This window comes from Ghiorsea bivora (assembly GCF_000744415.1).
Classification (GTDB): Bacteria; Pseudomonadota; Zetaproteobacteria; order Mariprofundales; family Mariprofundaceae; genus Ghiorsea; species Ghiorsea bivora.
In genome coordinates, this window is record NZ_JQLW01000008.1 from 1 (window position 1) to 226,749 (window position 226,749).

The following is a 226,749-nucleotide window of genomic DNA, read 5'->3' on the forward strand; positions in this document are numbered from 1 at the left end:
ATCGTGGTGAAGCAGGCGACAACATTGGCGCATTGTTACGTGGTACCAAACGTGAAGACGTTGAGCGTGGTCAAGTATTGGCTAAGCCTGGTTCAATCACACCACACACTGAGTTCAAAGCTGAAGCATATATTTTGAACAAAGATGAGGGTGGTCGTCACACACCATTCTTCGACGGTTACCGTCCACAGTTTTACTTCCGTACAACTGACGTGACTGGTTCTGTTAAGTTGCCTGAAGGCACTGAAATGGTAATGCCTGGCGATAATGTCGCTATGGACGTAACATTGATTACACCAATCGCAATGGATAAAGAGCTTAGGTTTGCTATCCGCGAAGGTGGACGCACAGTTGGCGCTGGCGTTGTAACTGATATTAACAAGTAATTCGAGAGTATACATGTCAACTCAAACTATTCGTATTCGCTTGAAGGCTTTTGACCATAGAATTTTGGACAAAAGCGCTCAAGACATTGTAGAAACAGCAAAACGTACTGGAGCAACAGTTCGGGGTCCTATTCCGATTCCAACAAAAATCCGTAAGTTCTGCGTGATTCGTTCACCGCATAAATATAAAGATTCGCGTGAACAATTTGAAATTCGGACGCATAAGCGTCTATTAGACATCGATAAACCAACACCACAAACTGTGGATGCGTTGATGAAGCTAGACCTTCCGTCTGGCGTCGATGTTGAAATTAAACTTTAAGGGGCGTTGTCATGAGTACAGGTTTAATTGCCCGTAAAGCGGGTATGACACAGGTTTTCGCTGAAGATGGTTCAGTTGTTCCTGTAACTGTTCTTAATGTTGAACCGTGCAAAGTTATTTCTTTGCGCACATCAGCTAAAGATGGTTACAACGCTGTGCAAGTAGGTTTCGGAAAAGCTAAGAAAGTAGTTTCTCGTGGTGTGCAAGGTCATTATGCACGTCAAGGTCAAGAAGCTATGGGTGGCTTGATGGAATTTAGAACTGCCGCAGAGCCTGAATTGGAGCTGGGTCAAGATTTGACTGCAGCATTGTTTGAAGCAGGCCAAAAGCTTGATATTTCAGGTACATCAAAAGGTCGCGGTTTTGCGGGTGTGATGAAGCGTTACAACTTCGGTGGTCAGCGTGCAACACATGGTGCTGAAAAAGTACATCGTCAAATGGGTTCAACGGGTCAGTGCCAATGGCCTGGTCGCGTATTCCCTGGTAAAAAAATGCCTGGTCATTATGGCGACAAGCGTATTACGACGCAAAATATTGAAATTGTTCGCATTGATGAAGAACAAAATCGTATTCTAGTGAAAGGTGCTGTACCTGGTGCTAAGAACGGTTTGCTTGAGCTTCGTCCTGCGGTGAAGGGAGCATAAGGTGACAGCAGTTAAGATTGTTGATCAAAACAACAAAGAAGTCGGCTCTCGTGATTTGAATGCGAACGTTTTCGGCTTAGAAGCAGATAATGGTTTGGTTCATCGCGTGTATAGTGCTTTGGCTAGAGCGCAACGCGCTGGTACGCATAGCACAAAAACTGTAGCTGATGTTTCTGGTGGTGGTAAAAAACCATTCAAACAAAAAGGTACAGGTCGTGCGCGTCAAGGTACAACACGTGCAGCGCAAATGCGTCATGGTGGTACGGCACATGGTCCGCAACCACATGATTACAATACGCGTATCAATAAAAAAGAACGTCGCTTAGCAACAGCTTTGGTTTTGTCTGATGCATTGCGTGAAGGTCGTTTGATTGTATTGAATAAGCTTGAATTGAAAGAAGCGAAGACCAAATCATTTATTGCTGTGCGTGATGCACTTAAAGTTGAGTCAGGTTTATTTGTCTTGGCTGAAAGCAATAATGAAGTAGAACTTTCTGGTCGTAACGTGCCGTTGAGCAAAGTTGTGCTGGATGGTCAAATGAATTTACATGACATGTTAAAATTCGATCACTTGGTTGTGACTGAAGATGCATTGTCAAACTTAGAAAAACGCTTGGGAGGTGAAGGATGAACGCAAAATATCATCACTTTAATACGCTCCATAAGCCTGTAATTACTGAAAAGAGCTATAAAGCTACTAGCGATGCGAACCAATACACATTTCGCGTAGCACCAGATGCAACAAAGCTTCAAGTAAAAGCAGCTGTTGAGGCTATTTTTGAAGTTAAAGTTGAAAAGGTTCAAGTTGTGAACTTGCCTAGCAAGGAAAAGCGTCGCGGCGCTCACACAGGAACTCGCTCTGGTTATCGTAAAGCTATTGTGCGTTTGGTTGAAGGCCAGTCGCTAGAAGTAGCGGAAGAGGCATAAGACATGGCAATTAAAGTTTGGAAACCAATGACCAATGGTGTTCGTGGACGCGTTGCGATTGTAAATCCTGATTTGTACAAAGGTGCACCAGAAGCACGTTTGACTGAAGGTCTTACAAAATCGGGCGGTCGTAACAACAATGGTCGCATCACTTCTCGTCACCGTGGTGGCGGACATAAGCGCCTTTATCGCTTGATTGATTTTAAACGTGACAATCAAGGAATTGAAGGTAAGGTTGCGCGCCTTGAATATGACCCGAATCGCACAGCGCATATTGCGTTGGTTGTTTTCTCAAATGGCGATAAGCGTTATATCTTGGCACCACAAGGGTTGCGCGCTGGTGACAAAGTTGTTTCAGGTTCTGAAGCAGAAATTCGTCCAGGTAACGCATTGCCATTAGGTAATATCCGTGTGGGTACAATGTTGCACAATGTTGAAATGAAACCAGGCAAGGGCGGTCAAATGGCGCGTACTGCAGGTGCTTCAGTTCAATTGATGGGTAAAGAAAATGGCAAGGCTATTTTGAAGTTGCCATCAGGTGAGTTTCGCCGTGTTGATTTACGTTGCATGGCAAGTGTTGGTGTGATTGGTAATGCTGATCATTCAAACCAAAAAATTGGTAAAGCTGGTCGCTCGCGTTGGTTGGGGAAACGTCCTCATGTGCGTGGTGTGGCTATGAACCCAGTTGACCATCCACATGGTGGTGGTGAAGGGCGTACATCAGGTGGTCGTCACCCTGTAACGCCTTGGGGTGTTCCAACCAAGGGTCGTAAGACCCGTAAAAAGAATAAGACTTCGAATCGTGATATTGTTCGTCGTCGCAATCAGAAGTGAGGTAGCACATGGCGCGTTCATTAAAGAAAGGTCCATACATTGAAGCTTCTCTTGAAAAGAAAGTTTTGGCTGCTGTCGAGAATGGAAAAAAAGGTGTGATCAAAACTTGGTCACGTCGTTCTACAATTTCACCTGATTTTGTAGGTTTGAATTTTGCTGTTCATAACGGTAACAAGTTTATCCCTGTTTTTGTCTCTGAGAACATGGTGGGTCACAAGTTGGGTGAGTTTTCGCCAACGCGTACTTATTATGGTCACGGTGCTGACAAAAAAGCACGGAAGAGGTAAGTGGTTATGTCTGTAGAAGTACGTGCGATGCATAAAAATGCACATATTAGCGCACAAAAAGTTCGTACAGTTGCAAATGCTGTTCGTGGGTTGCCAGTTGATCGTGCACTAGCCGCATTGTCATTGTCGCCTAAGAAAGCGGCGCGTGTAATTGAGAAAGTTGTGAAGTCTGCGGTTGCCAATGCTGAGCAAAACAATGGTTTGGATGTGGATAATTTGTTGATTTCAACAATCACAGTCGACCAAGGTGAAGTTTTGAAGCGTTACCGTCCAAAAGGTATGGGTCGTATGCGCCAGCGTTTTCATCGTCATAGTCATGTAACAGTGGCTGTGAGCGAACGTAGTTAAGGGAGTTCTGGAATGGGACAAAAAGTCAATCCAATTGGTTTCCGAGTTGGTATTACCCGTGGTTGGGAATCAGTTTGGTATGCAGCAGATAAAGATTTTGGTTCACTTCTTCGTGAAGACATCAAAATGCGTAGATATATCAAGGCTAGAATGAAACATGCGGGTGTATCTCGTATCGTGATTGAAAGACCTGCTGGTAAAGTGAAAGTAACTGTGCATACTGCGCGCCCCGGCGTAATTATTGGCCGCAAAGGTTCTGAAATTGAAGCATTGCGTTCTGAGTTGTTACGTCAGTTTGGGCAAGAAGTACAAGTTTATATTGTTGAGATTAGACGCCCTGAAGCTGAAGCTCAATTGGTAGCAGAAAACATTGCTTTCCAATTGGAGCGTCGTGTTGCTTTCCGTCGTGCGATGAAACGTGCGGTGCAAGGTGCTATGCGCATGGGTGCAAAAGGTGTTCGTATCAACTGTTCAGGCCGCTTAGGTGGTGCTGATATTGCTCGCATGGAATGGTATCGTGAAGGTCGTGTGCCTTTGCATACATTGCGTGCTGACATCGATTACGGTGTCGCTGAAGCCAAGACTACTTATGGTATTATTGGCGTTAAGGTTTGGGTATTTAACGGCGAGAAGCTTGGCGTAAGCGAAGCTGCGAACGCATAACGGAGACTATGAGTTATGTTACAACCAAAGAAAGTTCGGTGGCGTAAGCACCATAAAGAGCTTCAACGCATTCGCGGCAAAGCTACTCGTGGTGTGGATTTTAATTTCGGCGATTTTGGAATTAAAGCAATGGAGCCAGGTCGTATTACTGCGCGTCAAATTGAGGCTGCTCGTATTACGATGACACGTCATATTAAACGTCAGGGTCGCGTATGGATTCGTATGTTCCCTGATTTGCCAGTATCGAAGAAACCTGCGGAAGTTCGCATGGGTAAAGGTAAAGGTTCTCCAGAGTATTGGGTTGCTGCAGTACGTGCAGGTCGTATGCTTTTTGAAATGGACGGTGTTGATGAAACATTGGCTAGAGAAGCACTTGAGCGTGCAGCTTCTAAGCTTCCTATTCGTACTAAGATTGTTGTGCGTGGAGTTGGACGATGAAAGCAAAAGAATTGCGTGAATTGAAAGACGCAGAATTGAAAGAAAAGATGGATGAATTGGCTGCTGAAGGTATGAAGCTTAGGTTCCAAAAGGCTACTATGCAGTTGAATGCAACAAGCAAAATTACATCGAATCGCCGTGAGATAGCGCGTATTCAGACAATTTTGGCTGAGCGTCGCTAAGAGGGTTATAGAGATGAGTGAAGTAAGTAGTAATAAGCGCACCCTAGAGGGTGTTGTTGTCAGCAATAAAGGTGATAAAACTATTATTGTTGAAGTTGAGCGTCGTTTTTTACATGCGCGATACCGTAAAACAGTGAGTGCACATAAAAAATATATGGCTCACGATGCAGAGAATACTTGTAACATTGGTGATACAGTTCGCATTTCCGAATGTCGCCCATTGTCACGTCGTAAGACTTGGATAATGGATGCTGTTATTACTCGTGCTGAACAACTTTAGGAGTTATTAGATGATTCAGACTGAAACAGTTCTGCAAGTAGCAGATAACTCTGGTGCCCGTCGTGTGACATGCATTAAAGTATTGGGCGGCTCTAAGCGTCGTTATGCAAGTGTTGGTGACGTAATCGTAGTTGCGGTTAAGGAAACTATTCCTGGCGGCAAAGTGAAGAAGGGTGAAGTTCAACGTGCTGTTGTAGTGCGTGTGGCGAAAGAATTCCGTCGTCCTGATGGAAGTTCGATTCGTTTTGATGAGAATGCCGCTGTGTTGTTGAATAAACAAGGCGAGCCAATCGGCACCCGTATCTTTGGCCCAGTAACTCGTGAGCTTCGTGCTAAGGGATATATGAAAATTATCTCTCTTGCACCAGAAGTTCTGTAATAGATAAGAGGATATAAGATGTCTACGAACGTAAATTATCGTATTCGCAGTGGTGATGAAGTTGTGGTCATTACTGGTCGTGATAAAGGTGCCCGAGGTAATGTTACACGTGTTTTGCCAGAAAAAGGTAAAATCATTGTTGCTAAGGTAAACATGGTTAAGCGTCATACGAAACCAACACAAAACAGCTCTGGTGGTATTGTAGAGCGTGAAGCACCGTTAGAAATCTCTAATGTACAATTTGTATGTCCTAAATGTGACGCTGGCGTTCGTTTGGGTGCTAAAACATTGGAAGATGGTCGTAAAGTTCGCACTTGCCGCAAATGTGGCGAAGTGCTGGATAAGTAGGAGTAGTGCAATGGCACGCTTGAAAGAAGATTATAATAAACGTGTAAAACCAGCGCTCATTAAAGAGTTGGGTTATAAAAACGTAATGGAAGTACCTGCGATTACAAAAATTGTAATCAATATGGGTTGTGGTGAAGCTTCGCAAAACCGCAAGTTGTTGGATGGTGCTTTAAGTGATATGTCAGCGCTTTCTGGTCAAAAACCAGTGGTGACTAAGGCTAGAAAATCAATTGCAAACTTTAAGTTGCGTGATGATATGCCAGTTGGCTGTCGTGTAACGCTTCGAGGTGAGCGCATGTGGGAATTTTTCGACCGTTTGGTGAATATTGCTTTGCCTCGTATTCGTGACTTCCGTGGTGTAAGCCCGAAGGCTTTTGACGGACGTGGCAACTACACTTTGGGTGTAAAAGAGCAAATCATTTTCCCAGAAATTGATTATGATAAAATTGATAAAATTCGTGGTATGGACATTACAATTTGTACTACTGCGAAGACAAATGACGAAGGGCGTGCGCTGTTGAAGCAATTTAGTATGCCTTTCCGTAACTAGAGGAGCTTTTAATGGCAACGAAAGCATTGGTTGTTAAAAGTAACCGTACGCCGAAATTTAAGGTTCGTGGTTATACGCGCTGTCAGTTGTGTGGTCGTCCGCATTCTGTATATCGTAAATTTGGTATGTGTCGTATCTGCTTGAGAAAACATGCACTAGCTGGTGAAATTCCAGGCATGAAGAAATCAAGCTGGTAATTGGGTAGGAGATAAGTTTATGATGATGGATCGTATTGCGGACATGTTAACCCGCATTCGCAACGCTCAACAAGCAGGCCTTGAGAAGGTTGAAATGCCAGGTAGTAATACCTTGGTTTCAATTGCTCAAATTCTGAAAGCAGAAGGTTATATTCAAGGCGGCAAGCCTTATAACTATAAAGGTCATCGCTATTTGCGTTTGACACTTCGTTATGATGACGAAGGACAACCTGTTATTCGTGAAATTAAACGTGTATCAAAATCAGGTCGTCGTGTGTATGCACCAGCAACAGAGTTGCCTCGCGTACGTAATGGTTATGGTATTGCTGTAATTAGTACTTCACAAGGTCTTATGACTGACAAAGATGCTCGTGCCAAAAACATTGGTGGCGAAGTTCTTTGTACAGTATTTTAGAGGTAGATTGATATGTCTCGTGTAGGTAAACAACCTGTTTCAATCCCAGCTGGTGTTGAAATCACGGTAAACGCAAACAGTATTACAGCAAAAGGCCCTAAAGCTTCAATGGACTCTCCATTGTTTGAAGGTATTACAGCTGTAGTTGAAGGTAATCAAGTTCAACTTTCTTGTGCTGATTTTGGCAGCAAGAAGATGAAAGGTAACTTTGGTCTAGCTAGAGCCCTATTGGCGAACAACGTTATTGGTGTGAGCAAAGGTTTTGAGAAAACTTTGGAGCTTCGCGGTGTTGGTTACCGTGCAAAAGTACAAGGTAAAAACCTTGATTTGTCTTTAGGTTTTTCGCACCCTGTTCTTTATCCGATTCCAGAAGGTATCGAAGCTAAGGTTGAGAAATCAAACATTATTATTTCTGGTTTTGATAAACAGAAAGTTGGTCAGGTTGCATCAGAAATTCGTGCTTTCCGTCCACCAGAGCCTTATAAAGGTAAAGGTGTACGTTATGCAGATGAGTATGTAGCAATGAAAGAAGGTAAACGGGCTTAATCAGGCTTGATAGGATAGGAGACGTTTCAAAGTGGCAGTAAAACGTTATGAAAACAATGCAGCAGTACGCCGTCAAAGACGCGTACGTGCTAAAGTAAAGGCATCTGGTCGTTTACGTATTAGTATTTTTCGTTCTTCGAGAAATATTTATGCTCAAATTATTGATGATGCAGCAGGTGCAACGCTAGTTTCAGCATCAAGCTTGGATAAAAGTATCAAAAACGGCGGTGGTCGTGAAGGTGCTGAAGCTGTTGGTAAACTTCTAGCAGAACGCGCTGTAGAGAAAAAATTGTCTAACTTGGCTTTTGATCGTGGTTCGTATCCTTATCATGGCCGTGTACAGGCATTGGCTGAAGCAGCTCGTGCTGCTGGCTTGAAGTTCTAGGAGATTTTGAATGATTAATGCAGAAGAACTTGAGCTAACTGAAAAGCTCGTTCACATTAACCGCGTAGCTAAGGTTGTAGCTGGTGGTCGTCGCTTTGGTTTTGCAGCTTTGATGGTTGTTGGTGATGGTGATGGGCATGTTGGTTTTGGTTACGCTAAAGCGAAAGAAGTGCCAGAAGCAATTCGTAAAGCAAATGAAATTGCACGCAAATCTTTGATTTTTGTACCTCGTAAAGATGGTACAATTTTTTATCAAACAACAGGTATTCAAGATGCATCACGTGTGATGCTTAAACCTGCGACAGAAGGTACTGGTGTGATTGCTGGTGCTGCAGTTCGTGCAGTGATTGAAGCTGTTGGTATTCGTGATATTTTGACTAAGGCACACGGTTCACGTAACCCTATCAATGTTGTTCGTGCAACAGTGAATGGTTTGAAAGACCTTGAAAGCCCGGAACAAGTTGCTGCTCGTCGCGGCAAAGCTTCTTAAGTCAGAGGGTATATATAATGGCTAAGAAAACTTTTAAAATTCGTCAGATCAAAAGTGGTATTGGATACCCTAAAGATCAAAATGCAACACTGCGTGGCTTAGGTCTTCGTCGTATGCATCAAGTGGTAGAGCTTGAAGACACTGCTTCAACGCGTGGCATGCTAAATAAAGTACGTCACCTTGTTGTTGAAGTTCAAGAGTCTTAAGGAAAGGATTCGGGGACGAACATGAAATTAAATAATATTCAAGCAAATGCAGGTCAGCGTCGCAATCGTAAGCGTTTAGGTTGCGGTATTGGCACAGGCCATGGTAAAACTGGTGGTCGTGGTCACAAAGGTCAAAAATCACGTTCTGGCGGCGGCGTTATGCGCGGCTTTGAAGGTGGTCAAATGTCTTTGATTCGCCGTCTTCCAAAACGTGGGTTTACACCGCTTTCACGCAATACCTTTCAATTGGTTAATGTGGGTCAGCTGAATAGCTTTGAATCAGGTTCGACTGTGGATGCAGCAGCATTGTACGCAGCTGGTCTTATTCGTAACGCTGTTGACCCTGTAAAACTTTTGGCATCAGGTGACTGTGAAGTCAAGTTAACAGTTTCAGTAGCAAAAACGTCAGCAGCAGCGACCGCTAAAGTCGAAAAAGCTGGTGGCTCTGTAGCGGTTTCGGCCTAACAGATGCAACAACCACAACTGGGAGGGCTTGCCAATATTGGTAAGTCTGGAGAGCTAAAACAGCGGATTTTATTCGTCTTGGGTATGTTGATTGTATATCGTATTGGTGCACATATTCCTGTGCCTGGTATGGATGCACAAGTACTGGCTCAGTTTTTTGAACAAACATCAAATTCTCTTTTGGGTTTATTTGATATGTTTTCAGGTGGCGCGTTATCGCGTTTAACCATTTTTGCACTGGGTATTATGCCGTATATTTCGGCATCAATTATTATGCAGTTGTTGCAAGTGGTGTCTCCTAAGCTTGAGCAGTTGAAGAAAGAAGGTGAGGCTGGACGACGTAAGATCACACAGTACACCCGTTATGGTACAGTATTCCTAGCCGTGTTTCAGGCAATAGGTATGTCTATCGGTCTGGAATCTTTCTCAGTTGGTGGTCGACCTGTGGTGATTGATCCAGGTATGGACTTTAGAATTATTACAGTGATTACATTGGTTTCAGGTACAATATTTTTGATGTGGCTTGGAGAGCAAATTACTGAGCGGGGTATTGGTAATGGTATTTCATTGATTATCTTTGCTGGTATTGTTGCAGGTCTACCAAGTGCAATCGGTGGTACTTTGGAATTGGCACGGACTGGTGAGTTTCAGCCATTAGCGGTACTAGGCATTTTGATTATGGTGCTCGTAGTGACTTATTTGGTGGTTTGGTTTGAGCGTGCACAGCGCCGAATTCCTGTACAGTATGCCAAGCGACAAGTTGGCAATAAAATGTTTGGCGGCAAAGCCTCATTTTTGCCTTTGAAGATTAATACGGCAGGTGTAATACCACCTATTTTTGCTTCAAGTTTAATTCTTTTGCCTGCTACATTTGCGCAGTTTACCAAAGATTCACCTAATTTTGAGTGGATTGGTGACATTGCTGCCTTAATGGCCCCAGGTCAGTGGTTATACTTATTGATGTTTAGTGGTTTGGTGGGCTTCTTCTGCTTCTTTTATACGGCTATTGTTTTTAACCCTAAGGATACTGCAGATAATTTGAAAAAAGCAGGTGGTTTTGTGCCCGGTATCCGACCTGGTCAGAATACAGCAAAATATATTGATTCTGTTTTAACCCGTATCACTGTTGTTGGTGCAATTTATGTGACATTGGTTTGTTTGTTGCCAGAAGCTTTGATTAGTCTTTATGGTGTACCCTTTTATTTTGGTGGAACAAGTCTATTGATTATTGTGGTTGTAACGATGGATACGATGGCACAAATTCAGTCTCATTTGATGAGTAGTCAATATGAGAGCATGATGAAACAAGCCAAGTTGAAGCGTCGCTAGTGAATATCATTCTCTTTGGGCCTCCAGGGGTTGGTAAAGGAACACAGGGTGCTAAGTTAGCTGAGCAGTTTGGTATTGTTCATTTGGCTATGGGTGATTTGTTACGGGCAGCTGTTTCTGAGAAGACGGAGCTCGGATTAAAAGCCAAGGCCTTTATGGATGCAGGCAAGCTGGTGACGGATGATTTGGTTATCGGCCTGATTGAGGAACGTATTATTGCAGATGATGCTGTAAATGGTTTTTTACTGGATGGTTTTCCGCGTAATGTTGCTCAAGCAGTAGCTTTGAATGAAATGTTGGAAAAACATGGCTTGAAAATTGACCATGTTATCTTCATGGATGCTTCAAAAGAGGCGCTTTTGCAACGTTTGACAGGGCGCTTAACATGTAGTGCTTGCGGTTTTGGATTTCATCGGCATTATTCGCCACCCAAAATTGAGGGGCAATGTGATAAGTGTGGTGGTTCTCTTTATCAGAGAACAGATGACACTGAAGAAGTTATTTCACAGCGTCTTGAAGTTTATGCGGATCAAACATCACCACTGCTTGATTTTTATGGTGATGACAATGTGTTTAGTAAAGTGGATGCCGAAGCTGGCATGGATGAGGTTTACGCCTCTCTAGAGCGAGTGGTTAAAGGATAACATGGCTAAAGAAGATATTATTGAAATGGCTGGTGAGGTGGTTGAGAAACTACCAAACGCAATGTTCAAGGTTAAACTTGAAAATGGTCATGAAGTTTTGTGTACGATTTCTGGTAAGATGCGTAAGTATTATATTCGTATTTTGCCAGGTGACAAAGTTAAGGTAGATATTTCACCTTATGATTTGAGTCGCGGTCGCATTAGCTACCGTGAAAAATAACCGCAGCTTTATGCTGTGGGTGAAGATGGAGGGCGTACTGTGAAAGTTCGTGCGTCTGTAAAGAAAATGTGTATGAAGTGTCAAGTAATTCGACGCAAAGGCGTGGTTCGCATTATATGTGAAAACCCACGTCATAAGCAGCGTCAGGGTTAATTATGACTCTTGCTAAGAAGGTGGCATAAATGGCTCGTATTGCTGGTGTAAATATACCAACACAAAAACGCGTTGTAGTTGCGCTTACTTACATCTTTGGTGTAGGTGCGTCTCGCGCGTCAGAAATTTTAGAAAAGTTAAACATTGACCCTGATACTCGAGTTAATGCATTAACTGACGAACAGGTTGATAATATTCGTAATTTGTTAAACGCAGATTACAAGATTGAAGGTGATTTGCGCCGTGAAGTCTTGATGGATATTAAACGTCTGACAGATTTAGGTTGTTACCGTGGCTTGCGTCACCGTAAGGGTCTACCTGTTCGTGGACAGAAAAGTAAAACAAATGCACGTACACGCAAAGGTCCTCGTCGGGCAGTTGCGGGTAAGAAGAAGTAAGGTCGGGTTGAATAATGGCTAAACCAAAAAGCACTAAGAAGCGCGTTCGCAAGAATATTGCTAACGCTGTAGCACACATTAAAGCTTCTTTTAATAATACAATTATCACGTTTACTGATGATTCAGGCAATACTATTAGCTGGGCAACCAGTGGTGGCGCAGGATTCAAAGGTTCGCGTAAAAGTACACCGTTCGCGGCTCAGGTTGCAGCTGAAGAAGCAGCAGTTAAAGCCATGGATCATGGTGTAAAAAATGTTTCAGTATTGGTGAAAGGTCCGGGTTCTGGTCGTGAATCTGCTATGCGTGCGATTGCCGCTGCAGGTTTAAATGTCACGTCTATTCGTGATGTAACACCAATTCCACACAACGGTTGTCGTCCGCCGAAACGTCGTCGGGTTTAGGAGTAGTATAACATGGCTCGTTATTTAGAAGCGAAGTGTCGTCTTTGCCGCCGTGAAGGTGAAAAACTTTTCTTGAAAGGAACCAAATGTCATTCGGCTAAATGCCCAATGGAAGAGCGTCCTTTCCCTCCTGGAATGCACGGTCAAGGCCGTCGCGTAAAAGTATCCAACTATGGTGTACAGTTGCGTGAAAAACAAAAAGTTAAGCGTATTTATGGTTTGCAAGAAAAACAATTTTTGCGTTATTATAAAGATGCAGATAAAATGACTGGTATTACCGGTACTACATTGTTGCAGCTTTTAGAAAGCCGTTTGGACAATGTTGTTTACCGTATGGGTTTTGCATCTTCACGTACTGAAGCACGTCAAGTGGTTCGTCATAAGCAAATCCAGGTAAATGGTGCTATTTTGAATATCCCATCTTACCGTGTTAAAGCTGGTGATCGCATCTCTTTGGTTGATGCAGCTAAAGAACATTTACGTGTGACTGCTGCAGCTGATGCTGCAGGTCAAAAAGGTTTACCTGAGTGGTTGGATGTTGATTTGCAACAGCGCCAAGGTGTTTTCCGTGAATTGCCAGTTCGTGATCAGTTGGATGCGGGTATTCGCGAACAACTTATTGTTGAACTGTATTCTAAATAAGGTTTTGAGGTTTAAACAGTATGGAACTTATTAATCCGCGTTCTATTTCCATTGAAGAGATGGTTGCAGGTCGTTCCGCCAAAATCGTATTTGAACCTCTTGAACGTGGTTTTGGTACAACGATTGGTAACGGTCTCCGCAGAATGTTGTTGTCATCATTGCCTGGTGCAGCAGTAACATCTGTTTCTTTTGATGGTGTTATGCACGAATTTGACTCTATTAGTGGTGTTCGTGAAGACGTTGTCGACATGATTTTAACATTGAAAGATCTTGATGTTCATATGACTGGTGATGTTGCCGAAACATTAAGTCTTGATGTGTCTGGTCCTGCTGTAGTTACTGCTGCAGATATTCAGTGTCCTGCAGGTGTTACAATTCTTAATCCTGAATTGGTTATTGCACATCTTAATGATGATGGAAAAATCAAAGCTGAATTTATTGTTGAAAAAGGTCGTGGTTATGACCCTGCTCAAGATAGGGAAGAAGATGATAGACCAAAAGGTTTCCTTTTGATTGATGCTTCATATTCACCTATTCGTCGTGTTGCTATGCGTGTTGAAAATGCGCGTGTTAGTAAAAAGACAAATTATGATAAATTGATTATGGAAGTTGATACTGATGGTTCAATTGGTCCGCAAGAAGCAATCAGTGCTGCTGCAGCCATGTTGCAAGCGCAATTAAACGTATTTGTTGATTTTGATGTGGTTGAAGATGATACGGCAACAGAAGATGAAGGTGATAATGTTGCAGACTTGTTAAGTCAACCTATTGATCACTTAGACCTTTCTGTTCGTTCAATGAATTGTTTGAAAAGTGATAATGTATTTTATGTGGGTGACCTTGTTCAACGTACAGAGCAAGAGATGTTGCGCACACCAAACTTTGGTCGTAAATCATTAACTGAGATTAAATTGGTTCTTGATAGTATGGGTCTTGAGTTGGGTATGGAGCTTGATGGTTGGACTTCTGAGTCTGCTGTTGAGACAGTTGAAGAGAGTTAAAGAGGAATTACACGATGAGACATCGCAAACATCGCACATCGCTGGGTCTTGTATCAGGACACCGTCGTGCACTATTAGCAAACTTAGCAACAGCTTTGTTGGAACATGGTAAGATTGAAACTACACAAGCTAAAGCTCGTGCGGTTCAGCCCTATGTTGAAAAGTTGATTACACTTGGCAAAAAAGGTGACTTACATTCACGTCGTCAGGCATTGTCTAAACTACGTTACCGTCCAATTGTTGATCACTTATTTGGTGATGTGGCTGAGGCGTTTAAAGAGCGTCCAGGTGGTTATACACGTATTATCAAAACACGTATCCGTGTTGGTGATGCAGCACCGATGGCATTGATTGAATTGGTTGAAAATGTTAAGGCAAATGGCACTGAGTTGGTTGACGAAGCTGCATAAGTAAGATTGTTAAAAGATTTAAAAAGCTCCGCATTTGCGGAGCTTTTTTTTTTGGGCTAAACTATTCTTAATGATAGATAGGGGTTTTTATGAAAAGAAATAGTTTGATATACATGGCAGTTGCTTCATCCATTCTGACATCAACTGTAGTTTCTGCTACAGAGTTTCGTTCTTCGACTGTGCGCGCTTTGGGTATGGGTGGATCGAACATTGCATCTACCAACGGTGTTGATGCAACGTATTGGAATCCTGCTGCATATGGTTTTTTTGGTGAAAGTGATGATTCAGCTGAGACTAAATCTGTGGATAATAGTCGTTTAAGTGAAAAGAGTTGGGGTATGGACTTAAGTGTAGATGCTGGTGGTAAAGCGTTTGGTCCTTTAGATAAAAACACAACAATCCTTAAGTCTTTGATTAACCCATCAACTATACCTACTGGTCAGTTGACAACTAATGTTGGGCAAACCGTTGCTGATGTTGCCGCTTTTTCTAAAGGTATTGCCTCCTTAGACCCATCACCAATGGGTGTGGGTGCATTTGCAGATGTGGGTTCTGGGATTCGTATTGGTAGCTATGGTATAAATGTTCGAGGAACATTAGACGTGGGTGGTACAGTGGTTCTGGATAATCAGAACGCAAGGCTTGATGTGCTTACAGCTGTTGTTGGTGGAAATATCACAGTGGGTGCAGCAGGTACTCTTGCTATAGCGCCAAATGGTTTTTTTACAGCAGCTCAAAGAACAAATATGTTAAATCAACTGACTTCACCTGCTGGTGGTTTAACTGCTGATGCAGCAGCTTCTGTTATCATAGGTTATGAAGCTGCACTTACTGCGAACAATGGTGGCATAAGTGCTGCGGCGGCTGAAGGGAATTTGATTTCTGCGGCAACGGCACCAGGAGATATTACTAAGAATAATACAGCGTGGGCATTGCGTGGTGCGTTAGTAAAAGAGCTTGGGGTAACCTATGGTCATGCAATTAATGACCGTTTGAGTATTGGCGGTGTGTTGAAATATATGCAGGCAGAGCTGTTTGACTATAAAACTGATATTCTTGGTACAACTGGTAACACAGCCACCTCAAATAATGGTGCTACAGAAACTTCAACAGGTTTTGGTTTAGATTTAGGCGTGATGTATAGAATGCCTTCTTACCAGTTTGGTTTGACGGTGCGTAATATTAACGCACCTTCGTTTACATATTCGGCAACGGGTTATACCTATAAGATGGATCCGCAAGCTAAGGTAGGTGCAGCTTGGATGCCTTCTCGAGATTTCACCCTTGAGTTGGGTTACGATGTTACTAAAAATAAAGGTGTGATTGAGACAGATGAGTCGCAGTATGTGAATTTGGGATTAGAATGGGATGCTTGGCATGTTCTTGCGCTTCGGGCTGGTGCATATCAGAACTTAGCTCAGTCAGATATCGGCTTAGTGGCAACCGCAGGTTTGGGATTAAACCTTTGGGCTGTGCGATTGGATATAGCGGGTGCAATTTCCTCAAACAAGGTCACCTTCGAGGGTAAAGATGTGCCCGCTTATGCCATGGCTTCACTTGCCTTATCTTCTGATTTCTAAATCACTTTTAATGGAGTAATGGGTGTCATGAAGGGGTGCGAAGGCATCCCTTTTTTATTGATGAAGTTTAAATGATTGTTTTTTCATATTGTTTCTGTTAGAAATCGCCGCGCTTGAGAGAGGATGTCGTCTTGTGGGGATGATCACATGTTAGATAATGGTGCTGAACAAAAAGTTCAGATTCGCTCTTTGTTGCTCTGGCAAGCAGGAGCAGTAACAATGGTAGCTACTATTGTTTTTATACTGTTTTCAGGTTCGTTGGCAGTTCTTTTTGGAGGATGTTTGACGATACTGTCCACTTGGCATGTTTACAAAAGTGTATGCATATCGGGTGCGGATAGAGTGCGGCTGCTTAAATTGGCGGGAATTAGATTTGCTTTATTTTTACTGGCTTTGGCAGTGGGAATTTACTTTTTTAATTTACAGCCGGTAGCCTTGATTGCAGGTGTGGCATCTGCCTATATTGCAATGTATATAAGTAGTCTAATAATGAGTTTTAAGAAAATGAAGGGAGATGGTCTTGGCTGAACACGGACATGTTGAACAGGGGCAAATGGCAGGGCATGCTGAAGAGCATGGTGCGACCATTGCGGATCACTTAGAGTATTGGACGTACAAGTTTGATGATAGTAATCCATTCATGCAAATCCACGTGGATACCATGATTATGACGAGTGTTATTGCGTTAGCATTGATTGGTTTTGCACTTTGGTTGCGTGGGAAGATTACAGAAGGTGCGCCAACAGGTGCGCAAAACTTTATTGAAACGATTGTTGATTTTATCAATGAGACAGTTGATAATAACTTTGCTGTGCATAATCCATGGATGGCGCCGCTGGCATTTACGATTTTTGTTTTTATTTTCCTATGTAATACGATTGATATCTTGCCAGCATATTTGCTTGGGCATATTGCACATTCTTTCGGGGCACCTGCGTTCCGACCTGTGCCAACCAATGACTTAAACTTGCCTTTGGCTATGGCGCTTTCAGTGTTTGCAATGACTATCTATTATGAACTTAAGCTTAAGCCTATGCATTTCTTGAAAGATATGGTGAATGAGCCGTTTACTAGCTTGGTTCCAATGTGGGCAAAACCAATTGTAATGCCTATTAATCTTGTTTTGAAAATTGTGGAAGAAGTTGCTAAACCTTTGAGTCTTTCTTTCCGGTTGTTTGGTAATATGTTTGCGGGTGAGGTTATTTTCTTGCTGATTGCATTCTTATTATTCGCAGACTCGGTGGATGACTTGTTAAGTGTGGGTGGCATCATTGCTGAAGTATTAGGTTTCGTGATTGCTTTGGGCTGGTCATTTTTCCATATGTTTATTGGCTTGCTTCAGGCCTTTATCTTTATGACTCTTACGGTGGTGTATTTATCTATGACGCACCAGCCTGTAGAGCACTAATCGCAAAGCGATGTATTTTAAAAAAAGTAGTAAAACTAAGGAGTAGTAAAAATGGATGCAACAGTAATCATCACCGCTGCGACAGCAATTTCTGTCGGTATAATTTTGGCAGCTGCAGGTTTAGGTTCTGCAATTGCTTGGGGCTTGATCTGCGCTAAAACTATGGAAGGTATTTCTCGTCAGCCAGAAATGCGCTCTACATTGGTATTTAACATGTTTATTTTCGCAGGTTTGATGGAATCTTTCCCGTTTATTATTATGGCATTCGCACTATGGTTCGTATTTGCTAACCCATTCTTGGGCTAATCGCGAAATTAAGAACTTTAAAGGGGTAAAGAAATGAGTGTAGACTTAACATTAGTTGGACAAATGATCGTTTTCTTAACGATGGTAGTTTTGTTGGGTAAACTTCTTTATCAACCTTTGAATGATGCGATGGCAGCTAGAACGCAAAAGATTGAAGAAGGTCTTGCTGCGGCAGAAGCTGGTAAAAATGCACAAGCGGATGCGGAAGCGGAAGTGAAAGCGAAAATCGAAGAAGCCAAGCAAACGGCACAAGAAATTGTATCGGGTGCTGAGCGTCGCGCATTAGAAGTTTCAGAAGAAGCTGTTAATAAAGCGCGTCACGATGCAGAGCTTATTATTCAAAGTGCGAAAGAAGAAGCGGAAGCAGAAGCAGGCCGTGTGCGTCTAGGTTTGCAGAAAGAAGTGGTTTCTTTGGCTGTTTTAGCAGCTGAGAAAATTGTTGAAGCAGAACTCGATGAAGGTAAACACGCAGCATTGATTGAAAAAGTCATTGCTGAAGGTGTGTCCGCATGAGTACCGAAAGATCAATAGCTAGTCGTTACGCAACGGCTTTGTTTGAACTTCACCAAGAAGGCATTGATGTTGCAGAAGACTTGAGCAAAGTTGCGCAAGTCACTGAAAATGAAGACGCGCAAGCACTATTGATAAACTCACAAATTCCAGCAGAAGACCGTGCTAAAGCGGTATTGAAAGCTGCATCTGTGAAAGATGAGTATGTGCTTCGTTTGTTGGTGATGTTGTGTTCGCGTAATAAAGCAACGTTATTGGTTTTAATCAATGAAATGCTTGATAAGTTAATACGCGAAGAAAAATCGGAGGTGATGGTTGATGTGACCGTTGCTAAGGATTTGAAAGCAGATCTTGCAAACAAGCTAAAAGAATCAATCAGTGCTGGTTTGGGTAAAGCGGTCGAGTTAAATGTTAAGACCGATGCTTCGATTTTAGGTGGTTTGATTCTAAATATTGGCGACCGCCAAATTGATCACTCTGTACGTGGCCGTATTAATGGCTTAAAACGTGCATTGTCGGTTTGATTAGATACAGAGGATATTGAGATTATGAAACTTGATACAGCAGAAATTAGTTCTATTATTAAAGAACAAATCAAGGGTTTTGAAGCCAGTGCAAATGATGCAAACGTTGGACGTTTGATTTCAGTTGGTGATGGTGTTGCTTTGGTTCATGGCCTAGGCGCAGCAATGGCTGGTGAAATGCTTGAGTTCCCTGGTGATACACTAGGCATGGTGCTTAACCTTGAGCAAGATAGTGTTGGTGTAATCATCTTTGGTGAATATACGCACTTGGCTGAAGGCGATGAAGTCAAATGTACGGGTCGTATTTTTGAAGTGCCAGTGGGTCACGGTCTTAAAGGTCGTGTGCTTAATGCTTTGGGTCAGCCTATTGATGGAAAAGGCGCGGTTGAGAATGATGGCTTTGATGCTGTTGAAAAAATCGCACCAGGTGTAATTGAGCGTAAATCTGTTGATCAGCCTTTGCAAACTGGTATTAAAGCAATCGATTCTATGGTTCCTGTGGGTCGCGGTCAGCGTGAGTTGATTATTGGTGACCGTCAAACAGGTAAAACTGCGATTGCAATTGATACGATTATTAACCAAAAAGACACTGGTGTGACTTGTGTGTATGTGGCGATTGGGCAAAAAGCTTCTACAGTGGCGAATGTTGTTCGCACGCTAAAAGAACATGATGCTTTGGACCATACGATTATTGTGTCAGCCAGTGCTTCTGAAGCAGCTGCGTTGCAATACATTGCACCTTACTCTGGTTGCACAATGGGTGAGTATTTCCGTGACCGTGGTGAAGATGCACTTATTGTTTATGATGATCTTACAAAACAAGCTTGGGCTTACCGTCAAATCTCTTTGATTTTGCGTCGTCCTCCAGGTCGTGAAGCATATCCTGGTGATGTTTTCTACATTCATTCACGTTTACTTGAACGTGCGTCTCGTGTTGATGAGACTTATGTTGAAAAGTTCACCAATGGTGAAGTGAAAGGCAAAACAGGTTCTTTAACTTCATTGCCAATCATTGAAACCCAAGAGGGTGATGTTTCTGCATTCGTACCAACCAACGTAATCTCTATTACCGATGGTCAGATTTTCTTGGAAACATCTATGTTTAACTCTGGTCAACGTCCTGCAATTAATGCTGGTTTGTCTGTATCACGTGTTGGTGGTGCTGCACAAACCAAAGCAATGAAAAAAGTGGGTGGTGGTTTGCGTCTTGATTTGGCTCAGTATCGTGAGTTGGCAGCCTTTGCTCAGTTTGCATCTGACCTTGACGAAGCTACACGTGCACAAATTGAACGTGGTAAACGTGGTGTTGAAGTTTTGAAGCAAGATGAAAATACACCGCAATCTGTTGCAGAAATGACAGCAGTGTTGTTTGCACTTAATAATGGTGATTTGGATGAAGTTGATGCCAATCAGATTGTTGCTTTTGAAAAAGCTTACATTGCTTATTTGAACTCCAACCATGGTGATTTCATCAAAGATTTGAATGCAACACCAACATTAAGCGATGAAGTTACAGAAACTTTGAAGAAAGCAGTAGCAGACTTTAAAGCGACTGGCACCTACTAAGAGGAGCTAACCAATGGCATCGGCTAAGGAAATACGCGGGCAAATTAAAGCCACGCAAAACACTTCAAAGATTACCAAAGCCATGGAAATGGTTGCGGCAAGTAAAATGCGTAAAGCACAAGATGCTGTGTCTTCGTCACGCGCTTATGCTGAAGGTATCCATACCATCATTGCAAACTTAACTCAGGCTCATCCTGAATATAAACATCCCTTTATTACACCTCGTGATGAAGTGAAAAAAGTTGCTTATATTGTGGTGTCTTCGGATAAAGGTTTGTGCGGTGGTTTGAATACCAATGTGTTTAAACACGCGTTAACAAGCATGAAGAAAGTACAGGAAACAGCTGAAGTTGAAGTGTTCAACATTGGTCGTCGTGCTGGTTTGTTCATGAAACGTGTTGCGCCACTTGCAGCAAGTGCTGAAGATATTAATGATCAGCCTACATTGTCAGAAGTTTTACCAATTGTGACACTTGCAGCTGAGAAATTTATCAAAGGTGAGTATGATGAAGTTCGCTTGGTATTTAATACCTTTGTGAACACCATGACACAAACACCAACTGAAGTGACTTTAATCCCTAGCCCTGAGCCAGAGGTTGAAAATCTATCTGGACATTGGGATTACCTATACGAGCCAGATAGTAAAGAGGTGCTCGATGGATTGTTGCGCCGTTATATTGAAACGATTGTTTATCAATCTGTGTTGGAAAACAAAGCTTGTGAACAATCAGCACGAATGGTTGCAATGAAATCTGCAACAGACAATGCAAAAGATATTATATCTGATTTGCAAATTACTTATAACAAGGCGCGTCAAGCAGCAATTACACAAGAACTTGCTGAAATTTGTGCCGGTGCAGCAGCTGCATAGTCAAATAGGAGATATTCAATGAGTGTAGGAACAATTGTACAAATCGTAGGTCCCGTAGTGGATGTTCGTTTTCCAGCTGGTGAGTTACCAGCAATTTATAACGCGTTGAAATTGAAGGATGTTCATTTGACGCTTGAAGTGCAGCAGCATGTTGGTGACAACATTGTTCGTTGTGTTGCCATGGGTGCAACAGATGGCTTGAAACGTGGTCTAGAAGTTGATGATACAGGTGCTGCGATTAAAGTTCCTGTTGGTGAAGCGACGCTTGGTCGTATCATGAACGTACTTGGCGAAGGTATCGATTTTGAAGGTGCTGAAGTTAAATCTGACCAGTTTTGGGAAATTCATCGCTCTGCACCTGCATTTGATGAGTTGGCTCCTGCGAATGACATCCTTGAAACAGGTATTAAAGTTATCGACTTGATGGCGCCAATTGCCAAAGGTGGTAAAGTTGGTCTGTTCGGTGGTGCGGGTGTTGGTAAAACCGTAAACATGATGGAATTGATCAATAACATCGCAACAGGACATGGTGGTTTCTCAGTGTTTGCTGGTGTTGGTGAGCGTACACGTGAAGGGAATGATTTTTATTACGAAATGAAAGAATCAAACGTACTTGATAAAGTGGCGTTGGTTTATGGTCAAATGAATGAACCTCCAGGTAACCGTCTTCGTGTTGCATTGACTGGTTTGACAATGGCTGAGTATTTCCGTGATGAAGGTCGTGATGTACTTATCTTTATTGATAACATCTACCGTTATTCTCTAGCTGGTGTTGAAGTATCAGCACTATTGGGTCGTATGCCATCAGCGGTGGGTTATCAACCTACATTGGCTGAAGAAATGGGCCGCTTGCAAGAACGTATTGCATCAACGAAAAAAGGTTCAATTACTTCAGTACAAGCTGTTTACGTACCTGCGGATGACTTGACGGATCCTGCGCCTGCAACAACATTTGCTCACTTGGACTCTACAATCGTATTGTCACGTCAAATTGCAGAGCTTGGTATTTACCCAGCGGTGGATCCATTGGATTCAACATCTCGTCAGCTTGACCCGAAAATTGTTGGTATTGAGCATTATGAAGTTGCACAAGGCGTTCAGCGTACATTGCAACGTTATAAAGAGCTTCAAGATATCATTGCAATCTTGGGTATGGATGAGTTGTCTGATGAAGATAAGTTGACTGTGAATCGTGCACGTAAGATTCAAAAATTCTTGTCTCAACCTTTCCATGTTGCTGAAGTATTCACTGGTTCTCCTGGTGTTTACGCTAAGAAAGATGAAACCATCAAAGGTTTCAAAGGTTTGTTAGCTGGTGATTATGACCATCTTCCAGAGCAAGCTTTCTACATGGTGGGTTCAATCGAAGGTGCTGTTGAGAAAGCAGAAAAAATGCAGGCTAAAGGTTAATTATCATGTCTAGCATGGAAGTTTTAGTCGCCACGGCTGAGCGCGAAGTTTATAGAGGCCAAGCAACCATGTTGATTGTGCCTGGTTCTGAGGGTGAGCTTGGTATTTTACCAAAACATAGTCCTTTATTGTCTGGCTTAAAGTCAGGTGAGCTTATTATTACCAATGGTGATGAAGTGGATGAAGTCTTTGTTTCTGGTGGTTACATGGAAGTGCAACCTGATAAGGTAACAATTCTTGCAGATACTGCAGAGCGTGCATCTGATATGGATGAAGCTGAGATTGTTGCAGCACAACGTCGTGCTGAAGAAATTGTAGCATCTAAAAATGGTGATACCGATTTGGCCATGGCTGAAGCTGAGCTTGCAATGCTTACTGCACGTTTACGTTTGATTCGTAAAAAGCATAAATAATAAAAGTTATACTATATAACTGTAAAATAGGTCGCCATTTGGCGGCCTTTTTTATGTTAGATATTGCTTGTTATGTTCTTTCTTTTTACAGTAAGCCATGATTCTTAAAAAAGAAAATTGTATGCATATGTGCACACGGCTAAAAATTTGCGGAATCACCCGTTTAGAGGATGCCCTACTGGCATCAGAATACGGAGCAGATGCCATTGGTTTTGTTTTTTATGATAAATCACCACGTTATATTCATCCTGAAAATGCGGAAGAAATTATTCAAAGCTTGCCGCCTTTTATGACGGTTGTAGGTTTGTTTGTAAACCCTACGCAAGAAAATATTGATGATGTATTAGCGGTATGTTCCCTTGATATTTTGCAACTCCATGGTGATGAATCGGCTGATTTTTGTTCAGCCCAAAAACGCCGAGTGATTAAAGCACTACCCGTCTCCGAACCAAAAGACTTAACACGTATTGCGGCATATGATTGCGCAGTGCTGCTTGACGCTAAAGCCCCTTTGGGTATCTATGGTGGTACGGGCAACAGTTTTGATTGGAACATGCTAAGCGGGATTCAACATCATGCTCCACTTATCCTTGCTGGTGGTATAGATTTGAATAATGTAACTGAGGCAAAACAGATCCAAGGTTTTTATGCGCTGGATGTATCTTCAGGGGTCGAAGTTGCTAAAGGCATTAAAGATAGAAAAAAATTAAAAGAATTATGTGAGAAGTTCTGTGATTAATTATGATTTAAGCATCAAACATGCACCAGATGAGGGTGGACATTTCGGCAAGTTTGGTGGTCGGTTTGCAGCAGAAACCTTGATGCAGCCGTTGAAAGAAATTGAGGATGCTTTTTTTTCAGCATGGGCAGACCCTAGTTTCCATGAGGAACGACTTGATTTACTCAAAAACTATGTGGGCAGGTCCACACCACTTTACCATGCAAAACAACTGACTGCTGAGGTCGGCGGGGCGCAAATCTACTTAAAACGTGAAGATTTGAATCATACAGGTGCGCATAAGGTTAATAATACCATTGGCCAGGCATTGCTTGCACGGCGTATGGGTAAAAAGAAAGTGATTGCTGAAACAGGGGCTGGTCAACATGGAGTTGCAACTGCAACGGTCGCAGCCATGTTTAATATGCAATGCGATATTTATATGGGGCGCGAAGATATTCGTAGACAGGCTCCAAATGTGTTTCGCATGAAACTGCTTGGTGCTAATGTTATTCCCGTTGATTCAGGGAATGCGACTTTAAAAGATGCCGTGAACGAAGCATTGCGTGTTTGGGTAGCATCGTGTGAAGATACATATTACATTTTTGGTACTGCTGCAGGGCCACATCCTTTTCCACTCATGGTTCGTCAATTTCACACGGTCATTGGCCAAGAAGCTAGAGCGCAGTGTTTAGCGCAAGCAGGTAAGCTGCCTGATGTTGCTGTTGCGTGCGTGGGTGGCGGTTCGAATGCTATGGGGTTGTTGCATCCACTATGGGATGATACAGGTGTGCGTTTGGTGGCTGTTGAAGCAGGTGGTCATGGTTTAAATTCTGGAGAACATGCGGCATCACTTGCACAGGGTCATCCAGGTATTATTCATGGTAGTTTAAGTTATGTTTTGGCTGATAATGAAGGGCAAATTTCTGCAGATGCACACAGTATTTCAGCAGGTTTGGACTACCCTGGTGTCGGTCCTGAATTGGCATTTATGAAGGAAGAAGGGCGTTTAGACTTGGATAGTGCGACCGATGATGAGGCGTTAGAAGCATTTCAAACCTTAACTAAAGCGGAGGGTATTATCCCTGCATTGGAGTCTAGCCATGCTTTAGCTGCTGGTATGCGCATTGCGTCTGCTATGGAAAAAGACCAAGTTGTGCTTATTAATTTATCGGGTCGTGGTGATAAAGACCTGGGTACAGTCATGGATTTATTGGGTTTTGATGATGAGGGGCAATCATGAGTAAGCGTTTAGCAGAAGTTTTTACACGCTGTAAAGCGGAAAACAGGTCGGCGCTTGTTGGATATTTAACTGCGGGCGACCCATCAGTTAAAATATCAGAAAAGTTGATGCATAGCCTCGCGGAACATGTAGATATTATTGAAATCGGCCTTCCTTTTTCAGACCCTATGGCCGATGGGCCTGTCATTCAGGCAGCAAGTGAACGGGCGCTTGCTGCTGGTACACATTTTGATGATGTGCTGCATATTGCAAAGCGTATTCGTGAAAAACACCCTGAGATTGGTATTGTGCTTATGGGGTACGCCAATGTTCCTTATACCATAGGTATTGAAGATTTTTCAAAACGTGCTTCTACAGTAGGCGTGGATGGCGTGTTGTTGGTTGATATACCAGCCGAGGAAAGTGGTTTGTGTGCTGATATATTCAAACAATATGGCTTAAGCCAAATCATGTTATTGGCACCCACATCAACGGAAGAAAGGATACAACTGGCAGCTGCTGTAGGTGATGGATTTATTTATTATGTGTCACTTGCAGGTATCACTGGAGCAGAGATGGGGGAAGTAGCTAAAATTAAAGATAAGTTGTCATTAATTCGACAATACTCTAAGCTCCCTATATGTGTAGGTTTTGGTGTGAAAACAACAAAGCAAGCAGCTGACCTTGCAAGTTTTGCTGATGGTGTTGTTGTTGGCAGTCATTTTGTGAGTCAAATCACATCCAACCCAGGCACGGAAGATGTAATGGTGAATAACTTATCTGCATCTGCCTCAGCATTGGCCTCAGCAATGTATAAGGCAAAGTAAGCTGTGGAAGTATTGGAGAATAGATGAAAATTCGAGTGTTGGGCTGTTATGGTGGGCAGCTATTGGGCTTTCACCTGACCTCTTTTTTGGTGAATGATACTGTGTTGTTAGATGCAGGGTCACCGACTGAAATCCTTACACTTGAAGAGCAAGGTAATATTGAGCATATTTTTCTTTCGCATACACATCTTGATCATATCAAAGATATTGCATTTTTAGCGGATAACCGCTCTTTAAAACGCTGGGGCGGACAACCTGAGGCCGGCGCAATTACGATTCACAGTTTACAAGAAAATCTTCATACATTGTCTGAACACTTTTTAAATAACATTGTTTGGCCTGATTTTACGAAAATACCAACCAAAAAAGATGGTATTTTGAAGATGAGAAGCTTTAAGGCTGAAGAGGTTATCGAGGTTGATGGTTTAAAGGTTACGCCTATTCGTGTTGAACACCCTGTGCCGTGTACGGGTTTTTTATTGGATCAAGATGGTGTGCAAATGATTTTTACAGCTGATACTGGGCATACGGATAGAATTTGGGAAGTTGCCAATGCTCAGCCCAATTTGCGCGCCTTGATTATGGACTGTTCATTTCCTAACAACTGTGAAGAATTGGCAGAGATTAGTGGTCACTTGACACCCAAAGGCATGGCACAAGAATTGAAAAAATTGGATCGTTTGGGTGAAATCCCTATTTATTTATATCATATGAAACCAGAAGTTTTGACTGAAATGGCTTCAGAGGTTGAAGCTGAAAGTATTCCTCATTTGCGTATGTTAACGCAAGTTGATGAGCTTATCATCGAAGCATAACTGGTTTTTTAAAGGAACTTATATGAGTTGGTTAACCCGTTTAATTGAGCGACCTAAAAGTATTTTGGGTTCAAGTAAAGATAGTGATACACCTGATGGTTTATGGATTAAATGTCCAGGTTGTGCGGATACTTTGTATAATAAAGAGTTAATGCGCTCTGACATGGTATGCCCGCGTTGCAATCAACATTTACGCCTACCTACAGCGGATCGTGCGTCTTTTTTGTTTGATGCAGACAGCTATGATGAATGTGATACCCATTTGTTTTCTAAAGATATTTTGCAATTTAAAGATCAAAAACGTTACAGTGACCGTATTAAAGCTGCCAATAAAAAGGCGGGAAAAAATGATGCGGCACGTAATTATTTAGGTGATATTGAAGGCGTGACGACTTCAGTGACCATGTTTGAATTTGCCTATATGGGTGGAAGCATGGGGTCGGTTGTGGGTGAAAAAATAGTTTTGGGTATGGAGCGTGCGCTTGAACGTGGCTGCCCATACTTATTGGTTACCGCATCTGGTGGTGCACGTATGCAGGAAGGCATTTTGTCATTGATGCAAATGGCGAAAACATCGTCTGTGGTTAATAAATTGAATGAAGCCAAGCTTCCGTTCGTTTGTTTACTGACAGACCCAACCATGGGTGGTGTGTCTGCGTCAGTTGCATGGCTGGGTGATGTGATTATTGCTGAACCCGGTGCTTTGATTGGTTTTGCAGGACCAAGAGTGATTCAAGAAACTGTGGCAGAAGAGTTGCCCGAAGGTTTTCAACGCGCAGAATTTTTGCTTGAGCATGGTTTGGTAGATGCTGTGGTTGATCGTCGCGAACAGCGCACATACCTCAAAACATTGTTTGACCATATGATGGCAAGAGCTTACCGGCAAACGCATTAAATCATGACACAAGATAAGCCTCGCTCTGTTGAGGCTTGGTTAGAAGCATTGGGTTTGCCCAGTGCTGATCGAAACTATTTACCAGGACATGAACGTGTTCAAATGCTGCTTGATGCAGCGAAAAAAGAAGGTTTACCTTTTCAGCGCCCACTGCTGCGTATTCGTGTGGCAGGCACCAATGGTAAGGGTTCAACGGCACATTTCTTAGCCCAAGGTTTACAAACCTGCGGGTATAAAGTTGGCCTTTATACTTCGCCGCATATTCAACAGTTTCATGAGCGTATGCGCATCCAAGGTATTTCAATTTCCAATGCGCAACTCACACATCTTATGGCGAAGATTATGCCGTTGGCATTGGATGTTGGTGCCTCTTATTTTGAAACAGCGACAGTGCTGGCATTGAGTCACTTTAGTATGCAGCAGGTGGATGTAGAAATTTTAGAAGCCGGTGTGGGAGCAAAATTGGATGCAACCACGGCAGTGCCTGCAGATGTGGGTGTTTTGACACCTATTGCTTTGGATCATCAAGATTGGTTAGGTGATGATTTGATATCAATTGCACAAGATAAGGCATATGTTTTTCAAGGTTGTACACTTAAGGTCAGCGCACCTCAGACATCAGAAGTGAAACAGGTTTTATCGAATCTGGATTGCAATATTATTGAGGCTAAACCTTTGGTTGAACCCTTGGCAATGTTGGGTATGCACCAACAAGAAAATGCAGGGGTGGCTTGGCAGGTATTGCAGCAGCTTCAATGTAATCATCATGCATTTATATCATTGGACTTGAATGGTTGTTTGCAGGTGTTGAAACAAACGAATATTGCAGGTCGTTTGCAGGTATGTACCTATTTGCAGCATACTTTCTGGTTGGATGCGGCACACAATAGCCATGCTATTCAAAGTTTGTTGCCTACACTTGCATCATTAGGGTATATATTTGATGCGATTATTTTATGCACAAGGCAAGATAGAGATTTGAGCGATTGTGTGCCGAAACTGAAGCCATTTACACATAAAATGGTGGTGATGACAGGTCATGGAAAACATACCTACACTTCATTGGAAGATGCATTGCAAGCGGAAACAAAAGCTATAACTTCGGGGCGCTTTCTTGTTTTAGGTTCTTTTGTAACCTTAGGTTCGGTATTGCAATGGATGGAACAGCATGAGCTTTAGCATTCATATAAACCATGAGAAACAGTTATTGTATGTAGAAGGTCAGGGTATGATAACTGCAGCGGATATTGATCAATATTATCCAAGTTTAAAAGCAGTATCTGGTATTGAACATTGTGACAAAGCGCTGGTGAATTTGGCGGAGATGGGGGTAAGTTTAAAAGCTGCGCCAATTAAAAGAATACGTTCATTGGGGTTGTTGTTTAAACATGGGCCAGTTTTGCCTGAAGGTGCAAAAATAGCGATTGTAGTGCGTAGCACGTTGGCTTTTGGTTTTGTACGTTTGTTTATGGCAAGTCGTGGAGAACGGGTGACGATTCGACCGTTTAAAAGTATGCAGCAAGCTATGTATTGGTTGTCGATTGTTGAGCAGGATGTGTTACAGGCAAAGTTGTAAGTTTGTGGGTATTATGATGAGAGCAGGAATGATAAATATTGTGTTTATAAGATTTTATATCATCATTTGTGCATGAGTTCAATATATGTAGATCCTGAAGAAATTAAACGCTTTGAAGCCATTGCTACAGAATGGTGGGATCCGGATGGTCGGTTTAAACCTTTGCATCAAATTAACCCCTTACGTTTGGATTATATTGCACAACGCGTGGATTTAAGCGCTGCCAAAGTTTTGGATGTGGGTTGCGGTGGAGGTTTGCTTGCTGAAAGCATGGCAGCCCGTGGTGCTGAGGTGACAGGTATTGACCGTTCACCTAAGGCATTAAGTGTTGCTGCTGTTCATGCGGAGCAGTCAGGTGTTCAAGTGGACTATCAAGAAAATGATGCGGAAACATGGGCCGAAACACATCAGGGTACCTATGATGTGGTGACTTGTTTAGAGGTGTTGGAGCATGTGCCAGATGTGGAGCGGGCAGTTCAAGCGTGTGCCGATATGCTCAAGCCTGATGGTTTGTTTTTCTTTGCCACATTAAATCGTACGCCAGAGTGTTACCTTAAAGCTATCATTGGTGCTGAGTATATTATGGGTTGGTTGCCTAAGGGAACGCACCAATACAATAAATTTATTCGCCCATCAGAAATGGTTCAGGCGGTTCGTCATGCTGGTTTAGAAGAGCAAGATATGCAGGGGTTGAGCTATCGGATGTTATTGGGGCAGTTCTATTTATCGCACAATTTGAATGTGAACTATTTAGGGTTTGCGCGGAAACCCGCCTAAGTAGGTGGTTGTGCGCAGCCTTATTGTTGTTGGTTTATGTTTGCTGCCTGTATATGCAAGTGCAGCAACCATGGTTGCTGATCAAATACAGCAAGACAGTTATGGGCAAATTTCGGCATCAGGTCAAGTGCAGCTTGAAGGCAAAGATATTCGGATTAAAGCTGAGCATTTGCGTGTTGATGCAGATTCTCAAGCTGGTGTTTTACAACAAGCTACAGTGTATTTTGATGGTTACACCCTCAAAGGTGAACGTTTGCAACGTATCGACCTTGAAACATTCAAAGGTGAAAATGTAGAGTTTAGTACCTGCCCAGAAGATGAGTGGGCATGGTCAATTGTTGCGGATGAAGCAAGCCTAGATAAAGAAGAAGGTTTGTTTACGGCGAAAGGTGCTTGGTTTGAACTGGGTGGTGTACCCGTGTTGTATGCGCCTGTTTGGCGGCAGGCGCTGAGCCGCCGTTCAGGATTTTTGATGCCTAAGGTTTCGAATAGTAGTCGGCGGGGGTCTGAATTTACATTACCTTTTTATTGGGCAGGTGCACCCAATTGGGATGTGATGTTGCAGCCGCATTGGATGTCCAAACGGGGCATGATGTCAGATATTGAATGGCGATATATGTCGAATCAATATAAAGCTTCGGTTCGATTACAAAGTATTTATGATGAGCAAACACAAACGCAACGGGGGCGGTTGCTTAGTGATGTAGCCTGGCAGATCAGCCCTGCTATTCAGGCAAATATTAATATTGATGCAATTACGAAAGATGATGGTTTGTATGTTGCAGACTTTCCTTTGTTAGGCGAAAATGTTTCCAAAGCATATTTGACCAGTACTGCTGCTTTAAGCTGGAAAGAAGGTCGGGATAGTGCAACGTTGAGCACGAGATACCAGCAACGTTTGGGTGGTTTAAGTAATGATGCCACATTGCAAACCTTACCGCGTTTTGACACCCAACATTATTTTGATATTGGTTTGTCCTCACAATTATCTGTGCAACAACAAACAACCCGATTTGATAGGATTTCTGGTTTTTCAGGGCTTCGCTCAGGCGTAAAGTCTTCACTCACCATACCCTGGTATATGCAAGGTGGTGCAGTATCGGTTTTTTGGGGTGTTCAAGGGCAAGTTGTGGGTTATGATACACAAAACTTTACATCCCAAACAACATCGTATGCGGCGGTAGCTTCTAGTTTACAGCTTGAAGCACCGTTTGAGCGCGTGTTTGGAGAACAACAATGGCGGCATGAAATTAAACCTGTTTTGCGTATTGATGTATCGGCTTCACCCAATCAAGCAGATATACCAAGGTATGACTCGGTTCTATTGCCTTTAAGTATTACCAATATCCTGCAAGGTAATCGTTACTCAGGTTGGGATAGGTTTGAGCGTATGCAACGGGTAAGTCTTTTGTTAGAGACATCATTGGAACACAAAAGTGAACAGTTGAATGTGCGCAGGGTGCTTGAAGGACAATTGGGTTTAGTGTGGGATGATTTGCAAACATCGGTGGATGCAGGTGTTGATGTGCCGCCTGCCAATCGCGTGTCGAATGTATTGGCAGAAATAAGTTGGCTGCCTAGTGTGCAAACACGGTTATCAGTAGGGGGGCAGCACGACCCTAAATTGAATGATTGGGTGGAGTCTCATGCTAGTATGCGCTGGTCTGGTGAGCAGCAGCAATATTTGGCTGCCTCATGGCAGCGCACCAAAGCCAGCCACTCCAGTGCTTTGGAGTCACTGAATGTAAGTGGGCAAGCACAGCTAAACCAGCGTTGGCATACATATGCTTCAGTTCAATATGACTTGTTAAGAAGCTATACGCTTCAAGCTATTGCGGGTTTGAAGTATGAACATGCATGCTGGCGTTTGGGTGTGGAAAGGTATCAAAATTATTTGGCTGGTAGTAATGGTGAAAGTGATATTGGCACGCGCATCTTGCTCGAATTTGATGGTCTAGGTAGCTTTGGTGATGGATAATTTTGTGAGGTTTGTTTTGATTAGTAAGAGAAGTATTTTGGGTTTGATGTTTGTTATGTTTGTTTCGGCACCAGCGTATGCTGAGCGCTTGGATGCGATTGCGGCTGTGGTGAATGGTGAGGTGGTTACTTGTTATGAGGTTGAGCAAGCTGAGAAAACTTTAAAAGACCAGTTGGTTCAGCAGGGCATTGCATTGCCCAGTGATAGCGTTATTTATCAGCGCAGTTTAGATGCACGCGTGATGCGAGCACTGCAACACCAAGAAGCACAAAACCTTGAAATAAAGGTTGGCGCTGAAGAAGTTGAAGCAGCTATGGCGGATGTTGAAAAACGAAATAAACTTGAGCCTGGGCAATTGGAAAGTGTGTTACGGGCACAAGGTATTGATGTTGATAACTATCGCCAAACATTAAAAGATAGACTGTTGAACTCACGATTGATGAATATTGCTGTGCGCTCAAAAATTAGCATCAGTGAAGAGGCTATGCGTGAGTATTATCGTAAACATTTAAAGAACCCTAAACCTGCGCGTGAAGTACGTGTTGCGCAGTTGTTTATCGCTCTGCCAGCAGAAGCAGATTCAGCGGCAGTGGAAGCAACTCGGCAGCGGGTGAATGCCTTATATCAGCAGTTAAAATCGGGTGCTGATTTTACACGTATGGTTACTTTGGAGTCTGATGCGCCTGACTCGACATCAGGTGGTGATATGGGCTGGGTTTCACCTGGGGCAGTAAAAGGAGCTTTTGCACAAGTGTTTTCGCTTAAAGTGGGTGAGTTAACCGATGTGATTCGCTCTTCTGGTGGTTTTCACATTCTTAAAGTAACAGATGAACGTATGCGTAAACCGCAAAGCACGGAAGCTTATGAAGAGGTACATGCACGACATATTTTGATTAAGGTTCCTGATAGTGCTGATATGAATACACAGATGAAAATCAGACAACGTGCTGAGAAAATTGCTAAAGAAATGCAAGGTGTTTCTGATAAGGCTTTTGCTGTTCGGGCAAAAGAGCTGTCACAAGGACCAAGTGCATCACGAGGCGGTGATTTGGGATGGTTTAAACCTGGACAGATGGTTCCAGCATTTGATCAAGTGGTTTTTACTATGAAAGCTGGTGAAACAAGCGGTGTGGTAGAGACACAGTTTGGTTTACATATCATACGTGTGGTGGAAAAACGAAAAGTGAATCCCAATGCATTTGAGGCACGTAAAGCTGAAATTGAGCAGCGTTTGATTGAGGCTGAAATGCAGCAGCAAGTTCCACGATGGTTAAACAGTCTGAAAGAACAAGCACAAATTAAAGAGATGAGCTGTAAAGACTTATTGCCTACAGCACAGACTGAAAAGTAGTGATGGGTGTTGCGGGTCAGAGCTAACAGTTACCCGCTGAAACCACTGAAGATGGGGTTGCAGAAAAAGCACAAGCTGAGGCTAAAAGTTTTGATGGCATGGTAGCACAAGGATATGCAAGCTTATTTTGCAGCTTATGATAATCATGTTTTACCCAATACGAAGTGTGTAAGTTTTGTGCAATGGAAAAAGTATAAGCAAGCTGTTGTACCCCAACACCAAGATATTCGTTTGGTTATTGAAACTGTTGAGGTTGAAGTGAGCCCCAGTGCAGATGAGGAGAGTTTTGTTCTTGGCCAAAACTTTAAGTCCAACCGGCTGGAAGAGCGTGATTGTAAGCAGGTTGTTTTACGTCAAGAGGATAGAGCTTGGAAAATCGTTAAAGAAGTTACGTTGTAATCAAAGGCGTGATTGAAGAGAAATTATTATGAAACCATTTGTATTAACTGTGGGAGAACCCGCAGGTATAGGGCCAGACTGTGTATTGTTGGCATTTCAAGCTCAACCTGAGATATTTCGCAATATTATTGTGATTGCTAAACGTGGTTGGCTTACAAGTCGTGCGAAAGTTTTGGGTTTATCCATGCTAATTTTAGACTGTGATGCATCATTCGAACGGGATGTGGCGCGAGATATTCTTTGGGTTTATGACCCTACAGATGACGGAATGCGCGTTGTTATTGCTGGTAAACCTTCTGTTGAAGAAGCTGAATCTGTGGTGTGTTGTATTCGTATTGCTGCAGAAATGTGTATAAGTAAACAAGCCGCAGGTTTGATTACAGCACCGATTGAAAAGGCAGTTTTAAAAGATGCCGGTTTTGCCTTTCCTGGGCATACGGAGTTTCTAGCTGATATTGCAGGCGTTGAGCGGGTGGTCATGATGTTGGCATCACAGGTGGTACGCATTGCGCTGCTGACCACACATGTAGCGATTAAAGCGGTGCCTGATTTGCTTAATCAAGCGGATACCATCACCAATATTCGTATCACTTATCAAACCATGCAACAGCAAATGGGTATACCAAAGCCACGTTTGGCATTGTGTGGTTTAAACCCTCATGCAGGGGAACAAGGTCATTTTGGCAAAGAAGAAATTGATATTCTGACACCTGCTTTAAATGTTTTAGCTGAGCAGGGTATTGTGGTTGATGGCCCACTGCCTGCCGATACGCTATTTTCAGCAGATATGCGTCAGCATTATGATGCGATTGTATGTTGTTATCATGATCAAGGTTTGATTCCTATCAAGGCATTGAGTTTTGGGGATACGGTTAATGTGACATTGGGTCTACCTTTTATTCGTACAAGTGTTGACCATGGCACGGCATTAAGTCGTGCAGGAACTGGGAATATCAGTTATACTAGTTTAATAGCTGCAATTGAAATGGCGCAAAGCCAATATCGGAGTATATCATGATTGAAGATATGGTTGGGAAAGTTTTGCTAGCAACACCTTCAATGGTTGACCCTATGTTTAAGGATAGTGTGGTTTTGCTTTGTCATCATGATGATGAAGGTTCTATGGGTTTGGTATTAAACAAAACACAGGGTATCAGTGTGTTTGATGTATTGGATGATATGGGTCTTTGTGATACGCCACTGGGCAAAGGTGAAGCACAAATGAAATTTGGTGAAACATGGGTCTATGAAGCAGGTCCTGTGGATACATACCGTGGTTTTGTATTGCATGCTGAGCATACGATTTATGACTCTACAATGCGTATTCATGATGATTTATACCTGACAACATCCAAAGATATTTTGGAGGATTTGGCACAAGGCAAAGGCCCTGAGAAGTTTCTTTTGTTGCTGGGTTATGCAGGGTGGAGTGCAGGGCAATTAGAGCAAGAAATGATAGAAAATGACTGGTTGCTGGGGTATGCCACACCAACTTTGGTTTTTGATACACCAGCAGAAGATAAGTGGACATTGGCAGCGCATGGTATTGGGATTGAACGTGGTCAGTTAAGTACACAAATTGGGCATGCCTGATGCAGGTATTGATTGCCTATCACTCAGATTATATGCATACACAAGCTGTCGCAGATGCCATTGTAGCAGGTGCTAAAGCAGCGCTGGCGGATGCAGATGAAGTGGCAAATGTAGTTCTAAAGCAGACTGTTGATGTTGGGCTTGATGATATGTGTGCAGCAGACGTGCTCATTTTTGGTTCACCTGTGCACATGGGAAGCATGGCTTGGCAAATGAAGCAGTTGATTGATTCGGGTTCAAAGCTGTGGATGGCGGGTGAACTTGAAGGTAAAATTGGTGGTGTCTTTGCCACCTATGGTGGTTATGGTGGGGCAGGTGGCGGTGTAGAGCAAACATTGATTGCGTTGCATGCAAACTTTTTAGAGCACGGCATGCTTGTTTGTGGTTTTCCACGTTCACTGTCGGGTTATGCATATGCTGGTCTGCACTGGGGTTTGGCTGTGCGCACGGGTAACGAAGAAGGTATGCCAGAAGGCATTGATGAAGCTGCATTGCTTGCAGCACGGGCGTATGGTTCTCATGTGATGGAAACAGCGCTTCGTTTGAAATAACAAAAAGGTTTAATGTCCAATGTCCGTTTATACAGAACTTACAACACAAAATTTTGAATCCATTCTTGTAGATTATAGCTTAGGCAAGTTGCAATCTTATACAGGTATTGCTGCAGGCATTGAAAACAGCAACTTCTTTATTGATATGCAAGATGGTAAGCGATATGTGCTGACTGTTTTTGAGCGTTTGGATGCACAAGAGTTACCATACTTTATGCGTTTGATGAAACATTTGGCTAGCCACGGTTTGCAAAGCCCAGATGTGATGGTGCGTAAAGATGGAACGCTTATTTTTGCTTTGGATACAGAAGAGGGTATCAAACAAGGTTGCATAGTGTCGTGTTTAGCGGGTGAAACGCTGGACTTTCTTAATGAAGCGCAGCTTGCTTCATCCGCTGGAGCTTTGGCTACGTTGCATGTTGCAGGCAGCAATTTTGCTGAACACAGAGAAAATCCAACAAATTTTACTTGGCTTGAAGATACCATTGCAGACATGCAAGCGGATGTCGCCAAAACTTATGGTCAAGATGCGTTGGACTTGTTGAATGATGAACTTGCATATCAAAAACAACAACATGTTGGAGATTTGCCTAGCGGTGTGATTCATGGGGATTTGTTTGTTGATAATATCTTGTTTGAGGGTAACCAAGTATCAGGTGTTATTGATTTTTATTATGCGCATAACTCGGCTTACGTGATGGATATTGCGATTGCCATCAATGCACAAGCCATTGTGTTTGGTGATGAGGATAAAGCGCGTATGGCAGCATTTTTGAAGGGTTATGAATCCAAACGTGCTTTAACGGCTGCTGAAAAATCGGCGTTGCATGATTTATTGCGCTTGGCGGCATTGCGCTTTTGGGTATCACGTTTATTTGATGCATTATACCCAAGAGATGGGGCAATGACACAAACCAAAGACCCTGAGGAATACCGCGAGAAGCTTTTATTGCATCGTGCTTAACTATACGGGTTAATGATTGCCTTTATGGTTTAAAGACACTACCTTAAATTGTGACGTAGCTTGCGGAATGACAGTGATTGGTTGCTTACTGTGTTGGCTGTTGAGGAGTTCATGGGTATTATTTTAAAGAAAAATACGTTTTGGATTGTGTTGCTGGTGATGATATTGCTGGTGATGCAGTGGTTGCACTTTTCTCCCATTCCACAGGTGAACCAGTTTATTTATGATCATAGTATGCAATTGGTGCATAAAAATCCCAGTCATGCGGAGAATATTGTGTTGGTCAGTATTTATGCTGATGACCTTAGCCAGCAAGATAGTGATATACGGCTTAAACAAGTGATTGCCAATGTGTTAGCAGTGGTGCGTGAAGCCAAGAGCAAAAGCATTTCCATTTTGATACCGCTTGATAAGCGTGAAGCTAACTCTAGCCTGAGTTATTTGGATAATATTGAAGCTTATTTGCAGGGTATGGAACAGCCCAAGTCGGATATTAAAGCGTTAACCAGTTTGGTGGGTATGGCGCGTGATGATTTGGATATTGATAACCTGTTGGCTAAAGAAATTCACAAGGCAAAACATATTTATTTGCCTTTCTATATAACCAAACCACTTTCTAAGTTGCCTGACTTCCTGAAATCATCGGTATTGAAAGCGCAACAGCAACAAGATGTATATGATATGACTTGGTTTATGCCGCAGCGTTATGAAAGGGGTGTGGTGTACACTGATGCATTCCCATTGCAACGTTTAGCCAAGGGCGCGTATGGCTTGGGTTATTTATCGACTTGGTATGATGCTGCTGATGGTCGCGTACGCAGCGTGCAATTGGCACAAACTTATGCCCAAACATGGGTGGCAAGTCTGCCTTTATTATTATCTGCTGAGATGATGAATCTACGCGCTAAAGATATTGTGTTTGCACCTATGCAGTATGTAACATTGGCCAATAAACACATTCGCCTTGATGATAAACAACGGGTTTTACCACATTTTTATACCGCATTGGATGAAGCCAGTTCAGTGTTTCAGCGCTATACATACCAGCAGCTGATGTCTGGCGATGTCAGCAAACAGCTTCGGGGAAAAATGGTGCTTTTGGATGCACCAGACCAACTGCAGCCCATTTACACGCCCATTGGTGCGTTATCAGGGCCTGCAGAGCTGATGGCGCACACAGTAACCAGCTTATTAAATCAAGATGTTTATATACAGTCGCCCAATATGTTGTGGGTCGTATTCGCGGTGTTTGTATTGCTGGTGTTATATTTAATCTTTGCTTTACCAAGATTACGTTTGATGACGGGTGTTTTGTTAAGTTTATTTATATTGGTGCTTTTGCTTGCAGGCGAAGTATATATGCTTCTAGGCCAGCAGGTTTGGTTGTATGGCGGCATAAACATACTGTTATTGCTTGTTGGTGCATCTTTGGTATTGATACGAAAACTTGTGCAAATCATGCATCACAAACAAACCTTAGAGATGGCGCAAGTCAATAGGCAGCTTGGTTTGATGTTGCAGGAAAAAGGGAAGTTGGAACAAGCATTTGAACGTTTCCAAAAGCTTCCTATGACTAAGGCTAGTTTGGATTTACTTTATAATTTGGCATTGGACTTTGAGCGCAAGCGTAAGTTCAACAATACGGTTGCGGTGTATCAATATATTTTACAGCAACAAGCTGACTTTAAAGATGTTGCCAAACGTATGGTTTCCGCTGAAAAAATGCAGCATGTTTCAAGCATGGGTACAGGGCAATTTAGTACGATTACCTCCTTATTGAGCCAAGGTGATGAAAAACCTATGTTGGGTAGATTTGTCTTGGAAAGAGAATTGGGTAAAGGGGCTATGGGTGCGGTTTATCTGGGTAGAGACCCGAAAATTGACCGTGTCGTAGCCGTGAAAACTTTAGCATTGGCAGAAGAGTTTGAAAGCACTGAGGTGAAAGAAGTGGAGCAGCGCTTTTTTCATGAAGCCAGTGCTGCAGGGCGCTTGAATCACCCCAATATTGTTACCATTTATGATGCAGCAGAAGACCATGACCTTGCTTATATCGCCATGGAATATATCGAAGGTAAATCATTAAGTGATTTCTCACAAAAGGATACTTTATTACCTGTGCCTGTGGTGCTGAATATTATTGCCAAGATTGCCGATGCCTTGGATTATGCAGGGAAAAAAGAGATTGTGCATAGGGATATAAAACCTGCCAATATTATGTATCATGAAGAAAGTGGTACGGTTAAAGTCACCGACTTTGGTATTGCGCGTATTGCTTCATCAGGACGCACGAAGACGGGTATGATTTTGGGTACACCCTCATTTATGTCACCAGAGCAAATGAATGGGCAACCTGTGGATTCGCGCTCAGATATTTTTTCATTGGGTGTCACCATGTATGTGTTGCTCACAGGTGTGAAACCATTTCAAGGTGATTCGCTGGCAGCAATTTCTTATAAAATTGTAAATGATAAACACTTAGATATTTTGATGGTACGCAGTGATTTACCCGTATGTGTAAAAAGTATTATTAACAAAGCATTGCAAAAAGAGCCTGATAAACGCTATCAAACAGGTGGTACGATGCGCAGGGCTTTATTACGTTGTCTTAAAACGGCTGTGGAGAATGAGGCTACTGGATGATGGATGAAACAATGCCGCCACCAACCAGTTCATCACCCACATAAAATGCGGCAACTTGACCTGGAGCTGTGGGGCGCTGTAGTTCATCAAAAATAAGTATGGTATCGCTACCATCCATTTGAATCTTGCATGGTGAAGGGCGCATTTGATAGCGTACTTTGGACAGTACTTTTTCTTCGGCTTTAATATGACGCAACCAAGTGGTTCCAGAGACATTCACTTCACGAATCAAAGCATCTTCTGGTGGGGCGACAATCACACGTGCAGTTACACCATCTAACTCGACCACGTGCCAAGGTCCATTGGGTAAACCTAAACCTTTGCGTTGCCCCAGTGTGTAATGTGCAATGCCTTGGTGGCGACCAAGAATATTACCTTCGCGGTCCATAATATCACCAGCTCTAAAACCTGCTTCAGCACCTTCTTTTTTCAGAAAGGCAATGCGGTTTCCAGCAGGGATGAAACAAATGTCTTGCGACTCATGTTTTTCAGCTGTCATCAAATCATAGTGGCGAGCTAAAATGCGTGTGCCATCTTTTTGCAAATGCCCTACAGGAAACAAAATCCTGGAAACTTGCTGTTTGTTGGTGGTGGCTAAGAAATAACTTTGGTCTTTGATTTGGTCGTTGCCACGGTAAATATGTACCCCTTCTTCATCATCGTTGCGTTGTACATAATGCCCTGTTGCGACATATTTAGCTTCGAGTTCATCTGCAGCATTGAGCAGTGCGCCAAATTTCACAAACCGATTGCAACGTTCACAAGGGTTGGGGGTGCGTCCTGTTTCATAGTCTTCAATGAAAGGGTTGATAACATTCTCACGAAAGTTTTCACGCATATCCATATTGTAAAATGGAATGCCGATTTGGTCGCAAACGCGACGTGCATCATAAGCATCATCCAATGAGCAACATGAACCATGTCCAGATACTTCATCGCGGTTGTAGTCCCAAACGTGTAAAAAAACACCAATCACATCAGCGCCGGCTTCTTTGAGTAGTGCGGCAACAACAGAAGAGTCAACGCCGCCAGACATCGCAGCAATCACACGCACACCTTTGAGGTGTGATAAGTCAGGTTTGAGTGATTGAATGTCTGTTGTCATTAAAACTCCGTGTGAAAACAAAAAAGCCTACATGTTTTGCAACAATGTAGGCTTTTATATGCGTTGTATAAAAGGCCTACAGACTATCGCGCAGCATTTTCTCATGCTCAGATAATGAGCGTTCAAATGCAGGGCGTTCAAAAATTCTGTCCATGTATGCTTCAAGGTTAGGCCAATCAATGGTGCTGATACCATTGGATTCTAAACGCCACAATACAGGAGCCAATGAGATGTCAGCAAGTGAGTATTGTTCACCAATGAAGAATACTTGGTTTGCCAAGTAACCATCTAAAGATGCCAAATATGCTTTCATTTTTTTGCTTGGTTCAGATTTTTTCTTCAAACGAACCAAGTTGTAATGTAATGGGTAAACTTCTTCTTCAATACGCATTACAGCCAAACGCATTTGGGCGCGCTCTGCTGGTGAACCAGGTTTAAGTGGCGGGTGTGGGTAGCGTTCATCCAAGTATTCATTGACAACAGAAGGTTCAAAAAACACAACGTCACGATCAATCACGGTTGGTAATTTACCATATGGGTTGATTTTCATGAAATCGGAAGGGAGGTTGTCTTCATCCAACTCAAAGGTTTCAACAGGCAACTCTTTTTCAGCCAATACAATACGTGTACGGTGTGAATCAGGTGAAATGCCACTTGAATATAACTTAATCATTTACTTCCTCCAGCAAAAAAGGTTGCGGAATATACCATTATTTACAGAAAAATAAAGGTCGTTTGTTTGAAGGTTTGTTAAAGGTCAGATTGTAACCAATTGTGGGCTTGTTCAATGGCAGATAGCAGGTTCCTATCCATAGCATAATATGCAGCAATTGCCGATGCTAGACGACAACCTGTGCCATGTAGGTTTAAGGGTGAGATGTTTTGTTTAGTATGTTCAAATATTTCGATATTACCGTAGGTATCGCAGAAAATATCGCGTAATATATTGCCTTGCCCGTGCCCTCCTTTGAGTAATACAGGGGTTTGGTAGGCTAAAACCAAAGCGGAGGCTATTTCAATAGGGTCTTGATTTTTTTGACTTAAAAAATAAGCAGCTTCTTGTAAGTTTGGTGTCCAAAGCATGCTGTGTTGAAGTAGCTTCTGATAGGAAGTTTTAGCTGTGGTTTGTTCAAAGAGCAATTGGCCTGATGATGCAATCAATACAGGGTCTACAATGAATGGTGTATTGCTAATAAATGGTATGAGTGCTTCTACATGGTCTTGATCGTATAACATGCCCGTTTTGATACATGCTACATCATAATAGCTGGTGATTGCTTCAAGTTCTGCTTGGAACTGGGGTATAGAAGAAGCTTGGATATGCAATATTTCTTTGGGGTTTTGTGCGGTGAGTGCGGTGGTTGCCGAACAACCTTGCACACCCAAAGTGTTAAATACGCGCAAGTCAGCCTGAACCCCTGCACCAGCGCAAGAATCTGAGCCGCCTACACTTAGGCAGACGGGGCGTTGTTCCACAATGTTACCATGTTTTCTGCGTTGGTTTGTACATCCTGCGCTGAGCCTTCAAATAAACTAGAAATCACAGCCGCATAGGTTGCACCTGCCATTTTTATCATCACTAGGTTATCGAGGGTAATGCCGCCGATTGCACATATGTTTGCATCGGGAAACATGGCACAAGCTTTGGTTAGGCGTGGCACACCAATCACAGGTACATCCGATTTGGTATGTGATGCAAACACTGCACCAAAAGATATATAATCTGCACCATATTGCAGAGCAGACTTGGCATATTGCGCATCGGCTCGGGCTGTGATGCCAATAATAAAATCATCAGGTGCTTGGCTGCGAAGTTTGGCAAGCTCTGGGGCATCGTCTTTACCCAAATGCACACCATCCGCAGCACTTTCTAAGGCAAGCTGTATGGAATCATTGATGATAAGTGTAGTATCATATTTTTGGGTAAGTTCGCGCAGCGCTTTGGCACGTTTGAGACCACGTTTAAACCCTTGTTTTTTATCGCGAAGCTGTAAGATGCAAACGCCGCCAAGCATGGCAGCTTCTGCTTTTTCGAGTAGAAGTTCTGTTTCAATGTCGGCGGGTAATATGCCGTATATACCGGATGTCATTTCTTTTTGAGCCATGCCGCAAGTGTAACCTTATGCGGAAAAGGTTTCCTTAACTTTTATTCTGCGAATCATGTTTGAATGCATACTCAGTGAACTTACTCTTCTTTATAGTCCATTTGCCATGTTAACATAATACTGCATCGCAGCTTTATGTTGTTTGATAGCTTTGGGAGGTAATTTGCCTGCCAGAGTTAGTTGTTCTACAAAATTATTTATTTCTTCATTCGAGCCAAGATTTTTAGTGCTTAGATTGAGCCCCAAGTGCTTGGAAACGCTGTTAAGCGACTTGATAACCCCACCCACGTTTTCATTAGCATGAAGTTTTATTGTTTTTAAATAACCTTCAAATTCAGTTTGATACTTGATCAATTTTTACACTCCTTGTGTTTATTTTTAGCAAATAAAAAATGGCAGACATGAGTCCGCCATCTCTTATAATCCATTATTCTAAAGCTATAGCAAAATCACCTGCAAGTGGTGTAAGGGTTTGCGCAGTATGCAGCAGCCCCTTAATATACCTTGCCTGAGAGCAAATGCTCCAAAGAAGGTGAAAACCTTTATGAAACTTAGCCGATAAGTTTTAGTAAATCCGTGAAGTGTGGAAGGCTAACCACTTTATCTGCATATTCAGCAGGCACATCTTGATAACCATGTTCTGCGAAAGCAACAGTATGACACTGCGCTGCAAAACCAGCTTCAACGTCAAAACGCGTATCACCAACCATCACGGTTTCACTGTGGTCAACGCCCATTGCACGACAGCATTCTAACAACATATCAGGCGCTGGTTTTTTTGGAAATCCATCTTCTGGTGATAATGCCAAAGTCATATAACCATCAAGGCCTAAAGCGGCAGTCACTTTCACGCGCGCTTTGGCAGGTTTGGCAGTCACGATACACATTTTATAACCTTTGCTTTGTAGGGTATCCAACGTTTCTTTCACGCCAGGAAGCATTTTGCCTTCATCGGCTGGATGCTGCTCATAAAAATCAGTGAATGCATGATACATCGCCATGGTATCAGGGTGATTCATAGGTTTACCAAGTACGTTTGAAGCAAGTTTTTGAGCGCCGCCGCCAACATGGGGTTGGGTTTCTTTTGTGGTCATTTGAAAGTCATAACCCAGTTTTTTTAAGGCACGGTTTGCATTAGCACGGATATCGGGAAGAGCATCAATCAATGTGCCGTCCAAATCAAAAATGAATGCTTTAATGGGTTTCTTGTTATTACTCATGTTTTCCTCTCAAAACTGGCGATTTCAGCCAATATTTCATTATGTTGTTCTTTTTCTTTCAATAACTGTATATGTTTTTGAACATCTTGCTGTTGGCTTGCAAGTTGCCCCAGTGCCCACACGGCATGACCACGAATCAAAGGTTCATTGTCATCCAAAACACCAAGCAGTTGCGGTACAAAACTTACGTCACCACTATTACCCATGGCAATGCATACATTGCGCAACAGCCCCGCACGCTTGGTTCTTTTGATGGCGGATTTGCGAAACATTTGGCGAAAACCTTCATCGTCTAAGGACAGAAGCATAGCAAGCTCTGGCAAAAATGTATCCTCACGTGGTTTGAGGAAATCGTTTGATGGTGCTTTAACTTTACTGTTCCAAGGGCAAATTGTTTGGCAATCATCACAACCAAAAATTCGATTGCCCATAGCTTTGCGTAAGTTCTCAGGGATAAAACCTTTAAATTCAATGGTTAAATACGAAATACAAAGACGCGCATCCACCACATAAGGTGAGACAATGGCACCTGTGGGGCAAGCGGGTATACAATCGGTGCATGTGCCGCAGTGCAATGTTGCTTCGGTGTCAGGTTCAATGTTCGCTGTGGTGAAAAGCTCAGCCAAAAAAAACCAAGAGCCATATTCACGGTTAATGCTCAGTGAGTGTTTACCTTGCCATGCCAGACCACCTTTGGCAGCCAGTGCATGTTCTAACACGGGTGCTGTATCCACATAAACGCGTTGCCCATGTTGACCCAACAGTGCATCCAAATCTCGCGCCAAAGCTTTAAGTTTTTTCTTCATCAGCTCGTGGTAGTCATCACCTCTGGCATAACTGGCAATAATACCTTGCTGTGGGATTGCGTGTTTATGGTTGGGTGGAGAATAAGGCATGCCTAAAGAAATCACGGTTTGAATATCATCCAACATGGTCGCTGGGTTTTTACGCCTATGGGTGCGTATTTCTTCACCCATATAATCCATGTCACCATACATTTTCGCATCTACCCATCTGTCTAAAGCTTCTTGGTCAATCGCATTAACTTGCGGATGGGTGAAGGCACACAAGGCAAAACCGTGTGTTTGGGCGAGCATTTGAATTTCTTGTTTTGGGTCGTTTTGTACCATGGCGCTATTTAAGCATATCAAACTTAGAGAATGTATCGTTTTATATTCGTTTCGCATTGAGCTATGGTTGCGGCAATATTTGCAGGAGAGCATTATGCCCAATGAATTTGATGTAAATGACCCGAAAAATAAAGAAGCTATGGCGCACGTGAAAGCTCTCTTGGCGCATTTTGGTGAAGATCCAGAGCGTGAAGGTTTGTTGGAAACACCCAAGCGTGTGGTTAAAGCATTTGAAGAATATTTTTCAGGCTACAAAGAAGATCCGTCGGAACATTTGAAAAAAACCTTTGAAGAAGTCGAAGGTTATGATGAACTAGTGATGGTGTCGGATATTGATGTGCATAGCCATTGTGAGCATCATCTTGCGCCGTTTTTTGGTAAGGCGCATGTGGCATATATACCCAATGGAAAGGTCGTGGGTTTGTCTAAACTTGGGCGTTTGGTGGATGGCTTTGCCAAACGGTTGCAGGTGCAAGAAAAGTTAACCATGCAAGTTCATAATGCCATGGAAGAAGTATTGCAGCCTGCGGGTGTGGCGGTGATTTTGCAGTGTAAACATTCATGCATGTGTTACCGAGGGGTGAAAAAGCCTGATGCAGTAACAACAACCTCCAAGTTGAGTGGTGCATTTCTGAATAATCCATCCTCGCGTTTGGAGTTGTTTCAACTGATTCATAATCACGGTCTTTAGTTTTTGTAAGATTTATGTTGACCTTAGCGCATAAAATGAACATCATGCCGTTCGTATTGGTAAGATTTTAGTACAAGCTGGTTTTAGGATTGGTAACTATTAAGAGAAACAATGCAATTTAAGATGTAACACAAGAAAGAGGAAAGATACATGTCTAATCAAGTAGAAGGAACTGTAAAATGGTTCAATGACGAGAAAGGTTTCGGTTTTATCGAGCAAGAGGGTGGCGATGACGTATTCGTACATCACACTGCGATTAACTCTGAAGGCTTCCGTTCTTTAGAAGAAGGCCAAAAAGTAACTATGGAAGTAGTTCAAGGTCAAAAAGGACCACAAGCAGAAAACGTCGTTCCTCAATAATAGTTTTGTAGGAGTTCTGCCTTAGGGCAGACGGTTTCAGTTTTGTTTTCAAAGGCATTGTAGAAATACAGTGCCTTTTTTATGTTCACTGTTGATGGGATCGTCTCAGATAACTAAATATTTTACTTTCTAACCCGTTGTTTTAACAGTACTAATTGTTCCTTTGGACTTGGGTTGTTGAAACGCCACTCACATTCCTTCAAAAAGTAGTACAAATGCGCTTTGGGAACACCATTAAATTTAAGCATATGACGTTTGGCTTGGTTTCAATACCATTGATGTGATTATGCTTATGTGCAAACAGCTTTGAATGGTTAATTCGATAGTGCTTAAATTCAGAAATATCTAACATATTATAGCCCAGTCAACAGTCTATATAAACGATGCTATTAGGCTTTACTTTACTTTGAATAATGGGTATTAAAGTTGATGATTTTGCATCAGATATAATCTTGGTATAGACCTTACCAACCCTTTTAAGCAAATCAAAAACAGGCACTTTACCTGCATCCTTTCCTGTGACCGCCAAAGTAGTTTTCATCAACTTCAATCTCACCACTTAGAAATTCAGCCGTTTCTTGTTTAACTTCAGTGCTAATCATGACCCGCAAACGGTGATAGTAATATACACCTGTTTTACGATTTAGCCCACCAATTCAGAAGCACATCTAGCTGTACTTCCAGTTACAAAATGCTCCATTAGCCGTAGCTGTTTTGAATGACTTAATCGACTCTTCCTCATGCTGTCCCTCACCATAACTATTTCTAGTTATCTGGGGCATCCCCTACTATTTTACAGTCTGGATATTTCTTGCATCATCTTCACTTTTTGCATATCGGCATGCTGTACCAGTTTTTCTTTTAACGGGGGGTAAGCTACGCTGACATTTAATAAATCATCAAACGCTATATGTGCAAGTGATGCATCTGTTTTGGCAGCAAGCTCTGCCATACTTGTGGTTTCACCGCCGTGTAGTGAGGTGTCTCCAGCAATGGATAAGGGGGGAAGAGGGGATAACATCACCTTTTCTTTATTGCGATTATGTGCCAAATAACAAACATGCCCGCTGATGACAATATCAATGCCATGCACGGGTTGTTTCAAATCATAAATAAGTGTGTTGGCTGCAAAGTGGCGTATAGTGAGTTTTCTTGCGAGGTATTTGGTGAGTTTTAAAGGCAGGGTCTGAAATACATCATTGCGAGCAAGGGCTTGTACATGTGTGCGAAAAATAGCGCGTTGTTTAAGCATTTTATCCAGATGTGGGTTGCCTTTGATCATGGATGAAACTTTTTTTCGGGGAATCTCTACTACTTTTGCGGTTGGCGAAGATACAAAAACATCAATATCCATAGTGCTGGGTTTGAGTAAGGTGTGTTCCCCCAGAATATCGAGTTCTCCCATATGTTCTACGAGAATGCGCGTGCCTTCGTGGTTGATAGCAAACGCATCAGCATTGCCCTCTACAATAAGTGTAAGGGTATCACTTAAATCTTCAGCGCGACAAATTGCTTGCCCTTCTTTGAGTTTCTTCTGATGTATTTTCAACCAAATTTTACTGGTTAACTCATGAATGATTTTCCCCGTAATGGCATGTTTATCATGATCTTCAAAGGCTGTGTCATCCAGCAAGATACGTCCAATTTGTGGGTGTTGTTTGGCAAAAGCCTTGGCTTCTTTGGGTGAGCGTTTAGCAATAATATCATGCAAATGTTGTAAGGTGATGGTTGCTGTTGCTTCGCGACCTAGGGTTTGCAACATTTTGGCGTACCGCTGCAAATAAGACTCGTTATCGGGGTACATTTCAACCAGATTAGCATAAGTATCCAATGCTTTTTCCAGTTCTTTTTTTGTGATTTTTTGGGCCATATTTGCCTACTAAGTATTATCACTTCCTAATGATTCTTCATACATGCACTTTTGAATCATAAGGTTGGGTTGTTGTTTTAAATCGATTTCTCTAGCCGTGATAGGGTTACCATTGCTATCCATGTTGATGTAAACCACAGGGCGCAAGGGGAATTTACTGTGCACCATGATAACCTGACCAATTTCTCCAGTGTTAAGCTGAACGAAAGTTCCAACGGGGTATAGCGATACAGCTTCAATCAATGCTTTGAGCAATATGGGGTCAAATGCTTTTTTGTGACGGTTCACCAGTTCACGAATAGCATCACGTGGTAATAAACGCGGACGGTAGGGGCGAATATGAATCAAGGCCTCAAACATAGATAACAGACCGACAACACGGGCAATCCAAGCAATATCATGCCCTGATAACCCTTGTGGACCACTACCATCATAGCGTTCAGCAGCTTGCTCTGCGGCAAGTAAAATATTTTCATGAGACACATGGCATGATTTTAAGTATTTCACAGCATTTTCAGGCGCTTGGCGAATTAAAGCAAGTTCATCTTTGGTCAGTTTACCAACTTTTTGACGGACTTCACTAGGCACCATTGCCATACCAATATGATGCAGCATCGCCGCGCTGGCATGTTGCACGATGGCGTTGTGCTGTAGTTTTAAGCGTAAACTTATTTTGATGGTATAAAGCATCATCATGATGGATTTTTCAACCAAATCATTCACGCTGCAGTCGGTATTGCATATTTGTTTAATATTACGGCTGATTTCTAGTTCCAAAGCATCCAAAACCTTGGTGTTATCTTCAAGTTGCTCCATGAGATTTTGTAGTGAGGTATCTAAGGTGCTTAAGTCAGTCGCTTCTTGTTTTTCAGCAGCTTGGAAAATTGTTTGCAAAGACTGGCTCACTTCTTGAAGCCAAGTTGCAACAGAAAAATTATGTATATGTGTTGACGTATTTTCGGTTATAGGTTTCTGTTTCACAGCTTCTTGCGTATTTTCTTCCTCATTTGGTAAGGCATCAATACTAAGTTCTTGCGCTTGACTGGTTTGTTCATCTTCAGGGAGGTTTGCTTCATCAAGAAGCTCTGTTGTTACCACAGGTTCTAATGTGGAATCATGATTTTCGCCCTGTTGGGCATAAGGGTTATGTTGGTTGCTTGTTGTGTTTGCAGCTTCTGTGACTTTAATACTATCATCAGTCGTAGCATGTTTTTTATGTTGCTGGTGTGCGCGTAATAAATCAAAATACTTTGTCATTAGCCTGGATACCTTTGCATGGTGGCTTGCACCAATTTGCTATCAATCAATGCAGATGATGTACGTTGTCCAACGAGCAAACACCGATCCATCAAGTGGTTGATACGCCGTGGTACACCGCCTGTATGCTGATGAATAAGTATGATGGCTTGTTTGGTTAAAATAGGGCGCTCGCAACCTGCAATTTGTAATCGGTGTAATACATAATTTAAAGTATTTTGTGTGTTTAACTTGCCTACATGCAGGTTAAGTGCGACGCGTTGCTGTAGTTGTGGAATTTGCGCGATTTTTTCTTGTAATTCAGGTTGTCCTACAAGCAGTAGTGTGACCAAGAACCTATCGCCGAGTTGAAAGTTAAGCAGTAAACGAAGTTCTTCTAAGGTGGTGATGTCAGGAACACTTTGGGCTTCATCAATACAAATCAGGGTATCTCTGTTTTCCGTGGCATTTTTGCTGAGATGTTCTCTAAGCGCAGTTAAAAGAATGTTTTTATCTTTTTCAACGATGCCCAAACCTAGTTGTTGACTAATTTCAAACAACATTTCTAAAGGGGATAAGCTTGAATAGTTGATTAAAGCAATATCAAAACGTTCTTGGGGTAAATCAAGTAATACGCGTTGGGTGGATGTGGTTTTTCCGCAGCCAATTTCGCCTGTAAGTACAATGGCTCCTCGTCGACGTATGATAGCATCATAAAGGTCTTCACAAAGGGTACGATGTTCATCGGTTTCATAATAAAAATGTGACGACGGAACATTGTCGAATGGAAAATCATTCAGCTTCCAATGTTCAAGATACATATCCAACTCCTTTGCAAAACATGCTGCTTTGGCATGGGTTAACATACACGCACATTGCATAATCAAGCAAATATACTGCCATAATTCAAGTTTTGGCAGTATATTTTTGCAAGTGCATAAGGTTGGTATATGTTTGCCCTATTTATAATAGCCGCTGTAAGGGTAAAGAGGAAGGGTATGCTGATCATTGATTTGTTGCGACATGGAGCCTTGCAAGGTGGGGTGAAATACAGGGGTGCTTTGGATGAAGACTTAACGCAAACGGGGAGAGAAGCCATGGATAAGGTATGGCAACAGCTGCAAGGTGAGGTGGATACGATTATCTGCTCACCACTGTCACGTTGTGCTGAGCCAGCACTTTTATGGGCAGAACAGGCTGATATTCCTTGTGTAGTTGAGCCTGCGATTCAAGAATTATCCTACGGTGATTGGGAAGGGCTGACTGCAGCACAGATTGAACACGCATACCCAGGCATTTTGCAAGCATGGCGACAAGACCCTACACCAATGACACCACCCAATGGTGAACCGATGTTGGATTTTTCCAAGCGTATACAAGTCTTTTTGCATCATTTGATTCAAGAACATAAACATGGTCATGTATTATTGGTCGCGCATTCAGGTTCGATTCGCATGTTGATTGCGCATGCTTTACAAGCCCCTATTGTTAGTACAAGACACTTGTCTATGCCTTATGCTTGTTGGAGTCGCTTAAAGGTAGATAAGGGGCATGTGAGCTTGCAGTTTCATGCCAAGACTATGTAAGGTTAGGTTGGTGCATCCAAGGGTAACGCAGCTCTAAATCCGTATCATTACGGATACATTGCAAGCCCATGGATTGGCTTTCGTTGATGGCAATGGGTGCTTTGAGGTTGGCTGTTACCCAAGTTTTGTCGGCAAAAGGATTAAGAACAAGCATCCACATGATATGGTCGTCTTTATCAAGTTTAAGGCAAGCGCGTTGCTCTTTACTTAATGTTGGAGGTTCACCCAAGCGGGCGGTGTCCCAAGGGGTTAAAATAAATGATGCCTCTTCATATTCTAAAGATTGCATACAAAGCATATTACCTTTGCCTTCGTAAATAAAAGCAAAACGTGATGCATCAGGAAACCCCGCTAAACCTCTAGGGAATGAAAACTCACGTATTGTGTTGGGCTGAACAAAGCTTTGAAGGGGAGAAGAAATTGCTGTCATATTACTTACCTTGCTTGAGCCAAGCTAGTGCATCACCAGCCATTGCGGCCTTATTTTCTTGCTGAATTTGTTCATAAATTTCTAATCTATGGACTGCTACATCTTCGGGTGCTTCGATACCAAAGCGGGTAATACGCCCGTCTTGGATATCAAGTATGACAAGGCGTATATCATCATTGATACGTATGGCTTGCCCAATTTTTCGGCGTATGACCATCATAGTCGGCGGCTCCTTTTAAATGTAGCCATTAGCGTAAATAATTTACCAGTGACATACTTTTTAAGTTGGCAATTTGGGTGTAAGCTGCTTTTAATGCCGTGTCGGCGGTTTGCATATCCACCACGAGTTTTGCAACATCTGCCGACTCATGCTCACTTAGTCGCTTATCAATCGCAAAACTCATATCACTATAGGATGCCTTATAACTTTGAATGGCACTGATTTGCCCACCCACACGGCTGGTTAAGTCGATGACTTCATTGGTTGCTGAGGTGAGGTTGCCAATGGCATTGCTGATACCTTGCCTATCGCCAGTTTCTAAAGCGGTGATAAAAGATTGTAGTGCTGTGAACGTATTGGTGAAAGCAGGCTCATCACCCCGTACATTGGTAGTAATGCTTTGATTGGTATTCACGGCAACTGTTCTGTCTTGGTTGGAACCTTGGTATTGGTATGCCCCAGTTGCATCTTGGACAAAAGCTGTTGCGCCTGTGTCGGTACCCGCAAATAAAGCTTCTCCCATCCATGTTTGGTTGGCTGAGTTGGCAACTTGATCTAATAAGTGGCGTACTTCAACAGCTGCGGTGAGTTGTTCGCCAGCGCTGGTTTGTGCTGATGATTGTTGTACAGCTAAGGTTTGCGCACGGGTTAACACATTGCTGATGTCATTAAGCATAGTTTGGCTTGAAGACAAGCGTGAATCCGCAATAGATAAGGCTTCAACACTACCTTTGATTTGGCTTTGGGTATGGCGTAAGTCTAAAGATATTTTGTAATCTAAACCTGCTTGAGCAGGGCGTTGAAAACGCGTGCCTGATGAAATCGCTGCATTGGCATCATTTTTTATTTTGAGTTGTTTATTGATACCTACAGTGAGGCTATCGTACATTTGGTTTTGGGTTACTCTCATCTTAATATCCCCATCAAGGAATCCATCATTTGATTGCTTGTTGATATAACTTTTGCTGAGGCTTCATAAGCCCTTTGAAACTTCATCATGGCAATTAACTCCTCATCAACATTAACACCTGATACGGCATCACGTTGTTGGGTGAGACTATCGGCTTCGGCTTGGCGGTAAGCGCCTTGCTGATTGGCGAGACCAACATCAAGCCCATATTGGGAAGACAGTGTTGAAATACGGCTATGTAAACTTGCGGCAGGGCTTCCATCTACACTCAGTGCTTGGTCTTGTAGGTTCATGATTTGTACAGCTGCGGTATTGTCACCAGCAAATATTAATGAGCTACCCTGAGCAATACTGCCTGTATTGATGGCGCTGGCATTGTTTTGAACCTGTTGTGAAACGACAATGTTTCCTGCTGTCGCACCATGAAAGAAGCTATTTACTTCATAGGCTGCAAGGAAGTTGCTGGTATCATTAGAAAATGCCATGGTGTTTGCACCTGCATCAAGGTTTAGTCTGCCCGCAATATCGACACTTGCTGTAACACCAGAACCTGATGCATTAATGGCTGTGACAACATCATTCATGGTTGCACCAGCGGCAAGGTTGATGGTGAAGTCACTGCTTGGTGTAAGTGGTGTGCCTGTTGCATCATAGACATGCAGGCTAAAGCTACCTGCTTGTACTTGCCCTGCAAATGTAACGCCTTGGCTTGGGTCATTGAGTGCAAGAGCAGGGTTAAGTGCACCTTGCCCTGATTGTACAATAGATGCACGAGTTCCGCCACCAGCACTGCTATGCACTTGGTTGGTGGTGTAGGCAAGGTTGGCTGCAAAGCTATCCAAACTATCCATATAACTTTGAAAATTACCATCGCGTAATGCCAATAAACCACCCAATGAACCGCCGGTGTCTAAACCTTGAATGGGTGCGTTTTTTCCTTGGATAACAATATCCCGGAAACCATTTGCACCCGTAGTATTACCGCGCTGAAGGTGGCGTGCTGTACCATCATGGGTCAACATGTCACCGCCCTTGGTTTGAATGAGTACATTACCATCTTGCGTATTCACTTGCTGAATAGGGATGATTTGTGCCAATTGACGAATGGCTTCATCACGTTGATCGCGTAAGTCGTTGGCTGCACTAGATGCACCTTGTTGGGATGCTTCTTGTGATTTAATTTGATTGCTTAAAGAAGCAATGGCATCAATTTTAAGGTTTGCAGCATCAATTTGTTGATTGATATCTTGATCTAAACTTTGCTGGGCATTGCTAAGCTGGGTATACATTTGATTGAGCTGGGTGGTTAAAGTCTCACTTTTGTTCAAGACATTGTTTTTTTGTGCCACATCTTGGGGGTTGTTGCTTAGTTGCTGCCATGATAGAAAATAGTCATTTACAGCTGCTGATAGCCCCGTGTTATCCAAACTACCAAATGCACTCTCTACTGTGGTTAAACCTGATGTCACTGTATTCCAAAATGCAAACTGTGAAGTGTTTTCACGCATGGCATTGTTAATGAGTGGGTCAACGCTGCGTTGGATGTCATTGAGGTTTACCCCACGACCTAAATTTAAGTTGCCAATACTTACAGGGCTAGCGGTAACAATATTAGGACTTTGTCTTGAATAACCAGGGGTGTTTACATTTGCCATATTGTGCGACAATACATCAATTGCTTTTTGCTGCGCGCGTAAGCTTGATGCGGCAATATTTAAAGATGCGAAACTCATCTGGATACCTGCTGCGTGGCATAATTTTTTTGGTAGGTTTGCGGTACATCAACCGCACCAATGTGTTGTAAAATACTGGTGGTTACATTCCAAGCGGCGCGCAAACGTAAATGGTTTTCAATGTGATCTTTTTCTAAGGTCTGCATACGGCGCATTAATTCAATACGCATGTTTTGCAACATGTCTGCTTCATCATCAGCATAAGCATCAATTAAATATTCCATGGTATGCTGGCTATCACTTAAACCCATAAGACGTTGGCACCTGCTTTCCAATTCATCGAGAATACTTTGGGTGCGAGCCCTGCGTTCAACAAGTTCAGTCAGAGCGGCGGCATTAAATACTTTCATGGCATCACGCTCTTCAAGAATGATGTTTTCTTGTTCAGTAATGCATGTATGCATGTCCTGTAGAATTTGCCGTATCATGGCTGGCATTTGGCTGATGTGATGTTCAGGTGTTGAATGATTCATGGTCTTACCCCCAAGAGTGTTCGGACAAGGCATTACGAACAATATAGGTGGATACCGCCTTGTGATCCATTTGGTATGTACCTTGTTCTAAAGCATTACGTATTTCTTCGATTTGCTCTAAGCGTACATCTGGCATGTCTGATAACATGACTTTGGCGCGCTCACGTAAACCCGCAGCATCCGATACCTGCACGCTATCGTGGCTGGTTTTAGCAGCAGAACCTTTGGTTTTTTTTGTGGATTTGCTGGCTGCTGTTGGCGCAGATGAACCTTGAATACGCATTAAATACCTCCTAATGTAGGATTATCGACCACATTCATCTTCTTTATACTATCGGTAGCTTTTTGAATGTCTTGAATGGACGGTGTGCCTTGTGCTTGCTCGTCTCGTTCAAGCTGACGATATATGCTCATAGCCAAACCAAGAGGTGCCTGTTTGCTGCCTGACTCAGCGATTGCTTGATCCATCATGCCTTCATACATGTCATCGGCATAACCTCGAGGTAGAAGTTCTGACTCAGGTATTGTTTTACGCATGGCACTCATCATTTGCTGTAGAAATATGGCTTCAAATTGACGACTCACCTTCCATAATTCTTGATCTTTAATTTCAGTTTTTGGGTTAATATGAACGCCTTTTAGCGACACGAGGTTTTTTGTTGGCTGAGCTGCAGCTTTCATGGTGGGCTGCTTTTTCATCACTTGCCCGATGACGGTTTCAACTAAATCACGCATTATATGATTTTCAACTCAGCATGCAGTGCGCCTGCGGCTTTGATCGCTTGCAGCACTGCAATCAAGTCGCTAGGTGATGCGCCTACTGTATTTAGGGCAGAGACAAGTGATGCTAAAGTTACTTGTCTTGGTAAGACAACGAGTTTGGCAGGGTCTTCTTCAACAGTAATGTCGGTGGTAGGTGTTGTAACTGTTGTACCTTCAGAGAAACCATAGGGTTGGGATACATCAGCACTTTCAGATACATTAATGCTAATATTCCCGTGAGAGACGGCGACAGTTTCAATGGTGACATCTCGCCCCATAACAATGGTTCCTGTTCTTTCATCAATGACAACGATGGCAGGTCTATCGGTGCGAAGCTCCAGTTGTTCAAGCTGTGCAATCAAATCAACTGCATCGCCTTGTACATTCCAAACCTCGACGGTGCCTGCATCAACAGCTTTAGCAATGCCTTTCCCCATGCTTTTATTGATAACATCTTTCATGCGGCGCACGGTCGTGAAATCAGGGTCGCGTAACATAATAGTTACTTTTTCTTGGGCAGAAAAGAAGCCTGACGGTGCGGCTTTTTCAACACGTGCACCATTGGGTACTTTGCCTGCTGTAGGATGGTTTTTTACGCTGCTTGAGGCTTTGCCTGAAACGGAAAATCCACCTATAGAAATGCTGCCTTGTGCGACAGCGTAAGCCTGACCATCACCACCTAAAAGAGGAGTGATAAGTAGTGTGCCGCCACGTAGGCTTGATGCATCACCCATGCTTGAAACGGTGATGTCTATTTTTTGCCCTGGGCGGGCAAAGGCAGGTAGCTCTGCAGTGACCATCACCGCAGCAATGTTTTCAGGTTTTATTTTGGTAATTTTAGGACGTACATTAATGCCAAAACGCTCTAACATGGCAGTGATACTATTGATGGTAAATGGAGATGTTGTTGAGTCATCACCTGTACCATCTAAACCGACAACAATACCATAACCAATCAATGCATTGGCTCGAACACCTTCAATATCAGCCAAATCTTTGATACGCTCAGCTTGTGCAGCAGTAGCAAAAGAAATTGACATGAGCAAAAAGGTAATATATTTCAATATGGTTTTCATTAGAAGGGCCACAATGCGTCAAGTGTTTGACCAAGCCAGCCTTCGTCGGACATGGCTGCAAGAGAACCGCCCCCCCCATAACTGATATGAGCTTGGGCGACTTGTGCAGAAAGAATAGTATTTTCAGCGGAAATATCAGAAGGACGAACAATACCTGTAAAAGTGAGTTCTTGAGGCTGTTGATTGATGGTTACTTCGCGGCGACCAATGATTTTCATGTTGCCATTAGGGTAAACTTCTGTAACTACAGACGTAACACTGGCAATAAGAGAGTCTGAGTTGGTGGTTTCTCCAGCGCCTGTAAAACTTTTATCATTGCTGGTATCCATAGCCAATTTTGGGTCAAAGTTGGGGGCAATACTTTTTTCCAAACCAAATAAGGCGCTAAGGCTAGAAGTATGTTGTGAAGACCTGCTCTTTTTTGTACCTAACGAGCGGGTGGCGCTGGCATTTTCTTGTACCAATACCATAACGAGATCACCAACTTGGTGGGCTTTTGGGTCGGTAAACATGGTTGCACCTGTATTGTGCCATAATGAGCCTGTGCTGGTATGATTTAGTACGGCGGTTTGTAGCGCTTTATCAACAATAGGTTTGTTTAGGTCTTGGGTAACTTCTTTTTTTGTTGCACCACAAGCACTCAGCAGAATCATACTAATAATAAGAGCAGTTAAACGAGTGGCTAGGTGTGGTTTTGAAGTAAGGAACATTATACACCTCCTATAGTTACGGAAACCGTATGTGCATTTTGTACAATACTCTGTAGTTTTTGTTTGCTGCGTGAGTTTTGAACCAACATGCGATCGCCACGGCTACCTGATTTAAGTGCAATACCTTCGGCTCGGACTTGAATACCGCCTAAGGTAACCAATATCGTCACATGATCACCACGCTTAATAAGGGGAGGGCGTTTGACCATAGATGAAACGACCACATCATCCCTGCGCATGCGTGTTAAGCTTTTTAAACCTACTACATCTGACAAAGACGACCATGTTTGACCGCGCAGGCCAGCAATGTTTTTCCATTCTAATTGTAACATACTTCTATCTAGCATAGTTCGTGCCGAAATATCCTGGTTGAGTGTAACAACATTACGCATCCATTTGACCTGCGCTGTAACATACCAACGTCTAAGGCTTTTTCCTGTGCCACGTTCTGCAATCAATGATACACGGGATGGCAACGAACGCAGGTTAGGTAGTGACCAACGTAGTTTTCCTGTGGTATTTGGCCAGCGTGGAATATTAATAAGCTCAGCGACAGCACCTTTTGCCGATGGTTTAGAGGCAAAAAATGCCGTTAAAGATTTTTGCATTTCGGGGTCAATATTTTTTGCTGTGACAGGTGTTTCTGCCTGAGCCACATGGGCAGCCAATAACATAAACAAAAAGAAAAAGGATTTAAGCATGGTGTTTAACGTTTGAGACCGTTAGCTGTTTGTAGCATTTCATCTGCAGCTTGGACTGATTTTGAATTCATCTCATAAGCACGCTGCCCTGCGATAAGGTTTACCATTTCTTCAACCATATTTACATTGGACATTTCAAGCATACCTTGACCTAAACCACCAAACCCATTTTCACCTGGAATACCTGAAAGGGGTTGTCCTGATGCATTTGTGGCTTGGAAAATAGAATTACCAAGATGAGATAGCCCCGCAGGGTTACTAAAATCGACAGTTTGAATTTGACCGACCACAGTAGATATAGTGCCTGGCTGCTCAATAGAGACGGTGCCATCAGGGCTAATTTGAATGCTTAAAGTGTCATTGGGTAAGGTGATTGTTGGTTGGATCGGATTACCACTTGCCGTAACCAACAAACCTTGTGCATCCCGACTTAAAGAACCTGAACGTGTATAACCAATCTCTCCATTGGGCAATTGGACTTCAAAGAACCCTCGGCCTTGAATAGCGAGGTCTAAAGGGTTGCTTGTTTGTTGAAAGCTTCCTTCTGAAAACATATATTCAATGCTTGCTGTTTGTACACCAAGACCAACTTGAATGCCTGAGGGTAGCTGTGTACCCGCAGAACTGGCTTCCGCCCCGGGCGCTTTGATTTGCTGGTACATTAAGTCTTGGAAGTTTGCCCTACCCCGTTTGAAACCTGCTGTATTAACATTAGCTAGATTATTGGCAATAACATCGACATTGGTGGTTTGTGCTGCCATGCCTGTTGCGGCTGTCCATAGTGAACGCATCATAATAGTTTACCTCTTAACCTGAAATTTTCCCGACATTCGAGCTAAGTTGCCCTGCCAGTTGATTGTATTGTTCCACAACTTTCATTGTTGATTCGTATGCTCTTAAGGTGGCAACCATTTCGGTCATGGCGAGCACGGAGTTGACGTTGGAGCCTTCGAGTGCGCCGTGTTGCACAACAACATCACCTACAGCAGGCTCGATATTGCTTGCATCGGTGAGTAGCAATGTACCTTCTTTTTGTTGTAGTTTTTGGTCGTCAATCACTTTAACCAAAGCCAACTGAGCCACTTGTATGTCGTTGACATAAATCGCGCCGCCACTGGTGCCTGTGATTTCACCATTGGGTAAAGTGATAGGTGCACCTGAGTTATCAAGAACAGGTAAACCGCCTTGGGTGATAAGATTGCTATCTGCATCAAGGCGAAAATTGCCTGCCCGAGTTAAAGCAACGCTGCCGTCTTGTTGTTTCACTTGGAAATAACCTTCGGCAAGGATGGCAAAGTCTAAGGCACTACTGGTTTGTTTGATGGTTCCAGCTTTGGTATCAATATATTGTGAGCCCATGCTCAAATAAGATGCGGGTGTTTTCTCTTTGTTGCCTGTCGCCATTAAATTATTGGATAAAACAGTTTTGAAAGATGATCGTGATGCTTTGTAACCTGTAGTGTTCACATTGGCGAGATTATGCGTGATATTGTCCAAGCGGTTTTCAGCCATAGTACTTGCGACACCTGAAATAAAGAAACCACGTTGCATATTTTTCTCCTCGAACACGATTGAAACTGTGTATGTGGAAGAAAGAGCATGTTTAATGCCAAGCTTTGTTTTTTCTTAAGCTACTGTTTTTAAAGGATTCATGGTTTTGTTACTGTCAGCCTTTCGGCATGAATGGCCGAAGTTAGGGAAAAAATTTCCGCTTATATATTGTTTGCTTCAAATGTGGTTGTACATTCATGTAAGCTTGTCGGGTAATGTCATTTCTTCTGCTGCAACATACACAACGGCAGGATATACAGGACCAACATCAACGATGTTCCATACATCGTCACGCAGCCCCAACTCAATATCGATTACATCACCTTCACGCAATTGCTGCAAAATAGCATCAGGTAAAGTAATCGGGCCAATCAGTTTGTCAGGCTCACTATCAAAAGATAACCATAGTTGGTTGGCATTGATTTGTGCAATACGCGCATGTCCTTCTTTAAAAGATGAAAAACGTATACCGCGTAGCCGTGGTGATACACCCCCACCCAAGCGGATATGATACAAAAGTAAGTGGGCGGCAATAGCCGCGCGTTTTGCATCAGGCAGTGTGTCTTGTAAAATAAGTTTACTGGATTCAAAGGTTTTGCTGTCCATCCAATGGTGTTGGTGTGTGAATACTAACCAACTTAATAGCGTTTCAGTGCACTCTTGTACCATCAGCGAGTTGGTTGAAGGCTCGCGGAGCAAATGCCAAGCAATAAAATCACGCAGGTATTCGCCTGTGATACGTTCTAAAGGAAGCTCATCTAAGGAAAGTGTGATGTCTTCTTGATGTTCACCTTGCATAAGTTTGTTGATAAAATTATCTAAAGATTCTTCCCAGGCTTGCGCAGAAATCTCTTCTTCCATGTCTTCTGGTTGAAATAAATCAGAATAATAAACCAAATATTCACTGAAAAGCTGAAAGGTTTGTTCAGCTTTTCGTATGTTTTCAGGTTCGGCGTGATCTTGATTTTGTAAATCAAGGAGGAAGCGGTCAAATGTTTCCTGCAATGTTATGCTCATGAATCATCCTCACGGTTGTTGTCTAGCAAGGGAATAGCTAGGCTTCATTTTTTATTAATTATGGCAAACATACCATGGGCACCGTTTTTGAGAAGGTTGTGATGGTTGAAAGAGGAGAAACACCATGCTTATTAATGTAACTTCGGTTCGCACAGGTCATATTTTGGACTGGGATGGTGGCCTGTGGAAGGTTGTGAAAACTCATCATGTAACACCAGGCAAAGGCGTGGCTTGTATGCAGTTGGAAATGCGTAACCTTGAGAAAGGAAACAAGACCAACAAACGATTTAACTCAACAGAAAAGGTTGAACGTGTGGTATTAAACCAGCGTAAAATGCAGTTTCTTTATGAAGATGGTGGTCAGTATAACTTTATGGATATGGAAACGTATGATCAAATCGCCTTGGGCGAAGATATGGTGGAAGCTGCCAAACCTTATATGTTGCCAGAGATGGAAGTGGAAGTGGAGTTTCATGATGAGCGACCTTTAAATGTAAAACTTCCACAGTCCGTTAACCTTGTGGTGACAGAATGTGATGCATCCATCAAAGGGCAAACAGCAACCAGCTCGTATAAACCAGGGGTATTAGAAACAGGTGCATCCATCATGGTTCCACCTTATTTGGAAGCGGGCACTAAGGTTCGGGTGAATACAGAAACAGGTGAATACATGGAACGTGCTTAGCTGTGATTGCTATCACATGAGCAGCATAATGTGCGGCTATGATGCCCTCTCTTTTGGTAAGTAAATATAGTTTCGGGGTATGATTTGAAAAAACATTATTTAAATTGCTTGTTGATAGGTTTTGTATCTTTAAGTTTGTCATCTGTAGCTATTGCAGATGATGATGGCGATGAACATGAAGGTTTTTTTAGTCGTTTTAGCCAAAGTAATGTGAAGGTTCCACAAAGTAAGCTTTACCAATCTGACTGTGCATCTTGTCATATGGCTTATCAGCCCAATTTGTTACCCAGTGCTTCATGGGAAAAAGTGATGGCTCCCAAAGCCTTGGAAGATCATTTTGGTGATAATGCAGAAATAAATGAGCAGGATAGGTTGTCTATCTTGGCATATTTAAAAACGTATGCTGCTGATAATAAAGGTAAACGTTTGTTGCGTTTCAACAGGGGCGAAGCGCCATTGCGGGTTACTGAGTTGCGTTATTTTAAACGTGAGCACAATGAAATTCCAAAACGTATGGTGCAAGACAATCCGAAAGTACGTTCTTTGAGTAATTGTTTGGCATGTCATACAGGTGCAGAACGAGGCAATTATGGTGAGCGTGGGATTCGTATTTCAGGTTATGGTTACTGGGAAGATTAAATTAATAAACATTGGTAAAAAGGTGTAAGTGATGAAAGAATTAGTTTGGGACTTGTTTGTTCGTGTTTTTCATTGGAGTTTGGTTGTAAGTTTTACGGCGGCCTATCTTACAGCAGAATATGGTTATGATGAAGTGCACGAGTACCTAGGATATATTATAACGGCATTGTTAATTTCACGTATAGTGTGGGGGTTTATTGGTAGTAAATACGCGCGATTTTCTAGTTTTATTTATCCTATCAGTGAAAAACTTAAACATTTCAAAGCGATATTGAAGAATGATCACCAAGAATACCATATGGGGCACACTCCGCTGGGTGGTGCTATGGTTTTTGCCATATTGTTTGGCTTGTTAGGCTTGGTTTCTTCAGGGCTTATATTGTTAGGGTGGAGTGAGTATACGGGGCCAGTTTGGGCACTAGATATTCCAGTTTCAGAGCGTTTGGGAGAGGCTGCTAAATGGGTTCATTATCATTTGCCTGAATTGATGTTGTTTTTAATTGGCGCGCACATCATAGGTGTGTTTGTAGCAATTAAACAACATGGCGAGGCTCTAGTGCAATCTATGTTTCATGGTTACAAAAGTAAAAAGAGTTAATTACTTATCACAGTAAGGCGCGTTGATGTTGTTTGTAATTTGATTCAAGGTGTTAATCATCTGTGTAAATTCAGTATCAGATATGCCTTGTAAAGTCATGTCGCTAAGGGCGTGAAGCTTGGGTATGAATTGCTCAAATATGTTTTGACCTTTTGGCGTGATGTGCGCACGAATGATGCGGCGGTCTTCATGATCTTGAATGCGTTCTACGAGGTTGAATTGAACCAAACTGTTGAGTAAACGTGTAACTGAAGCTTTATCTTTCTCCAATATATGTGCCAACTTTGTTTGTGTAAGTCCTTCAAAATGTTGGATGATCATTAAAGCCTGTGCGGCTTCTGGTGTAATATCATAACCCAAATCTTTATATGCTTGACTGGTCTGCTGGCGCATAAAACACATCAACTGTCCAATTAAGGGCATAATGGCAGCTAGTTTTATGTCTGTGCTTGGTTGGAAATCTTTCATAGTGGCAAACGATAGGGTTATTGTTGATAAAATCAATAGTTGACCATGTCAACTATTGTTCTAATGTTCGTCACATGTTTTTGTTTTCATGGAAATCTACTATAGTGAACAAGCAAAGAGGTGTCAGTGTGAACAAAGTAGGAAAAATATGGATGACGACTTGTTTGTGTTTTGTGTTGCAAACACCAGTTCAGGCAAAAGTATTATCCTTATCGGATGTATTAAGCAATGTATTTGCAAAAAGCCCAGACTTGCAAGCTTCAAATGTGCAGGTGCATATTCAACGTGCCAATAGCTTACAGCTTGATGGAGCACTCGATATGCAATATGGTGGAAGCATTGGTTTGAGTAATGAAAGCGCACCAACAACCAATCCTTTTGCGCCTACAGAAACCAATGCGGCATTTGTTTCAGGTCAGGTGGTTCAGCCCTTTGAGGATGGTAGTACATTAACAGGGACATTATTATATAATAGTGCCGAATTGATTTATCCAGCTTCAGTTATTCCTGAGTTTCAAAGTAAACCCAACCCGCAATATGAACACCAAATTGATTTGATTTACCGTTACCCGCTGGTTGCAGGCTCTGGGAATCCTAATTATACGTATCAAAAAGAAGCGAGCTTGGCAGAAGAGAAAGCAGCAAAACTTCGTATAGCTTTGCTTAAGGAGCAAATTGCAGGACAGGCGATTGGTATGTATGCCCAGTTTGTGTTGAGCGATTTATCTTTAAAACTTGCAAAAGATGCGGTGTTCCGTGCTGCTCAGCTTTTAGAGAATCAAAAGAAGCGGGAAAGTTTTGGTTTGGTGGAAAAGGCAGACCGCTACCAAACCGAGGCATTGCTAGCTGCAAGAAAGCTGCAATTGGCACAAGCCAAAGCGGAGAAACGCGCTGCACAAACCGCACTCAATCGTTTGATGTATCAAGATGCTGGTACGCCGCTTGTTGTGAAATTTTCCTCACCCAAGGTTCAATTGCAATCCGTATCACAAATGTTGGCTAAAGCAGAGTCTAAACGCCCTGTTTTCCAAGTATTAGCGGCACAATATAAGGCTGCAGAAGCGCAGTTAAGTCTAGCACAAACATCGGATGATTATCAGTTGGACTTGATTGGGCAGGTGGGTACACGGGCTTTGAGTGGTAATGCTGGCACAGCTTTTACTAAAGGTTTTAACCCTGTACATGATAGATATATTGGCATCAGTGTTGAATTTAGTGATGTGTTGGACAACAAAAGTAGTCATGCGGCGGTGCAAAAGAGCGTGTTAGCGCTGGAGAGTATTAATATTGAACGTCGCAAAGCTGTGATGGATTTGCAGACAGAAATTGCCACGCTTTTGAATGACTTGCACAGTGCTAAAATCACGCTTAAAGCATCGAAAGCGCAAGTGAAAGCTGAAAAGAAGAAGTACCAAGCAGAAATGGAGCGTTATCAAAAAGGACGCGTGCCAACGTCTACTGTGATTCAGTTTGAAGGTGATTTAAGAGCAGCACAGCTTCGTGAAGCTATTCAGCGGGTTAGCCTTGGTTTGACAGAGTATAAGTTGGCTTTAGCCGTGGGTGAGTTGCCTGAATTATTAAGACAAACACAAGGGGATGCGCAATGAATAATATGATTGCCTTTTTTGTAAGGCGCGGGCTTTTGGTGAATATGTTGTCGGGCATGTTACTGCTGGGTGGCATCTATGCAGCAATGAATATTCAGCGTGAAGCATTCCCTAGTGTGAACTTTGACTTGGTGGTGATTGGTGCGGCATATCCCGGTGCATCACCACAAGAGTTGGAGCAGTTGGTAACCATGCCAATTGAGCGTGAGCTTAAGGGTATTGATGGGATTAAGAAAACGACATCAACATCCTATCCGGGAACCATGGAGATTTTGATTCAAGTGGATCCAAATTACACAGACCGCTCGCGGTTTGTTTCTGATGTACAGCAAGCAGTTAATCGTGCGGTTTTACCTGATGATTTACCTGCAGACCCCTTTGTGAAAGAGATTAAATCAGAACAAACACCTGTGATTTCACTTTCAATTTTTGGGGATATTCCCGCATTAAAACTCAAACATATCGCCAATCAAATCGAAGATGATTTACTGGCATTGCCGGGTGTATCTAAGGTGAATGTGTTTGGGGATAGGAAGGAAGAGATTCGCATCACGCTTAAGCCAGAAAAAATGAAGCAATATCGTGTATCTACGGATGATGTGATTGGACTTATCAAAAGGTGGAATGTTAATGCACCTGGTGGGCAGCTGAATACACAAGAAGGTATTAAAACCATTCGAGTCAATGGTGAGTTTACATCAGCCAAGGATGCAGCTTCATTGGTAATACGTGCCAATGAGTTTGGTCAGGCATTGTATTTATCAGATATCGCTGATGTTACCCAAACATTGGAGAAACCTAGGCGGTATGTGGATGCCATGGGTGAACCTGCTATTAATTTTACAGTCGTGAAAAAGGGGGATGCGGACATTATTGATGTTGTCGATCATGTGCGTGCCTATTTGCCCTTGATTCCTAAACATTATGGCGATGCCATTCAGGTCCGTGCATATAAAGACTTCTCAATCAATACACGCGTTCGTTTGAATGTGTTGACTAGTAATGGTGCGATTGGTTTGGTCTTAGTGCTGATTACATTGTTTATGTTTTTGCGTCCTGCGGTGGCTGTGACGACGGCTTGGGGTTTACCCATTATCTTCTTTTCAGGTTTGTTGGTTTTATTTTTGATGGGTACAACTTTAAATCTATTGACCATGTTTGGTTTTATCATTGTGTTGGGTTTAATGGTGGATGATGCCATTATTATTGGCGAGAATGCGACCTACCATATGGAGAAGGGTTTATCGCCTACAGATGCTGCGATTAAGGGAACGCAAGAGTTGTTGGGTCCTGTGACTGCGACAGTGTTGACAACAGTGGTGGCATTTTTACCGATGATGTTTATGGATGGTATTATTGGTAAATTTGTGTATTCGATTCCAGTTGTTGTGGTTATTTTGTTAATGTTTTCTTGGTTGGAAGCCATTTTTATCTTGCCAAACCACGTTGCAGACTTTGCCAACCCTAATAAACACCCCAAAGAGCGTAAGGTGCTTGTTTGGTTAACCAATATGTATGAATTCTTATTGCGTAAAGCTTTACGCTTGCGTTATGTGACAGTTGCTTTGACTGTGGCTGCGTTTATTGGTTCGATAGCTTTGGCTGGTGTGGTGAAGTTTCAGTTGTTTCCACCGGGTGCTGAAGATCAGTTTTATTTACAGGTTACCTTGCCTGCTGGTTCTTCGTTGTCTGAAACACGTCAAACATTACAGGCGCTTGATAAAGAAGTGCGAAAACATGTGCCAGAAGCGCTTTTAGAAACCACGGTGGGTGTGGCAGGGGATAATGCTGCCAATGAGCAAGAGTCACTTAAACAAATCGGAGATAGATTTGGTTACTTAAAAGTCATTCTAATATCTTTTGCGCATAGGGATATTTCCGCTTATGCGGTGATGGATGATGTCAAAGCAGGGCTGGTAGGGAAGTTTCCTGATGTAGATATTAATTATGTCATGCTTAAAGGTGGTCCACCAACAGGGCGAGCTTTGCAAGTTGAAATTACAGGCACAGATACAGATAGAATGCAATCGGGTCAGGCATTAATGGCATTGTTGCAGAGTATTGATGGTGTACACTCTGTGGAAAGTGGGTTGCGCGAAGGTTCGCCCGAAATACATGTTGAAGTCGATCGGAAGCTGGCAGCTTATGCCAATATTGATTTGGCATCGATTGCAACAAGTGTTCGTGCTGCTTTTGATGGTATTCCAGTCTCAACCTTGAAGCAGGGGGTTGAAGAAGTGGATGTCACCATTCGTTTTCCTGAGCTGGCGCAACAAAATGTGCATACACTCGAACAGTTGTTGATTCCGAATCGCCTAGGCGGCCTTGTCCCCCTAGGAAAAGTGGCGACATTCAAGGAAGTATCAGGACTAACAAGTTTGAGGCATAAAGATGGTTTGCGTGTGTTAAATGTTACGGCAGAGGTGGATGAAGGTGTGATCACATCAAAAGCACTGAATGACTTGGTGAAAAGTAAAGATAGCGAGTGGTTAAGTTCGCAAGACCCTGCAAAGGTGAAGTATGTGATGGGTGGAGAACAAGAAAAAACCGATGAGTCTGTGCAAGGTTTGGTCTTTAGCTTTATTTTTGCATTGATTGGTATTTTTGTGATATTGGCGATTCAGTTTAATCGGATTGCTTATCCGTTTTTGGTGATGTTTGCGATTCCCTTTGGGGTTATTGGTATTGTGGTGGGGCTGTTTTTACATGGGCAACCCTTGTCTTTTATGTCATTGATGGGTTTTGTGGCACTAACAGGGGTAGTGGTGAACTCATCGCTGGTCTTGGCGGTTTTAATTCAACGTGAATTTGAGGATGGTAAGCCATGGTTTGAAGCGATTGTGTACGGCGGTAAGCGTCGCTTTCGGGCAGTTATGTTAACAGCAATCACCACTGTGGTGGGATTATTACCCACAGCTTATGGCTGGGGTGGTTTTGACCCCTTTGTGGCACCGATGGCTTTGGCATTATCATGGGGTTTGATTTTCTCAACCTTGATTACGTTATTTGCGATTCCAGCCACCTTGGCGATAGCTTTGGATGTTAAATCTTTGTTTCAAACAAGGCGTTCTGCAAGATGATTAAATCTTAATTTTTCTTTCACGCTAAAGTCATAGAGGGGTCTTATAGTTCGCAGGGTCTGGCGCTACCTCCCTCCCCTCCCTCCTCAGCGCCAGACAGATATTGATTAAGGGTCTCACTTTTGTGAGACCCTTTTTTATGTTTTAAAACTTGTGTTTCCGAGCATTTTTATTGTTTTTACATGTATATTTTTAGCGTGTTGTATGTCACAAAAAATTGACACAACCAAGTCTCTGCTTTAGCAATCCGACCGCGAGAGAAGGTGTCTGTAGGAACATTATAGTTAAAATGTGAGGGAGATAGCATGGGGCTCGATTATTTGGCCAGCAATTATGTGCCAATTTTTATATTTATTTTAATAGCATTAGGCATGGGTATTATGCCTTTGATGCTAACTATGGTGGTCGCTGAACAGCGCCCAGATGCAGAAAAGCTTTCGGCATACGAATGTGGCTTTGAAGCTTTTGAAGATGCGCGCATGCATTTCGATGTTCGCTTTTACCTTGTAGCGATTCTTTTTGTGATTTTTGATTTAGAAACAGCATTTCTTTTCCCTTGGGCTGTGGTCTTGGATCAAATCGGTATTTTTGGATTTATCGAGATGATGTTGTTTTTACTGATTCTTTTGGTTGGATATATTTACGCCTGGAACAAAGGGGCTTTGCAATGGGAATAGAAGGTCTTCTCGACAAAGGGTTTATCACAACAACAGCAGATAAACTTATTAATGGTGCGCGTGCAGGTTCATTGTGGCCGATGACATTTGGTTTGGCTTGTTGTGCTGTGGAAATGATGCATGCAGGTGCATCAAGGTATGATTTGGATAGATTTGGGATCGTATTCCGCCCAAGTCCGCGCCAATCCGATGTGATGGTGGTTGCGGGCACCTTATGTAATAAAATGGCGCCAGCTTTACGTAAGGTGTATGACCAGATGTCTGAGCCTCGCTGGGTAATTTCTATGGGTTCTTGTGCCAATGGTGGTGGTTATTACCATTATTCATATGCGATTACACGTGGTTGCGACCGTGTGGTACCTGTTGATATTTATGTGCCTGGTTGTCCGCCAACTGCTGAAGCTTTGTTGTATGGTTTTATTCAGCTGCAAGAAAAAATTAAACGTACCAATACGATTGCACGGTAATGGTTATGAATGAAAAATTAACACAAGAAAAGAATGTGCTGTCTGAGTTTTCATCACTGCAACAGAAGTTTGGTGAAGCGATTGCTCAGGTAAAAGAGGGTATTGATTGCCCATTATTAGTCATTGATAAAGATAGTATTGTTGAAGTGTGTCATGTGCTGAAATCAGAACTTGGTTATGAGCAAATGATTGATCTGTGTGGTGTGGATATGTCTGAGCACCCATCACATGATGAAAAAACACCTCGATTTGAAATTGTGTACCATTTGCTTTCCGTCTCGCAAAATAAGCGTTTGCGTGTGAAAGTTTTGGTGAATGAGCGTGAGATGTTGGATTCAGTGACGGAAGTGTGGTCAACAGCCAACTGGTTTGAGCGTGAAGCTTTTGATATGTATGGTGTGATTTTTAATCATCATCCCGACTTGCGCCGCTTGTTAACCGACTATGGTTTTGAGGGTCACCCATTGCGTAAGGATTTCCCGTTGGTGGGGCATGCTGAGATTTTCTTCGATGAGGCGCAATGGCGCTGTGTATACAAACCAAACAAACTGGAAAACCGTGTGTTGATTCCAAGAACATGGCCGGGGGTTGACCGTGGCTGAGATTAAAAACTATACCTTAAACTTTGGACCACAACATCCATCAGCGCATGGTGTATTGCGCCTTGTGTTAGAGCTAGATGGTGAAGTAGTGGAACGTGCTGATCCGCATATTGGTTTATTGCATCGTGGCACAGAAAAACTTTTTGAATACAAAACATACAATCAAAATATCCCGTATTTTGATAGATTAGATTATGTGTCCATGATGGCAAATGAACATGCGTATGCTTTGGGCGTGGAGAAACTTTTGGGTATTACGCCACCCGAGCGTGCACAATATATTCGTGTGATGTATGCAGAGTTGACGCGTATTCTTAATCATACTTTATGGCTTGGTGCAGCAGCATTGGATATTGGCGCGATGACTGTGTTCTTATACTGCTTCCGTGAGCGTGAAGATATTTTTGATTTTTATGAAGAAGTATCTGGTGCGCGTATGCATGCGGCATATATTCGTCCAGGTGGTGTGGCGCGTGATTTGCCTGAAGGGTTGTTGGAAAAAATTCAGGCTTTTACAGAGAGTTTTATTGTTCATGTGGATGAATATGAAACATTGCTCACAGAGAATCGTATTTGGAAGCAACGTACTGTAGATATTGGTGTTGTGGATAAAGAAGCTGCTTTGGACTGGGGTTTTACAGGTCCGATGATTCGTGGTTCGGGCGTGGCTTGGGATTTGCGAAAAACCCAGCCCTATGATGTTTACGATAAAATGGATTTTGATATTCCAGTGGGTGCAACAGGCGATAGTTATGACCGCTATTTGATTCGTGTTGAAGAGATGCGTCAGGCTAACCGTATTATTCAGCAATGTGTGGCATGGTTAAAAGAGCATAATGGTCCGGTCAAGGTGGATGATTATAAATTGACCAATCCACCACGGGCAACCATCAAAGATGATATGGAATCCTTGATTCACCACTTTAAGTTTTTCTCGGAAGGTTATCATGTGCCTGAAGGTGAAGTGTATGCAGCAGTGGAGCATCCTAAGGGTGAGTTTGGTGTTTATATTGTTTCTGATGGTTCAAATAAACCATACAGAATGAAGGTTCGTGCGCCAGGGTTTGCACACTTGGAAGCTATGGATTACATGGCGAGAGGGCATATGCTGGCAGATGTGGTAACCATTTTGGGTACGCAAGATATTGTGTTTGGTGAGGTGGATCGATGAGTGCTTCAGAGATGCCAAAGTTTAGCGAAGCGCGCTTGGCAGAAATTGATGCGTTGATAAAACGCTACCCGAGTGCAAAGTCTGCATTAATGCCTGTATTGTATATGGCGCAACAAGATTTTGGTTATTTAAGCATGGAAACGCAGCAGATGGTTGCTGATGTTTTGAACTTGCGTTTAATGGAAGTGCGCGAAGTGGTTACTTTTTATACCATGTTTAAAGAACAGCCACATGGTAAATATTTGTTAGAAGTTTGTACCAATGCCAGCTGTATGCTCAATGGTGCAGATGAATTGTATGCACAAATGAAGGATATTTTGGGTATTGGTCCTGGTGAAATCACTGAAGACGGTCTGTTTTCGATTGCCGAAGTGGAATGTGCTGGTGCTTGTGCTGGTGCTCCTGTGGTACAGGTAAATAATGTTTATCACGAAAAGGTAACGGCTGAATCCATGGAAGCTTTAATTACGAAAGTGCGTGCAGGAGAGGCGATTTAATTATGATTTCTTCTGATCCTAAAAAAGTACAACGTATTTGTTTTGATAATATCGAAGTTGAAAATATGCATAAGCTTGAGGTGGCTAAAAAACATGGTGCTTATGCATTTTTACCTACTGTTTTAAAAGAGTTTGATGCGGAGAAAATCATTGATGAAGTGAAAACTTCAGGTCTTCGCGGTCGTGGTGGTGCAGGTTTCCCTACAGGTTTGAAGTGGTCGTTTGTGCCGCGTAATACAGGTAAACCGACGTATTTATTGTGCAATGCAGATGAAGGTGAGCCGGGCACATTTAAAGACCGTGATATTATGCGCTTTGACCCACATCTGTTGATTGAAGGCATGATTATGGCGGGGTTTGCGCTCGGCGTAAAAGATGCGTATATCTATGTGCGTGGTGAGTTTTTACACGAGTACAATGTGATGTGTGCAGCCATTGAAGAAGCTTATGCTGCCAATCTTTTGGGTGATAATATCTTGGGTACTGGTTTTTCCATGAATTTGCTGATGCACCGTGGCGCAGGAGCGTATATTTGTGGTGAAGAAACAGCTTTGATTGAGTCTTTGGAAGGCAAATCGGGTCGTCCTAGATTTAAACCACCATTTCCTGCAGTTGAAGGTTTTTATGGCTGCCCAACGGTGGTGAATAATGTGGAAACAATCGCGACTGTACCAGCAATTTTAGAGCATGGTGGAGCATGGCATGCAGCCATTGGTAAGCCAAACAATACAGGTTGCAAAATCTTTTCAGTATCAGGTCATGTGAATAAACCGGGTAACTATGAAGTGCCCATGGGTACTTCATTACGTACGTTGGTTGAAGACTTTTGTGGTGGTTTGCAGCATGGAACAGTGCCTAAAGTGATTATTCCTGGTGGTTCGTCAACGCCTTGGTTGATGGGCGAGCATTATGATGTGCCGCTAACTTATGATGATATTATGAAAGCAGGTTCGTTTTTGGGTTCCGGTGCCATTATTATCATGGATGAAACGGCGGATGTTGTTGCTGTGACACGCAGACTGGCACATTTTTATGCCCATGAATCTTGTGGTCAATGTACACCGTGCCGAGAAGGTACGGGTTGGGTAGAGCGTATTTTGACTCGCGTGGATGCTGGCGAAGGTACACACGCTGATATTCAAGTATTAAAAGATGCTTCAACACATATGGCAGGTCGCACAATCTGTGCCTTGGCTGAGGGAGCGGCAGCGCCAGTATTGTCTATGTTAAAACACTTCCCTGAAGAAGTTGAAGCAAAGCTTAAAGAAGAGCAGGCGGAGAAATCATCATGACAGAGTTGTTTATTAATGACGAAGAAGTGACAGTTCCTGCGGGCACTAGCATTTTAGAAGCTTGTCGCGAACATGGTGTGGATGTTCCGTATTTTTGTTATCACCCCGAGTTATCCGTGGCTGCAAACTGTCGCATGTGTTTGGTTGAGGTTGAAGGCTGGCCGAAACCCGCCGCATCATGCTGTACACCCGTCGCTGAAGGTATGAAGGTGGTTACGCATTCTGAAGGTCTTGAGAAAGACCGTGCGATGATCATGGAATATTTGCTGATTAATCACCCATTGGATTGCCCTGTATGTGACCAAGGTGGGGCATGTAAATTGCAAGACTATGCCGTTGAACATGGTGAGGGCAAAGGTCGTTACACCGAGGCAAAACGCATTCCATCGGATAAAGATTTGGGTCCATTTGTGAATACTTGTATGACCCGCTGCATTCACTGTACGCGTTGTGTTCGTTTCGCTGATGAGATTGCTGGCACAGGTGATATGGGCGTATTAAATCGCGGTGATCATATGTTGATTGAAGGTATTGTTGAAGATGCCTTGGAATCAGAGCTTTCGGGTAATTTAAGTGATATTTGCCCTGTGGGTGCATTGTTGGATAAACCATCGCATGATGTGTCTCGCCCTTGGGAAATGAAAAAGCACAAGAGCACATGTACGCAGTGCCCACAAGGTTGCGATATTGAAATTGAATCTCGAAATGATGAGGTGATGCGTGTTCGCCCAGCTAAGGGTGGTGTGGAGCCATGGATTTGTGATCGTGGACGTTATGTTTATGATGCATTCCGCTCAGATAACCGCTTGTTAAAACCGCGTGTGCGCCAAGGAAAAGACTTGGCTGATGCATCATGGGATGATGCGATTGAACAAGCTGTCTCACTTTTAAAAGGTAAACGTGTTGGCATTGTTTTTTCACCAGATTGGAGTGTGGAAGGATTAACAGCGATTCGTTTGCTACGTGACACAGCCTTTGCTGATGCACAAGTGGCTTTTGAGCTGCACCGTAGAGATACACGCCCCTTTGCTTTTGAGGAAGGTTTGTCGATGTCCACCAAGGCAATTGAAAAGGCTGACCAAGTCGTCATTCTTGGTTCGGATATACGTCAGCGCTTGCCAATTTTGATGCAACGTTTACGCAAGCGTGCCAATGCGGGCAATCCCATTACACGTATCGGTGCTATGCATTACCGTACCAATGCGGATATTGCTGTTGATGCTTTGATTCGTCCACGTGATTGGCATGCTGTGATTGCCAGTGCCATGGTGCAGCTGACTGAGCTGGGTAAACTTGCTGCTGGCATGGATGCATGGGTTGCCAAAGTTGATGCTAGGCATGACGCAGGCAAGTTGTTGGCAGATGCTTTGATTGCGGATTCATGTGCTATGCTTGTCGGTGAAGAAATTCGTTGCCACGAGGATGCTGCGGCACTGATTCATGGTTTGGATTTATTGATGCGTGCTGCAGGCCATACTGAAGTTGGCAAAGATGGTCGCAATTTGTTGCCTGAGGGCATGAATGCGCAGTTATTATCTGATGTGTTTGGTGACGTTCGTACCTCTGCTGGTGCATTGTTTGATGCAGCAAGTCAAGGCGAGTTGGATACGTTGCTTCTTGTTGGCAGTGACCCTGTGGGTGATGGTTTGTTTTCTCGTCAGGCAAAAGCAGCTTTGGAAAAAGTTGACTTGGTTCAAGTGGCTGCGATTTCTGGAGATATGGGTCAGTATGCAAGCGTACAGTTGCCTGCTTCAGCGTATTCTGAAGTTGAAGGTACCTTTATCAACATGGAAGGTAGAGTAAGGGTTGCCGAGAGCCCCTTGCGTTCACTTGGTGAAGACCGTCCAATGTGGAAAGTGATGATGCGTTTGGCACAAGCCTTGGGTCACGATGTTCCTGCAGTTAACTTGGATGAAGTCCGTGAGGCAATTACTCAGCGTGCACCGTCATGTGCTGCGCTAGCTGATGTTTGGGCTGGTGAGAGCGCCAAATCAGTATTCATTCCTTCACAGCGTAATAAAGGCGCAACATTACCGAACATGGCAATTTTGAATGCAGCTAAAGCATTGGATGTGGTGAGTAGATATTCTATGTATCGCGAAGGAGCATGGGCGCGTGCTTCTGAATTATTAAGTGAAGCTGGTCGTATTCATGCTTTGGATGATTTAATTGTACACCCTGAAACTTTAAAGGAACTTGGTTTGGAACAGGGTGAGTTAACTGTTTTGTCCAATACGGGTACCGAATCTTTTGTGATTGGTACACGAGAAGATGTGTCCCCTGGTGTTTTGTTTGTGGCTAAGCGCGGTGTAGCGGGTGACTTGTCTGGTGAAACCAGTGTTGATTTGCAGGGAGGTCAATCATGACTTGGTTGGATATGGCCATTCAAGGTGGCATTTGGGCTCTAGAGATTTTGGCGATTGTTGTGCCTGTTGCACTCTCTGTTGCTTATATTACTTATGCTGAGCGTAGGATTATTGGTTGGATTCAAGTCCGTCAAGGCTGTAACCGTGTTGGACCTTATGGTTTGTTGCAACCATTAGCTGATGGGTTGAAGCTTTTTTTGAAAGAAACGATTATCCCAACAAATGCGAATAAGTTCTTATTTGTGGCAGCACCCGTCATGGCTTTGATGCCTGCATTGTTGGCATTTGCTGTGGTTCCTTTTGGTGAGACAACAATGTTTGGCTTGTGGGAAACAGCACATGTGATGGCGATTGCCGATTTGAATGTTGGTGTATTGTATGTGATGGCGATTTCAAGTTTATCGATTTATGGTATTTTGATGGCGGGTTGGGCATCCAACTCGAAGTATGCATTGATTGGCGCGATTCGTTCGACATCACAAATGATTTCATATGAGATTTCGATGGGTTTTTCTATTGTATGTGTATTGATTCTAGCGGGAAGTTTGGGTTTAACAGATATTGTTCATGGACAACAGGGTGGTTTGTTGCATTGGTATTTTATTCCATTATTCCCTATGTTTATTGTATTCTTTATTTCAGGTGCTGCTGAAACCAACCGTTCACCCTTTGATTTACCTGAAGGTGAAGCTGAACTTGTAGCGGGTTTCTTTGTTGAGTATTCAGGCATGTGGTTTGCCACATTCTCTTTGGCTGAATATGGCGCTATGATTTTGATTTCATTGATGACTTCGATTATGTTCTTAGGCGGCTGGTATCCACCTTTTGAATTCTTAGGCTTTATTCCTGGTACGGTATGGTTGTTGGCAAAAGCATCCTTTTTGATTTTTGTTTTTATTTGGTTCCGTGCGACCTTCCCGCGCTATCGTTATGACCAACTGATGCGTTTGGGTTGGAAAGTATTCCTACCATGGACTTTGTCATGGATTGCCGTTGTTGGTTTTGCCACGTATGCAGGTGATTTGAGTGAAAGCCTAAGTTTTATTAGTGATGCGATTGGCTTTTATCAGCCTTGGAGATAAGAGATGAATTGGATTAAACGACAGTTAAAAACATGGTTGCTCTGGGAACTTGTGCTGGGTTTAGCACTTACAGGTCGCTATTTGTTTAAAAAGAAAATTACGATTCAATACCCTGAAGAACGCACGCCATTGTCACCACGTTTCCGTGGTTTGCATGCTTTGCGTCGTTATGAAAGTGGTGAAGAACGTTGTATAGCTTGTAAGTTATGCGAAGTCACATGTCCAGCTTTGGCGATTACTATTGAATCGGAAGAGCGTGATGATGGTTCGCGCCGTACCACGCGTTACGATATTGATATGACCAAATGTATTTTCTGCGGATTTTGCCAAGAAGCGTGTCCTGTGGATGCTATTGTAGAAACACAAGAGTTTGAGTATGCATCTGAAACTCGGGCTGCTTTGTATTACACTAAAGATATGTTGCTGGATGTTGGGGATAGATATGAACCTCAAATTGCACACAATTTAGCTGCTGATGCACGTTATCAATAAGGGAGTGGAGATAATATGTTAGAACTTGCATTCTTTTATTTATTTGGCGGCTTGGCTGTGTTTGCTGCGTTGGGTGTGATTTTATCCGCCAACACTATGCATTCAGTGATGTGGCTTATTTTGTGTTTCTTTAATGCATCGGGTTTGTTCTTTTTGTTGGATGCTGAATTTTTGGGTATTATTCTTGTCCTCATTTATGTGGGTGCTGTGATGGTGCTCTTCATGTTTGTGGTGATGATGCTTGAGGTCAACCAAGCAGTGAAACGTGAGGGTTGGTTACAGTATTTACCCGTCGGTGGCATGATTGCTCTAATCTTGTTTGTTGAGTTGGTGGCAGCTTCGACAAGTGGTGTGTTTAGTAGTGGTGATATGGCAATGACAGGTCACCTTGGGGCAGAAGTGAATAACACTGTTGAAATCGGTAAAGTATTGTATACGGAATATCTACTGGGTTTTGAGATTGCAGCGATTATTTTGTTGGTTGCTTTGGTGGGTGCGATTGTATTAACGCTTCGTGAGCGTAAAGATGCAAAATACCAAAATATTTCAAAACAAGTGAATGTTCGCAAAGAAGATCGTTTAACTAAGGTGAGTATGTAATGGTTCCTTTATCTAGTTTTCTCGTAGTTGGTGCAGCCTTATTTAGTATTGGCATTGTGGGTTTATTTTTGAACCGAAAGAACGTCATTACCATTTTAATGTGTATCGAATTAATGCTGCTTGCTGTGAATATTAATTTTGCAGCATTCTCACACTTTTTGGGTGATATTGGTGGTCAGATATTCGTATTTTTCGTTTTGACTGTTGCAGCATCAGAAGTTGCTGTTGGTTTGGCTATTTTGGTTGCGTATTATCGTCAACGTCGCTCGATTGCGATTGAAGACATCAATACGTTACAAGGATAAGAGGGGAAGTTCATGGTGTTAGAAACAACTCATATGACGTTGAATCAAGCGGAATTATTAGCAATTCCTTTGCTTCCCTTGATTGGCGCACTAGCAGCGGGTTTATTTGGATGGCTACTCAAGGATACGCTTAGCCATTTAGTTACATCAGGTTCTGTGATTTTATCGGCGATTCTGTCCATCGATGTTTTTATTAAAGTATTAGCTGGTGCAGAGTTTTATGGTAATTTTTGGACATGGATAGCATCGGGTGATTTGGTTGTAAATATTGGCATGATGATTGATCCATTGACTGCAATCATGATGGTTACAGTGACAGTGGTGTCGGCATGTGTGCATATTTATACCATTGGTTATATGCACGGCGACCCAGGCTATCCAAGGTTCTTCTCCTATATTTCTGCATTTACGTTCTCGATGTTGATTTTAGTGATGGGTAATAGCTTTTTCACTTTATTCTTCGGCTGGGAAGCTGTTGGTTTGTTCTCGTATTTATTGATTGGCTTTTGGTTTAAGCGCGAATCTGCAACTACGGCTGCAATGAAAGCATTTATTGTGAACCGTGTGGGTGACTTTGGTTTTGCGATTGGTATTTTGGCAGTGTGGTACTACTTTGGTACGGTGGATTACCGTGAAGTATTTGCCGCAGTTCCAGCATTGGTTGATTCTGCAGCTACCATGCACTTCTTGGGTTGGGAAATTGATACCATTACATTTGTTTGCTTGGCTTTGTTTGTGGGTGCTATGGGTAAATCAGGTCAAGTGCCGTTACATGTTTGGTTACCCGATTCCATGGAAGGTCCTACACCTATTTCGGCATTGATTCATGCTGCGACTATGGTAACTGCTGGTGTATTTATGGTGGCACGTTTATCACCGATGTTTGAATATTCAGAAACGGCTTTGGCAGTAGTGATTATTGTTGGTGCGATTACAGCCTTTATGTGTGCCACGATTGGTCTGGTACAAACAGATATTAAACGTGTGATTGCATACTCAACATGTTCGCAACTGGGTTATATGTTTGTGGCATGTGGTGTGTCGGCTTATTCAGCAGGTATTTTCCACTTGATGACACATGCCTACTTTAAGGCACTGTTGTTTTTAGGTGCAGGTTCTGTGATTCATGCTGTGATGGCTAATCAAGATATTCGTAAAATGGGTCAATTGCGTAAGTATATGCCGATTACTTATATCACCATGCTTCTTGCAGGTTTAGCACTATCTGGTATCCCTCCTTTTGGTGGTTTTTATTCTAAAGATTTAATCATTGAAGCTGCGGCAGTTCGCGATATGGGCTGGGTAAGTAATGTGGCATACTGGGCACTGATGTCAGGTGTGTTTATGACTGCCTTTTATACGTTCCGTATGTTCCTACTAACATTCCATAATAGTGACCGTGTGCCTGTTGAAACCAAAGCACATCTACATGAATCACCAAAAGTGATTACCGTGCCACTTTTAATATTGGCTGTAGGTGCGGTGGGTGCAGGTATGTGGGGTTATTATGTGTTAGATATGGCGAATCCTGAAATCATTCATGGCTTTTTCCGAGATGCATTGTTTGTAACAGAAGAGCATAACCCGCTATTGAAATTAGAGCTTCTTGAGGAAGATCATACCCATTCACACTTTTGGTTAGAGTATGGTGCGCTTGTTCTTGCACTATCTGGTATTGGTACTGCGTTTTATATGTACTTTAGAGAAAATAAGTTGCCTGCAAAATTGGCTGAAACATTTCCTGGTTTATATCAGTTCTTATTGAACAAATGGTACTGGGATGAGTTATATGATGTGATCATTGTTCGCCCTGTTCGTGCACTTGGTACGTTCTTTTGGCAAAAATGTGATTTGGCTGTGATTGATAAGGGAATTATTCATGGTGGTATCATAGGTACAGTTAAAAACGGTTCAGCATTATTGAAAAATATCCAAACGGGTAGGGTTTATCATTATGCCTACGCTATGGTCATCGGAGTGTTCGGTTTACTAACATTCTTGATGTTAAACGCGTAAGGGGAGCAGGTTAGTCATGGAATTGTATAACGTACTCGATTTCCCAATTTTATCGTTGGCAATCTTTTTGCCAACATTTGGGGCATTGATCATTTGGCTGTTTATTAAAAATGATAATATGGTTCGCTGGGCAGCATTGCTGACTTCAGTCGCAACATTTATTGTTACGCTACCCCTTATTTTCAGCTTTGATAAAACTACATCGCATATGCAGTTTGAAGAATTCCACCCTTGGATTTCAGCAGTAAACATCAATTATCATTTGGGTGTGGATGGTATTTCTATGCCGTTCATCGTGTTAACTGGTCTGTTGATTATTATTTGTATTGGGTCTGCTTGGAAATGTATTCAAACACGTGTGAAAGAATACATGATTTCATTCTTGATTTTAGAAACAACCTTAATCGGTGTGTTTTCAGCATTGGATGTGATGTTGTTTTATTTCTTTTGGGAAGCATTACTTATTCCTATGTATCTAATGATTGGTGTGTGGGGCGGTAAAAACCGCGTTTATGCTACACTCAAGTTTTTCTTATATACCTTGGCTGGATCGGTATTGATGTTGGTTGCCTTGTTGGCGATGTATTTTGAAGCTGGACACACATTCAGCATGCTAGACTTGATGAACTACAAGTTTGACTTCCAATGGCAGTTCTGGATTTTCATTGCGTTCTTTATTGCATTTGCGGTAAAAGTACCCATGTGGCCCGTGCATACATGGCTGCCTGATGCGCATACCGAAGCGCCGACAGCAGGTTCGGTGATTCTAGCTGGTATTTTATTGAAAATGGGTGCATATGGTTACCTACGTTTTTCACTGCCTATGCTTCCCGATGCCTCACAATATTTTGCACCTATGATGATTGGTTTAAGTTTGGTAGCGATTGTTTATATTTCATTGGTAGCGATGATGCAAAGGGATATGAAACGCCTGATTGCATATTCCTCTATCGCACATATGGGATTTGTGACACTGGGGACATTTGTGTTCACCCAACAAGCGTTAGAAGGTGCAGTAATAGGTATGATTTCTCATGGCTTTATTGCAGCAGCGCTCTTCCTTTGCGTGGGTGTAATGTACGACAGACTGCATACGCGTGAAATCAGTGATTATGGCGGGGTTGCCAATGTCATGCCTGTATTCGCCGTGATTATGCTTCTTTTCTCTATGGCAAACATTGCATTACCAGGTTCATCGGCATTTATTGGCGAAATTATGGTATTGATAGGCACATTCGCTGCAGACCCATCAGCTTTAGTGATTTCAGCCAAATGGATTGCGATTGCCGCAACAATAAGTGTTGTGTTATCTGCTTGTTATACACTTTGGATGTATAAACGTGTGATTATGGGTGATGCTATTAAGGACAGTGTGAAATCCATGACAGATATTACATTCCGTGAGTTTTCACTGTTTGCACCGCTTATTATTTTAACAATATGGGTTGGTTTTTATCCACTTCCTGTTTTGGATTTATTGCATGAATCAGTTGCTCATTTGGTTGAACAAGCAACAACAAGTAAACTTGATGCTGCAACAGCATTGATAGAACATTCAACGGCGTTAAACGCCGTAACACACTGAGGTTTAATATATTATGACTGAGGTCGTTTTTCCTTTCCCGTTTCCACAACATTTGGAGCTTATCCTTCCTGAAATTATTTTAGCAGTGATGGGTATGGTCACATTAATGATGAGTGTGTTTATTTCCAAATCACGACAAAATATTGTGGCTTGGACAGCTATTGTCTCGCTTGTGGCTGTTGGTGCTACATTGCTTTCTGTGTCTGGTTCTGATCATCAGCATACATTCTATGGTTACTTTTTGTTGGATCCGCTTTCCACATACGCCAAGTTATTAATGATTACTGCTACAGTTTTTGGTATGTTACTTTCATTGAACTATATTAAAGATTTAGCTAATGTCGGTGAATATTATACGCTGATGTTATTTGCACTCTTAGGTATGATGTTGATGGTGTCGGCAAATAACTTCGTGATTATGTATCTTGGTCTAGAACTAATGGCATTGTCGGTGTATGTCTTGGTGGGTTATCAACGTGATGTGCTTCGCTCTACAGAAGCTTCATTAAAATACTTTATCCTTGGCGCATTATCATCATGTATGTTGCTGTATGGTTTAACATTTTTATACGGGACAACAGGAAGTTTCTTCTTTGCAGAGATGGGTGATATTATTGCAGGAACTGGTGATAATGAACGCCTAGCTGTATTAACTGGTATGTTGTTTGTTTTGGCTGGGTTGGCATTTAAAGTGTCTGTTGCACCATTTCACATGTGGACACCAGATGCTTATGAAGGAGCACCAACGCCAATTACAGCATTTATGTCGGTTGCACCCAAAGTTGCAGGTCTGATAGTCTTTATGCGAATTGTGGAAGAAGTTTTTCAAAGTTTGCAGGCTGAATATACACCGATCCTTATCTTCTTTGCTGTATTGTCTATGGCAGTGGGTAATATTGCTGCGATTGTCCAGCGTAATATCAAACGCATGTTGGCATACTCTACCATTGGCCATGTTGGTTTCATTCTTTTGGGTATGATTGCTGGCACAATACAGGGTTACACAGCGATTATGACTTATATGACCATTTATTTGTTTATGACCATGGGTGTATTTGCCATTATCATCATGATGCGTCGGGATGATATTCAAGGTGAATTATTGGATGACTTTGCAGGTTTATCGAAAGTACGTCCAGGTTACGCATTAGCTATGGGACTATTGATGTTCTCTATGGCAGGTATTCCATTCCTTGGTGGTTTCTGGGCAAAATACGCAGTATTTATGGCTGTGGTTGAACAAGGTCATATTGTACTGGCGACTTTGGGTGTGTTGTTCTCAGCCATTGGTGCATTTTATTATATCCGTATTGTTAAATACATGTACTTTGATGAAGAGCGGGTAAGTTTTAATTTTGCAAAGAGTGTTCCATTGCAAGCCACTGTCGTATTTTCAACCATTGTTATTGTTGCCATTGGTTTGTACCCAGACCCTGTGATGCAAATATGCAAATTGGCACTGGCTGGTTTCGTTTAATTTCATATTTATGCTTATATGACCGACATGAGGATCTCATGTCGGTCTTTTTTTGAGGTGTAACTTTGTTTCATCTATACAAAGACCGTATTGTTTTACTGTTGTATTGCGGGTTTATATTTTATTTATCCCATCAACCAACGTTGCCCATGCCAATGTTATTCGAGCATCAAGACAAAATCATTCATATGACAGCATATGCCATCATGGGTCTTTTGGTTTGGCGGGTGTTTGTATACAAGTTTAAAGTGAAGCTTTGGCTTGCTTTGTTTTCAGTGCTTTTTTGTAGTTTATATGGTGTGTCTGATGAGTATCATCAATCGTTTATTGATGGGCGTGATGCCGATGTTTGGGATTGGTTTGCTGATACCATAGGCGCAGGGCTCATGGTGCTGGTTTTAAGCCGTGTTGAGTATAAGTTATGATTGCTGGTGTGGATGAAGTAGGACGTGGTCCATTGGCGGGACCAGTGGTTACAGCAGCGGTCATTTTATCGCCAGATGACCCATATTACGGGCAATACCGAGATTCCAAGAAGGTATCAGAAAAAAAACGACTCAAGCTCTATCACCATATTAAACATTATGCGGTGAGTTATGCTGTGGCACAGGCAAGTTTAAGTGAAATCGATGAGTTAAATATTTTGCATGCAACCATGAAAGCTATGCGTAAAGCCGTGTTAGCTTTGGATGTGCATCCTACAAGCATAGAAGTGGATGGCAATCGCGTGCCTAATCATATGCCGGCACCCACCACAGCCATTATTGGTGGTGATGATAGTGTGCAACATATAGCCGCAGCATCTATCATGGCAAAAGTTGTGCGAGATCGCCTGATGCGAGCTTATGATTATCAGTATCCAGAATACCAATTCGCCAAACACAAAGGTTATGGCACCAAAACGCATATGGATGCACTCAAACAATATGGTGTTTGCCCTATTCATCGCAAAACATTTGCGCCGATTGCTAAGCTACTTGCACAGCCATCCTTATTTTAACGGCTTCTTTTATTACGCTGAATGTCATTTCTTTGATAAATTCTAATATGGTTAAACCATTCTACGTAACGAATTAAGCAGCTATATTTGTAAGTTGTTAATTTGGTAATACCTAGGTCAATGAACTACAGTTTTAGACAAGCGGAAATGACATGTTAATATTACCCGCCTCGATTTATGGATTAAAGGTGAACCAATGAAAACCGTAGTAGCTGCACTTTATCATTTTGCGACTTTAGAAGACTTTAGGGATATGCGTGAGCCATTGCAGGTATTTTGTGATGGGCATGGTATTAAAGGCTCGTTGTTGCTGGCTAATGAAGGCATCAACGGCACGGTGGCTGGTTCAAGGCAGGATATTGATGAGTTGTTGGTTTATTTACGCAGTGACCCACGTTTAGAAGCCTTGGAACACAAAGAATCATACACAGATGATAAACCTTTTTATCGTATGAAGGTGAAGCTGAAAAAAGAAATTGTGACCATTGGTATTGATGGGGTGAACCCCAATGTATGCGTGGGTACGTATGTTGACCCTGAGGATTGGAATGCGATTATCTCTGACCCTGATGTACTGGTGTTGGACACGCGTAATGACTATGAATATGAAATTGGTACATTTAAAGGTGCGATTGATCCCAAAACAGACACCTTTCGTGAGTTTCCCGAATATGTGGAAAAAAATTGTGACCCACAAAAACATAAAAAAGTGGCGATGTTTTGTACAGGCGGCATCCGCTGTGAAAAAGCATCTTCATTTATGTTGCAGCAAGGTTACGAAGAGGTTTATCACCTCAAAGGTGGTATTCTTAAATATTTGGAAGAAGTACCCGAAGAAGAAAGTTTATGGGAAGGTGAATGTTTCGTATTTGATGACAGAACAGCCGTTAAACATAGGCTAAAACAAGGTGAACACCAGCTTTGTCGCGGCTGCCGATGGCCACTAAGCACTAAAGATAGGCAGAGTGGACATTATCGCGAAGGTGTATGTTGCTCGCGTTGTTATGATGTGCTTACGCCAGAAAAACAACGCCGTTTGGAAGAACGGCACAAACAAGAACAGCTTGCCAAAGAACGTGGGGAAGTCCATTTGGGCATGTCGCTTAAAGATGCACAGCGCAAGAAGTTGGAAAAAAAACGCGCTTTGGGGGCAAAAGTTCCCAATCATTTGTTGAAACACGGAAAAAAACAGTACCGTTAAAAATAGATTTGGTAATCCAAAGCATACAATTTAGGGTAAGTCGTAAACTCAGAGAGTGTTTTACCTGATGGTAATAAAATGGACACGTTAAGCGTACTTTCATTGGACAATGAATAGTTGATGTATGCTGTACCCAGTTGGGATTGGTCATTTATGTTTTTGATAATGCTGAAATTGCCTAGGAGTAGGGGGGTGAACTGGCAGTTTAACGCCAATGCTAGGTATTGTTTACCTGTGTAGGGCAAATGTGGTGTTGGAAAGGCAGCGCCATGATTAAACCATTCTCCACTTAATGTGATGTCAGAGGATAAACGCTGTTCCAAACCCAACACCCATTCGGCTGAAGTTTTCTTGTTTTGGGTGCTTACATGTCCTTCGGCGCGAATGCCAAGGTTGCCCAGATCCGTTTGTATGCTACCGCCCAAGACTTGTTGGGTTGGTAAAGAAGTCTGATGAATTTCACCTGCCAATACCATCCAACTGATGTTGGAAAAGACAGATTCAAAGCGTAATATGGATGAGGCGGGTATATCTTCATCACGGTTGTTAACCCATACAGCAGAGAGCTGAGAAAGTTCACCCAACGGTGTTTCGGCATACAAAGCATCTACACCCTGTTTGAAATCACGGTTTAGACTTTGGATAGTGAAAGGTGCAAAAAAATCATTGGGGCTAAAAAAGAAGGTGGTGGTAAGGCTAATGGCTTGTCGCCCAGCTTTGAGGTAGACGTTATCATTGCTGTAGCTGATATTAAGTCGGTCTGCTTTGGTTTGGTATGTATCGATGTTGGCAAAAAATGTCTGTTGCCATATTTGTTGGTATTCGACATGCCAGTTGTCGGCATTGATGTCATACATCAATCGTGTGGATAAGAAGTGTGAAGTATCCGAATCTATCACGCCGCTGCCAAGCAAGAGTAAACCACGCGCTTCTTGGCTGAGCATGTCATTTTCTGAAACATAAAACGCATAACTCGCAGAAATATGGGTGATAATCAAGGCAATCAAGATAGATATACGAAACATTATGCTGTGGTATCACTTGCGATTTTTCCATCATGTACCTGAATTATGCGGCGTGCTTTATCCATCACTTGTTGGTCGTGGGTGGAGAATAAAAAAGTGATACCTTGCTTTTCGTTTAAATCTGCCATCATTTGCAGTAGCGATTTGGCTGTTTCTGAGTCCACATTGGCTGTGGGTTCATCAGCAAGCACAATAGCAGGGTGGGTGACGATGGCTCTAGCAATGGCAACACGCTGCTGCTGTCCGCCAGACATTTCATCGGGTCTGCGTTGTTCAAGACCTTCAAGCCCTACATCTTTGAGCACCTGCATCACGAAATGGTGTTTTTCTGCTTCAGCAACATCTTGTAAATCAAGCACAAAGGCAGCATTTTCATAAGCTGTCATCACAGGAATCAGGTTGTACGCCTGAAACACAAAACCAATACGGTTTTTTCGAACTTCGGCAAGTTCGGTACGGCTTAATGATGCTAAGTCCACACCATCGACCCATACACTGCCTGCATCAGGCACATCCAATCCACCAATAAGATTGAGCAAGCTAGTTTTGCCTGAACCAGAAGGACCGCAAAGTGCGGTGAAGTCACCTTTTTGAATATCCAGTGAAACATCGTTGACGGCATGAACCTTCACTTTGCCCTGTAAATAGCTCTTGCTCACATGTTCCAAGCGAACAATGGGTTGTTCTTTGCCTAAAATATCGGACATATTCACTCCTGTTAAATCGTTTTTAGGCTTTCAATGGGTGGTGTCCTGCCTGCTTTCCAAGCGGGATATGCGCCAGCAAGCATGGCAAGCGTAAATACCGAACCTAAGATGAAAACAACGCTTTCGGGGAACAATCGCGCCTTGAATAGAGGGTCAATCAAGACACCACCATAGGTGAAGTCATTGCTCATGCTTGTACTTAAATCAATGCCGTAATGGTAAAGAAAATAATACCATGGTGCGGTGATGATGATGCCAAAAATAAGCCCCAATAATGCCAGCCAAAAACATTCGACCATGACCAGTCTGAATAAGGTGTTGGGTGATAAACCCACTGCCATCATCATGCCAAACTCATGCCGGCGCTCCAATACACCCATGAGCATGGTATTGAATATGCCAGCGGCAATAAGTAAACCAACCAACAATTGACTGATATAATTGATGCTTTTGTCCATAGCAATCATACCTGCCAAATCAGGCAGGCTTTCATGCCAGCTAAGTACAGTATAATTTTGGACGCTGGGTAATATGCGAATCATGTCGCGAGCAAGGTTTGCTTTGCGTTGGTCATGAATCAATATGGCAATCAAAGATACTTCATCTGTGGTGTAACCCAAAGCGCGCTGGGTGCTTTTTAAAGGCATAAGCACCATGTTACCATCAATAGCATCCACACCTGTATGAAAAACACCCGTGACCCTTGCAATATGGCTGATGATTTCACCATCCACACCGGTGGTGGTGTAAACCAGCTTTTTACCCAATTTGAGGCGTAGATTTTTGGCAAGTTTGTTGCCCACGACAATGCCGCGTTTGCTGTTCGCAGTAAATATTTTTCCTTTCACCAAACTTTTGATGAACAAATTGTTGTTGGCATGTTCAAGTGCAGGGTTGATGGCAATAAAAGCACCACCAATGCTTTTGTTGGCGCTGGCAAACATGGCTTGGCCCACGATACGTGGTACAGCACTGGCAACAGCATCCAAAGTGCGTGTTTGTTGCAAGATTTCGTCAATGTGATGCAGGCGTTTATCTAGCGTAGGTTTATTTTGATACTCTTGTGGCTCAATGGTGACATGTCCCATGCCCATTTTGGCACCTGAATCAATCATATTGGTGTAGGTGTAATCACCAGTGCCTGTGAATGTTACCGATAACATCACACCAAAAGCCACAGAAAATGCCGTGATAAAGGTACGGCGCTTGCGGCGGAAGATATTACGAAATGCCAGTTGATTGAGTTTCATGGTAACCCCTTAGCGGTAATGCAACGCATCGATGGGTTTCATCCATGCGGCTTTCCATGCGGGATACATCACGGCAACCATCGCCATGGCAATCAAAAATACAATGGGGGTAAATAAAGATTCATAGGTGACGTAAGTGTACCAAACAGGGTCAAAGGCAAGCCCACCCATAGATATAGAGCCGTCCATGATGGCTGACATATCAATACCGTGTATGGAAAAATAATGGGCGACCCACCAGCCAGCTATCAGCGCAATGGCAGATGCCAACAATGTTTGAATCAGAGTTTCGGCATAAATCAGACGCACAATCTGCCAAGGGCGCACACCGATGGCTTTCATGATGCCAAACTCATGCATGCGCTCAAATACAGTCATTAGCATGGCATTAAGAATGATGGTCGCCACAGCGATATAGGTTATACTCATCATAATCAAACTTTGAATATCAGCGGTCTCCAACAAACGTGCGATAGCAGGCATCAGCTCTTTCCAGTTTTTAACTTCATATTCAGGTACAAGATTTTGTACTTGCGTGGTGAGTTGTGTTAAATCGGTTTGTGGGCTGGGGCGGCGCAACACGATTTCATGCGCCCCACTGGGGATTGCCATGAGTTCACGAAAAGTTTGTTCTGCCATAAATACTGCCGAACGGTCGATATCATCCGATACCACTTTAAGAATACCTTGCACGAAGAAAATATCATTCGCCATAAAACCATCAGCACTTTGCCCGACAAAAATTAGCTCATCACCAATGGTTACCCCCAAAGTCGCAGCGATTTTTTTGCCCAAAACCACAGCTTTAGGTTTGGCTTCATCCAACCAGCTACCCACAGCCACATGTTGATACAGTTTGGTTACCGTTTTTTCACGTTGCATATCAATGCCACGAATATGTGCGCCTGAAGATGTACCATGGGTTGCCATCAGTCCAAAAGCATACAACCGAGGTGCGGCTCTGATGCCTTGTTGCGCCAACTGTTGCAAGATATGTGCGGTATCGGTGATACGTTTATAAATATCAGGGTCATCACGATAACCTTGCTGATGAATTTGAATGTCCCCCATATTCATTTCAACAATTTGTCGTTCACTGCCTTGAATCATGCCTGCCATCATGCTGGAGAACAAAATCATAATGGCACAAGCAAATGCCATGGATAACACGGTGACTGCTGTGCGTTGTTTATTTCGCCCTGTATTACGCAGTGATAATTGCAGGATATGCATATTTAGCGTTTGTGCCGCTTGAGTGCTGATTTGTTAAAAAAACTATCATTTATAGGTACATTTAAGGTTAATGTTTCAAAGATAAACTCCGTGAATTCATCGGGTTTGTCCGCTGGCACGATGTGCATAATAGAAGGTCGAATTTTACCTGCCATTTTTTTTAAGCCAGTGAAGGTAAATGTGCGGGATACCTGCATGTCTTCATCATAAAAGATTTCACGAATGGGCAAATGGCGTTCTGCTTCGACTTCTAGTATAATTTTACCCCATACCACAGCCGCAGCTTCTTTGGGTAAAAGTGTGAATTCAATGATGTTCTGCCCGTTTCGTTTGCCCTCAAAGCTGATTTCTGCATCAAAATCATCTTCCAAACGTGATTCTTTAACCAAATCATCATTGGTGAGATGACTACCCATCCAAGCCCCCATCATCATGCCGCTACTCAAACGAATGGTACGGTCTGTTTTGGGAAGGTAAGTATAAATATAATTACCTGACTTGAGAGTGATGGTGCCTTTTTCGCGCAAAGGTTTGAGTACCTTGGTCAGACTCTTTTCCTTGCCCTTAGACCATAATTCCAAAGTCATGGTTCGGCTGTAATGCTGGGTTTGTATTTTTAAGGTGGCAATCGCATGTGATGATGAACCACGCCACAAGTTATCTACTTCCGCTAATATAACACTGGTACGGCTGTTATTTGCCCATGCTGTATTTGCGATAATAAGTGCAAATAGAATACCCCAGAAAAAACGCATGTCGCCTCCTGACTATCAAGTAGTCAGCATATATGAAACTTTTAAATATTAAAATAGATTCATGTGTTTTTTCTTGATATGTCATAAAAGAATTACATTTTGCTCCGTGGATTAGGGGAATTACCTTGCGAAATATAGCTTGCTTCTTTACCTTGCGCCTTCACAGAATTTTTACTGGGGTTTTAGATGCTTGAATCAATGCGTAAACATGCACAAGGCTGGATGGCTAAGGTTATTCTTGGTGCAATTATTTTATCCTTTGCTTTGTGGGGAATTGGTGATTATTTCACAGGAAACCAAGTTGAAGCGGTTGCTGAAATTGATGGTGAAGCCATTTATGATGTAGATTTTGCGACTACATATCAACGTCAGCTAGCAACATATGCCAATATGTTGGGAGACAAGTTTAGCAAAGAATTGGCTGAGCAGTTGGGCGTTAAAAATGAAACCATTCAAACCATGGTAAACCGCCGTTTGATGTTACTTGAAGCGCAAAACCTTGGTTTGGTTGTGCCTGATGAAGCAGTGTTGGCAACGGTGCAAAGTAACCCTGCATTTCGTGAATCCAATCAGTTTAGCACAGGGCGTTATGAAGCTTTAGTACGTCAAATGGGTTTCGCTTCAGCACGTGATTATGAAAAGTATCTGCGCCAAAGTATTATGATTGATACTTTGCAAAAGGCGATTGTTGAATCGGCTTCAGTGAGTGATGCCGAAGTAAAAGCGAGGTTTAATGCCTCTTTTGAGAAGCGGGTGTTGGCTGCATTGATTGTAAACCCTGAATCTTTGAAACCTGCAATCAAAGTGAGTGATGAACAAGCAAGAGAATGGTATGACTCGCATACCTCAGCATATCAGTCACCATTAAAGGTTGAATTGCAAGTTGTAGATATTAATGCAAAAGATTTGATGGATGAAGTAAGTATTAGTGATGAAGATGTGGCGCAAGCTTATGCCGAGCGGCAATCTGAATTTGGTACGCCAGAAAAACGTAAAGCATCACATATTTTGGTGCGTGTAGCCAAAGATGCTTCTCAAGGCGTGCTTGAAGTTGCACAAGCAAAAATTGAAGCTGCCAAGAAGCGTATTGATGCAGGTGAAAGCTTTGCTGCTGTGGCAAAAGATGTTTCTGATGACGTGACAGCTTCGCAGGGTGGCGATTTGGGCTATTTCTCACGTGGTGCCATGGTTCCTGAATTTGATAAAGTGGTATTTGACCAGTTGAAGGTTGGTGAAGTCAGCGATGTGGTACGCACCCAGTTTGGGCTTCATTTGATTCAATTGAATGATGTGAAAGCTGCAGATGTGAAACCGCTTTCAGAAGTGAGTGCGAAACTAAAAGATGAATTGCGTAGAGAAGCAGCGGTAGATGAAGCTTACCGTTTATCGCAAGACCTAGACAATGCGTTGGGTATGGAAGACTCGCTGCAAGCTGCTGCTGCAAGTGTAAACCTACCTGTACAAAAACTAGGGCAGTTGAGCACGGAAAATGTATTGGCGAATCCTCTATTGGGCGCATATGATGAACTGAAGAAAAAGGCTTTCACTGCCATGCCTGGTGATGCGATTGAAATTACAGAAGTAGACAATGGTCACTTTGTTGCTTTAGAGGTTCTTAAGCGTATCAATCCGAAAACCATGGATTATGCAGAAGTGGTCAAACGTGTTTATGCGGATGTAACCAATGATTTAGCTGCAAAACAGGCGCAAGACCTAGCAGAAAACATTTTACGTGCAGCACAAGAAGGTAAAAACATTCAAGCTTTGGCACAAGAGTTTGGACAACCTATGTTCACATCTAAACCCGTGCGTAGCAACGGTGATGGTGATGCTGCTGCATGGCTAAGTAGTTCTGTTTTGCGCGCTTCATTTGGTATACCTGAAGGACAGTGGGTGAACCATGTTATCCCTACATCTGCAGGTATTTCTGTGGTATTTGTAAAACAAGTTGAACATGCGGATGATCAAGTGTTTGCAGCTGAGTCTGGTAAGGTGCGTGATGAGACGCTTAAAGCCAAAGGAGCTGTGCGCTTTGCGCGTTGGATAGCAAGCGTGCGTGACCGCCATGAAATCACTATCAATGAACGCGTATTGGATCGTTTCTAAGCGGTATTAGTGTCACGCTCTATCTTTATTACAGCAACCGATACTGGTGCTGGTAAAACATGGGTAACAGCAAACCTATTGAAACATTTGCTGGCTCAGGGTGTGTCTGCACAAGCTTTGAAACCCATTGCCAGTGGTGTGCAGGCAACAGGGGTGAATGAAGACGTTCAGCTGCTGATGGATGCTGGAAACTCAACTGAACAAGCTGTTAATTTTCATACCTTTCAAACACCCGTTGCGCCAGCGTTGGCAGGGCAAAAAGAAGCATGCCCTTTATCTCCTGAAAAACTTTTGGCTTGGATAACGCAGCGGGAAACAGAAAAACAAACAACTTTGATTGAAGGTGTTGGTGGTTTAATGGCACCGCTTGTATTACATGAGCAGCAGTGGTTAGTGAGTGATTGGTTGCAAGCGATGCCGCATGTTGAAGTGATGTTGGTGATACCCTTGCGTTTGGGCTGCATGAGTCAGGCTTTGGTACATTGTGCATATCTTGCGTCGATTCAGCGCGCACCCCAATGGATTGTTCTGAATGATTTGGAACATCATCAAACAGGTGAGGAAACCATGCGTATAATATCACCGTATCTATCCAATATTTTTGATAAAATGCCATCTTTGGCTGTGGTGAGGCAAACTTCCGATTTAGTGTCTATACTGTAAACATCCAAAAATATTTACTTTCGAGGATTCTTGAAAGAAGATAGAGGTTGTTATGACGACACCAGAGAATAAAAGAGAAGTTCAATCCGCTTTAGCATCCGATTTGCGTTTGCATCCCCAACGTCTGGATTTGGGGCAAGCCGAAATGCTTACCGATGTGTTGCTGAATCGATTTGAGGATTTAGAGCAGCGTTTAAACACTTACTTTTCAGGCTCTGCGGCAGGCCCTGAGTTGCGTAAAAGTATGCAAGCATATTTGTCACGTTTGAACTCCAATCCGCTTATTCCATTGCATTTTCGTCTCAAAGTATTGCATAGATTCGAAGAACGGCTGGATTTGTTTGATGCAGAAATGACAGCTGCTGTTTTGAACGCACATAAAATCGGTGTGGACATGGTGCAAAAAGAAGCACTTCAAGACCCAGAATATTATCGGATTTTGGTGGATATGGTTGCGCATGCTATTAATTTAGCCGGTAGTTTGATGAAGGATACACTGGGCAGTTACCATGCGCCTGCAGTGATTACTGTACGCCAAGTGTTTGATTTGATGCGTCTGGGTATGATTGTTGTACCTGAATTGGGTGAAGGGGCTGAGGAAGAAACCAAACGTTTACACTTGTCGATTGTTCGCTACGAGCTGTTGCGGGGGTTAGATTTCTTTAGTAAAACCATTGAAGCACAAGGCATGATGATGGATGAGCTGCAGCATCATGTGGATGAGTTAACGCCACATTATTTGCCCAAAGATGGTCTCAAAAGCTCGGAGATGAAGGGTTATAGTCTTCTGGTGACGAATATGAGTCGTCCCAATGATACAGCGCAAGTGGTCACTTTTGCACCGCAACCAACAACTTCAGATTATATCATTATTCCCATGGATGATTTCATTGATAAATTGGTGATGGCGATTGATAGAGCGGAAAAAGTGATTAACAACCCTGTGTTGCAGAGTAATGACTTGCAAATTGAAGCGTCTTTACAAACGACGGTATTGGGTGGGAATGCCATACTTGATGCTTTACGTACCAAATCACGTGATACCGAGCGCCAAGAATACGGCAATGCAAAATTGGTGGTGGACTGGTCTTTGCAGCATAGTATTTCAGTGTTGCAAAGTACGCTTGCGTCCAAAGAGAATATTTTAAGCAAACAGACAGAAACAGAAGATGAAAATGATGTGGCTCCTGCCCATGCTTGGACAGTGATAAATATTAGCCGTCAAGGCATGGCGGTTGAACGACTGAGTGCTGTTCCGCCAGAAAGGGAAGTGAATGCCTTGGTGGGGTTGCATTGGAAGCCACATCGTGGTGAGCCATGTTTTGCTTTTATCCGTTGGATTCGTTATCCCAAAGAAGGTGAGCAACAGGTAGGTTTGCAGTTTTATTTGCGTGATTTTGTACCTGTAAATGCCACCATGTTATCCATTGGGGATACCAAAGAACATCGCAAGTGGTCCTTGTTGGCAACTTTTGAGGCTGATGGTGAGCATGTGATTGTGTTTCCCGACCCTACTGTGTTCAAAGGCATGGTTTTTAGCGTAGAAGAAGCCAGTCATGGTGGGTATTATAAAGTGGTTCAGGTGCAAGAAGTGGGCTCAAATTATGCTATTTGTGTTGCCCAAGTTGCATCAGAGTTGGATACCAAGCATATTGATGGTTAGGGTAGGCGTTTCTTACGACTATCGAAAAAGGATTTACAATGTCTGAATTAAAGAATGATTTGTTTTTACGCGCATGTTTGCGTCAAGATGTGGAGCGCACGCCAGTATGGATGATGCGCCAAGCAGGGCGTTACTTGCCTGAGTATAGGGCGACACGCGCGCGCGCTGGTGGTTTCTTAAACCTATGCCGTTCACCAGAAATGTGCAGTGAAGTGACCCTGCAGCCCATCGATATTTTGGATGCTGATGCGGCAATTTTATTCTCAGATATTTTGGTTGTACCTGAAGCCATGGGTATGGAGCTTACATTTGGCACGGGTGAAGGTCCTAAGTTTCCAGACCCTATTGCTTGCAAAGCAGATGTTGAAAAACTTCCTGTGTTGGATGACCCCACGCGTGAGTTGGGTTATGTGATGGATGCGGTGAGCACAATTCGCCGCGATTTAAATGGTCGCGTACCTTTGATTGGTTTTGCGGGTAGCCCTTGGACATTGGCTACATATATGGTTGAAGGCGGCGGCTCGAAAAATTTCTCGAAAGTCAAAGCCATGATGTTTAATGAGCCTGAAACCATGCACTTGTTGTTGGAAAAGTTAGCTGATTCCGTGGCTGCATACTTGAATGGTCAAATTGCAGCAGGTGCACAAGCGGTGCAAATCTTTGATACTTGGGGTGGCATCCTTAATACCCGCGATTATAAAGATTTCTCATTGCAGTATATGCAAAGAATTGTATCGCAACTCACCCGTGAACATGATGGTCGTAAAGTGCCTGTGATTTTATATTCCAAAGGCGGCATGGGCTGGCTTGAAGCCATGGCAGATACAGGTTGTGATGTGCTTGGTTTGGATTGGTCGATTGATATTGATGAAGCACGTCGTCGTGTGGGTGATAAAGTAGCATTACAAGGCAATATGGATCCAACCATGTTATATGCCAACCCTGAAAAAATCCGTGCTGAAGTGAAAGATATTTTAGCGAAATTTGGGCATGGCAATGGGCATGTGTTTAACCTTGGACACGGTATCACACCTGATGTGCCACCTGAACATGCGATTGAATTCTTCAAAGCGGTACGTGAAGAATCTGTGAAATATCACGCCAAGTAACCACAGGTGTTTACAGGTATTGTTCAAGATGTGGGGCGTATTGAAACGCTAAAACATCAAGAAAACCAATCATTATTTGTGTTTGCAACCAAGCTGGATATGTCCGCTTGGCAGCTTGGTGATTCCGTGGCTGTAGATGGCTGCTGTTTAACCATTACGGATTTTCCTGACCAAAAGCACAGCTTTTGGGCTGCAACATTGTCACCGGAAACGATTAAACTTACGCGTTTTTCAGAGGTGCATAAGGGTGATAAGGTCAACTTAGAACCTGCACTGCGTATGGGTGATGCCTTGGGTGGTCATATGGTGAGTGGCCATATTGATGATGTGGCACGTGTTGTTGCCATCAAAGATGTGGGTGAGCATAAGCAAATGACTTTTGAAGTACCTGAAAAGCTCAAGCAATATGTGGTGGTCAAAGGCTCAGTCACACTGAATGGGGTGAGCTTAACTGTGAACACAGTGGAGAACACATGTTTTACGGTAAATTTAATTCCGCATACTTTAGAACATACCAACCTGCATCTTTTGCAAAAAGGTGATAGGGTGAACCTTGAAACTGACCTTCTGGGTCGGTATGTTGAACGTATTTTAAGCTGCCAAAGCAGTGGCAATACACAGGAGAAGACATGAGTCTCGACCCTTGCGAAGAACTGATTGAAGAATTACGCGCTGGGCGCATGATTATCCTTGCCGATGATGAAGATAGGGAAAATGAAGGCGATTTGGTGATGGCTGCAGAGTGGGTCACGCCTGAAGCGGTGAACTTTATGGCAACCCATGGTCGAGGTTTGATTTGTTTAACCCTTGAAGAAGAGCAAGTGGATAGACTTGGTTTACCTTTGATGACCCAAAATATCAACTCGAAGTTTAAAACCAATTTCACAGTGTCGATTGAAGCGGCAGAGGGCGTAACCACGGGTATTTCTGCCTTTGATAGAGCGCACACGATTCGTACAGCGATTAAAGATGATGTGACGGCTGAAGATATTCATACGCCAGGGCATATATTTCCACTGAAAGGTCAAGAAGGTGGTGTTTTGGTGCGCGCTGGGCATACCGAAGCCAGTATTGATTTGGCGCGATTGGCAGGGTTGAAACCTGCAGGTGTGATTTGCGAAATCATGAATGAAGATGGCTCTATGGCGCGGATGCCAGAGCTGAAAAAGTTTGCTAAGAAACATGGCATCAAGATTGGTTGTATTGCCGATTTGATTTCTCATCGCCTCAAACATGATTCTTTGGTGAAACGTGAAGTCGAAGTGCGTTTGCCAACAGAATTTGGTGATTTTCAAATGGTTGGTTTTAGTAATCTTGTGGATGATGCCGAACATGTAGCATTGGTGATGGGTGAACCCACGGCGGAAGAACCATGTTTGGTGCGTGTGCACTCTGAGTGTTTAACAGGTGATGTGTTTACCTCACGTCGTTGTGATTGCGGCTCTCAACTTCATGCGGCGATGAAACAAATTGCCGAAGCAGGTTCTGGTGTATTGTTGTATTTGCGCCAAGAAGGGCGCGGCATTGGTTTATTTAATAAATTGCGGGCTTACTCGCTGCAAGATGCAGGACATGATACAGTGGAAGCCAATCAGAAACTGGGCTTTAAGGCAGATTTAAGGGATTATGGTATTGGTGCACAAATTTTACGTTCATTGGGTTTACGCAAGCTCAAATTATTGACTAATAATCCGAAGAAAATTATTGCCTTGGATGGTTATGGTTTGGAGGTGGTCGAGCGGGTGCAGTTGGCAGCGTTTGCCCACGAAGACAATATTCATTATTTAACCACCAAACGTGATAAAATGGGGCATTTGTTTGATGTTTTAGATCATAAAAGTGGAGAAGCCAATGAGTCTTGATGCACCAACACTGGATGGTACAGTCGATGCAACGGGTTTACGTATCGGCATTGTGGCAGCTCGTTTTAATGAAGACATTACCAATGCTTTGACCGATGGTGCAATTGAGGCATTAAAAAAACACGGGGCAAGTAATGAAAATATTACCGTTGTTCGTGTGGCTGGTGCATTAGAAATTGGCACGATTGCGCAGCGTATGGCAAAGGCACATGTTTATGATGTTATTGTATGTTTGGGCTGTGTGATTCGTGGTGGTACAGCGCATTTTGATTATGTATGTCAAGGTGCGATGGATGCAATCAATCATATTGCAGAGCGCGGTGATATTGGTGTCGGGAATGGTGTATTGACGGTGGATACATTGGAACAAGCGCAAGCGCGTACAGGTGGTACGCACGGACATAAAGGTGCTGAGGCAGCCTTAACAGCAGTCGAAGTCGCCCAAGCATTAAAGAATTTAGAACCCATGGTGGAGCAAGCGTGAGTCAAAGAACTAAACAAAAAAAACCAAATCGTCATTTGGCACGAGAATCTGCAATTGAAGCTTTGTATGCTTGGCATAATGGTGGCAATGATGCAGCAATGATTCCTGCAATTTTGGCAGACCGTATTCAGCAAGAAGAACGTCAAGCACAAGATGAAGCCTATTTTCGCGAAATGGTGATGGGTGTGACTGAACAAGTTGATGCTTTGGATGCTTTGATTGCAAAAGCAGTGCAAGGTAGAAGTTTACGCAGTATTGCCCATGTTGAATTAAATATTTTGCGTATGGCAACATGGGAGTTGCAAACACGTTTGGAAATTCCTTATAAAGTAATTATCAATGAAGCATTGGAGCTAACGCGAGATTATGCTGATGAACCTTCACGTGGTTTTATCAATGGTGTATTAGATAAAATAGCGCAATCGCTTCGTGTGCAGGAAATCAAAGCTTAATTTTTGAAGACAATACAGCTTTGATGTAAGGGGAGAAGCTATGGAATACATTCAATGTACGCATTGTGGCAAACGTTATGAAGTTTCTGAGCAAATAAGGGCTGCTGCTGGTCAGTTTACAACTTGTAAAGCGTGTCATGAAAAGTTTTTGATTGTGGTACATAGCGCGAAAAAACTAGAAGAAACAAAAGATGAAGGTCTGGTTTCAACAGGAGGTTGGGATCCTTCGCTGACCATGCCTGAAGATGATCAAAATGATGCAAAAGCAGAAGATCAAGCTGTAGAAGATTATTTGGGTGATGAAGATGATGATGGGGCGCAAGTATTGGCTGCATTGCAGGCAAAACGTAAAAAACAGCAGATGTTTTATGCGCTCATTGCGGTGGTTGTTTGTGGCATGATTGCTGGGGCTTGGTTTTTTTTACAACAGGATGATAACTTGCCGGCCACGACGGTGAATCAGAAAGCAGCAACAAAAGTTCAGTTAAGTGCCAAAGAAATGGATATGAAAAACGTAGCTTGCCGTCAAGCTGCAGCGGTGAAATGGTTGTTGGATAGTAAAGTGATGCATAGCCAATATTCAGCGGATACTTTTGTGCGTATGTTGAAGTTGAGTGAAGAGCAATCAGCAGAAGTACGTAAAATCTGTAAAAATCCCCAAGTGATTCAAGAGATTATAAAAGCAGCAACCAATCAAGTGAAACCAGATTGGTTTAAGGCAGAAATTGAAACCATTCAAAGTCGTCGTCAGCATTAAATCAGAATTTTAGGCTGAATCATTAAATATGATGATTGGGGGTTGAAAAGCCTTTTTGTTGCCCCTATCTAGTTTAGTAAGTGAAGCATACTACGAGACTAGATGTAAGTTGGAGTGAAAAATGGCAAAAGTAATTGGTATTGATTTAGGAACCACAAACTCATGTGTGGCAGTGATGGAAGGGGATACGGCGAAAGTTATCCCAAACAGCGAAGGCGATAATACAACACCTTCAGTTGTTGGTTTTACTGCAGATGAGCGCCTTGTAGGTGCTGCAGCAAAACGTCAAATGGTAACCAACCCAGAAAAAACATTTCATGCGGTTAAACGTTTGATTGGTCGTAAGTTTGATTCAGAAGAAACCAAACATCATAAATCGTTGGTGTCTTACCCTATTGTTGCAGCGGATAATGGTGATGCATGGGTTGAAGTTGATGGCAAAAAAATGAGTCCACAAGAGATTTCAGCTATCACTTTGCAAAAAATGAAATCAACTGCGGAAGATTATTTGGGTGAAACCGTGACAGATGCTGTGATTACAGTACCTGCATATTTTAACGATTCACAACGCCAAGCAACCAAAGATGCAGGTGCTATTGCGGGCCTAAATGTATTGCGTATTGTAAACGAACCAACGGCTGCAGCATTGGCATATGGTTTGGATAAAACCGAAGAAAACCACTTGATTGCAGTGTATGACCTTGGTGGTGGTACATTCGATATTTCCATCTTGGAAATCGGTGATGGTGTGTTTGAAGTGAAAGCAACCAATGGTGATACATTCCTTGGTGGTGAAGATTTTGACCAAGTATTGATTCAATATTTGGCTGATGAATTCAAAAAAGAGCATGGTGTTGACTTAACAACAGATACTTTGGCATTGCAACGGTTGCGTGAAGCAGCAGAGAAAGCGAAAATTGAGTTGTCTTCAAGTCAACAAACTGAAGTAAACTTACCGTTTATCACGGCTGATGCTTCAGGCCCTAAACACTTGTTGATTAAAGTGTCGCGTGCAAAATTTGAATCATTGGTTGGTGATTTGGTTCAAAATTCACTTAAACCATGTGCGCAAGCATTAAAAGATGCTGGCGTATCTGCTTCTGATATCCATGAAGTGGTATTGGTTGGTGGTCAAACGCGTATGCCTTTGGTTCAAGAAAAAGTGAAAGAATTTTTTGGTACTGAACCACATAAAGGTGTAAACCCTGATGAAGTGGTAGCGATTGGTGCTGCGATTCAAGGTGCAATTTTGACAGGTGATGTGAAAGATGTGTTGTTACTTGATGTAACACCATTATCACTTGGTATTGAAGTGGAAGGTGGTTTGTTCAATAAAATTATTGAGAAAAACACCACAATCCCAACCAAAAAATCACAGACCTATACCACGGCTGCGGACAATCAAACTGCGGTAACGATTAAAGTGGCACAAGGTGAGCGTGAAATCTTCTCGGCAAACAAAGAACTTGGTTTGTTTAACCTTGAAGGTATTGCACCTGCACCTCGCGGCACACCACAGATTGAAGTGACTTTTGATATTGATGCCAATGGTATCATTCATGTGCATGCCAAAGATAAAGGTACGGGTAAAGAAACTTCAATTCGCATTGAGTCTGGTTCAGGCTTGAGCGAAGAAGAAATTGAAAAAATGAAACAAGATGCTGAAGCGCATGCGGAAGAAGATGCGAAGTTGAAAGAGAATATCGAAGCGAAAAACCGAGCTGACCAGCTTGTGTTTGCCACTGAGAAATCTCTGGAAGAGCATGCTGACGCTGTCGATGAAGCAACAGTGACTGCGATTAAAGAAGCTTTGGAAGTATTAAAAGAAGCGCTCAAAGGTGACGACTTTGATGCTATCAAAGCTGCTGAAGAAGATTTGGCGAAGAAATCGCAAAAACTTGGCGAAGCTGTGTACCAAAAAATGCAAGCTGAACAAGGTGAGCAGGAGGCTGGTACAGCCGAAGCCCCAGAAGCCTCAGCAAAAAATGATGTTCAGGATGCTGAAATTGTTGATGCTGAAGTGGTGGATGATAGTAACAGTAAAAAATAAGCCCCTGTTATTGGGTGCGTAGGCATAAGGAGCGGGGCTGAAAAGCTCTGCTCCTTTTGTGTTTTATATGTTTTTATGATGAATTGTGTCATGATGGTTTAGAATAAGTTTTAGGAGTGTAGGGTGAGTAAAAGAGATTATTACGATGTACTGGGTGTTGATAAGAGCGCAGATAAGAATGATATTAAACGCGCATACCGTAAACTTGCGATGAAATACCACCCTGACCGCAACCCAGACGATGAAAAAGCTGCAGCTTCTTTTCGTGAAGTCACAGAAGCATATGAAATATTAGCAGATGAGGAAAAACGCGCACGTTATGATCAATATGGTCATGCTGGTGTGGATGATCAAATGGGTGGTTTTGGCGCAGGCGGTTTCCAAAACTCACATGCTTACCAAGATTTTGGTGACTTGTTTGGCAGCGTGTTTGGTGATGCCTTTGGTTTTGGTGGCGGTGGCGGCGGTCAACAGCACAATCAAGGTGCAGACTTGCGTTACAATTTGACCATTACTTTAGAAGAGGCTGCCAAAGGTAAGGAAGTAGAACTCGAAATCCCTAAACATGAATCATGTGATACTTGCAGTGGCTCTGGTGCTAGACCCGGCACAAATCCTGTGCCGTGTTCGACTTGTGGTGGACATGGGCAAGTGCAAATGCAGCAAGGTTTCTTCGCGGTGCGTAGAACATGCCCTAGCTGTCAGGGTGCGGGTAAAAAAATTGAGTCGCCATGTGTTTCTTGCGGTGGAACAGGTCGCAAGAAAGTGAAGAAAAATTTGAAAGTGAAAATCCCTGCGGGTGTGTATGATGGGGCACAAGTTCGTGTAGGTGGCGAAGGTGAGGCTGGTACACAAGGTGGTGCACCAGGGGATTTGTTTATTGTTGTTCGCATCAAAGAACATGCTATTTTTGAGCGTGATGGTGCAGATTTGCATTGTGAAATGCCGATTACCTTCCCGCAAGCAACCTTGGGTGCAGAAGTTGATGCGCCAACATTGGATGGCAAAGTGAAAATCCGAATTCCAGCAGGCACGGAAAGTGGTCGTGTGTTCCGCTTGCGTGGGCATGGGGTGAAAGATGTTCGTGTGCATCAAAAAGGTGATTTGTTTGTACGCGTACAGATTGCTGTGCCTAAAAAGCTGACAGCAAAACAAGAAGAGTTGCTTAAAGCTTTTGCCAAAGAAACAGGTGATGAAGTTTATCCAGAGCGCTCTTCGTTTTTGGGTAAAGCGAAAAAATTGTGGGATGACTTAGCAGGCGAGAACTAAGTAAAGGGAGTTGGTTATGCGCGTAATCATTTCAGGTGCATCAGGACGAATGGGACAAATGCTTATCCGTGCGGTAGCGCAAGCAGAAGGTGTGCAGCTTGTGGGAGCAACCGAGCGTCAAGGCTCATCTTCCATTGGTAAAGATGCTGGTTTGCTTGTTGGGCTAGAAGCATTGAATGTACATGTGCAAGACCACTTAAACCTTTGCGATGAAGCGGATGTGTTGATTGATTTCACTGCCCCTGAAGCATGTTTAAATCATGCGAAAGTGGTGGCGGAACGTGGCATGGCAATGGTGATTGGGACAACGGGTTTTGATGCAAATCAACAAACCGAATTGGATAAGATATTGAAAAACACACCAACGGTGGTCGCAGCCAATTATTCTGTGGGTGTAAATCTTGCATTAAATCTTATCCAACAAGCCGCAGCAGTGCTAAATGCTGATTATGATGCTGAAATTTATGAAGCACACCATAAACATAAAGTAGATGCCCCATCGGGCACTGCTTTGGCTATGGGTAAAGCGCTTGCAGCAGGGCGTGATGTGAAGCTTGATGACGTGGCAGTGTATAGTCGTGAAGGTATTACGGGGGCACGTGAAGCGGGCACGATTGGTTTTTCTGTGGTGCGAGGCGGTAATATTGTTGGTGACCATAAAGCGATGTTTATTGCTGATGAAGAGCGCATTGAAATCAATCACTTTGCTTCAGACCGTATGGTGTTTGCCAAAGGTGCTGTGCGTGCAGCTTCGTGGTTGATTGATAAACCAGCGGGGCGTTATGATATGCAGGATGTTTTGGGGCTTAAGGAAGGTCTGAACAAGTCATGAACTCGCATCTTGTGCCCAGTGTACCCAAACTCTGCGTTGTGCGTTTAAGCAATAGCCGAGCTATTACTTGCGACACACGCCTAGATTTTGAGTACGCTGAACAACAATCTGCTTTGTTCAGACGTATTCAGACCTTCCTTAAATAAACCATGAAAACTCGGGCGGCTGAGCAAGGTTTTACATTGATTGAAACCTTGGTGGCTTTGGGTATTGCAGCAGTGGCTTTGACTGCTCTCGCTGGGCGACTGGGGCTGTCTGCGGATACACAGCGCAGCTTGTTGGCGCATTCCACTATGCTTGAAGTGGCAACCAATGTTTTGGAGCAACAGCGTGTTGGTGCTACAACCAACCTTGCCGAAAGAGAAGGTGAAGTGGATGCTCGAGGTATGCATATGACATGGAAACTTTCACTGGAGAAAACCGATTTGGATCAGTTTGTGCGGCAAAATGTGGTGGTTTCATATGTTGGCGAACCCGATGTCTCATTGTTTTTGTATCACGTAAAACCATGATGAAAGGTTTTACTTTGATTGAAGTTTTACTGGCAATCGTGGTTTTTTCCTTGATTGCAGCGGTAACCTTTTCTGCACTTGGCCCTGCAGGTGAAGGTTTTATGATGATTAAAGAGCATAGAACACAGTTGGAAGAACAGCAGTGGTTGGGTAAACAATTGCGCCGAGATGTGAGTTACCTAAGCACGTCAGAAGATAAAAACAAAGCGGTTGTTGTGTTGAAAAATGATAGCCGAGGTGAAAACGCTTTTGATGAATTACAGCTGCTGATTCGAGACCCCATGTACCCTGGTTTGACTTTGGTGCGTTACTTGATTGATGAAGATACACATAAGCTGAAGCGAGAAGCATTGAGCCCATGGGCAAGGACGCATGCAGAACCTATTCGTTGGGAGTTGGTAAAGTTAGATTCCTTTAATGTGGAAGTCTTGGATGCAAAAGTAAGTTGGAAAAATGTGTGGAATCAAGCTGCACCACCCTACGTTAAACCCTTGGCTATACGTGTGACTATTCGTGATAATTTGGGTGAAATGTCTTGGGACTTACCTGTGTTGCAATAGGTAAAATGTTTTTTTTGTTTGACATGAGCAGGGGCGACTTATAGCAATCGCTTGTAGTTATATACATGGTTGTGCGCTTGAATAACAGCAGCCGTATCTGAACAAACCTTTTATTTTCCTTGGTCATATAAAAAAAGCAGCATATTGTAATGTACGCTGATATCGGGAATACAATAACCTTTTGGAGTTTTAATATTTATGTCTTCTGATGAAACCACTGAACCATTATCCATGCCGGCAGAAAACGCTGAAGATAAACCCGTGAAAAAAACGGTGCGAAAACCACGCGCAACCAAAAAGAAAGTAGCAGAGAGTACAGCCGAAGGCGATGTGGTAGAAAAAGTTGCTGCGCCGAAAAAAAGAGTGCGTAAGAAAAAGGTTGAGGAAAGCACTTTGACCAGTGATGGGGCAGATACTGTTGTAGAGAAACCCAAACCTAAACGCACACGGCGTGTTAAAAAAGATGCGGAGCCGAAGGCTGAAGAAAAAGTACTAGACAAAACAACAGAAAAAACAGTTAAGGAAGCAGCTGAGGAAGAAAAAACAGGTGCTACTGCCGATGCCTCAACAGCTACAGAGAAGAAACAAACAGATTCGGACGAAACAAAGTCAGAGCAACAACAACGCCCGCAACGCAATGCCCATAAAAACAATCGCAATGGGCAGAAAAACAATCGTAATGGTCATAAAAATAACCGCCGCAAAGATCAGCAAGAAGAACCGATTTCCAATGAGTTTGAAGGTATTACCCTGCATTTACGCGAAGTATCGGCGATGTCTCAAGCTGAGCTTTTAGAAAAAGCAGATGAGTTGGGTATTGAAAATATGGCGGGCAAACGTCGGCAAGCCCAAGTGTTTGCGATTCTTAAAGAACATAGCCTGAGAGGTGGCACGGTTATTTCTGAGGGTGTGCTGGAGCTTTTACCTGATGGTTATGGTTTCTTACGCACAGCAGATGATAACTATGTGTCGGGCACGGATGATATTTATGTATCCAATCAACAAATTCGTCGTGGTTATTTGCGTAAAGGTGATTTGATTGCAGGTGAGGTGCGTGCACCGCGTAGCCGTGAAAAGTATTTTGCGCTCAAAAGTGTTATCTCTATCAATGATGAAGCACCCGAAGTGGCAAGAAACAAGGTGTTGTTTGAAAACTTAACACCCGTTTATCCTGATGAACGTATCAAAATGGAAATCGAAGACCCAACACGCAAAGACATGACAGGGCGTGTGATTGATTTGGTGTCGCCGATTGGTAAAGGACAGCGTGGTATTTTGGTTGCGCCACCACGCACGGGTAAAACCGTGATGATGCAAGCCATCGCGCATGCTATTGAAGTGAACCACCCTGAAATTCATTTGATGGTACTTTTGATTGATGAGCGCCCTGAAGAAGTGACAGATATGAAGCGCTCAGTAAAAGGTGAAGTGGTTTCTTCAACATTTGATGAGCCACCACAGCGCCATGTTCAGGTGGCAGAAATGTTGATTGAACGTGCCAAACGTTTGGTTGAACATGGTAAAGATGTGGTCATTTTGTTGGATTCGATTACGCGTTTGGCACGGGCTTACAATATTGTGTCACCATCTTCAGGGAAGGTATTGTCAGGCGGTGTGGATGCCAATGCATTGCACAGACCCAAGCGTTTCTTTGGTGCAGCGCGTAATATTGAAGGTGGCGGCAGTTTAACCATTATTGCCACAGCCTTGGTGGATACGGGTAGCCGTATGGACGAAGTGATTTTTGAAGAGTTTAAAGGCACGGGTAATATGGAGATTCATCTGAATCGTCAGCTTGTTGCCAAGCGTACATTCCCTGCGGTTGATGTGGCATCCAGTGGTACGCGTAAAGAAGAACTGCTGATTGAACCTGCGGAATTGTCTAAAATGTGGGTATTGCGTCGTATTATTTCACCTATGGATACGGTGGGAGCAATGGAGTTCTTGTTGGATAAACTCAAGACGACCAAAAATAATGCAGAATTTTTTGAATCGATGAATAAATAATATGCATAGCAGGCGTAGCTAGGGCTATGCTTGCTATCATGGGTTATGAAGTTATCATGCCCACGTTTTATGTTGGGATAAGGAGATTGGAATGGGTGGTTCAACACAGTTTATTATTGCTGGCAATTGGAAAATGAATGGTTTGCTTCAAGAAAGTTTAGCCTTTGTGGATGCATTAACAGCCAACCCCAATCCAGATGCCGTCGAAATGGTAATCTGTCCTCCTTATACCTTGCTTCACCCATTGGCAAAACCCTTTGCTGATAAGGGTGTAACATTGGGTGCTGAAAATATGTACTTTGAAGAAAGCGGTGCATTTACGGGTTCGATTTCACCGTTGATGTTGAAGGATGCGGGTTGTCACTATGTGATTTTAGGGCACTCTGAGCGTAGAGATATTATGCATGAAGGCAATACACTGCTGCGTAAGAAACTTGATGCTGCTTGGGATGTAGGGTTAACGCCTATGTTTTGTATTGGTGAACACTTGGAAGAACGTGAAGCAGGTGCGACCAATGATGTTTTAAAGCAGCAGTTATCGGTATTGGCGGGCACGGATGCAAACCTACCTTTAGTGGTTGCTTATGAGCCTGTATGGGCGATTGGAACAGGTAAAACGGCATCGCCAGAACAAGTCGCTGAAACACATGCTTTTGTGCATGAAGAATTGGCGCGTTTAGGGCGCAAATGTAAAGTATTGTACGGTGGTAGCGTAAACCCTGGTAATGCAGAAAGCTTAATGGCTTGCGAAGGTGTTGACGGTGCTTTGGTTGGTGGAGCTAGCTTAAAAGCTGACTCATTTATGGAAATTGTTGCAGCTGCGGCTCGCGTGGCAGCATAGGAGAAAAAATGACAACGGTATTATTAACTATACACATTATTGTCGCTATTTTGTTGATTGTTGTTGTATTAATGCAGCGTGGACAAGAAGGCGGTATGGGTGGCATGGGTGGCGGAAGCTCACAAACTTTGTTTGGTGCATCAGGTTCAGGTGGGTTTCTTGTGAAGGCCACAGGTGTGTTGGCGACTATCTTTATGACCACAAGTTTAAGTTTGGCTTTCTTTTCGCAACAAGAGGCGGGTTCGGGGGTGAATAAAAGTTTATCTACGAATGTATTGCAAGAGCAGTCAGTGCCTGCTGCTGGTCAGTCTGCAGGTAATGCAGTGTTTGATAGCAAACAACTTGAGAAAAAATCAGCGGAAAACTTGCCCTCAGCTGAATAATTATTTTTACATTGCCGGGGTGGTGAAATTGGTAGACACGCTACCTTGAGGGGGTAGTGGAGCAATCCGTGCTGGTTCGAGTCCAGTCCCCGGTACCAGCAATTAAAAAAAAGCGACTCAATGTCGCTTTTTTTATGCGATAGTTTAAGAAGTAATCAAAGCGACTCAATGTCGCTTTTTTTATGCGATAGTTTAAGAAGTAATCAAAGCGACTCAATGTCACTTCTTTATGTACTAGTCCCAGTAAGAATCAGAATGACTCAATGTTATCTTTTTTATATATTGATATGAGTAAAACAAGTCGTTATATATTCTTTTCTTATAGGTGAGCAGCTGTTCGCGGATAAGTAATTTTACATTGTATCCGATTTAATCTTGAAAACAGAAGTATATTGCTTCAAACTCCGTTCAGCTTTTTAAAAGTGATTTGCATCACAATGGTATCGAATCACTAGGGAGTGCGAATAAACAATACATGAATATTCCAGTAATGTTACGTCAAGCGCGAAAAGCTGTTGCGCAAGAGAACTTTGTTGAAGCAGAGCAATTGTATGCGCTTGTGCTGCAAGATGAAGCGATGCAAGACATGATTGATATTAAAATTCGTCACGCATTTTGCCTTGAGAAAATAGAAAAGACAACTGAAGCTATCGTTGTTTATCAAGATGTGGTGCGGATATACCAAGCGCAAGACGAAGTCGGTGCTGCCAAGGCGCTGACATTGAAAATTACGATTCTTGAGAACTTTTTACGGCAGGCATCTAAACTTACAGGCGATATACATATTGAGATGGCAACGGCGCAACATGAGCTGGGTGTTATGTATGAAGATGATGAGACAACAAACTTTGGAGATATAGATCTGTTTGATTTAGGTACGCATGAAATTACGCCTATATCAGAACAGGAAAATACGACTGAGGTAGATACGCATGTGGCATTAGATTTGGTTCCTCTAGAAGAGGAGGGTCATGTGATGGAGGATAAGTATATTTCTACAGTTGAACTTATCGTCGAACATGAGAAGGTTATTACAGAGCAAAAGTCAGTGGAGAAAACTTCTAAGAAACCAACCGTCAAACAGCAAGGTGAGACAGAAACTTTTGTTGTTATTCAAGATATGATCAAACAAGGCATACACCAGAATGTAGCGCATAAGTCGAATGTTGAAGACGTGGATGTTGAGTTTACCGATATTGGTGATTTTACACCAAGTTTATCAGCTGATGATATGCCAGAACAAATGAACAACCAGGCTGTTGAGTTGAATCTGAAGCATAAGGCTGGAAAGTTATTTGGGGAGTAAAAGGCAGCTTTTATTCTTTGCTTAAACTGACTATTCTAGCCCTTTTAGGTTTGAAAAAATAGAATGAACTTGTGCTGTGTAATGGTATTGCTTATGCTGTGGAATGTAACTGATTTGTAAGCTTTAAAAGTATTTTTGCTTTTGTGTTGTTTGTTGTGTTTTTAATATCATATTTAAGGTGTTTTTATGTCATTCAATTTAGAGTCCATGTATATTTCTGGCAAAGAGGTTTTGCCACTGATTGAAGGTGGTAAAGGTGTGGGTGTTTCCACAGGTTTAACCTCTGGTGAGTGGGCAAAAGCTGGCGGCATAGGCACAGTATCGGCGGTGAATGCCAGTCGTCTTGATGAACAAGGCAAGATTATCCCCGTGGAATACAAAGGACGAAATCGTAAAGAACGTTTTAGAGAATTGGTTCAATTTGGCATTGAAGGCGGCTTGACTCAGCTGCGTCAAGCGCATGATATTGCAGGTGGAAATGGTCGCTTGCATGTGAATGTACTTTGGGAAATGGGTGGTGCACAAGAGATTCTCCATGGTATTCTCAAGGAAGCCAAAGGTATTGTAAATGGGGTAACATGTGGCGCAGGTATGCCATTTAAATTGGCTGAAATTGCGGCTCAATATGGTGTGCATTATTATCCGATTGTGTCTTCAGGTCGTGCATTTCGTGCGTTGTGGTTGCGTTCGTATCGTAAAGCACCCGATTTATTGGGTGGTGTGGTATATGAAGACCCTTGGTTGGCTGGTGGGCATAATGGTTTGTCGAATACGGAGCGTTTTGACCAGCCAGAAGATCCGTATCCACGTGTAAAAGAATTGCGTGCAACCATGAATAAGTTTGGCTTGGAAAACACGCCTATTATTATGGCGGGTGGTGTGTGGTATTTGCGTGATTGGACAGATTGGATGAATAACCCTGAAATTGGTCCAATTGCTTTCCAATTTGGTACGCGCCCATTGTTAACCCAAGAAAGCCCAGTTCGTGACTCATGGGGACCAACACTGTTGAGCTTGAAAGAAGGGGATGTTGCACTGAATCCTTTTTCACCAACAGGTTTTTATTCATCAGCGGTACGCAATACTTTCCTTGATGAACTTTATGCGCGTACAGAGCGCCAGGTTGCATTTACTGACCACCCTGAAGAAGCCGATGGGCATGTTGTTCCATTCACTTATGGACCAAGAAACCGCGAAGTATATTTAACTGCGCATGGTAAAGAGAGTGCGGATAAGTGGATTGCACAAGGTTTCACCAAACCTTTGGCGACACCGGATTCAACTTTTGTTTTTGTGACGGAAGAGAAAGCTGCTGAAATTCGTAAAGACCAATTGGATTGTATGGGTTGCTTGTCACAATGTAAGTTTAGTAATTGGGCTGATAACGAGAAAGGTACCACTGGGCATAAAGCAGACCCAAGAAGTTATTGTATTCAAAAAACACTGTTAAATTCGGCCTATGGTGATGCACCTGAACATAACTTGATGTTTTCAGGACATGCCGCTTATAAGTTTGCCCAAGACCCTTTCTATAAAGATGGTTTTATTCCTACTGTGAAGCAGCTGGTTGAGCGCATTGCTACGGGTGATTAAGCGCTTTTACTGATGAAGCAAAACCGTATGCCTGAAACTGTTGCACCACTGTATGATGTGGTGTCGCGGTTGAAGCGAATAATTTTTAACAAGGCATACCCTTTGGCTGCGCCACTATCGCAAAGTCCCTTTTTTATCATTGGCTCCGGGCGCTGTGGTTCTACACTGCTGCGTCGCATGCTGCAGGCAAACCCTGATATTCATATCCCCCCAGAGTCTTATGTGTTGGGTGAAGTGGGGCGTTTGTTTATGCGAAATCGTCAAATGGATTGGCATCATTTGGTTAATCTTGTCTTATCTACATTTGAGTACCAGCGCGAGTTTGATAAGTTTGATATGGATATGCGTGCGCTAGTGCATCAGCTGTGGGAACTGCCCGAACAAGAGCGCAGTTTGGCTGTTATTTTAGATGCTTTGTACTGTTATCATGGGCAACAAACAGGGCAAAGCTTTACGCTTTGGGGTGATAAAACACCCAAAAATACGTTTGAGCTGGATATGCTTATTCGCATTTTCCCACAAGCGAAGTTTGTACACTTGTTGCGTGATGGCGTGGATGTGGCGGCATCATTTGTATCACGCGGGTTGATGGATGATATGCTCTCTGCTGCAAAACATTGGCAAACATCGGTGTTGCTAAGCAGACATTTTATGCAGCAATATCCCAAGCAATGTATGGAAGTGCGTTATGAAGACTTGGTTGCATCACCTGAGCAAACACTGCAAGGCTTGTGTTCTTTCCTCAATATTTCATTTCAACCTAACATGATTGCATCCTTGCAACATGTGCAACACATGGGAGATTTGAATGCTTATACCCATTATGAAAAGGTTTTAGAGCCTGTTTCTACGCGTAATATTGGTCTGGGGCGTTCAAGTTTGTCTGAGCACGATAAACAGCTTATACAACAGCATATTGGCGCAACATTATCGCAATTGGGTTATTCGCTGTAATGCAACACGGACATCGGTTTTTTTAAGTGTCTATCGCTAAAAAAGTCTTGAGAAATACAATGTTTGGTGCATTGGGTCGTGTCTGGCTGATTCTGGTTGGTTTCTTATTAACACCACTGATTTTATCCTATTTAGGTAATGATAGGTTTGCTTTATGGGCTATTTTTTGGTCAGTGACAGCATATATTATGCTGATGGACTTGGGCATGGGTGTTTCCTTGGTGCGTCAGGTCGCCCAATCTTTGGAAAAGCAGGAACATGCGCGTATCAACCAAGCGGTTGTAAGTGTATTGTTGCTTATGTTTTGTGTTGCCTCGGTTGTTTGGTTTCTTATTTGGGTTTTGAGTGTTTGGTTGTTGCCTGTAACAGGGGTGAGTAGCACGATACAGCAGGATATCACTCACCTTGTCACTTGGGGCCCCTTGGTCTTTTTGTTGATTGCGTTTTTGCGCGTATTTGATGCGGTATTGCGCGGGTTACAACGTTTTGACTTGATTCTCGGGGCGACACTCGCAACGTCTGTAGTAAATGTGCTGGGTATTTATTTTACCTTAGGTTGGGGGTTGGGTGTTTTGGGTTTGATGTGGGCAACGGTGGCGAGTTATGCCTTTCAAATGTTCGCTTTATATGTTTCCACGAAAAAAATATTACCACAATTCTCAACCTGCCATCGTCATTTTAATTACCCACTGTTAAAATCGATGTTGCCGTTGGGTGCACGGATTCAGGTGGCAAAAGTTGCGGAGCTTGCCAGCTACCAAACAGATAAATTGTTATTGGCATTTTTTATGCCTTTATCTTTTGTTACATTTTATGATTTGGGTTCCAAGATTGCAGCCATGATGCGTGATGCTGTTTATACCTTTACCACAGCCATTTTCCCTGTGGCATCACAAATTCAAGCCAGTGGTGACCATGAACGATTGTGGTTGCTTTATGCGCGAGGAAGCAAGTATTTATTGATGTTTTCTTTGCCCGCCTTAGCAATGTTGCTGCTTACTGCACCCATGTTGATTGGGGCTTGGTTGGGTCATGTGTCGGATTTTGTATTGCAAGCCGTGTTGGTATTAGGGGTGGCATATTGGGTGATTGTAAGTATGGCCATGGCATTTAATGTAGGTACTGCTTTGAATTGGTCCAAGCCAATTATGCGGGGGTCTATATTGCAGGCGGTGTTAAATGTTAGCCTTTCAGCATTGCTTATCAGTCAGATGGGTTTTATGGGTGCGCTTTGGGGAACTTTGGTTGCGGTGGTTGTTTCAAAAGCCTATGTGATGCGTTGTTTTTATCGTGATTTTGAACGCAGTATTTGGGATGATACCCGTTTGTTTTTGCATGTGCTGCTGAGTAATATGCCTTCTGTGTTCATAAGTTTACCTTTGGTGATGTGGTTGGGTGAGCAGTTGGACTTTAATCAGCGGGGGGATGCTGCTTTAGCGTGGTTGGTTTCAGTTGTTGTATATGTTTTTGTTTATCTCGCATCAATCCGTGTGTTTGGTTTATTGGATGCTACAGATATGCAGATGTTGGGCAGCCATATTCCAGGCATGCGATATTTGGTGAAAAAAGTATGAGTGCAGCTTTGGTTTCGATTATTATCCCGACATACAATTACGCAGCTTATATTGGTAAAGCTGTGGATAGTGCTTTCAATCAAACCTATGCAAATATTGAAATCATTGTCGTGGATGATGGCTCGACCGATAACACCAAAGATGTGTTAAAAAAGTATGAGGATAAGCTTGTTTATATCCAACAAAACAACCAAGGGGCTGCTGCAGCCCGTAATCGTGGTCTAAAAGAAGCCAGTGGTGATTATATTTGTTTTTTGGATGCCGATGATACGTATTACCCTGATAACATTGCTGAAAAGGTGCGTTTTTTAGCGGCGGATGAGTCATTGGACTGGTGTTATTCCAACTGGGTGTGGGTGGATGAAGCGGGCAATGAAATAATGCGTGGCGATGAGCCTGAGGTCTCGCTGGCACATATCAAAGCAGAAGGTGATGTGTTGGCTTTGGCATTGCAGGGTTATCGTTTGGGCACCAATGTTTTTATGTTTCGCAAGGCGTTGGCGGATCAACTGCACGGTTTTGATGTCCGTCTCAAAGTATTGGAAGATTATGATTATTATCTGCGTGCAGCAGCTTTAGGTAAGTTGGGTTATATCGAAAAAGTATTGTGCGCGATTTATCAGCATCAAGATTCGCTGGGCACAGGTTGTGACAAGGCAGTGGCATACCGCAATCGCTGGCGTATGCATAAAAAAATGCAACGTATGTTTGGTGAAACCTTGCAACAACCTGCCGTATTGCAGGCATGGCGCAAACAACAGGCAGACTTGTATCGAAACTTGGCAGACATCATGTTGGCGCAAGGTTATGTGCGGAGAGCCAAAGTTTTTCTTGGGGTTTCCTTGGCGAATGATTGCAGGCAATGGGGGGCTTTGTTACTGTGGTGGAAAATCGTATGGGCGAGGGTGAAGCTGTGAAGCGAATATTGGATATGGGCTGTGGTTTTAGCAAAGTCGAAGGCAGTATTGGCATTGATATGATTGCAGGTTCGGATGCCGATGTGTTGGTAGATTTGGCGCATAATCCGTTGCCGTTTGCCGACAATACATTTGATACCATTTATTGTAATGATGTGATGGAGCATTTGCCTGATGTCATTGGCACGATGGAAGAGATTTATCGTATTGGTAAACCCGATGCCGATGTTTTTATTGTATCCCCTTCCATGAGCAGCGCCCATTATCACAATGACCCTACTCATTTACGAGCGTTCACCTCGCGCAGTTTTGATTATTTTATCGAAGGCGAGAAACTGTTTAAATATGGTTATTCGCAAGCCAGATTTAAGAAAGAATCGGTGATTTATGATAAAGAATCACGCAAAGACCGCAATTTTTACGACCGCTGGATGGCAGCTTTTGCCACCAAACGCCCATTGCTTTATGAACATAGATTGGCCTTTATTTTCCCGCTTTGGGACATCAGTTTTCATTTAAAAGTAGATAAAAAGCCATGAAATCATGGTTGTGCCGCAAACGCTTAGAACATCATGCCAAAAAACAAGGTGTAAACCTGCAATTGCATGGTGTGGTTGATATGCCAAGTCTATCGTTTGATTTGTATCAAGACGCAGCTTGGTTGATGGCACAAGGTTCAAACATGGGCAAAGATGCCGTGATTGTGCTAGGTCAACAGGCTACGTTTAACATGGGCAAACAAAGCCTTATTGGGCGCAGGTTGCTGCTCAAAATGGTGGAAAGCGCGCAAGGGGCAAAGATTCAGCTTGGGGCTAATTGTCGCTTAGAAGATGATATTAAATTGATTACTTTTGGCACAGGAAGAATCGATATTGGTGATGACTGTTTTATCGGCTGGGGCAGCATGATTGCAGCCCATGAGCATATCAGCATTGGTGAGGGCACGGCGATTGCCGAATATGTATCGATTCGCGACCACAACCACGTATCAGGTCAGACAAAAGCTGTGCATTTATCGGCGATGGATATTAAGCCTGTAAACATTGGCAAACATGTATGGATTGGGGCAAAAGTGACCATTATTGCAGGTGTTACTATTGGTGATAACGCTGTGATTGGGGCGAACGCAGTGGTCACCAAAGATGTGCCAGCGGGTGCAAAAGTGGTTGGTGTGCCTGCCCGCCCGATTGGATAGCTCATGCCTTCGTTGGTTGCTATTGTTGGTGATATTCAAGATGGGCGCACAGGTGGCGAGCAATATGATGCGCGATTGATTGAGGCGGCAAAAGCGGCGGGTTTAGATGTGCAGCAGCTTACATGGTCGGATGTTATCAGTGATGCCTTGTTGCGATTGCCTGTATTATGGCGGTTGGCGCATATGTGGCGAAGTGTACGTTTAAGCTTTCAGCTTTGGCGAACCTCGGGTGATGTGTTGATTGATGTTTGGGCTGCACCATATCTTCAGTTTTGGGCAAAACATACCTCACGTCATATCTTATTGATGGTACATCATTTGCGCGGTGAGTTGGAGCAGGATGAGCGACTAAAAACAGCAGAAAAAACACTGATTCAAGCGGCAAATCGAATTTTGACGGTGAGTCAAAGCAGTAAAACACAAATTCAGGCATATTTAAGCACAGAATCGAACAAAGATATTCCTATTTCCATTATTCCACCCGGTTTTACCCCGCCGAATAGCACAGTGAAACATAAGGCTTCAGTCAGCGATGTGTCTTTGTTGTTTGTTGGGCATATTACACGCGCCAAAGGTGTGTTGGATTTGCTGCAGGCAGTGGTGAGTTTGCATGTCAAAGAAATATGGCAGTTACATATAGTGGGTAGCACATCGGCAGAGCCTGAAACCAATCAACAATTACAAACGATGATAAAAAAACACGGTTTACAAGATAAGGTGAAGCTGCATGGCAGGGTGAGCAATGCGGATTTGGCGCATTTGTATGCCGATGCAGATATATTTGTGCTGCCTTCTTACTGGGAAGGTTATGGCATTGTATTTTTAGAAGCCATGTATGTTGGGTTGCCCGTGGTGGCAACAACTGCGGGGGCTATTCCCGAAGTGGTGCAACATGAAGAAACGGGGCTGTTGGTCAATGCGGGTGATGTGGACGCATTACAAGCTGCATTGGCAACACTTATCAGATCACCAGAACAGAGAAGAAGTTACGCGCAGCAAGCTCAGGTGTTTGCAAAACAAGCACTTGATTGGCAGGCAGTAGAACAAAAGTTTCAAGCTTGGTGGGATGCGTATGTTGGCTAAAATCAAACTATTTTTTATTCGCAGGTTGATGAAAAAACTTGCCAAAAAACATCAGCCACAAACCATGCCCACGCAGGTGAAAAACATTGTCGTTTGGCAATTTGGTGGTTTGGGCGATATGTTGCTGGCAACCCCAGTGCTTATAGCTTTGGCGAACAAGTTTCCTGATGCTGATATTCATGTGTGGTGTTCTCACCCGCAGTTTGCAGACTTTTTATTGCGTTTGCCGCAAGTGCAAAGTGTAAACCCGTTTCCAGTGTATGATTTTGATACTCGCACATTGGAGAAGAAACAGGTGCGTTATGCTTTGAATACATGTGTTGCTGCCATGGATAGGCAAAAGGTTGAAGTATTGGTCAATCTGCACAGACCCAAGCTGCTGGATTGGTGGATGGTGGAGTGGCAGGTGATGGCACATTTGAAACCTGCGCTAAGCTTGGGTTTTCAGCCTAATGATATTCAAGGCTCGTTGTTGGATGTGTCTTTGCCTGAAAACATCGTGCCAACCCAACATTATACACAAAGTTATCAGCAATTATTGCAACAAGCCGATATAAGTTGTGATAAGCAAACCCGTTTCCCAATCATTGAAGACGAAAAACAAGCGGCAAGTGAATGGTTATGCGCAGTGGTTGAAAAACCTTGGTTTTGTTTGCATATGGGTGGTCGCCGCTTGGCTTTGGAAGATAAGTTATGGTCGGTTGCATCCTTTGTGAAACTTACACAGCAATTGGTTCAAGATGGTTTCACGCCTGTGTTATTGGGTGTGGAAAGCGAAGCAGAAGTTGGACAAAACTTGTGTGATGAAGTGCCGAAAACATTAAACCTCATCGGCAAAACCAGTATGGGTGAGATGGCAGCCGTGATTGCTCAAGCCCCCTTATTGATTGGGCATGATTCAGGGCCATTTCATTTGGCTGTTGCGGTGCAAACACCTGTGGTGGTGATTTGTCCGCGTCATGATGCTGAGCCTGAATATTTGGATTATGATGTGGATAGTGTACACATATTACGGGGTGAGAATCCTGATGCGATTGATGTGACAGCGGTGCACAAGGCTGCCAAAGGGTTGCTAGCATGAGAGTGATGTTGGTGGTCAATGAGTTTCCACCTGAGAAAATTGCAGGCACAGCCATGGCAACCAAAGCGTTGGCAGAGCATTTAAGTGGACGAGGGCATAATGTTTGTGTGTTGGTGACCACACCTTGCCCGCCTGAAAAACAACAGGCTATTGCAGCCCATGATTATCAATTGGTGTGGTGTAAAAAAATCCCCTTGCGTGGCTTGGGTTGGTTGTGGCGTTTGATGCAAACGCTTCAACATGCCAAAGCCTTTCAACCTGATGTGATTCAAGGGCAAGCTGTATCCTGTGGTTTGTTGGCAGGTGTGGCGGGGCGTGTGTTTGGGGTGGCGAGTATTTGTTATGCCCAAGGTTATGATGTGTACCAAGCAAGTTGGTGGCAAAAGAAAACGGAAATTCGTTGGGGCTGTCGTTTGCCTACACGATGTTTGGCAGTAACACAAAACTTGAAACAAGCCATTTTAGATATTGTTGATGTACCCGTATCGCTGATGCCCCATGCTTTTACGCTACCCGCATTATCACAAAGCAGAGCACAACTGAGACAACAATATGGGCTGCAAGATGATGCCAAATTGGTGCTCAATGTGGCACGTTTGGAAGATTTTAAAGGGCAAGATGTATTGCTCAAGGCGTGGGTGGCTATTGTGGCTGAAAATCCCAAGGCAAAGCTGTGGATAGCAGGTATTGGAAGCTTAGAAAAAACATTGAAGCAAATAGTGGTAACACTTGGTTTGCAGGAAAATGTGAAGTTTTTGGGTTTTGTATCGCAAGCCCAAGTGCATGCTTTGATGGAAGCGGCGGACTTGTTTGTACTGCCAAGCAGGGAAGAGCCTTTTGGCATTGTTTTGCTTGAAGCCATGGCACATGGATTACCTATTGTGGCAAGCAAGGTGGGTGGTATCCCCGAAGTCTTGCCGAGCAATGATGATGTGGCACTGGTCGCAGCAGACGATGTGCGAGCTTTGACACAAGCCATGTTAATAATGTTGGCAAACAACCGATTGTGTGATGATAACCGTGTATATGCGCTTGATTTTTCATGGGATAAACAAGTGCAGCGTTTTGAAGGTTTGTATACTAGTTTATTGGAGCGAAAGCAGTGAAACCCGACTTTATTTGTATTGGCCCTGAAAAAACGGCAACCACTTGGTTGTTTCGTGTATTGGAAACCCATCCTGATGTATGGCTGCCACCCTATAAAGAATTACGTTTTTTGAATGAAGGTAACACTGTGCCTGCTCATAGCATATCCACGTTATTTTTTAGCTCACATTGGCATTACAAAGAACTACGCCGTATTTTATTGCGTAGCACAGTAAAACTTTTATTGGGTAGAAAAACGGGTTATTTCTCGGCGTGGCAGGCATACCGATGGGTGTTGTATTATATGTTTCGCAAACACACATTTGTTTGGTATGATGGTTTGTTTGACCATGATTCAGGTAAGTTGACGGGTGATGTGACCCCCAATTATTATGATATTCCTGAGTCACGCATACAGCAGTTGGCGCAATCTCACCCCGATGTGAAGATTCTATTGTTTGTGCGCAATCCTATTGCGCGGGCATGGTCTAAGGCGTTGATGTTGGGTTGCAATCATGCAGGGCGCAAGTTTGAAGATGTGCAGGAAGAAGAGTGGATTGCGGTGCTTGATGCGATTTATCGGGAATGGACACCATACCCTGAAGCGATTGGACGCTGGAAAAAGTATTTCCCAGGTATGCATATCGCATATTTTGACCAGCTTCAAGAGAACCCTGATGGTTTTATGCAAGATGTGACGCATTATTTGGGTTTATCCATGCCGCAAAGTGAAAAAGTGAACAGCATTGTGGGTAAAGGTGTGGGTAAAGTGATGCCTGAAAAAGTTCGCCTACATTTGCAGCAGCAGTATGCCGATGAAATCCAAGCAATGATTGCCATGGGTGATTCTGGGTATCCAAAGGGTTGGGTCAAAGGCTAAAGCATGTTTGGGTTTTATCGCACATTTTTGGCGCTCATGGTGGTTGCCTTGCATATTGGTGGCATCCCTTGGTTGGGGAATTATGCGGTGTATGGTTTTTATATGCTCAGTGGTTATTTGATGACCATGATTATGCAGCGAACGTATGGTTATAGTTTGCAAGGTGTAACGGCGTATTTATTCAACCGGTTTTTGCGTATTTATCCATTGTATTGGCTGTCGATTGGTTTGAGTTTGCTTTTGTTTGTTTGGTTGGGTGAGTCATATATGTCGGCGTATCACAAAGAAATGATATTTCCGCAAACATGGCAAGATATTGTTAAAAACGTCTTTTTATTGTTTCCAAACCTTGAAACAGCAAGGTTAACCCCACCAGCATGGGCATTAACGGTGGAGCTTTGTTTTTATGTGCTTATTGCTTTGGGTTTATCAAAACATGTGAAAATAACACTGTTTTGGCTTGGTGTGAGTGTGGTTTATCATATTGTGGCGCAGTTTTTGGGCTGGGATAGGTACTTTTCTGTATTCGCAGCCTCGCTTCCTTTTGCTTTGGGTTCAGTTTTGTATTTTTATCGCAATGACTTGTTGCAGAAACTGTTTGGCAAACAAGAAACTTTGGCGGGTTATTTGCCCGTATTGATATTATTTTTGATGTTTATCAATTGGTATGTGGGTTATTTGCTTACCCGTTCGCATGAACTGTTTTTTTATACCAATATTTTATTATGTGCGTTGATGTTATTGGTCTTATCCAACTATAAATCTTTACCTTTGTTAAGCAAAAAAGCAGATAGTTCATGGGGTGATTTTAGTTACCCTATTTATCTTATGCATTACCAAGTGGCACTGGTGGTATTGGTGGTTCTTCAAGCTTGGGGTATAGATATTCAACGTCCAGATATACTGCTGATGTGGGTCACGATTCCTTTTGTATTTTTGGCGGCATGGCTGCTTGTGATTGCTATTGAACGACCAATTGAGCAATTGCGGGCTAAGGTGAAAGAAAAACTGTAGTCATGTTCGGTGAACTGCTAAGGTTTTGGGTATGAAGATTTTAGTTACAGGTGCGGCTGGTTTTATTGGTGCGCATGTCAGCCAAGCTTTGTTGCGGACAGGGCATACGGTTGTGGGTATAGACAACCTGAATGATTATTACGATGTACAACTTAAACACGATAGACTGCAATGGTTTGGTGATGCATCGGATTTTACCTTTATCAAACTAGACTTGGCAGACAGAGCGGGCATGGAAACCTTGTTTGCAGAAAATGATTTTGATGTGGTGATTAACCTTGCTGCACAAGCTGGTGTGCGTTATTCCATCGACCATCCTCATGCGTATGCAGATAGTAATTTGGTGGGTTTTTTGCATGTGTTGGAAGGTTGTAGGCAGGGTAAGATTGGGCACTTGTTGTTTGCTTCATCCTCATCGGTGTATGGCGAGAATAAAAAAGTACCTTTTGCGGTAGAAGATAGGGTAGATAACCCAATTTCTTTGTATGCAGCCACCAAAAAGTCTAACGAACTGATGGCGCATGCTTATGCCCATCTGTATGATTTTAAGGTGACAGGGCTACGATTTTTTACCGTTTACGGTCCTTGGGGTCGCCCTGATATGGCGTATTTTAAGTTTACTAAAGCCATTGCTGAGAATCAAAGCATTGATGTATATAATCATGGCAAAATGCAGCGGGATTTCACTTATATTGATGATGTGGTGGAAGCTGTAACGCGGTTAACTGAGCAAACACCCAAACATGATTATAAGATTTATAATATCGGCAATCATTCGCCTGAAACCTTGGAAGATTTCATAACTGCCATTGAACAAGCCATGGGCAAAAAAGCTGAGAAAAATTATTTGCCTATGCAAGCAGGTGATGTGCCTACGACGTATGCGGATGTGCAAGATTTGATGCAAGATGTAAATTTTAAACCAGACACAACGTTGCAAACGGGAATCAATCAATTTGTGGCATGGTATAAGGACTATTATGAAACGTGATTTTGAAGAACTGTTTGCTAAAGCGGAATGGTTCAAACCTGATTTGAATGGTAAGTTTGCACGGGATTGGGTGCGTTATCGCAATGATGATAATCCAACGGGTGTATGTTGGTTTGTGCCTGCGGAAAATGAAAAACCTGTGTTGTCGGTGATTATCCCGACTGCTGATGCAGACCGTGGTGGTTATTTCGTTAAACTGATGCAATCGCTTACCCAGCAAGATATGCAGGACTTTGAATTGGTTGTGATTAAGGGTGATAAACGCCAAGGACGCGGCATCAATATTGCGATTGCCAAAGCCAAGGGTAAATATGTATTGACGGTGGATGATGATTCTTCGCTGCCAGACCCACAAACATTCAGTAAAATGATAAAAGCCATGGATGAACACCCTGATATTGGCATGGCAGGTGGCAATAATACTGTGCCTGATTGGGCGACACCTTTTGTGAAACGAGTGATGACACAAGTGCCTAGACGCAGTTGGCAGCCGGTGTCTGAAATTGTGGATTCCGATTTGGCAGAGCATCCATGTCTTATCATGCGCGCTGATTTGTTTCGTGAAGTTGGTGGTGAGAACGAAGTCATCCCACGCGGGCTAGACCCATACTTGCGGCAGGTGTTTCGTGAGGCTGGGGCTCGTGTGGTCGTGCTTCCTGATATTATTTATCACCACCTTCCCCCTGAAACATGGGGTGGTTTGCTTGGGCAAATGTATCGCAATGGTTATCAAGCGGCGTATGCCAATTTACATTCGCCTGAATGGGTTATTGAAACACCTGCTGAACATGGTGATTTTACCTTGCGCGTGCCGCTGTGGAAACGCATTTTGCGTTATCCATTTCGTATGCTGAAAAGCCTGTTTTCAGGGCAATGGTTGTGGGTGATTTGCCAAACATGGTATGCAGTGGGGTTTGTGCGGGGCTGGTTCACAGAAAGGGGTAAAAAAGCATGATGGAACAACAAGATAAGGGTAATAAAGATTGGGCGCAGTCGGAGAAGTTTTTTTCACGCTCTTGGACACATATTTTCTATTTTTGGAAACTTCGCCAAATCATGTTGGGCAAAACGGTGCATGATATTTTGGCAAAGTCGGATCAAAACCAAGTCAAACGTGTGGTGGATTTGGGTTGTGGACCAGGCACCAACTTGTTTGATGTGTATGATGCCAGTGAACATTTTGAAAACGTACAATGGTTTGGTTTGGATTTAAACCAACGTGAAGCAGCAGATGGTGCGTCAAGAAGTGCTTATCGGGTGAAAGAACGGGGCAAAAAACCTGTCCATTTTATGTCGGGTGACATTTTTAAGCTGCCTTTTGCCGACAACAGCATTGATATTTTAATTTCATCGGAGGTCGTTGAACATTTGCCCGATCCTGTGCCTGCACTGGCTGAAATGCAGCGTGTTTTAAAACCCAATGGTTATGCCATGGTGACTACACCCAACCCAAGAAACTTGCCTGAAATGGTAGGTTATGCCTTGGATAAAATCACCTTTGGCGGCTTTAAAAAGTTGTATTGGAAAGGGCAAGATGAAGTGTCTGCGCCGCCGCTAACAGCACAAGTCGGTTTTGGGCATGTCTCGGTTCATCCATTTCCTGTATGGCGTGATTGGTTTAAACAAGTGGGCTTGCCTGTGGTCAAACATGTGCGTGGCCCTATGCTTTTTGGCAGCCCATTTTTTGATAGGCATAGGTTTCTATCGGGCATGATTATCATGCTTGACCCTATCATGGACAAGCTTCCCTTTCGTTTTTCGACCACAACCAACCTTGGCATGTTATGTCAGAAAAAGGAGCGTTAAATGAAGCTTTGTGTGGTGGGTAGTGGTTATGTAGGGCTGGTGACAGCGGCTTGCATGGCGGAAGTGGGGCATCATGTGGTTGGTATTGATATTAATGCTAACAAAGTGGATATGCTCAATGATGGTGGCATCCCGATTTATGAGCCGGGCTTGGATAAATTGGTCTTAAAAAACCGTGAGCAAGGGCGATTGTTTTTTACTACGGATTATTCGGTGTGTGCCGATGCAGATGCCGTGTTTATTGCCGTAGGTACACCGCCCGATGAAGATGGTTCGGCAGATTTGCAATATGTGATTGCAGCCGCAACCACTGCGGCGAAACATATGCCTGATGGTTGTTTGGTGGTGGTGAAATCAACCGTTCCCGTGGGCACGACAGATGCTGTTGCAGAAGAAGTGAATCAAGTGATGCAAGGGCGCGGCGTATCGGCTTTGGTGGCGTTTAACCCTGAGTTTTTACGCGAAGGTAATGCCGTGGGTGATTTCTTAAAGCCAGATCGCATTATTGTGGGCGTTGAAGATGTTGCCAGTGAGAAAAAACTCAAGCGCATGTATGCCGCCTTTAATCGCAATCGTGACCGCATGATTATGATGGACAGACGTTCTGCGGAGCTGACCAAATATGCTGCCAACTGTATGTTAGCCACGCGCATTTCATTCATGAATGATTTATCGCGTTTGTGTGATGTGGTGGATGGTGATATTGAAAGCATTCGCCGTGGCATTGGTGCCGATGAACGCATTGGTTCGCACTTTTTGTATGCAGGTATTGGTTATGGGGGTTCATGTTTCCCCAAAGATGTACAAGCACTACTGGCAACGGGTGAGAAGTATGGTGTGGACTTGCCTGTGGTTTCAGCAGCTTGGCAAGCCAATAAAATTCAGCGACAATGGTTTATTGCGCGTTTGTTAAACGTGGTAAAAGCTAAGGATGTGAAACAAGTTGCTGTGTGGGGCTTGGCATTCAAACCTGGCACAGATGACATGCGCGAAGCGCCAAGCATTGATGTGATTGATGCGCTGCTTGATGCAGGTGTGAAAGTGACAGCATGTGACCCTGCCGCAGCCGAAGAAGCCAAACATATTTGGGGCAATCAAATTACATATCAAGATTCACCCGAAGCAACATGCAAAGATGCGGACATCTTGGTGGTGCTCACCGAATGGTTAATGTTCCGCGAACCCGATTGGGCAAGCATTGCAGACTTGATGCATGGCACAGACATTTTTGATGCGCGAAACCTTTATGTACAAGAAGAATTGGCACAACATGGCTTGAACTGCATCGCTGTTGGGCGAGGCAAGTCTTGCCTGTAATACGCTGATATGTGTGGCTTTGTAAGCATATTGGGCAAAACGGATGCCGTAGAATTAAAGGCAATGGCTGCGGCTGTGGCTGCGCGCGGTCCTGATGGGCAAGGCGAGTTTATGTCGTCTGATTTTTCAGCTATTCATCATAGGCTTGCCATTATCGGCCCTGATGCGCGGGGCAATCAGCCCATGCAAATTGATGATGTGGTGGTGGTGTTTAATGGCTGTATTTACAATTACAAAGTTTTAAGAGAAAAGCTTGAAGCAGATGGTGTGACCTTTCAATCGGATTCGGATACGGAAGTGATTCCTCATTTGTACCGCCGTTTTGGTTTGGGTGTATTCAATTTACTTGAAGGTATGTTTTCTATCGTATTGTGGGATAAACGCGAGCAGATTTGTTTGGTTGCTAGGGATGTATTTGGCGAAAAACCATTGTTTGTGTGTGAGCAAGATGGGCGATTGGGTTTTGCCTCATCGCAAAATGCTTTTGAGAAAGGCAAATGGTCGCTTACTCCAAATTTAAACAGCGTGTATCAGATTTTAACCCGCATGCGCGCAGAAGCACCGCAAAGTATGTATGAGGAAGTTTCACAAATTCCTGCGGGCTGTTATGCGATTGCAAGAGCTGGGCAACCGTTGCAAATTCGCCGCTATTTCTTTTTGCCTGAACCCGATCAACCCCAAGATTTGACTGCCGATGAAATCAAACCCGAAGTAAAATCTATGTTGGTTCAATCTATCACCGCCAAAACGGTATCGGATAAACCTTTGGGTGTGTTTTTATCAGGTGGTGTGGACTCATCTTTGATTGCAGGCGTGCTCAAACAAGATGCAGGGCAGGATGTGCATAGTTTTTGTGTGCGGTTTATGGATGCCCCCAAGGATTATGATGAAAGTGTGTATGCGCAACAAGTGGCAGACCATTTGGGTACGACGCATCAAACATTGGAAGTGAATGCTACGGCGCACCAAGCCTTGGACGATTTGGCAAGCGCATTTGATATGCCTGTCACCAATTCCGCAGCTTTGCCCACCTATTTGATTAGCCGAGAAGCCAAGAAACATGTGGATGTGGCATTATCGGGTGTGGGTGGTGATGAATTGTTTGGTGGTTACCCCCGCTATTTGGGCTTAAAGTGGCATGAGAAATTGCAGGGTTTACCAGCGCGGAGCATGGCACTAAAACTATTGGAAAGCTTGGGTGATAGCGCGTCTAGTCGTAATTTGAGAGGGCGTTTGCGTAGGTTCTTAAAAGGTTTGAATGATAATCCTGCCGATGCCTATCGCCGTTGGACATCCACCACTGATGCAGCGTGGTCGGATATGTTTGTCGGTATGCAATTATCACAACCAAAACATGCTTGGCAGAATATGTCGCAAATATCAAGCGGTTTACAGGGTTTGATGCAACAGTATGGCGTGGTGAATGGTGCGATGATTGATGATGTGATTCATTATGTAGGTGATGATTTATTGGCAGTGGGCGACCGCATGAGTATGGCAAATGGGTTGGAGCTGCGCGCACCATTATTGGATGCTGGGCTATTCTCATTTATGGCAACTTTGGATGATAGTTGGAAGGTGGAAGGTTTGCCGTGGCAAGAAAAGCTGAAAGTGTTGCTTAAAGAAATCACATGCGATTATTTGCCAAGAGAAATGGTGTATCGCCCCAAACAAGGCTTTATGGCACCCATCAAACATTGGATGAAAGCTGATTTTAAGGATGACATTCATGCTATGATTGCCGATAAACCTTTGGGCGGTTTGGTGCGGGAATCGTTTGTGCAAGAGCAGTGGGATAGGCATCAGAAGGGTGAAGATAAATCGGATATTTTGTGGGGTTTGTTGCTGATGAACCGTTGGATGCAGCAGCATGGGTGGAGGTTCTAAATGTTCAGCTTATTGGAGGAAGTTCAGATCCTTTTAAATTACCCTGTTTGCTATTAAGAGGCAGATACTTTCTTGATTCGCGGATTCACCTGTTCAGGGCCCTTTTTCATTTTTGAAGATTTTCGAGTTTGCGTACAAATACCAATATCTTTTTTGCTGTAGCGATTATGTTCGCAACGTTATCTGTATTCTTCATGTGAAGCATTAAGGCATCTCCTTTTAAAACCAAAGGTTTATTGCGGAAATTGATGATAAGCTCGTTGCTGATGCGGTGCCATGTGCTTTGTAAATCGGTATATCGAGCGCGTAATAATTCTCTATTCTCCTTGGGTCCTTCCATATTGAGTAATAAAATTTCTCTAGCCAAATAATCCATCCACTCTATATCTCGTTTTTGTAGGTTAGGGTAGTTGGTAACGCGTATCATCGAGGCGGTTAGCTGATTGGCAGCTATAGCCACACCAATCCATGCTTGCTGTTTAATATCTATGGAAATAATACGCGTCCATGAATATGCCATTAGCAACTCTCTTGAACGCCTTTCATCAAAAGCTTGTGCACTTAATTTATTATGTAAAACATCAATACTTTGTTGAATGTTTTTATTGATACTCTCCAGAGCCTGTCCATCTTTCTTCAGGGCTGCATCCACCATTTTTTCAGCATAGATTTCTATAGTTGAAAGGGTATTTTTTATACCAAGAGCATCTGCATAAGCGTGATTTGGCACCATAGTGATACATATCAAACCAGCCGTAACAAGCAGTGAATAGCAAAAGCGAATGAACATAAAATAGCCCCTAAGTGTGAATAATATTGCAACACGGTATCACCATTGTATTACGGAAACTTGATGTCTGCATGACAACTTTATCATAATTGAGAGGTAAATGAGCAGCCTAATTGATACGGATATTGTTGATATTCGTGCTTCTTGGCATACGGGAACACCGTTTGGTAATGATAGATTTAAGCAAGAAATTGAAGCAGTGTTAGGCAAAAAAGTTGGGCAAAGCAAACGAGGGAGACCTGCGAAACGTGAAAAAAGTGAGTAAAAGGGCTCTGCCCCCTTTTAGGGTATTGATGGTTGCGGATGTGTCGGCGGAGACGGTATTTGGTGGTGCGGAACGGATGTTATCGCATCATTTGCGGGCGCTGGTGGATGCAGGATATGAGGTGACTATGTTGACGCGGCAGCCTTCACCTGATGCTGAGGTGTGCATTGAATTGTCGCAGTTTGGTATTCAGGAATTTCGTTTTCCTTTTTCTGGGGATAAGGGTTATCAAGGACTTAAAGAGTTGAAATTGGCTGCCAAACAATGGTGGAAACATCACCATGATGAATTTGATGTGGTGGTTTCTGAGCAGCCGTTTGTGATGTGGGCATTGCTTGAGGCGGGGTGTAAGTTGCCGCGTTTGCAGGTGTGTCATTCTTTGGCATGTGAAGAATATGAAACACGCCATGCACTCGATATGAATATGAAACATCGCGTGGCGATTGCGGCGATGCGAAAACTGGAAACCAAGGTGTATCGCTCTGCTCAGCAGGTGATGGTGTTAAGCCAATATACGCAACATAAATTGCAGCGCTTTTTTGGCTTGGATGCACGGCGTTTCGTGGTGAATGCGGGGGCTGCTGAGCCGTATCAAGGTTTGGACATTGCTCAGCGTGATGTGCTGCGTGCCGAATTGGGCTGGGATACACCTGTGGTGAGCACATTGCGTAACCTTGTGCCGCGTACAGGTGTGGATTTGATGATTCAAGCGGCTGCGATTGTGAAAAACAGACGTCAAGACATACGTTTTGTTGTTATGGGTGATGGTGTGTTGCGTGGATCCATGCAAAAGCTTGCTGATGATTTGGGTGTGGCTGACATGGTTGAATTTACGGGTTTTTTATCTGAAGAAGCTGTGCAAAAAAGGTTGTTGGCTTCTGATGTGTTTATGGTGCCGACGCGGGGGCTGGAAGGTTTTGGGTTGGTAACCTTGGAGGCCAATGCTTGGGGCACACCTGTGCTTGCGACACCGATTGCAGCCAATAAAGAATTGGTGCCGACCATTATGCATAATCAGTTGGCGGACAATGCTTCACCTTTGGCTTTGGCTGAGAAATTGCTGTGGATGTTGGACAATGATTTGAATGACAAGCAGCGCATGCGTACGCGTGAAGATGTTTTGCATCAATACAATTGGCAAAAACATGATGCGCAACTGCTTCATAGCATTGAAGCTTTGGGAAAAGTATAATATGAAAATTTTGCATTTGATTACACGTATGGATGGTGGTGGTTCAGCGGTGAATACGCTGATTACATCGCAGGAACAAGCCAAAGCTGGGCATGATGTAATGTTGGTGTTTGGCGCAAGTTTGGAATCGGATATGTCTGCCATAGAGCAACAAAAAGTGGATGAAGGTATCGCTTTGTTTGAAGAGCTTGGTGGGCATGTGCAAGTGATGGATAGCTTAAAACGCGAATTGGGCATGCGGGATAAACAAGCCATCAAAGATATTCGCGCTTTGGGGCTGGATGACTTTGATATTATTCATACGCATACATCCAAAGCAGGCGCATTGGGCAGAATGGCTGCCAAAGGAAGCAAAGCAAAAGTCGTGCATACGCCGCATGGGCATATCTTTCATGGCTATTTTGGTGCTTTTAAAACCAAAGTGTTTCTAAAAGTAGAGCGTTATTTGGCAAAGAAAACGGATGTATTGGTGGCATTGACCCAAGCCGAGCGGGATGACCATTTGCAGCTTGGTGTGGGGAAACCTGAGCAATGGCGGGTGGTGCCTAGCGGTGTGGATGTGGGGCGTATCAAGGAATATATGTGGGAAAACCCTGTGTCTATGGAACGTAAGATTTGGGATGTGGTCTCGGTGGGGCGTTTGGTGCCGATTAAAGGTATGGAGCGGTTGATTCGGGCGTGGGCGATTGTGGTGAAAACATACCCTGATGCCAAATTGGCATTGGTGGGTGATGGTGAAGAAAAAAGAAATTTGGAGCGTTTGGCTTCAAGCCTAAATTTGGTGTCACACATTGAGTTTCTTGGTTGGACAGACCCTTTAATACACCTTGCCAAAGCCAAAGTGTTTGCTTTATTGTCACACAATGAAGGCATGGGTCGTGTGGTGGTGGAAGCCATGGCGGCGGGTTTGCCTTGTGTGGTATCGGATGTGTGTGGTTTAAAAGAGTTGGTGGATGATAGCGTGGGGCAAGTGGTGGATGCGGAAAACGCGCAAGAGGTTGCCAATGCCTTGATGATGGATTGGTCTCGCAGTACACGCAATGCAGCGCGTGAGCGGGCAGAGGCGTACTCTATTGCTGCCATGATGCAGGGCTTGGATGATATTTATACGGAACTTATGATAAAATAGTGCTAGTCTTGCTCGGTAGAAAAGATTGAATAGCTGAGTATGGCTTCTTTTCTAGTAATATTGGAGTATTTTAGTGGTAAGAAAGAAAGAAAAACGCGGTCATTCCGCAAAACGTCGTTCAAGTAGAACAAAGCAGGAAAGAAGCGAAGCACCAAGCTCTTCGCCATGGCCATCGCAGCCACCTGCACAAGCTAAGGAACGCAGCACAGTTGAGCGTAAAACAACTGAGCGTGAAACAGTTAAGAGTGAAACAGAAGGTAGGAAACCTTCAAGACGTAAAACAAAAGAACATCAAGAAAGTGAAACCTACGCTGGTCAACGCAGTGGTAAGCAAGCCAAATCAACACCACCATCATCGGTTTGGGGTGAAACACCTGCCGTTCGCAAGCGTAAGTTTCGTGATGATAGTCGTGAGCGAAAAGTTGGCCGCAGGACATCTGTCGACCATAAAACATGGGTAGGTACCGTATCTGCGCATCCAGATGGTTTTGGTTTTGTGGATGTGCAAGGGCGCGATGAAGATGTGTTTTTATCTATCGATGAAATGCGCGATGTGATGCATGGTGATAAGGTGGAAGTTCGCACGATTATGCGCCGCGGACGCGAAGCGGGCGTGTTGATTCGCATTGTGGAAGAAGCCGCCAGTGAAATTACTGCAGAATTTAAGATTGAACATGATATGGGTTTTGCATACCCGAGAAGTAAACGGATGCAGCAAGCGATTTTGATTAAACGCAATGATGCAGCAGGTGCGAAACATGGAGATTGGGTACGTGTTGAAATTCAACGGGGAACCAACCCTTTAAGAGGCAAGATTATCGAAGTGTTGGGTGATGATTTAACACCTAAAAAATTGGTGGATTTGATTGTCGCAGAGCAAGCTCTGTCGGAAACATTCCCTGCTGAAGTATTGGCAGAATCCGATGCGATTCCTGAGCGGATTCGTGTTAAAGATAAAAAAGACCGTTTGGATTTGACGCATTTACCATTTGTTACCATTGATGGTGCAGATGCACGTGACTTTGATGATGCCATTTGTGTAACACCGCGTGGTGATGGCTTTGAGGCATGGGTTGCCATTGCTGATGTGGCGCACTATGTGAAAGAAGGCTCATCGTTGGATGTGGAAGCATTGGCACGAGGAAATTCTTTTTATTTCCCTGATCGCGTGATTCCTATGTTACCCGAGAAATTATCCAATGGTTTGTGTTCACTTAATCCGCATGTAAATCGTTTGGCAATGGCAGTACGTATGCGTTTTGATGCTGGCGGAAAACGTCGTACATCCAAAGTGTATAATGTGGTGATTCATTCCCAAGCACGGTTGACCTATGAGCAAGCCGCAGCTTGGCTTGAAGAGGGTTCTAAAAAAGCAGTTCGCAAAGAAAATATACGTGAAATGTTGGATTCCGCTATGGGCTTGTATCGTATGTTGGAGCGTAATAGGGCAAAACGTGGGGCATTGGAGCTAGATCTTCCTGAAACACGTGTTGTGCTGAAAGATGATAAAATCCAAGGTATTGATGCCAGTGTACGTAATGTGGCACACAAGTTGATTGAAGAAATGATGTTGGCAGCCAATACTGCTGTAAGTGAATTTTTAGAAAGCAAACGTGTGGAGCAATTGTTTCGTATTCATCCTGCGCCAGAGCGTGAAGCCATTGAAAAATTAAATGCTTTTCTTGGTGCGTTTGGCATGAAAATTAGACATCTTGAAGGGCAAGATGTGCGTCCTAAAGATGTGCAACAAGCTTTGCATGCAGCAGAAGATAAACCTTTTGCTGCGGTATTGCATAAGTTGGTACTGCGCTCTATGCAGCAGGCTAAATATACTACGGATAATCAAGGTCACTTTGGTTTGGCATATGATTGCTACGGACATTTTACCAGCCCGATTCGCCGTTATGCCGACCTAACAACACATAGAAGACTTAAAGCAGTGTTGGCTGGTGTAAAACCGAAAAATATTGATTTGGAGGCCGTGGGTAACCATGTGTCTATCCAAGAGCGTAAACAGCAGCGCGCTGAGTGGGATACCCAAGCTATGCTTGCTGCATTGTATCACAAAAAAGATGTGGGTAAGGTGATGGGTACAACGGTATCTGGTGTAAGTAAACGCCGTATTTTCCTTGCGCTGCAAGATACTTTTGCTGAAGCATCATTGAATGTGGATGATTTGGGTAAGATGCTTACTTTGGATGAAGTACATCATAGGTTGGCATCCAAAGATGGTACATTTAGTCTAGGTTTGGGTGATCAAATTCAAGTTGAAATTTTATCTACAGACCCTGTGCGCGGTCAAATTAATGTAGTGATGGTGCCTGAATCGAAAGTGGATGTTTGATGGCGTGACAATGGCTTATGAATATGGCTATATTCGGGCTTTGTAGAGCAGTGTTGGAGGCAATATGTTTCACGGTGTAATGACAGCGTTAGTGACACCATTTAAAGATGGTAAAGTGGATGAAGAAGCCTTTCGCGCGCATTTGGAGCGTCAGATTGAAGGCGGCGTTGATGGTGTTGTGCCTGCGGGTTCCACGGGTGAAGCGGCGACATTAAGTGTAGCTGAACACAAAGAAGTGATTCGTATTGCCGTGGAGCAAGTGAATGGTCGTGTACCAGTTATTGCAGGCACGGGCAGCAATAATACGGCGGAATCCATTGAGCTCACCAAAGCTGCAAAAAGCCTTGGCGCAGATGCCTCATTATTGATTTCGCCGTATTATGTGAAACCAACCCAAGAAGGCATTTATCAGCATTATAAAGCCATTGCTGATGCCGTGCATATACCACAAATTTTGTACAATGTACCAGGGCGCACAGCTTCAAATATGGAGCCTGAAACCGTGGCGCGTTTGTCGCATATTACCAATATTGTTGCCATCAAAGATGCCACCGCAGACATGGCGCAACTTACGCGCACCATGATGGCATGTGATGGGCGTATTTTGTTCTATTCAGGTGATGATGCCAGCGTATTACCCTTTATGACATTGGGTGGTTCAGGTGTGATTTCAGTGGTATCGAATATCGCACCCAAAACCATGAAAGCCATGGTGGATGCGGTAGTCACCAAAGATTTTGAAACAGCCAAAGCTATGCACTTTGCATTGCAATATTTAACCGATGCGATGTTTGTCGAAAGCAACCCGATTCCTGTGAAAAAAGCATGTGAATTACTGGGTTGGATGAGCGGAGAGCTACGCTTACCGTTGACTGAACAAGCTGCAGAGAACACCGCATCATTGAAGAAAGTCATGCGAGACTTCCAATCGGATGTTGAAACCTTAAAGGTTTGAGCGTTGTAAAAGGGTAAGGCTTGTTCATTTCTTTGCTGTCATCCCCCAGGGGAGTATCTCTTGTGCCTGTGGCACAATTCACCTTCAAGAAATGAACCAAAGAAAACACCTTTTGCAACCTGCTTCTTCCTGCGCTTTATCCTTTTGATAGCAAACACTTCGGCACAGTTTGAAAAAAGGAATTGGAACCACCACTTAAACTTACTTTTTTATTGCTTCAAAGAATATTCATATTACCTAGATTTTAAATATCTTGGCATCAGCTTTGCTCATCATGGGGTATGAACCCTGATTTAGTGATTAATTACGGCAAAGAAGCCCTTGAAATGATATTGATGTTATCCATGCCCATGCTGGTGGTAGCATTGGTGGTGGGGGTGGCGATTTCATTGTTTCAAGCTGTGACTCAAATTCAAGAGATGACGCTAACATTTGTGCCCAAAATCATTGCTGTATTTGTTGTGATGGTGATTGCAGCGCCTTGGATGGTGGAAACACTGGTGAGTTATACTCGCCGTATTTTTGAATCCATCCCCACACTGTTGAGTTAAGATGTTTCCACTTCCAGCTGAACAAGACATTTTGGTTGGTATTTTAGTCTTTTTACGTATTAGTTTGCTGATGATGTTATTGCCCGTGATTGGACATAAGCTGGTGCCTGCTCCGATTAAAACAGGTTTTGTCGGAATTTTGACGGTTTTACTTTACCCTGTGGTTTCCCAGCATGTACCAGTGATTGAGCCTGATGTGGTTGTATTTTCTATGTTGGCCATTCAAGAAATGTTGCTTGCCGCAGCCCTAGCTATGATTGCGCAACTTATTTTTACCGCGGCACACTTTGCTGGGCAAGTGATGAGTTTGCAGATGGGTATGGCAATGGCAAATATGTTTGACCCTGTCACCTCGACACAATCAGCAGTGGTTGCACAATTTATTGGTATTTTTGCCATGCTTATGTGGTTGGCGAGTGGGGCGCACCATATGTTTATTATGACTTTGGTGGAGTCGTTCAACATCATGCCCGTAGGCACGACATGGTCGTTTAATGGTTGGGATGTGATTACACAAGCTGCGGCTGATATGTTTGTGTTAGCGATTCAGTTGATGGCGCCTATATTAACATTACTTTTCTTCGTTTATGTCGCATTGGGTTTGATTGCACGAGCTGTACCACAAATTCAGGTGTTTTTCGTAAGTTTCCCATTATCTGTTGGTTTGGGTTTATTGATATTAGCGCTTTCTTTTCCTGCCATGATGTCATTGATGTATGATGGTTTTACAGGGCTAGGGCAAGATTTACCCATGTTTTTACATAGGTTGTCAGGGCATTAGATGTCAGACGATCAAGATAAGTCGCAGCAGACCGAAGATGCCAGTGATAAGCGGCTGGAGGATGCCCGAAATAAGGGGCAAGTAGCCACCAGCCGCGAACCATCAACCGCAATTTCTTTTTTGATTTTAGCTTCATTATCTGTGACAGGTATTGGTGGATGGATGGCATTACGTGCAGAAGATTTATTGAAATCTTTTCTTGGTGGCAAGGTCGTGGTGGATATGACCGCAGAGGGTATGCAAAACTTGCTCATTGATTTGTCTATAGAAGTTGCATTGTTTGTATTGCCGATTGCTATTCCCATGGTATTGCTGGGTATGTTGATGGTTTTTTTGGTGACAGGTCCTGTGTTTACCTTTGAAACCATACAACCAAAAATGGAAAAGATAAGCCCAATGAAAGGTTTGGGGCGTTTGTTTTCCAGTAAGTCGGTAGCTGAGTTTATTAAATCGATTACCAAACTGACAGTGATTAGTTTCATTTGTTGGATTGTGGTTTTAGACCTCTTTGACCCTGCGATTCATAGCTCTCGTAAAAGTGTGGGTGATATTGCATCACTACTTGTGCAAGGAAGTTTGTCGATTGTAGGTTTGGTGGCTGCTTTTTTCTTTGTGATTGCCTTGGCTGATGTGATTTATCAACGTTGGGAACATGCCAAATCCATGAAAATGTCGATGAAAGAAGTACGTGATGAACATAAAGAGAGTGAAGGTGACCCACAACTCAAAGCCAAGATTCGTCAAATCCAAATGGAACAAGCACAAAACCGCATGATGTCGGATGTACCCAAAGCTGATGTGGTGATTACCAACCCAACGCATTTTGCAGTGGCATTAAAATATGACACTCAGGGTGGTGGAGCGCCCAAGGTCATTGCCAAGGGTAAAGATAATATTGCTTTAAAAATCAAAGCATTAGCTAAAGAAAGTGGTGTGCCTGTGCGTGAAAACAGACTTTTGGCGCGTTCCTTGTTTAAGCAAGTAGAGATTGGTTATGAAATCCCTGAAGAACTGTTTGAAGCAGTGGCGGTGATTTTGGCTGAAGTCTTTAAAATGAAATGAGGAGCACATGATATATGTTGGCTAGCGCAACCCTAACATTACAACGCATGAGCAAACATACCGATGTAATGTTGGCAGTGGGTGTATTGGCAGTCATCATGATTATGATGGTGCCATTGCCGACTTGGATTATGGATTTCTTGTTGGCAATTAATATTGCCATTGGTGTTTTGATTCTTTTAACCGCAATTTATGTGCTCAAACCACTGGAATTTTCGATTTTTCCATCTTTATTACTCTTAACCACATTGTTTCGCCTTTCGCTGAATGTTGCCACTACACGTCTTATTTTATTGCATGGTCAAGAAGGCACGGCAGCAGCCGGACATGTGATTGAAGGGTTTGGTCAGTTTGTGGTCGGTGGTAATACTGTTGTTGGTTTAATCATCTTTATTGTACTGGTATTGATTAACTTTATCGTGATTACCAAGGGTTCGACCCGTATTGCAGAGGTTGCGGCACGTTTTACCTTGGATGCGATGCCGGGTAAACAAATGGCCATCGATGCTGATTTAAACGCAGGCATGATTAGTGAGGAACAAGCACGCCAACGTCGTGAAGATGTGGCAAGAGAAGCTGAGTTTTATGGTTCTATGGATGGTGCGGCAAAATTTGTGCGGGGTGATGCTGTCGCAGGTTTGATTATCACAGCCATTAACTTGATTGCAGGTGTTATTATTGGCACAGCGCAGCAAGGTATGTCCATGAGTGACGCGATTAACGTGTACAGTATTTTGACGGTGGGTGATGGGTTGGTATCCCAAATCCCTGCACTGATTATTTCGACTGCAGCAGGTATTGTGATTACACGTGCAGGCAGTGGTGCAACCATGTCGATTGAAATATCAGATCAGTTCACGGCGCATCCTAGGGTACATTATGTGGCAGCAGGTGCGATGTTATTCATGAGTTTTGTACCAGGTCTGCCTTTTATTCCTTTTATTATGTTGTCGATAGGACTTGGTTTTACAGGTTGGTACTTACAAACTGCAGTGGATAACAAAGCGGCAAAAGCTGATGTTGATGCTGAAGCAATTGAAGCCCCTAAAAAAGAAGAAGAGCAACCCATGTCGGACTTATTGGTGGTTGACCCCGTTCGTCTGGAAGTGGGTTATGGTTTGATTGATTTGGTGGAAGGTTCTGGTGATGGAAACCTTCTCGAGCGTTTACAAACTGTACGCCGTCAAATTGCTCAAGAAATTGGTTTTGTACTACCACCTGTACATATCAAAGATAACTTGCAGTTGGGCGTGGGTGATTACCGTGTATTGGTGCGTGGGGCAGAAGTTGGGCGCAGTGAAATACGTCCGCGTAATTTACTTGCACTTGAAGGTCAGGTGGCTGGCATGCGGGTGGAAGGTGTGCCTACCCAAGAACCTGCATTTGGCTTGCCTGCACTTTGGATTACCCAAGATAAACGTCAGCAAGCAGAGCTTTCTGGTTATACCGTGGTAGAGCCTGTCACTGTAGTAGTTACGCATATCACTGAGATTCTTCGCGTACATGCTGCTGAGATGTTGGATAGGGCACAAACTCGTGAGTTAGTGGAAATGTTAAGTGAGCGTTACCCCAAAGTGGTGGATGATATTGTGCCTGCTCAGGTGTCGTATGGTTTGTTACAAAATGTATTGCAACGTTTGTTGTCAGAGTGGGTGCCTATTCGTGATTTGTTATTGATTATTGAAACCATTGCTGATGGCTTGAATGAGCAAAAAGATATGTTGGCGCTAGTTGAAAAGGTAAGGTTAAAACTTGGTCGTAGCATAGTGCAGCGCTATTTGGATGAACAAAATGAATTGGCTGTGTTCACCATAGACCCTGCTGTAGAGCAAACCATGTCTGAACGATTGGCACAAGCACCAGCGGGCACCATGAACTTGCCTTTAGATTTCAATCAATGGCAACGTTTTATCACACGATTCACCGAAATTTCAGCGCAGCAACAAGTTGATATTCCCGTGTTGTTAACCACACCTGTATTACGTCCACATTTGGCGCTGTCCCTAAGCAAAGTGATGTCACGCATAGCTGTAATCTCAGTTGCTGAAATTCCATCGAGAATCAGTGTGCGTACATTGAGTAAGTTGAGTTTGAACGATGCAAATTAAAGTTTTTTCAGCCCCTAAAATGCACGAAGCACTTGCTTTAGTCAGAGAAGATTTTGGCTCTGATGCTGTGATTCTTGATAGAATTGAAGCGGTGAATGCCAAAGGTGAAAAAGAATGGCGTGTGCATGCAGCATTGGATACGGAGCTTGAGGATGCTGTAAAAAGTACGGCGGCTGTTAGCAAACCTGTGGTGGATGAAGCTGTACAAGCCAATTTAGAAGCATCCATGCAACGGTTAGAAAAAATTGCAGCAAGCTTGGGTAATCGGGATGCGGAGCAATATCGGCAGGCGATTAGCAAAACGCATGTGCAAACTGCTTTTGACCATTTATTAGCCATGGGCGTATCACCTATCAATGCTTTTGAAATGGCAGATGCCTATGCCAAACATCAGCCTGTAACACTGGGTACATTACGTTGGGCAAAAGCATTCTCAGCCAAACAAGAACGTAGGGTTGTTTTATTATCAGGTCCCAATGGTGCAGGCAAAACGTTACTTGCTGCCAAACTTGCCACCCATTACAGCCTTAAAGGTATATCCGTTGTTTTGATGACCACGGATACCCAACGCATTGGTGGCAGCGAAGTGTTAAGTGCTTATGCGGAAGTGCTGGGTATTCCATTATTTATCATTAGAAATCAAGAAGATGCAGTACAGGCACATCAAGCAACAAAAACGGCACAGCTTGTGCTTATTGATAGCGAAGGTTGGAACAATAGGCATGCATCAGTATTGCGCTCGCAAATGGCACTTTGGGATCATTTGGCTTGTACGCACCGTACGATTGTGATGCCAGCAAGTTTGGATGAGGCAGATGGTTTAATGATGTTAAAACGGGCGCAAGCGATGGAAATGACACAAATAGCCTTTACCAAGCTCGATGAAACAACCCGCCCAGGTAAAATAGTCAACTGGGCAGAGGCATCACGAATGCCAATGTCTTATTGCAGCTTTGGGGCTGAAGTACCTGGGCAAATGGGCTGGTTAAGTCCAAAAGCATTAACTGCAATTTTGGTAAAACATCATAAGCAGCAAGAAGAATTTGAAGAGGAGAGCATCACATGAGTGTTGGAAAAGAAGTACCACGTGTGATTGCCATTTGTAGCGGTAAAGGCGGTGTGGGCAAAACATTTTTTTCGGTTCACCTAGCCGAATATGCAGCGAAAAGAGGGCAGCGCGTTTTGCTGTTGGATGCAGATTTGGGTTTGGCGAATGTGGATGTGATGTTAGGTATTTCCCCCAAAGGTTCTTTACTGGAATTGGTGCGTGGTGAAAAAGGATTAAGTGATTTGATTGTACCTGCGCGTGCTGGTTTTGATGTATTACCTGGCGGCAGTGGTTTGTATGAGCTTACGGCTTTAGATGCCGAGCAACAGCAAGTGATGATGGATGAAATGCGTCGTATTTCCTCAGATTATGATTTGGTCTTGATTGATGCCGCCGCTGGTATTGGTGATAATGTGTTGTATTTTGTTTCAGCATCTGAATCAGCATTGGTGGTGCTAACCCCAGACCCAACCTCATTAACCGATGCTTATGCATTGATTAAAGTATTATCGCGACAAAGAAATATGCGGAGGTTTATGGTAGTAGTAAATCAAGCTGAAGTTTTTGATGCACAGGTTGCTTTTAAGCGTTTGTTATCGGTTGCTGATCGTTATTTGGATGTGCATTTGGATTATGTGGGCAACTTGCCGCATTCACCTGATGTGCGCGAAGCTGTGCAAGGGCAAAAGCTTTTGAGTGCGCAAGATGCACCTGTGATGCGTCAGACCTTGGATATGGTGTTAACCAATATCTTAGCCCGAGAGCGGGACATGACGCGCAATGGCGGATTACAGTTTTTTTGGGAACATAGCTTAAATGAAGGTATGAATGTTGATGCTAATGTACAGGAGAAATCATCATGACGTTATCACAATCAACGATTTCAGGCGCTTTGGCAGGTGCTGGTTTAGCATTTGCAGTATGTATGTTTAATGATATTGGTTTTAGTGATTGTTTATACCGCATGGGTGTACTTGCTATTGGTGGTGGCTGGGTTGGTTTTCTTTTGGCATGGTTGAATGATATTTTACCAAGAGAAAATCAACATAAAGGACATACCCGGTGACAACAGCTTCAACATACGAAGCCAATAGCAATCTGGGTAACCCTGAAGCATTATTACAGGAATATTTACCCATGATTCGTTATCACGCTGATCAATTGATGCGCCGTACACCAGCATCGATTGAGTTGGATGATATGATTGATGCGGGCGTTTTAGGGCTGTTGGATGGTGCACAGCGTTTTGATGCTAGTAAAGAGGTGTTGTTTAAAACATTTGCAGCCTACCGCGTGCGCGGAGCAATGATTGATTACCTGCGTACTTTTGACTGGATGCCCCGAGGTTTACGTGATACATCCAAGTCGTTGCAAGGCGCATTTCAAGAATTGGAGCAGCGTTATGGTCGTCCTGCGGAAGAAAAGGAAATTGCAGATTTCCTTGAAATGGATATTGAAACCTACAGGCAGAAACTTGACCAAGTGCGCTCTATGTCAGTGGTGTATTTTGATGACTTACCATCGGTTCGTGGTGACGATGATGATTTGCATATATTGGACATTATTGCAGGTGATAGTGGGCAAAGCCCTGAACATCAAACGGCAATTGGCCAATTTGTAGATAAACTTGCCGATGCGATTGCGTTGTTACCCAAGCGTGAGGCTATTTTACTCAGTTTATATTATTATGAAGAGCTTACCATGAAAGAAGTTGCTTTGGTTTTGGGCTTAACTGAGTCAAGAGTATCGCAAGTGCACAGTCAAATGGTGATGCGCTTAAGAGGGCATTTAAACTTGAACGCCGAAGGCGGTGTATAATGGGTAGTGATGTGTTTAACCTTGCTTTGGATGCCTTGATGATCATGGCAATTACTGGGTTGTGGGTGATGTGGTTTCAGCAATCAGCACAACGTAAAAAAGTTGAGAGCATGCTTAAAGATGCTTCTGAAGATTTAAAAGCTGCGACACAGCTACTTGATCAAGTGATGCAAAGCTTGGATGCGCAAGGTTCAAAGCCTAAAAATACTGCCCAAACACCTGCAGAAATATTGCAGCAGCGTCAGATGAAAAAAGATAAGGTGCAAGTACGTAAGTCGCCAGTTGTAAAAAAAGAAGGGCAGCCTAAAGCCGAGCAGATGATGGTAGATATGGGACAAAAACCAAAAGGTAAAACTGTAGATACAGCTCAAATTATGCGCTTTAGCCGTGAGGGTTTGGATGAACAAAGCATTGCAGACCAATTAAAGGTTCCTGTTGCACAAGTGCGTTTGATTTTGTTGCTACAAAAACCAAAAAAATAATATGGTAAGCCTGATGAATGTGCATTTGCCATCATTGATGCAACTGCAGCGTGCGGAAGGCGGGCAAGTATTGCCTTGGCCCAACGGAAGTATTTTATCAGGTAAGCTCATGCAACCAACAGAAGGCGCGGGCATGATGTTGCTATTGGGCAATTACCGTGTTCGTGTGGAAGTGCCCCCGACTACACCAGCAGGGCATGTTTGGTTGCAATTGTTGCAAAAAGCGATGCCAGGTCAGTTTCGGTTGCTTACGCAGGCACAAGCTGAAAATCTTATCGCAGAGATGTTGCAGCGCAAAGGTGAACCTTCAGAGCATGAACAAACCACAACATCAAAACCTAAGCAAACAGAGCAAACATCTTGGTCAAAATTAAACACAGAACATTTACCCTTTGCTTTTGAAACGAATGGGCAACACTTAACATTATTGGATAAAGACAATGGTCATACGCAAGGTTTGCTCAAAGAGGAATGTTTGGCTCATGACAGATTTAAATTAAGTGGGCGTTTGGATTTGGCGCATATGGGTGGTTTGGCTTTTTCTTTGGAAGGTAAAAAAGATACATGGCAGTTGGACATACACATTGCCAACCCTGTGTTTAAACAAGCACTTACTAAAGCATTACAAGTTTGGCTGGCAGAGCCACATCATATACCTGCTGAGTTGGAAGCAAGTGTGGTTGAAATGCCAAGTGATTTTGGACAGATGCTCAATCGCGAGGCTTGACTGTGTGCATGACGAAAAATGAGTCGTGGAAATTAACCGCGAGGATGAAGGTAAGGTGAGATTTCATGCCACATATCATCCAAAACCTGATTCTGATTTTGCATAAATAAAGCGGCTTGGGCATGCAGCTGTGTTAATTCATCTGTTTTTGCCAATAAACGAGAGATAGCAGCACCAAGCTCTTCTTTATCTTGCACAATGATGGCAGCACCTTGGTGTTGCATATCATCAAAGACAGCACGAAAGTTCTGAATATATTTACCCGTTATTACCCCACGACCACAAATGGCAGGCTCAAGCGGGTTATGCCCACCAATATTAACCAAACTTCCACCGATAAACACAAGGTCGGCTATGGTATAAAGCTGGGTTAACACACCCATGGCATCAATGAGTACAACTTGTTCATGACCTGTACGTGTTTGCGTGTAACGTGTGTAGGACACGGCATGCTGTTGTAATAAATTTTCTACATCATCAAATCTTTCTGGATGCCTTGGTACAATCAAGCTGAGTAGGTTGGGTTGTATGTGTTGCCATTGGTGTAGTAATAAGCTTAATATCTGGGCTTCTTCATCAGCATGGGTGCTAGCAATAATAAGTATGGGGCGTTGTGCAGAAGGGTCTACCATCTGCCGTATGTGGTTGGCATCCACATTAGGGGCTTGTATGGCAAACTTTAAGTTGCCCACTGTTTTTATCTTGGCTGTAGGCACACCAATTTGCTGCAATCGTTGGGCGTCAATCTGACTCTGTGCTAAGAATAATGTGACAGCACTTAACCATCGCCGCCATAACTTTCGTGTTTTATAATATTTGGGAAAGGAACGGTCAGAAATACGTGTGTTGATGCCAATGATAGGAATATGCCGTTTTTTACATGTCTTGAGCATACCAGGCCAAAATTCTGTTTCGCATAAAATCAGTAATGATGGTTGCAGGTGTTGGATAAACCTGCGCATCAAAAAAGGTAAGTCCCAAGGTAACCAGCTTACAGTGATAGTATCACCAAATAAACGTTTGGCATGGGCAAAACCTGTGCGTGTCACTACTGTTAAATGAATGCGATGCTGATGATTTATCATGCGGTTTATCAGTGGTGCAACAGAAGCGACTTCACCCATGGAGCAAGCATGGACCCAAATAGGGTTAGCTTCGACTTGGGGTAATTGAAGCGTGAGGTGTTGTTTCCATTTTGATGGTGTATGCAATGGTTTCATCCTTGGTTGAGGCATGGTCTGGGCAGTGAAATTATAACATCATTATGCCAAGGAAGCTCTGAATAAGTCATGAATTTACAAGTTGTGTCCAGACACCCAAATACTGTGTTGTGAGTTTGAGCAATAGATAGCTAGGCTATTTCATTAACTCACGCCTTGATTTTGAGTGCTCTGAATCACAACCTACTTCATCCAGACTTACTCAGAACTTCTCTAATGAATTGAAACTTGTATAGAAAAAGTCAATACACTTCAAGTATCAAAAAATTGACACCCTGTGTTTTCTAAGCAACCCTCATGTATGACGAAAGTCAAAAATGAAAGGAAAGGGGTTTGTGATGTACAATAATTTACAACAAGAAAAGTCTTTAAATACGGTTGACCAGTCTTTAAATATTATGTACGAGCAAGATAAAGCATTGGCTTGGTATTATATGGAGGGAAATCCACGACCATGTTTTACACCTGAACTACTTGATAATATTTTAGCCTGGTATGATGAAATTAGAGTATCTCAGGGGATTGAATATATTGTGGCGGCATCAAAGTTTGATGGTGCATTTAATTTGGGTGGAGACTTAAGTCTTTTTACACAATTGATTCAAGCCCAAGATAAAGCAGGTCTCCTAAAGTATGCCACAGCATGTATTGATGTGTTATATCATACGTATACATCTTTAGAACATAAGGTGACAACTATTTCATTGGTTCAAGGTGATGCGCTAGGTGGGGGATTTGAAGGGGCAATGTCTAGTGATGTACTGATTGCTGAATGCAGTGCTAAGATGGGTATGCCTGAAATCCTGTTTAATTTATTTCCAGGTATGGGTGCATTTAGTTTATTATCGCGAAAAGTAGGTGAAGTGAAAGCTAAGCAGATGATACTAAGTGGTAAGTTATATTCTGCAGAGGAGATGTACCACTTGGGTATTGTTGATGTGCTTGTAGAGGATGGACAAGGTGTACAAGCCGTATATGATTATATCAAAAAAGAGAATAGGGTTAGCAATGGTATTCGCAGTTTTCGCCAAGCCACACACTGCTGTAATCCGGTTACTTATGATGAGTTGAAGAAGATTACAACCATATGGGTGGATGCGGCATTGAAACTCACACCCAAAGACTTACGCATGATGGAACGGCTTGTCAAAAGGCAGTCGGCAAAGGCAAATTATTAGGGTATATCTGTATGAGCTTTTGCATGACTGTTTTGGATGTAATGTGAAAGCTCATGACTACTTTTCGCAAAATATTTTTTGAGTTGCTCTAGGTGCTGTTGCATAATGTTATTCGGTGGCTGTTTATATTGTTCAATACTTACACATATTTCATGAATACGGGTTGCACCAACAATACCTGAACTTCCTTTAAGTGCATGAAAAGTATCAAGATATGTTTGCGTATCATGATTGATTAAGGCATGTTCCAAGCTCGATATTTTTTCTGTGGTTCCAGCAATGAATTTTTCTACGAGACTATCGATAAAATGTTCACGTTTAGTCATTGACGCTAACTTGTCCAATAGTGAAGGGTCAATGTATTTCCATTCATGATTCGCAGTCAAAGGTTTTTGAGCGGGTATCATTGCATGGGTATTTTTGGCTTGTGTTAGTTTATCAATGCTTATTGCAAGTTTATGATATTCGATAGGTTTGGTTAAATAGTCATCTGCACCCATATCCAAACTGCCTTGAATATGAGAGGAAATGGCATCTGCAGAAAGGATAATCATGGGTAAATGTTTGTCTGTTTCGATGAATCGGTAGGCTTTAATCACATCCAAACCAGACATATGTGGCATGTTGATATCCAATAAGGCCAAGTGAAATTGTAATGTGTCATCGGTAAGTGCATCCAGTGCTTTGTCACCATCATCAACCATGTATACTTGATGCCCCATAAGTTCTAAGAACTCTTGAATAACATCTTGGTTTACTTCATTATCTTCGGCAACAAGAATATGAAGTTTTCGTTGTGTTTTACGTTTGTGGTAATCAGTGATGGAAGGGATATTATGGTTGATTTGTTTACCAATACATACTTCATGGATAGCGTTAAATAATAAGGATTCAATCAATGGGTATGTTAATACAGCAGTGAACCCCATTTCTACCAATAATGTACTTTCTATGGGAGAAAAGTGCTCTCCCACCAAAATAAAGGATACTTCGGATAAAATGGCTTTATCCCGAACTGTTTTAATCAGTTGTTCAGGTGACATGCCTAATAAATGTTGCTCAACAATGGCAATATGAAATGGTTTAGCTTGTTCATGTGCCTTGTTTAAAGTGGTAACCATATCAATCACATTATGAGAAGAGTGTACGTTTTGCCCCCAGCGCTGCATGGGTGAAACAAACTGCGGTAAAAGTTGTGGGCTTATTAAAGTAAGGATACGAGCATCTGAAAAGGAGGTGGATATTGCAATTTCTTCTTTGTTGATAGATTTTTGGTGTTGAAAAGGAATTTCACACCAAAATTCAGAGCCTTTGCCCTCTTGACTATGTAAACCAATATCACCATGCATCAAGTTCACAAGTTCCTTGGAAATGGTTGTGCCTAACCCAGTACCGCCATACTTCCGAGTGACTGAGGAGTCTGCTTGAACAAAGCTATCAAAGATATTTTGTTGTGCTTCTTGAGGTATACCTATACCTGTGTCAATCACACGAAAACGGATACGCGTAGGGGAGGTTGGTGTATTGGATGCTGTTTGGACAAGCACTTTAATACTTCCATGTTCTGTAAACTTGATGGCATTGCTTAAAAAATTTGTCAGTACTTGTTTCAGATGAAGCTCATCACCCAGCAAACGGAAAGGAACATCAGGTTCAATATGTGATGTTAAGCTGACACCTTTTTCTTCTGCTTTGGGTAAAAAGGGTTGTAAGGTTTCATAAATAAGTTCATGTAAATCAAAAGGTTTAATTTCACTGGTTTGTTTGCCAGCCTCGATTTTAGAGATATCTAAAACATCTTCAATTAAGCTAAGTAGAGTGTGCCCAGAAGACTTAATCATATTGGCATATTTTTTTTGCTTGTCATCAAGCTCGCTAAGATAAAGAAGTTCGCTTGCACCAATAATACCATTTAAAGGTGTACGTAATTCATGACTCATATTGGCTAGAAATTGAGATTTTGCATTGTTGGCTTGCTCGGCTTTGGAAATGGCTTCATGTAATTGTTTAATCAAGCTGGACATATATAAGGGGACTGCAGTGAGTGTTATTAATAAAACAAAGCTAACCCAGTAGTGGTGGGACCAGTAGCTATCCATACTAAGAGCTATAGATGCACCGATAATTGCACAAAGTGCTGAAATACGTAGGTAGGTGGGTCCAAAACGAAAGCCGTTACCAATAATCACCCACAGATAAACAGGTAGCGCGAGAATACCAGCCTCATTTGCAAAATATAAAACAAATGATGTCATGCTCATATCACCGATAATGCCTAAAGTTTTACGTGTATGAGAAGGTTTAGGGGAAAAGATAATCCATGCTAGAATCGATACGGAGACAGCCAAATAAACAATAATTAGAGCAAGAACGTTGGGTTCTTTAAAATAAACAACAAAAAAGATGCTGGTTAATATTATGCGAATAATAGCCTGTACGTGTTCAGTATCAGAACGATTGGATAAACGTTGTTTTATGTGTTGAGAGACCTTAGTGAGCAAGGATATGTGGATATTTTTTGATGAAGACATGTTGACACTTTAGCACAACTTTCTTAAATATTCATAGCATGAAACAAGAAACAAGTATTTTTTAGAACATACCCAGCTGCAATTTAGCCTCATCTGACATCATTGACCTATCCCATGGTGGTTCAAATACGAGGTCAACATGAACATCAGTAACATTCTCAACATCCAAAGTTTTGGCGCGCACATCGTCCACGATGAATGGACCCATACCGCAGCCAGGTGCGGTTAAAGTCATCGTAATATCAACGTTGTTTCCACCTTCGTCGGTATCAACAATATGCACATCATAAACCAAACCTAAGTTGACAATATCTACGGGAATTTCAGGGTCATACACTGTTTTTAGTGCATCCCACACAGCGGATTCTTCAACAGGACCATCGGCTTTTTTCGGTGCTTCTTCGATGTTAGTTTTGGTTTCATCGCCAAAACCAAGTGCATCAGCATCTTTACCTTCAACGCGTGCTAAGTTGCCATTCACACTAACTGTATAAGTGCCCCCAAGCTCTTGGGTAATCGCAACTTGTGCGCCTTCAGGGATAATGACAGGCGTGCCTAGCGGAATGAGGATTGCATCAATATCACGGGTGGTGGTAATCATTTGTCCTGTTGCCATGCCTTACTCCGTTTTGGCTGGTTCACCAGCATCTTCAATTGCAGATTTGACTGTATGCCAGCATAAAGTGGCACACTTGATACGAGAAGGAAACTCTTTAACCCCTGCAAGCACAGCCAATTTACCCAATACTTCTTCATCGGGTTCATCATTCATATCTGCTGTTGCCATATCATGAAATGCACCAAATAAAGCATTAAATTCATCCACACTTTTGCCTTTAAGCACTTGGGTCATCAAGGATGCCGAAGCGGTAGAAATCGAGCAGCCTTGTCCTTCAAATTTTACGTCTTCAATGATGTTGTCTTTATTGATTTCTAAATACACATGCAACTGGTCGCCACAGAGTGGGTTAAAACCCTCTGCATCATGGCTACATGGCTCAAGCTTACCGAAGTTACGCGGTGCTTTGGTGTGGTCGATGATGACCTCTTTGTATAAATCGCCTAAACTAAACATTTTTAAGTCTCTCTTTTATTCACCACGAAGCGCACGAAGAAATAATAAGTCTTCGTGAACTTCATGTGCTTCGTGGTTCAAAATCATGCGAACATATCTCGTGCTTTTGCCAAAGCTTCAAACAATGCATCGACTTCGGCTTCCGTATTGTAAATCGAAAATGAAGCGCGAGCAGTGGCAGGCACTTTATAAAACTGCATCACAGGCATAGCGCAATGATGACCTGCGCGAATGGCTACACCTTCACGATCTAAAATTGTGCCCAAATCATGGGGGTGAACGCCATCCAAGACAAATGAAAGCACACATGCTTTATGTTTGGCTGTGCCTATTTGACGTAGACCTTCAAAAGCTTGTGCTTTTTTAGTGGCATAATCGAGTAATTTTTTTTCGCGTTTTTTAATGGCAGTAAAACCAATATCTTGAATATATTTTAATGCGGCTCCAAAACCAATCACACCTGCGATATTGGGTGTGCCTGCTTCAAATTTATGCGGTAGTTCATTGTATTGGGTTTTCTCGAAGGTCACCATCAAAATCATATCACCACCACCTTGATAAGGTGGCATGACATTGAGTAATTCTTCTTTGGCAATCAACACACCTACACCCGTTGGACCATACATTTTATGGGCAGATGTGGCATAAAAATCAATATTCAAAGCTTGGATATCCGTTTCGATATGTGCGGCTGCTTGTGCGCCATCAATCAATACTTTTGCACCAACTTCATGGGCTTGTTTTATCATGCCTTCAATAGGGTTGATGGTACCCAATGCGTTAGACATATGCACGATACCAACAAGCTTGGTACGCACTGATAAAAGAGCAGTATACGCATTCAAATCAAGCTCGCCAGCTTCATTCATAGGAATAATTTTAAGCTTTGCACCTGTGCGTTCGCACAACATTTGCCAAGGCACGATATTAGAATGATGTTCCATATGGCTAATCAGGATTTCATCATCTTTACCAATGTTTTGATTGCCCCAAGATGATGCAACAAGGTTAATACTTTCAGTTGTGCCTCGAGTAAATATCACCTCTTTGGTTGATTTGGCATTAAAGAAACTACGGATGGTTTCACGTGCTGCTTCATAATTTTTGGTAGCGCGCTCTGACAAAGAATGCACACCACGGTGTATATTGGAGTTATCTTTTTCATAATAATGTTTAATGGTATCAATCACACACTGTGGCTTTTGCGTGGTTGCTGCATTATCCAAATAAACCAATGGATGCCCAAATACTTCTTGGTGCAGGGTTGGAAAATCATTGCGAATATTGTCTATGTTCATGAGCCTAACATTTCCTCTAAATCAGCGCCGTGTGGCAATTTGGCAAAAGCAGCTTTTTCTACATAACGGCGTACTGTTTGATTACTCATCGCGACCAACACTTCATCGGCAAAAGCAAAAGTGAGAAGCTCTTGTGCCGCTTCTGCCGAAATGCCACGTGAGCGAAGATAAAACAATTGTTTGTCATCAAGCTGGCCAATGGTTGCACCATGGGCACATTTGACATCATCATTGTAAATTTCTAGTTCTGGTTTGGTATCAATTTCAGCATTTTTAGACAATAAAATATTGCCATTACTCATATTGGAGTCGGTTTTGATAGCGCCTTCATGCACCATTACTTTACCATTAAACACTCCATGCGAGCGACCATCCAATACTGTACGGTACAATTCGCGGCTGGTGCAGTGGGGCGCTGTGTGGTCGATGCGTGTATGGTGGTCAGCATGTTGTCTGCCACCCAATACGAACAAACCATTCAAGTCGCAAGATGCGCCTTTGCCACTTAGATTCACGATTAAATCCGTGCGCGACAATATGCCACCAATTTCTATACCGTGAAACTGATACGATGAGTTTGCCATTTGCTTCACATCAACGCGTGCAACATGCGATTGGTTTTTACCTTCTTGCTGGATGCGGCTGTGTTCTAAACGCGCACCATCTTTTAAAATAATGGCTGTGGTTGCATTGCTTAATGCTTTGTCTTCGCTCAAGCTGATAAAGTGCTCAATAACTTGCGCTTCTGCATGTTTTCCCAACATCAAACCATGGCGAATCGTATGACTTTGATTGCTGACATGTAAGATATAAAGTGGCTTATCTAGTTTACTGTTATCTGCCAAACAAACTGCAGCACCATCTTTAGCCGTTGCGGCATTGTATGCTGCAAAACCATTCATCAGTGGGTCAGCTGAGGACACTTGAAAAAGTTCAGCCAAGGCTTTTGCATTATTATCGGTTGATGTTTCAAGGGCGTTAAGTGATTGAATATCAACACCCTGCGGCAAATTGGATTCATTCGCAGCGAATGCACCATTAATAAATACCATGTGGTAAGCATCCAATTCGTTGATGCCTAAGTTTTTAACATCAATGGATGCATCAGAGCCTTTACTTTTAAGCAAGTTTTTTAAGCGTGAAGCATCGGTATATTTCCAGTCTTCATCCCGCTGACTAGGTAGCCCCATACTTTCAAACAGTGATAAAGCATTTTGTCTTGTTTGGGTAAGCATACTCATTTGTTTTCTTTAACCCAGTCGTAACCGTGTTCTTCTAATTCAAGTGCTAAAGATTTATCGCCTGTTTTCTGAATTACACCATCAGCCAGCACATGTACAAAATCTGGCTCAATGTAGTCGAGTAGGCGTTGGTAATGGGTAATCATGACAATAGCTTTATCGGCAGAACGCAATTTGTTCACGCCGCCTGCCACAATACGCAATGCGTCAATATCCAAACCTGAGTCGGTCTCATCAAGTAGCGCAAGCGATGGTTCAAGCACTGCCATTTGAAAAATTTCATTACGTTTTTTCTCACCGCCAGAAAAACCTTCATTCACAGAGCGGCTAAGGAAAGATGGGTCTAGCTCAACCAACGCAGCTTTTTCTTTGACCGTTTTCATAAAATCAAAAGCATCCAACTCTTCTAAACCTTGATGTTTACGTTTGGCATTCACACCTGCTTTGAGCAAATATGTGTTGTTTACTCCTGGGATTTCAACAGGGTATTGAAAGGCAAGAAATACACCTGCCCAAGCACGTTCTTCAGGACTCATTTCTAGCAAATTATCACCCTTATAAGTGATTGAACCACTTGTGATTTCATAACCATCGCGCCCTGCAATCACATTGGATAATGTGGACTTTCCCGCACCATTGGGACCCATGATGGCATGAACCTCACCTGCATTGATGGTCAAATTCAAACCTTTAAGAATCTCTTTGCCTTCAACTGAAACGTGTAAATCTTTAACTTCTAACATTTGTTCACCTTTTTTAACCACGAAGGGCACGAAAGGCACGAAGTATTTTATGTTCTTCGTGTGCTCTGTGTGCTTCGTGGTGAATTCTTTTTATCCTACTGAGCCTTCAAGGCTAACTTCCATCAAACGGTTGGCTTCTACAGCAAACTCCATAGGCAGCTCATCAAATACATCTTTACAGAATCCATTCACAATCATATTGACCGCATCTTCTTCAGAAAGTCCACGTTGCTGGCAATAAAAAAGTTGGTCTTCACCGATTTTTGAGGTGGTGGCTTCATGCTCAAGTGTTGCCGTTGGATTCTTTACTTCCACATAAGGGAAGGTATGCGCACCACATTTATCACCAAGTAACAAGGAGTCGCATTGGGTATAGTTGCGTGCATTCTCAGCATTTTTCCCCATCCGCACTAAACCGCGATAGGACTGCTGGGCTCTGCCTGCGGAAATACCTTTAGAGATGATAGTAGATTTGGTGATTTTACCAATGTGAATCATCTTGGTGCCTGTATCTGCTTGTTGGCAGTTGGTGGTCACAGCAACGGAGAAAAACTTACCCACAGAATCATCACCACGTAATATACAGCTTGGGTATTTCCAAGTAATAGCTGAACCTGTTTCGACTTGTGTCCAGCTTACTTTGGAGCGGTCACCGCGACAGTCTGCGCGTTTGGTTACAAAATTATAAATACCACCCACACCGTTTTCATCACCAGGATACCAGTTTTGTACGGTGGCATATTTGATTTCTGCATCGTCTAATGCAATTAGCTCTACGACGGCCGCATGCAGTTGGTTTTCATCGCGCATAGGTGCGGTGCAACCTTCTAGGTAAGAGACATGCGAAGCTTCATCAGCGATAATTAATGTGCGTTCAAATTGACCTGTGTTGAGTGCGTTGATACGGAAATATGTACTTAATTCCATAGGGCAGCGCACACCTTTAGGGATATAAACAAAAGAACCGTCGGTGAATACCGCAGAGTTTAAAGCTGCAAAGAAGTTGTCACCTTGGGGTACAACACTTCCTAGGTATTTTTGCACCAACTCAGGGTAATCATGTACAGCTTCAGAAATAGGGCAGAAAATCACGCCAGCATCTTTGAGTTTACCTTTAAATGTGGTGGCAACAGACACAGAATCAAATACGGCATCAACTGCAATGTTTTTAACACCTGCCAAAAACTCTTGCTCACGCAAAGGAATGCCTAGCTTTTCATATGTTTCCAAAAGTTTTGGGTCTACTTCATCCAAACTATCAGGGCCAGAATCGGCAGGTTTGGGGGCAGAATAATAGGAAATGGATTGATAATCCGTAGGTGTGTAATCCACGGCTGCCCATGTTGGTTCTTCCATGGTTAACCAATGGCGATAAGCCTCTAAACGCCAATCAAGCAACCATTGAGGCTCATTTTTTTTTGCTGAGATATGACGAATCGTATCTTCATTCAAGCCGGGTGGTAGGGTATCAGACTCAATGTCGGTGGTGAAACCTGCATCATATTCACGCTTTTCTAAGTCTTTCTGAATTTGTTTGTTTGTTGCCATGTTTTATATAGCTCCAGTATCCATGCCATTATTCACACGGATGGGTACAACTTTTTTTATACTAAAGATAGGGGTAAACTCTTCATCTACCATATCTTTTAAACTGATGTTTTGCAGTGCATCACACACAGCTTGGTTAATCTTCAGCCAATTGGTGCGTGTGCCACAAACATGTGCCTGTTCGCATGCTTTATCGCCAGCTTCTTCACAGCCCGTAAGCGCAATATCGCCTTCCAAACTACGGATAAGTTCGCGTACATTAATGTCTTGGGGAGTACGTTGTAGCTTGTAACCGCCGTTGATGCCGCGCACAGATTCTACGAGGTTATTTTGGATTAAAGTGGTCATGATTTTTCGTACAGTGGGCTGGGGTATAAATGTCGCTTCGGCTAAGTCTGGTGCACGCTGTGTTGCATCGCCGCTTTTGGCAAGCTCAGACATTAGAAGGATGCCGTAATCTGTCATTTTTGATAAGCGAAGCATTTTATAGACCTTTAACCACCTTAAAATTTGAAAGTGGAGCATTTTAGTCATGTTTAGAAAGTAGAGCAAGTAAAAAATGGCATGTTTAGAGTAAGGGAATAGTTTGACGCATAAATTTGGCAGTTGCTAAGGGCTGGTATAAGCTATTGCATATTCATGAAGCGGAGGCTGATATGTTGAAAGGTAAAATGGTGATTGGCCAGTCTGGTGGACCGACAGCAGTGATTAACCAATCGTTGGTAGGTGCAGTGTTAGCAGCACGCGCGCAAGATAACATTACGGGAATTTTGGGTGCGAAACATGGTCTCAAAGGTATCATGGAAGAAGATTTTATCGATTTAACAACGCAATCGGTTGCCCAACTTGAAGAAGTAGCCAATACACCTGCCGCAGCACTTGGCTCAGTGCGCCTTAAACCCGGCAAAGCAGAATGTGAAAAAGTATTTGAAGTGTTCAAAAAGAATGATGTGCGTTTTTTCTTTTATATTGGTGGTAATGATTCGGCAGAAACGGCGCACATCATTGCTGAAATGGCAAAAGAGGAAAACTATGATTTTTGTACCATACATATTCCTAAAACCATTGATAATGACTTAAGAGTTACTGATCACTGTCCTGGCTTTGCCTCAGCCGCACGTTTTGTGGCATTAGCATTTATGGGTGATGACAGAGATAATAAAGCATTGTCTGGCGTGAAGATTAATGTGGTGATGGGGCGTGATGCAGGTTTTTTAACCGCAGCTTCAGCATTGGCGCGGCAGGAAGAAGGCGATGGCCCGCATTTGATTTATTTACCAGAGCGCACATTTGATGTGGCACAGTTTAAAGCAGATGTGGTAGCCATGGTTGAGAAGCATGGTCGCTGCGTGATTGCGGTGTCTGAAGGCATTGTGGATGCACAAGGGAATCCTATTGCCACCACAGGTGAAAAAGATTCGCATGGTAACCTTCAGCTTTCAGGTACTGGGGCTTTAGGCGACACACTTTCAGCAATCGTTAAAGAAGCTTTACCGCAAGGCGCTAGAGTTCGTGCAGACACTTTTGGTTATTTGCAACGCAGCTTCCCTAGCATTGTCTCAGATGTTGATGTCAAAGAAGCGCGTGATGTGGGGGTATTTGCTGTGAATCATGGAGCTTCATCTGTAGAGAATGGTTCTGTAGCGATTAAGCGAGAAAGTAGTGTTCCCTATGCGAGCAGTTATTTTGTTACACCACTTTCAACTGTGGCGCGTGAAGCCACATCGATGAAAGATGAATACATCAATGATGCAGGTAATGATGTGACGCAAGCGTGGTTGGATTATGTAGCACCGCTTGTGGGTCAATTGCCGAAGATGGGCCATTTAATATGAACAAAAAACACTTATCCATAAGTGTTTCCATATTATTGATGATACTAGGTATTTCATCAAAGAGTTATGCTGAATTGGTGCCAAGAATTGCCTATGTCATTCCTTCAACAGATGGAACCACAGACCAACCCAATTATATGGGTAAATACTGGTATTTAGGTGTTGGTTTCTTGAATACGTCAGGTGGTGGTTTGATTGGACCATCCATTCGTTATGGTTTTGGTGATACGGGGAAAAAAATAAATATTAGTTACTTAGCAGGCGGTCAAGGTTTGAGTTTAGAGGGTGGTATTTCATACTTTAAACAAGATAGCAATGCTGTATTACTTGTTGACTCTAGCTATAAGGGTTTTGCTTTTGAAGCCTCGATACGGTATGGCATTTCCAGTGCTATCTTTACCACCACAGGCTCGTCTAGTACTGTAGAGTTTGCATTAGGCTTTTAATATTGACTTTAGTAAGTGTGTAGGTTGATGTGCAATATATGTTGATAAGAAAATAGGGTGGGGAAAAATGGGGCAAGCACTATCGGTTTTACGAGATACATTTGGCTATGCTGACTTCCGACCTAATCAGCAAGCCATTGTTGATGGCTTGATTGCAGGCAAAGATAGCTTTGTATTAATGCCAACAGGTGGCGGTAAATCACTTTGTTATCAAATACCTGCCATGGTCAGAGATGGTGTGGCTATTGTGGTATCGCCACTAATTGCTTTGATGAAAGACCAAGTGGATGCATTGCAAGCCAATGGTGTGAAAGCGGCATATTATAATTCTTCATTATCTTCTGAAAGTGCTAAGCAGGTTCTGACAAAGCTGCATAACCATGATATTGATTTGTTGTATATTGCGCCTGAGCGTCTGTTGTCTCAGGATTTTCTTATGCGTTTAAATGATATTAATATTGGGCTGTTTGCCATTGATGAAGCGCATTGTGTGTCCCAATGGGGGCACGATTTCAGACCGGAATACCAACGTTTATCTATGCTTAGAGAACATTTTCCGCAAACACCTTTCATTGCACTAACTGCCACCGCAGATGAACAAACACGTGATGATATTGTGCAAGTCTTGGCTTTGCAGCGCGCTGAACATTATATCAGCAGCTTTGATCGCCCCAATATTCGTTACACCGTATTGGAAAAACACAAACCATTTGAACAACTGACTCAGTTTATGGGCAAACATCAAGGCGTAGCGGGCATTGTGTATGCACTTAGCCGTAAACGTGTGCAAGAAGTGGCGGATAAGTTGCAACAGCAGGGTATTCGAGCGGCGGCATACCATGCAGGGCTCAATGCTGACATGCGCGCAAATGTTCAGGAATCTTTTTTGCGTGATGAGCTGGATGTGGTGGTGGCAACGGTTGCTTTTGGTATGGGCATTGATAAACCCAATATTCGTTTTGTGGTGCATTATGATTTGCCGAAAAATATTGAGGGTTATTATCAAGAAACAGGCAGGGCAGGGCGTGATGGGTTGCCTGCCGAAGCACTACTGCTTTCAGGCGCACAAGATATGGTCACATCGCGCAGATTTATTGAGCAGGGTAATAATGAAGCACAAAAGCGTATCGAGAATTATAAACTTAATGCCATGATTGGTTTTTCCGAAGCAACGGTTTGTCGGCGTAAGGTTTTGTTACAATACTTTGGTGAAGAACGCCAAGATGACTGTGGTAACTGTGATGTTTGCCTAAACCCACCCGAAGTGTTTGAAGCCACTAAAGATGCACAAAAAGCACTGTCTTGTGTGTACCGTTTAGAACAAAGTTTTGGTATGAAGTATGTGATTGATGTGTTGCGAGGTGCTAGTCATGAACGTATTTTAAGCAGGCAGCATGATAAACTTTCTACTTATGGTATTGGTGCAGAATATAGCCAAGAGCAATGGTCGGCAATTTTTAGGCAATTGCTGCATCGTGGGCTATTGATTCAAGATATATCCAATTATTCAGTATTAAAATTAACGCCAGCGGCAACGCCAGTTTTGCGCGGTGAACAATCATTAGAGTTAGCCAAGCCGAGATTACGCAGCAAAAGCAAAGAGAAAATTAAGAAAAGTGCAAAATATGCAGACATCAAATATGATGAAGTTTTGTTTGAAAAGTTGCGCGAACTGCGGAAAAAACTGGCAGTTGAACTGGATGTGCCACCCTATATTGTGTTTGGTGATGCAACCTTGGTGGGTATGGCGCAACATAAACCGCTCACAGAAGAAGCCATGCTTGAAGTGAGCGGTGTTGGTCAAGTGAAATTAGAACGATTTGGTAAAGATTTTTTAGCGGTGATTCAAGCTTGTTCCGTGACATGAATGGGCATAAAAAAGGTCGCACTTGCAAATACAAGGCGACCTTTAAAGAGATTATCAAAGCATAAGTTTAATCAATCATTTGCTTGAGCCAGCGCTCTAAGAAGTGAATGTTAAAGTCGGCAGCTTGGAAACCAGGGTTGGCAAGCAAACGTTTATGCAACTCTTGATTCGTGGTAATACCAATGATGGCAAGCTCATCAATTGCCCTTTGCATGCGGCGAATACATTTTTGACGGTCTCGTGCATGGGTAATCACTTTCGCAATCATAGAATCATAATAGGGCGGGATGCTGTAACCTGTATAAACAGCAGAATCCACACGTACACTGCGACCACCAGGGGCATGATAAAGCTCAATTTTACCCGGAGAAGGGGTAAACTTAAATGGATGCTCAGCATTGATGCGGCATTCAATCGCATGTCCCTTCATTTTGATGTCTTTTTGTGTAAAAGCGAGTTTTTCACCGTTGGCGACACGCAGTTGCCATTCAATCAAATCCACACCTGTAATCCATTCAGTCACAGGGTGTTCCACTTGAATACGCGTATTCATCTCCATGAAGTAAAAGGATTGGTCAGGGTTGAGTAAAAATTCAATCGTGCCAGCACCTTCATAATTCACAGCTTTAGCAGCAGCAACACCTGCAGCACAAATGGCTTCACGTGTTTCTTGGCTGATGGACGGGCTTGGTGCTTCTTCGAGCACTTTTTGATTGTTACGTTGAATGGAGCATTCGCGTTCAAATAAGTGGACAATGTTACCATGTCCATCACCAAGAACCTGCACTTCAATATGGCGCGGCTCTTCCAAGAACTGTTCAATAAATACGGTGTCATCACCAAAAACAGTACCTGCCTCAGATTGGCAAATACTAAAAGCAGAAGGTAGCGAAGGTTCGGAGTGAACGATTTTCATGCCTCGACCACCACCGCCCGATGCTGCTTTGATAATGAGCGGGAAACCGCAGTCTTTCGCGACTGCTTTGGCTTCTTCAACCGTGCGTACTGCACCAGGAGAGCCATATACCAAGGGCACACCAGCTTCAGCCATGCGTTGTTTGGCTTTCACTTTGTCACCCATGATACGCATGGATTCAGGTGTGGGACCAATCCATGTGTAACCTGATTCAATCACAATTTCGGCAAATTCAGCATTTTCTGCTAGAAAACCATAACCTGGGTGAATAGCAGCGGCATCTGTTAGGGATGCAGCAGCCATAATGGCGGGAATATTGAGGTAGGAGTGCGTGCTGACGGCAGGACCAATGCAAACAGACTCATCTGCCAAACGCGTATGCATAGCATCTTTATCTGCCTCAGAGTAAACGGCAACCGTCTCAATGCCTAGCTCTTTACAAGCACGAATAATACGTACAGCAATTTCGCCACGGTTGGCGACCAATACTTTATGAAACATGTGAATAACCCCTTACGCTGGTGTAATCACAAAAATAGGCTGACCATATTCAAGTGGCTGTGCGTTTTTGGCGAGAACTTTTTTTACAACACCATCATACTCTGCTTCAATTTCATTCATGAGTTTCATGGCTTCAACAATACAAAGTACATCACCTTTTTTCACGATGCTACCTTCGCTAACAAACGGGTCATCATCGGGTGATGATGCAGCGTAAAATGTTCCAACCATGGGTGATTTGACCACATGTTCTTCATCTTCTGAAGGTTCTTCTGCAATAGCAGCTGGTGCAGGGGCAGCGGTTGCTGCTGTGGCTAAAGGTGCTGCTGCAACAGCTTGTGGTGCTGCAACAGCGGCTGCGACCATACCTTGTCGTGAGATACGTACTGTGCTTTCCCCTTCTGTAACTTCAATTTCTGTGACATCGCTTTGTTGTACCAAGCGAATAAGTTTGCGAATTTCTGCAATGTCCATGTTCTTAATCTCCTAGATGTTATTTGGTGTTGTTTGACTTAACTGATGATGCAGACCACGTAAGGCAAGGCTGTATGAATGCGCTCCAAAACCTGCAATCACACCTGTGGCGACATCAACCAGCATGGATTGGTGTCGAAATGTTTCTCTGCGGTGAATATTTGATAAGTGTACCTCAATAAAGGGTACCTTAATTGCTAAAAGGGCATCACGAATAGCAATGCTGGTATGGGTGTAAGCAGCGGGATTAATAATTAAACCATCCACATGTAACTGTTGAATTTTATCAACAATTTCACCTTCATGGTTACTTTGGAAAGAAGTAATGCGTACACCTAATGTGTCACCCAATGTAATAAGTTCTTCATCAATGTCGGTTAAGGTTTGGTTGCCATAATGCCCTGGCTCACGCGTACCTAACATGTTTAGGTTAGGGCCATGAATCACTTGGATATGTAGATTGCTCATGATGATGCCGTCCATGTTTGTTGTAGTGCTAACAGTTCTCTGTCATCTGAGGCATCGAGCAGTAATTGGGCTAACATGGCCAGTGCTGCAGCTTGTTCATCTTGTGCCCATAATAATTTTGCCATGCGTTTAGAAACGGGCAAATCCGTTTGTAACTCAATATTGGTTTCTTTAAGTTTAATGACACGGCGTAAACAAACCTTTGCTTCGTCAACTTGCCCTTGTCGATTCAATATTGCGGCTAAAATATGCCAAGTTTCAGGCTCAGCAGGGGCAAATTCGATCACTTCGCGTAATAATTCTTCAGCAAGTGTTAAATCTTTGTTTTCAATTGCATCTTTAGCTGCTTGTAAACCCTTTTTAACACCCAACCAAATACGTGGTTTTACAGGGCTGTTCTCTTGGGTTTGCGATGAAGATGCATCCAAACCTTCCATATTGTCTGTAGAAGCTGCTAACATGCGGCTTATATTAGGCATGAATTGAAGAGCGGTCAAATCAAACATTAAAGATAATGCCGTTGTTTCAAGTGGTTTTTAAGTAAAAGTTAGTTAAAATTGATAAAAAAAGGCTTTTTTATGAAAATTATACTCAATGGAGAAGCTCGGGATATGTCCGCGGTTAATATTGCTGGCTTGATTGCTGAGTTGGGTTTGGAAACACGTATGTTGGCTGTTGAGCGCAATTTAGAAGTGGTTTCTAAAAGTGCCTATACAGAAACGAAACTGCAAGAAAATGATAGGATAGAAATTGTCCACATGATTGGTGGCGGCTGAGGATATGATGAAAAAAGATACGTTTAAAGTAGGCACATACGAATTTACATCACGTTTAATCGTGGGTTCAGGCAAATATAAAGATTTTGAAACCACCAAGTTGGCAACAGAGGCATCAGAAGCGGAAATGATTACCGTAGCCGTGCGCCGTGTGAATATTACCGACGCAGGTAAAGAAAACTTACTCGATTATATTGACCCCAAAAAATATACAATTTTACCCAATACTGCAGGTTGTTTTAATGCGGAGGATGCTGTGCGCACCCTAAGACTAGCTAGGGAAGCTGGTGGCTGGGATTTGGTAAAACTTGAAGTGTTGGGTGATACACAAACGCTTTATCCGAACGTAGTGGAAACCATCAAAGCAGCTGAGATTCTGGTGGAAGAAGGTTTTCAGGTCATGGTGTATACCAATGATGACCCGATTGTTGCAACCAAACTTGAAGAAGTAGGTTGTGTTGCCGTGATGCCATTGGGCAATCCGATTGGTTCAGGTCGTGGGCTTGCCAATCCATTTAATATTCGTGTGATTAAAGAACGAGCGAGTGTACCTATCGTGGTGGATGCAGGTATTGGCACAGCTTCAGATGCAGCCAAAGCTTTGGAGCTTGGCGCAGATGCAGCATTGATTAACACAGCGATTGCTGAAGCCAAAGATGAATGTTTGATGGCAGAAGCTATGCGTGATGCAGTGCGTGCAGGGCGCAAAGCTTTTCTTGCTGGGCGTATGCCAAAACGGGCGTTTGCTAGTGCATCTTCACCGACAGAAGGCTATATCTGGGATTAATATTACCTTAGATTTCGTTAGCTGGTTAGCGTGGTTTACGTAATAAAATATGGGTTGCACCACCACCGCTTTGTTTGGAGGGGGTGGCAATGAGGATGTGGCTAGATAAGCTACCGTGCTCTAACCATTGGTAGGTGAAATCTTTGAGTATGGGTTTGCTGTCTTTGGAATGTCTGCCTTGTCCGTGAATAATGCTTAAGTAGCGCTCACCATGGTGGATGGCTTGATTGAAGAAGTTTTGCATGGCTTGTTCAGCTTTGGCTTGGGTCAATCCGTGCAAATCCAATTCAAGTTGAATATTCATTTGTGCGAGTTTTTTCACATCTTTTGCTGGCACACTATCGGCTTTTAGCTCGTAGGTGTTCAAGCGTTGTACACTTAATCTTGCATGATGTTGTTTTTGAGAGATGAGCAATTCTTTTTCTTCGATGTTTCGTAAAATATCATGTTTGTTTTTTGTTGTCTTTGCTTGTACTTTCCCTTCTTTGGCTAAGGGCGTGACAACACCCATTGCTTGGGTAAACAAATCATCTTCACTCATGTTTTTCGGGTCGTTCAAGCAGTGTTTGCAGTGCTTTTTTTGGTGAAGCATTGCCTTGCAATACATCGTACACACTTTGGGTGATGGGCATATCGATTTGATGTTTTTCGGCAAGTTTAACGGCAGCCGTTGCGGTCTTTTCACCTTCCACCACTTGCCCTACATATTCACGGGCTTTTTCAACGCTTAAACCCGATGCCAATGCCATGCCCATTTTACGATTGCGCGACAAACTGCCTGTGCAAGTTAAAAGTAAATCGCCTAAACCCGATAAGCCTGACATGGTCTCTGCTTTGCCACCACATGCTTCGGTGATTCTGGATATTTCGGCAATGCCACGGGTGACCAAAGCAGCCATGGCGTTGTGTCCCAAGTGCATGCCTTCAGCAATGCCTGCGGCAATGGCAATAACATTTTTCAGCGCACCGCCCAGAGCCACACCCACCACATCATTGCTGGTGTAAATCCTGAAATTACTATCTTCAAAAAGGGCTGAAACTTGTTTAGCAGTTTCGACATGGATGGCAGCCAAGGTGATGGCGGTGGGTTTGCCAGCAGCAACTTCGGCGGCAAAGGATGGCCCTGAAAGAAGCAAGGTTCGCTCCTTACCCACAAAGCGAATCAATAATTCATCCACACGCTCTAATGTGTCAGGATTGATGCCTTTATTGGCTGCAATGATGGGGTGCTCATATTCACGCAAACGAATCAGTGCTGTTTCGGCAACAGCGCAAGGTAAGGCAAGCACAGTGGCGTAAGTTTGCTGTAGAATTTGCGGTAAATCAGGGTGCTCTTGCCCTATGGCTTGTAAGGACGGCGGAAAAGGTAAACCATTGAGATAACGTTTGTTTTCACCATCTTGGTTTAAGGTGTCAGCCGTGTTTTGGTTGCGTGTAATCAGGTAAACTTTTCGCCCATGTTTGGCTAATACCATGGCTAAAGCCGTGCCCCATGAGCCTGCGCCCCAAACGGTGACCATGTGCTGACTCATATAAACCTCTCCTTACGCCGACTTTGATAAACCCCTAGTATTAACAAGAACAAGACCAAGGTCAAAATAGGCGTGTCTCCCCATTGCTGATAAATGGTGATATGCGAAAGCGGCTGATAATGCCCAATCACTACACCTTCTTGCCACCATGGCATGGTGTTTTGTATCGAACCATCGGGAGCAATAATAGCGGAAATACCTGTGTTGGTGGCGCGAAGAATATAACGCCCTGATTCAATGGCGCGAATTTGTGAAGCTTGCAAATGTTGCCATGCCGCAGGGCTTGTATCATACCAAGCATCGTTGGTGACTACGACCAATACATTGGCACCAAGTTGTATACGTTGGCGCACTTCATCGGAAAAGATGGATTCATAACAAATAATCGAGCCTACTTTTTGTGTGCCAAGATTAAGAATACCTAGGTCGGTGGCGGGTTCAAAATCACCAATATCAGGCACGAGTTTACTCAACCATGGCAGCCAAGATGGTACATATTCACCAAAGGGCACAAGGTGATGTTTGCCGACAAACTGACGTGTTGATTCACCATTTTCTAAGAATAAACCATTCTGTGATTTACCTGAATCCAAGTGTTTGATGCCACCAAAAATGACGGGTGTTTGCCAGCTTTGCATCTGTGTGGTCAGCCAATTGTTCCATGATGGTGAACGCGATAAATAAAAGGGTACGGCGGCTTCAGGCCAGATAATCAGGTCGAGTTTCTGTGCGTTTGCGGCTTGGGCAGAGAGTGAGGTTAAGGTTTGCATGGTATGGTTGAGAAAGTTTGCATCCCATTTTTTATCTTGCGGGATATTGGGTTGAATCAAGGCGGCTGTATGGGTGGGTTGTTCGGGTAGTGGGATGTTGGGGCTGAACAACCATAACAAGATACAAATACTGGATGCGATGAGTGCATACCTGCGTGTGTTAGCATAAAAAAGTAGGGTAAGAGAGGCTGCAGTAAATAAAATGATAAAGGTTGCACCATAACTGCCAATCATGCTTATCCATGATGCGAGGGGGGTGTTGATGGATAGGTTGGCGAGCGCGGTCCAAGGTAGCCCTGTGAATAAAAAACTGCGTATCCATTCTTCCAAGACACCAAGAGCAGGAAACAACCAAAGTGCTTGAACTTTGTGTTGCAATAACTTCTGCAATAACCAAGCCCATGCGACAAAAAACAGGCTCATGATTAACCCTAAAATAGTGATGGCGAGAAGACCAAGGGCATAGGGTAAATGCCCATAAATTTGTAGGGTATCGGCAAGCCACCAAGCACCCAAGCCAAACCAAGCCAAACCAAAAGCTATGCCAAGTTTGAGCCACTGTTCAGGGTGTTTCATTAGCAAATAAAGCCAACCAGATAAAGCGATAAAAGCCAACCACCAGATATTGTATGGGGCAAAAGCATAAGGCATGGCAGCGCCAAAAATGAATGCGAATATCATGGGTGTTTTAGAATTCATGGGCGTAACGTAGCATTAAACAAGTAATGTTTCATGACTTGTCGTGCAGATGTCTTGCTTGTGTTGTAGGTTGCGCCTATGGATATGTTGTATTGGATGTTTCCTTATCTCGGATTGGGATTGGTTGTTGGATTTCTTGCGGGCTTATTGGGTATTGGTGGTGGTGGAATTATGGTACCCGTACTTATGATGATTTTTTCCTACCAAGGTTTTGATAGTTCGCAAGTTGTACATTTGGCTTTGGGCACTTCGATGGCTGCTATTGTATTTACAGCGATTTCTTCTGCTTACCATCATCATCGACATGGTGTTGTGCGTTGGGATGTTTGGCAGAGTATGGCTATAGGGTTATTGTTGGGTACATTTAGCTTATCTTTTGCTGCTTCTTATATGCCGCGTACCTTCTTGGCTGTTTTTTTTAGTGTGTTTATGACTTATGTGGCGGCACAAATGTTTCTCAACATCAAACCCAAACCCAGCAGAACGCTACCCAACAGCTTGGGGCTTGGTTTAACAGGTTTTGCCATTGGTGGTATTTCAGCCTTGGTTGCTATTGGCGGGGGTATGCTGAGTGTGCCTTTCCTGACATGGTGTAATGTGAAAGTACAACATGCTATTGCCACGTCTGCAGCGCTTGGTGTGCCTATTGCTTTGGCGGGGGGCATTGGTTATGCAATCAGTGGTAGTGGCGAACAAGGTCTGCCTGAATATGCCTTGGGTTATGTGTATATGCCAGCCGTGTTATTGATTGCAAGTATCAGTGTTCTCACAGTTCCTTTGGGTGTAAGACTTTCTCATCGTTTGCCTGTGAAGTTGTTAAAAAAAGTATTTGCTGTGGTTTTATTGATGCTTGCTTTTAAAATGTTGGATATTGTTTTCTAAACATTAAATATTACTCATGTTTCTTTGGTTGTGCTTTGCGGGTAAAGGCTTCATAGTACAGCATCCTTAAAAGGTAGGGCTTAAACAAAAGTCTGCTTTTTGTACTGTTGGGTTATCACTGAAACCTAGCTTCTTTTGGAAAATAAATCGGAACATATTGTAAACCGCTAGTCAGTGACTTGTAGCTTGTTTACAATCACAATATAACATGACATTTCAAGAACTTGGGCTCTCTAAAGAGCTTCTTCAAGCTGTATCCAACTCTGGGTACACCACACCAACACCTGTGCAGGCGAATGCTATCCCTGCTGTTTTAAATGGTGACGATGTGTTGGCTGGTGCACAAACGGGCACAGGCAAAACAGCAGGTTTCACCTTACCCATGCTGCATTTATTGCAAGCCAAAGCAGGTAAAACAAAACATATTCGTGCCTTGGTCTTAACACCTACACGTGAATTGGCAGCGCAAATTGGTGAAAGCGTAGAAACCTATGGTAAATATTTGCCCATTCGCAGCACAGTAGTATTTGGCGGGGTGGGTATTAATCCGCAAATTGCACAATTAAGACGTGGTGTAGATATTCTTGTGGCAACACCTGGACGTTTATTGGATTTGGTGAATCAAGGTAAAGCAGATTTATCCAAGATAGAATTTTTTGTGCTCGATGAGGCAGATAGAATGTTGGACATGGGTTTTATCCATGATATTCGTAAAGTGCTTAAACTCTTACCTAAGAAACGTCAAAATCTTTTGTTTTCAGCAACATTCTCCAATGAAATCAAGAGATTAGCGGGTGGTTTTCTGCATAGCCCGACTTTTATCGAAGTGGCGCGTAATGAAACTTCACATCAGGTGACGCAAGTGGTTTATCCAGTCAACAAATCACAAAAACGTGCTGTTTTATCCAAATTGATTTCCGAGGGTAATTGGCAACAAGTCTTGGTGTTTACCAAAACCAAGCATGGTGCCAACCGCTTAACCAAACAATTGGAAACCGATGGCATCAATGCTGCCGCCATTCATGGCAACAAAAGCCAAACAGCACGCACCAAGGCCCTCGCAGGTTTTAAAGATGGTACAATTCGGGTGCTGGTAGCCACAGATATTGCAGCGCGTGGTTTGGATATTGATCAATTACCGCACGTGGTGAATTATGAGTTACCCAATGTGGCAGAAGATTATGTACACCGTATTGGGCGCACAGGTAGGGCGGGTAATACGGGTGAAGCTATGTCTTTGGTAAGTATTGACGAAGATAAATTACTGCGTGGCATTGAACGTTTGATTAAGAAAAGTATTCCCAAGGTTACGATTGAAGGATTTGAGGCGACAGAAAAATTGGCAGATGTGGCAAAAGATAAACCGCAACGTAGCCAGCAGCCTCGTGGGCGCAATCGTAGACCTCAGGGTAACAAAGCGCGTAGACCACAAGCACAGCGCCGAAAACAGACAGTAAGCGCATAACAAGAAGTGCTTATGTACGATGTATAGCGTAAAAACATTTACGTGATACTTGGATATAAGTGGCGAATATGTGCTAAAGAGCGATTGAAGTGCCCCCAATCCCATTGTTTTCCGGGATCCCATTTGCGGGTGGGGGCGATGTCTTGATGTCCGACAATGCGTGTTTTATCGATGGGTTGGTCTTGCATAAGTGTGCGGCAAAGCCTTGCTGTTTCGGTGTATTGTTTGCGAGTGAACGGTTGACGTTCATCACCAATCATTTCAATGCCTATGCTGAAATCATTACAGTTTTCTTTATCTTGCCAAATGGATGTTCCTGCATGCCAAGCGCGTTTCTTGATGGGTACAAACTGAGTGATACTACCATCTCTAGCAACCACAAAATGGGCGGATACACGCACCTCACTTAAGTCTTTAAAACTGGGGTGGGCTGTTTCATCAATATGACCCAAAAAGAAGTTGCTAATGTGTTCAGCTGAAAACTCCCCATCGGGCAATGAAATGGCGTGGAGTACAATCAAATCAATAGGTGTATGTTCAGGTCGGTCATTGAAATGTGGCGAGGCTAAAAACCTAATGGCTTGCATAGGCTTTATAAGTTGCCAATAAACATGGCGTTAAATTCATTCTCGGTCATCATGACAGGGTCAACAGCACCCATATCTTGTATGCTTTTCCATAAGATTTCAGCCTCTTGCTCAGGTAGGGGAGGGAAAATAAAACGGTAAGTTGGAATCTCTTTTCGATGTTGCGCGTAATTGTATGCTTTGCCTGTTTTATTGAGTGCTTTTTCACGTTTTTCAGCATAAGCAGCAAGGTAAAAGCGCCCCAAACCAAGGTAAAACTTACCATCATCACGTTTTAGAATGTCTACAGAACCAATAGTCCATTCTTTTCGGGCTTTGGCAGCTTGAGCAAAAGTATCAAAGGTGCGTGGGTCGTCAAACACATGCAACATAACTTCTTCTTTACGCTCCAAAACCAAGGCTTTCATACCTTTTTCTTTTAAACGTTTTTCAAAGTCATTCACACCCTGTTCCCATACCATTCTGCGGGTGAATACACGCCACTTTTCGGCTTCTTTAACGCCCAAGTCGGGACGCTCGGGTAACCAAGCTTTCACATCAGCTTGTTGACTGATGGTTGCAGGTGGAAACCAAACACTCCAAGTCAACCAAGCCAAGCTTGCAACCACAATAAAGCCAAGAATATTTTTCATATGAAGTGTTTTCTAGCGAGCATAAGAATACCTTTGAGGGTAAGGTGTGGCTCCAAAGCTTTCACTTCTGGCATATCATATTGCAAACGTGCAGCCAAACCACCCGTGGCAATGATTGTCGCATGTTCATAACCTTTCTCAGCGAGTAAACGGTTGATAATACCATTTAACCCATCTACGGCTGACCAATATACACCTGCTTGCATACTGCTGATGGTATCACGCCCAATGAGTGTATCAACAGGCGTGATGGCAACTTCGGGCAATTTGGCAGCCCGTTGCGATAAGGCTTCAAGGGAGACTTCAATGCCTGGGATAATCAAGCCACCCACATAATGACCTGCGGCTGAAATGACATCGAATGTGGTGGCAGTGCCACAATCCAAAACGATGGCGGGTGAGCCATAAATTTCACGGGCAGCCAGTGCATTGACGATGCGGTCTGCACCAACTTCTTTGGGGTTTTTATAGTCAATTGCCATGCCTGTTTTTACATCAGGTTCACCGACAAATACAGCTTTCTGGGCGCAGGTTTGCAAACATGCCTCACGCAAAACTTCATCCAAATGGGGTACAACCGATGCCACCATAATGCCGTTTAAAGCTTTGGGGTCGTGACCAAATTGGGAAAACATGCCAAATAATTGCCAGCTTAATTCATCAGATGTGAGCTGTTGGTTGCTAGACAAACGCCAATGGGCTTTTAAATCTTCACCATGGTAAAGACCAAATACCATTTGTGTATTGCCCACATCAATGCAGAGAAAACGTTGTTGTTTCGTGTTATTTGGGTTCATGTTTTGGATTCCATAAGTGATACATCGCCAGCAATGATACGCTGTTCTTCGCCATTGACCAACAAACGAAGCGCACCATTGCCTGCCAAGCCCAGCGCAATGCCTTGGATATAAGTATTACCATCGTGTACAGACACGGTTTGTCCATTGGCGATATGCGCCATTTCCCAAGCCTTGCGAATGGGGGAGAATCCATCTTGAATAAAGCGACTGTACCAAGTGTTCAGTGATTCGAGTATAGCTTGCAATACATCATCTTTATGGATGTTGTGTTGGCTGTATGCATTGAGGCTAGTGGGTGGCGTGCGCATATCTTTTACCCAGCCAGAGGCAGGTTCAGCTACATTGATACCCAAGCCCACCACGACAGCCAGCCCATGCTTACCTTGTTGTATTTCAGTGAGAATGCCGCACACTTTTTTGCCATCAATTAACAAATCATTGGGCCATTTGATACGTGTTTGGGGCGCAAAGAGTGATAAAGCTTCATGTGCTGCCACAGCCGAAACCAAAGATAGCTGTGGCACTTTTGTCGCATCAATTTGCGGGCGTAACAACACACTCATGGCAAGTGCATGGTCAATGGTTTCCCATGTTCTGCCCAAGCGCCCTTTGCCATCCGTTTGCTGCTCAGCGACAATGGTTAAACCTTCTTTTGCACCGTTCTCAGCTTGGCGCAACACTTCTTTGTTGGTGGAATCGATACTTTCAAAATGTTGAATGTGGTAGTTCATGGTGTTGTTTTACTTTTATCATTCATTTTTTAACACGCTTTTTCTTCTTATCTGTGGGCAACAAGGGTTTGGTATTTATATTGATGCAAATTAGCAAACTAGTCTCTGGAAATTTAGTGGAATCTTTAATTGCATTCCAACTTAATGCCATGACTAAGAATCCTCTAGGTGATCAGAAATGTGGTGCATAATGTCTATGCGTTGATGCATTATACGAATAATTTCAATAGTTTGATGGTGAATGCGATAAAATATCACATGTTTGTGTTGGTTGATGGAAGCATAACCTTGGCGTATTTCGGGGCGCTGTCTGCCTAGGGTTGGTGTTTGTACTAAAGATAAAAAGCATGACTCTAAGTCTTTAAGGTATTGGTTGGCTTGTGTTTTGCCCCAGTGTTGTGCGCTGTATGTCCAGATATCAACCAAATCTTGGTCGGCAGCGGGTGATAACTGGTAGGTTTGGGGCATGATTATGTGTTGTTTAAGTCTGCAATAATATCATCGACTTGACGATTGCTAAATTGCCCTCTTTCTACTTGCTGTGCGCCAGTGGCAACGGCTTGGCGAAGGTGATTTAATTTTATTTGTTGTATAATTTCTTCGTTTTCTTCCATGAAACGGAGTGCTTCACGAATGACTTCGCTAGCATTATTGTATAAACCTGAGTTGATTTTTGATTTTATTTTGGATTCAAGTTTGGGCGTTAATGAAATATGCATAAAGTCACTCCTTTAATAAGTGAAAAAATAGAGTTAAACCCAAAGATTGTCAATTTATGATTCAAGGCGTGAAACACGCATAGATAAATCCAATGAAGGTGCAGAATGGGTGATAGCACCGACAGCAATGCGGTTGATACCTGTTTGTGCATAGTTTCTTGCATTGGTTAAGGTGATATTGCCTGATGCTTCCAAGAGAATGGATGATGGTACAAGTTTTCGTGCTTCTTCCACTGTAGCAATATCCATATTATCCAAAAGAATAATATCAGGGCACACATGCACTGCCTCTACCACTTCATCCAAGGTTTCGCATTCGACCTCAATCCATGTATTGGGTGAAAGCTTTTGGCAGGCGGCAACAGCATCGGTGATAGAGCCTGCTGCTTCAATGTGATTTTCTTTAATCAGCATACCTGAAGCCAAGTCCATGCGGTGATTGCGACCACCACCATCAACCACTGCTTTTTTCTCAAGCAAACGAAGACCTGGTGTTGTTTTTCGGGTATCGACAATATCACAGTTGGTGCCTTTTAAAACATCTATAAATAATGCGGTGGCAGTGGCAATGCCTGATAAATGTTGCATAAAATTAAGGGCTGTGCGCTCGGCAGATAAAAGCATACGCATATTGCCTTCAAGCTGACAAATGATATCACCAGCTTGAACTTGGTCTTGGTCTGTTTTGTGCCAAGCTTGGTGAATAGATGTGTCCATGGTGTTAAATACTTGTTGCGCAATAGCACAACCTGATAATACACCATCAGCTTTGGCGATAATCGTAGCCTTACCCTGTTGTGTTTGGCTGATTGTGGCTTGGGCGGTTAAATCTGTGAACGCCATGTCTTCGGCGAGTGCACTATCAATAAAACTTTGTAATAATAGGGTATCCATGTTTATTGTCCTCTGTTTTTTTGCATATGTGGCGGCTTTGGGGTGAGTTAGAGTAGCCACAATGCAAAACCCATGCCCAAGAAAGTAAGTGGCATATTCCAGCCTGTGGCAACCAAGGCACGAATAATAGAACCCAATAAACTAACGATAAATGTGGCAATAAAAAACTGATGCCAAGGGATGCCATGATATAGTTGCAATGCCCATGCGCAAATCAAACTTGTGGTCAAAACAAAAACAAGGTGGGCGGTCAGTGTTTGTTTCGGGTGTTTTGCCAATCCAAGCTGTGAACCTTTGCCCAAACTATCGATAAAATTTGCGATGTGCCAAGCAAGTGTAAAGCTTAAAGTCAGCCCAAAACCAAGTTCGGGAGCCAAGGCAAAAAGTTGGGCACAAATACCAAGGGTGATGATAAGCATAAGCCAAGGATACGGCTGTTGGGTTTTCGGTGGTAAGGTATGCCAGCAAAGTTTGAGGTGGCGAGCAAAAGGTCGGGCGCTTGCTTTTGCAAAGATGATGGGCATAAAAAATAGGGTTAAGGTGTAGAGTGGCATGTAAGTGTTGTCATATGCAGGCCAGATAAGCACCCAAACAGATAATAAGGGGAGCATGGCTAAACGTATGGTAGATGGGGCAAAACCTTTGCGTACAAAAACAACAGACAGCCACAAGTACTGGAAGAAACCAATGGTAAATAAGGCTGTTAACAAGGTGTCACCGCTAGAAATAAACATGGTCAAATTATTGGATGATTTTAAAGGATGTCACTTTATATTTTTTTTATGGGTATATTGTGGAGTGTTTTGCTATTAATATTTGTAAAATCAGGCACATGCTCTAAAGTTTCGCAGCTTGGATTTTGAAGGGAGATACAAACAATGGCTCGCATAGCAATTCCTGCTGAAACGGCTGCAAATGAAACCCGTGTTGCAGCAACACCAGAAACGGTTAAAAAATACATCAATTTGGGTTGTGATGTGGTCGTGCAACGTGGCGCGGGTACGGCTGCATATTTTAATGATGCTGCCTATGAAGAAGCTGGCGCAAGTTTGGCGGATGACTTTGCGGCAACGGTATCAGGTGCGAATATTGTATTAAAAGTTCAACCCTTAAATAAAGATGAAACAAAAGCAGTGGCTAAAGGCGTTGTTGTTGCATCTTTACATGCGCCATTCACCAACCCATTGCTTGCGGATTATAACCAACAAGGTTTAATATCCTTTTGCATGGAAATGATTCCGCGTACTTCGCGTGCACAGAGCATGGATGTGCTCTCATCACAGGCCAATATTGCAGGTTATAAAGCCGTACTCTTAGCCTTGGAACATTATCAAAAGTTTATGCCAATGTTGATGACAGCAGCCGGTACTGTGCAATCGGCTAAAGTGCTTATCATGGGTGCAGGTGTTGCAGGTTTACAAGCCATTGCCACAGCACGTCGTTTGGGCGCCATGGTAGAAGCGTTTGATGTTCGGTCGGCAGCCAAAGAACAAGTGGAAAGCTTGGGTGCAAAGTTTGTGGAAGTACCGCAAGATGAAGATGCCGAGGATGAAGGCGGATATGCCAAAGAAATGTCGGATGAATACAAACAAAAACAAGCTAAACTCATTGCTGAACATGCGGCAAAGGCAGATATCATTATCACTACAGCTTTGATTCCAGGGCGGCCAGCTCCTGTGTTGGTCACTGAAGAAACCGTAACCAAGATGAAACAAGGAGCGGTGATTGTAGATATGGCAGTGGAAGCAGGTGGCAACTGCCCATTATCTAAAAAAGATGAAGTTTATACTAAAGATGGCATTACTTTTGTGGGTGTGAGTAATATTGCTGCAACTTTGGCCACTGATGCCAGTACATTATACGCTAAGAATATGTTGAATTTTATGGGCTTGATGTTGGATAAAGAAAGTGGTGTTTTAAATATCGACCGTGAAGATGATATTATCCAAGGCGCATTATTGTGTATGGATGGTGAATTTCTTAAACCTGATTTATTAAAAGGGGATGCATAGATGTGTAGTTCTGGAAATTGTGATTTAGCAGCACATGCTGCGATGATGAATGATGCCACGGCAGCGGGAAGTGCAACGGCTGACCCAATTGTGATGTCGTTCACGGTATTTATTTTGGCGATTTTTGTGGGTTATCATGTGGTGTGGAATGTAACACCTGCTTTGCATACGCCGTTAATGAGTGTGACCAATTCATTATCCAGCATTGTGATTGTGGGTGCAATTATTGCTTCAGGACCTGTTGAAATGAACTTGGCGACCGTGCTTGGTTTGATTGCTGTGGGTTTGGCATCGGTGAATATTTTTGGTGGTTTTATGGTGACGCAACGTATGCTCGCTATGTTTAAGAAGCGAGGTTAAGGGGATAATATGTTATCAGCAAATATGACTGAACTGGCTTACTTGGTTGCTTCAATCTTAGTGATTTTAGCACTCAAAGGTCTATCTTCTCCTGAATCAGCACGCCGTGGTAATATGTTTGGTATGCTGGGTATGGGTATTGCGGTGTTTGTGACATTGCAGTTGGATGGTATTGAAAATTATACTTGGATTGCTGTAGCAATTGGCATTGGCGCTATCATTGGTGGCACGGCTGCTAGAAAAGTGCCTATGACAGGTATGCCTGAAACGGTTGCTTTCATGCATGCGCTGGTTGGTCTTGCGGCGGTATTGATTGCCGTATCTGCGTTTTTAAATCCTGTGGCTTATGGCATTGCCGATAGTATGGGGGCGATGCATACAGCTAGCCGCATAGAGTTATTTTTAGGTACATTTATTGGAGCGATTACTTTCACTGCATCATTGGTTGCTTTTGGTAAACTCAAAGGTTTTGTGTCAGGCAACCCCGTCACTTTTTCAGGGCAACATTTATTGAACTTGATTTTAGGCATTATCATGATTGGTGCAGGCATTGTTTTTTGCATGAATGAATCAGCTACAGCATTTTTATTGATGTTGGGTATTGCTTTGGTTTTGGGTGTGTTACTAATTATCCCAATTGGCGGTGCAGATATGCCTGTGATTGTGTCTATGTTGAACTCGTATTCAGGTTGGGCAGCGGCAGGTATTGGTTTTACGCTTGGTAATAATATGTTGATTGTGGCTGGTGCTTTGGTGGGTTCATCAGGTGCGATTCTTTCTTATATTATGTGTAAAGCGATGAATCGTTCATTATTTAATGTGTTATTGGGTGGCTTTGGCTCGGATACCAGTGCTGCATCAGCTGGAGGGGCCGTTGTGGGTGAGCGACCTGTGAAATCTGGTTCGGCAGAAGATGCCGCTTTCCTACTTAAAAACGCGCGCAGTATTGTGATTATCCCTGGTTACGGGCTGGCTGTCGCTAGAGCACAACATGCACTTAAAGAACTTGTGGAAGTATTACAGGCACAGGGCGTAAAAGTACGTTTTGCGATTCATCCTGTGGCTGGTCGTATGCCTGGTCATATGAATGTATTGTTGGCAGAAGCGGATGTGCCTTATGATATCGTAGAAGAAATGGATGAAATTAACCCTGAGTTTTCGGATACAGATGTTGCCTTAGTGATTGGTGCTAATGATGTGGTTAATCCAGCGGCAAAAACAGACACATCTAGCCCTATTTATGGCATGCCGATTTTAGAAGTAACCAAAGCAGAACATGTTTTGGTTGTAAAACGTTCATTATCAGTCGGTTATGCAGGTTTGGATAATGATTTATTTTACATGGATAAAACCATGATGATTTTTGATGATGCAAAAAAAGCGTGTGAAGCTATGCTGCACGCCATTGAATAAAAAAGTTGGAGTCATATATGAAAACATTAAAAGTATTGTTGGTGGCTGCTGCACTAGCATTTGTACCTGTCAAAGCATCGGCAGGTGATTATGAAGTTGCCAATGTGATGGATGATGCACTTTATGGTGCAGGTGTTGGTGGAATGGTTGGTTTGGGTTTAATGCTTTTATCCACTAGCCCGACAAGCAATTGGAATTATTTAACACAAGGTGTTGGTGTTGGCATTATTGCAGGGGCTGCTTATGGTGTATACCGCTCTTCACGAGCTTTTGCTCAGGTAGAAGATGGCCAAATAAACTTGGGCATGCCTTCACCAAAATTTGCTGTGCAAGATACACCTGTAGGTTTGATATTAGTAGCAAAAACAGATTTGATAGCAGGTCAATTTTAAGTCTGACTATATAAATGTTTTAATAAAAAAGGCGCCTTCATAGGCGTCTTTTTTATGTCTGGAAAATACGAAATGTTTATTGAAGTGTTTTGAGATATTCAATGATATCTGCGCGGTTATGGTCATCTTGCATGGTGGGCAAGGTAGGCATTGCCAAACCAAATTTATTGGATTCAATTAGAGCCTGTGCTGTTTCATCTGTTTTTGCAAATGTTTCAGGGCTTTTTATCCAGTGGTTTAACCAGTTTACATCATGGCGTTCAAGTACTCCCCGTAAACCCGGCGCACCAATTCTGCTTTCTTCATACGTTGTATTGTGACAATGCGTACAAACTGTATCAAAGGTTATCTTGCCTCGCGCTGCAGAAGCTGTGAAGGGTTTAGACTCTGCTATAGCTTGCGTATCAGGGCCCTCTTCAGCCGCACTTTGGGTGACGATTGGAAAAAGCGAAAGCATGATGGTCATTGTTGCCATGATGTGAAATGCTTTGTTCATTTTGTCTCCTTGGCTAATAGATATGCCCGCGAAAAAACGCTGTTGCATATCTTTATGTGATTACAGTGAAAAAGCAATATTAAATTTTATGCTCGTACGACCAAGAATACCTCTTTGGTGAAAGACCATAGGGCTTTGGATATTTGTTTGATGCGTGTACGAATAAAGTTGCATTTCACACAGCCACCACCAGCCACTTGTGCGCGTACTTCTTCGCGTGGGTAGATGGTTTCACGCCAAAATTCGATGCGGTGTGAAAAGCTAGGTAACATGCGAGAAAATAACCGTTCGGCTAGATATGGAATAAGTTCGTGATTCATGAAACGTTTGAATAATTTTGTTTCGATAAAACCCATACCAGGTTTTATTTGCTGTAAAACATAGTCGGGCACAGGTGCTTGTAAATGTTCTTTGGCATAAGATAAAGCATAATAACAAGGTCGCTCTAACTTATATTCTGCAATACCTTCTAAAACTTCGCTCCATTGTTGATTCTGCTCCACTTGTTTGGCAAGCAATGCGATATCATAAATCCAAATCAAACGTTCGAATGAGTGTTTGAGTGCATGGAAACAAAGGTAAGGTAACATCACACGAGGGCGTACCAGCAACGCTTTCTCACCTGCTAGTTTCCCTTCTTCTGCATATTTAAAAAAGTCTTTGGCTTGAAGCGGAGTGATGTGTTGCCAAGCTTTGATGCGTTCAGAGCCAATGGCTTCGATGTGTAGATCAAGAGGGATATCACCTTGTTTAAACAGCATGGGGTAGGCAGGTAATGGGCGATAATGCAGCTGGTTGCCAACAATTTGTTTTGCCATGAGTAAGTGTTTTTGATCAAATAGAATATCAATATCCGTATGTGGTCGCAGGTATGGCTGAGGGTATAAGGTTTCGCTAACGGCAAGACCACGCATGCAAATGATAGGAATATTGTTTTCATTGAATGCACGCAATATACGTGCGGTTGCATTTTTCATGCGCAGAAAGTCTGCCATGAAAACACGTTCATTCATGGGATTGATGAGTAAGGGCTGTACGATATCCTTTTGGTTTTGTTCTAATTGAGACCAAAGCAGCGGGAAAATGGCTTCACCTTGTGCATAAGTCCAAAAATCGGTGTTTTTTAAAATAGTTTCTGGAATATGCTGTTGCAATGCAAGGCATACATTTTTTCTATAATATTTGAATGATAAACTAGCCATGAGCATATCTTAGAACTGAAGTTCGATAAAAGCTAGCCGATAGTATTGGTATACTAAATTGTGATGTAGGTATTGGACAATGGCTTATTAAGACTTTAGTGTTGTTCTAAATGTTTTTTAGCTGGGGTAGGAGTACGTGATGAATGAACAAAAAGAAGTGACCAATGATATTCGCCGAAAGCTTTTAAAAGCGGTTGTTTATGCACCACCTGTGATTCTCGGCTCTATGGTGGCAACACCACGTACGGTGATGGGTGCTATTGGGCAAACAAAAGTCTGCAAGTTGGCTGCTGGTGGTGTAGTTAGTATTGTCATCTCTTCAGGTACAAATGCATGTTGTCCTTGTGTGCCAGGTTCAAAAAAATTTAACCCTGTGAAATGTGCAAGAGACCAATGTATTAAATCTTGTGGTAGTAATTGTACACCAGCGGCAATTGCAGACATCGTGGCTAATAATAAGTGTGATAAGTTCTGTAAAACCTGTGGTGGCATTCCTGCGAGTTTGGCAGGTGCATGTACGTGCAACTGCATTAAAGGCAGTCCGAATAAGTGTAATTAATTCATATAGTGCTCCCGCATTATATATTCCTTGTTGAAGGTCAATTTGTACGTTGTATTTCAGATGTTGAAAGCAAGTCTGTTACACTGATTCATGCTTTTGATGAAGCGAAACAACTGGTTTTAAATGGTAGTTTTGCAGAAGCTTTAATACAGCAGTTGAACACGCCTAATCCTGCAACTTCAAACATACTTCAAGTCATTGAGAAACAGCATGGCTGGCTTACAGGTTTATCAAAGGCAAGTTTGATGCCTGCAGATTTTCAACAGTTGGTGATTGGTGATGAATTGGGTTTGTTGTTTCTGGAAATCACCGACCAATGTAATGAGCAATGTATTCATTGTTATGCATCATCATCACCCGCATGTTCTGATTTTTTATCGTTGCATGAAATCAAAAGTATTCTTGAACAAGCCCGTTGTTTAGGAACACCTTTTGTGCAATTTACAGGTGGCGACCCACTGATTCATCGGAATTTGGTCGAAGTTGTGGCTTATGCTCATGAATTAGGTTTTGAGGGTATGGAAATTTATACCAATGGTTTGTTGTTAAATGAGAAACTACTGGAGCAGCTTTTACCTTATCAGCCCAAAATCGCATTTTCTTTGTATTCCCCAGATGAAGCTGTGCATGATGGCATTACACAGGTCAAAGGTAGCTTTAAAAAGACTGTAGCTGCTATTCATAGGGCGCAGGATATGGCATTTCAGGTGCGTATTGGCATGGCGGTGATGCAGCAAAATGCAGGTCATGAACAAGCCATGTTAGATTTTGTACAAGAAACATTCTATTTGGATAAGTCACATGTGCGTTTTGACCCTGTGCATGAAACAGGGCGTGGTGCGAGTTTAAGCACCAAAAATATTTCATTGATGCCCTCGCAGAACTCACACATGCCTGAATCAACCAAGAAACCTGCACACCACCAAGTGGTACAAACAGATAAAATTGAAAGCGGTTTTGTATCTCAACATATAGGACGCAGAGGTAAACTTGCGGTGTGTGCCAATGGTGATGTGAGCCCATGTATTTTTAATCGTGAACACGTGCTTGGTAACATTCGCCAACAGACATTTCAAGAGATGTTTGCTGTAAAAAATAAGGGTTTAGGTAATAAGAATCCAAACATCGAACGGTGGAATAACTGCCAACATCAATTAAGCTGTGGCGATTGTCAGATGGTGGCGTACACCCTTGGAGCACATGATGAATGAAGCCTTTGAAATTACAGTACCCAATATGCCGAAACGTATTGATAAGCTTATTTGCGAAGAGCTTGAAGAGCAGGGTGCTTATGTTTATATCCATGAAGATGATGGCACTACGATTACGCTAAACCCTACAGCATCAGCTGTGTTTGATATGTGTGATGGTCAAACAACGGCTGAAGACATGGCAAAGCTTTTATCAGAAACTTTGGGTGTAGATTATACAAACACGCTTAGGGATGTTCATGATATACTTACTGAGCTGTCAGGTTTTGGCTTCTTTCAAACATAACTGATGAAACAATGGTGTGTGCAATGCCGTATTGCTGGTGTTGTGATACAGGTAGATGCGAATACGACTGCCTGTCAGCAAGATATGTGGAAGTTTCTTAAGCTGTATGAACATGTTGAACATCAACAGCCAAACTTATATTTTTCGGTGATCTATGAGCAAGGTGTATATCATTTTTCTTGCATCATTGGTGATCAACCAAGCTTGCAATTATGGTCAAGTTCAGATGATAGAGAAGTGAGTGCGGCTTTAGAAATTCATTTTTATAGCCAACTTGTGCAATATTTATATCGAGAAAAACATATTTTATCTATACATGCCGCAGTACTTGGTGTGGCAAACCAAGCGGTCATGTTTGCGGGTGAATCGGGCGCTGGAAAGAGTAGTATTTGTACGGCGGGGCTGTTATCCGAAGCCAGTTATTTGTCTGATGAGTTTACCTTGCTGGCAGATGATGGGTATGTGCATCCATTTCCAAGACCTATGCAGTGGGAACATAAAGAACACCCAGCTTTTGATAGAGAGAAAATAGAGCGTACAGGTTTGATTGCAGCGGACTACTTTGATTTCCCTGATACTGAGGGTGAAATTGTGCGTTGCCATTTATGGCATCCTACACATGTGCAGCGCCAGCCACTAAAGCTGAAAACCATGGTGTTGCACCAATACAATGCTGGGTTGGAGAAACCTGTGTTGGCACCAATTCCACGCCATGAAGCTTTAATGGAACTGCCGCAACATCTGCATATTCAAGCGGGCATGGCAAAAGATTTCCCTATGCTTAACCAACGTATTGACCAAGATTGTATTTTTTATCGCTTACATTTCCCCAATGTGTTTGCTGCTTGGGCATTGTTGGAAGCTAAAGTCTTTTAGTTTTTTGTGATGAAGCGTTTACACATAAGTTTAAGCCAAGCGCGGTTGGCTGCTTTATCATGTTTATCCCATGCGCCAAAGCAGGTGTTGGCTTGATGTTTGTACATTGCTTTGATGGTTGACCATGAAAGGTTATGCCAATCGGGTTGGTGCATGGTGGAAGCAATCATGCGTGAGTATGTGGTTTTCGAGCGTTGCAAACAGGTAGGCTCAAGCTGTGTGTCTTCAGTGCAAAGATGGTGATAAGCTTGCAAGAAACCTGCACCATCAGCTTCAGCAAAACATGCCCAGCCTGATAATCGAGGGTTGATTTCTAAAAGTTGCCATCGCCCTGAAGCATCTTGTTTACATTCCACTTCGGCAAACCCTTGCCAGTTGAGTTCAGATAGCAGCGCAATGGCAGCATGGTATAATTCAGGTATCCACTCTGCTTTGGCAGCAATAGTTTCACCAAAAGGACCATACATGGTTTGAGATACACGAATACGGCGAGTCGTAAAGCCACGGACAGGTCGGCTGTTTTCATCAAACAATAGTTGTACGGATGCCATACGATTGGTTTCACCAGAAATATACTGTTGCACACGCTGCACAAGATGGAAAGGGTAGTTTGGATTGTTGTTGAACCAGTTTTGCATGGTGTTCGCATCATCAAATGTGATAAAACCATGACGAAAAGACTTGATGATGACAGGAAAACCAATGTTTTTTGCAGTTTCAAGCAGTTGGGTGCCATCGCAATACGCCGTTTGTGGAATGCCAAGTTTGCCTTGCCATTGTTGCAGATAATAGGTATTGCTTTGCTCGATTTGGCTGGGGTGTACGCTTAAAAACCGCATGCCATATTTACGCAGCAAAGGTGTATATTCAGCCATAAGCTCAGCAATATCATCCACCAAGGGCACAAACACCCCGTGCATATTGGCTTTTTTGATGTTTAGTGCATATACACCCTTGTTGACTGCGCCAAGGTTAGGCATTTCAGCATATTGGCTGATATAGGTACTTTTTTTTACCCAAGGCGTACTTTTTATATCTTCAATAAAACCTTGAACATCATAATTGGCTCGTCCTGCAGCTTGGGCTAAGGCAAAGACTTGAGAGTCTTGTAAATTATGAAAAATGAAGGGTAGTTTTTGACTCATGCAATTGTTTTTTCAGCCCATTGGCACTCTTGGTTGATGGGGCAGGCATGGCATTTTGGTTTGCGCGCTGTGCAGGTGTAGCGACCGTGTAAAATTAACCAATGGTGAGCGTACTGCATATATTTTTTTGGGATAACTTGCAGTAGCTTTTTCTCAACTTCTAATGGATTTTTGCCAGGCGCTAAGCCAGTACGGTTCGAAACTCTGAAAATATGGGTGTCTACCGCCATGGTGGGCTCACCCCAGAGTACATTCAATACAACATTGGCAGTTTTACGACCAACGCCCGGTAAAGACTCAAGTTCTTTACGGGTGCGGGGTACTTCACCATGAAATTTATCCACCAAAATACGCGCAGTTTGAATCGCATGTTTAGCTTTGCTGTTGTATAAACCTATGGTGTTAATATATTTTTTTAAGCCTTCTTCACCGAGCTCTAAAAAGGCTTGGGGTGTATTGGCTATGGGATAAAGTTTCGCTGTGGCTTTATTTACACCGACATCGGTGGCTTGGGCGGATAAAAGCACTGCGATTAACAGTTCAAAAGGGGTGTTGTAGTTAAGCTCGGTTTTAGGTTCGGGGTCAATGGATTGTAGTGTTGAAAAAAGGTGTTCAACTGCTTTTTTGTTCATTTTAGAGGTTGTCGTTGACCTCTGCCATGGTTAGGGTGACTTGACGATCAACAATTTCACCTGCGGGATTGATGGTTTGTTCAACCAAATAAATAGTTTGCCCATCAATTTTCTCAATGCGCCCACCACGTTTACCAATATAATTGCCTCGGCGAACAGTGTAGGCTTTACCTGTAGAGTCTTGGACACTTGCTACCCACTCGCCACCAGCTTTTTTGTATGTAGCAACGAGTTTAAGTGTGCTTAGGTCAAAAAATTCTAAAACTTCACGTTTTCTTTTGTTTTCAGGAAGCTGACGGCGGTTTTTGAAACGTTTGGCTTCTTCAATACGGTTTTTCTCAAATGAGGATAAGAAAGGGTCACGGATATTTTGAATATCAATATTGGGGGCTACCATGATGTGCGACATCGCATTTGGCATGGCTTCGTTTCCTTGGTCAGTAGGCTCTCCAACGGCAGCCTGAGCAGCAAGCGGTTGCGTCAAAACCATGAATGATAACAAGGGCATAAAGAGATATGAAATACGCATGTTAAACACCTCAAAACGAAAGCAAAGCACCACTTAGCCGCGATTCTTTCATGTAGTTACTGAGCAAGTGTAGCCCAACACCTTGAAATATCAAGATAACTACTTTCTATGGTGTGTCTTTTTTCGGTAAGCGGTAAATTATATCGCATGAAATCTCAAAAGCCCTTGAACAATCATATACCCACCCATGATTAGCCAAATAAATAGGATGAAGCCCAAAATGAAAGGTTTGATGCCCACTTGTTTGAGTTTTTTCATTTGTGTTTCAAGCCCCAAGGCTGTCATTGCCATAATGAGTAGAAAATGATCGGTTGTTTGAATATGTGAGACCCATACAGGTGGCACGACTTGCATGGAATTGAGCAACACCATACCGAGGAAACCAAAGGCAAACCAAGGGATAGTTAAGGTTTTTTTGGCATGTTGCGCATGGTTGGCTTGCTGCCTTGCCCACCACCAGCTTGTGATAAGTAGCGCGGGAACAAGCAGCATAACACGGGTCATTTTAACAATCACAGCATCATGGATGACATGGGGTTGAATGGCGCTTGCTGCGCCAACCACTTGTGCAACCTCATGCACTGTTGCTCCAATATAAATCCCCCATGCATGGGATGACATATCAAAAAAATGGGTGTGGTATAATAAAGGGTAAAGAAACATAGCGCTTGTGCCAAATACGATAACCGTTGCAACGGAGGCTGCGGTTTGATGCCCTTTGCCCTGCACAATAGGCTCAAAAGCCAAAATGGCGGCAGCCCCGCAAATAGCGCTGCCTGCACCCGTAAGCATGACGGTTTGTTTATCCATATGAAAGATATGTATCCCCACTATATATGCGATAAACAGTGTAGAGCCTACAATGCTTGCCGCAGCCAGAAAACCAACCCAGCCAATGGCTAACACCTCTTGCAAGCTGACATGAAAACCATACAAAATGATAGCAAGCCGCAATACACGGCGGGTAACGATATGAATCCCCAACAACCACGGCTGTGGTAAATGATGGTGTATGGTATTTCCAAACAAGATACCTAAAAGAATGCCTATCATGAGTGGGCTTACATACATGGCTTGTAACCAAGGTATATGGCTTAGTTGCAAGGCTAAAGCTGCCAGTATAGTCACCAGCATAACCCCTTTGAACATACCGAAATTCCATTCTTTTATCATGGTTTGTCCTCCCTGTGTGGGCAAGCGTATCGGCATGTATGATTATTAAAATTGATAAATAGTGATATAATTCATCATGATTTATGATATGTTTGTGCGATGTCTTTGAATACAGAGCAATTACTAAGTTTTGTTGCCCTTGTGCAAACGGGGAGTATTCATGCTGCGGCAAAGTTAAGACATTTGACACAACCTGCGATATCCAACCAACTCAAATATTTACAGCAAGATACAGGGTTACAATTGTATCAGCGAGATGGGCGTGGGGTTAAGGTGACACCAACGGGAGAAGCATTTTATCAATATGCACTTGGTGTGCAGCAAGCCTTGCAAGATACCGCCTCATTTATACAACAGGCACAAGGCTTGGATGCGGGGAAAGTTTATATTGCAGCTAGTCAAACCATTGCCAATGCATTGTTACCGCGTGTATTACCTGCTTTTCGTAAGCTTGTACCTCATGTGGAGCTTTCGGTAGGCAGTTATAATAGCCAATATGTATTTGAGCATATGGATGCTTATGACTTTGGTTTGGTGGAGCAACCATTACCCACAGGGCTTGGTTCCAGTTGTCATGTTCAGCATCTTGGGCAAGACCATATTGTGGTGGTGATGCGTCATGACCATCCGCTGGCACAGTATCAAGCCCTTGATGTATCGCATTTAAGGGAACATCGTATGGTATGGCGAGAGCAAGGCTCAGGTACACGCGCGGTGTTGGAGCAAGTGTTTTTCACGCGAAACCAAACCTTACCTCATATTGATTTGTGTTTGGGTGGCGTTTCAGCTGTGCTGGAAGCTGTGCGTCAAGGCTTGGGCATTGGTGTGGTCTCGCAATATTGTTTACCAACAGGAGAGCACGTGTTAACCACGCGGCCACTCAACCCAACATTATCTCGCCCAATGAGTTTGCTTCTGCCTCACCATGCTACACCACTGGCAAGGAAATGTGCTACTTACCTTGCCAGTGCTTTACAAGCTGAATTGCAACATGAGACCAAAGCTTGAGGTGTATAGCTTTTAAAGCGTATGTTTCTTTTTACCCATGCTTGCAGCATTACCAATATAATCAGCAGGTGTAATATCTTTAAGTCTAGCTTTGGCATCTTCGGGAATATCTAGGTTTTCAATGAATTCACGAATGCGTTCAGCATTGATACCTTTGCCACGGGTCAGCGCTTTAAGCTGTTCATAAGGGTTTGGCAACGCATAACGGCGCATCACGGTTTGTACGGCTTCTGCCAATACTTCCCAAGTGTTATCCAAATCTTCCAACATTTTACCTTCGTTGACTTCCAACTTACTCAAACCACGGTCAAGTGAAGAAAGTGCAAGCATAGTATAACCAAAACCCACACCAAGGTTACGCAACACAGTTGAGTCGGTTAAATCGCGTTGCCAACGAGAAATCGGCAGTTTTTCTGCCAAATGATGCAACATGGCATTGGCTAAACCTAAATTGCCTTCCGCATTTTCAAAATCAATTGGGTTGACCTTATGTGGCATAGCCGATGAACCGACTTCGCCAGCAATCACCTTTTGTTTGAAGAAACCCATAGAAATATAACCCCAAATATCACGGCTAAAATCAATGATAATAGTATTAAAACGCGATGTTGCTTGATTCAGCTCTGCAATATAATCATGCGGCTCAATTTGGGTGGTATATGGGCTCCAAGCAAGCCCTAAAGACTCCACAAAACCTTTGGCAGTGTTTAACCAATCCACTTCGGGGTAGGCAATCAAATGCGCATTAAAATTACCCGTTGCACCATTGATTTTCCCTGAAATGACCACGTCTGTAATTTGAGCGCGTTGCCTATCTAATCGGGCGACCACATTCATCCACTCTTTGCCCATGGTGGTGGGTGATGCAGGTTGCCCGTGGGTGCGCGCAAGCATAGGGATAGCTGCCATGTCGGATGCCATGTTTTCCATTTTGGCAATGGTGTTGTCTAAAGCTGGAAGCAACACGGTATCCCGCGCTTCTTTAAGCATCAGCCCGTAGGATAGGTTGTTGATGTCTTCGGATGTGCAGGCAAAGTGAATAAATTCAGATACCGCATTGAGTTCGGCTTGGTCTGCCACCTTATCTTTGAGGAAATATTCCACGGCTTTCACATCATGGTTGGTGGTTTTTTCAATGTCTTTCACCGCTTGGGCATCAGCTTCAGAGAAGTTATCAACAATAGCATCCAAAAAAGCATTGGCTTCCGCCGATAAGCTGCTTACTTCTTGAATATCCTTGTGTGCTGCCAACATCTGCAACCAGCGCACTTCCACCAAGACACGGGCTTTAATCAATCCAAACTCACTAAAAATAGGGCGTAAGTCGCCAACTTTATTGGCATAACGCCCATCAAGCGGGGATAGGGCAGTGAGTGCGGAATGATTCATGGGTTTACCTCGTGTGACGAATAAATGATAAGTGCGCGCAAGCTATCGTGATGCCTTGGATATGCAATGTGAGGGCTTTTGAACCTTAGTTTTGACAACTATGGAAATGCGCGAAGCAAAGCCGAACCTATTTTCCGCCAAGCCTGATTCAGATACTATAGGTTTATATCAGCTTGCAGCCGTATGCTTTGAACTTGGTTTCATCTGACATCAAATGAAACTTGCGAGCTACACTTTGTGCAATCAGCATGCGATCAAACGGGTCTTTATGGTGAAAGGGCATATCTTTCAGTGGCATGGCATCTTTCGCGCTAAAATCGAGAAGTTCAAAGCCACTTTGTTGCGCCGCATCTACAGGATCAAACTTGATATTTAATATACCAACCGATGTTTTAAGCATCAGTTCAACCATAGTAATAGAGCTCACATAAATGGTATTTGCAGGTGTTTTGAGTTCGGCTTGCTTCTTTTCTGAAATTTTATGTGGCTCAGATAATGCCCAAAGGAAGATATGGGTGTCGATGATAATGTTCATTTGATGGCATCATCAAACATGGCTGTGATGCTTTCATCTTCATCTAAAATATCATCAGGCGTGGTAAATTGACCAGCTAATAACCCAAGCTTTCGAGGGGCATCTGGCTTATGCACCACCAAATCCACAAGTGGTGTATTATTCTTTGCAATCACGATTTTTTCACCGTGATATGCCATATTTACGAGTTTAGATAAGTTTGCCTTGGCTTCTGATAGGTTTACAATCATAGAAACACCTCTTTTTAGGTCTAATTTATCAATATTGGTCTAGTTGGTCAACATTTCAATACGTTCTTGTAGTGAAAGGCTATCGCTCCCTTATTACAATAGGCTAAGCTTGGTGCACTTGAATGAATAGTCAGACGAAGGAAATACGCGAGGCAAGACCTGACCCTAATGCTCTAAAAATAAATGTTTGACGCATTGTGTATATTATGGTAATATACTCTAAACAAGGGAAAGGAGAAAATGAATAAATGTTTTTTACAGACTGCAAGAAAGAAGTGAACGATCGTGATAAGTTCTGCAAATACCACGACCAAAAAGAACGTGCTGATGTTGCCGCAGTTTTCTTATCGGCTGGGCAGAAAAAAACACATGATTTCACTTTCTGAAATTACAGGGTTCGAGTGGGATGCAGGCAATGAGCGTAAAAGCCAGGACAAGCACAGCATAAGCGAAAGCGAAGCGAAGCAAGTGTTTTTTAATATGCCGTTGCTGTTGCTCGATGATGTAAAACACAGTCAAAACGAGCTACGATTTCACGCCTATGGAAAAACAGATTATGCAAAATTGTTGCATATCACTTTCACTATACGGAATGATCAAATCCGTGTTATTTCAGCAAGAAAAATGCACAAAAAGGAGAAAGAACACTATGAAAACAATACCTGATTTCAAAAACGAACAAGAAGAACGTGAGTTTTGGGAAACTCATGATAGCACCGACTATGTGGATATGAGCAAAACCCAGCTTGCCGTGTTTCCCAGTCTCAAACCGACAACTAAAGCAATCAGCCTGCGATTGCCTGAAGATTTACTTGCTAAAATTAAGGTAAAAGCAAACAAAATGGACGTGCCGTATCAAAGTCTAATCAAGACTTGGCTCAATGAAAAAGTCACTTAAAAAGGTGGTTTTTTCTCACAAGAAGTGCAAGCTGATTAGTAGGGTGAAAGCTTATGCAGCCCCATAGAGCAAGTGTGAAGTTCTCTTTCTTCAATCATTGATTTTTACCAACTCAAGTTGTTTAAATCTACGCTTCACTTTAGTTTGCACTTGTTCATCTTACTCGTATTAGCCCTAAAGGGTGATGATTCCTTGAGCTGTTAGGCTACATTACAACCAAAAAAAGCCCCTAACAACGGCTAGGGGTATAAACAACAATGAAGCTAAGTCTTTGAAATCATTTGCAACCACTATTTCTGCTGTTTTTTCATTTCAGCTTCGTATTCAGCGCGAATACTATCAAACCAAGCAACTGTGTCAGGGTCAAACCACGAACGCCAACCATCATCCATTGGGCGGGCAAAATATTCAGTGGTGCTTAGTCTATAGCGGTCAAACAAAAAGTGTTTCAACTCATGCATAGACGCTTCCGTATCAGGCAACCAATCACGCAAACATGCGCCCCACGCAAAGTTATTACCATAGTTCGCCCAAATAGGCGGGATATACCTATCTTGACCAATACCCACGGTGTATGCACCAAGGCTGTCACATGCAATAATATCAATATCACTCACACATAAAAAGCCATTGTCCATCATATCTTCACACAAGCGTTTTACAGACCGCTCCAAGTCCACCCAATCAAGGTTCAAACCTTCTTCGGGGATGCGTACCGTATCAGGTGGCATAAGAATTTGGCGCAGTTGCGCAGGACGCTTAAATAAATCTAGCATTTCGTAAAAATCTTCTGCGTTACCTACATTCACACTCTGTTGAGCATGGTTACGAAACTTGTGCAGACTATCAATTTCCATTTGCCGTTCTTCTGCATTTTTCGCACCTTTAATATCACGGTCATACATACGAATAGTATCGTGATAATTCAACCTGCGCTCATTAATATAAAATAACATGCAAAAAGCCAACGTATAACCATTGAGTAGACCAGCCCATAATTATTCAAAAAGCCACCTTGGTATTATTCATGTTGAAAGGTTATGAAGTCAAACGTCTTCACCATCAGGTTGAGTGGTTTACTGGGTACAGGACTGGAGGACACAGGAAAGATGTGCATTGCTATACCCTATTCCGTGTAAAAAAATACTGGGTGGTTTTTTTGAATAATTATGGGCTGGTTTTTTATGCCAATGGGATGGCTTTTTGATGGTAATCTATAATTAAAGCCAAGGCAATAATTAAGGTGCAATACAGCGAACGTATGCACTTCGGGCAAGAACTCATGGGTCATGCCGATACTATGCACATCCATCACAATATCTTTCCATTGCGGCAATCGACCATCAAGGCTGTATTTACCCCAATTCCGATTATCTTTTAACCGCAACCCACGCAATAGAATGAGATACCCCCCCAAGACGGCGACCTTTACCCTCAAATTGCTGTCGTAATTTTGCAATACCAAGATACGGGTCAACCACCTTATCCTGTAATGTACCAGGTGAAAATGCCGAGATAGATTCAGGCACACCTTGAGGCAATGGCACATTGATAGGCGCTAATTGTGGTGTGTAATCATGGTTAAAAGTAGAAAACTTAGCAGCTCACGCACCGTGAATATCAAAGTGATACCATTCTGCATCATCCCGTGCTTCTCTTTGCTGTGTCATATCATCACCTCCTTACCTTTCCCCAAAGGTCGGCAGAGCCATTTATGCATAAGTTGTTGTATCATAAAGGTAAAATAATTGATTGTTTATTGGTTTCTAAACTTCCCACTCACCAAGACCTTGACGTAAAACTTGTGGGCTGTCATCACATAAGTCGATAATCGTGGTGGGGGTCATGTCACCCCAACCTGCATCGAGTAGTACGGCATTCAGGTGTTTGATGCGGGGTTCGATAGCATCAGGGTCGGTGGCGATGAAATCTTCATCGGGGAATTGCATGGATGTAGCCAATAGTGGTTCGCCAAGTTCTTCTAAAAGCATGGAACACACGGCATGGTCGGGCATACGAATGCCGACATCTTTGCGTTTGCCAAAAATGCGTTTGGGAAGCTTGGAGTTGGCGGGTAAAATGAAGGTGTACGGCCCTGGTAAATGATGTTTTAGGATTCGATGCGAAGGATTGTCTATGCTTACAAACTGGGAAGCTTGTTTTAAATCTTTGCATACCAATGACCATAAATGATGTTCATCCAAACCGCGAAGCTGGCGAATGTTTTCTTGGGCTTTGAGTGCGGTGGGTAGTACCATGATGGCATAGGTGGTTTCCGTGGGCACGACGGCAAAACAGCCATCGTTGAGCAGCTTGGCGGCATGTTTGATTTGTCTGATTTGGGGGCGTTCTGGGTGCAAACGCATGTGTTCAAAGATATGCATGTTTTAAAAACCAAAACCTTTGAACATATTTTTCAATTTTTCTTCAGCTTTTTTCTTGGCATCAGCTTGTAAACGTGCTTTTTCAGCTGCAATTTTTGCATCGGCTTTTCGTTTGGCTTCTGCCTTGGCTTTGGCGATTTCTTCATCGCGGGTTTTGATAAAACCTTGGTCGAGCACTTTGCCGCCTACACCACCAATGGGTTTGCCTGCGGCATTGTTGATTGCTGCTGCGCTATTGAGCAAGGCATCTTTGTCGAACTCTACGGACACCTGAATATTATCGATTGGTCCTGAAATATGCAGTGGGACTTCGATACCACGGTCAGCTCGGCTGCCACCTTGCCCAGCCAGAGACTCAATTAAACGAGGGCGCACATGGTAGTCCAGTTTGAGTGGGTCAAGGTATAACTTACCTTTACCTGTAAGGCGGAATAAGGGGGATGCCATATAGAGGTCGTTGTTGGTGAGTACCCCTTTATGAATGCGGAAACTGCCTTGCATTTGGGCAAAATCTGTGGTGTTTTGTGATGGTGTATCTTGTTTTTTAAACTTGCGTACTTCTTTGGCAATATCCACACCTTCAAATTGACCATCTTCAAATACAAAATGACCATTGCCGTTTAAATTTTTGCTGATGTTTGCAGGAAGTAAACCTTTGCCTGATAGACTGGTGTTTAAGGTGGCAGTGCCCGAAAGTTTATCAAAATCGGCAACGGCTTTGAGAATAGGTTGCACGGATACACCATTCAACTTCATCGATTCTTTCCATGTCGCAGGGTAAGTATTGGTATATAAAGTGAAGTTTTCAGACACTCTGCCACCTGCAACTTCAAACTTGAGTGGATTTAAACGTACCACACCTTTTTCAGTGCTTAAGGTAAGCCTAAGATTATCAAGTTGGAGGTTGATAACATCGATACGTTTGGCACTCAGCTGTAGTGAGAGATACCATGGTTTTAAGAAGGTTAAGTCTGGCTCTACATCATTTTTCACTGCGCCATTTTGTTCTGCATCATTTTGTTCCGAACTATTTTGTACTTCGGCGGTTGTTTGCGTATTTTCAGCTTGTTTCGCTTCACTTTGGGGCAACCAAGGGTCTAAATGCAGAGTATTGGTTGTGATGCGCAGTTGAATATCAGGTGCTTCACCCCATGCGAGATTGCCCGATGCTTGCACATGTTCATCGTTGAGTTGGAGTTGTAGGTCACGAATATCGAGAATATCCGCATCCCCTGCAATCAATGCACCCAATTTGATGCTTTCCCACGGTTCGGGGTGGTGCAAGTATAAAGCTTGTAAACTGGGCGAGAAATGATTGAGCCAGATGCGCTGCAGTTTGGCTGTTTCAATGCGAAGCTCATAACTTGGCGATTGCGTAATATTTTTGATATTACCTGATATATTCGCAACTTGTGTGTCATTGATGCTGACATCAAGGTCTTGAATATGCATGGATTTAAGCGCTTTTGCATTCAGTTTCCATGCCATATCAAGCTTGTCTTTGAGTTGCAGCTGCAGCTTACCACTGCTGGCAATCGCACTGTCTTTATGTTGTTCAAGGGAAATATTAAGGTCTACTTTTGCCGCTTTAAGGTCGCCAAATTGTTCCACTTGTGCAGCTTCTAAATCGGGCAACCATGCTGAAAATGGGGCAAGTGAGAAACCTTGCGTTTTAAACTGGAGACGAACGGGTAGTTTATTAACAGCCAATGTGTTGAAGTCGCCAAGGGGGCCAACTTCGGCGTTTACCTCGAAAGGATTTTTATCCAGTTTGGCAGATAACTCAATTTGAATGGGTTTGGTCAGTTGTAAATCTTTAATGGTTAATTGAATATCAGAAACCACAAGCTTTCCATTGGCTGTGTCAGACCAAATCACTTGACCATTTTTGAGTTGTAATAAATCTGCATTAAGCGCGATAGGGGAGCGCACCACACTGCTTGACTTGGTTTTGTTGGCACGCACTGCGGGTGTTGTGGTGGCTGCTTTGGCATGGGTTGGGGTTGGTTGTAAGTCTTGCCAGTTGTTGGATGCATCTCCGCGTTGCTCAAGCCAAATCTTGGGTGTGTCTAAGAGAAAGCGTTTGACTTCGATTTGTTTGTTTAACAGTGGTATAAGTTCGAGTTGGATATCCACTGTATCAATGGTGATCATATGCTGATGTTGAAACCCAGGGGCATTTTCAAGTTGTACATTTTTGAGGGTTAAACCCACCCATGGGAAAGCAGAAAGTTGGATATGTTCAATCTGCACATTTCTTCCCGTCGCATCATGTACAGCTTTGCTGATTTCGGGTTTATAGTCATTGACATCAATAAAAAATGGCGCTGCCAATAAAGCCAAAATAATGAAGACAATAAGCCCAAATAATACTTTAAGAACCTTGAACATACATTCCCCTGTTAATAAAAAAACATTGCGAAGTGGCTCTGTAAGCCGGGTTCTGTGCTTTTGTTTGTTACCAAACAAAAGCGATGATCATTCATCTGGACTACTGTTGCCAGCAGCCTCAAGCAACCTACCCGAAGCCACGCGCGAGCCACGCTTAACGACTTCCTATTTGGTCTTGCTGCGGATGGGGTTTACCTAAGCCTTGGCTTGTCACCAAGCCAAGCGGTGCGCTCTTACCGCACCCTTTCACCCTTACCATGTGTTGCCACATGGCGGTCTAGTCTCTGTGGCACTTTCCTAGGGTTGCCCCCACTGGATGTTATCCAGCATCCTGCTCTTTGCAGCCCGGACTTTCCTCCCTATGCTATTGAAGCATAGCGCGACCATCCGAGCCACTTCGCGAGGCAAGTCTAGTGTGTTTTTGTGACAATTACGAATGGTCAGATTTATGGGTATCCGTTTTCTTTTTTTTCACAGGTTTAAAGAATACCCAAGCAACAATAGCGGCAAGGATAAAAAACAGCGAAAGTTCAATAAAGGCAAACCACGACATTTATTCTTTTATACCATCCATATTCATATTTTGCATGTCCATATCATCCATGTTTATACCTTCCATGTTCATTTTTGGCATGGTATGTGTGTTGGGATGCATCTCATGGTTCATGGGCATAGAATGCCCAGAGTGATTCATGCCTTGCATATTATCCATATCATGCATGCTATGCATGAAGGCACTGCCGCGAATCATGGTGAATGCACCCATTAAAATCAGTAGTATTGCAGCAATTTTTAAAACCCAGCCACGCGCTTTGGGTGATGCTGATTTGAGCACCACAGGTACAAACATCATCGCTGGCACAGTGCCCAATCCAAAAGCCATCATCATGGCAGCCGATAACCCTATACTGCCAGAGGTTAGGCTAAGTGCTAAACCTGCATAGACCAAACCACAAGGTAATAAACCATTGAATAAACCAACCATGAACCAACTCATGGGCATGCGACTATTTGTCGCAGTATAAATCCATTTACTTAGCCCAACCACGCGACTCAATTGTGACATTATTTTTACCAATGGGTCAGGCACCGAGCCTGCAAGGGTAAGCCCGAAAAGTATCATCAAACTACCTGCAAATAGCGTGAGACCACGTTGCACATCTGCAAACCAAGTCACTTGGGTAATCACCATGCCCATCATGCCAGCCAATAAACCTAAAAATGTGTAAGTGAGTATTCGACCCAGTTGGTAACTTATAAGCCCAGTCCACCATGTCCTTTTTTGAGACATAGCAAGAGTTGTGACAAGCCCTCCACACATCCCTACACAATGTAAGCTGCCTAAAAAACCCACCAAAAATGCTGCGCCTAAAAGTGTTGTCATGATTTGTTGTTCCTATTTCTGTTGATTATTCACCAGTGGCTGTAGGAGCTCTTGGTCAAACACATCGGGTGACACAAATTGCAAAATATGTGCACCACCAGCTGGCTGAATTAAGTCTAACCCCAGTTGTGGATAAAGAAAATGTGCGTTGCCCTGCCTATCGCTGAGAATTTTATCAGGTTTGCCAAAATGTTCTTGAAAAGCCTCAAATTTAATTTGTCGCCCTGCAAGTATTGTGATGCTGCTAATAGTGAGGTGTTGCAAGCTAGGGTATAATTTTTGTCTTATGCCAACCCGAATCACATCATTGGGCATCCATTCGGGTTGATATGCTTCTTTTTTAATGTGTTGCAGTAGTTTTTTGTCGGCAAGCAGTGTTATAATAACATTATCACCTTCATCAAAAACATCTGCAAAAAATGCTTCAAGGTGCATGGGTGGCTCAGGTTGGTTTTTACCTTGGCGGCGGGTGAAAAGGGCAACCTTGGGCGGTGTTTTCAGGGTATTTATAGCATCATTAAGTTGACTTTTATTTAAGCTTAAGCCCAACACAGTTAAAGTATTAGAACCTGGTTGGATATTCCACCAGGTTGGACGAGGGTTGGGTTCACTGTTTGGAAAAAGAACGTATAATACGGCTGCAATAGCTAGACCTGCAATGATGCGATAAACCCACTTGGTTGACATAAATAATCCTTTTGTTTTGGAATGGAATGATTATTGCCGATGTTGATGCATTGACAAGGAAAAGAGGTATTTTGAGTATAATTTCTAATGCAGCAAGAGAAATCTTGGCAGGTGACTTATTATCCTGTATAATACGCTCAAAATAAAAATGGATACCATAGTGATTCTCATCACTTGAGGGTGTTTTAAATAGAGCGGAGGAGTGAGGAATGAATAGTAATGTTGGAACAGTAGATCGTACTTTACGTGTTGTTTTTGGTCTTGGTTTTGCCTTGGGTGGTTGGTTCACTGAAGATGGCGGTGCTATGAGCATGATATTTATTATTGTGGGATTGGTATTGGTTGTTACAGGTTTGACGAGTCGTTGCCCAATTTATAAAGTGGCAGGTATTGAAACAAATGAAAAACCAGATCCACGTGGTCATTAATTCTTAATTGAATAAAGTGTTTTGTAAAAAGGCGACCTTGGGTCGCCTTTTTTATGCCTGTTTTAAGGAAGTTATGGGTTATTAAACGTTAGTTTATCGTTGTCATCCTGATTGATGGTTGCAACCAAACCAATTTTGGGAAACGTATATACTGTGATATTTGGGCTGGTGTTGGTTACCGATTCAGGTTTACCAAATTGTGCCATAATTATTTCTTCTGTAAGTTGTACACTTGGAATAAGTGACATTTCAGTAATTATCATGCGTCGCACAGCCAAAATATCTTGACTGGATAAGTTCATGCGAATCACCCCGTTGGGGTATATTCGTGGGCTAGCGCTACGTTTACGTATAGCTTCTAATGCCGTATCCGTAATTTTTAATGTGAGTAATACTTTACTGTGGTCGGCAATGGATGGGAAATAGGCTTCAAGCTTACCCGTATATTGCGCTTCTTGCCCTTCTTTTGTTTCTTTAGGGTATAAAAATAAAGCCGCATCAGTACGGCTCCTAAATGCCAGTTCAGCATCACGAACAGTGCTTTCACCCAGTACAATTCCCATAACATGCAGATGTTGTTTTTCATCAAAGAAAGTTCGTTGTTTTGTGGACTCTCCAGACTGCTTATAAACGGAACTGGTAATGTAAAATGTAGCTGAGCCAACAATAAGAATCAGTGCAAGAGATATTTTCCACATCATTTAATTCGCGCCACCATCTGATTTGTTTTCTAATTCTTTCTTTTTAAGGTCTGCGTGAGGCACTTTTTTTGCAGATTCAGGAATCATATCTTCATCATCCATAAGTATGCGGAATGCCTCACCTGCCATATCATCATATTGGTCAGATTTGACTGACCAACGAAAGACTAGCAAGGCAATGATACTAAAGAGTAGCGCAGCTGGAATCAGCATTAAAATAATATCCATATCAGTTATCCTTTGACGCGTTTATGAATGAGCAAAGCATTGCCTATAACCAATAAAGAAGAAACAGGCATTGCAATAGCTGCAAACAATGGATGAATCATACCACCCATTGCAAGTGGAATAACCAAGATATTGTAGCCCAAGGATAAAGCAAGGTTTTGTTTGATGGTTTTCATGGTTTGTGTGGATAGGCTAAATGCAGTAGGCAATTTGTTTAAGCCTCCCAACAATACAACATCGGCGGCATGTGCTGAAACATCTGTAGCTTGCCCCATGGCAATGCCAACATCAGCTTGTGTTAGTGCTGGTGCATCATTCACACCATCACCAACCATACCCACGTGAAAACCTTGGGTTTGCAACGCTTTAATTTTGTCAGCTTTTTCACCTGGTAATACTTCGGCAATCACTTGAATGGGTTCAAGCGTATCTAACTGTGCAGCAATGGCTTGCGCTGATGCTTTTCGGTCACCGGTGAGTAAACTTACAATCACACCTTGCGATTGAAGGGCACGAATGACAGAAGATGATTCGTCTCGCAGCTCATCGCCAAGAGCCACCCAAGCTAAGAGCTCTTTATCATTAAAGATAACAACTAAGGTATGCCCTTGTTGTTCTTCGTGTTGCAGTTGTTTGCTTATTTCATCGGTTAAAACTATACCTTCAGATAAAAGCCAACCCAATGAGCCAACATGTAATAGCGATCCATTAAAACTTCCTTCAACACCACGCCCTGCAATATTGTTAAATTTTGATAAGTTTTTATCAGTAGGGAAGGGTTCTAGTGCTGAGACAATAGCTTGGGCCAAGGGATGTTCGGATGCTTGCTCTAAAGCATGAACTTGCGACCATAGTTGGCTTTCATCTTTGACCAAGACTTGCTGGTGTACCACTGTCAATTGTCCGTGGGTAAGGGTGCCTGTTTTATCGAAGACGATATGATTAAGATGTAATAATTGTTCCAGTGCGCTGCCGCGTTTGATGAGTACACCCAGTTTTCCACCAAGGCCTGCACCGATGGAAATTGCCATAGGTGTTGCTAGCCCCAATGCACAAGGGCAGGTAATGATAAGCACGGTGACAGCAGTCATGGTTGCGGTTGCAAAGTCAGCCTGATTAAACCAATACAAAAATGTCACAGCCGATAAAGCCAAAATAATAGTCACAAACCAAGGCACAATTTTATCTGCAACACCCTGAATCTTAACTTTTGAGTCTTGGGCTTGTTCTACAAGTTCTACAATTTGGGATAACACTGATTCATGTCCAAGGTGGGTGGCTTTGATTTTGAGTTGTCCTGAGATGTTTTGTGTGCCGCCAACGACTTGACTACCTTGTTTTTTGATAAGAGGGCGAGATTCACCAGATATAATGGATTCATCCACTTCGGAGTACCCGTCCAAGACTTCCCCATCAACGGGTACGCGGTCTCCAGGTTTTATGCGTAAAATATCACCTTGTTTAACAGAGCGAAGCGGAATCAGTTCCTCATCACCATTATCATGAATCAACCTTGCAGCACGGGGTAATAATGCCAATAAATGACGCGTGGTTGAGCCTGCTGTTTCACGAGCGGAAGACTCTAAGAAACGCCCAACAAGTATCAAAAACACAAACATGGAAACCGAATCAAAATAAACATGGTGCTCAACAGTGTCAGGGTTGAAGATGGTAACATAAGAAGACCATAAAAAGCTGGTGCTGATGCCAATTGAAATGGGTAAATCCATATTGGGTTTAACTGCTTTGATAGACTTCCACGCACCAATAAAAAAAGTACGCCCAGAATAGGCTATACCCGCAAAGGTAAGTACCATGGAATACCATTCAAACACGGCGCGCCATTCATCGGCAATGCCAAAAAACGAACCGCCATACAAACAAACTGCGGCAGTCATAACATTGGCAAATACAAAACCTGCAAATGCCATGCGAAACAGAAGGTCTTGTCGACGAGCTTTATTGGCTTTTTGTTCAAGGTCTTCTTGATAAGGGATAGCTTGGTAGCCAAGTTTACCCATTACTAGAATAGCTTCGGACAATAACATCTCATCAGGTTTCCAGCGTAGACGAAGACGACGGCGCGTAAGGCTAACATCAGCAAAAGTGACGGCATCCATGTGTTGCAAGGCTTGTTCGATTAACCAAACACAAGCTGGACAATGGATGCCTTCAATCAATAAGTCAGCTTGGTATGTGCCATCAGGAAACTGGCGAACAAAGTCAGCTTGAAGCTCTAAGCTATCAAAAAGTTTGGCATCTTCAGGCGCTTGTTCAGGGGTGTTCCAGTCACGTGATTCTGGTGCGAATTTATAAAATGAATCCAGTCCAGAGTCATGGATAATAGCACATACTTGAGCGCAACCGGTGCAACAAAAATCATGTGATTCATCTTGGATATCAGCATGAATAATATTTTGTTTTGTCAGCATTAAACCACAATGAAAACAAGTGCCTTCAAGTGCTTCTGTTGGATTTTGTGTGTTCACAGATGTTAAAGTTTAAAGTGTGATGAAATTAACGATTTTTTCAAGCGTTGTAGGTTCTTCATTGCTTTTACCTTTAATGACTACACGTTTGTTTAACATGTGTTTGTCTTCATCTTTGGCAAAAAGGAGGTTCATATCCCAAATGCCAGGTGTTAGCAGTGTTAGCTCTGCCTGATAGACTCCTTCCTTGTCTGTTTCCTTAAGATTAAGCAGTACATCAGCTTTAGCATCGCTGGGGCGATATGCCCTTAGTTCAGCATGACCATGGCTGATAGGTTGTGCATACTGATCCGTAACAACCAAAGTAATGATGCTGGGTTGATTGGCTTGGATGGCATCATCAATTTGTAGGTCAACATTCCACCCGCGCTCTGCTTGTGTTCGATATTGACGGTCAAATTTATTTTGCTGCAAGCCGTATTTGTAGTATTTTTCAGTGACAAGACCTGGGCTGGTATCAAGTGCTGCTGTTACAAATCCAAAGTTAACAGTAAATACAATGGCAAAAAGTGCTAGCACTGACCATACATAAGGGCTACGAAAAGCTTTATTTTTTTTATTGGGTTTATTCATGGTTTAATTTCCTGGTCCAAAGAACATTGATTCATAGGTTTTAGTAAGCTCAGGATGATCCACAGCTTCTAGTTTAAGTGTGATGGGCTGGCGACCACCACTTAAATTCTTTTGTGGTACTTTTACAAGCAGGTCAATTTTTTTCGCTTGCCCACTTGTAAGTTTAAGCACTTTATTGTCGAAGTTGGTAGTGATGCCATCAATACCTGTAACTTTCAGGGTAAAGTTAGCTGCCAACTCGGTTTTATTGAGAATAATAGCATGATACATATTCTGAATCGTACGGTCAGACATGACTGTATATGTTGGGCTGCGCTCATGATTTACATTCATGTCCAAGTCTGCCTTGAAGAATATAGTGTACATAATACCAGTAAATGTAATTGCTGTAGCCAACATATAAATCATAGGTCGTGGGCGTAAAAAACGTTTGCCTGCTGAAAGGTTGTTTTCTAATTCATGATAGGACATGAAGCGAATCAAACCTTTCTCGCGTCCAACTTTGGTCATAATATCATCACATGCATCAATACATAAACCGCAGTTAATACACCCAATCTGACTGCCATCGCGAATATCGACACCTGTTGGGCATACTGATACGCACATATTACAATCTACACAATCACCTTTATCGCTATTATCTTGTCCTTTTTTAACGCGACCACGTGGTTCGCCACGATGATAATCATAAGTGGTTGTAATCGTATCTTTGTCTGTCATCACCGCTTGAATACGGGCATAAGGGCAAACCCAGTTGCAAATTTGTTCGCGAACAAAACCAGTGTTGATATAAAATAAAAAGAATACAAACCAAAAGGATACCCACTCGTACACATTGTAGTCTAAGTTGAACAACTTAGACCAAGCATTGTCTATACCAGAGAAGTAGCCCAGAAAAGTTACGGAAGTCAGTGTGCAAATGGTAACCCACATCAAATGTTTAAAGACTTTTTTACGAATTTTCTCTGCGTTCCAAGGCATGGCATCCAGCTTGATGCGTTGGCGAGCAGAGCCTTCGGCCCAACGCTCCGTAAGGGTCATTAAGTCTGTCCACATGGTTTGTGGGCACATGGTTCCACAAAAAATGCGCCCAGCAATCGCAGTCATGGAGAATAAGAGAATAAATGCAAATAACATCAGCAAAGCAAGAATAAGTAAGTCTTGTGGCCAAATGGTGACATCAAACAAATAAAATTTACGGGCTGGGATATCAAAATAAATGGCTTGTCTACCATTCCACGTAAAGTAAGGTAGAATGAAAAAAGGTATTAAAAGTGTTGCCATGGTTAACCATTTAATATTTCTGAACCGCCCAGAAATACGGCGGGCGTGTACAGTGGAATCACCCGAATTGATATTCCAAACAGCATAATCCTCATGCTCAATCAAATAATCTGATTTCTTTGTTTGTGTCTCAGGCATAATAGCAAATCCTTCCTTTGTTCTTCATTATGATGAATTTTACCGTATAATACTATTATTGGTTGTAATTCATCTAAATTACAGTTGCGCAAAATCGTATAGAATCTATTTCCATAAGTCCAAATATAAAACCATAACCAATGTAGGGAAAATAATGCTTGTTAAAATATTTTAATGGTTTTAAAGTTCCGCCAAGTGAAAAATTCTCGAATGGAGAAACAGGAGGGATAATATGCCGTTTATCTTAGGATTTGTTTATTATTTTACGTTTGTTGCGATTGTAGCTATTACATCAATGATAACAGGCGCAGTTTAATATCTAATAAGAGTTAGATGAATTTAATATTAAAAGGAGTTGAGGTATGAATGAAATAGAAAAACCTGGTCATGTCTTGTTCAATGCTGATGCATGGATTTTCAATGACCCAGTAGTATTCTGGTCAGTTTTTACTGTGCTGTTTGCGGTTAGCATGGTGATTTATGCTATTCGCGTAGCATTAAAAAAAGCTGAGCAAGAAAGGTTGGAAAAAGAAAAGAAGGGAGGAACTAACTCGTGAGTTCTGTAGCTGAAAAAGACGAATATAATTACGATATCGTTAAGTTTTGCGTTATCGTAGGTATTATGATGGGTGTGGTTGGTACGGCCATTGGAACATGGGTTGCATCTGAGTTGGCTTGGCCATTTTTAAACTTTGATGTTGCTGAAATAAGCTTTGGTCGCCTGCGCCCAGTGCATACCAACACCGTGATTTTTGGTTTTGGTGGGTTCTTATTGTATGGTGCAGGTTTTTATATGGTGCAGCATGCAACACATGCACGTGTAGCATTTGAAAAAGTTGCATGGGCAGCTGTATATTTATGGTTGTTTGCCATGGTTTGTATTTGGATTACTTTGCCATTGGGCTGGACACAATCCAAAGAGTATCATGAGCCAGAGTGGTGGATTGACATTATCATGGCAGCTTCTTGGGTTTGCATGACGATTTCTTTCTTAGGCACAATTGCAAGACGTAAGATGTCTCATATCTACGTTGGTCTTTGGTTCTTCATGACCATGTTGTTTATGGTAACTTATATCTTCGTGTTTAACGGTCTTTGTATTCCAGTTGATATGACTTTTTCATATTCTGCTTATGCTGGTATTCATGATGCGATGACACAATGGTGGTGGGGACATAACGCGGTTGGTTTCTTCCTAACAGCGGGTTTTATTGGTGTGATGTATTACTTCGTACCAAAACATGCGAACCGTCCTATTTACTCTTACCGTTTATCAGTGTTGCACTTTTGGTCTTTGACTTTCTTGTATGTATGGGTTGGCGCACATCACCTTCACTACACTGCAATTCCTGATTGGACACTTTCTCTAGGTGCTGGTATGTCTATCGCGCTTATCTTCCCATCTTGGGGTGGTATGATTAACGGTATGATGACCATGTCTGGTGCTTGGGATAAAATTCGTACTGACCCTGTGATGCGCTTCATGGTTGTAGCCCTTGCATTCTACGGTATGTCTACATTTGAAGGCCCATTGATGGGTACGAAATCTGTGAATGCACTTTCTCACTACACTGACTGGACAGTTGGTCATGTACATTCAGGTGCTTTGGGCTGGAACGCAATGATTGCGATTGGCGCGATGTATCACATGATTACACGTATGTGGAATACTGAAATGTGGTCTGCAAAACTTGTAAACACACATTTCTGGGTTCATTTGACAGGTGCAATTTTCTACATCACAGCAATGTGGGGTTCTGGTGTATTGCAAGGTTTGATGTGGCGTGCATTTGATGAGTACGGTAACTTGGTTTATACCTTTGCTGACTCTGTTGCTGCTATGCATCCTTTCTATGCATTACGTGCACTTGGTGGATTCCTCGTATTCTGTGGCTTCTGCATCATGTTGTTTAATACACTAAAAACTATTAGCGCAGTGAAAGCGGGCACAAACGTCATGCTTACAGCTGAAGCTAGAGCATAAGGAGAATACGATGTCTGAATACAAAAAAGAAGGTGGAATGATTCGCGGTATTCCTCATGATACCATCGAATCAAACTTACCTATTTTAGCAGTCTTCGTAGCTATCTTGGTAGCGGTGGGTGGTATTGTGGAGATTATTCCTGCATACCATTTGGAAGATTCTGAGCCGAATGTTGAAGGTGTGCGCCCATTGACGCCACTTGAGCTTGAAGGTTTTGCTATTTTCCGTCGTGAAGGTTGTTTCTTATGTCACTCGCAAATGATTCGTCCTTTTCGTGATGAAAAAGAACGTTATGGTCACTTCTCGTTAGCGATTGAGTCGGGTTTCGACCATAACTACGCTTGGGGTTCAAAACGTACTGGTCCTGACTTGGCACGTGTTGGTCATAAATATACCGATGCATGGCATATTCAACATTTGCGTCATCCACGTTCAGTTGTTCCTGAATCTGTAATGCCAAATTACTATTTCTTAGAAGAACGTAAGTTGGATACAAGCTTGACCAAGAAACGTATGGAAGTGTTGGCCATGATGAATGTGCCGTATAGCGCTGACGATATTGCGAATTGGGAAGCGGATTTGAAAGCACAAGCTGGCGTTGATGACGGTGAAGGTGAAGATGCTCTTCGTGCTAGATATGAACGTAAAACTTGGAAGCATGATGGTAAAGTGATTCAGTGGACTGATTCATTTGAACCTACTGAGTTGAATGTACGTGCATTTGATGGCGATGCTTCTGATGTTACTGAAATGGATGCATTGATTGCATACCTACAGCAGCTTGGTACACATGTTCACTTTGAAGAAGGCGTTGACTATTACCATGATAAATTTGGTCAACCTTACCGTGAGTAATACGTGAGCTTTGGTACGTTAACCATTCTTATATGCCTTTTTACGGCGATTGCCTATGTGGCTTTCTTCCGTAAAAAGGACGAAGAGTATACAAATCAAAAAAACATTATTTTCGATGAAGATAATGATAATATTTCCGAGGAGGGAAAATCATGAGTGATCATAACGCTCCAAATGATGGCAGCACAGGCCATGAGTGGGACGGCATTAGAGAATTAACCAATAAACCACCAACGTGGTGGGCTTGGGGCTTCTATATAGGCCTTACCTTCGTAACATGTTACTACATCATTTATCCATCAACACCGCTAAACCTTAAGATGCAAAATGCTATTAATAGTATCACGGGAACAGAAATGTTTGTTCACGGACACTCGAAAGGTATTATGGGTGTATTGGGCATCAATAAATACTACGAAGGTGAAAACTGGACTCAGTCTGAAATTGATGCATTAAAAGCTAAAGGTTATAATGAGCTAACCATTAAAGCTGGCGATCGCAAGTATTTGAATGGCTGGACAGCTATCAATGAAATGCGTGATGATGTAGCTGAAATTGAAGCTGTTCGTGAAGGTTACATGAAGAAATTGGCAACCATGTCTGCAGATGAAATTATTGCAGATGATGAAATGCGTCAATTTGCATTGGGTCGTTCAGTGGTGTTGTTCGGTGATAACTGTGCAGCATGTCATGGCTCTGGTGGTCAAGGTAACTTGAACAAAGCACATCCTGGTGAATCATTTCCAAACTTAACTGATGATGATTGGTTGTATGGTGGTTGGACTGCAAAAATCATTGAAACCATTACAGATGGTCGTCAAGCTGAAATGCCTCCTAAAGGTGGGAATGACGAGCTAACTGCATCGGATGTTGATAAACTTGCTACATTTATTCATGATGGTTTGTCAACGGGTGATGCTGAGCTTAATGATGATGGTGAGTTGGTGAAAGGTGCTAACAATCCAACATTTGCAGCTGCAAATGAGCTTTTCCAAGAAACCTGTGCTGGTTGTCATAGTGCAAACGCTAAAGGTTCTATGCTAAATGGAGACTTTGATACAGGTGCTGTAAACTTGACTGATGGTATTTGGCGTTTTGGTGGCAATTTAGCAACCATTAAAGAAACCATTACCAACGGACGTAAAGGTACTATGCCTGCATGGGGCGGTCGTCTTGATGAAACATCAATCAAGATTTTAGCTGTTCGTGTACACCAAATGGGTGGTGGCATGGCTGCTGAGCCTGAATAAGTTTTTTAGGCTATTATAAATAGAAAAGGCGGCCATATTGGTCGCCTTTTTTTTGATATAGTTGTGAGGGTTTGCTGATGAATTTAACTACATTAAAAGCAACGTTGATCGGGTTATTGATGATTTGGTTGTTGTTGTTTGCCATTGATTCCATCTTTGGCATTACTTGGCCAAACTATATGATACATAGGGTATTTGTTTGGACACCAACGGCACTGATTGGTGTGTATTGGTTAACTTTTGGTGGTGCTAAGAAGAAAAAATAAAAGTTTGGGTCTGTCCTTGATATCTAGAAATAGTTATGGTGGGGGCAGTATGAGTAAGAGCCGATTAATTTATTCAAAACAGCTACGGCTAATGGAACATTTTGTAGCTGGAAGCACATCTAGCTGTGCTTGTGAGTAGGTAAGCGTAAATCGTAAGCAGGTGCATATTATTATCATCGTTTACGGGTAATATTAGCACTGAAGTTGAGCAAGAAGCAGCTAAATTTTAAGTGGTGAGATCGGAGTTGATGAGAGCTACTTTGGCTGTCACAGGGAAGGGAAACGAGGTAGGGCTGCTGCGGGTAAAGTACTGCTTTGGTTTACTTAAAAGGGACGGCAAAGTTTATACCAAAATTATATCTTATGTAAAACTATCAACCTTAATGCCTGTTATTCAAAATAAATTAAAGCCTAATCGTATCGTATATACTGACTGTTGGCGGGGTTCATGTCTGAGTTTAAGCACTGTCGAATTAACCATTCAAAGCTCTTTGCACATCGCATAATGAGATCAATAGCATTGAAAACCTTTGGAAGAAAACCTCATATGCGTAAAATTTAATGGTGTTCCCAAAAAACATTTGCACTACTTTTTGAAGGAATGTGAGTGGCGTTTTAACAACCCAAGTCCAAAAGAGTAATTAGCGTTGTTAAAACAGTGGGTTAGAAAGTATAATGTCTAGTTATCTGGGACAGCCCCTTAATGTTGTAAAGATAGTGTCTAGTTGATGGGGGCAGCCCAAAAGTTTTTATAGACGGTAGTTATTTTTCAACGAGAAAGTTTTGCCATCCTGGACCACAGCTTGTACCACGGCACTCAAACCAACGTACACGCCCTTGAACACGACCATCGCCAGCATCAATATTTTCATCATTTTGTTTGCAATAGTCCAAGGTCATTTCTTCAAGTAATTTAAAGTCTTCCCGCTGCAAAGGGTCTTTTTTATAGTCGCTGGCTTGTGCTGAAATCGTACAAAAGGCATCAATGTGTGAATCAGCTGTCATACTCATGTAAACTGCAATAATTGCGAAGGCAATCATGGGTACAGGAATCAAAAAATAACTAATTTTATAAAAACGCTCTGTACTTTTATCTTCATCAAGCTCTTGCATGTCAACTCCTTTGAATATTTGGCAGTGTAAGTAAAAAGTGAAGAAGCTCAACAATGGGTAGGTTTTTTTATACATCACGCTAGGTTTACGCGATGGCAACAAAGAAAAAACCAGAACATACACCCATGATGCAGCAGTACCTCAAAATCAAAGCAGAGCATGCTGATTGTTTGCTTTTTTATCGCATGGGTGACTTTTATGAGATGTTTTTTGATGACGCGATTGAAGCGGCTAAAATTCTTAATATTACATTAACTAAACGTGGTAAAGCCAATGGCGATGATATTCCTATGGCAGGTGTACCTTGGCATCAAGCTGAGGGCTATTTAGCCAAATTGGTTGCTGCAGGTTGTAGGGTTGCCATTTGCGACCAAATGGAAGCTGCGGATGCAAGCAAAGGGCCAGTGCGACGGGAAGTAGTACGTATTGTTACACCTGGCACCATCACTGAATCTTCGTTGCTAGAGCAAGAAACTTCAGCACCTCTTGCTGCTTTATATTTGAAGCATGATATGTGGGCAGTGGCTTCTTTGGATGTTGCTTCTGGGCAATGGAAATTGGAGCAAGGCAGTTTGAATGATGGGCAATTATTGCAGGAGTATTTAAGTGTACTCAACCCTGCGGAACTTTTGGTTCAGCGGGACATTGATATTTCACAAATTCCAAGTGGCATGAAGACATGGGAAGTGGGTGACTGGAGTTATTCACTTGAAGTATGCAAAGAGAAACTTGCACAATTCTTTGGTTTGGGTGATTGGTCATCGCTCAATTTAGAAGCCCATGAGGTGATTGCCAAAGCGGTTGCTGCGGTGTTGGTGTATGTAGAACAAACACAGAAGAGCAGTATGGCACATTTGAGTTTGCCCGTGTATCAAGAGCAGCAGCAGGGGATGCGTATTGATATGCGCTCGCGGCGTAATTTAGAAGTGCATTGCACTATGACAGGTCAGCGTAAGGGCAGTTTGATTTCAGCACTGGATAAAACGCAAACGCCTATGGGTGCACGTTTGATTCGTGATTGGATTGATAACCCACTTACTGAGCTAGAGCAGATTAAACAACGTCAGCAAGCTGTACAAAGTTTGGTTGATGATGTGGAAACACGTGAATCTATAGCAGAAGGTTTAAAACATATTCGTGATATGGAGCGCATGCTGGCGCGTATTGTATTACACCGTGCAGCACCAAGGGATTATCGGGGTTTAACTGATAGTATTTTAGCTTTACCCGCATTGATTTCAGCTTTGCAAGATAGAAGTGGGCTGTTTAAACCCATGCGCGAAGCCATGTTGGGTCTTGAAGAGTTGGGTGCATTGTTATCGTCTGCCTTGGTTGATTTGCCACCTGCATTGTTTCGTGATGGCGGGGTGATTCGGCAAGGTTTTGATGCGGAACTAGACAGGTTGCGCACCTTGGCAGGGGATGCCGATGATTGGCTTAAAACCTACGAAGCCAAAGAGCGAGAGCGCACTGGGCTTGCCAATTTGCGGGTGAAATATAATAAAGTATTTGGTTATTTTATTGAAATATCCAAAGCCCAAGCCACTTCCGCACCACCTGAATATGTACGCAAGCAAACCTTGGTCAATGCAGAGCGGTTTATCACCGATGAGTTACATACATTTGAATCCGAAATATTGGGTGCCAAAGATGCTGCCATGCAAAAAGAAGAAACTTTGGTGGCAGAATTGCAACAGCACATCACTGCCAAAACCAGTGTCATTCAAGCTGCGGCTTTGGCAGTGGCAAGTTTAGATGTATTCACTTGTTTTTCAGGTTTGGCGGTTACGCATCAGTATGTTTGTCCTGAAGTCCATGGTGGGTCTAGCCTCAAAATTGAAGGTGGTCGTCACCCAGTGGTGGAACAGTTTCTTAATGATTCTCCTTTTGTCGCCAATGATACGCATATGGATATGCGTAAGCGCCAGTTTATGTTGCTAACAGGACCAAACATGGGTGGTAAATCGACATACATGCGCCAAGTGGCATGGATTGTTTGGTTAGCACATGTGGGTTGTTTTGTGCCTGCTGAAGCGGCACGAATCCCGATCACCAAACGTCTGTTTACCCGTGTTGGAGCAGGGGATGAATTATCTTCTGGGCGTTCAACTTTTATGGTCGAAATGATGGAAACGGCTGCCATTTTGAATCACCTTGAACCTAAGTCTTTGGTGATTGTGGATGAGATTGGGCGCGGCACCAGCACTTGGGATGGTCTTGCCATTGCATGGGCTGTGGCTGAGCGCTTGATTGCTGCTAAAGATGTACTCACCTTGTTCGCCACGCATTACCATGAATTAACCGATTTGCCTGAAACACATGCTACAGCCTTTAATGCATCAGTAACGGTGCGTGAATGGAAGGGTGAAGTGATTTTTATGCATCAGGTGGTTGAAGATGCTGCGGATAGGTCATACGGCATTGCCGTCGCACAATTGGCAGGGTTGCCGCGTGATGTGGTGAAGTCTGCACGCGAACATTTGTATAGGCTTGAGCATGATTCACAATTGCAGGCTGAATCAGGAAAAACGCAGTTGGGTTTGTTTGCTGAAGCAGAAAAACGTAAACAAGAAGAAAGTTTAAAACGTTTGGAAGTGGTGGAAAGCATGATTGAAGCAGCCGATATTAACAATATGCGTCCCCTTGATGCCCTGACTTTTTTGGACGAATTAAAAAAGAAACTATCTTAAGTCGGGTAGGGGAATTGCATCAGAATAGAGCATTCGTTTTGGTTCACCGCAGTACCCGCAAGGGGAAGGCTTCTTGCGGGTACTGCGGTGAATATGCCTACCAAGGCAATATTTCATGCGATTGCTATAAGTCAGTTCGTTTGTATAGATTAAACTCGTCAATTCATATCCTATTGATATAATATAATATTTTCAGCTGCACATTAAGTGCAAAGCTTATGATGGATTTGATGCAAAAAAGCTTGCACATGACTTAGAACTTAGGCTGTTGTTTTCATTGGAAGCTAGCCGCAAGGTAAAGGTGTAATCTTCATTTCAAAAAAAATACAAGGTTTTTGTATAAGGGATGTTTGTTCATTTTTGGGCAGCCAAAAACGAACCAAAAAACTGCCCTTTATAATCTGCTTGTTTCCTTCGCTTACTTGCGACAAAAGGGGCGCGTGTTACTGCGTTTGCCACAAGACGCTCAGGCGCAGCTTAGCAAAGGAGATAAGTGTTTATTTACTTCGTGTGCTTCGTGGTCGTTTTAATACTTTTTGAGGAAGCTCTATATAAGCGGGTTTGAAATAAGCCCACTTAAAATATCATTAGTCACAATCACAGACTTCCCAGCGCAGAAATTCACGGGTTTCCAGTCTTTGTGGATTTTGCAATAGTTCTTGGCTATCACCTGTTTCAATGATTTTTCCACCACACATAAAAATAAGTTGACCTTGTAAACGTTTGGCTTGTTCCAAGTCGTGGGTGACACACAAGATAGGCATGTTTTTTGCCAAGGTGCGAAGCGATATTTCAATCAACTGTTTAGAGCGCGGGTCTAATGATGCTGTGGGTTCATCCAATAGCAGTATGGAGGGTTGCAGAGCCAAAGCACGAGCAAGGCATAAGCGCTGTTGTTGCCCAATGGATAGGGTGACGGCGGGTTGGTGTAATCGGTCTTTCACTTCATCCCAAAGGGCAGCTTGGGCGAGGCAATCATGGGTACGTTCGGATGTATCTTGCTTGCGCTGTTTGCGAGTCAAGCCAAAGGTAACATTGTCAGCAATGCTTACTGGGAACACAGCCGGTTTTTGAGCAATCAAACCCACAAATTGACGCAGATTATCTTCACCACCTTGCCAGTGTTTGATACTGGTTTGGTTGATTTGAATATCGCCTTGCCAAGTGCTGTGCAGCATGTTTAAACAGCGAAGCAATGAGCTTTTACCTGCACCTGAAGGTCCAATCAACGTGGTGATGCCAGTGTTAGCGAGTGAAAAACTGATGTTTTTAAGGATAGGCTTATTTTCAAGTTGAAGGCATAATTGCTTAACAACAAGGGAGTCTTCTTGGGTATGTATTTTGGGTATATTGATAACATCTTTATGGGTTTGCATCATGCTCTGTCATACCTCCGCAGATACCAAGCTGTTAATGAAAAACATAAGACCAACAACAATAGTGTGGCAGCCGATGCCCATGCGGTGTGAATCGCTTGGACATTGCTGCCTTCTTGGGCAAGGTAAAAAATATGGGTTTGTAAGCTGGTGACGGGTGAAAAGATGGAATCAGGCCATGTGATGCCTGAAAATACGGTGGCAGTGAACAATATGGGAGCTGTTTCAGATAAGGCGCGAGCCATGCTTAATAATAAACCTGTGAGTATATTTGACCATGATGCAGGTAGCCAAACGCGCACAATCACCTTAAACTTAGAAAGCCCCAATGATAAAGCAGCATCGGTTTGTTCATGAGGGATACGGGCAAAAGCATGGATAAGACTGTTGCTGAGCAAAGGTAAAATGATGATAGCTAGAATCACGCCACCTGTAGCCAGAGAAATGCCCCATTGCAGGGTGTGTACCAATACAATCAACCCACATAAACCATATACAATGGGCGGAATGCCTTGCAACATTTGTAATACCGCCATCAACAGTTGTTTTTGACGCTGACTTGCCCAAAAAGCATGAAACAGTGCAATGCTAAAAGCGATGGGTAAGGCGATAAAACATGCCAAAGCCATCAATAATAAGGAGCCTGTGATTTGTGGAAGTATGGATTGTCCTATGCTATTTACACCAACAACGCTTATATCCGAACCAAAGATAAGCGAGAGGTTGAGCGCAGGCATGGCTTGGTAAAAGATATAAAGCACACATGCCGCGGGCAATAACATGGCTGGTATCGCAAGCAAGATGAGGATGATTTTCATGTGCTAGGTCTCATTTTTTGTGCGCTAAAGCTGAAGATTAGGGCAAGGATGGCGAGTATCAGCCCACATGCCATCAATGCTGAAAAGTGAATCGAGCCAAAGGCTGCTTCGCCCATTTCTCTGCCTATGCGAGAGGTCAATGTTTGTGCGGGCTCTAAGATATTATAAAAAGGTTGGGGCATTCTATCGAGTGAACCCACGACCAACATCACAGCCATGGTTTCACCCAAACCGCGCCCAATAGCCAATAATATGCCACTGCGAATGCCAGCCCATGCTTGGGGTAATAAGATGCGCAATAGGATTTGGTTCCAATTTAAACCCAATAGCTTCGCTGCTTCACGTTGTTCCGCTGCCACACCTTGTAAGGCATCTTGTGCCATCAGCATGATGGTGGGCAATATCATGAGTGACAAAATCAAACCTGCGGCAAGCAAGCTATGTCCTGTGAGCAGGTCTAAGTGGGATTGTAATAAAGGAAGCAATAACCAAAGCCCAATCAGCCCATACACCACAGAAGGAATGCCTGCCAAGACTTCCATGCTTAAACGAATCCATGCCTGCCATGTTGAAGATACGATTTCACTGCTGACAATAGCAGCAGCAAGCCCGCAGGGGATTGCAATAAGCAAAGCAATCAATAGTGCCCAAGCTGTGCCTGTAATGGCGGGCAAAAAACCATATAAATTTTCGTAGGGGTACCATTCATCTAACCATAAGGTTTGGATGCCAAATTGCTGGAAGAACAACCAAGCACTATCCCATAAAAACCACAGCAACACAGCAATGCTAAAGACTGCGGCCAAGCAGCCAAGCCAAACAAAACTGGCAAGTATCGATGGGCGTGATATTAACATTTAGTGAACAGGTAAATAACCCACTTCTTGGACAATGGTTTGCCCTTGTTTGGCGAGCAAGAATTGTACGAAATCTTGGGCGTTTTTTGAGGCATTTTTGGGTAGCAATACATGCAAACCACGCGCCAGCGGATAGCTATGATCACGCACATGTTCAATAGTTGGTGAAATCAATTTTCCATCAACAATAATAGCAATGCCACGCACTTTATCATTCAGCCAAGCATTGGATAACATGCCAATGGCAGCATGGCTGCGTGAGATAATGGCTTGTTCTTCATTGTTGGAGCCTGAAATGATGGATGCACCTTTTGCGCGGGCGTGTTTGTCGCCCAAAATAGCTTCGGCAAAGACATGGCGTGTACCGCGTGATGCTTCTTTATCAATCACTACAATACGTGCATTCAAACCTCCTACATCCTTCCAGTTACGAATATTGCCACGATAAATATCCGCGATTTGCCCTACACTTAAGGCGTGGACACCGCTTTCATATACTGCTTTCGAAACTGCAACAGCGACGGCATCGGCTGCGATAACAATATTATCGACCTTGCCCTCTAGTTTGGCTTGTTCTTCCGCTGTGGTATTACGTGAAGCCATGCCGATTTGCGCTATGCCTTGGATAACAGAAGCAATACCTACGCCTGAGCCACCGCCTGATACCGTAATTTTAATATCAGGGTGTTGTTGATGGTATAATGTTGCAGCCTGTGAAACCACGGGTAATACGGTGGTTGAACCTACTACATGTATGCGTTTATCAAGCTGTTCATCCACTTGTTCACCCGCCCATCCATCAGCCAATAAGGGGGTGGTGAAACATAAGCAGGTTAAAAGTAGTAATGGTTTAAACATGAATTTTCTCCCTCGAAGTATCATTGCTGAGTTTAAGTCGATGGCAAGCGAAAAGACTTACATTTTTTTTCATGATTTGTCATGCAGATAACACAGTGGGCATATATCATGGTTTTTGTGTACAAACACGGAGGCTGATATGTTGGATATTGACCAAGTTGTGACGAAGAACTTTCCTAAAGTGGCAGCCAAACCGTGGTTGTTTTCTAAACCTGTCAAATCTGCATTGCGCATGCTTTTCCATGAACGCGAACTGCAAAAATTCCAAGCGCAATATCCACATCTACAAGGTTTAGATTTTGTTGAACAAATTCTTGAGCACTTTGATTTTTCCTACACCATCAATGCCAAAGAATTGGAGAGAATCCCCAGCACAGGGCGAGTGGTGATTGTTGCCAATCATCCTTTGGGCACTTTGGATGCTGCTGTATTACTCAAGCTTGTGGGGCAGGTTCGCACGGATGTGAAAGCGGTTGCCAATCAAGTGTTGTCCAGTATTCAACCCATTCATGGTTTGCTGTTGCCTGTGGATAATATGGGAGGCAATACCAAACCATCACAACTCAAAGCGGTATATCAACATTTACAACATGAAGGGGCGGTAATTATTTTTCCAGCAGGAGAAGTCTCACGTTTGAGCCCGTCGGGCATTAAAGATGGCAAGTGGAACCGAAGTTTTTTACAAATTGCCAGTGCGAGTAGAGCACCCATTCTTCCCATTTATGTGAACGGGCGAAACTCTGCTTTTTTCTACGCTTTATCGTGGTTGGCAAGACCACTTTCCACATTGTGGTTGGTGCGCGAAATGTATAAACAGGCTAAACGCTCTGTTGCTGTTTCGATTGGTAAGCTAATTCCCGTGGAAGCTTTGGAACATGTAAAGTTGCCCATGGATGCCAAAGCCAAGCTGATGAAAAAACACCTGTATCGCTTGGGTAGCCACAAACCCGCACTTTTTGAAAGCATATCACCCATTGCCCACCCTGAAAAACGTCAAGCCCTACGCCAAGAGTTGCAAGCCTGTGAACTACTGGGGAAAACCCAAGATGGTAAACAAATCTATCTGGCAGAATATCATGCCGATAGCAGTTTGATGCGTGAAATTGGGCGGTTGCGAGAGATTGCATTTCGGGCAGTGGGCGAAGGCACAGGTTCACGCCGCGATGTGGATAAATATGATAGCCATTGCTTTCAATTGGTTTTGTGGGATGAACAAGACTTGGAAATCGTGGGGGCGTACCGTTTATGTAAAATCCAAGAGGTTTTACAAACTAACCCAAATGATACACCACTATATAGCCAAACCCTTTTTCATTTTTCACCCGCCATGCAGCCTATGATGGAACAAGGCTTAGAGCTTGGGCGGAGCTTTGTGCAACCGCGTTATTGGGGCAGGCGTAGTTTGGATTATTTGTGGTATGGTATTGGTGCATTTTTGCGCCAACACCCTGAATACCGTTATCTATTAGGCCCAGTATCTTTGAGCGACCATTATCAAGCTGCGGCGAAAGATTTGTTGGTCTATTTCTATACGCTTTATTTTGGCGATAAGGATTGCAAAGTGACAGCCAAGCTTCCTTATCGTATTGCACCGCATACGCAGGAGGAATTGGCAAAGCAGTTTTCAGGTCAGGATTACAAGAAAGATTTCATGCACCTCAAATCAAGCTTAAAACACATGGGTTGTACCGTGCCAACACTGTATAAACAATATACTGAGATTTGTCAGCCTGAAGGTGTTCATTTTTTAGGTTTTAATATTGACCCAGATTTTGCCAATTGTATTGATGGCTTAGTTGTTGTGGATTTAACACGACTGCATGAAAAAACGCGTAAACGTTATATAACGTGGGAAGTGAAGTAACCACACATTGACTTTTTGGGTATAAAACACAGGTTTGTTGCGCATTGAAAAACAGCGCAAACAAAGAGAGTGTGTGATTATGGGCAGAGCTTACCAAAACAAAAAAGAAGATATGGCGAAAACGGCAGGCATGAAGACCAAGATTTATTCTAAATATGGTCGTGAAATTTATGTGTGTGCTAAAAGTGGTGGCATTGACCCCGATGGTAATTTATCGCTGCGTCGTTTGATTGATAATGCAAAAAAAGATCAAGTACCAGCACATGTGATTAAAAATGCCTTGGATAAAGCAGAAGGCGGAGCGGGCGAAGATTTTCAGCCTGCGCGTTATGAAGGTTTTGGCCCTGCGGGCTGCATGGTGATTGTGGATTGTTTAACGGATAACCCTAACCGTACCTTTGCTGATGTGCGCAAATGTTTTACAAAAAATGCTTCTAAATTGGGTGGACCTGGTGCTGTTGCACATATGTTTGACCACGTTGCTGTGTTTGTCTTTAAAGGTGATGATGAAGAAGCTGTGCTTGAAGCGTTAATGATGGCAGATGTTGATGTGCAGGATATTGAGCTTGAAGATGGGATGATGACAGTATTGGTGCCCCATACGGAGTATTTCAAAGCCAAAACATCGCTTACTGAGGCTTATCCGGATATTACATTTGAAGTGGATGATATTTCATATGAACCCCAAACATTATGCGCGGTTACGGGCGATGATGTAGAAGATTTTAAAGGTTTACTTGAAGCTTTAAATGATTGTGATGATGTACAAAAAGTGTATCACAATGCGGAGCTTAATTAATTCGCTGAAACTGAGGTAAGACAGCAAATATTTTGTTGGGATATTTGCTTCTTCCTTTAGAGCCATTGTACGCAGCCAATGCTTTTTCTGCTGTTTTATAACGCTTAAAATAGTGTTTAAGAATAGCACAGCCATAACGAATATTGGTGGCAACATCAAACAAGTTGTCACTTTCATTGCCCAGCTCTTTTTTCCAGAATGGCATAATTTGCATCAGCCCCTGCGCGCCTACGCTGCTCACTGCAAACGGGTCAAATTGTGATTCAATCGTAATGAGCGCAAGAATTAAGTTGGGGTCTAGCTCATGGCGTTGCGCATATACCCAAACCCATCGTGCAATCGCTTTTGCATTATGTTCATTTTTTTCATACTGCATGATTTTGGGGCTTACTTGCGCCACCCATGCATCCCGTTCAGGTTGGTTACTTAAAGGTTTTACTTTTTTGTTTAGTAGAGTTTTTAATTCTTTACGTTCATCGGGGGTAACATCGAGTAAACCCACGTGATGTTCTAAAATACGCATGGTGGCTGTGCTTTGGGTGAGCCGTTGTTTTTCATCGGGCGTGCTTAATAACAGCAGAGGCAAAGTGACAATAAAACCCAGACCCAAAATCACAACCAGACCGCCTTTATGTTTGGCGGTCATGAACTGTTTAAAGCTTTGGCTCAGTTGGTCTCCTGCTGCAAGTGATGCAGCATGTCTAATGCCTTTTGGCTTGCAGCATCAGGTGTAGCTTCTTCTTTTCCACCCCAACGTGTTTTGATTTCCAAAGTATTATTATCTAAACCTCGGTCACCAACGACAATGCGTAGGGGGATACCTGTTAACTCGGCATCCTTGAATTTTACGCCAGGGCTTTCCTTGCGGTCATCCCAGATGACATCAACACCAGCATCAAGAAGCTGGGTATAAATCTTTTCTGATGCGGTAAATGCAGATTCAGACTTACCAAGTGTAATCACAGATATTTGGAAAGGCGCTAGATTAACCGGCCACATAATGCCATAATCATCATTGCACTGCTCCACGACAGCTGCCATCAAGCGTGATACACCAATACCATAACAACCCATGGTGGCAATATCACGTTTGCCTTGTTCATTTTGAAACAATACTTCCATAGGTTTAGCATACACGGTACCCAATTCAAAGATGTGACCCACCTCAATACCGCGCGACATTTCCATGTGTCCTTTGCCGCATTTTCCACAAGTATCACCCACTTGGGTTTCACGCAAGTCAGCAAAAATAGCACCCTGAATATCACGGTTAATATTTAGACCAGTGATGTGTATATCCTTTTTGTTTGCACCAGCAACAAGACCAACAGCATGTTGCAGCGATTGATCTATATATATGGGGCAGTTGAGTTGGATGGGTCCTGCAAAACCAGTCACAGTGCCAATAGCTAAAAGTTGCTCCACCGATGCCAAAGTAACTTCATCGGCACCAATGGTACGTGCTAATTTTATTTCCTGTACATTGTCATTGCCACGCACACAAGCAGCAATAATTTGCCCATCGTTTTCACCACCAATGGCAACATAAACAAGGGTTTTAAGCAAAGATGATGGTTTTACTTTCAAAAATGTTGCCACATCTTCAACCGCACTTTTATTGGGCGTGGATACTTCAATTAAAGCACTGTCTTCACCTAAATATTCGACTGGCGTGGACAATGCTTTTTCAACATTGGCAGCATAATCACACGCCGAACAATGGGTAATCAAATCTTCGCCTGATTCTGCCAACACATGAAACTCATGACTTGCTGAACCGCCAATGGAACCATTATCTGCTTCTACAGCGCGAAATTTTAAACCCAGACGATTAAAAATGCGGTGGTAAGTATCAAACATGTTTTGGTATTCTTTTGCTAAACATTCAGGTGATGCATGGAAAGAATAGGCATCTTTCATCACAAACTCACGCCCACGCATCAACCCAAAACGAGGGCGAATTTCATCGCGAAACTTGTTTTGCACTTGATACAAGTTCATTGGTAGCTGTTTGTACGATTTTAATTCACGGCTGACCAAATCACAAATTACTTCTTCATGGGTAGGACCAAGGCAAGATTCATGTCCATGACGGTCTTTAAAACGAAGAAGTTCAGGGCCGTATTTGTCCCAACGCTCGGATTTCTGCCAAAATTCTGATGGTTGCACCATAGGCATCAATAATTCTTGCGCACCTGCGCGGTTCATTTCTTCGCGCACGATTTTTTCGATATTACGCAATACACGTAAACCCAAGGGTAAATAATCATACACACCCGAAGTGACACGGCGAATAAAACCAGCACGAAGCAAAAGTTGGTGCGACACCACTTCTGCATCGGCAGGGGTGTCTCTAAGAGTAGGGGAGAAAAGTTTTGAATAACGCATGGCGCTAAGCTAAAGCATACATCCAACCCTGCAAGCAGAAGAGTGTAGGTATTTAGGCGTTCAGAGTTTTTTTACCATATTTATTGTCTTCTTCGCTGGGTTTGACGAGGAATACCAATAAAATAACAAAAAGGGTGAGCATGAAAATAGCACCGCTTATCATTAACACTTTTGATTCTTGGAATATGCCAACCAAGCTGAAAACCATGCCAATATAAGGTGAAAGTTGCCACCAGCCTGAGCGCCCTACATCATGTAAGCGGCGGGCTGTGATGCTTAAGCTGGGGATGATGACAGCAAAAGAGAGTATGGTTAGCATAACTTGAAATACTTGGCTTTCAAACATCAATGCAATGGCTGAAAGCACAAGATAGACCAGTAAATAAATCAAGGTGAACATCCAATATTCTTCGCGTGTGGAACGGCCTGTGAACACACCGTACAATTCAAATGCTCTGATAAAATGTTGCATAAACTATCTCCCAATTAAGAGCACTTGGAAAAGTTTAGATATTTTTCCAAGCTGCTAATGATGCCAAGGCTTTATCAGACACCAAACGTCTGCGTTCGGACTTTTTAAGGCGTTTCTTACCATCGCGTTTGGGAGCGGTGGGCAGCAAGCCAAAATTGATATTCATGGGTTGAAAGCTTGAAATATGTGTGCCTGAAATATGTCCTAATAATGCGCCCATAGCAGTATCTTCAGGTGGAATGTTGGGTTCATGACCGCGCATGATGTCAGCGATAAACCTGCCAGCCATCAACCCCATGCTTGCTGATTCCACATAACCTTCCACCCCCGTGATTTGACCCGCAAACATAATGCGTGGTTCTTTTTTCAGGCGAAGTGATTTGTCCAACAGAAGAGGGGATTTGATGAATGTGTTGCGGTGCAAACTTCCTAGCTTAAAGAACTCGGCTTCTTCTAGACCTGGAATCATGCGGAATACGCGCAGTTGTTCGCTATATTTCATTTTGGTTTGAAAACCAACAATATTTAAAAGGCTTTTGGCACGATTATCTTGGCGTAGTTGCACCACAGCATAAAATTCCTCACCTGTTTCAGGGTGTTCTAACCCCACAGGTTTCATCGGACCAAAGCGGGGGGTATCAATGCCTCGCTCAGCCATGACTTCAATCGGCATGCAGCCATCAAAAAATGGTACATCTTCAAAGTCTTTAAACGCCATGTATTCAGCATTTAACAACTCTTGAATAAAGGTTTTGTATTGTTCTTCATTCATAGGGCAATTTAAATAATCGCCATCTTCACCTTCGACTACATTTTTATCATAGCGTGATTTCCAGTAGGCAATGTCCATGTTCACAGTTTCAGCATCCACAACGGGAGCAATTGCATCAAAGAAACTCAAATGCTCTTCGCCTGTAAGTTGCTGAATAGATTGATACAAAGCATCGGATGTTAAAGGTCCAGAGGCAATAAGGACGATACCATCTTTGGGTATTTCAGTGACTTCTTCTTTGATGAGTGTAATTAATGGTTCATTTTCTAATTTTTGGGTAACCGTGCTAGAAAACAACTCTCTATCCACAGCCATCGCGCCACCAGCAGGCACTTTGCATGCATCGCCTGTAAACATGATGAGTGAATCAAGCTGACGCATTTCTTCATGCAATAAACCCACTGCATTTTCCAAGTTGTCCGCACGGAATGAGTTGGAACAAACAAGCTCTGCGCATTTATCCGTTTTATGCGCTGGTGTCATGCGGGTTGGACGCATTTCATACAAGTTGACTGCAAAACCTTGTTTGGCTAATTGCCAAGCCGCTTCTGAGCCAGCCAAACCTGCGCCTATGATGTGAATGGTTTGTTGCTGGCTCATATTGGTATTACTCCATCAAACTTATTTCGGCAAAGCTACTGTCCATAAACGCCAGTTGTCCACTGTATCGGTACTTGGCGCTTTAGGGTCGCGGTTGGAGTGGAATATAATGGTATGATTATCAAGCCAAGATGGACCGCCATCAATGGTGCCCATACCCGATGTTACGGCTGTAATTTTTCCTGTTTGTATGTTGAGTACATGAATAAAGGTTTGTAATACATCACCACGGCTATTTCGGTTGGAAACAAAGGCAACACGTTGACCATCGGGGCTAAAGCTTGGCTCAACATCGGCATAGATGTTTTTGGTCAAACGTTTGAGACCTGTACCATCCAAGTTTTGCATCCAAAGGTCGAAGTTACCATGGGTTTCTCGCACAAATACCATGCTTTTACCATCTTGAGATAAAGTTGCATCGAAACCATCACCCAACATGGTGAGGCTATTATTATTGGGGTGCATAACAAACAGTTGGGGTTGGGCAAAGGTGTTTTCCATGCCTTCTTCTGTTTTAGGGTAACCTGATTTTTTTAGCCATAAACGCTCATGATACATACGCCAAGCTTGACCTAGCAGCTCATGGTCAAGTTTTTTGTCGGTGAATTGTTTGCTAATACGCAGGGCGCGAGAAGTTTCTAAGCTGCTGTCAAACACCCAAGTATCACCGTTTGCGGATACTTCAAGGTGATTGGGCATCAATAATGACTGAAACATACCTGGATGCATGGCAACTTGTGCATGTTCGCTTGCAAACCAAGGTGTAAGCGTACCTAGTCGATTGCTAACAAAGGCAATATCACCATTGGCAATGGCTGCGCCATAACGTACCACTTCGTTTGTAAATGCAGCATCCACATGTTTGGCTGCGCCACCCAGCTGATGGCGGTTCAATTGCATAATTTGGTGGGATTTATGTACACGTTGTGAGTACACCAAATAATCACCCGCTACATCAGGGTAAGTAATGTCGATGATAGGGTTGTTAAAAAGGAGCTGTGGTTGCTCTTGCGCATAAGCTGAGCTAACGCTGATGAAAGCAAAAGATATGGCGAGTAATTTTTTCATTTAGGGTTATACCTCCGTGTATGGTGTTTCATGGGAGTGCGATGGATACGTATTGTTGGGCTCGCCGATGTGACGTATGTTACGAATACATTTTATAACAGGCGGATACCATCTGAGGTTATGCTTATTTTTTTTTGTTTATACAGGGCCCCCAAAGCTTTTTTGAACATGCCTTTGCTGATGCCAAAGGTCTTTTGTATGTCTTTGGGGTCGCTTTTATCATGCAAGTTTAAGAAACCACCATTGGCTTTGAGTTTGTATAAGATAAGGTCTGTAATTTCAGCTGTTTTTTCACTGGGTTTGAGGTGCAAACAAACATCGATTTTTCGGTCTTCTCGGATGTTTTGGATAAAACCTTGGAACTTTTCACCATGTTTGATGCTGCGAATCACTTCATGCTGATGCAATAAACCGACATGTGTATTGTTGATAATCATTTGATAACCCAAATCGGTTTTATTGGCACTCATCAGCGATACTTCTTGCCCAACTTTGAATTCATTTAACGATTCATCATCCAAAAAATCACGGATTTTCATGGAGGCAATAGGGCGACCCGTTGTGCCATCTTGTAAAATATATACCACATACGATTTACCAACTTCTGGGCGGTGGGTTTGCTCATCATAAGGCAGCAATAAATCTTTCATCAGGCCCCAATTCATAAAGGCCCCTGTATTGTTTACATCAACGACTTCTAAAAAAGCAAACTCGCCAACTTGGGCATAAGGTGCTTCTGTGGTGGCAATAATACGATCTTCTGAATCAAAGTAGATAAACACTTCAATGTCATCATCAGTTTGCACATTTTTTGGTACATAACGTATGGGTAAGAGTATTTCACAATATTCTTTTCCACCATCTAAATATATGCCAAAATCAACTTCTTTAACGATGCGTAATGTATTTATTTTTCCAATAGAGACCATAAAACTACTCCAAGTGATGAAACTTTTGCTGGATGGTGTGTATATGTAGCATCAATGTAAAGCAGGCAATCGACATGTGGGATGATTCTTGCATAATCGCCGCCATGAAAAAAATGATAATACTCGTTTTTTTGGCTTTGTTGCAAACAGGTTGTGCTACGGCTGAAAATGATTTTGACCCGTTAGAGCCGATGAATAGAAAGATAGATGCTTTTAATACAGTGGTGGATGAGGCGACCATGCGCCCACTTGCCAAAGGTTATACTGCTGTCGTGCCTAAGGGTGGTCGTGATATAGTGACGAATTTTTTTAGTAATTTGTTAGAACCCAACACTATTATTAATGATGTATTGCAAGGTAAATTGGTGCAAGGGTTCGCTGATAGTACGCGTTTTGTGCTCAACTCTACCTTAGGTGTATTGGGTTTGTTTGATGTGGCATCAAAATTTGGTTTGGAAAAACATAAAGAAGATTTTGGACAAACACTTGCAGTTTGGGGTGTGGGTCAAGGGGCATACATTGTGTACCCTGTGTTAGGTCCTAACTCTGTGCGTAATACACCAGGTACTGTGATGAGTTATTACCTTGATGGAGCATCGTATTTTTATATGATTATGAACCCACCTGCTGTGATTGCAGCAACAGCGTTGAAATATATTAATGATAGAGCAAACATCGAAGATTTTGTAAAAATGCGTGATGAGATGGCATTGGATGCCTATGTGTTCGTGCGTGAAGGTTGGCGACAAAGTCGTGAGTATCGTATTTATGATGGGCATCCGCCAGCACCCCAACCCACGGAAGGTGATGATTTTGAAGATGAATTTGCGGATGAGTTCGATTGATGGAATCACCTGTGTTATCCTTACTTTTAAAGGCTGCAATCAACGCGGCACCCAAACGTGTGGCTTTCATCAATGTCACGGCACACCCTTTATTACTTGAGCTTACACAACAAGCAGGTGAATGTGTTTTAAGCCAAACATTTAAACCTTATATTTTGGATCTTGATGCCTTGGGTTTGTCTGTATCTGATATGCAAGGGCAATCTAAGCATGCACAACCTAATCATACACAATTCGACCTTGTATTATTGATACCAAGCAAAGATAAAAAACAATCCTTGGGTTGGATGGCACAAGCTTTTGCACTCTTGAACGAACATGGTAAACTGATGGTTGCTTGTGAAAACCAATATGGTGCAAAATCGTATGAATCAGCACTTAAAAAACTGGCAGGGCAAGTGGCTGCAAGTTCTAAGCGTAAATGTCGATTGTTTTCAGCTAAAAAAACCGCAACATTGAATGTTGGGTTGCAACAACAGTGGTTGGATGCAAGCCAACCAAGTCTGATTGAAAGTCACGGCTTATGGGCGCAAGCAGGTTTGTTTAGCTGGAAAACTGCGGATATAGGTTCACAATTTTTGTTGAAACATTTGCCTGTTTTTCAAGGTAAAGGTATGGACTTATGTTGTGGTTATGGTTTGTTAGCTGCACATGTTTTAAAAACTTCGCAAAGCATTACACATTTGCATTTGGTTGAAGCTGAAAGATCGGCACTGGATTGTGCAAAAAAGAATGTGGCTGATATTGTGACAGATGATGGGGTTGTAAGTTTTCATCATTTGGATGCAGCCAATGAAAACCTGCCCAGACACCTTAATTTTGTGGTATGCAATCCCCCTTTTCATACTGGGCAAAGCAGGGATGTGGAGCTTGGGCAAACGATAGTCAATAAGGCATGTGGTGCGTTGACGCATGGTGGTGAATTGTACCTTGTAGCCAATCGGCAGTTGCCGTATGAACATATATTAAAAGCACACTTGCGTGAAGTAGAATGCCTAGCTGTAGGTGATGGTTTCAAAGTAATCAGAGGCAAAAAATAAATGACACAAAAACTAGAGCCGAAATTAGAACGATTGGAAAAAATTATGTCACGGTTGGGGTATGGTGCCAGACGGGATGTGCCACATTGGATTCGTGAAGGTTGGCTGACAGTGAATGGTGAAAAACCCAAGTCGGCATCGGTTAAAGTGTATGCAGGTGATGTGGAGCTTGATGGTGAACCGCTTGACCATCCTTTTGGTTTAACCGTGATATACCATAAACCTTTGGGCACGGTATGTTCACGCAAAGAAGAAGGACGCATTATTTTTGAAGATTTCCCAGAGCGTTGGTTGGATAGAAAACCACCACTTTCTAGTGTAGGGCGTTTGGATAAAGAGACATCCGGTTTATTGATTGTCACCGATGATGGGCAACTTAATCATTATTTAACCAGCCCCAAACACCATATTTCCAAAACTTATGAAGTAACTTTGGATAGCCCACTTCAAGGCAATGAAGTTGAAACCTTTGCTTCAGGTACACTGATGTTGGAGGCCGATGATAAACCATGTTTGCCTGCAGAGTTGATGATTACAGGCGAGAAAACAGTGCAAGTGGTATTGCATGAAGGGCGTTATCACCAAGTACGGCGTATGTTTGCCGCAGTGGGTAACCATGTGACAGCCCTAAAGCGCACACATACAGGGAATCTGTCATTGGAATCGCTGAATTTGCAAGCTGGTGACTACCAAACCATTGAGGTTGAAGCCTTAAAACAGCTTATTGGGTAAGTTCTAAGCTTGGGTAGCTCTGAATAAGTCATAAATTTGTACTTTGCGCTCGAAACACCCAAACTTTTTGTTGTAAACCTTCGCAATCGCCCTGCTATGAGGTGTGATTTAGGCCTAGGTTTTGAATATTTCAACACAATCTACTTCATTTGGACTTATTCAGGTTGGCATTCTGCGCGATACAAACATGGTGATACGCTGCAATTGTCGATGGTGAGAAAACACGGGTTGTTGCCTTCTGCGATTTGAATGGCATGAATCAAATCTGTTTTTTTCAATTTTACTGCACCTTTGATGTTGAAAGGTTTGGCATGAATTAAAAGGTCTTTCTTGGTGATTTTGTTTGTTGACATGATGTGATTCCTTGTATTTTTTAGCAAGCTAACGCTGGCTTGAAATAAAATCAATACGAGGGAGTGAACCACCTATTCAAGGTGGTTAAAAAAGATGGTTAAGTTATCTTGCGCCACATGAATGAAGTCACCTCTAACCAACTTAATGAAGCCCAGTATCGTGCAGTGCATTACAGGGGTGGCCCCTTGTTGGTGCTGGCTGGTGCAGGTTCGGGTAAAACACGTGTAATCACTGAGCGCATTGGTGCTTTGGTGGAGCGTGATGTGCCATTGGACGCAATTACAGCGGTAACTTTTACCAATAAAGCAGCCAAAGAAATGCGAGAGCGTTTGGAGTTGCGGTTGGGTGAAGAGAAAGTAAAACGTCTGCGGATTTGTACCTTCCATGCGCTTGGTTTGATGATGGTGAGAGAACATGCGGCATTGGTCGGGCGAAGGCAGCGACTTTCTATTTTTGCGGTGAATGAGCAGAAGTCCGCCATGCGCTCGGTATTGGCAGATTTAAAATTGCCTACCGATGCCGACCAAGTGGATAGAATTTTAACAAAAATATCGCAGATGAAAAATGGTATGTTGGAATCTAAGGACAATGTATTGTCCATGGTTGCCGATAAATACGACACTTTATTGCAAAAAATGAATGCGGTGGACTTTGATGATTTGATTGTGTTGCCCTTGCGAATCCTTAATGGTGATGCTGAGGCAAGAGCATTGTGGCAAAGCCGTTGTCGGCATTTTTTGGTGGATGAATACCAAGATTCCAGTCGTATGCAGTATGATTTTGTGCGTTTGTTGGCGCCTGGCAATGCCAATCTCACCGTAGTGGGTGATGATGACCAATCCATTTACGGTTGGCGTGGCGCAGAGGTGAGAAACCTGTTTCAGTTGGAGCGGGATTATCCATCGTTGGAAGTGATTAAGTTGGAAGAAAACTACCGTTCCACAGGGGCTATTCTTCAAGGTTCCAATAGTTTGATTGCAAACAATTCTGAGCGTTTGGGCAAGAAACTACGCTCCAACCTTGGCGTTGGTAAACCGATTCGTATATGGGTTGCTGAAACATCAGAAGATGAAGCTGAACGTGTGGTTGCTGAAATAAGGTCGCAGCGGGCAGTAACACAAATCAAGTGGGATGATTGTTGTATTTTATACCGTTCATCCTTCAAATCACGTGCCTTTGAAATGGCATTAAGAGAAGCTGATATACCTTACCATGTCAGTGGTGGTTTGTCCTTTTTTGACAGGGCAGAAGTGCAAGACTTTTTAGCTTATTTAAAGCTGATTGGTAACTTTTCAGATGATTTGGCATTGATGCGCGCCATTTCAAGACCACGGCGGGGGATTGGCAGCAAAGCTTTGGAATTATTGGGTCAGTTTGCCCATGAAAAACAATGTTCCTTGCTTGAAGCTGCGTTGGAAGATGGTTTTCAACATGCTAAAGCGAATGTACTCAAAGCTTTTGGGCAAATGCTGGTAGATATCGAACATGTGTTTTTGCATGGTGAGCCAGATGATGCTTTTGATATGTTGTTGGAGCGCTCAGGGCTTGAAGATGCTATTCGGGCCGAAGCCGAAGATGAGAATGAAGCAGAGCGACGCATGGGGAATATCATGAGCTTGCGCCGTTGGTGGTTAAGACATAGTGAAAACGGGGGTGATTTATCATCCTTTTTGCAACATGTCTTCTTGGCGGCTGATGATAAAGATGATGACCCACAAGGGCAGGTTCGTTTGATGACAGTGCATGCAGCCAAAGGTTTGGAGTTTTCGCATGTGTTTGTAGTTGGCATGGAAGATGGTGGTTTTCCGCATAAAAACGCGGTCGCAGAGAATCGTTTGGAAGAAGAACGACGTTTGATGTATGTTGCCATGACCAGGGCACGGTTTAGGTTGACGTTAAGTTATGCCAAGTCGCAGCGAAAATTTGGACAAGTTGAAAAAATGGGGCCTTCGCCATTTTTGAAAGAAATCGATGGGGATGTATTGCATTGGGTGGATAAAACACCAGATACCGAAGAAGGGAAAATGGCAGCCAAAGAAGAGGTGGACGCGCATATGGCAGCGATTCGTGAGATGTTGGGGTTGAATTGATTGTTTGGAGCAACAAGCCTGTACTTAACATGTTTAGAAGGTAGAATAATAGATGGGGCTTTGGGAGTGAGTATGTTTTTTGAACCAAGTGAAGATCGATTGGTTGGTGGTGACCAACCGAAATCAATCTGGGTGGTATCAAGGCGTACGGCATTTGATATTGGCTTTTATCTTTTTTTACCCATTGTGGCGGTGTTTTCAGCATTAAACTTTTGGTTAGATTACCAGATTGCAGCAAGCTTTGAAGCTGTGTTATTACTGACTGGAGTGGCAACCTTTGTTTTGCGCAAGCGTATATCAGATGTTGTGCTGGCTAATATTCTTATCGCCCACTTAACTGCATTGGTTTATGTTTTATTGTTTGTGCCTGCTATCAGTCATAGTGCTTATATATGGGTTGTTGTCTTACCTTTTGTAACCAGTTACCTGCTGAGGTCTTCTGTTACTTTACGCTGGAACTTTGGCTTTTTTATTGCAGCAGTGGTGACGGGTGTAGTATTGTATATGCAAGATGTGAACTTATATTGGGAGTGGTCTCAAGCGCCTTCATTTATATTGGCTTATGTTGTGATGAGTGTTTTTGCATTTGCTATGGGTAAACAAAGCGAAACTTATATAGCTCACTTAAAGGCAGGTGAACATTGGGCAAGAGAAAGCGCACAAGCCTTGGAAGAAAGTGAAGCGCGGTATAGAACATTATTGCAATCATCGATGAATGCTGTGGGGGTACACCAGAATGGAAAGTGGATTTATGCAAACCCAGCTTGTGTGAAGCTGATGGGTGCAGAAAGCTTGGAGGATATGATAGGAAAACCCGTTATTGACTTTGTGCACCCCGATTACCGCACGATGGCACTTGAGCGTATTGAAGAAATGCACAAGAATAAAAAACCTGTACCCATGGTTGAAGAAAGGTTTGTGCGTTTAAACGGAGAGTCCTTTCCTGCTGAGGTGAGTGCGGCGCCGATTGTGTTTGATGGTGAAGAAGCGTTTATGATTACTGTTCGGGATATTTCCGAGCTTAAAAAATATGAAAAAGAACAGAAGGAAATGCAATACCAATTGGAGCATGTACAGCGCCTAGAATCTTTGGGTGTATTAACAGGAGGGATTGCACATGATTTTAATAACTTATTAACTGCAATTACAGGTAATGCTGAGTTGTTGCGCTCAGAAGTGAAACATGTGGAGGCAGCGATACCTTATTTGGATCACATTGATGACAGTTGTAATCATGCAGCAGATTTGTGCAAACAAATGTTAGCTTATGCTGGTAAAGGCCAATATGAAGTTGATGATATCGACTTGAATGATTTGGTGAAGTCCATGAGTCGTTTGATGCGGGCATCCGTGAGTAGCCGTATTCGTTTGGGTGTGCAGCTGGATGAAAACCTTCCTATGATTGAAGGTGATGTGTCACAGGTCAAGCAGGTTATTCTCAATTTTATTGTGAACTCAGCAGATGCGATTGGTGAGCAAGATGGGCAGATAAAAATAAGTACGTTTCGCAGAGTATTAAATAGAAAAAAACTGGGCTTGCTTTATAATGGCACACATATGGATGAAGGTGAATATGTGGTTCTTGAGGTTAAAGATTCGGGCTGTGGTATGAGTGAGTCATTACAAAAGAAAATATTTGACCCCTTTGTGACTACCAAAACAACAGGCAGTGGTTTGGGCTTATCAGCTGTGTTGGGTATTGTAAAAGCACACAATGGTGGTTTAGAGGTGCATAGCCAAGAGCGTAAAGGTACGGTATTTAGAGTGTTTTTCCCAATGTCTGGGTTTACAAAGACCACCAGTATCGCCTTAGAAACGGGGGAGATGGATAGCTGGGATGGTGTAGGTTTAATTTTAGTGGTTGATGATGATGTTACAGTACAGGCTGTTGTCTCTTCGTTTGCAGAAAAACTGAATTTTGATGTGTTGCTTGCGGATAATGGGCGCTCTGGTGTGGACATGTTCCGCCAATATCATCAAAAATTAAAGGCTGTGATGATGGACATGACCATGCCAAGGTTAGGAGGTTTGGATGCCATGCGAGAAATGCGGACGATCAATGCCAATGTACCGATTGTGTTGATGTCAGGTTATGCGGAATCTGAAGCCTTAAGTCAAGATAGTGGTGAGCAAGCGGATGGTTTTGTACAAAAACCTTTCCGTTTTAAATCGGTGAAGAAGGCTTTATATCAAGTAGTGAAGCCATGATAGAAGCTGTAAATATTACTAAGTTAATGTGTTATAGTGGTGTGAAATTTGGCACATCGGGCGCACGTGGCCTGGTTGAGCACATGACAGACCGCGTTTGTTTTGCTTATACCTTGGCATTTTTAAATCACCTCGAAGACACAGGTTTGATAACACAAGGTATGAAAGTGGCTGTGGCTGGAGATTACCGACCAAGTTCACCACGTATTATGAAGGCAGTAGGGCTGGCGATT

The 226,749-nt window shown here is 42.9% G+C and carries 252 protein-coding genes, 1 tRNA gene, 1 other RNA gene and 4 pseudogenes (1 of these 258 only partly in view); 169 read left to right on the forward strand and 89 right to left on the reverse strand.

Going from position 1 to position 226,749, the window contains the following annotated elements; all coding sequences use genetic code 11:
• The 57 genes from DM09_RS05790 to DM09_RS06065 form a co-directional block, all read left to right on the forward strand.
• The coding region (locus DM09_RS05790; protein WP_038248587.1) for an EF-Tu C-terminal domain-related protein at window positions 1-386 on the forward strand (386 nt) is incomplete at its 5' end.
• Window positions 387-399: 13 nt separating this feature from the next.
• Window positions 400-708, forward strand: coding sequence for a 30S ribosomal protein S10 (gene rpsJ / locus DM09_RS05795; protein ID WP_038248590.1), 309 nt, complete (start codon window positions 400-402; stop codon window positions 706-708).
• A gap of 11 nt (window positions 709-719) precedes the next feature.
• Window positions 720-1,352 (forward strand): 50S ribosomal protein L3, encoded by a 633-nt coding sequence (rplC, locus tag DM09_RS05800; protein WP_038248593.1) that lies wholly within the window; start codon window positions 720-722, stop codon window positions 1,350-1,352.
• Window position 1,353: 1 nt separating this feature from the next.
• Entirely contained in the window at window positions 1,354-1,983 is a 630-nt protein-coding gene (rplD, locus tag DM09_RS05805; RefSeq protein ID WP_038248596.1) for a 50S ribosomal protein L4, read from the forward strand.
• Window positions 1,980-2,279, forward strand: coding sequence for a 50S ribosomal protein L23 (gene rplW / locus DM09_RS05810; RefSeq protein WP_038248598.1), 300 nt, complete (start codon window positions 1,980-1,982; stop codon window positions 2,277-2,279). Before rplD ends, rplW begins: the two co-directional genes overlap by 4 nt.
• 3 nt (window positions 2,280-2,282) lie before the next feature.
• Window positions 2,283-3,113: a 50S ribosomal protein L2 gene (rplB, locus tag DM09_RS05815; RefSeq protein ID WP_038248600.1), complete on the forward strand. Its 831-nt coding sequence runs from the start codon at window positions 2,283-2,285 to the stop codon at window positions 3,111-3,113.
• Window positions 3,114-3,121: 8 nt separating this feature from the next.
• Complete coding sequence (rpsS, locus tag DM09_RS05820) at window positions 3,122-3,400, forward strand: 30S ribosomal protein S19 (RefSeq protein WP_038248601.1); 279 nt, start codon at window positions 3,122-3,124, stop codon at window positions 3,398-3,400.
• 6 nt (window positions 3,401-3,406) lie between these two features.
• Window positions 3,407-3,748, forward strand: a complete 342-nt coding sequence (gene rplV, locus DM09_RS05825) for a 50S ribosomal protein L22 (RefSeq protein WP_038248602.1) — start codon at window positions 3,407-3,409, stop codon at window positions 3,746-3,748.
• Window positions 3,749-3,760: 12 nt separating this feature from the next.
• A complete protein-coding gene (gene rpsC / locus DM09_RS05830; protein ID WP_038248603.1) occupies window positions 3,761-4,411 on the forward strand; it encodes a 30S ribosomal protein S3 in 651 nt (216 codons plus the stop codon).
• 15 nt (window positions 4,412-4,426) lie between these two features.
• Window positions 4,427-4,849: a 50S ribosomal protein L16 gene (gene rplP, locus DM09_RS05835; RefSeq protein WP_038248605.1), complete on the forward strand. Its 423-nt coding sequence runs from the start codon at window positions 4,427-4,429 to the stop codon at window positions 4,847-4,849.
• Complete coding sequence (rpmC, locus tag DM09_RS05840; protein ID WP_038248607.1) at window positions 4,846-5,031, forward strand: 50S ribosomal protein L29; 186 nt, start codon at window positions 4,846-4,848, stop codon at window positions 5,029-5,031. The genes rplP and rpmC overlap by 4 nt, the downstream gene beginning before the upstream one ends.
• A gap of 13 nt (window positions 5,032-5,044) precedes the next feature.
• Window positions 5,045-5,311: a 30S ribosomal protein S17 gene (gene rpsQ / locus DM09_RS05845; RefSeq protein ID WP_038248609.1), complete on the forward strand. Its 267-nt coding sequence runs from the start codon at window positions 5,045-5,047 to the stop codon at window positions 5,309-5,311.
• A 10-nt stretch (window positions 5,312-5,321) separates the two neighbouring features.
• Window positions 5,322-5,690, forward strand: coding sequence for a 50S ribosomal protein L14 (gene rplN / locus DM09_RS05850; protein ID WP_038248613.1), 369 nt, complete (start codon window positions 5,322-5,324; stop codon window positions 5,688-5,690).
• 18 nt (window positions 5,691-5,708) lie between these two features.
• Window positions 5,709-6,038: a 50S ribosomal protein L24 gene (gene rplX, locus DM09_RS05855; protein ID WP_038248616.1), complete on the forward strand. Its 330-nt coding sequence runs from the start codon at window positions 5,709-5,711 to the stop codon at window positions 6,036-6,038.
• 10 nt (window positions 6,039-6,048) lie between these two features.
• Window positions 6,049-6,588, forward strand: coding sequence for a 50S ribosomal protein L5 (gene rplE / locus DM09_RS05860; RefSeq protein ID WP_038248618.1), 540 nt, complete (start codon window positions 6,049-6,051; stop codon window positions 6,586-6,588).
• Between the two features lie 11 nt (window positions 6,589-6,599).
• Window positions 6,600-6,785 (forward strand): type Z 30S ribosomal protein S14, encoded by a 186-nt coding sequence (locus DM09_RS05865; protein WP_038248620.1) that lies wholly within the window; start codon window positions 6,600-6,602, stop codon window positions 6,783-6,785.
• 19 nt (window positions 6,786-6,804) lie between these two features.
• The gene (gene rpsH, locus DM09_RS05870) at window positions 6,805-7,200 is read left to right on the forward strand and encodes a 30S ribosomal protein S8 (RefSeq protein WP_038248623.1); all 396 of its coding nucleotides are present in this window, start codon (window positions 6,805-6,807) and stop codon (window positions 7,198-7,200) included.
• Window positions 7,201-7,212: 12 nt separating this feature from the next.
• Window positions 7,213-7,746, forward strand: coding sequence for a 50S ribosomal protein L6 (gene rplF / locus DM09_RS05875; protein ID WP_038248627.1), 534 nt, complete (start codon window positions 7,213-7,215; stop codon window positions 7,744-7,746).
• Window positions 7,747-7,777: 31 nt separating this feature from the next.
• Window positions 7,778-8,131: a 50S ribosomal protein L18 gene (gene rplR / locus DM09_RS05880; protein ID WP_038248630.1), complete on the forward strand. Its 354-nt coding sequence runs from the start codon at window positions 7,778-7,780 to the stop codon at window positions 8,129-8,131.
• 10 nt (window positions 8,132-8,141) lie between these two features.
• Window positions 8,142-8,621, forward strand: coding sequence for a 30S ribosomal protein S5 (gene rpsE, locus DM09_RS05885; RefSeq protein WP_038248632.1), 480 nt, complete (start codon window positions 8,142-8,144; stop codon window positions 8,619-8,621).
• A gap of 17 nt (window positions 8,622-8,638) precedes the next feature.
• Window positions 8,639-8,827 carry a 50S ribosomal protein L30 gene (gene rpmD, locus DM09_RS05890; RefSeq protein ID WP_038248634.1) on the forward strand — a complete coding sequence of 63 codons (189 nt, stop codon included), beginning with the start codon at window positions 8,639-8,641 and terminating at the stop codon, window positions 8,825-8,827.
• 21 nt (window positions 8,828-8,848) lie between these two features.
• On the forward strand, window positions 8,849-9,292 hold the full coding sequence (rplO, locus tag DM09_RS05895; RefSeq protein WP_038248636.1) for a 50S ribosomal protein L15: 444 nt from the start codon (window positions 8,849-8,851) through the stop codon (window positions 9,290-9,292).
• A gap of 3 nt (window positions 9,293-9,295) precedes the next feature.
• A complete protein-coding gene (gene secY / locus DM09_RS05900; protein WP_038248639.1) occupies window positions 9,296-10,621 on the forward strand; it encodes a preprotein translocase subunit SecY in 1,326 nt (441 codons plus the stop codon).
• Window positions 10,621-11,265 (forward strand): adenylate kinase, encoded by a 645-nt coding sequence (locus DM09_RS05905; RefSeq protein WP_038248641.1) that lies wholly within the window; start codon window positions 10,621-10,623, stop codon window positions 11,263-11,265. Before secY ends, DM09_RS05905 begins: the two co-directional genes overlap by 1 nt.
• Before the next feature lies 1 nt (window position 11,266).
• Window positions 11,267-11,485: a translation initiation factor IF-1 gene (gene infA / locus DM09_RS05910; protein WP_038248644.1), complete on the forward strand. Its 219-nt coding sequence runs from the start codon at window positions 11,267-11,269 to the stop codon at window positions 11,483-11,485.
• A 39-nt stretch (window positions 11,486-11,524) separates the two neighbouring features.
• Window positions 11,525-11,638 carry a 50S ribosomal protein L36 gene (gene rpmJ, locus DM09_RS11370; protein ID WP_081881118.1) on the forward strand — a complete coding sequence of 38 codons (114 nt, stop codon included), beginning with the start codon at window positions 11,525-11,527 and terminating at the stop codon, window positions 11,636-11,638.
• 29 nt (window positions 11,639-11,667) lie between these two features.
• Window positions 11,668-12,036, forward strand: a complete 369-nt coding sequence (gene rpsM / locus DM09_RS05915; protein WP_038248646.1) for a 30S ribosomal protein S13 — start codon at window positions 11,668-11,670, stop codon at window positions 12,034-12,036.
• A gap of 14 nt (window positions 12,037-12,050) precedes the next feature.
• Window positions 12,051-12,437 carry a 30S ribosomal protein S11 gene (gene rpsK, locus DM09_RS05920; protein WP_038248648.1) on the forward strand — a complete coding sequence of 129 codons (387 nt, stop codon included), beginning with the start codon at window positions 12,051-12,053 and terminating at the stop codon, window positions 12,435-12,437.
• A 12-nt stretch (window positions 12,438-12,449) separates the two neighbouring features.
• Window positions 12,450-13,079, forward strand: a complete 630-nt coding sequence (gene rpsD / locus DM09_RS05925; RefSeq protein WP_038248651.1) for a 30S ribosomal protein S4 — start codon at window positions 12,450-12,452, stop codon at window positions 13,077-13,079.
• Window positions 13,080-13,099: 20 nt separating this feature from the next.
• Complete coding sequence (locus tag DM09_RS05930; protein WP_038248654.1) at window positions 13,100-14,080, forward strand: DNA-directed RNA polymerase subunit alpha; 981 nt, start codon at window positions 13,100-13,102, stop codon at window positions 14,078-14,080.
• 14 nt (window positions 14,081-14,094) lie between these two features.
• Window positions 14,095-14,490 carry a 50S ribosomal protein L17 gene (gene rplQ, locus DM09_RS05935; RefSeq protein WP_038248657.1) on the forward strand — a complete coding sequence of 132 codons (396 nt, stop codon included), beginning with the start codon at window positions 14,095-14,097 and terminating at the stop codon, window positions 14,488-14,490.
• Window positions 14,491-14,579: 89 nt separating this feature from the next.
• The gene (gene traF / locus DM09_RS05940; RefSeq protein WP_038248659.1) at window positions 14,580-16,070 is read left to right on the forward strand and encodes a conjugal transfer protein TraF; all 1,491 of its coding nucleotides are present in this window, start codon (window positions 14,580-14,582) and stop codon (window positions 16,068-16,070) included.
• 147 nt (window positions 16,071-16,217) lie between these two features.
• On the forward strand, window positions 16,218-16,598 hold the full coding sequence (locus tag DM09_RS05945) for a hypothetical protein (protein WP_038248662.1): 381 nt from the start codon (window positions 16,218-16,220) through the stop codon (window positions 16,596-16,598).
• A 25-nt stretch (window positions 16,599-16,623) separates the two neighbouring features.
• Entirely contained in the window at window positions 16,624-17,478 is an 855-nt protein-coding gene (gene atpB, locus DM09_RS05950) for a F0F1 ATP synthase subunit A (RefSeq protein ID WP_038249125.1), read from the forward strand.
• Between the two features lie 51 nt (window positions 17,479-17,529).
• A complete protein-coding gene (atpE, locus tag DM09_RS05955) occupies window positions 17,530-17,784 on the forward strand; it encodes a F0F1 ATP synthase subunit C (RefSeq protein ID WP_038248664.1) in 255 nt (84 codons plus the stop codon).
• Window positions 17,785-17,817: 33 nt separating this feature from the next.
• Complete coding sequence (locus DM09_RS05960) at window positions 17,818-18,297, forward strand: F0F1 ATP synthase subunit B (protein WP_038248666.1); 480 nt, start codon at window positions 17,818-17,820, stop codon at window positions 18,295-18,297.
• Window positions 18,294-18,818: an ATP synthase F1 subunit delta gene (gene atpH / locus DM09_RS05965; protein WP_038248668.1), complete on the forward strand. Its 525-nt coding sequence runs from the start codon at window positions 18,294-18,296 to the stop codon at window positions 18,816-18,818. Before DM09_RS05960 ends, atpH begins: the two co-directional genes overlap by 4 nt.
• Window positions 18,819-18,842: 24 nt before the next feature.
• Window positions 18,843-20,384, forward strand: coding sequence for a F0F1 ATP synthase subunit alpha (gene atpA / locus DM09_RS05970; RefSeq protein WP_038248670.1), 1,542 nt, complete (start codon window positions 18,843-18,845; stop codon window positions 20,382-20,384).
• A gap of 13 nt (window positions 20,385-20,397) precedes the next feature.
• Window positions 20,398-21,255 carry a F0F1 ATP synthase subunit gamma gene (gene atpG, locus DM09_RS05975; protein ID WP_038248672.1) on the forward strand — a complete coding sequence of 286 codons (858 nt, stop codon included), beginning with the start codon at window positions 20,398-20,400 and terminating at the stop codon, window positions 21,253-21,255.
• Window positions 21,256-21,273: 18 nt separating this feature from the next.
• Window positions 21,274-22,665: a F0F1 ATP synthase subunit beta gene (gene atpD, locus DM09_RS05980; RefSeq protein ID WP_038248675.1), complete on the forward strand. Its 1,392-nt coding sequence runs from the start codon at window positions 21,274-21,276 to the stop codon at window positions 22,663-22,665.
• Between the two features lie 5 nt (window positions 22,666-22,670).
• Window positions 22,671-23,078: a F0F1 ATP synthase subunit epsilon gene (locus DM09_RS05985; RefSeq protein ID WP_038248679.1), complete on the forward strand. Its 408-nt coding sequence runs from the start codon at window positions 22,671-22,673 to the stop codon at window positions 23,076-23,078.
• Between the two features lie 121 nt (window positions 23,079-23,199).
• Window positions 23,200-23,817 (forward strand): phosphoribosylanthranilate isomerase, encoded by a 618-nt coding sequence (locus DM09_RS05990; RefSeq protein ID WP_081881138.1) that lies wholly within the window; start codon window positions 23,200-23,202, stop codon window positions 23,815-23,817.
• Window positions 23,813-25,039: a tryptophan synthase subunit beta gene (trpB, locus tag DM09_RS05995; protein WP_038249127.1), complete on the forward strand. Its 1,227-nt coding sequence runs from the start codon at window positions 23,813-23,815 to the stop codon at window positions 25,037-25,039. The genes DM09_RS05990 and trpB overlap by 5 nt, the downstream gene beginning before the upstream one ends.
• Window positions 25,036-25,845: a tryptophan synthase subunit alpha gene (gene trpA / locus DM09_RS06000; RefSeq protein WP_038248682.1), complete on the forward strand. Its 810-nt coding sequence runs from the start codon at window positions 25,036-25,038 to the stop codon at window positions 25,843-25,845. The genes trpB and trpA overlap by 4 nt, the downstream gene beginning before the upstream one ends.
• A gap of 23 nt (window positions 25,846-25,868) precedes the next feature.
• Complete coding sequence (locus DM09_RS06005) at window positions 25,869-26,660, forward strand: 3',5'-cyclic-nucleotide phosphodiesterase (RefSeq protein WP_038248685.1); 792 nt, start codon at window positions 25,869-25,871, stop codon at window positions 26,658-26,660.
• 22 nt (window positions 26,661-26,682) lie between these two features.
• Complete coding sequence (gene accD, locus DM09_RS06010) at window positions 26,683-27,555, forward strand: acetyl-CoA carboxylase, carboxyltransferase subunit beta (RefSeq protein WP_038248688.1); 873 nt, start codon at window positions 26,683-26,685, stop codon at window positions 27,553-27,555.
• Between the two features lie 3 nt (window positions 27,556-27,558).
• Window positions 27,559-28,734: a bifunctional folylpolyglutamate synthase/dihydrofolate synthase gene (locus tag DM09_RS06015; RefSeq protein ID WP_051938239.1), complete on the forward strand. Its 1,176-nt coding sequence runs from the start codon at window positions 27,559-27,561 to the stop codon at window positions 28,732-28,734.
• Window positions 28,724-29,131: a hypothetical protein gene (locus DM09_RS06020; protein WP_038248690.1), complete on the forward strand. Its 408-nt coding sequence runs from the start codon at window positions 28,724-28,726 to the stop codon at window positions 29,129-29,131. Before DM09_RS06015 ends, DM09_RS06020 begins: the two co-directional genes overlap by 11 nt.
• A gap of 72 nt (window positions 29,132-29,203) precedes the next feature.
• Window positions 29,204-29,908 (forward strand): bifunctional 2-polyprenyl-6-hydroxyphenol methylase/3-demethylubiquinol 3-O-methyltransferase UbiG, encoded by a 705-nt coding sequence (gene ubiG, locus DM09_RS06025; RefSeq protein ID WP_038248693.1) that lies wholly within the window; start codon window positions 29,204-29,206, stop codon window positions 29,906-29,908.
• 10 nt (window positions 29,909-29,918) lie between these two features.
• Window positions 29,919-31,886, forward strand: coding sequence for an LPS-assembly protein LptD (locus tag DM09_RS06030; RefSeq protein WP_157753624.1), 1,968 nt, complete (start codon window positions 29,919-29,921; stop codon window positions 31,884-31,886).
• Entirely contained in the window at window positions 31,879-33,237 is a 1,359-nt protein-coding gene (locus tag DM09_RS06035; protein WP_232507773.1) for a peptidylprolyl isomerase, read from the forward strand. Before DM09_RS06030 ends, DM09_RS06035 begins: the two co-directional genes overlap by 8 nt.
• 114 nt (window positions 33,238-33,351) lie before the next feature.
• On the forward strand, window positions 33,352-33,636 hold the full coding sequence (locus DM09_RS06040; protein WP_038248698.1) for a L,D-transpeptidase Cds6 family protein: 285 nt from the start codon (window positions 33,352-33,354) through the stop codon (window positions 33,634-33,636).
• A 28-nt stretch (window positions 33,637-33,664) separates the two neighbouring features.
• A complete protein-coding gene (pdxA, locus tag DM09_RS06045; RefSeq protein WP_038248700.1) occupies window positions 33,665-34,654 on the forward strand; it encodes a 4-hydroxythreonine-4-phosphate dehydrogenase PdxA in 990 nt (329 codons plus the stop codon).
• Window positions 34,651-35,229, forward strand: a complete 579-nt coding sequence (locus DM09_RS06050; protein WP_318024149.1) for a YqgE/AlgH family protein — start codon at window positions 34,651-34,653, stop codon at window positions 35,227-35,229. Before pdxA ends, DM09_RS06050 begins: the two co-directional genes overlap by 4 nt.
• Complete coding sequence (locus DM09_RS06055) at window positions 35,229-35,780, forward strand: flavodoxin family protein (RefSeq protein ID WP_038248702.1); 552 nt, start codon at window positions 35,229-35,231, stop codon at window positions 35,778-35,780. Before DM09_RS06050 ends, DM09_RS06055 begins: the two co-directional genes overlap by 1 nt.
• Window positions 35,781-35,799: 19 nt before the next feature.
• Complete coding sequence (locus DM09_RS06060; RefSeq protein ID WP_038248705.1) at window positions 35,800-36,744, forward strand: homoserine kinase; 945 nt, start codon at window positions 35,800-35,802, stop codon at window positions 36,742-36,744.
• A gap of 111 nt (window positions 36,745-36,855) precedes the next feature.
• On the forward strand, window positions 36,856-39,384 hold the full coding sequence (locus DM09_RS06065; RefSeq protein ID WP_051938242.1) for a protein kinase domain-containing protein: 2,529 nt from the start codon (window positions 36,856-36,858) through the stop codon (window positions 39,382-39,384).
• Here DM09_RS06065 and mnmA read toward each other — a convergent pair.
• The 7 genes from mnmA to queG form a co-directional block, all read right to left on the reverse strand.
• Window positions 39,374-40,489: a tRNA 2-thiouridine(34) synthase MnmA gene (mnmA, locus tag DM09_RS06070; protein WP_051938243.1), complete on the reverse strand. Its 1,116-nt coding sequence runs from the start codon at window positions 40,487-40,489 to the stop codon at window positions 39,374-39,376. The genes DM09_RS06065 and mnmA overlap by 11 nt on opposite strands.
• A gap of 76 nt (window positions 40,490-40,565) precedes the next feature.
• Complete coding sequence (locus tag DM09_RS06075) at window positions 40,566-41,162, reverse strand: glutathione S-transferase family protein (protein ID WP_038248708.1); 597 nt, start codon at window positions 41,160-41,162, stop codon at window positions 40,566-40,568.
• 77 nt (window positions 41,163-41,239) lie between these two features.
• Window positions 41,240-41,965: a hydroxymethylpyrimidine/phosphomethylpyrimidine kinase gene (locus tag DM09_RS06080; protein ID WP_051938244.1), complete on the reverse strand. Its 726-nt coding sequence runs from the start codon at window positions 41,963-41,965 to the stop codon at window positions 41,240-41,242.
• Window positions 41,941-42,594, reverse strand: coding sequence for a thiamine phosphate synthase (gene thiE / locus DM09_RS06085; protein ID WP_038248713.1), 654 nt, complete (start codon window positions 42,592-42,594; stop codon window positions 41,941-41,943). The genes DM09_RS06080 and thiE overlap by 25 nt, the downstream gene beginning before the upstream one ends.
• Window positions 42,595-42,684: 90 nt before the next feature.
• Complete coding sequence (locus tag DM09_RS06090; protein WP_038248714.1) at window positions 42,685-42,948, reverse strand: hypothetical protein; 264 nt, start codon at window positions 42,946-42,948, stop codon at window positions 42,685-42,687.
• Window positions 42,949-43,145: 197 nt separating this feature from the next.
• Entirely contained in the window at window positions 43,146-43,814 is a 669-nt protein-coding gene (locus DM09_RS06095) for an HAD family hydrolase (protein ID WP_038248717.1), read from the reverse strand.
• The gene (queG, locus tag DM09_RS06100) at window positions 43,811-44,944 is read right to left on the reverse strand and encodes a tRNA epoxyqueuosine(34) reductase QueG (protein WP_038248720.1); all 1,134 of its coding nucleotides are present in this window, start codon (window positions 44,942-44,944) and stop codon (window positions 43,811-43,813) included. Before queG ends, DM09_RS06095 begins: the two co-directional genes overlap by 4 nt.
• A 94-nt stretch (window positions 44,945-45,038) precedes the next feature.
• Here queG and folE point away from each other — a divergent pair, with 94 nt between their 5' ends.
• Both folE and DM09_RS06110 read left to right on the forward strand, forming a co-directional pair.
• Complete coding sequence (folE, locus tag DM09_RS06105) at window positions 45,039-45,635, forward strand: GTP cyclohydrolase I FolE (RefSeq protein WP_038249140.1); 597 nt, start codon at window positions 45,039-45,041, stop codon at window positions 45,633-45,635.
• 150 nt (window positions 45,636-45,785) lie between these two features.
• Window positions 45,786-45,995 carry a cold-shock protein gene (locus tag DM09_RS06110; protein ID WP_038248722.1) on the forward strand — a complete coding sequence of 70 codons (210 nt, stop codon included), beginning with the start codon at window positions 45,786-45,788 and terminating at the stop codon, window positions 45,993-45,995.
• Between the two features lie 122 nt (window positions 45,996-46,117).
• Here DM09_RS06110 and DM09_RS06115 read toward each other — a convergent pair.
• The 4 genes and pseudogenes from DM09_RS06115 to DM09_RS06130 form a co-directional block, all read right to left on the reverse strand.
• A pseudogene (locus DM09_RS06115) lies at window positions 46,118-46,737 on the reverse strand (IS1595 family transposase).
• A 51-nt stretch (window positions 46,738-46,788) separates the two neighbouring features.
• Window positions 46,789-47,865: a cyclic nucleotide-binding domain-containing protein gene (locus DM09_RS06120; RefSeq protein ID WP_038248724.1), complete on the reverse strand. Its 1,077-nt coding sequence runs from the start codon at window positions 47,863-47,865 to the stop codon at window positions 46,789-46,791.
• A gap of 9 nt (window positions 47,866-47,874) precedes the next feature.
• A complete protein-coding gene (locus tag DM09_RS06125) occupies window positions 47,875-49,122 on the reverse strand; it encodes an HD-GYP domain-containing protein (protein ID WP_038248726.1) in 1,248 nt (415 codons plus the stop codon).
• Complete coding sequence (locus DM09_RS06130) at window positions 49,122-49,922, reverse strand: ExeA family protein (RefSeq protein WP_038249143.1); 801 nt, start codon at window positions 49,920-49,922, stop codon at window positions 49,122-49,124. The genes DM09_RS06125 and DM09_RS06130 overlap by 1 nt, the downstream gene beginning before the upstream one ends.
• A gap of 177 nt (window positions 49,923-50,099) precedes the next feature.
• Between DM09_RS06130 and DM09_RS06135 the strand changes: the two genes are divergently transcribed.
• Window positions 50,100-50,687, forward strand: a complete 588-nt coding sequence (locus DM09_RS06135; protein ID WP_038248729.1) for a histidine phosphatase family protein — start codon at window positions 50,100-50,102, stop codon at window positions 50,685-50,687.
• On the opposite strand, the gene fliW is transcribed toward DM09_RS06135, so the two are convergent.
• The 13 genes from fliW to DM09_RS06200 all read right to left on the reverse strand — a co-directional run bounded on the left by fliW (window position 50,680) and on the right by DM09_RS06200 (window position 60,270).
• Window positions 50,680-51,117, reverse strand: a complete 438-nt coding sequence (fliW, locus tag DM09_RS06140; RefSeq protein WP_051938245.1) for a flagellar assembly protein FliW — start codon at window positions 51,115-51,117, stop codon at window positions 50,680-50,682. The two genes, DM09_RS06135 and fliW, sit on opposite strands and share 8 nt — an antisense overlap.
• 1 nt (window position 51,118) lies before the next feature.
• The gene (csrA, locus tag DM09_RS06145; protein WP_038248731.1) at window positions 51,119-51,337 is read right to left on the reverse strand and encodes a carbon storage regulator CsrA; all 219 of its coding nucleotides are present in this window, start codon (window positions 51,335-51,337) and stop codon (window positions 51,119-51,121) included.
• Window positions 51,338-51,365: 28 nt separating this feature from the next.
• Window positions 51,366-52,247, reverse strand: coding sequence for a flagellin N-terminal helical domain-containing protein (locus tag DM09_RS06150; RefSeq protein ID WP_038248733.1), 882 nt, complete (start codon window positions 52,245-52,247; stop codon window positions 51,366-51,368).
• The gene (gene flgK / locus DM09_RS06155) at window positions 52,244-53,980 is read right to left on the reverse strand and encodes a flagellar hook-associated protein FlgK (RefSeq protein WP_038248735.1); all 1,737 of its coding nucleotides are present in this window, start codon (window positions 53,978-53,980) and stop codon (window positions 52,244-52,246) included. The genes DM09_RS06150 and flgK overlap by 4 nt, the downstream gene beginning before the upstream one ends.
• Window positions 53,977-54,453, reverse strand: a complete 477-nt coding sequence (locus DM09_RS06160; protein ID WP_038248737.1) for a hypothetical protein — start codon at window positions 54,451-54,453, stop codon at window positions 53,977-53,979. The genes flgK and DM09_RS06160 overlap by 4 nt, the downstream gene beginning before the upstream one ends.
• A 4-nt stretch (window positions 54,454-54,457) precedes the next feature.
• On the reverse strand, window positions 54,458-54,736 hold the full coding sequence (gene flgM / locus DM09_RS06165) for a flagellar biosynthesis anti-sigma factor FlgM (protein ID WP_038248739.1): 279 nt from the start codon (window positions 54,734-54,736) through the stop codon (window positions 54,458-54,460).
• Window positions 54,736-55,188, reverse strand: coding sequence for a rod-binding protein (locus DM09_RS11080; RefSeq protein WP_051938246.1), 453 nt, complete (start codon window positions 55,186-55,188; stop codon window positions 54,736-54,738). Before DM09_RS11080 ends, flgM begins: the two co-directional genes overlap by 1 nt.
• Window positions 55,188-56,255: a flagellar basal body P-ring protein FlgI gene (locus tag DM09_RS06175; RefSeq protein ID WP_232507774.1), complete on the reverse strand. Its 1,068-nt coding sequence runs from the start codon at window positions 56,253-56,255 to the stop codon at window positions 55,188-55,190. Before DM09_RS06175 ends, DM09_RS11080 begins: the two co-directional genes overlap by 1 nt.
• Before the next feature lie 35 nt (window positions 56,256-56,290).
• Window positions 56,291-57,001, reverse strand: coding sequence for a flagellar basal body L-ring protein FlgH (locus tag DM09_RS06180; protein WP_038248744.1), 711 nt, complete (start codon window positions 56,999-57,001; stop codon window positions 56,291-56,293).
• Window positions 57,001-57,702 (reverse strand): flagellar basal body P-ring formation chaperone FlgA, encoded by a 702-nt coding sequence (gene flgA / locus DM09_RS06185; RefSeq protein WP_038248748.1) that lies wholly within the window; start codon window positions 57,700-57,702, stop codon window positions 57,001-57,003. Before flgA ends, DM09_RS06180 begins: the two co-directional genes overlap by 1 nt.
• Window positions 57,703-57,707: 5 nt before the next feature.
• Window positions 57,708-58,496: a flagellar basal-body rod protein FlgG gene (flgG, locus tag DM09_RS06190; protein WP_038248751.1), complete on the reverse strand. Its 789-nt coding sequence runs from the start codon at window positions 58,494-58,496 to the stop codon at window positions 57,708-57,710.
• A 13-nt stretch (window positions 58,497-58,509) separates the two neighbouring features.
• Complete coding sequence (locus tag DM09_RS06195; RefSeq protein ID WP_038248753.1) at window positions 58,510-59,253, reverse strand: flagellar hook-basal body protein; 744 nt, start codon at window positions 59,251-59,253, stop codon at window positions 58,510-58,512.
• A 195-nt stretch (window positions 59,254-59,448) separates the two neighbouring features.
• The gene (locus DM09_RS06200; RefSeq protein ID WP_038248755.1) at window positions 59,449-60,270 is read right to left on the reverse strand and encodes a hypothetical protein; all 822 of its coding nucleotides are present in this window, start codon (window positions 60,268-60,270) and stop codon (window positions 59,449-59,451) included.
• A 124-nt stretch (window positions 60,271-60,394) separates the two neighbouring features.
• Between DM09_RS06200 and efp the strand changes: the two genes are divergently transcribed.
• From efp to DM09_RS06215, 3 genes are all read left to right on the forward strand, one after another.
• On the forward strand, window positions 60,395-60,955 hold the full coding sequence (gene efp / locus DM09_RS06205) for an elongation factor P (RefSeq protein ID WP_038248758.1): 561 nt from the start codon (window positions 60,395-60,397) through the stop codon (window positions 60,953-60,955).
• A gap of 84 nt (window positions 60,956-61,039) precedes the next feature.
• Entirely contained in the window at window positions 61,040-61,594 is a 555-nt protein-coding gene (locus DM09_RS06210; RefSeq protein WP_038248760.1) for a diheme cytochrome c, read from the forward strand.
• Between the two features lie 31 nt (window positions 61,595-61,625).
• A complete protein-coding gene (locus DM09_RS06215; protein ID WP_038248763.1) occupies window positions 61,626-62,192 on the forward strand; it encodes a cytochrome b/b6 domain-containing protein in 567 nt (188 codons plus the stop codon).
• On the opposite strand, the gene DM09_RS06220 is transcribed toward DM09_RS06215, so the two are convergent.
• On the reverse strand, window positions 62,193-62,615 hold the full coding sequence (locus tag DM09_RS06220) for a MarR family winged helix-turn-helix transcriptional regulator (protein WP_157753626.1): 423 nt from the start codon (window positions 62,613-62,615) through the stop codon (window positions 62,193-62,195).
• 173 nt (window positions 62,616-62,788) lie between these two features.
• Between DM09_RS06220 and DM09_RS06225 the strand changes: the two genes are divergently transcribed.
• From DM09_RS06225 to trhO, 19 genes are all read left to right on the forward strand, one after another.
• Window positions 62,789-64,267 (forward strand): TolC family protein, encoded by a 1,479-nt coding sequence (locus DM09_RS06225; RefSeq protein ID WP_198401654.1) that lies wholly within the window; start codon window positions 62,789-62,791, stop codon window positions 64,265-64,267.
• Window positions 64,264-67,347 carry an efflux RND transporter permease subunit gene (locus DM09_RS06230; RefSeq protein WP_038248769.1) on the forward strand — a complete coding sequence of 1,028 codons (3,084 nt, stop codon included), beginning with the start codon at window positions 64,264-64,266 and terminating at the stop codon, window positions 67,345-67,347. Before DM09_RS06225 ends, DM09_RS06230 begins: the two co-directional genes overlap by 4 nt.
• A gap of 320 nt (window positions 67,348-67,667) precedes the next feature.
• A complete protein-coding gene (locus DM09_RS06235) occupies window positions 67,668-68,024 on the forward strand; it encodes an NADH-quinone oxidoreductase subunit A (RefSeq protein WP_198401656.1) in 357 nt (118 codons plus the stop codon).
• A complete protein-coding gene (locus DM09_RS06240; RefSeq protein ID WP_038248771.1) occupies window positions 68,015-68,491 on the forward strand; it encodes a NuoB/complex I 20 kDa subunit family protein in 477 nt (158 codons plus the stop codon). The genes DM09_RS06235 and DM09_RS06240 overlap by 10 nt, the downstream gene beginning before the upstream one ends.
• 5 nt (window positions 68,492-68,496) lie before the next feature.
• A complete protein-coding gene (locus tag DM09_RS06245; protein ID WP_038248774.1) occupies window positions 68,497-69,093 on the forward strand; it encodes an NADH-quinone oxidoreductase subunit C in 597 nt (198 codons plus the stop codon).
• On the forward strand, window positions 69,086-70,264 hold the full coding sequence (locus tag DM09_RS06250) for an NADH-quinone oxidoreductase subunit D (RefSeq protein ID WP_038248777.1): 1,179 nt from the start codon (window positions 69,086-69,088) through the stop codon (window positions 70,262-70,264). The genes DM09_RS06245 and DM09_RS06250 overlap by 8 nt, the downstream gene beginning before the upstream one ends.
• On the forward strand, window positions 70,261-70,761 hold the full coding sequence (locus tag DM09_RS06255) for an NADH-quinone oxidoreductase subunit NuoE family protein (RefSeq protein WP_038248779.1): 501 nt from the start codon (window positions 70,261-70,263) through the stop codon (window positions 70,759-70,761). Before DM09_RS06250 ends, DM09_RS06255 begins: the two co-directional genes overlap by 4 nt.
• A 2-nt stretch (window positions 70,762-70,763) precedes the next feature.
• Window positions 70,764-72,053, forward strand: a complete 1,290-nt coding sequence (nuoF, locus tag DM09_RS06260; protein ID WP_038248782.1) for an NADH-quinone oxidoreductase subunit NuoF — start codon at window positions 70,764-70,766, stop codon at window positions 72,051-72,053.
• Window positions 72,050-74,419, forward strand: coding sequence for an NADH-quinone oxidoreductase subunit NuoG (gene nuoG, locus DM09_RS06265; protein ID WP_038248785.1), 2,370 nt, complete (start codon window positions 72,050-72,052; stop codon window positions 74,417-74,419). The genes nuoF and nuoG overlap by 4 nt, the downstream gene beginning before the upstream one ends.
• Entirely contained in the window at window positions 74,416-75,501 is a 1,086-nt protein-coding gene (gene nuoH, locus DM09_RS06270; RefSeq protein WP_038248788.1) for an NADH-quinone oxidoreductase subunit NuoH, read from the forward strand. Before nuoG ends, nuoH begins: the two co-directional genes overlap by 4 nt.
• 3 nt (window positions 75,502-75,504) lie before the next feature.
• Window positions 75,505-75,993 (forward strand): NADH-quinone oxidoreductase subunit NuoI, encoded by a 489-nt coding sequence (nuoI, locus tag DM09_RS06275; protein WP_038248791.1) that lies wholly within the window; start codon window positions 75,505-75,507, stop codon window positions 75,991-75,993.
• A gap of 15 nt (window positions 75,994-76,008) precedes the next feature.
• A complete protein-coding gene (locus tag DM09_RS06280) occupies window positions 76,009-76,593 on the forward strand; it encodes an NADH-quinone oxidoreductase subunit J (protein WP_038248794.1) in 585 nt (194 codons plus the stop codon).
• Window positions 76,593-76,898, forward strand: a complete 306-nt coding sequence (gene nuoK / locus DM09_RS06285; RefSeq protein ID WP_038248797.1) for an NADH-quinone oxidoreductase subunit NuoK — start codon at window positions 76,593-76,595, stop codon at window positions 76,896-76,898. Before DM09_RS06280 ends, nuoK begins: the two co-directional genes overlap by 1 nt.
• A gap of 12 nt (window positions 76,899-76,910) precedes the next feature.
• The gene (gene nuoL, locus DM09_RS06290; protein WP_232507775.1) at window positions 76,911-78,914 is read left to right on the forward strand and encodes an NADH-quinone oxidoreductase subunit L; all 2,004 of its coding nucleotides are present in this window, start codon (window positions 76,911-76,913) and stop codon (window positions 78,912-78,914) included.
• Window positions 78,915-78,930: 16 nt separating this feature from the next.
• Entirely contained in the window at window positions 78,931-80,499 is a 1,569-nt protein-coding gene (locus DM09_RS06295; RefSeq protein WP_038248800.1) for an NADH-quinone oxidoreductase subunit M, read from the forward strand.
• Between the two features lie 13 nt (window positions 80,500-80,512).
• Entirely contained in the window at window positions 80,513-81,976 is a 1,464-nt protein-coding gene (nuoN, locus tag DM09_RS06300) for an NADH-quinone oxidoreductase subunit NuoN (protein ID WP_038248802.1), read from the forward strand.
• 65 nt (window positions 81,977-82,041) lie between these two features.
• Entirely contained in the window at window positions 82,042-82,401 is a 360-nt protein-coding gene (locus tag DM09_RS06305; RefSeq protein WP_051938248.1) for a VanZ family protein, read from the forward strand.
• Window positions 82,398-82,976: a ribonuclease HII gene (gene rnhB, locus DM09_RS06310; RefSeq protein ID WP_038248805.1), complete on the forward strand. Its 579-nt coding sequence runs from the start codon at window positions 82,398-82,400 to the stop codon at window positions 82,974-82,976. The genes DM09_RS06305 and rnhB overlap by 4 nt, the downstream gene beginning before the upstream one ends.
• A 196-nt stretch (window positions 82,977-83,172) precedes the next feature.
• On the forward strand, window positions 83,173-84,177 hold the full coding sequence (trhO, locus tag DM09_RS06315; protein ID WP_038248808.1) for an oxygen-dependent tRNA uridine(34) hydroxylase TrhO: 1,005 nt from the start codon (window positions 83,173-83,175) through the stop codon (window positions 84,175-84,177).
• Here trhO and DM09_RS06320 read toward each other — a convergent pair.
• The 5 genes from DM09_RS06320 to DM09_RS06340 are packed head-to-tail and all read right to left on the reverse strand — an operon-like array spanning window position 84,174 to window position 89,147.
• The gene (locus DM09_RS06320) at window positions 84,174-85,202 is read right to left on the reverse strand and encodes a hypothetical protein (protein ID WP_038248810.1); all 1,029 of its coding nucleotides are present in this window, start codon (window positions 85,200-85,202) and stop codon (window positions 84,174-84,176) included. The two genes, trhO and DM09_RS06320, sit on opposite strands and share 4 nt — an antisense overlap.
• The gene (locus tag DM09_RS06325) at window positions 85,202-85,909 is read right to left on the reverse strand and encodes an ABC transporter ATP-binding protein (protein ID WP_038248812.1); all 708 of its coding nucleotides are present in this window, start codon (window positions 85,907-85,909) and stop codon (window positions 85,202-85,204) included. The genes DM09_RS06320 and DM09_RS06325 overlap by 1 nt, the downstream gene beginning before the upstream one ends.
• An 11-nt stretch (window positions 85,910-85,920) precedes the next feature.
• Window positions 85,921-87,159, reverse strand: a complete 1,239-nt coding sequence (locus DM09_RS06330; protein ID WP_038248816.1) for an ABC transporter permease — start codon at window positions 87,157-87,159, stop codon at window positions 85,921-85,923.
• Window positions 87,160-87,168: 9 nt separating this feature from the next.
• Entirely contained in the window at window positions 87,169-88,392 is a 1,224-nt protein-coding gene (locus DM09_RS06335; protein ID WP_232507776.1) for an ABC transporter permease, read from the reverse strand.
• 2 nt (window positions 88,393-88,394) lie between these two features.
• Window positions 88,395-89,147 carry an outer membrane lipoprotein-sorting protein gene (locus DM09_RS06340; protein ID WP_038248818.1) on the reverse strand — a complete coding sequence of 251 codons (753 nt, stop codon included), beginning with the start codon at window positions 89,145-89,147 and terminating at the stop codon, window positions 88,395-88,397.
• 186 nt (window positions 89,148-89,333) lie between these two features.
• On the opposite strand from DM09_RS06340, the gene DM09_RS06345 reads away from it, so the two are divergent.
• From DM09_RS06345 to asnB, 36 genes are all read left to right on the forward strand, one after another.
• A complete protein-coding gene (locus DM09_RS06345) occupies window positions 89,334-91,253 on the forward strand; it encodes a SurA N-terminal domain-containing protein (protein ID WP_038248820.1) in 1,920 nt (639 codons plus the stop codon).
• 9 nt (window positions 91,254-91,262) lie between these two features.
• Window positions 91,263-91,916, forward strand: a complete 654-nt coding sequence (gene bioD, locus DM09_RS06350; protein ID WP_051938249.1) for a dethiobiotin synthase — start codon at window positions 91,263-91,265, stop codon at window positions 91,914-91,916.
• A 52-nt stretch (window positions 91,917-91,968) separates the two neighbouring features.
• Entirely contained in the window at window positions 91,969-93,579 is a 1,611-nt protein-coding gene (locus DM09_RS06355; RefSeq protein WP_038248822.1) for a hypothetical protein, read from the forward strand.
• A gap of 38 nt (window positions 93,580-93,617) precedes the next feature.
• Window positions 93,618-94,688, forward strand: a complete 1,071-nt coding sequence (hemE, locus tag DM09_RS06360; protein WP_038248825.1) for a uroporphyrinogen decarboxylase — start codon at window positions 93,618-93,620, stop codon at window positions 94,686-94,688.
• 6 nt (window positions 94,689-94,694) lie between these two features.
• Window positions 94,695-95,321 carry a riboflavin synthase gene (locus DM09_RS06365; RefSeq protein ID WP_038248827.1) on the forward strand — a complete coding sequence of 209 codons (627 nt, stop codon included), beginning with the start codon at window positions 94,695-94,697 and terminating at the stop codon, window positions 95,319-95,321.
• Window positions 95,318-96,550, forward strand: coding sequence for a bifunctional 3,4-dihydroxy-2-butanone-4-phosphate synthase/GTP cyclohydrolase II (locus DM09_RS06370; RefSeq protein WP_038248829.1), 1,233 nt, complete (start codon window positions 95,318-95,320; stop codon window positions 96,548-96,550). The genes DM09_RS06365 and DM09_RS06370 overlap by 4 nt, the downstream gene beginning before the upstream one ends.
• On the forward strand, window positions 96,540-97,034 hold the full coding sequence (gene ribH, locus DM09_RS06375) for a 6,7-dimethyl-8-ribityllumazine synthase (RefSeq protein WP_038248832.1): 495 nt from the start codon (window positions 96,540-96,542) through the stop codon (window positions 97,032-97,034). The genes DM09_RS06370 and ribH overlap by 11 nt, the downstream gene beginning before the upstream one ends.
• Complete coding sequence (nusB, locus tag DM09_RS06380; RefSeq protein WP_051938250.1) at window positions 97,031-97,486, forward strand: transcription antitermination factor NusB; 456 nt, start codon at window positions 97,031-97,033, stop codon at window positions 97,484-97,486. Before ribH ends, nusB begins: the two co-directional genes overlap by 4 nt.
• A gap of 40 nt (window positions 97,487-97,526) precedes the next feature.
• Window positions 97,527-98,243 carry a hypothetical protein gene (locus DM09_RS06385; RefSeq protein ID WP_038248836.1) on the forward strand — a complete coding sequence of 239 codons (717 nt, stop codon included), beginning with the start codon at window positions 97,527-97,529 and terminating at the stop codon, window positions 98,241-98,243.
• A gap of 121 nt (window positions 98,244-98,364) precedes the next feature.
• Window positions 98,365-100,293 (forward strand): molecular chaperone DnaK, encoded by a 1,929-nt coding sequence (dnaK, locus tag DM09_RS06390; protein ID WP_038248838.1) that lies wholly within the window; start codon window positions 98,365-98,367, stop codon window positions 100,291-100,293.
• A 123-nt stretch (window positions 100,294-100,416) separates the two neighbouring features.
• The gene (dnaJ, locus tag DM09_RS06395) at window positions 100,417-101,562 is read left to right on the forward strand and encodes a molecular chaperone DnaJ (RefSeq protein ID WP_038248841.1); all 1,146 of its coding nucleotides are present in this window, start codon (window positions 100,417-100,419) and stop codon (window positions 101,560-101,562) included.
• A 16-nt stretch (window positions 101,563-101,578) separates the two neighbouring features.
• A complete protein-coding gene (dapB, locus tag DM09_RS06400; protein ID WP_038248844.1) occupies window positions 101,579-102,394 on the forward strand; it encodes a 4-hydroxy-tetrahydrodipicolinate reductase in 816 nt (271 codons plus the stop codon).
• A complete protein-coding gene (locus DM09_RS11580) occupies window positions 102,391-102,540 on the forward strand; it encodes a hypothetical protein (protein ID WP_157753628.1) in 150 nt (49 codons plus the stop codon). The genes dapB and DM09_RS11580 overlap by 4 nt, the downstream gene beginning before the upstream one ends.
• A 3-nt stretch (window positions 102,541-102,543) precedes the next feature.
• Window positions 102,544-102,906: a type II secretion system minor pseudopilin GspI gene (gspI, locus tag DM09_RS06405; RefSeq protein WP_038248845.1), complete on the forward strand. Its 363-nt coding sequence runs from the start codon at window positions 102,544-102,546 to the stop codon at window positions 102,904-102,906.
• The gene (locus DM09_RS06410) at window positions 102,903-103,466 is read left to right on the forward strand and encodes a PulJ/GspJ family protein (RefSeq protein ID WP_038248846.1); all 564 of its coding nucleotides are present in this window, start codon (window positions 102,903-102,905) and stop codon (window positions 103,464-103,466) included. The genes gspI and DM09_RS06410 overlap by 4 nt, the downstream gene beginning before the upstream one ends.
• Before the next feature lie 198 nt (window positions 103,467-103,664).
• Entirely contained in the window at window positions 103,665-105,473 is a 1,809-nt protein-coding gene (rho, locus tag DM09_RS06415) for a transcription termination factor Rho (protein ID WP_099098492.1), read from the forward strand.
• 91 nt (window positions 105,474-105,564) lie between these two features.
• The gene (gene tpiA, locus DM09_RS06420) at window positions 105,565-106,314 is read left to right on the forward strand and encodes a triose-phosphate isomerase (protein ID WP_038248848.1); all 750 of its coding nucleotides are present in this window, start codon (window positions 105,565-105,567) and stop codon (window positions 106,312-106,314) included.
• 8 nt (window positions 106,315-106,322) lie between these two features.
• Window positions 106,323-106,697 carry a preprotein translocase subunit SecG gene (gene secG, locus DM09_RS06425; protein ID WP_038248851.1) on the forward strand — a complete coding sequence of 125 codons (375 nt, stop codon included), beginning with the start codon at window positions 106,323-106,325 and terminating at the stop codon, window positions 106,695-106,697.
• A 13-nt stretch (window positions 106,698-106,710) separates the two neighbouring features.
• A tRNA-Leu gene (locus DM09_RS06430) sits at window positions 106,711-106,795 on the forward strand.
• Between the two features lie 377 nt (window positions 106,796-107,172).
• Complete coding sequence (locus tag DM09_RS06435) at window positions 107,173-108,003, forward strand: tetratricopeptide repeat protein (RefSeq protein WP_038248853.1); 831 nt, start codon at window positions 107,173-107,175, stop codon at window positions 108,001-108,003.
• A 186-nt stretch (window positions 108,004-108,189) separates the two neighbouring features.
• The gene (locus DM09_RS06440) at window positions 108,190-109,596 is read left to right on the forward strand and encodes an NAD(P)H-dependent flavin oxidoreductase (protein ID WP_038248854.1); all 1,407 of its coding nucleotides are present in this window, start codon (window positions 108,190-108,192) and stop codon (window positions 109,594-109,596) included.
• 27 nt (window positions 109,597-109,623) lie between these two features.
• On the forward strand, window positions 109,624-110,550 hold the full coding sequence (locus DM09_RS11085; protein WP_051938251.1) for a sulfotransferase family protein: 927 nt from the start codon (window positions 109,624-109,626) through the stop codon (window positions 110,548-110,550).
• Window positions 110,551-110,576: 26 nt separating this feature from the next.
• Window positions 110,577-112,124, forward strand: coding sequence for a lipopolysaccharide biosynthesis protein (locus DM09_RS06450; protein ID WP_157753630.1), 1,548 nt, complete (start codon window positions 110,577-110,579; stop codon window positions 112,122-112,124).
• The gene (locus DM09_RS11090; protein ID WP_051938252.1) at window positions 112,121-113,041 is read left to right on the forward strand and encodes a glycosyltransferase; all 921 of its coding nucleotides are present in this window, start codon (window positions 112,121-112,123) and stop codon (window positions 113,039-113,041) included. The genes DM09_RS06450 and DM09_RS11090 overlap by 4 nt, the downstream gene beginning before the upstream one ends.
• Window positions 112,987-113,580, forward strand: a complete 594-nt coding sequence (locus DM09_RS06455) for a class I SAM-dependent methyltransferase (RefSeq protein ID WP_081881143.1) — start codon at window positions 112,987-112,989, stop codon at window positions 113,578-113,580. Before DM09_RS11090 ends, DM09_RS06455 begins: the two co-directional genes overlap by 55 nt.
• On the forward strand, window positions 113,577-114,236 hold the full coding sequence (locus DM09_RS11785) for an acyltransferase (RefSeq protein ID WP_051938254.1): 660 nt from the start codon (window positions 113,577-113,579) through the stop codon (window positions 114,234-114,236). Before DM09_RS06455 ends, DM09_RS11785 begins: the two co-directional genes overlap by 4 nt.
• Window positions 114,237-114,239: 3 nt before the next feature.
• Window positions 114,240-115,319, forward strand: coding sequence for a glycosyltransferase family 4 protein (locus DM09_RS11095; RefSeq protein ID WP_051938255.1), 1,080 nt, complete (start codon window positions 114,240-114,242; stop codon window positions 115,317-115,319).
• Complete coding sequence (locus DM09_RS06470) at window positions 115,309-116,400, forward strand: glycosyltransferase family 9 protein (RefSeq protein WP_038248859.1); 1,092 nt, start codon at window positions 115,309-115,311, stop codon at window positions 116,398-116,400. The genes DM09_RS11095 and DM09_RS06470 overlap by 11 nt, the downstream gene beginning before the upstream one ends.
• Window positions 116,397-117,506, forward strand: a complete 1,110-nt coding sequence (locus DM09_RS06475) for a glycosyltransferase family 4 protein (protein WP_038248862.1) — start codon at window positions 116,397-116,399, stop codon at window positions 117,504-117,506. Before DM09_RS06470 ends, DM09_RS06475 begins: the two co-directional genes overlap by 4 nt.
• Window positions 117,503-118,366, forward strand: coding sequence for a sulfotransferase (locus DM09_RS06480; protein WP_038248864.1), 864 nt, complete (start codon window positions 117,503-117,505; stop codon window positions 118,364-118,366). Before DM09_RS06475 ends, DM09_RS06480 begins: the two co-directional genes overlap by 4 nt.
• Window positions 118,367-118,369: 3 nt before the next feature.
• Complete coding sequence (locus tag DM09_RS06485) at window positions 118,370-119,380, forward strand: acyltransferase family protein (protein WP_038248866.1); 1,011 nt, start codon at window positions 118,370-118,372, stop codon at window positions 119,378-119,380.
• A 31-nt stretch (window positions 119,381-119,411) separates the two neighbouring features.
• Window positions 119,412-120,371 (forward strand): NAD-dependent epimerase, encoded by a 960-nt coding sequence (locus DM09_RS06490; protein WP_038248869.1) that lies wholly within the window; start codon window positions 119,412-119,414, stop codon window positions 120,369-120,371.
• A complete protein-coding gene (locus DM09_RS06495) occupies window positions 120,361-121,326 on the forward strand; it encodes a glycosyltransferase (protein WP_038248872.1) in 966 nt (321 codons plus the stop codon). The genes DM09_RS06490 and DM09_RS06495 overlap by 11 nt, the downstream gene beginning before the upstream one ends.
• The gene (locus tag DM09_RS11100; RefSeq protein WP_051938256.1) at window positions 121,323-122,177 is read left to right on the forward strand and encodes a class I SAM-dependent methyltransferase; all 855 of its coding nucleotides are present in this window, start codon (window positions 121,323-121,325) and stop codon (window positions 122,175-122,177) included. The genes DM09_RS06495 and DM09_RS11100 overlap by 4 nt, the downstream gene beginning before the upstream one ends.
• Entirely contained in the window at window positions 122,178-123,494 is a 1,317-nt protein-coding gene (locus DM09_RS06505; protein ID WP_038248874.1) for a UDP-glucose dehydrogenase family protein, read from the forward strand.
• 9 nt (window positions 123,495-123,503) lie between these two features.
• On the forward strand, window positions 123,504-125,381 hold the full coding sequence (asnB, locus tag DM09_RS06510) for an asparagine synthase (glutamine-hydrolyzing) (RefSeq protein ID WP_038248875.1): 1,878 nt from the start codon (window positions 123,504-123,506) through the stop codon (window positions 125,379-125,381).
• Window positions 125,382-125,487: 106 nt separating this feature from the next.
• Here asnB and DM09_RS06515 read toward each other — a convergent pair whose 3' ends face one another.
• A complete protein-coding gene (locus DM09_RS06515; protein WP_038248878.1) occupies window positions 125,488-126,171 on the reverse strand; it encodes a hypothetical protein in 684 nt (227 codons plus the stop codon).
• Window positions 126,172-126,271: 100 nt separating this feature from the next.
• Here DM09_RS06515 and DM09_RS11585 point away from each other — a divergent pair, with 100 nt between their 5' ends.
• From DM09_RS11585 to DM09_RS06585, 15 genes are all read left to right on the forward strand, one after another.
• Entirely contained in the window at window positions 126,272-126,436 is a 165-nt protein-coding gene (locus tag DM09_RS11585; RefSeq protein ID WP_157753632.1) for a hypothetical protein, read from the forward strand.
• Window positions 126,420-127,628, forward strand: coding sequence for a glycosyltransferase family 4 protein (locus tag DM09_RS06520; RefSeq protein WP_157753634.1), 1,209 nt, complete (start codon window positions 126,420-126,422; stop codon window positions 127,626-127,628). The genes DM09_RS11585 and DM09_RS06520 overlap by 17 nt, the downstream gene beginning before the upstream one ends.
• Window position 127,629: 1 nt before the next feature.
• Window positions 127,630-128,757, forward strand: a complete 1,128-nt coding sequence (locus tag DM09_RS06525; RefSeq protein WP_038248884.1) for a glycosyltransferase — start codon at window positions 127,630-127,632, stop codon at window positions 128,755-128,757.
• 73 nt (window positions 128,758-128,830) lie between these two features.
• Window positions 128,831-131,101 (forward strand): ribonuclease R, encoded by a 2,271-nt coding sequence (gene rnr, locus DM09_RS06530; RefSeq protein WP_081881125.1) that lies wholly within the window; start codon window positions 128,831-128,833, stop codon window positions 131,099-131,101.
• A 64-nt stretch (window positions 131,102-131,165) separates the two neighbouring features.
• Window positions 131,166-132,056, forward strand: coding sequence for a 4-hydroxy-tetrahydrodipicolinate synthase (dapA, locus tag DM09_RS06535; protein ID WP_038248886.1), 891 nt, complete (start codon window positions 131,166-131,168; stop codon window positions 132,054-132,056).
• A gap of 281 nt (window positions 132,057-132,337) precedes the next feature.
• On the forward strand, window positions 132,338-132,607 hold the full coding sequence (gene fliQ / locus DM09_RS06540; RefSeq protein ID WP_038248887.1) for a flagellar biosynthesis protein FliQ: 270 nt from the start codon (window positions 132,338-132,340) through the stop codon (window positions 132,605-132,607).
• 1 nt (window position 132,608) lies between these two features.
• On the forward strand, window positions 132,609-133,388 hold the full coding sequence (gene fliR, locus DM09_RS06545) for a flagellar biosynthetic protein FliR (protein ID WP_038248889.1): 780 nt from the start codon (window positions 132,609-132,611) through the stop codon (window positions 133,386-133,388).
• Window positions 133,389-134,450, forward strand: a complete 1,062-nt coding sequence (gene flhB, locus DM09_RS06550) for a flagellar biosynthesis protein FlhB (protein ID WP_038248892.1) — start codon at window positions 133,389-133,391, stop codon at window positions 134,448-134,450.
• A 14-nt stretch (window positions 134,451-134,464) separates the two neighbouring features.
• Window positions 134,465-136,558 carry a flagellar biosynthesis protein FlhA gene (gene flhA / locus DM09_RS06555; RefSeq protein WP_038248895.1) on the forward strand — a complete coding sequence of 698 codons (2,094 nt, stop codon included), beginning with the start codon at window positions 134,465-134,467 and terminating at the stop codon, window positions 136,556-136,558.
• The gene (locus DM09_RS06560) at window positions 136,548-137,624 is read left to right on the forward strand and encodes a flagellar biosynthesis protein FlhF (RefSeq protein WP_051938257.1); all 1,077 of its coding nucleotides are present in this window, start codon (window positions 136,548-136,550) and stop codon (window positions 137,622-137,624) included. Before flhA ends, DM09_RS06560 begins: the two co-directional genes overlap by 11 nt.
• On the forward strand, window positions 137,621-138,469 hold the full coding sequence (locus DM09_RS06565; RefSeq protein ID WP_051938258.1) for a MinD/ParA family protein: 849 nt from the start codon (window positions 137,621-137,623) through the stop codon (window positions 138,467-138,469). The genes DM09_RS06560 and DM09_RS06565 overlap by 4 nt, the downstream gene beginning before the upstream one ends.
• Entirely contained in the window at window positions 138,466-138,672 is a 207-nt protein-coding gene (locus DM09_RS06570; RefSeq protein ID WP_038248898.1) for a hypothetical protein, read from the forward strand. Before DM09_RS06565 ends, DM09_RS06570 begins: the two co-directional genes overlap by 4 nt.
• Window positions 138,669-139,424, forward strand: a complete 756-nt coding sequence (locus DM09_RS06575; protein ID WP_081881126.1) for a FliA/WhiG family RNA polymerase sigma factor — start codon at window positions 138,669-138,671, stop codon at window positions 139,422-139,424. The genes DM09_RS06570 and DM09_RS06575 overlap by 4 nt, the downstream gene beginning before the upstream one ends.
• On the forward strand, window positions 139,424-139,906 hold the full coding sequence (locus tag DM09_RS06580) for a DUF6115 domain-containing protein (RefSeq protein WP_038248901.1): 483 nt from the start codon (window positions 139,424-139,426) through the stop codon (window positions 139,904-139,906). The genes DM09_RS06575 and DM09_RS06580 overlap by 1 nt, the downstream gene beginning before the upstream one ends.
• Before the next feature lie 13 nt (window positions 139,907-139,919).
• Window positions 139,920-140,633, forward strand: coding sequence for a hypothetical protein (locus tag DM09_RS06585; protein WP_038248904.1), 714 nt, complete (start codon window positions 139,920-139,922; stop codon window positions 140,631-140,633).
• 32 nt (window positions 140,634-140,665) lie between these two features.
• Here DM09_RS06585 and DM09_RS06590 read toward each other — a convergent pair whose 3' ends face one another.
• Window positions 140,666-141,844, reverse strand: a complete 1,179-nt coding sequence (locus DM09_RS06590) for a 3-deoxy-D-manno-octulosonic acid transferase (RefSeq protein WP_232507777.1) — start codon at window positions 141,842-141,844, stop codon at window positions 140,666-140,668.
• Window positions 141,845-142,191: 347 nt separating this feature from the next.
• Between DM09_RS06590 and DM09_RS06595 the strand changes: the two genes are divergently transcribed.
• The gene (locus DM09_RS06595; RefSeq protein ID WP_099098493.1) at window positions 142,192-143,031 is read left to right on the forward strand and encodes a crotonase/enoyl-CoA hydratase family protein; all 840 of its coding nucleotides are present in this window, start codon (window positions 142,192-142,194) and stop codon (window positions 143,029-143,031) included.
• On the opposite strand, the gene DM09_RS06600 is transcribed toward DM09_RS06595, so the two are convergent.
• The 8 genes from DM09_RS06600 to DM09_RS06635 form a co-directional block, all read right to left on the reverse strand.
• Complete coding sequence (locus DM09_RS06600; protein WP_038248910.1) at window positions 143,028-145,562, reverse strand: ATP-binding protein; 2,535 nt, start codon at window positions 145,560-145,562, stop codon at window positions 143,028-143,030. The two genes, DM09_RS06595 and DM09_RS06600, sit on opposite strands and share 4 nt — an antisense overlap.
• A gap of 61 nt (window positions 145,563-145,623) precedes the next feature.
• Entirely contained in the window at window positions 145,624-146,178 is a 555-nt protein-coding gene (gene sufT / locus DM09_RS06605; protein ID WP_038248913.1) for a putative Fe-S cluster assembly protein SufT, read from the reverse strand.
• Window positions 146,179-146,181: 3 nt separating this feature from the next.
• Window positions 146,182-146,637, reverse strand: a complete 456-nt coding sequence (gene sufU, locus DM09_RS06610) for a Fe-S cluster assembly sulfur transfer protein SufU (RefSeq protein ID WP_038248915.1) — start codon at window positions 146,635-146,637, stop codon at window positions 146,182-146,184.
• An 83-nt stretch (window positions 146,638-146,720) separates the two neighbouring features.
• Window positions 146,721-147,935: a cysteine desulfurase gene (locus DM09_RS06615; RefSeq protein ID WP_038248919.1), complete on the reverse strand. Its 1,215-nt coding sequence runs from the start codon at window positions 147,933-147,935 to the stop codon at window positions 146,721-146,723.
• Entirely contained in the window at window positions 147,932-149,176 is a 1,245-nt protein-coding gene (sufD, locus tag DM09_RS06620; protein WP_038248921.1) for a Fe-S cluster assembly protein SufD, read from the reverse strand. The genes DM09_RS06615 and sufD overlap by 4 nt, the downstream gene beginning before the upstream one ends.
• The gene (gene sufC / locus DM09_RS06625) at window positions 149,173-149,919 is read right to left on the reverse strand and encodes a Fe-S cluster assembly ATPase SufC (RefSeq protein ID WP_038248922.1); all 747 of its coding nucleotides are present in this window, start codon (window positions 149,917-149,919) and stop codon (window positions 149,173-149,175) included. The genes sufD and sufC overlap by 4 nt, the downstream gene beginning before the upstream one ends.
• 90 nt (window positions 149,920-150,009) lie before the next feature.
• Window positions 150,010-151,467, reverse strand: coding sequence for a Fe-S cluster assembly protein SufB (sufB, locus tag DM09_RS06630; protein WP_038248925.1), 1,458 nt, complete (start codon window positions 151,465-151,467; stop codon window positions 150,010-150,012).
• A 3-nt stretch (window positions 151,468-151,470) separates the two neighbouring features.
• Window positions 151,471-151,950, reverse strand: coding sequence for an SUF system Fe-S cluster assembly regulator (locus DM09_RS06635; RefSeq protein WP_038248927.1), 480 nt, complete (start codon window positions 151,948-151,950; stop codon window positions 151,471-151,473).
• 173 nt (window positions 151,951-152,123) lie between these two features.
• Between DM09_RS06635 and DM09_RS06640 the strand changes: the two genes are divergently transcribed.
• The 3 genes from DM09_RS06640 (at window position 152,124) to recQ (ending at window position 155,615) form a co-directional block, all read left to right on the forward strand.
• Window positions 152,124-153,302: a 6-phosphofructokinase gene (locus DM09_RS06640; protein ID WP_038249199.1), complete on the forward strand. Its 1,179-nt coding sequence runs from the start codon at window positions 152,124-152,126 to the stop codon at window positions 153,300-153,302.
• Entirely contained in the window at window positions 153,299-153,748 is a 450-nt protein-coding gene (locus DM09_RS06645; RefSeq protein WP_038248929.1) for a hypothetical protein, read from the forward strand. The genes DM09_RS06640 and DM09_RS06645 overlap by 4 nt, the downstream gene beginning before the upstream one ends.
• 67 nt (window positions 153,749-153,815) lie before the next feature.
• Window positions 153,816-155,615 (forward strand): DNA helicase RecQ, encoded by a 1,800-nt coding sequence (recQ, locus tag DM09_RS06650; RefSeq protein ID WP_038248931.1) that lies wholly within the window; start codon window positions 153,816-153,818, stop codon window positions 155,613-155,615.
• 67 nt (window positions 155,616-155,682) lie between these two features.
• Here recQ and accC read toward each other — a convergent pair whose 3' ends face one another.
• The 4 genes from accC to DM09_RS06670 are packed head-to-tail and all read right to left on the reverse strand — an operon-like array spanning window position 155,683 to window position 158,480.
• The gene (gene accC / locus DM09_RS06655; RefSeq protein ID WP_038248934.1) at window positions 155,683-157,032 is read right to left on the reverse strand and encodes an acetyl-CoA carboxylase biotin carboxylase subunit; all 1,350 of its coding nucleotides are present in this window, start codon (window positions 157,030-157,032) and stop codon (window positions 155,683-155,685) included.
• A gap of 12 nt (window positions 157,033-157,044) precedes the next feature.
• A complete protein-coding gene (gene accB, locus DM09_RS06660) occupies window positions 157,045-157,506 on the reverse strand; it encodes an acetyl-CoA carboxylase biotin carboxyl carrier protein (protein ID WP_038248936.1) in 462 nt (153 codons plus the stop codon).
• 12 nt (window positions 157,507-157,518) lie between these two features.
• Entirely contained in the window at window positions 157,519-157,974 is a 456-nt protein-coding gene (gene aroQ, locus DM09_RS06665) for a type II 3-dehydroquinate dehydratase (protein WP_038248939.1), read from the reverse strand.
• Complete coding sequence (locus DM09_RS06670; protein WP_157753636.1) at window positions 157,971-158,480, reverse strand: tetratricopeptide repeat protein; 510 nt, start codon at window positions 158,478-158,480, stop codon at window positions 157,971-157,973. The genes aroQ and DM09_RS06670 overlap by 4 nt, the downstream gene beginning before the upstream one ends.
• A gap of 72 nt (window positions 158,481-158,552) precedes the next feature.
• Here DM09_RS06670 and thiS point away from each other — a divergent pair, with 72 nt between their 5' ends.
• Both thiS and DM09_RS06680 read left to right on the forward strand, forming a co-directional pair.
• Window positions 158,553-158,750: a sulfur carrier protein ThiS gene (gene thiS, locus DM09_RS06675; RefSeq protein WP_038248943.1), complete on the forward strand. Its 198-nt coding sequence runs from the start codon at window positions 158,553-158,555 to the stop codon at window positions 158,748-158,750.
• A gap of 7 nt (window positions 158,751-158,757) precedes the next feature.
• Entirely contained in the window at window positions 158,758-159,537 is a 780-nt protein-coding gene (locus tag DM09_RS06680) for a thiazole synthase (RefSeq protein ID WP_038249200.1), read from the forward strand.
• A 25-nt stretch (window positions 159,538-159,562) separates the two neighbouring features.
• On the opposite strand, the gene DM09_RS11105 is transcribed toward DM09_RS06680, so the two are convergent.
• From DM09_RS11105 to lnt, 3 genes are read right to left on the reverse strand one after another with little or no spacing between them, the layout of a single operon-like run.
• Window positions 159,563-160,078 (reverse strand): Smr/MutS family protein, encoded by a 516-nt coding sequence (locus tag DM09_RS11105; protein ID WP_051938259.1) that lies wholly within the window; start codon window positions 160,076-160,078, stop codon window positions 159,563-159,565.
• Window positions 160,071-161,069, reverse strand: a complete 999-nt coding sequence (locus DM09_RS06690; RefSeq protein WP_038248946.1) for an NAD(P)H-dependent glycerol-3-phosphate dehydrogenase — start codon at window positions 161,067-161,069, stop codon at window positions 160,071-160,073. The genes DM09_RS11105 and DM09_RS06690 overlap by 8 nt, the downstream gene beginning before the upstream one ends.
• Window positions 161,066-162,538 carry an apolipoprotein N-acyltransferase gene (gene lnt / locus DM09_RS06695; RefSeq protein WP_038248948.1) on the reverse strand — a complete coding sequence of 491 codons (1,473 nt, stop codon included), beginning with the start codon at window positions 162,536-162,538 and terminating at the stop codon, window positions 161,066-161,068. Before lnt ends, DM09_RS06690 begins: the two co-directional genes overlap by 4 nt.
• A 78-nt stretch (window positions 162,539-162,616) precedes the next feature.
• On the opposite strand from lnt, the gene DM09_RS06700 reads away from it, so the two are divergent.
• On the forward strand, window positions 162,617-163,420 hold the full coding sequence (locus DM09_RS06700) for a sulfite exporter TauE/SafE family protein (protein ID WP_051938260.1): 804 nt from the start codon (window positions 162,617-162,619) through the stop codon (window positions 163,418-163,420).
• Between the two features lie 208 nt (window positions 163,421-163,628).
• On the forward strand, window positions 163,629-164,885 hold the full coding sequence (locus tag DM09_RS06705; RefSeq protein ID WP_051938261.1) for a DEAD/DEAH box helicase: 1,257 nt from the start codon (window positions 163,629-163,631) through the stop codon (window positions 164,883-164,885).
• A 38-nt stretch (window positions 164,886-164,923) separates the two neighbouring features.
• On the opposite strand, the gene ampD is transcribed toward DM09_RS06705, so the two are convergent.
• The 8 genes from ampD to DM09_RS06745 all read right to left on the reverse strand — a co-directional run bounded on the left by ampD (window position 164,924) and on the right by DM09_RS06745 (window position 169,958).
• A complete protein-coding gene (gene ampD / locus DM09_RS06710) occupies window positions 164,924-165,472 on the reverse strand; it encodes a 1,6-anhydro-N-acetylmuramyl-L-alanine amidase AmpD (protein WP_038248950.1) in 549 nt (182 codons plus the stop codon).
• Between the two features lie 5 nt (window positions 165,473-165,477).
• The gene (locus tag DM09_RS06715; protein WP_038248953.1) at window positions 165,478-166,104 is read right to left on the reverse strand and encodes a hypothetical protein; all 627 of its coding nucleotides are present in this window, start codon (window positions 166,102-166,104) and stop codon (window positions 165,478-165,480) included.
• The gene (locus tag DM09_RS06720; RefSeq protein ID WP_038248954.1) at window positions 166,101-166,901 is read right to left on the reverse strand and encodes a type III pantothenate kinase; all 801 of its coding nucleotides are present in this window, start codon (window positions 166,899-166,901) and stop codon (window positions 166,101-166,103) included. Before DM09_RS06720 ends, DM09_RS06715 begins: the two co-directional genes overlap by 4 nt.
• Window positions 166,898-167,635: a biotin--[acetyl-CoA-carboxylase] ligase gene (locus DM09_RS06725; protein ID WP_051938262.1), complete on the reverse strand. Its 738-nt coding sequence runs from the start codon at window positions 167,633-167,635 to the stop codon at window positions 166,898-166,900. The genes DM09_RS06720 and DM09_RS06725 overlap by 4 nt, the downstream gene beginning before the upstream one ends.
• A gap of 153 nt (window positions 167,636-167,788) precedes the next feature.
• On the reverse strand, window positions 167,789-168,103 hold the full coding sequence (locus DM09_RS06730; protein ID WP_038248956.1) for a type II toxin-antitoxin system RelE/ParE family toxin: 315 nt from the start codon (window positions 168,101-168,103) through the stop codon (window positions 167,789-167,791).
• A 2-nt stretch (window positions 168,104-168,105) separates the two neighbouring features.
• Window positions 168,106-168,354: a type II toxin-antitoxin system ParD family antitoxin gene (locus DM09_RS06735; protein WP_038248959.1), complete on the reverse strand. Its 249-nt coding sequence runs from the start codon at window positions 168,352-168,354 to the stop codon at window positions 168,106-168,108.
• 54 nt (window positions 168,355-168,408) lie between these two features.
• The gene (gene nadC / locus DM09_RS06740) at window positions 168,409-169,248 is read right to left on the reverse strand and encodes a carboxylating nicotinate-nucleotide diphosphorylase (protein WP_038248962.1); all 840 of its coding nucleotides are present in this window, start codon (window positions 169,246-169,248) and stop codon (window positions 168,409-168,411) included.
• A gap of 47 nt (window positions 169,249-169,295) precedes the next feature.
• Entirely contained in the window at window positions 169,296-169,958 is a 663-nt protein-coding gene (locus DM09_RS06745) for a hypothetical protein (protein ID WP_232507778.1), read from the reverse strand.
• A gap of 168 nt (window positions 169,959-170,126) precedes the next feature.
• Between DM09_RS06745 and DM09_RS06750 the strand changes: the two genes are divergently transcribed.
• The 4 genes from DM09_RS06750 to DM09_RS06765 are packed head-to-tail and all read left to right on the forward strand — an operon-like array spanning window position 170,127 to window position 173,425.
• Window positions 170,127-171,260 carry a Re/Si-specific NAD(P)(+) transhydrogenase subunit alpha gene (locus DM09_RS06750; RefSeq protein ID WP_038248968.1) on the forward strand — a complete coding sequence of 378 codons (1,134 nt, stop codon included), beginning with the start codon at window positions 170,127-170,129 and terminating at the stop codon, window positions 171,258-171,260.
• A 42-nt stretch (window positions 171,261-171,302) separates the two neighbouring features.
• Window positions 171,303-171,620, forward strand: a complete 318-nt coding sequence (locus DM09_RS06755; protein WP_038249209.1) for an NAD(P) transhydrogenase subunit alpha — start codon at window positions 171,303-171,305, stop codon at window positions 171,618-171,620.
• 9 nt (window positions 171,621-171,629) lie between these two features.
• Window positions 171,630-173,033: an NAD(P)(+) transhydrogenase (Re/Si-specific) subunit beta gene (locus DM09_RS06760; protein ID WP_038248971.1), complete on the forward strand. Its 1,404-nt coding sequence runs from the start codon at window positions 171,630-171,632 to the stop codon at window positions 173,031-173,033.
• A gap of 17 nt (window positions 173,034-173,050) precedes the next feature.
• On the forward strand, window positions 173,051-173,425 hold the full coding sequence (locus DM09_RS06765) for a hypothetical protein (RefSeq protein ID WP_038248973.1): 375 nt from the start codon (window positions 173,051-173,053) through the stop codon (window positions 173,423-173,425).
• Between the two features lie 76 nt (window positions 173,426-173,501).
• On the opposite strand, the gene DM09_RS06770 is transcribed toward DM09_RS06765, so the two are convergent.
• Window positions 173,502-173,921: a c-type cytochrome gene (locus DM09_RS06770; protein WP_038248975.1), complete on the reverse strand. Its 420-nt coding sequence runs from the start codon at window positions 173,919-173,921 to the stop codon at window positions 173,502-173,504.
• 86 nt (window positions 173,922-174,007) lie between these two features.
• On the reverse strand, window positions 174,008-175,123 hold the full coding sequence (locus DM09_RS06775) for a nucleotidyltransferase family protein (protein ID WP_038248977.1): 1,116 nt from the start codon (window positions 175,121-175,123) through the stop codon (window positions 174,008-174,010).
• 139 nt (window positions 175,124-175,262) lie between these two features.
• Between DM09_RS06775 and DM09_RS06780 the strand changes: the two genes are divergently transcribed.
• Genes DM09_RS06780 through DM09_RS06795 form a run of 4 tightly spaced genes read left to right on the forward strand, consistent with a single transcriptional unit; the run spans window position 175,263 to window position 178,058 of the window.
• Window positions 175,263-175,682, forward strand: a complete 420-nt coding sequence (locus tag DM09_RS06780; protein ID WP_038248979.1) for a hypothetical protein — start codon at window positions 175,263-175,265, stop codon at window positions 175,680-175,682.
• Window positions 175,683-175,690: 8 nt separating this feature from the next.
• On the forward strand, window positions 175,691-176,896 hold the full coding sequence (locus DM09_RS06785) for a radical SAM protein (RefSeq protein ID WP_038248981.1): 1,206 nt from the start codon (window positions 175,691-175,693) through the stop codon (window positions 176,894-176,896).
• Window positions 176,889-177,182 carry a PqqD family protein gene (locus DM09_RS06790; protein WP_038248984.1) on the forward strand — a complete coding sequence of 98 codons (294 nt, stop codon included), beginning with the start codon at window positions 176,889-176,891 and terminating at the stop codon, window positions 177,180-177,182. Before DM09_RS06785 ends, DM09_RS06790 begins: the two co-directional genes overlap by 8 nt.
• A gap of 3 nt (window positions 177,183-177,185) precedes the next feature.
• On the forward strand, window positions 177,186-178,058 hold the full coding sequence (locus DM09_RS06795; RefSeq protein ID WP_038248985.1) for a hypothetical protein: 873 nt from the start codon (window positions 177,186-177,188) through the stop codon (window positions 178,056-178,058).
• Here DM09_RS06795 and DM09_RS06800 read toward each other — a convergent pair.
• The 4 genes from DM09_RS06800 to DM09_RS06815 form a co-directional block, all read right to left on the reverse strand.
• A complete protein-coding gene (locus DM09_RS06800) occupies window positions 178,055-179,203 on the reverse strand; it encodes a hypothetical protein (RefSeq protein WP_038248986.1) in 1,149 nt (382 codons plus the stop codon). The two genes, DM09_RS06795 and DM09_RS06800, sit on opposite strands and share 4 nt — an antisense overlap.
• Window positions 179,200-179,835 carry an endonuclease III gene (gene nth / locus DM09_RS06805; protein WP_038248989.1) on the reverse strand — a complete coding sequence of 212 codons (636 nt, stop codon included), beginning with the start codon at window positions 179,833-179,835 and terminating at the stop codon, window positions 179,200-179,202. The genes DM09_RS06800 and nth overlap by 4 nt, the downstream gene beginning before the upstream one ends.
• A gap of 1 nt (window position 179,836) precedes the next feature.
• Window positions 179,837-180,364, reverse strand: a complete 528-nt coding sequence (locus tag DM09_RS06810; RefSeq protein ID WP_051938263.1) for a pilus assembly protein PilP — start codon at window positions 180,362-180,364, stop codon at window positions 179,837-179,839.
• 138 nt (window positions 180,365-180,502) lie between these two features.
• On the reverse strand, window positions 180,503-181,537 hold the full coding sequence (locus DM09_RS06815) for a YeiH family protein (RefSeq protein WP_038248991.1): 1,035 nt from the start codon (window positions 181,535-181,537) through the stop codon (window positions 180,503-180,505).
• Window positions 181,538-181,636: 99 nt separating this feature from the next.
• Here DM09_RS06815 and DM09_RS06820 point away from each other — a divergent pair, with 99 nt between their 5' ends.
• On the forward strand, window positions 181,637-182,545 hold the full coding sequence (locus DM09_RS06820; RefSeq protein WP_038248994.1) for a LysR family transcriptional regulator: 909 nt from the start codon (window positions 181,637-181,639) through the stop codon (window positions 182,543-182,545).
• Window positions 182,546-182,557: 12 nt separating this feature from the next.
• Here DM09_RS06820 and purB read toward each other — a convergent pair whose 3' ends face one another.
• The 3 genes from purB to DM09_RS06835 all read right to left on the reverse strand — a co-directional run bounded on the left by purB (window position 182,558) and on the right by DM09_RS06835 (window position 184,699).
• Window positions 182,558-183,934, reverse strand: coding sequence for an adenylosuccinate lyase (gene purB / locus DM09_RS06825; RefSeq protein ID WP_038248997.1), 1,377 nt, complete (start codon window positions 183,932-183,934; stop codon window positions 182,558-182,560).
• Between the two features lie 163 nt (window positions 183,935-184,097).
• Window positions 184,098-184,469, reverse strand: a complete 372-nt coding sequence (locus tag DM09_RS06830; RefSeq protein WP_038248999.1) for a type II toxin-antitoxin system VapC family toxin — start codon at window positions 184,467-184,469, stop codon at window positions 184,098-184,100.
• Complete coding sequence (locus DM09_RS06835) at window positions 184,466-184,699, reverse strand: type II toxin-antitoxin system Phd/YefM family antitoxin (protein WP_038249003.1); 234 nt, start codon at window positions 184,697-184,699, stop codon at window positions 184,466-184,468. The genes DM09_RS06830 and DM09_RS06835 overlap by 4 nt, the downstream gene beginning before the upstream one ends.
• 285 nt (window positions 184,700-184,984) lie before the next feature.
• On the opposite strand from DM09_RS06835, the gene DM09_RS06840 reads away from it, so the two are divergent.
• Both DM09_RS06840 and DM09_RS06845 read left to right on the forward strand, forming a co-directional pair.
• Complete coding sequence (locus DM09_RS06840) at window positions 184,985-185,365, forward strand: BrnT family toxin (protein ID WP_318024151.1); 381 nt, start codon at window positions 184,985-184,987, stop codon at window positions 185,363-185,365.
• Window positions 185,349-185,597, forward strand: a complete 249-nt coding sequence (locus DM09_RS06845) for a BrnA antitoxin family protein (RefSeq protein WP_038249007.1) — start codon at window positions 185,349-185,351, stop codon at window positions 185,595-185,597. The genes DM09_RS06840 and DM09_RS06845 overlap by 17 nt, the downstream gene beginning before the upstream one ends.
• 290 nt (window positions 185,598-185,887) lie before the next feature.
• Here DM09_RS06845 and DM09_RS06850 read toward each other — a convergent pair whose 3' ends face one another.
• The 8 genes from DM09_RS06850 to DM09_RS06875 form a co-directional block, all read right to left on the reverse strand.
• Entirely contained in the window at window positions 185,888-186,553 is a 666-nt protein-coding gene (locus DM09_RS06850) for a hypothetical protein (RefSeq protein ID WP_038249010.1), read from the reverse strand.
• A gap of 414 nt (window positions 186,554-186,967) precedes the next feature.
• Window positions 186,968-187,144 carry a hypothetical protein gene (locus tag DM09_RS11590; RefSeq protein WP_198401655.1) on the reverse strand — a complete coding sequence of 59 codons (177 nt, stop codon included), beginning with the start codon at window positions 187,142-187,144 and terminating at the stop codon, window positions 186,968-186,970.
• A 219-nt stretch (window positions 187,145-187,363) separates the two neighbouring features.
• Window positions 187,364-187,981 (reverse strand): L-threonylcarbamoyladenylate synthase, encoded by a 618-nt coding sequence (locus tag DM09_RS06860; protein WP_038249015.1) that lies wholly within the window; start codon window positions 187,979-187,981, stop codon window positions 187,364-187,366.
• Window positions 187,982-187,984: 3 nt separating this feature from the next.
• Window positions 187,985-190,372 carry an AsmA family protein gene (locus DM09_RS06865; RefSeq protein ID WP_051938264.1) on the reverse strand — a complete coding sequence of 796 codons (2,388 nt, stop codon included), beginning with the start codon at window positions 190,370-190,372 and terminating at the stop codon, window positions 187,985-187,987.
• A gap of 25 nt (window positions 190,373-190,397) precedes the next feature.
• Window positions 190,398-190,771: RNase P RNA component class A (rnpB, locus tag DM09_RS11135), an RNA gene on the reverse strand.
• 31 nt (window positions 190,772-190,802) lie between these two features.
• Window positions 190,803-190,925 carry a hypothetical protein gene (locus DM09_RS11790; RefSeq protein WP_269764229.1) on the reverse strand — a complete coding sequence of 41 codons (123 nt, stop codon included), beginning with the start codon at window positions 190,923-190,925 and terminating at the stop codon, window positions 190,803-190,805.
• On the reverse strand, window positions 190,926-191,756 hold the full coding sequence (locus tag DM09_RS06870) for a sulfite exporter TauE/SafE family protein (protein WP_051938265.1): 831 nt from the start codon (window positions 191,754-191,756) through the stop codon (window positions 190,926-190,928).
• A 12-nt stretch (window positions 191,757-191,768) separates the two neighbouring features.
• On the reverse strand, window positions 191,769-192,443 hold the full coding sequence (locus tag DM09_RS06875) for a hypothetical protein (protein ID WP_038249019.1): 675 nt from the start codon (window positions 192,441-192,443) through the stop codon (window positions 191,769-191,771).
• 209 nt (window positions 192,444-192,652) lie between these two features.
• Here DM09_RS06875 and DM09_RS06880 point away from each other — a divergent pair, with 209 nt between their 5' ends.
• On the forward strand, window positions 192,653-192,871 hold the full coding sequence (locus DM09_RS06880) for a YgaP family membrane protein (RefSeq protein ID WP_038249022.1): 219 nt from the start codon (window positions 192,653-192,655) through the stop codon (window positions 192,869-192,871).
• A gap of 71 nt (window positions 192,872-192,942) precedes the next feature.
• Here the strand turns inward: DM09_RS06880 and DM09_RS06885 are convergent, their stop codons facing one another.
• Genes DM09_RS06885 through ccoG form a run of 5 tightly spaced genes read right to left on the reverse strand, consistent with a single transcriptional unit; the run spans window position 192,943 to window position 198,287 of the window.
• Window positions 192,943-193,572, reverse strand: coding sequence for a hypothetical protein (locus DM09_RS06885; protein ID WP_051938266.1), 630 nt, complete (start codon window positions 193,570-193,572; stop codon window positions 192,943-192,945).
• On the reverse strand, window positions 193,573-193,800 hold the full coding sequence (gene ccoS, locus DM09_RS11375; protein ID WP_038249025.1) for a cbb3-type cytochrome oxidase assembly protein CcoS: 228 nt from the start codon (window positions 193,798-193,800) through the stop codon (window positions 193,573-193,575).
• Window positions 193,801-193,805: 5 nt separating this feature from the next.
• Window positions 193,806-196,289, reverse strand: coding sequence for a heavy metal translocating P-type ATPase (locus DM09_RS06895; RefSeq protein WP_038249028.1), 2,484 nt, complete (start codon window positions 196,287-196,289; stop codon window positions 193,806-193,808).
• Window positions 196,290-196,301: 12 nt separating this feature from the next.
• A complete protein-coding gene (locus DM09_RS06900; RefSeq protein WP_038249031.1) occupies window positions 196,302-196,862 on the reverse strand; it encodes a FixH family protein in 561 nt (186 codons plus the stop codon).
• Between the two features lie 3 nt (window positions 196,863-196,865).
• Entirely contained in the window at window positions 196,866-198,287 is a 1,422-nt protein-coding gene (gene ccoG / locus DM09_RS06905; RefSeq protein ID WP_038249034.1) for a cytochrome c oxidase accessory protein CcoG, read from the reverse strand.
• Between the two features lie 362 nt (window positions 198,288-198,649).
• On the opposite strand from ccoG, the gene DM09_RS06910 reads away from it, so the two are divergent.
• The 6 genes and pseudogenes from DM09_RS06910 to DM09_RS11380 all read left to right on the forward strand — a co-directional run bounded on the left by DM09_RS06910 (window position 198,650) and on the right by DM09_RS11380 (window position 203,284).
• Window positions 198,650-198,844 (forward strand): hypothetical protein, encoded by a 195-nt coding sequence (locus tag DM09_RS06910; RefSeq protein ID WP_038249036.1) that lies wholly within the window; start codon window positions 198,650-198,652, stop codon window positions 198,842-198,844.
• Entirely contained in the window at window positions 198,841-200,271 is a 1,431-nt protein-coding gene (gene ccoN / locus DM09_RS06915; protein ID WP_038249038.1) for a cytochrome-c oxidase, cbb3-type subunit I, read from the forward strand. The genes DM09_RS06910 and ccoN overlap by 4 nt, the downstream gene beginning before the upstream one ends.
• Before the next feature lie 10 nt (window positions 200,272-200,281).
• Window positions 200,282-201,127, forward strand: a complete 846-nt coding sequence (gene ccoO, locus DM09_RS06920) for a cytochrome-c oxidase, cbb3-type subunit II (protein ID WP_081881132.1) — start codon at window positions 200,282-200,284, stop codon at window positions 201,125-201,127.
• Between the two features lie 152 nt (window positions 201,128-201,279).
• A complete protein-coding gene (locus DM09_RS06925; RefSeq protein ID WP_051938267.1) occupies window positions 201,280-202,377 on the forward strand; it encodes a c-type cytochrome in 1,098 nt (365 codons plus the stop codon).
• Window positions 202,378-202,454: 77 nt separating this feature from the next.
• Window positions 202,455-202,643 carry a hypothetical protein gene (locus DM09_RS06930; RefSeq protein WP_038249041.1) on the forward strand — a complete coding sequence of 63 codons (189 nt, stop codon included), beginning with the start codon at window positions 202,455-202,457 and terminating at the stop codon, window positions 202,641-202,643.
• A 49-nt stretch (window positions 202,644-202,692) separates the two neighbouring features.
• Window positions 202,693-203,284: pseudogene (locus DM09_RS11380) on the forward strand (IS1595 family transposase).
• A gap of 121 nt (window positions 203,285-203,405) precedes the next feature.
• On the opposite strand, the gene DM09_RS06935 reads toward DM09_RS11380, so the two are convergent.
• Window positions 203,406-203,756 (reverse strand): hypothetical protein, encoded by a 351-nt coding sequence (locus DM09_RS06935; protein WP_038249043.1) that lies wholly within the window; start codon window positions 203,754-203,756, stop codon window positions 203,406-203,408.
• A gap of 92 nt (window positions 203,757-203,848) precedes the next feature.
• Here DM09_RS06935 and mutS point away from each other — a divergent pair, with 92 nt between their 5' ends.
• On the forward strand, window positions 203,849-206,446 hold the full coding sequence (gene mutS, locus DM09_RS06940) for a DNA mismatch repair protein MutS (protein ID WP_232507779.1): 2,598 nt from the start codon (window positions 203,849-203,851) through the stop codon (window positions 206,444-206,446).
• Between the two features lie 587 nt (window positions 206,447-207,033).
• Here mutS and DM09_RS06945 read toward each other — a convergent pair.
• From DM09_RS06945 to DM09_RS06960, 4 genes are read right to left on the reverse strand one after another with little or no spacing between them, the layout of a single operon-like run.
• On the reverse strand, window positions 207,034-207,825 hold the full coding sequence (locus DM09_RS06945; RefSeq protein ID WP_081881133.1) for a phosphate ABC transporter ATP-binding protein: 792 nt from the start codon (window positions 207,823-207,825) through the stop codon (window positions 207,034-207,036).
• Window positions 207,822-208,640: a PstA family ABC transporter permease gene (locus DM09_RS06950; protein WP_038249046.1), complete on the reverse strand. Its 819-nt coding sequence runs from the start codon at window positions 208,638-208,640 to the stop codon at window positions 207,822-207,824. The genes DM09_RS06945 and DM09_RS06950 overlap by 4 nt, the downstream gene beginning before the upstream one ends.
• On the reverse strand, window positions 208,637-209,497 hold the full coding sequence (pstC, locus tag DM09_RS06955) for a phosphate ABC transporter permease subunit PstC (protein ID WP_051938268.1): 861 nt from the start codon (window positions 209,495-209,497) through the stop codon (window positions 208,637-208,639). The genes DM09_RS06950 and pstC overlap by 4 nt, the downstream gene beginning before the upstream one ends.
• Window positions 209,498-210,355: a substrate-binding domain-containing protein gene (locus tag DM09_RS06960; protein WP_081881134.1), complete on the reverse strand. Its 858-nt coding sequence runs from the start codon at window positions 210,353-210,355 to the stop codon at window positions 209,498-209,500.
• A 139-nt stretch (window positions 210,356-210,494) separates the two neighbouring features.
• Between DM09_RS06960 and DM09_RS06965 the strand changes: the two genes are divergently transcribed.
• Window positions 210,495-212,219, forward strand: coding sequence for a GNAT family N-acyltransferase (locus tag DM09_RS06965; RefSeq protein WP_038249048.1), 1,725 nt, complete (start codon window positions 210,495-210,497; stop codon window positions 212,217-212,219).
• Window positions 212,220-212,298: 79 nt separating this feature from the next.
• The gene (locus tag DM09_RS06970; protein WP_038249232.1) at window positions 212,299-213,018 is read left to right on the forward strand and encodes a YebC/PmpR family DNA-binding transcriptional regulator; all 720 of its coding nucleotides are present in this window, start codon (window positions 212,299-212,301) and stop codon (window positions 213,016-213,018) included.
• Here DM09_RS06970 and DM09_RS06975 read toward each other — a convergent pair.
• The 6 genes from DM09_RS06975 to DM09_RS07000 all read right to left on the reverse strand — a co-directional run bounded on the left by DM09_RS06975 (window position 213,011) and on the right by DM09_RS07000 (window position 219,247).
• Window positions 213,011-213,664, reverse strand: coding sequence for a lytic transglycosylase domain-containing protein (locus DM09_RS06975; RefSeq protein WP_038249050.1), 654 nt, complete (start codon window positions 213,662-213,664; stop codon window positions 213,011-213,013). The two genes, DM09_RS06970 and DM09_RS06975, sit on opposite strands and share 8 nt — an antisense overlap.
• 20 nt (window positions 213,665-213,684) lie before the next feature.
• A complete protein-coding gene (locus DM09_RS06980) occupies window positions 213,685-215,406 on the reverse strand; it encodes a proline--tRNA ligase (RefSeq protein ID WP_038249052.1) in 1,722 nt (573 codons plus the stop codon).
• Window positions 215,407-215,458: 52 nt separating this feature from the next.
• Window positions 215,459-215,878: a DUF805 domain-containing protein gene (locus DM09_RS11115; protein WP_051938269.1), complete on the reverse strand. Its 420-nt coding sequence runs from the start codon at window positions 215,876-215,878 to the stop codon at window positions 215,459-215,461.
• A 34-nt stretch (window positions 215,879-215,912) separates the two neighbouring features.
• Window positions 215,913-217,250: a methylenetetrahydrofolate--tRNA-(uracil(54)-C(5))-methyltransferase (FADH(2)-oxidizing) TrmFO gene (gene trmFO, locus DM09_RS06990; RefSeq protein WP_038249054.1), complete on the reverse strand. Its 1,338-nt coding sequence runs from the start codon at window positions 217,248-217,250 to the stop codon at window positions 215,913-215,915.
• A gap of 21 nt (window positions 217,251-217,271) precedes the next feature.
• Window positions 217,272-218,318, reverse strand: coding sequence for a TolB family protein (locus tag DM09_RS06995; protein WP_038249056.1), 1,047 nt, complete (start codon window positions 218,316-218,318; stop codon window positions 217,272-217,274).
• Window positions 218,319-218,410: 92 nt separating this feature from the next.
• Complete coding sequence (locus DM09_RS07000) at window positions 218,411-219,247, reverse strand: CvfB family protein (protein WP_038249059.1); 837 nt, start codon at window positions 219,245-219,247, stop codon at window positions 218,411-218,413.
• 104 nt (window positions 219,248-219,351) lie between these two features.
• Here DM09_RS07000 and DM09_RS07005 point away from each other — a divergent pair, with 104 nt between their 5' ends.
• Genes DM09_RS07005 through DM09_RS07015 form a run of 3 tightly spaced genes read left to right on the forward strand, consistent with a single transcriptional unit; the run spans window position 219,352 to window position 221,864 of the window.
• Window positions 219,352-220,092, forward strand: coding sequence for an MlaA family lipoprotein (locus tag DM09_RS07005; RefSeq protein WP_038249236.1), 741 nt, complete (start codon window positions 219,352-219,354; stop codon window positions 220,090-220,092).
• Window positions 220,092-221,132 (forward strand): methyltransferase, encoded by a 1,041-nt coding sequence (locus tag DM09_RS11120; RefSeq protein WP_051938270.1) that lies wholly within the window; start codon window positions 220,092-220,094, stop codon window positions 221,130-221,132. The genes DM09_RS07005 and DM09_RS11120 overlap by 1 nt, the downstream gene beginning before the upstream one ends.
• A complete protein-coding gene (locus DM09_RS07015; protein ID WP_038249061.1) occupies window positions 221,133-221,864 on the forward strand; it encodes a pseudouridine synthase in 732 nt (243 codons plus the stop codon).
• A gap of 155 nt (window positions 221,865-222,019) precedes the next feature.
• Here DM09_RS07015 and DM09_RS07020 read toward each other — a convergent pair whose 3' ends face one another.
• Window positions 222,020-222,217, reverse strand: a complete 198-nt coding sequence (locus DM09_RS07020; RefSeq protein ID WP_038249064.1) for a hypothetical protein — start codon at window positions 222,215-222,217, stop codon at window positions 222,020-222,022.
• 117 nt (window positions 222,218-222,334) lie between these two features.
• On the opposite strand from DM09_RS07020, the gene DM09_RS07025 reads away from it, so the two are divergent.
• The 4 genes and pseudogenes from DM09_RS07025 to DM09_RS07035 all read left to right on the forward strand — a co-directional run.
• Window positions 222,335-224,308 (forward strand): ATP-dependent helicase, encoded by a 1,974-nt coding sequence (locus DM09_RS07025; protein ID WP_038249068.1) that lies wholly within the window; start codon window positions 222,335-222,337, stop codon window positions 224,306-224,308.
• A 72-nt stretch (window positions 224,309-224,380) separates the two neighbouring features.
• A pseudogene (locus DM09_RS07030) lies at window positions 224,381-226,075 on the forward strand (two-component system sensor histidine kinase NtrB); the annotation flags it as partial.
• 96 nt (window positions 226,076-226,171) lie between these two features.
• A pseudogene (locus DM09_RS11860) lies at window positions 226,172-226,516 on the forward strand (response regulator); the annotation flags it as partial.
• Window positions 226,516-226,749, forward strand: partial view of a phosphomannomutase gene (locus DM09_RS07035; protein WP_396230704.1) — the 5' end (the start) only. It continues 1,227 nt past the right edge of the window; 234 of the gene's 1,461 nt are visible here — the first part of the coding sequence; its start codon is at window positions 226,516-226,518; its stop codon lies beyond the right edge, outside the window. The pseudogene DM09_RS11860 and the gene DM09_RS07035, both read left to right, overlap by 1 nt.

What these genes read in the sequence shown, in the direction of transcription:
- rpsJ (WP_038248590.1), top strand. Translation starts at nt 400, where the DNA reads ATGTCAACTCAAACTATTCGTATTCGCTTGAAGGCTTTTGACCATAGA.
- rplC (WP_038248593.1), top strand. Translation starts at nt 720, where the DNA reads ATGAGTACAGGTTTAATTGCCCGTAAAGCGGGTATGACACAGGTTTTC.
- rplW (WP_038248598.1), top strand. Translation starts at nt 1,980, where the DNA reads ATGAACGCAAAATATCATCACTTTAATACGCTCCATAAGCCTGTAATT.
- rplB (WP_038248600.1), top strand. Translation starts at nt 2,283, where the DNA reads ATGGCAATTAAAGTTTGGAAACCAATGACCAATGGTGTTCGTGGACGC.
- rpsS (WP_038248601.1), top strand. Translation starts at nt 3,122, where the DNA reads ATGGCGCGTTCATTAAAGAAAGGTCCATACATTGAAGCTTCTCTTGAA.
- rplV (WP_038248602.1), top strand. Translation starts at nt 3,407, where the DNA reads ATGTCTGTAGAAGTACGTGCGATGCATAAAAATGCACATATTAGCGCA.
- rpsC (WP_038248603.1), top strand. Translation starts at nt 3,761, where the DNA reads ATGGGACAAAAAGTCAATCCAATTGGTTTCCGAGTTGGTATTACCCGT.
- rplP (WP_038248605.1), top strand. Translation starts at nt 4,427, where the DNA reads ATGTTACAACCAAAGAAAGTTCGGTGGCGTAAGCACCATAAAGAGCTT.
- rpmC (WP_038248607.1), top strand. Translation starts at nt 4,846, where the DNA reads ATGAAAGCAAAAGAATTGCGTGAATTGAAAGACGCAGAATTGAAAGAA.
- rpsQ (WP_038248609.1), top strand. Translation starts at nt 5,045, where the DNA reads ATGAGTGAAGTAAGTAGTAATAAGCGCACCCTAGAGGGTGTTGTTGTC.
- rplN (WP_038248613.1), top strand. Translation starts at nt 5,322, where the DNA reads ATGATTCAGACTGAAACAGTTCTGCAAGTAGCAGATAACTCTGGTGCC.
- rplX (WP_038248616.1), top strand. Translation starts at nt 5,709, where the DNA reads ATGTCTACGAACGTAAATTATCGTATTCGCAGTGGTGATGAAGTTGTG.
- rplE (WP_038248618.1), top strand. Translation starts at nt 6,049, where the DNA reads ATGGCACGCTTGAAAGAAGATTATAATAAACGTGTAAAACCAGCGCTC.
- DM09_RS05865 (WP_038248620.1), top strand. Translation starts at nt 6,600, where the DNA reads ATGGCAACGAAAGCATTGGTTGTTAAAAGTAACCGTACGCCGAAATTT.
- rpsH (WP_038248623.1), top strand. Translation starts at nt 6,805, where the DNA reads ATGATGATGGATCGTATTGCGGACATGTTAACCCGCATTCGCAACGCT.
- rplF (WP_038248627.1), top strand. Translation starts at nt 7,213, where the DNA reads ATGTCTCGTGTAGGTAAACAACCTGTTTCAATCCCAGCTGGTGTTGAA.
- rpsE (WP_038248632.1), top strand. Translation starts at nt 8,142, where the DNA reads ATGATTAATGCAGAAGAACTTGAGCTAACTGAAAAGCTCGTTCACATT.
- rpmD (WP_038248634.1), top strand. Translation starts at nt 8,639, where the DNA reads ATGGCTAAGAAAACTTTTAAAATTCGTCAGATCAAAAGTGGTATTGGA.
- rplO (WP_038248636.1), top strand. Translation starts at nt 8,849, where the DNA reads ATGAAATTAAATAATATTCAAGCAAATGCAGGTCAGCGTCGCAATCGT.
- secY (WP_038248639.1), top strand. Translation starts at nt 9,296, where the DNA reads ATGCAACAACCACAACTGGGAGGGCTTGCCAATATTGGTAAGTCTGGA.
- infA (WP_038248644.1), top strand. Translation starts at nt 11,267, where the DNA reads ATGGCTAAAGAAGATATTATTGAAATGGCTGGTGAGGTGGTTGAGAAA.
- rpsM (WP_038248646.1), top strand. Translation starts at nt 11,668, where the DNA reads ATGGCTCGTATTGCTGGTGTAAATATACCAACACAAAAACGCGTTGTA.
- rpsK (WP_038248648.1), top strand. Translation starts at nt 12,051, where the DNA reads ATGGCTAAACCAAAAAGCACTAAGAAGCGCGTTCGCAAGAATATTGCT.
- rpsD (WP_038248651.1), top strand. Translation starts at nt 12,450, where the DNA reads ATGGCTCGTTATTTAGAAGCGAAGTGTCGTCTTTGCCGCCGTGAAGGT.
- DM09_RS05930 (WP_038248654.1), top strand. Translation starts at nt 13,100, where the DNA reads ATGGAACTTATTAATCCGCGTTCTATTTCCATTGAAGAGATGGTTGCA.
- rplQ (WP_038248657.1), top strand. Translation starts at nt 14,095, where the DNA reads ATGAGACATCGCAAACATCGCACATCGCTGGGTCTTGTATCAGGACAC.
- traF (WP_038248659.1), top strand. Translation starts at nt 14,580, where the DNA reads ATGAAAAGAAATAGTTTGATATACATGGCAGTTGCTTCATCCATTCTG.
- DM09_RS05945 (WP_038248662.1), top strand. Translation starts at nt 16,218, where the DNA reads ATGTTAGATAATGGTGCTGAACAAAAAGTTCAGATTCGCTCTTTGTTG.
- atpB (WP_038249125.1), top strand. Translation starts at nt 16,624, where the DNA reads ATGGCAGGGCATGCTGAAGAGCATGGTGCGACCATTGCGGATCACTTA.
- atpE (WP_038248664.1), top strand. Translation starts at nt 17,530, where the DNA reads ATGGATGCAACAGTAATCATCACCGCTGCGACAGCAATTTCTGTCGGT.
- DM09_RS05960 (WP_038248666.1), top strand. Translation starts at nt 17,818, where the DNA reads ATGAGTGTAGACTTAACATTAGTTGGACAAATGATCGTTTTCTTAACG.
- atpH (WP_038248668.1), top strand. Translation starts at nt 18,294, where the DNA reads ATGAGTACCGAAAGATCAATAGCTAGTCGTTACGCAACGGCTTTGTTT.
- atpA (WP_038248670.1), top strand. Translation starts at nt 18,843, where the DNA reads ATGAAACTTGATACAGCAGAAATTAGTTCTATTATTAAAGAACAAATC.
- atpG (WP_038248672.1), top strand. Translation starts at nt 20,398, where the DNA reads ATGGCATCGGCTAAGGAAATACGCGGGCAAATTAAAGCCACGCAAAAC.
- atpD (WP_038248675.1), top strand. Translation starts at nt 21,274, where the DNA reads ATGAGTGTAGGAACAATTGTACAAATCGTAGGTCCCGTAGTGGATGTT.
- DM09_RS05985 (WP_038248679.1), top strand. Translation starts at nt 22,671, where the DNA reads ATGTCTAGCATGGAAGTTTTAGTCGCCACGGCTGAGCGCGAAGTTTAT.
- DM09_RS05990 (WP_081881138.1), top strand. Translation starts at nt 23,200, where the DNA reads ATGCATATGTGCACACGGCTAAAAATTTGCGGAATCACCCGTTTAGAG.
- trpA (WP_038248682.1), top strand. Translation starts at nt 25,036, where the DNA reads ATGAGTAAGCGTTTAGCAGAAGTTTTTACACGCTGTAAAGCGGAAAAC.
- DM09_RS06005 (WP_038248685.1), top strand. Translation starts at nt 25,869, where the DNA reads ATGAAAATTCGAGTGTTGGGCTGTTATGGTGGGCAGCTATTGGGCTTT.
- accD (WP_038248688.1), top strand. Translation starts at nt 26,683, where the DNA reads ATGAGTTGGTTAACCCGTTTAATTGAGCGACCTAAAAGTATTTTGGGT.
- DM09_RS06015 (WP_051938239.1), top strand. Translation starts at nt 27,559, where the DNA reads ATGACACAAGATAAGCCTCGCTCTGTTGAGGCTTGGTTAGAAGCATTG.
- DM09_RS06020 (WP_038248690.1), top strand. Translation starts at nt 28,724, where the DNA reads ATGAGCTTTAGCATTCATATAAACCATGAGAAACAGTTATTGTATGTA.
- ubiG (WP_038248693.1), top strand. Translation starts at nt 29,204, where the DNA reads ATGAGTTCAATATATGTAGATCCTGAAGAAATTAAACGCTTTGAAGCC.
- DM09_RS06035 (WP_232507773.1), top strand. Translation starts at nt 31,879, where the DNA reads ATGGATAATTTTGTGAGGTTTGTTTTGATTAGTAAGAGAAGTATTTTG.
- DM09_RS06040 (WP_038248698.1), top strand. Translation starts at nt 33,352, where the DNA reads ATGCAAGCTTATTTTGCAGCTTATGATAATCATGTTTTACCCAATACG.
- pdxA (WP_038248700.1), top strand. Translation starts at nt 33,665, where the DNA reads ATGAAACCATTTGTATTAACTGTGGGAGAACCCGCAGGTATAGGGCCA.
- DM09_RS06050 (WP_318024149.1), top strand. Translation starts at nt 34,651, where the DNA reads ATGATTGAAGATATGGTTGGGAAAGTTTTGCTAGCAACACCTTCAATG.
- DM09_RS06055 (WP_038248702.1), top strand. Translation starts at nt 35,229, where the DNA reads ATGCAGGTATTGATTGCCTATCACTCAGATTATATGCATACACAAGCT.
- DM09_RS06060 (WP_038248705.1), top strand. Translation starts at nt 35,800, where the DNA reads ATGTCCGTTTATACAGAACTTACAACACAAAATTTTGAATCCATTCTT.
- DM09_RS06065 (WP_051938242.1), top strand. Translation starts at nt 36,856, where the DNA reads ATGGGTATTATTTTAAAGAAAAATACGTTTTGGATTGTGTTGCTGGTG.
- mnmA (WP_051938243.1), bottom strand. Translation starts at nt 40,489, where the DNA reads ATGACAACAGACATTCAATCACTCAAACCTGACTTATCACACCTCAAA.
- DM09_RS06075 (WP_038248708.1), bottom strand. Translation starts at nt 41,162, where the DNA reads ATGATTAAGTTATATTCAAGTGGCATTTCACCTGATTCACACCGTACA.
- thiE (WP_038248713.1), bottom strand. Translation starts at nt 42,594, where the DNA reads ATGGCTCAAAAAGAAATGACATCCGGTATATACGGCATATTACCCGCC.
- DM09_RS06095 (WP_038248717.1), bottom strand. Translation starts at nt 43,814, where the DNA reads ATGAGTAATAACAAGAAACCCATTAAAGCATTCATTTTTGATTTGGAC.
- queG (WP_038248720.1), bottom strand. Translation starts at nt 44,944, where the DNA reads ATGGTACAAAACGACCCAAAACAAGAAATTCAAATGCTCGCCCAAACA.
- folE (WP_038249140.1), top strand. Translation starts at nt 45,039, where the DNA reads ATGCCCAATGAATTTGATGTAAATGACCCGAAAAATAAAGAAGCTATG.
- DM09_RS06110 (WP_038248722.1), top strand. Translation starts at nt 45,786, where the DNA reads ATGTCTAATCAAGTAGAAGGAACTGTAAAATGGTTCAATGACGAGAAA.
- DM09_RS06120 (WP_038248724.1), bottom strand. Translation starts at nt 47,865, where the DNA reads ATGGCCCAAAAAATCACAAAAAAAGAACTGGAAAAAGCATTGGATACT.
- DM09_RS06125 (WP_038248726.1), bottom strand. Translation starts at nt 49,122, where the DNA reads ATGACAAAGTATTTTGATTTATTACGCGCACACCAGCAACATAAAAAA.
- DM09_RS06130 (WP_038249143.1), bottom strand. Translation starts at nt 49,922, where the DNA reads ATGTATCTTGAACATTGGAAGCTGAATGATTTTCCATTCGACAATGTT.
- DM09_RS06135 (WP_038248729.1), top strand. Translation starts at nt 50,100, where the DNA reads ATGCTGATCATTGATTTGTTGCGACATGGAGCCTTGCAAGGTGGGGTG.
- fliW (WP_051938245.1), bottom strand. Translation starts at nt 51,117, where the DNA reads ATGACAGCAATTTCTTCTCCCCTTCAAAGCTTTGTTCAGCCCAACACA.
- csrA (WP_038248731.1), bottom strand. Translation starts at nt 51,337, where the DNA reads ATGATGGTCATACGCCGAAAAATTGGGCAAGCCATACGTATCAATGAT.
- DM09_RS06150 (WP_038248733.1), bottom strand. Translation starts at nt 52,247, where the DNA reads ATGAGAGTAACCCAAAACCAAATGTACGATAGCCTCACTGTAGGTATC.
- flgK (WP_038248735.1), bottom strand. Translation starts at nt 53,980, where the DNA reads ATGAGTTTCGCATCTTTAAATATTGCCGCATCAAGCTTACGCGCGCAG.
- DM09_RS06160 (WP_038248737.1), bottom strand. Translation starts at nt 54,453, where the DNA reads ATGAATCATTCAACACCTGAACATCACATCAGCCAAATGCCAGCCATG.
- flgM (WP_038248739.1), bottom strand. Translation starts at nt 54,736, where the DNA reads ATGCGTATTCAAGGTTCATCTGCGCCAACAGCAGCCAGCAAATCCACA.
- DM09_RS11080 (WP_051938246.1), bottom strand. Translation starts at nt 55,188, where the DNA reads ATGCGTGATTTAGTTGAAACCGTCATCGGGCAAGTGATGAAAAAGCAG.
- DM09_RS06175 (WP_232507774.1), bottom strand. Translation starts at nt 56,255, where the DNA reads ATGTCAATTTCTTTTGCTACTGCTGCACAAGCTGAGCGTATCAAAGAT.
- DM09_RS06180 (WP_038248744.1), bottom strand. Translation starts at nt 57,001, where the DNA reads ATGTTCCTTACTTCAAAACCACACCTAGCCACTCGTTTAACTGCTCTT.
- flgA (WP_038248748.1), bottom strand. Translation starts at nt 57,702, where the DNA reads ATGCTTAAATCCTTTTTCTTTTTGTTTATGTTATTGGCTGCCCATGTG.
- flgG (WP_038248751.1), bottom strand. Translation starts at nt 58,496, where the DNA reads ATGATGCGTTCACTATGGACAGCCGCAACAGGCATGGCAGCACAAACC.
- DM09_RS06195 (WP_038248753.1), bottom strand. Translation starts at nt 59,253, where the DNA reads ATGCAACGTGGTTTCTTTATTTCAGGTGTCGCAAGTACTATGGCTGAA.
- DM09_RS06200 (WP_038248755.1), bottom strand. Translation starts at nt 60,270, where the DNA reads ATGAGCATAACATTGCAGGAAACATTTGACCGCTTCCTCCTTGATTTA.
- efp (WP_038248758.1), top strand. Translation starts at nt 60,395, where the DNA reads ATGCTTATTAATGTAACTTCGGTTCGCACAGGTCATATTTTGGACTGG.
- DM09_RS06215 (WP_038248763.1), top strand. Translation starts at nt 61,626, where the DNA reads ATGAAAGAATTAGTTTGGGACTTGTTTGTTCGTGTTTTTCATTGGAGT.
- DM09_RS06220 (WP_157753626.1), bottom strand. Translation starts at nt 62,615, where the DNA reads ATGCCCTTAATTGGACAGTTGATGTGTTTTATGCGCCAGCAGACCAGT.
- DM09_RS06230 (WP_038248769.1), top strand. Translation starts at nt 64,264, where the DNA reads ATGAATAATATGATTGCCTTTTTTGTAAGGCGCGGGCTTTTGGTGAAT.
- DM09_RS06240 (WP_038248771.1), top strand. Translation starts at nt 68,015, where the DNA reads ATGGGAATAGAAGGTCTTCTCGACAAAGGGTTTATCACAACAACAGCA.
- DM09_RS06245 (WP_038248774.1), top strand. Translation starts at nt 68,497, where the DNA reads ATGAATGAAAAATTAACACAAGAAAAGAATGTGCTGTCTGAGTTTTCA.
- DM09_RS06255 (WP_038248779.1), top strand. Translation starts at nt 70,261, where the DNA reads ATGAGTGCTTCAGAGATGCCAAAGTTTAGCGAAGCGCGCTTGGCAGAA.
- nuoF (WP_038248782.1), top strand. Translation starts at nt 70,764, where the DNA reads ATGATTTCTTCTGATCCTAAAAAAGTACAACGTATTTGTTTTGATAAT.
- nuoG (WP_038248785.1), top strand. Translation starts at nt 72,050, where the DNA reads ATGACAGAGTTGTTTATTAATGACGAAGAAGTGACAGTTCCTGCGGGC.
- nuoH (WP_038248788.1), top strand. Translation starts at nt 74,416, where the DNA reads ATGACTTGGTTGGATATGGCCATTCAAGGTGGCATTTGGGCTCTAGAG.
- nuoI (WP_038248791.1), top strand. Translation starts at nt 75,505, where the DNA reads ATGAATTGGATTAAACGACAGTTAAAAACATGGTTGCTCTGGGAACTT.
- DM09_RS06280 (WP_038248794.1), top strand. Translation starts at nt 76,009, where the DNA reads ATGTTAGAACTTGCATTCTTTTATTTATTTGGCGGCTTGGCTGTGTTT.
- nuoK (WP_038248797.1), top strand. Translation starts at nt 76,593, where the DNA reads ATGGTTCCTTTATCTAGTTTTCTCGTAGTTGGTGCAGCCTTATTTAGT.
- nuoL (WP_232507775.1), top strand. Translation starts at nt 76,911, where the DNA reads ATGGTGTTAGAAACAACTCATATGACGTTGAATCAAGCGGAATTATTA.
- DM09_RS06295 (WP_038248800.1), top strand. Translation starts at nt 78,931, where the DNA reads ATGGAATTGTATAACGTACTCGATTTCCCAATTTTATCGTTGGCAATC.
- nuoN (WP_038248802.1), top strand. Translation starts at nt 80,513, where the DNA reads ATGACTGAGGTCGTTTTTCCTTTCCCGTTTCCACAACATTTGGAGCTT.
- rnhB (WP_038248805.1), top strand. Translation starts at nt 82,398, where the DNA reads ATGATTGCTGGTGTGGATGAAGTAGGACGTGGTCCATTGGCGGGACCA.
- trhO (WP_038248808.1), top strand. Translation starts at nt 83,173, where the DNA reads ATGAAAACCGTAGTAGCTGCACTTTATCATTTTGCGACTTTAGAAGAC.
- DM09_RS06320 (WP_038248810.1), bottom strand. Translation starts at nt 85,202, where the DNA reads ATGTTTCGTATATCTATCTTGATTGCCTTGATTATCACCCATATTTCT.
- DM09_RS06325 (WP_038248812.1), bottom strand. Translation starts at nt 85,909, where the DNA reads ATGTCCGATATTTTAGGCAAAGAACAACCCATTGTTCGCTTGGAACAT.
- DM09_RS06330 (WP_038248816.1), bottom strand. Translation starts at nt 87,159, where the DNA reads ATGAAACTCAATCAACTGGCATTTCGTAATATCTTCCGCCGCAAGCGC.
- DM09_RS06335 (WP_232507776.1), bottom strand. Translation starts at nt 88,392, where the DNA reads ATGCATATCCTGCAATTATCACTGCGTAATACAGGGCGAAATAAACAA.
- DM09_RS06340 (WP_038248818.1), bottom strand. Translation starts at nt 89,147, where the DNA reads ATGCGTTTTTTCTGGGGTATTCTATTTGCACTTATTATCGCAAATACA.
- DM09_RS06345 (WP_038248820.1), top strand. Translation starts at nt 89,334, where the DNA reads ATGCTTGAATCAATGCGTAAACATGCACAAGGCTGGATGGCTAAGGTT.
- DM09_RS06355 (WP_038248822.1), top strand. Translation starts at nt 91,969, where the DNA reads ATGACGACACCAGAGAATAAAAGAGAAGTTCAATCCGCTTTAGCATCC.
- hemE (WP_038248825.1), top strand. Translation starts at nt 93,618, where the DNA reads ATGTCTGAATTAAAGAATGATTTGTTTTTACGCGCATGTTTGCGTCAA.
- DM09_RS06370 (WP_038248829.1), top strand. Translation starts at nt 95,318, where the DNA reads ATGAGTCTCGACCCTTGCGAAGAACTGATTGAAGAATTACGCGCTGGG.
- ribH (WP_038248832.1), top strand. Translation starts at nt 96,540, where the DNA reads ATGAGTCTTGATGCACCAACACTGGATGGTACAGTCGATGCAACGGGT.
- DM09_RS06385 (WP_038248836.1), top strand. Translation starts at nt 97,527, where the DNA reads ATGGAATACATTCAATGTACGCATTGTGGCAAACGTTATGAAGTTTCT.
- dnaK (WP_038248838.1), top strand. Translation starts at nt 98,365, where the DNA reads ATGGCAAAAGTAATTGGTATTGATTTAGGAACCACAAACTCATGTGTG.
- dapB (WP_038248844.1), top strand. Translation starts at nt 101,579, where the DNA reads ATGCGCGTAATCATTTCAGGTGCATCAGGACGAATGGGACAAATGCTT.
- DM09_RS11580 (WP_157753628.1), top strand. Translation starts at nt 102,391, where the DNA reads ATGAACTCGCATCTTGTGCCCAGTGTACCCAAACTCTGCGTTGTGCGT.
- gspI (WP_038248845.1), top strand. Translation starts at nt 102,544, where the DNA reads ATGAAAACTCGGGCGGCTGAGCAAGGTTTTACATTGATTGAAACCTTG.
- DM09_RS06410 (WP_038248846.1), top strand. Translation starts at nt 102,903, where the DNA reads ATGATGAAAGGTTTTACTTTGATTGAAGTTTTACTGGCAATCGTGGTT.
- rho (WP_099098492.1), top strand. Translation starts at nt 103,665, where the DNA reads ATGTCTTCTGATGAAACCACTGAACCATTATCCATGCCGGCAGAAAAC.
- tpiA (WP_038248848.1), top strand. Translation starts at nt 105,565, where the DNA reads ATGGGTGGTTCAACACAGTTTATTATTGCTGGCAATTGGAAAATGAAT.
- secG (WP_038248851.1), top strand. Translation starts at nt 106,323, where the DNA reads ATGACAACGGTATTATTAACTATACACATTATTGTCGCTATTTTGTTG.
- DM09_RS06435 (WP_038248853.1), top strand. Translation starts at nt 107,173, where the DNA reads ATGAATATTCCAGTAATGTTACGTCAAGCGCGAAAAGCTGTTGCGCAA.
- DM09_RS06440 (WP_038248854.1), top strand. Translation starts at nt 108,190, where the DNA reads ATGTCATTCAATTTAGAGTCCATGTATATTTCTGGCAAAGAGGTTTTG.
- DM09_RS11085 (WP_051938251.1), top strand. Translation starts at nt 109,624, where the DNA reads ATGCCTGAAACTGTTGCACCACTGTATGATGTGGTGTCGCGGTTGAAG.
- DM09_RS11090 (WP_051938252.1), top strand. Translation starts at nt 112,121, where the DNA reads ATGAGTGCAGCTTTGGTTTCGATTATTATCCCGACATACAATTACGCA.
- DM09_RS06455 (WP_081881143.1), top strand. Translation starts at nt 112,987, where the DNA reads ATGGGGGGCTTTGTTACTGTGGTGGAAAATCGTATGGGCGAGGGTGAA.
- DM09_RS11785 (WP_051938254.1), top strand. Translation starts at nt 113,577, where the DNA reads ATGAAATCATGGTTGTGCCGCAAACGCTTAGAACATCATGCCAAAAAA.
- DM09_RS11095 (WP_051938255.1), top strand. Translation starts at nt 114,240, where the DNA reads ATGCCTTCGTTGGTTGCTATTGTTGGTGATATTCAAGATGGGCGCACA.
- DM09_RS06470 (WP_038248859.1), top strand. Translation starts at nt 115,309, where the DNA reads ATGTTGGCTAAAATCAAACTATTTTTTATTCGCAGGTTGATGAAAAAA.
- DM09_RS06475 (WP_038248862.1), top strand. Translation starts at nt 116,397, where the DNA reads ATGAGAGTGATGTTGGTGGTCAATGAGTTTCCACCTGAGAAAATTGCA.
- DM09_RS06485 (WP_038248866.1), top strand. Translation starts at nt 118,370, where the DNA reads ATGTTTGGGTTTTATCGCACATTTTTGGCGCTCATGGTGGTTGCCTTG.
- DM09_RS06490 (WP_038248869.1), top strand. Translation starts at nt 119,412, where the DNA reads ATGAAGATTTTAGTTACAGGTGCGGCTGGTTTTATTGGTGCGCATGTC.
- DM09_RS06495 (WP_038248872.1), top strand. Translation starts at nt 120,361, where the DNA reads ATGAAACGTGATTTTGAAGAACTGTTTGCTAAAGCGGAATGGTTCAAA.
- DM09_RS11100 (WP_051938256.1), top strand. Translation starts at nt 121,323, where the DNA reads ATGATGGAACAACAAGATAAGGGTAATAAAGATTGGGCGCAGTCGGAG.
- DM09_RS06505 (WP_038248874.1), top strand. Translation starts at nt 122,178, where the DNA reads ATGAAGCTTTGTGTGGTGGGTAGTGGTTATGTAGGGCTGGTGACAGCG.
- asnB (WP_038248875.1), top strand. Translation starts at nt 123,504, where the DNA reads ATGTGTGGCTTTGTAAGCATATTGGGCAAAACGGATGCCGTAGAATTA.
- DM09_RS06515 (WP_038248878.1), bottom strand. Translation starts at nt 126,171, where the DNA reads ATGTTCATTCGCTTTTGCTATTCACTGCTTGTTACGGCTGGTTTGATA.
- DM09_RS11585 (WP_157753632.1), top strand. Translation starts at nt 126,272, where the DNA reads ATGAGCAGCCTAATTGATACGGATATTGTTGATATTCGTGCTTCTTGG.
- DM09_RS06525 (WP_038248884.1), top strand. Translation starts at nt 127,630, where the DNA reads ATGAAAATTTTGCATTTGATTACACGTATGGATGGTGGTGGTTCAGCG.
- dapA (WP_038248886.1), top strand. Translation starts at nt 131,166, where the DNA reads ATGTTTCACGGTGTAATGACAGCGTTAGTGACACCATTTAAAGATGGT.
- fliQ (WP_038248887.1), top strand. Translation starts at nt 132,338, where the DNA reads ATGAACCCTGATTTAGTGATTAATTACGGCAAAGAAGCCCTTGAAATG.
- fliR (WP_038248889.1), top strand. Translation starts at nt 132,609, where the DNA reads ATGTTTCCACTTCCAGCTGAACAAGACATTTTGGTTGGTATTTTAGTC.
- flhB (WP_038248892.1), top strand. Translation starts at nt 133,389, where the DNA reads ATGTCAGACGATCAAGATAAGTCGCAGCAGACCGAAGATGCCAGTGAT.
- flhA (WP_038248895.1), top strand. Translation starts at nt 134,465, where the DNA reads ATGTTGGCTAGCGCAACCCTAACATTACAACGCATGAGCAAACATACC.
- DM09_RS06560 (WP_051938257.1), top strand. Translation starts at nt 136,548, where the DNA reads ATGCAAATTAAAGTTTTTTCAGCCCCTAAAATGCACGAAGCACTTGCT.
- DM09_RS06565 (WP_051938258.1), top strand. Translation starts at nt 137,621, where the DNA reads ATGAGTGTTGGAAAAGAAGTACCACGTGTGATTGCCATTTGTAGCGGT.
- DM09_RS06570 (WP_038248898.1), top strand. Translation starts at nt 138,466, where the DNA reads ATGACGTTATCACAATCAACGATTTCAGGCGCTTTGGCAGGTGCTGGT.
- DM09_RS06580 (WP_038248901.1), top strand. Translation starts at nt 139,424, where the DNA reads ATGGGTAGTGATGTGTTTAACCTTGCTTTGGATGCCTTGATGATCATG.
- DM09_RS06585 (WP_038248904.1), top strand. Translation starts at nt 139,920, where the DNA reads ATGAATGTGCATTTGCCATCATTGATGCAACTGCAGCGTGCGGAAGGC.
- DM09_RS06595 (WP_099098493.1), top strand. Translation starts at nt 142,192, where the DNA reads ATGTACAATAATTTACAACAAGAAAAGTCTTTAAATACGGTTGACCAG.
- DM09_RS06600 (WP_038248910.1), bottom strand. Translation starts at nt 145,562, where the DNA reads ATGTCTTCATCAAAAAATATCCACATATCCTTGCTCACTAAGGTCTCT.
- sufT (WP_038248913.1), bottom strand. Translation starts at nt 146,178, where the DNA reads ATGGCAACAGGACAAATGATTACCACCACCCGTGATATTGATGCAATC.
- sufU (WP_038248915.1), bottom strand. Translation starts at nt 146,637, where the DNA reads ATGTTTAGTTTAGGCGATTTATACAAAGAGGTCATCATCGACCACACC.
- DM09_RS06615 (WP_038248919.1), bottom strand. Translation starts at nt 147,935, where the DNA reads ATGAACATAGACAATATTCGCAATGATTTTCCAACCCTGCACCAAGAA.
- sufD (WP_038248921.1), bottom strand. Translation starts at nt 149,176, where the DNA reads ATGAGTATGCTTACCCAAACAAGACAAAATGCTTTATCACTGTTTGAA.
- sufC (WP_038248922.1), bottom strand. Translation starts at nt 149,919, where the DNA reads ATGTTAGAAGTTAAAGATTTACACGTTTCAGTTGAAGGCAAAGAGATT.
- sufB (WP_038248925.1), bottom strand. Translation starts at nt 151,467, where the DNA reads ATGGCAACAAACAAACAAATTCAGAAAGACTTAGAAAAGCGTGAATAT.
- DM09_RS06635 (WP_038248927.1), bottom strand. Translation starts at nt 151,950, where the DNA reads ATGCTTCGCTTATCAAAAATGACAGATTACGGCATCCTTCTAATGTCT.
- DM09_RS06640 (WP_038249199.1), top strand. Translation starts at nt 152,124, where the DNA reads ATGTTGAAAGGTAAAATGGTGATTGGCCAGTCTGGTGGACCGACAGCA.
- DM09_RS06645 (WP_038248929.1), top strand. Translation starts at nt 153,299, where the DNA reads ATGAACAAAAAACACTTATCCATAAGTGTTTCCATATTATTGATGATA.
- recQ (WP_038248931.1), top strand. Translation starts at nt 153,816, where the DNA reads ATGGGGCAAGCACTATCGGTTTTACGAGATACATTTGGCTATGCTGAC.
- accC (WP_038248934.1), bottom strand. Translation starts at nt 157,032, where the DNA reads ATGTTTCATAAAGTATTGGTCGCCAACCGTGGCGAAATTGCTGTACGT.
- accB (WP_038248936.1), bottom strand. Translation starts at nt 157,506, where the DNA reads ATGGACATTGCAGAAATTCGCAAACTTATTCGCTTGGTACAACAAAGC.
- aroQ (WP_038248939.1), bottom strand. Translation starts at nt 157,974, where the DNA reads ATGAGCAATCTACATATCCAAGTGATTCATGGCCCTAACCTAAACATG.
- DM09_RS06670 (WP_157753636.1), bottom strand. Translation starts at nt 158,480, where the DNA reads ATGTTTGATTTGACCGCTCTTCAATTCATGCCTAATATAAGCCGCATG.
- thiS (WP_038248943.1), top strand. Translation starts at nt 158,553, where the DNA reads ATGAAAATTATACTCAATGGAGAAGCTCGGGATATGTCCGCGGTTAAT.
- DM09_RS06680 (WP_038249200.1), top strand. Translation starts at nt 158,758, where the DNA reads ATGAAAAAAGATACGTTTAAAGTAGGCACATACGAATTTACATCACGT.
- DM09_RS11105 (WP_051938259.1), bottom strand. Translation starts at nt 160,078, where the DNA reads ATGAGTGAAGATGATTTGTTTACCCAAGCAATGGGTGTTGTCACGCCC.
- DM09_RS06690 (WP_038248946.1), bottom strand. Translation starts at nt 161,069, where the DNA reads ATGAGTCAGCACATGGTCACCGTTTGGGGCGCAGGCTCATGGGGCACG.
- lnt (WP_038248948.1), bottom strand. Translation starts at nt 162,538, where the DNA reads ATGAATTCTAAAACACCCATGATATTCGCATTCATTTTTGGCGCTGCC.
- DM09_RS06700 (WP_051938260.1), top strand. Translation starts at nt 162,617, where the DNA reads ATGGATATGTTGTATTGGATGTTTCCTTATCTCGGATTGGGATTGGTT.
- DM09_RS06705 (WP_051938261.1), top strand. Translation starts at nt 163,629, where the DNA reads ATGACATTTCAAGAACTTGGGCTCTCTAAAGAGCTTCTTCAAGCTGTA.
- ampD (WP_038248950.1), bottom strand. Translation starts at nt 165,472, where the DNA reads ATGCAAGCCATTAGGTTTTTAGCCTCGCCACATTTCAATGACCGACCT.
- DM09_RS06715 (WP_038248953.1), bottom strand. Translation starts at nt 166,104, where the DNA reads ATGAAAAATATTCTTGGCTTTATTGTGGTTGCAAGCTTGGCTTGGTTG.
- DM09_RS06720 (WP_038248954.1), bottom strand. Translation starts at nt 166,901, where the DNA reads ATGAACCCAAATAACACGAAACAACAACGTTTTCTCTGCATTGATGTG.
- DM09_RS06725 (WP_051938262.1), bottom strand. Translation starts at nt 167,635, where the DNA reads ATGAACTACCACATTCAACATTTTGAAAGTATCGATTCCACCAACAAA.
- DM09_RS06730 (WP_038248956.1), bottom strand. Translation starts at nt 168,103, where the DNA reads ATGCCCCAAACCTACCAGTTATCACCCGCTGCCGACCAAGATTTGGTT.
- DM09_RS06735 (WP_038248959.1), bottom strand. Translation starts at nt 168,354, where the DNA reads ATGCATATTTCATTAACGCCCAAACTTGAATCCAAAATAAAATCAAAA.
- nadC (WP_038248962.1), bottom strand. Translation starts at nt 169,248, where the DNA reads ATGGATACCCTATTATTACAAAGTTTTATTGATAGTGCACTCGCCGAA.
- DM09_RS06750 (WP_038248968.1), top strand. Translation starts at nt 170,127, where the DNA reads ATGGCTCGCATAGCAATTCCTGCTGAAACGGCTGCAAATGAAACCCGT.
- DM09_RS06755 (WP_038249209.1), top strand. Translation starts at nt 171,303, where the DNA reads ATGATGAATGATGCCACGGCAGCGGGAAGTGCAACGGCTGACCCAATT.
- DM09_RS06760 (WP_038248971.1), top strand. Translation starts at nt 171,630, where the DNA reads ATGTTATCAGCAAATATGACTGAACTGGCTTACTTGGTTGCTTCAATC.
- DM09_RS06765 (WP_038248973.1), top strand. Translation starts at nt 173,051, where the DNA reads ATGAAAACATTAAAAGTATTGTTGGTGGCTGCTGCACTAGCATTTGTA.
- DM09_RS06770 (WP_038248975.1), bottom strand. Translation starts at nt 173,921, where the DNA reads ATGAACAAAGCATTTCACATCATGGCAACAATGACCATCATGCTTTCG.
- DM09_RS06775 (WP_038248977.1), bottom strand. Translation starts at nt 175,123, where the DNA reads ATGGCTAGTTTATCATTCAAATATTATAGAAAAAATGTATGCCTTGCA.
- DM09_RS06780 (WP_038248979.1), top strand. Translation starts at nt 175,263, where the DNA reads ATGAATGAACAAAAAGAAGTGACCAATGATATTCGCCGAAAGCTTTTA.
- DM09_RS06790 (WP_038248984.1), top strand. Translation starts at nt 176,889, where the DNA reads ATGAATGAAGCCTTTGAAATTACAGTACCCAATATGCCGAAACGTATT.
- DM09_RS06795 (WP_038248985.1), top strand. Translation starts at nt 177,186, where the DNA reads ATGAAACAATGGTGTGTGCAATGCCGTATTGCTGGTGTTGTGATACAG.
- DM09_RS06800 (WP_038248986.1), bottom strand. Translation starts at nt 179,203, where the DNA reads ATGAGTCAAAAACTACCCTTCATTTTTCATAATTTACAAGACTCTCAA.
- nth (WP_038248989.1), bottom strand. Translation starts at nt 179,835, where the DNA reads ATGAACAAAAAAGCAGTTGAACACCTTTTTTCAACACTACAATCCATT.
- DM09_RS06810 (WP_051938263.1), bottom strand. Translation starts at nt 180,364, where the DNA reads ATGCGTATTTCATATCTCTTTATGCCCTTGTTATCATTCATGGTTTTG.
- DM09_RS06815 (WP_038248991.1), bottom strand. Translation starts at nt 181,537, where the DNA reads ATGATAAAAGAATGGAATTTCGGTATGTTCAAAGGGGTTATGCTGGTG.
- DM09_RS06820 (WP_038248994.1), top strand. Translation starts at nt 181,637, where the DNA reads ATGTCTTTGAATACAGAGCAATTACTAAGTTTTGTTGCCCTTGTGCAA.
- purB (WP_038248997.1), bottom strand. Translation starts at nt 183,934, where the DNA reads ATGAATCATTCCGCACTCACTGCCCTATCCCCGCTTGATGGGCGTTAT.
- DM09_RS06830 (WP_038248999.1), bottom strand. Translation starts at nt 184,469, where the DNA reads ATGAACATTATCATCGACACCCATATCTTCCTTTGGGCATTATCTGAG.
- DM09_RS06835 (WP_038249003.1), bottom strand. Translation starts at nt 184,699, where the DNA reads ATGATTGTAAACCTATCAGAAGCCAAGGCAAACTTATCTAAACTCGTA.
- DM09_RS06845 (WP_038249007.1), top strand. Translation starts at nt 185,349, where the DNA reads ATGAAAACAATACCTGATTTCAAAAACGAACAAGAAGAACGTGAGTTT.
- DM09_RS06850 (WP_038249010.1), bottom strand. Translation starts at nt 186,553, where the DNA reads ATGTTATTTTATATTAATGAGCGCAGGTTGAATTATCACGATACTATT.
- DM09_RS06860 (WP_038249015.1), bottom strand. Translation starts at nt 187,981, where the DNA reads ATGCATATCTTTGAACACATGCGTTTGCACCCAGAACGCCCCCAAATC.
- DM09_RS06865 (WP_051938264.1), bottom strand. Translation starts at nt 190,372, where the DNA reads ATGTTCAAGGTTCTTAAAGTATTATTTGGGCTTATTGTCTTCATTATT.
- DM09_RS11790 (WP_269764229.1), bottom strand. Translation starts at nt 190,925, where the DNA reads ATGTCGTGGTTTGCCTTTATTGAACTTTCGCTGTTTTTTATCCTTGCC.
- DM09_RS06870 (WP_051938265.1), bottom strand. Translation starts at nt 191,756, where the DNA reads ATGACAACACTTTTAGGCGCAGCATTTTTGGTGGGTTTTTTAGGCAGC.
- DM09_RS06875 (WP_038249019.1), bottom strand. Translation starts at nt 192,443, where the DNA reads ATGTCAACCAAGTGGGTTTATCGCATCATTGCAGGTCTAGCTATTGCA.
- DM09_RS06880 (WP_038249022.1), top strand. Translation starts at nt 192,653, where the DNA reads ATGAATAGTAATGTTGGAACAGTAGATCGTACTTTACGTGTTGTTTTT.
- DM09_RS06885 (WP_051938266.1), bottom strand. Translation starts at nt 193,572, where the DNA reads ATGATGTGGAAAATATCTCTTGCACTGATTCTTATTGTTGGCTCAGCT.
- ccoS (WP_038249025.1), bottom strand. Translation starts at nt 193,800, where the DNA reads ATGGATATTATTTTAATGCTGATTCCAGCTGCGCTACTCTTTAGTATC.
- DM09_RS06900 (WP_038249031.1), bottom strand. Translation starts at nt 196,862, where the DNA reads ATGAATAAACCCAATAAAAAAAATAAAGCTTTTCGTAGCCCTTATGTA.
- ccoG (WP_038249034.1), bottom strand. Translation starts at nt 198,287, where the DNA reads ATGCCTGAGACACAAACAAAGAAATCAGATTATTTGATTGAGCATGAG.
- DM09_RS06910 (WP_038249036.1), top strand. Translation starts at nt 198,650, where the DNA reads ATGAATGAAATAGAAAAACCTGGTCATGTCTTGTTCAATGCTGATGCA.
- ccoO (WP_081881132.1), top strand. Translation starts at nt 200,282, where the DNA reads ATGTCTGAATACAAAAAAGAAGGTGGAATGATTCGCGGTATTCCTCAT.
- DM09_RS06925 (WP_051938267.1), top strand. Translation starts at nt 201,280, where the DNA reads ATGAGTGATCATAACGCTCCAAATGATGGCAGCACAGGCCATGAGTGG.
- DM09_RS06930 (WP_038249041.1), top strand. Translation starts at nt 202,455, where the DNA reads ATGAATTTAACTACATTAAAAGCAACGTTGATCGGGTTATTGATGATT.
- DM09_RS06935 (WP_038249043.1), bottom strand. Translation starts at nt 203,756, where the DNA reads ATGCAAGAGCTTGATGAAGATAAAAGTACAGAGCGTTTTTATAAAATT.
- mutS (WP_232507779.1), top strand. Translation starts at nt 203,849, where the DNA reads ATGGCAACAAAGAAAAAACCAGAACATACACCCATGATGCAGCAGTAC.
- DM09_RS06945 (WP_081881133.1), bottom strand. Translation starts at nt 207,825, where the DNA reads ATGATGCAAACCCATAAAGATGTTATCAATATACCCAAAATACATACC.
- DM09_RS06950 (WP_038249046.1), bottom strand. Translation starts at nt 208,640, where the DNA reads ATGAAAATCATCCTCATCTTGCTTGCGATACCAGCCATGTTATTGCCC.
- pstC (WP_051938268.1), bottom strand. Translation starts at nt 209,497, where the DNA reads ATGTTAATATCACGCCCATCGATACTTGCCAGTTTTGTTTGGCTTGGC.
- DM09_RS06960 (WP_081881134.1), bottom strand. Translation starts at nt 210,355, where the DNA reads ATGTTTAAACCATTACTACTTTTAACCTGCTTATGTTTCACCACCCCC.
- DM09_RS06965 (WP_038249048.1), top strand. Translation starts at nt 210,495, where the DNA reads ATGTTGGATATTGACCAAGTTGTGACGAAGAACTTTCCTAAAGTGGCA.
- DM09_RS06970 (WP_038249232.1), top strand. Translation starts at nt 212,299, where the DNA reads ATGGGCAGAGCTTACCAAAACAAAAAAGAAGATATGGCGAAAACGGCA.
- DM09_RS06975 (WP_038249050.1), bottom strand. Translation starts at nt 213,664, where the DNA reads ATGACCGCCAAACATAAAGGCGGTCTGGTTGTGATTTTGGGTCTGGGT.
- DM09_RS06980 (WP_038249052.1), bottom strand. Translation starts at nt 215,406, where the DNA reads ATGCGTTATTCAAAACTTTTCTCCCCTACTCTTAGAGACACCCCTGCC.
- DM09_RS11115 (WP_051938269.1), bottom strand. Translation starts at nt 215,878, where the DNA reads ATGCAACATTTTATCAGAGCATTTGAATTGTACGGTGTGTTCACAGGC.
- trmFO (WP_038249054.1), bottom strand. Translation starts at nt 217,250, where the DNA reads ATGAGCCAGCAACAAACCATTCACATCATAGGCGCAGGTTTGGCTGGC.
- DM09_RS06995 (WP_038249056.1), bottom strand. Translation starts at nt 218,318, where the DNA reads ATGAAAAAATTACTCGCCATATCTTTTGCTTTCATCAGCGTTAGCTCA.
- DM09_RS07000 (WP_038249059.1), bottom strand. Translation starts at nt 219,247, where the DNA reads ATGGTCTCTATTGGAAAAATAAATACATTACGCATCGTTAAAGAAGTT.
- DM09_RS07005 (WP_038249236.1), top strand. Translation starts at nt 219,352, where the DNA reads ATGAAAAAAATGATAATACTCGTTTTTTTGGCTTTGTTGCAAACAGGT.
- DM09_RS11120 (WP_051938270.1), top strand. Translation starts at nt 220,092, where the DNA reads ATGGAATCACCTGTGTTATCCTTACTTTTAAAGGCTGCAATCAACGCG.
- DM09_RS07015 (WP_038249061.1), top strand. Translation starts at nt 221,133, where the DNA reads ATGACACAAAAACTAGAGCCGAAATTAGAACGATTGGAAAAAATTATG.
- DM09_RS07020 (WP_038249064.1), bottom strand. Translation starts at nt 222,217, where the DNA reads ATGTCAACAAACAAAATCACCAAGAAAGACCTTTTAATTCATGCCAAA.
- DM09_RS07025 (WP_038249068.1), top strand. Translation starts at nt 222,335, where the DNA reads ATGAATGAAGTCACCTCTAACCAACTTAATGAAGCCCAGTATCGTGCA.